We start from the raw sequence: 227,777 nt of genomic DNA on the forward strand, positions 1-227,777 counted from the left end.
CACGTACTGCGAAATCGTCGTTGGGTATGACGGATCTCCTGCCGCCACTAAGGCCCTGAGCTGGGCAGCGAGGGAAGCCTCCGTGCGGAGGACGCCGCTGGCCGTGTTCCTCGCGTCGGATCTGGCACCGGCGGGTGAGGCGACTGTGCCGAGCCTGGCTGCGATTGCCAGGAAGCGGGGAGACTTCGCACTCGCTGAGGGGCTCAGGTACGCGGAATCGGCCGCACGCCCGAGCCGCGTCCGGGTGGAGCTGACCAGGAAATCCCCCGCCCAGGCGCTGTGCGAGCTCAGCGAGACGGCGCAGATGGTGGTGCTCGGATCGCACGGGCACGGCCGTCTGCCCGGCTTGCTCCTGGGCTCGGTCCCCTGGAAAGTTGCCGTGCACGGACACGGGAGGGTCATCGTCGTCCGCGGCGAGTGGAAGTACGTCAACGCAGCGCCCGGTCCGATCGTGGCCGGCGTCGACGGATCGCCGACATCGGAGAATGCCATCGCGTTCGCCTTCGAGGAAGCGGCATTGCGCGGCGTTCCGCTGGTGGCGGTGTGCGCACTCGCTGACTCGCCAGGCGTCTTCGGCGAAGCACGCCAGCTGTGCGAGGAGTTCGGCCAGGTCATGAGCCGGCTGGAACCCGAGCACCCGGATATCGAGGTCGTCAGGCAAGTCGTCGCTGGAGCGCCGCGATCCGCTTTGCTTGATGCCGCTCAGGGCGCGCAACTCGTCGTTGTGGGCAGTCTTGGCCGCACCGAGATGCCGGGCATGCTTCTCGGCTCGGTGGCACAGGCGCTGCTGCACCACTCGTCCTGCCCGGTGGGGATCGTCCATCCCGCGCCGGTCCCCGCGGTCGGCGCCCACACGTTCGGCGTTGCCAGGCAACTGACCTCCGTGGGGGGTTGATCACGATGGCCGTCGCGCTACTGGACTGGCACGGCGAACGGTGGGCCGAGATCACCGAGACCTCCACAGCCGTGGTGTTGTTCACCGGCGACCGGGCGTGGAAGCTGAAGAAGCCCGTCTGTCTCGGTTTCCTGGACTTCGGCACCACGGAGGCCCGCGCACAGGCGTGTGCCAGGGAGGTCGAACTCAATCGCAGGTTCGCGCCCGGGGACTACCTCGGAACCGCTGAGGTCCGGGGCACGGACGGACAGGTCTGCGAACATCTGGTGGTTATGCGCAGGATGCCGGCTTCGCGTCGGCTGTCGACCCTGGTTGCGGCCCATGCGCCGGTGGCCGGGACGCTGCGCCAGGTTGCGCGGATCCTCGCCACCCAGCACGCCAGATCGGCGCGCGGACCGCAGATCTCCGAGCAGGGAACCCGCGACGCGCTGCGGGAGCGCTGGGCGGACAACGTCCTGCAGGCCAGGCAGTGGACCGGGGAACGAATGCCACCAGGACCACTCGACCCGGCGATGATCGAGGAAACCGAGGAACTCGCCTGCCGCTTCCTCGCGGGGCGGGGCCCGCTTTTCGACGCCCGCATTCGGGACGGACGCATCATCGACGGACATGGGGACCTGCTCGCCGACGATATCTTCTGCCTCGACGACGGTCCGCGGATTCTCGACTGCCTCGATTTCGACGACAAGCTCCGCTGGCTAGACGGGCTGGACGACGCCGCTTTCCTTGCCATGGACCTGGAACGTCTTGGAGCACCCGTGTGGGCGGAGAAGTTCCTTGCCTGCTACGCCGAATACTCCGGCGACCCGGCTCCGGTATCGCTGCGCCACCACTACATCGCGTACCGGGCCTTCGTCCGCGCCAAGGTCGGTTGCCTGCAGGACGACCCGGCTGGCCGCCATGGCGCCCGTCACCTGGCCGAGATATCGCTGCGGCACCTGCGGGAAGGCGCGGTCACCCTGGTCCTAGTCGGCGGCCTGCCAGGCAGTGACGGGTCAGCGGTCGCCGGCAAGATTGCGGACCGACTCGGATATGCCGTGCTTAACAGCGACAGGATCCGCAAGGAGCTAGCCGGGCTGCCGGCGGAGACCAGCGCGCGAGCACCGTACGCGACCGGCATCTACACCCCGGAATGGACCGAGCGGGTCTATCAAGAACTCCTGCATCGCGCCACGGTCCTGCTGTCCCGCGGCGAATCTGTGGTCGCCGACGCCTCGTTCACCGCCGCCTGGCAGCGAACCGCCGCGGTCACGGCCGCCGCGACCGTCAGCGCTGACCTGGTCCAGCTCCGCTGCACCGCTCCCTGGGAACTAGCCGCCGGGCGGCTGTACTCACGTTCCGGTGAAACCGCGGACGCGGACCAGGAGATCGCTATCGAGATGGAGGCGGCGGCCGACCCGTGGCCAGACGCGATCGCCATCGACACCGAAGACGAGGCGACTGGCCTGCATGTCGAGTCCGTGCAGCGGGCGCTGCGGGCGATCCACCCGCATGGCCCCCCCGCTGCCTCGCGCTCTCCTCGGTCCTATATGTGCCCAGGCTGAGGCTCCCCGCGGCGGCACGGGGCTACAGCAAGTCCTGGCGGCGCGGTGACCTGCTAGCCGGGGTTACGGTGGCGGCTTTCCTCGTGCCTCAGGTGATGGCGTATGCGCGGGTAGCAGGGCTGAACCCGGCCGCCGGGCTGTGGGCCGCCGTGCCGGCCTTGGTCATCTACGCGGCAATAGGGTCGTCTCGGTCGCTATCGCTCGGCCCGGAGGCGACGACGGCGCTGATGACCGCCGCTGCTATCGGCCCGCTGACTGCGGGCAGCCCGGCCAGGTATGCATCGCTGGCCGCCACCCTGGCGCTGCTGACGGGTGTCATGGCCCTGGCAGCGGGGCTTGCGCGACTCGGCTTTCTCGCCGACCTGCTGTCCCGGCCGGTGCTCGTGGGTTACCTGTCCGGCGTGGCGCTCATCATGATCACGGGGCAACTCGCTGCCGCCACCGGGGTGCCGGTCACCGGGAGGGGTTCGTGACGCAAGTGGCGACCTTCGTCCGTCACCTCGGCGATGCCCAGCTCGCTACGTCGATAATCACGCTGGTGGTGCTGGCGTTCCTGTTCGTGACGCATGCTCGGTGGCCGCATCTCCCAGCTCCGCTGTTCGCGGTGCTGCTCGCGACCGCGATGGTGGCCGGTTTCGGGCTGCAACGGTACGGCGTCCAGACAGTCGGCACCATTCCTGCCGGATTGCCCGTCCCCGCAGTCCCCGCACTGCCGGCCGGCACCCTCGCCAAGCTGGCGCTGCCTGCCTTCAGTGTGTTCGCCGTTGCCTTCAGCGACGACGTGCTGACCAGCCGCGCCTTCGCTGGCCGCGCTTGTCATGTACGCGGCAACCCTGCTCATCGACCTGACCGCGCTGCGCCGGTTGGTCAACTTCCGCCGCGGCGAACTGGTCATCGCCGCCTCGGCGTTCCTTGGCGTGCTCGTCCTTGGCATCCTTTACGGCGTGCTTGTCGCCATCGGCGTGTCAGTCGCCGAACTGCTTGTCCGTGTCGCCCGCCCGCACGATGCGATCCTGGGGACAGTGCCCGGAATGGCCGGCATGCATGACATCGATGACTACCCGCAGGCCCGGACCATTCCCGGGCTGGTGGTCTACCGCTACGACGCGCCATTGTTCTTCGCCAACGCCCATGACTTCCGGCGCCGGGCGCTCGCCGCGGCACGGAGCGGCGGCCCTGGCAATCGCGCCCGGTGGTTCGTGCTCAACGTCGAAGCCAACGTGGAAGTAGACTTCACCGCCCTGGAGGCTCTCGATCAGGTCCGCGACGAACTTGCCCAGAACGGGACCATCCTGGCGCTAGCCCGCGTCAAGCAGGACCTGCTTGTCCGCCTCGAGGCATTCGGACTCGCTAAGACAATCGGACCAGACATGCTGTTCCCCACCCTGCCATCCGCGGTTACCGCCTACCAGCGCTGGAGCGCAGCTCACCCGGTGTAGACGGCCCTGATCACGGGCACCTGTCACATCAGTCGCTGGCATTCGCTGTGACAGCGTGTCATGGGTGAAGAACCAGGTCAGCGAAGGAGAAAAAGATGCCAGGAATCATCGTTGGTATCGACGGCTCTGTCCACTCTCGCCGGGCCCTGCAGTGGGCGCTCAACGAGGCGTCAATCCGGCATACGCCGCTTACCGTACTTACCGTCAGCCAAGAGGTCGCCGGGTACTCGGGCAGCGCCGTCAGCTACCCCGGAGACCAAGAGCGCGCTGAGAAGGCTCGCGATGCGGCCCAAGAGGAAACCGACAGCGCACTCGAGATGATCGACACCGCATCGAGGCCGCCGTCGGTCACCGTCCGGGCGGTCTCCGGCCTGCCAAGCGAGGTGCTCCTCGACGCGGCCGCCGGCGCGGACATGATCGTCGTCGGCTCCCGCGGCGCCGGAGGCTTCAAGCGACTGTTGCTGGGCTCGGTCAGCAGTCAGGTCACCAGCCACGCTCAGTGCCCCGTCGTGGTCATCCCCGCAGAGAACGCCTGACCAAGCTGGCCACCAGCGCGAGGTACAGCCAGCTGCGCATCTCAGTCCTCTGCGGGCACGACGGCGACAGGCCCGCGGGCATGGCTGAGGACTGCACGCTGGATTCCGCCCACATCAGCGGGATGTGGCGCGCCATGGCGCCCGATCACAAGAAGGTCCGCGCTCGCGGAGTGGCTGGCGAGCACCCGGGCGGGGTGGCCCTGGCAGACCTGCTGACTGACGGTAACTCCGGGGTATTTCTCGTACCAATCCGTCAGCCACGCGGGTACCTCCTCGTCGGCAGACGAGTGGATCACCAGGAGGTCCGCCTGGCGCAGCGCGGCCTCGTCGAAGGCGAACGCGAGGGTGGCTGCGGCGTCATGCCGGTCGCTAACACCGACGGCGACCTTGCGGTGCCCGGTGCTCTTCTCCTGTCCGACCACCACGACCGGGCAGGTGGCGTGCTGCGCCACGTATCTGCTGACTGAGCCGAGCAGCATCGATGCGAGCCCGCTGGTGCTGCTCGCGCCCACCACAAGCATGAGCGCGCCCACGCCACAGTCGGTGAGCACCTGCGCCGGAGCGCCAGACAGCAGGCTGGTGTCGAGCGGGAGCTCAGGGGCGATTTCCTTGCTTCGCGCGACGGCCGCGTCGAGCCACGCCGCCGATTCGTCACGGATGACATCGGCCACGGTGCGCGTGGAACTGATGTCTGGGCGCATTCGCGGCGGCAAGACGGGGACCGAAATTATCCGCAACGGCGCGCCGTGACGCCGTGCCTCACTGGCGGCCCACTCCACTGCGCGCAGCGATTGCGGTGAGCCATCTGCGCCCACCACGACGGGCTTAGTTGTCATGGCCTCTCCCCTCCGGCTCAATGCGGCTGCTCTCTATTCTCGCTCTTCGTGATCGAGCCTCCTTGTCCGCATCGCCTTGCTGCTGAAACGATGGGGTGGTGAAGCTGGGAATCCTTTGCGGCGGCGGTCCTGCCCCTGGAATGAATTCGGTCATCTCCGCGGCCACGATCGAGGCACGCAATCGTGGCTGGGACGTCGTCGGGATCATGGACGGCTTCCACCACCTGATCGAGGGCCACCTCGAGGAGGCACGGCAGCTCTCCATCACGGATGTCTCGAGAATCCACCTTCAGGGCGGCTCGATCATCAGAACCTCGCGCGCCAACCCGACAGTGCGTGATGAGGCCGCGGACGACCCCGACTGGCGGTTGCACGCCTGTCTCAAGTCGCTGCGGAAGCTCGGGATCGACGCGCTCGTCACCATCGGCGGCGACGACACCGCGTTTTCCGCTTCCCGGCTGGCCGAGGCGGCCGGCACCCTGCGCGTGGCGCACGTACCCAAGACCATCGACAACGACCTGCCGCTGCCGGTCGGCATGCCCACCTTCGGCTTCGAGACCGCAAGGAGTGTCGGCGTCCAGCTCGTCAGCAACCTGATGACCGACGCCATGACCACCCAGCGGTGGTACCTGGTGGTGGCGATGGGCCGGTCAGCCGGCCACCTGGCCCTGGGCATCGGAAAGTCGGCCGGGGCCACGCTTAGCCTGATCGCCGAGGAATTCCCCCGCGACAGTCCGATCGCGCTGTCGCACCTGGTGGACATCCTGGAAACCGCCATGCTCAAGCGGATCGCCCACGGGCGTCCGTTCGGCGTCGCGGTCCTCGCCGAGGGAATCGGACTGCGTCTGCGCCAAGACGAACTCCACGACGCCATGCCGGAGATCGAACGAGACGAGCATGGCAACATCAGGCTGGCCGAACTGGAACTGGACCGTCTCCTGGCCAATCAGGTCAAGGACCGCTTCAAAGAGCGCGGGCAGAAGGTCACAGTCGAGGGCAAGAACATCGGCTACGAGCTCCGTTGCGCGCCTCCCGTGCCGTACGACATCGAGTACACCCGCGATCTCGGCTACGGGGCCGTCGACTACCTGGGTCAGGCGCTTGCGGGCGACGAGCCGGGCGGGATGATCACGATCCAGGAGGGGCACATGGTGGCGCTGCCCTTCGGGTCGTTCAGCGACCCGCAGACCGGACGGGTCCGGATCCGGCAGGTCAACGTCGAATCAAGCTCCTACCGGGTAGCCCGCGAGTACATGATCCGGCTCGACCAGCGGGACCTCGACGACCCGGACAGGCTCCGCCTGATCGCGGCGGCCGCGGGGCTCACCCCCCAGGCTTTCCGCGAGCGGTTCGGCTACCTGGGAAACACGGCCGGTTCCCGTTAGGCACAGAACCTGAGACCGGGAATCGGCCGCGGTCGCCGGGTCAGTCGAACGGGAAGCTGGCCAGGACGTCGAAGGGGTCGGGACCGGCTGGCGGGTAGTCGAAGCGGTCGCGGACGGCGACGACGCCCTGGACGTGCCTGGCGCGCTTGACGATGTCGTGGCCCTGCGCGCAGGTTCGCGGCCTGCCGGTCAGGGTGACGATGCCGCTGCTTACCGACACGTTGAAGGTCCCTGGATCGGCGGGGATCTCGACGGCGAAGATGTCCCTCCTGATGTCCTCGCCTATCTCGAAGTCGGGACGGTCGTAGACGGCGAGCACGTCGGTCCGGCTGACGATCCCTGTCAGCTTGCCGGCCTCGTCCACGACAGGCAGGTGCTTGACCCTGCGCAGGTACATGAGCCGGGCGGCGTACTCCACGGGGTCGTCGGGCCTGATGATGATCGGCGGCGAGGTCATCAGGGTTTCTGCCGTGGTCGCGCGCGCCTTTTCCATGTCGTGCTGCCGCAGCAGGCCGGTGATCCTCCCCGGCATCTCATCCTCACCGCCGCCGAGTGCCTGCTTCGTCAGCAGGTCGGACTCCGAGACCACGCCGATCACCCGGCCGGCGTCGTCGAGCACGGGAAAAGCGCCGACGCGGAACCGCCGCAGGGCGGCGGCGATCCCCGTGAACGGCGTGTCGTAGCGCACCGCGAACACCTGAGTGGTCATCACGTCCTTGACGAGAGCGTTCATTTCGCGCACCTGCCTTTCATTCTCCATCGCGGGTCAGTACGACTTTGAGTGCGCCGCTCGCGTGGTCGCCGAAGATGTCGTAGGCCTGCTCGAAGTCATCCATCGCGAAGCGGTGGGTGACGAACCGGCCGGCGTCAAGCTGGCCGGTGGTGACCAGGCGCATCAGGGTGGGCGTGGACGAGGCGTCCACCAGGCCCGTCGTGATGGTGATGTCCCTGGCCCACTGCTCTTCCAGGTGCAGGATGGCCGGCCTGCCGTGCACGCCGATGTTGGCGATGCGCCCGCCCGGCCTTGCCAGCTTCACCGCGAGCTCGAAGGTGTCCGCCGCGCCGACGGCCTCGATGGCCACGTCCGCGCCGATCCGCCTGGTCAGGTCCCTGATGACGGCCACCGGGTCGTCCGTGGCGTTGTTGACGGCAACGTCAGCGCCGAACTCCATGGCTTTCTTGAGCCGTTCGTCGGACAGGTCGATGGCGACGACATGGCTGGGGCTGAACAGCCGCGCGCAGGCGATCGCGGACAGCCCGACCGGCCCGGCGCCTACGACGGCAACCACGTCGCCCGGCCGGACGCCGCCGGCCAGCACGCCGACCTCGTACCCGGTGGGGAGGATGTCGGCGAGCATGAGGATTTCCTCGTCGGAGGCGCCGTCAGGGATCCGGTACGTCGAGGTGTCGGCGTAGGGGACCCGGACATATTCGGCCTGGGTGCCGTTCACGCGATGGCCGAGGATCCAGCCGCCGCCTTCCGCGCACTGCCCGTAGCGTCCCTCGCGGCAGAACCGGCAGGTGCCGCAGCCGCTGATGCAGGAGACGAGGACCCGGTCACCCGGCGAGAGCCGGTGGACGCCGTCGCCGACCTCGTCGACAGTCCCGACGGCCTCGTGGCCGAGGATCCTGCCCGGACGGACCTCGGGCAGGTCGCCGGCCAGGATGTGCAGGTCGGTGCCGCAGATGGTGGTCGCATCGACCCGGACGATGGCGTCACCCTCATCGGTGATCTCCGCGTCAGGGACCTCTTCCCAGGCCCGCTTGCCTGGACCGTGGTATACCAGTGCTCGCATGACCGCCTCCGCTCATCGCCTGGCCTTCAATTCCAGCCTCGCTCCGCCGGTCAGCCGCTGGCAGGGGCCAAAGGTCCCGGGACACGGACTGAAGGTCTGGTGTCGCGGCGAGCCCGCCGTGGCTAAGGTCATCATGGGAGCGATGCTGCCTATAAGGGAGACACTGTGATGGCTGAGCGCATGATCGAAGAGCTCGACGAGGAGCAGTGCCTGGCCCTGATCGCACCGGGCGGGGTAGGCCGAATCGCCTACACCAGCCGGTTCGGGCCGGCGGTGCTGCCAGTGAACTACGCGCTGCAGGACGGGGCGATCGTATTCCGCACCGCGGAGCACGGGCCGCTCGACGAGGACTTGCGCACCGGCATCACCGGCGCGGACGTCGTGGTGGCGTTCGAGATCGACAGCATCGACTTGGTGGGCAGGCAGGGCTGGAGCGTGCTTGTTCAAGGTCCCGCCCATCACATGACAGGACCCGGGCAGGACATGGTGCGCAGCGCGGGCGTCAAGCCCTGGGCGCCGGGCGACCGGGAGCTGTTCGTCCGGATCGCACCGCACCGCATCACCGGCCGCCGCGTCGGCCCGGCGTGAAGAACGCTTTGTCTGGGCTTGCCGTGTCTTGTCTGGGCTTGTCTTGCCTGGTTAGCCGGCGACCCCCGGCTGGCGCCTAGCTGTGGTGCCGGTCGGGGTCGCCTGTGCTGCTTTCTCTGTGCTGTCGTTGCCTGTCACGTGCTGCCTAGGCAGTCGCGGTCGGGGTGATGGTCTCGTGTCCTTCCGGCTGCGCCACCTGGCCGACCTTTGGCCGGCGGCCGAAGGCGAACAGGTACACCGAGCCAAGGCCCGCATGATGAGCCTCCTTGTCGGCGCGGGCTGCCGGGCCGGCGGTCCGCTCTGTTGAACTCTCACCGCCGAGTCCCGTGCCGCAGCGGCACGCGGCGTCATGGCCAGATGTCACCAGGGTGATGGGCCCTTTGGCCCTGACGGCCGCGGTGGTGGCGTCGCATGATGAGCAGACAGGGGGTGATCAGATGATTGAGGTAACGGCTTCCGGTCTATACACACAGCGGTTCCTGCGCGGAATGGAAACCGGTCAGCTGGATACCCTCGCGCACGCGGCGACGGAGGTCATGTATCCCGCCGGACACAGGCTCTTCTCCGACGGCGAGTACGCCGACAAGTTCTGGCTGATCGAGTCGGGCCACGTGAGCCTGGACTTGCTTGTGCCCGGCGAGGGCCCGGTGATCGTCGACCACATTGGCATCGGCGGAATCGTGGGCTGGTCCTGGCTGCTCTCGCCGTACCAGTGGGCGTTCGGCGCGGTGTGCGTCACCGAGGTCAAGGCGTACCAGTTCGACGCGAAGGCGGTCAGGGAACTCTGCGCGGCCGATCCGGCTCTGCGCGCGGAGGTCACGGCGCGCCTGTTCGAGGTGGTCGCGAGGCGCCTTCAGGACACCAGGACCAGGCTGATCGCCAGGTCTTACGGAGAGGTCCGTACGTGACAGCGGACGGAGAGACCGCTTCAACAAAGCCCGGCACGCAAACAAAGCCCGGCACGCACGTGCGTGCCGGGCTTTCCTGTGCTCAGCTACTGGCTCCTGATGCGACGGCCGGAGATCTGGACAGGAACGATCCTGACGAACAGATCGTGCTCGCCGGCGGGCCACGGCCGCAGGTCGCAGCGCTCCCGCAGATTCCGTTGCTCTCCCGGCTGCAGGACCCGGTGCGCTTCGCCGCGCACCAGTACGCTCCACCCCTGGCCGAGCTCTAGGTCGAAATGGTCGGCCTCGAATGAGACCGGGCCGTCGCTGTGACCGGCGATGAGCGAACCCGTGCCGGTCCTGATCACAATGGTGCTCTGCACCACCGAGTAGTTCACCGGCAGGACCGCCAGCCCGGCCGCGGTGTCGAAGGCGAGCCGTCCGATCCCCTGCGGCCCGAGCAGCCGGTAGCAATCGGCGCGCACAATCCGCTCCATCTGGCCCGCCGAGCCCCAGCAGGCGCCGGAAGGGTTACGGCCGGGCGGCGCCTCCTGCCCCGCGCCGAGCAGGGCCGCCGGGGTGGTGCGCAGCGCCGTGGCCAGCTGGCGCAGCGTGGCGGGACTCGGATGACCGGGGAAGTTCTCCAGGTACTTCAGGTACCTCGGCTCCACCCCGGCCCGCAGGGCCACCTGACTGAGGGTGAGCCGCAGTTCCGCTCGCCGCGACGCGAGCCGCCTGCTGAGGTCGCCGGGATTGGCCGGCGCCGGCCAGTCCCCCAGCTCGCCTCCGGCCCGTGCTATCACGTCGTGTGCCTGACTCACGGTCATCACAACCACCTCGCCTTCCGCCCGTTCTGTTCTCCTACAGCCTCATCCGTACCAGGCGGATAAGGAGAGAGGCTTTGGTCCTCGTTACTGAGGTCCTGACGCCCTCGGCATCCGCCTGGTGCGGATGAGGCACTACGCCGGGGCCACGACCCTGTCATCCTGCGGAAGGCTCTCTGGCGGGACGAGGTCCTCGATGACCGCTCCGGCCCCGACCAGCGCCGCGACGGACGCGCGGTAGTGGTGTCCGCACAGCCACAGGTCGACCGAGTGCGGGCGGCCCGCCGTCGGCGGCATGGAGACCTTTACCGCCGGGCGTGCCAGGCAGCAGCAGGACCTGACAGGGATCGTGGGGTCGGTGAACCTGAGATCCTCCGGCCCGCGGACTTCCTCCCCGATGGCATTTCTCCTGAACATGTCTCCGGCCCTTCCGCGGTTTATGACCGCTGGCTCGCGGCGAAGGCGGCCCGGGCCGTCTCGCCGATCAGTGCTCCCCAGGAGCAGGCCCGCGCGGCCTCCCCGGGCAGCAGCGTGTTCTTCTTGCTGACGAGGAAGCTCTCCGGCGGCAGCAGCAGCCGGCAGCCTTTGCGGATCAGCACCCGCGCGATGCCGCGGCTCGCGCGGCCGGTGAACACGGGGACCCCGCTGAGCCTGGTGTCAAAGGAGGCGGCAAGCGCGTCCGCGACGCGGAGCTGCTCGAGCCAGCTGCGCAGGCCTGGTCCGTCGGCGTCCGGGTCCAGGGTCAGCCCGCTGCCGCGCTTGCGGGCCGTCTCCGCAGCCGTCCGCCTGGAGGCGACCGTCGACATCCCGTGCAGGTGCGTCGGCCCGCCCACCACGATCAGGTCGGCTGTCATGACCATCTCCCTGGTCGCCCGGGTCACCGGCACCAGGGTCACCGCGTGCGTGGCGCGCAGTCCGGCGGCAATGTCGGTGGCGACCGCATGCGTGTTTCCGTACATCGACTCGTAGACGACGAGTGCTCGCATGCTGACCCCTCCTTCCATCGGCTGACGGGAAAATCTCTCTCCCGTTCTACTTCCAGCCTGGCCCGTTCCTGGTTGTGGGGGCAGGGACGAAACGCGGCGCGCGGCGTGCCGATGGTCCCGGACCAAGGGCCCTGATCCCGGCCGGCGACTGACGCTTAGCTGGGTTCTAGGCAGCGAAGCGAGGAGGTGCTGTCCTGCGACGGGTTGTCCTCGGCGGCCTACGGCACCGAGGAAATCCTCTACGCGCTGCTGCCGTTCTTCGGGCTCGCCGGCGGGCTTCCGCTCGTCGTTCCCGGGGACGGTTGGTGTCGGCGCGCACTCAGGGCTGAATTCGCGATGGCCGGGTTCGGCATGGCCAGGTACCACCGCAGGACCAGGGAGCCGCGCTGGCGGCGCCGGTTGCTGATCAACCTGGCGGGCAGCAGCTACGCCGCCCTTGTCGTGCTGCTGTTCGCGGTAGTCAAGTTCGCCGGGGGCGCGTGGCTGATCATGATCATCTTCCCGGTGCTCGTGTTTACCCTTATCCGGCTCAACGGGGAATACGGAGCCGAAACGGAATACCTCGTCGATACCGGGCACGGCGGCAGCCGCACGGAGCCGCCCAACTACTCCCGCCGGGTGGTCCTGCTGCTCGTCGACGGGTATGACCTTGCGGCGATCGCGGCGCTCAAGTACGTCATCAGCCGTGTCCCCCACGCGACGGCCACGATCGTCCCCTTCGATGTCAGGCACCGGGTGGAGGCCGCGCAGGCGAAGCGGGCAAGGACAGCCGCGGCGGTCAAGCCCGGACGCCTCGAAGGCTACGAGTGGCCGGCTCCGCCGCCAGAGACGGATCCGATCGGATCGCTGCGCCAGCCCGGCAAGGTCGTTGTCCAGGGGCGGCTGCGCGCCGCTGAGATCCGGTGCGGCAAGGAGTCAGGGAGCAGCGTACTTGCCTGCGAGGTCGCCGACTCGACGGGCGAGCTCACGGCGCTCTTCCTCGGCCGCGCCGGCATCGCGGGCATTGAGCCGGGAGTCCGCATCCGGCTGCACGGCAAGGTCGGCATTGGCGCCGACGGCCGCCCGGTGATGACTAACCCCGCGTACGAGCTGCTGGCTTAGCCGATGGTGGCCAGTAGCCGCCGTCTCCGGGACCTCCGGCCCTGACAACCGCCAGGCGTCACGGCCAGGCTGGAGAGGAACGCTAGGCAAGGGCGCAAACCAGGGGGAATCACCATGAACATCAGGCGTATGTTGACCGCCGGCGTCGGCGCGGCGGCCGTCCTCGGCCCGGCCGCGTACCTGCTCTTCTTCCGGAGCCGGTGCCTCAACTGGGGCGCCAGGGCCGACGAGGTAGCCGCGAAGCTGCCGGGCGACGAACTGCTAGCCGACGCGGGCCTGGTAACCACGCGCGCCATCACCATCGACGCCCCCGCGGGGGCGATCTGGCCGTGGCTGGCGCAGATGGGCAGCGGCCGGGGCGGCGCGTACAGCTATGACTGGATCGAGAACATGCTCGGCCTGAACATGCACAGCGCCGCCGAGATCCTTCCCGAGTACCAGGACATCAAGGCCGGCGACGAGCTCCCGCTCGGCGGGGGTGGCCCCGTCATGCGGGTGGAGGTGGCCGACCCGCCGCGCGCCCTCGCGGTCCGCAGCACGGACAAGAACTGGGTATGGATGTTCGCACTGCTGCCCGAGGGCGAGTCGACCAGGCTGATCAGCAGGAACAGGATCGCGGTGAAGGCCCTGTCCCCCGTGAGCCGCCTGTTCTACCTGCTCTTCATGGAACCAGGCAGCCTTGTCATGGAGCGCAAGATGCTGCTCGGCATCAAGCAGCGGACCGAGCACGGGGAGTACGACAGCGACGAGTGAACCGTCACGGCGTGCGCCGCCGCAGCGTGAGCGCGCCGCCGATCAGCGCGGCGACGGTGAACGCGAGGATGATCGTCACATCCGCGCTGATCGCCCTCGTCCACGAGGGCGAAGCGGTGATCCGCTGCATCGCGTCGACCGCGTAAGACAGCGGCAGGACATCCGAGAGCCAGCGGAGCACGGCCGTCATGTGGTCACGGGACACGATGAGGCCGCACAGCAGCGCCTGCGGGAGCACGAAGGCAGGCATGAACTGTACGGCCTGGAACTCGGTGCGGGCGAACGCGCTGGCGAACAGCCCGCATGCCATGCCAAGGACAGCGTCAAGCACCGCGACGACGGCCATCGGCACCGCCGAGCCGGGCAGCGTAACGCCCAGCCAGGTCAGCGAGACCACAAGCACCAGGGTCACCTGCACGCAGGCCATCAGCCCGAAGGCGATGCCGTAGCCGGCCAGCAGGTCAAGCTTGCCGAGCGGCATCGCCATCAGCCGCTCAAGCGTGCCGCGCGCCCGTTCCCGCTGAGTGGTGATCGCCGCGACGATGAACATGATGACGAACGGGAACACGCCGATGTACTCGGGCGCGACCCGGTTCAGCACCAGGGAGTCGGACACCACATAGCGGAGCAGGATCATCAGGACCGCGGGGACCGCCACCATCATCGCGATGGTCCGCGGGTCGTGCCGCAGCTGGGTGAGTACCCGGCGAGCCGTCGCGCCGGCCAGCGCCGGGCTGAGCCCGCGGCTCACGGTGCTCTCCCCGTTCACTGGCGCACCGCGCGGCGCTCGGGCGAGGCCAGTGCCAGGAATGCCGACTCCAGGTCGGATGCCCCGGTCCGCTTGAGGATCTCCACGGGCGATGCCTCGGCGAGGAACCGGCCCTCGCGCATGAACAGCAGCGTGTCGCATCGGGCCGCCTCGTCCATGACGTGGCTGGACACGAGCAGCGACGCCCCGTCGGCGGCGAGGCCGTGGAACAGTGCCCATAGGTCCCGGCGGAGCACCGGGTCAAGGCCGACCGTCGGCTCATCGAGTATCAGCAGATCCGGGCGGTTGAGCAGGGCGACCGCCAGGCCGACGCGGGCGAGCTGGCCGCCGGAGAACGTGCCGACGAGCCGCCTGTCGAGTCCGCCGAGGTCAAGCTGGGCCACGACCGCCGCCATGGCCTCCCTCAGCTGGCGTCCGCGCAGCCCGAGCACCATCCCGAAGTACCTCAGGTTCTCCCCCAGGGTCAGGTCCGGGTAGACGGCGGGCGCCTGGGTGGCATACCCGACGCGGGCGCGCAGCCGGGGATGCCCGGCCGGCAGCCCGAGCACGGTCACCGTCCCCGCGGTGACCATCTGGACGCCGACAAGAACCCGCATCAGCGTGGTCTTCCCGCAGCCGCTCGGTCCGAGCAGACCGGTGACCTTGCCGGCGGCGATGCTGAACGTGAGGTCATCGAGCACCAGCTGCCCGCCCCGGCGGACCACGAGGTCTTGCCCGCTGACGACCGGCCCGGCGCCGTCACCAGGCTCCGCATTTTTCATACGCCCATTCAGCCACGCCGCCGGGGCGCAGCGATAGGGCCTTCCGACAGGACCTCCGCCCCTGGTCCTGGATGCCAAGCGGCCTATTTTGGGGTTGGAGGCGGCCAATGACGAGAGGCGGCCGGGGTGGCTGAACAGGTGCACGCTAACTTCCGGGCGGTGGCCCGCGGGCGGACGCGGTATGAGCGCTTGCGGCAGCCCGTTCGCGAATTCGGGAAATTCGCGGCTGTCGGCATCGCCGGGGTGTTCGTGACCAACGGCGTCTACGACCTGCTGTACCTGCACCATGCCGTGGGACCCGTGCTGTCCGCCTCGGTCGCCACCATCGTGGCCATGGTCGGCACCTACCTTGGCAACCGGTACTGGTCGTTCCGAGGACGGCGGCGGACCAATGTCGCGCGCGAAATCAGCATCTTCGCGGTGCTAAATGGCATTGGCTTGCTGATTCAGGATGCCACCGTGGCCTTCAATTACTACCTGCTTGGTCTCGGGCACGACAAGCTGGCGGTCTTCTGCGCGCTGAACACCGGCATCTTGCTGGCCACGCTATTCAGGTTCTGGTCATACCGCCTGTTCGTCTGGGGCGCTTCGCCGGCGGCTACATCAGGCGGCGGGCGCGCCCGGCGGTGAACTGGTAGCAGACCGGAACCGCGTTCGGCACTTCCAGCCCGGCGGAGGCGTCATCGCCGACCCCTTCCAGGTGCTTGATCAGTGCCCGCAGTGTGTTCCCGTGCGACACCACAAGCACACAGTTGTACCAGTACAGGTCGGGGATGATCGCGTCGTGCCAGTAGGGCAGCAGCCGCTCGGTCACGTCGTGCAGCGACTCGCCACGCGGCCTGGCCACCGGGGGCAGGGCCGCGTAGCGCGGGTCGTCGTCCGGCTCCCCCAGGGGCGGGCGCACGCGAAAGCCGCGGCGCCAGGCCATGAACTGCTCCTCGCCCACCGCGGCCCTGACCTCCGCCTTGCTCTGGCCCTGCAGCGCTCCGTAATGGTTGGAGTTGAGCCGCCAGCTCCGCCGCACCGCCACCCACGGCCGGCCGCACGCGGCGAGCGCGAGGTCGGCCGTCACGATGGCGCGGCGCTGCACCGACGTGTGGACCACGTCGGGAAGGAAGCCGCGGGCGGCGAGGAGCGCCCCCGCTCGCCGCGCCTGCTGCCTGCCGCGCTCGCTCAGTGCGACATCGGCCCAGCCGGCGAACAGGTTCTGCGCGTTCCAGGCGCTCTCGCCGTGGCGCAGCAGGACCAGCACCGTCACCGGCTCGCCAGGGCGCGCTCGTGCGGGTACTTGGCGAGGATCTCCCGGAGCCTGGCGATGAACGCGAGGGACTCGTCGTGACCGCGCTGCCAGACGTTCCTGCCGAAGATCAGGCCCGTCGCCCCGGCCTCCATCGACCGTCGCGCCTTCTCCAGCATGGCCTCGTCGCCCTGCTGCTCCCCGCCGGAGACGAGCAGCAGAGTCCGGTTCGCCGACCGCACCACCGCGTCGATGGCCTGCTGCGCGGTGAACTCGGTGTCATACGCCGCCGGGACGCCTGCCCGCTTCTCCGGGTGCGGGAAGTTGACCTTCACCACGTCGGCGCCGAGTTCGCTGGCGGTGCGGGCCGCGTAATCGACCGCGTAGAAGGAGTCTTTGCCGCCTTTGGCACCGATCGCCGACCCGCGCGGGTATGCCCACACGACCAGCGGCATGCCAAACCGAGCGGCGTCTTCGCGGACCCGCCGGTACTGAGCGAAGTCCGCCTCCGCGGCGGGCGTGCCCACGTACAGCGTGTACCCAACGGCGTCGGCTCCCAGTCGCACCGCGTCGGCCACGGTGGCGTGCACGGGCGACAGCGCCGACTCGTCGGGCGGTATGTCCGTCTTCCCGTTGAGCTTCAGGATGAGCGGCACCTCGCCGGCATAGTCCCAGTAGAACTTCTCCGCCAGCCCGATCTGGATGGCGATGCCGTTGAACCCTCCCTCCAGGGCAAGCCTGGCGATGTACGCGGGATCCCCGGCCGCCTGATTGGCGAAGAAATCACGCGGGCCGTGCTCTAGGCCCTGGTCATACGGCAGGAACAGGGCGGTACCGTTCCGCAGTCCGAACTGGTAGAGGATCCTGTGCAGCCGTGCCTTCTTACCTGTGTCGAGTCCCTGCTCACGCAGATCCGTCCACGCTTGCATGGTGTATTCGCCTCCTGTATTCGTGCTGATCCTGACTTGAATTCGCCGTGCGGTAACGTCAGCTCATGCCGTAGCGGAGCGGGAATCCGGCGGCGATTTCAAGCAGCCTGTTGTACTTCGCAGTGCGCTCACCGCGCGCCGGGGCACCCGACTTAAGGTGACCGCAGCCCGTGCCGACCGCGAGGTCGGCGATGAAGCTGTCCTCGGTCTCGCCGGAGCGGTGCGAGACGAACTGCCGGTAGCCGGCCCGGCGGCAGACGGCCATGGCCTCAAGCGTCTCGGTGACGGTGCCGATCTGGTTGACCTTGATCAGCGAGGCGTTGCCGATGCCGCGGTCGATGGCGGCGGAGATGATCGCCGGGTTGGTGCAGAAGATATCGTCGCCGACCAGTTCGACGGCGCTGCCGAGCCGACCGGTGAGCGCGATCCAGCCGTCCTCGTCGTCCTCGCCGAGACCGTCCTCGATCAGGTGGACGGGGAAGTCACGCGTGATGGCCGCTAGGCGGTCGATCAGGTCTCCGCTGGTCAGCAGGTCCCCAGCGACCAGGTAGCGGCCGTCAGGCTGGCGGAACTCGGAGGCCGCCAGGTCCAGCGCGATGGACACGCCGTCAGCGCCCGGCCGGTACCCGGCATCGCCGATGGCCTCGGTCAGGAGGTGCAGGACCTCCTCAGGCTCACTGACCTCGGGAGCGAAGCCACCTTCATCGCCGAGACCGGTGGAGAGCTTGCGGTCGCCAAGGGCGCGGCGCAGCGCGGCGTAGACCTCGGCGCCCGCGCGCACCGCCTCCGCCATCGACGGAGCGCCGAGCGGCGCGACCATGAACTCCTGGAAGTCCAGGTCGTTGGGTGCGTGCACGCCTCCGTTGAGCACGTTGAAGTGCGGCACGGGGAGGGACGGGACGACGCCAGGCGGGGTGAGCCAGCGCCACAGCGGCGTGCCGTCGGAGGCGGCGAGCGCCCGGGCCAGCGCCATGGACACCCCCACGAGGGCGTTCGCGCCGAGCCTGCTCTTGTTCGGCGTGCCGTCGAGGCTGATCATCGCCTGGTCCGCCTCCGCCAGGGAGTTCCAGGGGTGACCACGGAGCAGGTCGGCGATCTCGCCGTTGACGAATCCCACCGCCGTGAGCACCCCGCCGCCGCCGAACCGGGACTTGTCGCCGTCACGCAGCTCCACCGCCTCGCGTGACCCGGTCGACGCGCCCGACGGCACGCCGGCCCGCGCCGTGGCGCCGTCCGCCAGCCGTACCGTCACCGCCAGGGTGGGCCGCGCTCGCGAGTCGAGGATCTCCAGTGCCGTCAGGTCAGACACATTGAAGGTCATCGTCATATTCCTCTCTTGCGACTTGTGGGTACCTCATTCGCCGCGGGTCCCTGGCGGCCGGCCGTGCGCCTGCCCTCCGGCAGGACCGCGAGCGCAACCGCGCACCCGGCGAACGCGACGAGCGCCCCGGTGAGCAGGCCCAGGTCCATGCCGCTGACGAAGGCGCTGCGGGCGGCCGCCGCGAGTTCCGCGCCGAACTGCCCGCCGAGTCGTGCCGCCACCTCGAGCGCCCCGCCGAGCGAGCCGCGTACCGTCCCGAGGACCGCCGCGGGCACGTGGTGCGGCGCAAGGACCGCGGAGATGTTTCCCGTGTACCTGGTGTTCAGCAGGCTGCCGATGACGGCGACGCCGAGGGCGCCGCCCGTCTGCATGAACGCTCCGTTGGTGGCCGCGCCGACGCCAGTGTCCGCACTGGGCAGCGACCCCATGACGGACTCGGTGGCCGCGGGCATGGCAAGCCCGACCCCGAGGCCGAGCAGCACGAGGCCGGGCAGGATGCTGACGTACGTCGAGGCGACTGTGGCGCCGGAAAGCTGCCACAGCCCGGCCGCGATGCACGCCAGGCCCGTCGCCACCGTGTACCTGACGGTGGTCACCCGCAGGAAGAACGCGCTGAGCGGCGCCACGACGGCGATCGTGCCGGCGGCGGGCAGCACCCTGATCCCCGCGGCGAGCGCGCTGTAGCCGAGGCTGAACTGGAGGTACTGGGTCAGCAGGAACAGCGTCCCGAACAGGCCGAAGGCCACCATGGCCATCGAGCAGACCGCGCCGGTCAGCGCGCGCTCGCGGAACAGTGCCAGGTTCAGCATCGGGTGGGTCGTCCGGCCTTCCCACAGCACGAACATCGCGAGCACCACGAGGCCGCCCGTGCCCGCGGCGAGCACCCGCGGTGACGTCCAGCCGCGGGCCGGCGCCTCGATCAGCGACCACAGCAGCAGGCCGAGGCCCGCGATGGACAGCACCGCCCCGGCGTAATCCGGCCGTCGCGGGGACTGGCTGCGCGACTCGGGGAGCAGCGGGACGGCGAGCGCGAACCCGGCCACCGCGATCGGAACGTTGATCAGGAACACCGAGCCCCACCAGAACCGGGCGAGAAGCGCGCCGCCGACGATCGGGCCGAGCGCGATCCCGAGGCCGCTGGTGCCCGCCCACAGGCCGATGGCGCGCTGCCGCTGGGCGGCGTCGGTGAAGATGCTGGTGATCAGGGACAGCGTGGACGGCATCATGATCGCCCCGCCGATGCCCATGCTGGCCCGGGCGGCGATCAGCATGCCCGTGGACCCGGAGAAGGCGGCCCAGGCGGACCCGGCTGCGAAGGCGAGCAGCCCGACGCAGAACACCCGCTTCCGCCCGACCCGGTCCGCGATGCTGCCGGCGACGAGCAGCAGGCCGGCGAACACCAGCACGTAGGCGTCGACGATCCACTGCAGTTCCGTGGTGGTCGCGTGCAGGTCGCGCACCAGGGTGGGCAGCGCCACGTTGAGCACCGTGGTGTCCAGGGTGACCATCAGCAGGGTCACGCACAGCACGGCGAGCGCGAGCCAGCGCCTGCCAGGCGCGGCGGGCTCGGGAAGCGCTGGCGCCTTGCGCATTTGGACGTGTGTCGTCATATTTCCAGCCCACCGCGCGGCACCCGTCGCGGGTAGGGGCGAACGCCCCCTCCGCGAGGGCCCTGTGGCGCGGGCACGCGGCAGGGCGTGCAGGCCCGGCCGACCGGTCACCCCGCGGGCCCCCGATTGCGTCGCCGCACGAGGGCGCGGCGGATCTCGTCGGCGCCCCAGACGATGAACGGGAAGGGCGCGACGGTGGCGAGCTGCCCGCCGGACAGGGCGGCCGTGCCGAAGAACCCCTGCATCGGCGGCAGGTAGACGACGAGGGCCGCGAACGCCAGCGCGACGGCGATGGCGGCGAGCAGCGGCTTGTTGCTGAACACGCCGACCTCGCGCAGCGACGCGTGGTCGGTGCGGACGGCGAACGCGGTGCCGACCTGGCAGGCGACGATGCCGAGCCAGGCGACGGTGGTGGCCTGCCGGTACCCGAGGTTCAGCGGCGAGCCCGGCCCGGTCGCGGCGCCCGGCTGCCAGCCGGCGTGTCGCAGTGTGAGGAAATAGCCGGCCATTACCAGCGTGGCAGAAAGCAGGCCGAGGAAACCCCAGGCACGGGCGAGCATGCCGCGGCTGATCACCCCCTCGGTGCGCTTGCGCGGCGGCCGGTCCATCAGGCCCGGCTCGGCGGGCTCGCGGCTGAGCGCGAGCGCCGGCAGGGTGTCGGTGCCCAGGTCGATGGCGAGGATCTGCATCACCGTCAGCGGCAGCGGCACGGCCCCGCCAGCCAGGGCGAAGACCAGGAACGGCAGCACTTCGGGTACCGCGTGGGCGAAGATGTAGCAGATGAACTTGCGCACGTTGTCATAGACGCGCCGCCCCGTCTCCACCGCGACCGCGATCGTGGCGAAGTTGTCATCGGTGAGCACCATCGTCGCCGCCTCACGGGCGACGTCCGTACCAGAACGGCCCATGGCGACGCCGATGTCCGCCCGCCGCAGCGCGGGCGCGTCATTGACACCGTCGCCGGTCATCGCGACGACCTGGCCCATCGCCCGCAGCGCGTCGGCGATGCGCAGCTTGGCCTCAGGCGAGCTGCGCGCGAAGACCACCTCGGCGCCGGAATCGAGCAGCGCGTCCAGGTCCGGCTCGCTCATCGCGTCGAGCTCAGCGCCGACAACCACGTGCAGCCCGCCGCGGCCGGCCCCGATGCCGACCCGCCTGGCGATCGCCGCGGCGGTCACCCCGTTGTCGCCGGTGACCACGTGCACCCGGATGCCCGCCCGGTGCACCCGCACGATCGCGGCGGGCACCTCCGCGCGCGGCGGGTCCTGCATCGCGGTCATGCCGAGCAGGCACAGGTCATGTTCGGCTTCCTCGCGCGCGGCGGGGACGGGCGCTGCGGCCGGCAGCACCCGCCGCGCCAGCGCCAATACCCGCAAGCCCTGCCTCGCGTAGCTGTCCATGGCCCCGGTGACGCGGGCCCGGTCCGCGTCGGTGACCGGCCGCTCCCCCGCCGTCCCCATGATCGCGCTGACGCGCGCGAGCACCGCCTCTGGCGCTCCCTTGACGGAGATCACCGGGACGCCGTCCAGCTCGTCGACCGTGCTCATCAGCGCAAGCCGCGGGTCGAAGCGGAAGAGTGCGAGCCGGGTCGCCTCCCGGCCCGCCAGGCTCACGTCGGCGCCGTGGGAGGCCGCCATCTCGAGCAGTGCCACCTCGGTGGGGTCGCCGGACGGCAGGGTGGAACCACCACCCGTTCCGGATGGTGAAGGGAGCCGCAGGTCGGCCGTGCTGCAGCGGGCGGCAACCCCGGCCAGCGCGACCGCCGCTTCCTTGCCGTCCGCCGGGGTCCAGACCGAGCTGACCCGCATCCTGTTCTCGGTGAGGGTGCCGGTCTTGTCCGTGCAGATCACCGTCGTGGAGCCGAGGGTCTCCACCGCGGAAAGCCGTTTGACGAGCGCGCCCCTGCGGGCCATCTCCCGCACCCCGACCGCCAGGGCGAGCGTGATCGTGGGCAGCAGCCCTTCAGGGACGTTGGCGACGAGCAGCCCGATCGCGAAGCTGACGGCGGCGGTTACGCTCAGCCCAGCGGCCAGGCCGATCGGCAGGAACGCGATGCCTGCCCCGATCGCCACCAGGGCTATCAGCCGGGCGACGCGCTTGACCTGGTGCTCGAGCGGGCTTTCGTCCCGCCCGGTCCGCTGGCTGAGCGAGGCGATGCGACCGAGTTCGGTGCCCATGCCCGTGGCGGTGACCAGGGCCCGCGCCTCGCCACTGGTGCACTCGGTGCCGCTGAACACGACGTCTCGTGCCTGCAGCAACGGCACGGTGACGTCCGCGGCGCCCGCGGAGCAGGTCACGGGGACCGACTCTCCGGTGAGCGTGGATATGTCCACCTCGACCGTGCCGCTGAGCAGCCGCGCGTCGGCGCAGATCCGCTCGCCCTCCTCGATCAGCAGCACGTCGCCAGGCACAAGCGAGCGGGCCTCGATGTCTTGCGGTGCCCCGTCGCGCAGCACCCGGGCGCGCTCGGGCAGGAAGGCGGCCAGGGCCTCGACGGCGCGCTCGGCCTGCAGTTCCTGTACGAAAGAGAACGCTGCGTTGAGGAAGATCACCGCGGCGATCGCGATCGCCAGCCGCGGCGTGCCGCTGGCCCAGGCGAGCACCGCGGCCAGTGCGAGCAGCAGCGCGAGCGGATGGGTGAACTGCCCGGCAAGCTCGCCTGGCCAGGTGCGCCCGCCGCGCCTGGCCAGTTCATTGGGCCCGGTGACCTCCAGCCGTCGCGCCGCTTCGCGGCCGGTCAGGCCACCGGGCGTCGAACGCAAGTCCTGGAACAGCTGAGCCAGCGGCTCGAGCGGATCCGGGGACTCGGCAGTCATTCCAACAGCCCTGCTCCCTGTTTGGCAGCTTGTCGCACCTGCGATGCCAGTGAACTACCGGCCGGCTCCTTCGGCCCAGAGACTTAGGTCCTGCTGGCCGTGGCGCGGGGCCCGGGGAGGGCATCGGCACGCCCGGGACCTTAGGCTCTACGTGCCGGGTCCGGCCGGGTGCATAGTGTGACCATGCATGATCTGACCTCAGTGCCTGACCTGGTGCAAGACGCGGGCCTGACCGGGGCCGCGCGTGCTCGCCGGCCGGTGTACGTGGACCTGCTGCCGCCGTGCAACGCCGGCTGCCCGGCAGGCGAGAACATCCAGGCATGGCTGGCAGCGGCGCGCGACGGGGAGTTCGAGCGTGCCTGGCGGCTGCTCACCGACGACAACCCGTTCCCCGCGATCCACGGGCGGGTCTGCTACCACCCGTGCGAAAGCGTGTGCAACCGTGCCGAGCTGGACAGCGCCGTCTCCATTCACGCCGTGGAACGGTTCCTCGGCGACCTGGCCATGAGCAACCACTGGCCGCTCGGCATGGAAGAAGCCGAGCCGACCGGCAAGCGGGTACTTGTCATCGGCGCCGGTCCGAGCGGGCTGTCCGCCGCCTACCACCTGGCCCGCCGCGGGCACCAGGTGGAGGTGCGCGACGCGGGCGCGGAGCCAGGCGGGATGATGCGGTACGGCATCCCCGCCTACCGGCTGCCGCGCGACGTGCTCGCCGCCGAGATCGGCCGGATCGAGGCCATGGGCGTGCGGATCAGCTGCGGGCACCCGGTGACCGACCTGGACGCGGAACGCGCCGGGTTCGACGCCGTGTTCGTCGCGGTCGGCGCGCACCTGTCCAAGCACGTGGACATCCCGGCGCGGGAGGCCGGGCGGATCGTCGACGCGGTGCCGTTCCTGCGGGAGGTCGCGGCCGGCGGCCACCCGGTGCTCGGGCGGCGGGTCGCGGTGTACGGCGGCGGCAACACCGCGATGGACGCCGCGCGCACCGCCAAGCGGCTCGGCGCCGGCGACGCGCTGATCGTCTACCGGCGCAGCCGGGAGCGCATGCCCGCGCACGAGGAGGAGGCCGTCGCCGCCGAGCGCGAGGGCGTCACCATCAACTGGCTGCGCACGATCACCGCGTTCGACGGGCCCGAGCTGACCATCGAGACGATGGAGCTCGACCCGTCCGGCTACCCGCGGCCCACCGGACGTTACGAGAAGCTGTCCGCCGACACTTTGATCCTCGCGCTCGGCCAGGACGCGGACACCCGCTTCCTGCGGGCCGTACCCGGGGTGGAGTTCAAGCGGGACGGCACGGTGCTCGTCGGCCCCGACATGATGACCGGCTGCCCCGGCGTGTTCGCCGGCGGCGACATGGTGCCGGCCGAGCGGACGGTCACCGTCGGCACCGGGCACGGCAAGAAGGCCGCCAGGTTCATCGACGCGTATCTGCGCGGCGGCAGCTACGTCGCGCCGCCGAAGCACGAGGAGGCCGGTTTCGAGCTGCTGCATCCGTGGTACTTCACCGATGCTCCTCCTTCTGAGCAGCCAGAACGGTCGGCGGCTTCGCGTGTCGCCGACTTCGCTGAGGTCACTGGCGGGCTGACAGAACCGGAGGCGGTCCGCGAGGCGGCCCGCTGCCTGTCGTGCGGCAACTGCTTCGAGTGCGACGCCTGCGCCGCCGCCTGCCCGGAGGACGCGGTCATCAAGCTGGGCCGCGGTCACCGCTACGAGTTCGACTATGACCGGTGCACCGGCTGCGCGGCCTGCTACCAGCAGTGCCCGGTGCACGCCATCGAGATGGTGCCCGAGCGGGCGGAAAGCACCCCAGAGGAGGGCCGATGACCCGCGTGACGATCGACGGCAACGAGGCGGCCGCCTCCGCCGCCTACCGGCTGAACGACGTGTGCTGCATCTACCCGATCACCCCCTCCTCGGCGATGGCCGAGCTGGCCGACGAGTGGTCGAGCAAGGGCCGGGTGAACATCTGGGGCGGCGTGCCGACCGTCGTGGAGATGCAGAGCGAGGGCGGCGCGGCGGGCGCGCTGCATGGCGCGCTCCAGGGCGGGTCGCTGACCACGACGTTCACCGCGTCGCAGGGCCTGCTGCTGATGATACCGAACATGTACAAGATCGCCGGGGAGCTGACCCCCGCGGTGTTCCAGGTGGCGGCGCGGTCGCTCGCGGCGCAGGGGCTGTCGATCTTCGGCGACCACTCGGACGTGATGGCGGTGCGGCAGACCGGGTTCGCGCTGCTTTGCTCGGGATCCGTGCAGGAGGCGCACGACCTGGCGGTGGTGGCGCAAGCGGCGTCGCTCGCCACCCGGGTACCGTTCGTGCACTTCTTCGACGGGTTCCGCACCTCGCACGAGCTGAACGAGTGCGAGCTGCTCTCCGACGACGAGCTGCGCGCGCTCGTGCCCTACGAGCTGGTCCGGGCGCACCGCCTCCGCGCGATGAACCCCGAGCACCCCGTGGTGCGCGGCACGGCGCAGAACCCCGACGTGTACTTCCAGGCGAGGGAGACCGTGAACCCGTTCTACGCGGCGGTGCCAGGGGCGGTCGCGTCGGCGATGTCCGCGCTAGCTTCCCTGACGGGGCGGCGGTATCACCTGGCGTCGTACCACGGTCATCCCGAGGCCGAGCGGGTGATCGTGATCATGGGATCTGGAGCGGAGACGGCGGCCGCTACAGCCGGGTACCTGGCGGCGCGCGGAGAGCGGGTAGGCGTCGTTCAGGTGCGGCTGTTCCGGCCATTTCCGGTAACGGAGCTGCTGGCCGCGCTGCCGCCGACGGCGGAGCGGATCGCGGTGCTCGACAGGACCAAGGAGCCTGGCTCACTGGGCGAGCCGCTGTTCCTCGACGTGCTCGCCACGCTCGCGGAGGCCGCGGCGGCTGACGGCGGCCGCCTGATGCCGCTGGTGGCCGGGGGGCGGTACGGGCTGGCGTCGAAGGAGTTCACCCCGGGCATGGTCGCGGGCGTCTTCGCCGAGCTCGCGCACCCGGCGCCGCGCCCGCGGTTCACCATCGGGATCAACGACGACGTCTCGGGATCGAGCCTGCCGTACGACGACCTCGACATCGAGGATCCGGCGACGACCAGGGCCGTGTTCTTCGGCCTCGGCTCGGACGGGACCGTGAGCGCCAACAAGAACAGCATCAAGATCCTCGGCGACGCCGGGCTGCACGCCCAGGGCTACTTCGTCTACGACTCCAAGAAGTCCGGCTCGGAGACCGTCTCCCACCTGCGGTTCGGGCCAGCTCCCATCAGCGCGCCGTACCTCATCAGGCGGGCCGGGTTCGTCGGCGTGCACCAGGCGCGGCTGATCGGCCGCGACGAGGTCCTCGACCGGGCGGCACCCGGCGCGGTGGTGCTGCTCAACACGCCGGTGCCGCCGGATGCGGTATGGGACTCACTGCCCGGGTCCGCCAGGTCGCAGATCGAGGCGAAGAAGCTCACCCTGTACGCGATCGACGCCCGCGCCGTGGCCCGCGAGGCCGGCCTTGGCGGGCGGGTGAACACCGTGCTGCAGACCTGCTTCTTCGCGATCTCCGGCGTGCTGCCTGCCGATGAGGCGATCCCGGCGATCAAGAGCGCGATCGCGAAGAGCTACGGGAAGCGCGGGCCGGAGATCGTGGCGCGGAACAACGCGGCCGTGGACGCGGCGGTGGCCGGGCTGCACCGGGTGGAGGTGCCGCCGGCCGGCGAGATGCCAGCCGAGGCGCCGCCCGCGCGGTCCCCCGTTTTTCTCGGTGCTCCGGAGTTCGTGCGGACGGTCACGGCGGCGATGCTGGCGGGCCGCGGTGACGAGCTGCCGGTGAGCGCGCTGCCCGTCGACGGCACTTACCCGCCGGGCACCTCGAGGTACGAGAAGCGCAACATCTCCGACCTGGTCGCCGTGTGGGACCCGGAGACGTGCATCCAGTGCGGCAACTGCTCGTTCGTCTGCCCGCACAGCGTCATCAGGTCCACGTTCTACCCGGACGGCCTGCTCGACGGGGCGCCGGACGGGTTCAAGTCCGCGCCGCTGGACTCGCGCGGCCTGCCGGACAGCGCCTTCACGTTGCAGATATACGCCGAGGACTGCACCGGGTGCGGGCTGTGCGTGGAGGCCTGCCCGGTGCCGCTGCGCGGTGCCGTGCCTGCCCCGCCAGCCGGCCCGGCCGCGGCCTCATCCCCGGACACGGGAGCCGGAGCGGCGGCGCCACGCAAGGCGATCAACCTGGAGCCCTACGACAGGGACACGGTGCGGCGGGATGTGGCGTTCTTCGAGACCCTGCCGCTCGCCGACCGGTCCAGGGTGGACTTCGGCACCGTCCGCGGCGCGCAGTTCCTCCAGCCGCTGTTCGAGTTCTCCGGCGCGTGCGCCGGCTGCGGCGAGACGCCGTACGTGCGGCTGCTTTCCCAGCTGTTCGGCGACCGGCTGCTGGTCGCAAACGCGACCGGCTGCTCGTCGATCTACGGCGGCAACCTGCCGACGACGCCGTGGACCACCAACCGCGACGGCCGCGGCCCCGCGTGGTCGAACTCGCTGTTCGAGGACAACGCGGAGTTCGGGCTCGGCTTCCGGCTCGCCGCCGACCAGCAGCTCGCGCTGGCCAGGGCCCGGCTTGCGGAACTGCGGGACGCGGTCGGCGCGGAGCTTGCTGACGAGATCCTGGCCGCGCCGCAGCGGCGCGAGTCGGAGTACGCGGCGCAGCGGGCGCGGGTCACCGAGCTGACCAGGAGACTGGCGGCGATGGACGCGGCGAACCCCTCCGTTCGGGACCTGCTCAGCGTCGTCGACCACCTGGTGCGGCGCAGCGTGTGGATCGTCGGCGGCGACGGCTGGGCCTACGACATCGGGGCTGGCGGGCTCGACCACGTGCTGGCGACCGGCAGGGACGTGAATGTGCTCGTGCTGGACACCGAGGTGTACTCCAACACCGGCGGGCAGGCGTCGAAGGCGACGCCGCTCGGCGCGGTCGCCAAGTTCGCCGCGGCCGGCAAGCGGGTACCCAAGAAGGACCTGGCGTTGCAGGCGATCGCCTACGGCAGCGTGTACGTGGCGCGGGTGGCGATGGGCGCCGACCCGCAGCAGACGCTGCGCGCGCTGCGCGAGGCCGAGGCGTATGACGGGCCGTCGCTGGTGATCGCCTACAGCCACTGCATCGCGCACGGCATCGAGAAGGACGGGCAGCTGCTGCGCAACGGCATGGACCAGCAGTACCGCGCGGTGGCCAGCGGCTACTGGCCGCTGGTCCGCTACGACCCGGTCACCCGGGCGTTCCTGCTCGACTCGCCGCGGCCCCGGCTGCCGCTTTCCGCCTACACCGGGCAGGAGCTGCGTTTCCGGATCCTGGAAAGGACCGATCCGGAGACGGCGGCCCGGCTCGCCGAGCTCGCACAGCAGGAAGTACACCAGCGCTGGACAACCTACGAGGAGATGGCCGCACGGGGCCCGGAGCGGTTCCCCGCGGCGGAGGGGAGCACGTGATGGACCTGAGCACCAAGTACCTCGGCCTGGACCTGCGCAACCCGCTTATCGCGTCGGCGGGGCCGCTGACGTCGAGCGCCGACGGCGTGCGACGGCTCGCCGAGGCCGGCGTCGGCGCGGTTGTGCTGCCGTCGCTGTTCGAAGAGCAGCTCACGCAGGAGGCGAACCGGGACTCGTGGCTGGCCGCGGGCGGCGCGGACTCCTTTCCCGAGGCGCTCAGCTACCGCCCCGGTGCTGCGTACGAGGCCTGGCCGCACCGGTACCTGCACCTGATCTCCCAGGCCCGGGCGGCCGCGGGTCCCGGCGTGCCGGTGATCGCGTCACTGAACGGCGTCTCGCCTGGCGGCTGGACGAACTACGCGACGGCCATGGAGGACGCGGGGGCCGCCGCGGTCGAGCTGAACATCTACTACCTGCCCGGCGACCCGCTGATCCCGGCAAGGGACGCCGAGCAGCGGTACACCGAGATCCTCCTCGCGGTCAAGGCCGCGGTGCGTATCCCGGTGGCGGTCAAGATCGGGCCGTACTTCAGCTCTCCCGGCGAGATGGCGGCCGTGCTCGACCGGGCCGGCGCGGACGGGCTGGTGCTGTTCAACCGGTTCCTCCAGACGGACATTGACCCTGAGACGTTCACGGTCTCCAGGGGGTTCCGGCTCTCCTCGCCTGGCGAGGCGTCCCTCCCACGCACCTGGATCCGGCTGCTGCACGGGAAGGTGCGCTGCTCGCTTGCGGCGACGACCGGGGTGGAGAACTGGGCGGACGTCGCGGCGTACCTGCTGGCGGGCGCGGACGCGGTGATGACCACCTCCGCGCTGCTGCGGCACGGCCCCGCTTACGCCGCCGTGCTAGTCGGCGGGCTGGCCAGCTGGATGCAGCGCAAGGGCTTCGTCACCGTGGCCGGGCTGCGTGGGCTGATGTCCGACGAGGCCAACCTCACGGCGCCGGGACGGGGCGGGTACCTGTCAGCGATCGAGCAGGCGACGCACGCGTTCGGCGCCCCAGGAGCGCTCGCGTGAGCGCCGTGACCGGTCCGGCGACTCCGGCAGTGCTGCGCCGCGACCAGCTCGACGGGCTGCTCGACGCCATCAGGCGCCGCGGGTTCCGGCTGGTCGGGCCCGTACTCAAGGACGGGGCCATCATCTACGGCGACATCTCGTCGGCGGCCGACCTGCCGGCCGGGTGGACCGACGAGCAGGACGCGGCCACGTACCGGGTGCGGCGCCGGGACGACCAGGCGCTGTTCGGTTACAACGTCGGGCCGCAGTCGTGGAAGAAGTACCTGTTCCCCGCCGTTGCCAGGCTGGGAGGTCCTGACACGGCCGATGCGGCAGAGCCGGAGCGCTACGCGTTTATCGGCGTCCGGGCGTGCGAGCTGCGGGCGATCGCGATCCAGGACAGGGTCTTCACCGGCGGCCGGCATCCCGACCCGGGCTACGCGGCGAACCGCGAGGGGGCATTCCTCGTCGCGGTCAACTGCGGACAGGCCGCCAAGACCTGCTTCTGCACGTCGATGTCGGCGGGGCCGAAGGCGGAGGCGGGCTTCGATCTCGCGCTGACCGAGCTGCTCGACTCCGGTGGTCACCGGTTCCTGGTGGAGGCCGGGACCGCGCGCGGCGCCGAGGTGCTCGCCGAGGCCGGGGCGGCGCCCGCCCCGACGGCCGACGTCACCGCGGCGGACGCGGTCAGCGAGCGCACCGCCGCCGCCATGGAGCGGAGCATGCCCGCGATTGACCTGCGGGACCTGCTGTACGACAACCTGGAGCACCCGCGCTGGGACGACGTGGCGGGACGCTGCCTGGCCTGCGGGAACTGCACAATGGTGTGCCCGACGTGCTTCTGCTTCAGCGTCGAGGAGGTCACCGACCTGACGGGAGCGGGGGGGGCGGGCGGGACTGAAGCCGAGCGGCAGCGGTCGTGGGACTCGTGCTTCACGCTCGACCACTCCTACCTGCACGGCGGCCCGGTGCGGACCTCGACCAAGTCCAGGTACCGCCAGTGGATGACGCACAAGCTGGCTACCTGGCAGGACCAGTTCGGCACCTCCGGGTGCGTGGGGTGCGGGCGCTGCATCGCGTGGTGCCCGGTGGGGATCGACATCACCGAGGAGGTCGGCGCAATTGCAGCAGACGATTGAGCACGTGCTTGGCCGCCACGGGTTCTTCGACGGGATGGACCAGGAGTACCTGGCGCTGATCGCCGGGTGCGCAAGCAACGTGGTGTTCAGCGACGGCGCGTTCCTGTTCCGCGGCGGGGACCCGGCGGAGACGTTCTACCTGGTGCGGGAGGGCGCGATCGCGCTGGAGATCGCGGCGGCCGGCCGGGTTCTCACCGTGCAGACCGTCGGCGCGGGTGAAATGGCCGGCTTCTCCTGGCTGATCGGACCGCACCTCTGGCAGTTCGACGGGCGGGCCGTCGGGCGGGTGCACGCCGTCGAGCTGGACGGCACGTGCCTGCGGGCCAAATGCGACGCCGACCCGCGGCTCGGCTACGACCTCATGCAGCGCTTCGCGAGGCTGGCAACGCGGCGGCTGCAGGCCACCCGGCTGCAACTGATGGACGTGTACGGCCATGCGCACGCTGGCTAACGCGACGGCGGACCGCCCGTGGACCGAATCGCCGCCCTGGCGGGTGACCGCGAGCCGGGCGGAGTCGCACGACACGGTGACGCTCGAGCTCGAGCCGCCCGAGCCGTTTGGCTTCGAGCCCGGCCAGTTCAACATGCTGCGGGTGCCCGGCATCGGCGAGGTGCCGATCTCGATCAGCGGTGACCCGTCGCGGCCCGGCCCCGTGCTGCACACCATCCGCGACGTCGGGGCGGTCACTCACGCGCTGTGCACCCTCCGGCCGGGCCAGCGGGTCGGGGTGCGCGGCCCGTACGGCACCAGCTGGCCGGTGCGGGCGGCCGAGGGCGGCGACGTGGTGATCGTGGCGGGCGGCATCGGGCTGCCGCCGCTGCGTCCCGCCATCTACCACGTGCTCGCGCACCGGGAATCGTATGGCCGCCTGGTCCTGCTTTACGGCGCGCGCACCCCGGCCGACCTGCTGTTCACCGGCGAGCTTGACACCTGGCGGACCAGGCCGGGCGTGACAGTCGAGGTCACCGTGGATACCGCGGGCCGCGACTGGCACGGCAACGTCGGGGTGGTGCCCGACCTCGTCGCGAAGGCGGCGTTCGACCCGGGGTCAGCGGTCACGTTCACCGTGGGCCCGGAGATCATGATGCGGTTCGCGGTGCGTGCACTGCTCGCGGCGGGCGTCACCGATGACCGGGTGTTCCTATCCATGGAGCGTGACATGCAGTGCGCGGCGGCGCTGTGCGGGCACTGCCAGCTCGGGCCGTTCCTGCTCTGCCGTGACGGGCCGGTGCTCGGCTACCGGCCGCTGGCCCGCTGGATGTCGGTGAGGGAGCTGTGATGAGTGACCCAGAAGGTACCCGGCCTGCTGACTCCGGCAAGCCGACTCTCGCGGTGTGGAAGTTTGCCTCCTGCGACGGCTGCCAGCTCACCCTGCTCAACTGCGAGGACGAGCTGCTCGCGCTGACCGACGCGATCCAGATCGCCAACTTCACCGAGGCGTCCCGCGAGGTGGTGGCCGGACCGTACGACCTGTCCCTGGTCGAGGGATCGATCACCACGCCGCACGACGCCGAGCGCATCCGCGAGGTCCGGCAGGCGTCCCGGTTCCTCGTCACCATCGGCGCGTGCGCCACCTCCGGCGGCATCCAGGCGCTGCGCAATTTCTCCGCCGACCTCGCGCCGCTGGTGTACGCGACGCCCTCGTACATCGAGACGCTGCGCACGTCCACGGCGATCGCCGACCACGTGCGCGTCGACTTCGAGCTGCGCGGCTGCCCCATCGACCGCCGCCAGCTGCTCGAGGTGATCTCGGCGTACCTGCTCGGCCGCAAGCCGCGGATCCGCGGGCACAGCGTGTGCATCGAGTGCAAGCGCGCCGGGCACACGTGCGTGATGGTGGCGCACGGGACACCCTGCCTCGGCCCGGTGACGCAGGCCGGCTGCGGCGCGCTTTGCCCGTCCTTCGCCCGGGGCTGCTACGGCTGCTTCGGGCCGATGGAGACGCCGAACACCGCGGCGCTTTCCGCCCGCTGGCAGGAGCTCGGCGCGAGCGAGGGCGACCTGGTCCGCGCGTTCCGCGCGTTCAACGCCGGCGCTGAGCCGTTCCGCAAGGAGGCCGAGGCCCATGACACACCACATTAAGGTGCCCGCGCTCGCCAGGGTCGAGGGCGAGGGCGGCCTGGAGATCGTGACGGCGGACGGCCAGGTCACCGAGGTCAGGCTGGATATCTTCGAGCCGCCACGGTTCTTCGAAGGCCTGCTGCGCGGCCGGCAGTACACCGAGCCGCCTGACATCACCGCGCGCATCTGCGGTATCTGCCCGGTCGCCTACCAGATGAGCGCGTGCCGGGCCATCGAGGACGCCTGCGGCGTCACCGTGCCCGAGCCGGTGAACGCGCTGCGCCGGCTGCTGTACTGCGGCGAGTGGATAGAAAGCCACGTACTGCACATCTACCTGCTGCACGCGCCCGACTTCCTCGGTTACGAGAGCGGCATCCACCTGGCCCGCGATCATCCGGAGATCGTGCAGCGGGGGCTGCGGATGAAGAAGGCGGGCAACCGGCTGCTTGAGGTGATCGGCGGGCGCTCGGTGCACCCGGTCAACGTCCGGGTCGGCGGCTTCTACCGCGCACCGGACGCATCCGACCTGCGCGGGCTCGCCGGTGAGCTGGAGTGGGCGCGACAGGCGGCGCTGGACACGGTCGCCTGGGTGTCGGCGTTCGACTTCCCGGATTTCAGCCGCGACTACGAGTACGTCTCGCTGCGCGACGGAGCCGGGTACCCGATCATGGGCGACCGGATCGTTTCAAGCCGCGGCCTGGACATCCCGGCCCGCGACTATGACAGCAACTTCACCGAGTTTCAGGTGCCGCACTCCACGGCGCTGCATTCGGTGCTTGACGGTAACCGCACCTACCTGACCGGGCCGCTGGCCAGGTACCGGATGAACTCCGCGCTCCTGCCCGAGGCGGCGGCCTCCGCCGCGCGCGCCGCTGGCCTGGACGGTACGTGCGACAACCCGTTCCGCAGCATCATCGTCCGCGCCGTGGAGCTGGTGTTCGCCTGCGATGAAGCTCTGCGCCTTATCGAGGACTATGAGCCGCCAGAACCGCCGTCCATCGAAGTGCCGGCCGCCGCGGCGACCGGATACGGCTGCACCGAGGCGCCGCGCGGGATGCTCTACCACCGGTACCGCATCGCCGCCGACGGGACCATCGCCGACGCGAAGATCGTCCCGCCGACCTCGCAGAACCTGCGGGTCATCGAGGCCGACCTGCGCGAGTTCGCAGGCCCGCGGCTCGGCATGCCGCGTGACGAGCTGACCTTGCAGTGCGAGCAGGCCGTGCGCAGCCATGACCCGTGCATCTCCTGCGCGGCCCACTTCCTCGACCTGCGGGTAGTGAACCGGACAGGCTGAACTATCCGCGTCGGGCACTGAACGACCGGGCTGGCCTTCGCGGTGGCAGGCTGGAGGCATGCACGCAGCGCAGTTCATCCTTTACGTCGCTGACCAGGCCAGGGCCAGGGACTTCTACCGTTACGTCCTGGCCGCCGAGCCGACGCTTGACGTACCGGGCATGACCGAGTTCGAACTGGGCGGGGCAACGCTGGGGCTCATGCCCGGCGCTGACATGGAGGCGCTCCTGGACGGCCAGGTCCGCGCGGGCGTCGGCCAGAGATGCGAGCTCTACCTCCGCCGCGGCGATGCCGCGGCCGCCCTAGGCCGCGCAGTGGACGGCGGCGGCAGGCTGCTCGATGACCTGCGGGACCGGACGTGGGGCGAGCGCGTCGGCTACGTGCTGGACCCTGACGATCACGTATTGGCCCTGGCGCAGGCAGCCGGGACGGCGGACTAGGGACGCTGACCGATCCGCCGCCGTCACCGCGCCGCCTAGCGCGTGAGAGGACTGCCAAGAGGACCAACAGCACTTGAGGTGGCCTCACCGGAACGGGGACGATGTTCGGGTAGTGAAATTCGCGGTAGGCCAAGGAGGAACCCGGGATGACCGCGGCGACTGAGGCAATGAATGCGCTGGTGCCCGACGGTCCAGAGCCCCCTGATCCCGATCCCATTCGGAACGCGCGGCCGGGACCGAGCGACACCCTGATCATCGACGGCGCCGGGATGGCCGGACTGCCCCTGCTCGGCACGATCGTCGCCGTATGCGGCGACGACGGGGCACCGCCGTACCTGGTGCGCTGGACCGCGGGTGACTACGAATCCCTGGTGTTCCCTGGCGCAGGCGCCCGCATCGAAAAGCACCGCTGACCGCCGCGGCGGATGCCGGCCGCCATGCCTGCCCAGGACGAGTCAACGGCAACATGATCACTCGGAACGGGTGCGCGGTCCCCCGGTCACGTCACGGGCTCGCCGGTCGCCAACTGCCTTGATTGCCGCCGCCTGGGCCCGGGCCCGACCGAGTGTCAGCCACGCGCACGGACCTTCGGCCCTGCCAGCGGCGCAGGTTCGCTGCGAGGCTTGTGAACGGCTGATGCAGGCCGGCAAGCCGGAGGCCGGCGAAGCGGCCGGGAGATCATCCGCACGGTAAGGCCCAGCCAGGCCTTCACTGACAGAGGAGTCCGATGACATGAGCAGGGCGCAGACGGCCGGGCCGGTGTACGCGCTGCTGGCGGACGGCAGCACGGTAGAGATCCGCCCGGCGGGCCCCGCCGACTACGAGGCGATCAAGGCCATGTACGAGGCGATGTCACCGGACAACACCTACCTGCGCTTCTTCAGCATGAGCAGGACGGCGGGCCAGGGCCAGGCGTGGCAGATCTGCCGGGAGCCCGGACCGGGCGACGTGACGCTGCTCGCGCTCGCGGGCGGTCAGGTGGTCGGGGTTGCCGGGTGCAGCCCGGTACAGGCGAATCCGGCGCAGGCAGAGGTGGCATTCGCCGTGGCCGACCACATGCACCACAAAGGCATCGCCACCCTGCTGCTTGAACACCTGGTCGCGCACGCCAGAGGCCAGCACATCACCACCCTGACCGCGCAGACGCTGACCGAGAACACCGCGATGCTCAAGGTGTTCGCCGACGCGGGCCTGCCGGCGCTGCGGAAGGCCGCGGACGGCGTAGTAGGCCTGTCCTTCCCGCTGCCCAGCGGCGTGGCGGGCACCGCCCTTGACAGCTACCTGGACGCGGTGGGCGTGCGGGAGCGCAGCTCGGACATCGCCAGCCTGCGGCATCTGCTCGCGCCGGCCTCGGTTGCGGTGATCGGCGCCAGCCGGCGCGCCGGCACAGTCGGCCGGGCCATCCTGGACAACATCCGTACCGCCGGTTACGCCGGCCGCCTGTACCCGGTCAACCCCCACGCTCGCGAGATCTGCGGCCTGCCCTGCCTGGAATCCCCCGACGAACTGCCCGAACGGGTGGACCTGGCGGTGATCGCGGTGCCGCCCGCGGCGGTCCTTGACGCGGCCGAGCGCTGCGGGCGGCGCGGGGTCGGCGCCCTGGTGGTGATTACCGCCGGGCTGGACGCCGCAATGTCCGCGGACCTGCTGGCGGCCTGCCGCAGGCACGGCATGCGGCTGGTCGGGCCGAACTGCTTCGGCGTGGCGGTGCCCGGCATCGGCCTGGACGCAACCTTCGCCGCCGCCCACCCGCGGCCAGGGACGGCCGGGCTTGTCATGCAGTCCGGCGGGCTTGGCTTCGCCATGGCGAACCAGCTGTCCCGGCTCGGAATCGGCATTTCCTCGTTCGTATCGGCGGGGAACAAGCTGGATGTGTCGAGCAATGACATGCTGCTGTGGTGGGAGGCCGACGGAGTCACCAAGCTCGCCGTGCTGTACATCGAGTCATTCGGCAACCCGCGCAAGTTCGCCAGGACCGCGCGCCGGGTCGCCGCGAAGATGCCGGTGCTGACCGTGCAGGCCGGCCGGTCCGCGGCCGGGCAGCGGGCGGCCGCGTCGCACACCGCGGCGGTGGCGACGCCGCTTGTCAGCCGTCAAGCCCTGTTCGAGCAGGCCGGGATTATTGCCACGCCCACCTTGGGCGAGCTGATCGAGACCACGGCGCTGCTGGCCAGCCAGCCGGTCCCGGCCGGCAGCACGGTCGCGATCGTATCGAACGTCGGGGGCGCGGGCGTGCTCGCCGCCGACGTCTCCACCGAGCTCGGCCTGACCGTGCACCGGCCGCACGGGATGACGCATGACGGGCTGCGCCAGCTGGTGCCGGATGGCGGCGCGGTCGATGGCCCAGTGGACACCACGGCCACCGTCTCCGCCGAGACGTTCCGTCAGGTCCTCGAGCTTACGGCGGCGGACGAGGAGGTCGACGCCGTGATCGCGCTGGTCCTGCCGACCGCGGCGACCGGCGACCTGGTCGCCGCGGTCCAGCAGGCCGACGTCCGGGTGCCGCTGGCCGCGGTGCTCCTCGACCAGGCGGAATCGGTCCGGCTGCTCCCTCGTCCCGAGGGACAGGTTCCGTGCTACGGGTACCCGGAAGCCGCAGCGGCCGCCCTGGCGCGGGCCGCGAGGTACGGTGCGTGGCGGGCCGCGCCGCGTGGCGTGATGCCGGAATTCAGCGACATCAGGGCGGACGACGCACGCGCGCTGATGCGGGAGTTCCTGCGGGCCGGCCCGGGCGGCTGGCTGCCGCCGGAGACAACCGCGGAACTGCTGCGTTGCTACGGCATTCCGCTGGCCGGGCTAACGCCGGCCAGCAACGAGGAAGAGGCCGTCCGCGCCTTCGAGACCGCGCCAGGCCCCGTGGTGCTCAAGGCCGACGTACCGGGGCTCGTGCACAAAACGGACGCGGGCGGCGTCGAACTGGACCTGCGGGACGAAGCCGACGTGCGGGCGGCCTACCGGCGGCTGACGGAACGCTTCGACGGCAGGCTGCGCCGAGTCCTGGTCCAGCCGATGATCGGCGGCGGCACCGAGGTGATAGTGGGGGTGGCGGATGACCACGTGTTCGGTCCGCTGGTGGTGTTCGGTCTCGGCGGCGTCGCCACCGAAGTGCTTGCTGACCACGCGGCGCGGCTGACACCGCTGACCGACACCGACGCGGACACGCTGATCAGGTCGATCAAGGCGGCACCGTTGCTGCTCGGTCACCGGGGCAGCCCGCCGGCCGATCTCGGAGGGCTGCGCGACCTGCTGCTTCGCGTCTCCCGGCTCGCCGACGACCTGGCCGAGATCACCGACCTGGACCTCAACCCGGTCATCGCCGGACCGGACGGAGTGGTGGCGGTCGACGCCCGTATCAAGGCGGCGCCGTACCGGCCGCAGGACCCTTTCCTGCGGCGGCTGCGCTGACGTTCCCACGCTGGTTGGCTGGCAGCTGATCATCCCCGTTCGGACGCAAGCAAGACGGCGGCCACCATCGTCGCCACGGTGATATTGGGGCGGCGCGCACAGAGACCTGCTGGCAGGCGAGCCTGGAAGGGCTCTTGGCGGTTAGTGACCTGCATCAGCGGCGCAGGGACCTTCGCCCGGTGCGGCGAGACGGCGCCGGCGCGAGTCTTGGAAGAGAGGGAACGGGGTTCCCCAATACCGAGGTGACGTCCGATGCCGTGGTACCTCAGGCAGTACCTGCCGCAGCTGCGCGAGGCGGTGGACCGCGCGCCGTCCATCTTCAACCAGCGCCCCTGGGAGCTTGAGCTCGCCGCCGATGACCGGGTGGAGCTCTACCTGGTGGCGAACGACGCGCTTGCCGAGAACGGGCTGCTACGGGAGGCAGTGATCAGCTGCGGCGCGGCCCTGTACAACCTGCGGCTGGCCATCCGCGTGGCAGGCCGGCAGCCGACGGTCTGGCTGCTGCCCGGCCTCAGCCGGGACTCCGGGCTGCTCGATGCGGTGACAGGGGAGCGGACCCTGCTCGCGTCCGTGGAGGTGATGCCCGGTCGCGCGGCCAAGCCGACCAACGCCCAGCAGGAGCTGTACGAGGCGCTCTGGCTACGCCGCACCGACCGCGGGCCCTACCGGTACCTGCCGGTGCCGCCGCCGATCCTGGTCGAGATGGAGATCGCCGCCGCGCGTGAGGACGGCTGGCTCCGTACCCTGTCTCCGGCAGAGTCTAGGCGGGCAAGGCGCGCGGCCATCAGGGCGAGCAGGGAACTCGGCAACGGGCTCGCCGCGCGGCTCTCGGCGGTGCCGGACTCCGCTTACGGTCCGACGCCCGACAATGGGAAGGAGCCGCCAACGCGGCCCGACTTCTGGCTGCCTGAGACGATGGAACGCTTCGAGCGGCATCCGGTCATGATGGCGCTTTCCACCGACGACGACCGGCCGCTCGACTGGCTGCGGGCCGGCCAGGCGCTCCAGCACGCCCTGCTGGCTGGCACGCGCTTCTCGATGTCCGCGCCGGGCGGCCGCAGCACGCCCTACCGTCAGCAGCTTGACTACGGTCCGCTCAACCCGCACCGCCTCCGGCCGCGCCCTGCGGTCCCGGCCGGGTACGCGGTCGAGGCGTCCTTCCTCACCCAGTCACTCGAGCTGGCCGACATTCGCCACCGGGTACGGAACTGGCCATGGCGGACCAGCTACACCGAGGTGCCGCAGATAGTACTCCGCGTCGGCTATGCCCCGGTCGCGCGCGGGTCCGGACCTGGCAGACTGCACATCCCGCCGGTACTGCCGCCCGTCGGCGGTTAGCTGCTCAGCGGGCAAGGCGCGCCGTCGACGGGCTGACCCAGGAAACTGGCCGGGCTCAGGTGAAGATGATCTCACCGCCGGCGGCCATGTCGTAGAACTCACCGACCGTGATGATGTCCTTGACCTGGTCGATCAGGTCCGCCTTGGTGATGCCGAACAGGTCGGCCGAGGCCTTGCAGGCGTACAGGCCGGCGCCCGTGTCGGCGATCATCTCAACGAACTCGGGGATGGAGGGGATGTCGAGCTGCTCCATCTTGTTGTTGAGGTAGTGCGTCATGACGGAGGAGACGCCGGGCAGGCCGCCGGCCCAGGTGGCCAGGTGCAGGCCGGGGTTGCCGACGGTGGCGAGCTTGATGTGCTCGTGACGCGCCTTGTGCACGGCGTCGAGGCCGAAGAAGGTGAAGAACAGGTTCGCCTCCATGCCTTCCGCGCGAGCTCCGTTGGCCATGATCAGGCCCGGGTAGACACCCTCAAGCGAACCCTTGGAGATAATGATGGAGACCTTCTCGATCTTCGCGGACATGTGGCTGTGCTCCTTTTCGCGTGCGGCTCAGACGCAGCCGCGTGGCTTGGGAATCCCGGCGATCTTCGCCGCTTCCTTCGCGGGCCCGTGCGGGAACAGCTGGTAGAGCTCCTTGACGGACACGCCGGAGGTCTTGCCGAGCACGCGGACGGTGGGGCCGGTGCCCTTGGCCTCGTACTCGTGGCGCATGAACTTGATGACCTGCCAGTGCCGGTCGGTGAGCTGGGTGATGCCTTCCTGGCGGGCGATGAGCGGCGCCATGTCCTCGCGCCACTGCGCGGGGTCGGTGAAGAACCCCTCGTCGTTGACGGTGACTGCGGTGCCTGCGTAGGTCACGGTGGGCATGAGCGTCCCTTTCTCTATCTTTGTGACGGCGGCGGGAGGTGCTTGCCTGCCTCCGGCATCAGGCTGCGCACGGCGGGTATCTCCCGCCCGGGCAGCAGCACGTGCCAGTACAGCCAGCCGAACGCCAGCTTCCCCAGGTGGTTCAGGCGGGACTGGCGCAGTAGCGGCAGCCCGATCCGGCCGGGGAATCGCCCTGTCAGGGGCTCCGTGCCGTAGTTGAAGTCGATGAGCAGCGCCTTGCCAGACCCGCTCTCGATGAAGCAGTTGGTGTGCCCGTCGAAGTCCGCGTCAAGCGGCTCGCCCGCCAGGTACCTGGCGATGTTCCGCGCGACGACATCGCCCTCGAAGTGGGCCACCGAGCCCGCCTTGGACGCGGGGATGTCCGCGGCGTCGCCGATCACGAACACGTTAGAGCGGGCCTTGGACTGCAGCGTCCGCTGGTCCACGGGCACGAAGCCGAGCTCGTCGCCCAGGCCGGGTGACCGTTCGACGTAATCCTGGCCGCCGTGCAGCGGGACCACGACCGCCAGGTCGAACGGCACCTCGCGGCCGTCGAAGGAGACGAGCTTTCCGTCAGCGCCTGCCACCTCGCCGGTGTTGAACTCGGTGACCAGGCTGACTCCCTTGTCCTTGAGCAGCCCGCTCAGCTCGCGGTCGCACACGGGCTTCGTGAATGCCCCGTCAAGCGGGGTGACGTAGGTCAGCTCGACCTTGTTCCTGATGCCGCGCTCGCGGAAGTACGCGTCGGCGAGGAAGCAGAACTCAAGCGGTGCGACCGGGCACTTGATCGGCATGTCCATTACCGCTACGGCGAGCCGGCCGCCGTGGAACTCCGCGAGCGCCCGCCGCAGCGCAACCGCGCCGTCGAGGGTGTAGAAGGTGAAGACCTTCTCCATCCAGCCAGGACCAGTGAGTCCTTCGGTCTCCTCTGGGACCAGCCGGGCGCCCGTCGCGATCACCAGCACGTCGTATCCGATGCATTCACCGCCGACCAGCAGAACCTCGTTCCTGTCCAGGTCGACCCGGTCCACGGCGGCCTGCCTGAACGTGACGCCGGAACGGAACTGACGGTGCCGCGGCCGGATCAGGCTGCCCGGCTCGGCCTTGCCGAACGGCACGAACAGCAAGCCCGGCTGGTAGACATGCTCGTCATCGGTATCGATGACGACGATGCCGGCGGCGCTGCGGCCAAGCATGCGGCGCAGCCGGTTGGCGATGAGCGTTCCCCCGGTGCCGCCGCCAAGAACGACGATTGTCTTGCTCATGCTGCCAGGATGCGCCGGGCAGGAGGACCGTCGTAGAGGCCATCGTCACGCCCGGGCAGGGGCGGACGTCCTGGTGACGAAGTGCAGCCCCTCGTCGGCCGCGAGCGAGAAGCCCTCGGGCGTCCCGGGCTCGACGTCAAGGACCACCAGCTCCGGGTGCCACGCACGATACTGGCGGGCGTCCATGTAGAACGGGCAGCCGGCGATCCTGCCGAGCAGGACGTCGCCGGGTCCGGTGAGATACTCCCCCGCGGGGAGGCAGATCGGTGCGCTGCCGTCGCAGCAGCCGGCGGACTGGACGAACATCAGCGGGCCGCGGACGGCCCGGAGGCGGTAGACCGCCTGCCGGGCTGCCTCGGTCGCGATGACGCGTCCTTCGGCGACGCGTCGACCGCCGCGCGCCGCTAGCTGGCGGCCGCCGTGCTCTGCTGCCGTCTGATGACTGATCATCGCGAGCTCCTTTCAGCCGGAACGGCCCCCCGCAGGCCGCTCCGGCGGGAACCATTCGGCCTAGAAGAAGCCGAGCGGGTTCTGGTCGTAGCTGACGAGCAGGTTCTTCGTCTGGCTGTAGTGCTCGAGCATCATCTGGTGCGTCTCGCGACCGATGCCGGACATCTTGTACCCGCCGAAAGCCGCCCCCGCCGGGTACTGGTGGTAGCAGTTCACCCAGACGCGCCCTGCCTTGATGCCGCGGCCGACGCGAAAGGCCCTGCTGCCGTCACGGGTCCACACGCCGCCGCCGAGCCCGTACAGCGTGTCGTTGGCGATCGCCAGCGCCTCGGCCTCGTCCTTGAAGGTGGTGACCGCGAGCACCGGCCCGAAGATCTCTTCCTGGAAGACGCGCATCTTGTTGTGGCCGCGCAACACGGTCGGCTCGAAGAAGTAGCCGTCGGCGAACTCGCCGCCGACAGCGGCGCGGTGGCCTCCCGCGAGCAGCGTCGCCCCCTCGGCCAGGCCGATGTCCACGTAGGAGCTGATCTTGCTGAGCTGCTGTGCGGAGTTCTGCGGTCCCATCATCGTCTGGGTGTCCAGCGGGTCGCCGACCTTGATCTTCGCGATCCTGGCCAGGGCGCGCTCCATGAACGCCTCGTAGATGTCCTCCTGAACCAGTGCCCGGGACGGGCAGGTGCAGACCTCGCCCTTGTTGAACGCGTAGAGGACAAGGCCCTCCACCGCCTTGTCGAGGAAGGCGTCGTCGGCCGCCATGACGTCGGAGAAGAAGATGTTGGGCGACTTGCCGCCAAGCTCGAGCGTGACCGGGATGATGTTCTGCGCGGCGTACTGCATGATCAGCCGCCCCGTGACAGTTTCCCCGGTGAACGCCACCTTCGCGATCCGCGGATTTGCGGCCAGAGCCCGGCCGATCTCCCCGCCGGGCCCGGTAACGATGTTGAGCACGCCAGGCGGCACGAGGTGCCCGATCACCTCGGCGAGCTTCAGGATCGACCATGGGGTCGCCGACGCGGGCTTGATCACCGTGCAGTTGCCCGCCGCGAGCGCCGGGGCGATCTTCCACGCCGCCATGAGGATCGGGAAGTTGAACGGGATGATCTGCCCGACCACACCGAGCGGCTCCTGGAAGTGATAGGCGATCGTCTGCGCGTCGATCTCGGTGATCTTGGTCTCCTGGGCCCTGATGGCCGCGGCGAAGTACCGGAAGTGGTCGGCCGCCAGCGGGATGTCGGCCGCGAGCGTCTCGCGCACCGGCTTGCCGTTCTCCCAGCTCTCGGCGACCGCGAGCATCTCACGGTGCGCGTCGATCGCGTCCGCGATCGCGTTGAGCACCCTGGCGCGCTCGGCCGGTGAAGTCCGCCCCCACTCGTCCTTGGCGTGGTGCGCCGCGTCGAGCGCTGTCTCCACGTCTTCCGGGGTGGACTTGGCCACCTCGCAGATGGGCTTGGCGGTGGCGGGCGCGAGATTCGTCATGTACTGCCCCAGAGCCGGGGACACCCACTTGCCGTCGATGAAATTCTCGTACCGTGGGGATACGGGGACGACGGAGCCCGGCTGACCAGGCTGTGCATACCTCATCTGGACCTCCTGTGACGTGCCTTTTCTCCTGTGTTAGTCCGCAAGCGCGCGGCGCGGCAGGGCAGGACGTCCGCGGGGAAGGGGACGGAAGGCAGCACTTACCCGACAGGGCCGGAAGTCACGCGGCGTACTCGGCATCGACCAGGCGCAGGTGGCGAGCGGTGAACTGGCGCAGTGCGAGCAGCTGGCGCTGGCTGAGCCGGTCGCAGACGCAGTTCCAGTGCATGCTCACCCAGTCCCCTGGCAGCAGCCCGGTGACGAACCCGGCTGCTGCCTGATGCGGCACAGCAGGGCCGTAGCCGAGCACGCGGCCGTCCCAGCACAGCGGGCGGCGCATGACCAGCACCGTGCCCGTCGCCGGATCGGCCGTGATCACCCGGCCCCAGCTGATCCGGCAGCTGTCGAGGACTTGCAGAGACGGCTCCTCGCGCCCCGCGCGCAGCAGGCCCGCCCACGGGTACACGAGGAAGACGTGGAAGCTGTGATGAGGCACGGCGCCGGCCGAGACAGCCAGGGCGATGTGCTCCCAGCCGCGCCCCGCGCGGCCGCGGAACCGCTCTTCGAGTGACGCGCCGTAGGCGGGCATCCGCACCTTGTCCAGCAGGCTGTTGCCCACCCAGTACGCCTCGACGACACGGGGGTCAAGGGCGTCCTCGATCTTGCTGGCGGACGCGATCAGCTCCAGGTAGGGCCACGCGCCCGCGAAGCCGGTCGCCAGCCGCACCAGACCGGGTCCCGTGACGCCCGCCGTGGCGTAGTCGCGCAGCGCGGCGTGGTCGTCAGGTCCGCACAGCCCCCGTTCGTTCGGCGGGAAGGCGTACCGCGCGAAGAGCAGCGGCCCGGCCGTCACGGCACATCAGCAAGACGCGGTTTCCTCGCTGCGAGCAGGACGAGCGCGCCGCCGGCCGCGACGAACAGCAGACCGGACCACTGCGGCGCGAGCGGCTTGCTCCCCGCCTGGAGCAGCGCGGTGATGAGCGCGGCAGGGACGAGCAGCGCGGTCACGTCGATGGCCCTGGCCCTGGCGAGAGCCGCGTACCAGGTGGCGACGTAGGCGGCGAGGATCAGCCCGGTGGCGATCGCCCACGACCACTGGTGCCAGCCGATCGCGGCAAGCGTGCTCCACGGTGTGGTCGCCAGCGCGTAACCGACGAGGATGACGGCGCCGCCGCCCATCCTGGCCGTCGCGACGGTCAGCGCGGACAGCCCCGTGAGCAGTTTTCTCGCGATCACGGTCTCCACCGCCCACAGCAGCGTGGCGGCGAGGATCATCGCCTCGCCGGAACCGGGGCGGATGCCGCCGACCCCGCCGCCGAGGAACGCCAGTCCCAGCATCAGGGCGGCGATCGCTGCCACGTGCCAGGCGCTGACCCGCTCGCGCAGCAGTGGGACGGCCAGCAGCGCTACCCAGATCACGAGCGTCTTCTGGATGAACGCCGCGTCGGGGGACGCGACCCTGGCAAGGCCTTCGAAGAACAGGATGAACGGGACGCTGCCGCCGACGACCGCGACGGCGGCAAGGCCCGCCCACTGGGCCGGCCGGCGCGGGCGGGTGAAACCCTCACGCGGCAGCCGCCGGCCGGCGACGGCGAGCGCTGCGGCAAGAACGACGGCCGCCACGAGGTTCTTCGCCGTGGTGTAGACGGTCGGGCTGCCGAACGCGCGCACCCCGTAGGAGTTGGTGTACACGGCGAATCCGCTGATGACGGCGGCGGCCAGGGCAAGGGTGTAACCGAGGCGAGTTCTCATGGCTGTTCCTGTTCATCATCTTCCTCGTCGAGGATCTGGAGCGCATAGCCGCAGTGAACGAGAACGGTCCGGCCGACGCTGGCTTCCGGGCAGGTCAGCAGGCACGCGGATACCGATCCCTGGTCCGTGCTGACGAGCGCCATGGGCAGACCGTCCTCGTCGCGGACCTCGGTGATAACGCCAACGGTCCCCAGGCACACCGTCGTCACCTGCCTTCCGTAAGCTCGCCAAGGATCTGCCCGGCGACGCTCCGCACCGCGACTTCCGCCTCTGGTGACAACGGTGCACCCAGCTCGTACCCGGCACCCTCGATGCCGAAGCCCGTCAGGCGGGCGGGCAGCCGGCCAAGCGCGCGAGCCAGCTCGATGACATCGGCGAGACTGAACAAGTGGGTACCGCGGTGGGAGAAGTCCCCGCCAAGCGGAACGGCGGCGTCGAAGCGGTACACGCTGCCCGCCGCGCTCCCGGAGCAGATCGCGTCCACCACGTACACATCGGCGTCGCCGTCCCACGCGTCGAGCAGCGCGAGCTGGTCGCCGCCCAACTCGATAACGGCGATGTCTGCCGGGGCGGCGGCCCGGACCTCCCTGGCGACGACGAGGCCGACAGCGTCGTCGCCGCGGTCCGGGTTGCCAATCCCGATGACGAGCGTCATTTGCTCACCTTCCGTCACGGCGGGGTCTCCTGCTCCACGTCAACTGTCGCAGGTTCTACGGCTCTCTTCACCGGGTATCGCTGCCGCTTGCGGCGACCGCCGCGCGCCCCGCCTCGAGGCGGGCGACCGGGACGCGGAACGGCGAGCAGGACACGTTGTCCAGGCCCACTTCGTGGAAGAAGTGCACGGAATCCGGGTCGCCGCCGTGCTCGCCGCAGACTCCGATCACGAGTCCCGGCCGGGCTGCCCGGCCCTTCCTTACCGCGAGTTCGATGAGTTGTCCGACGCCCTCGCGGTCGATCGTCTCGAACGGCGAGACGCTGAAGATGCCTAGCTGCAGGTACTTCGCAAAGAACGCGGCCTCGACGTCATCACGGGAGAAACCCCAGGTCATCTGGGTCAGGTCGTTCGTGCCGAAGGAGAAGAACTCGGCGCTGGCGGCGATCGAGTCAGCGGTCAGCGCCCCCCTGGGCACCTCGATCATCGTGCCGATGGGGATGTTCAGGTGAACGCCCGTCTCCGCCTCGACCTCCCTGAGCACCTTCTCCGTCAGCCCGCGGGCAACCTCCATCTCCTGGACGGCGGCCACGAGCGGGGTCTCGATCTCCGCTCGCGGATCCTTTCCCGCCCGCTTGAGCTGCGCTGAGGCGTGCGCGATCGCGCGAACCTGCATGCTGAACAGGCCCGGGATGACCAGGTCGAGCCGGACCCCGCGCAGGCCGAGCATCGGGTTCTGCTCGTGCATCCTGCGGACCTCGCCGAGCACCCGCTTCTCCCTGGCGGTGGCCTTGTCACCCTCCAGAGCGACCCGGACCGACAGGTCCGTGAGGTCGGGGAGGAACTCGTGCAGTGGCGGGTCGATCGTGCGGATCGTCACCGGCAGGCCGTCCATGGCCGTCAGGATCTCCGCGAAGTCGCCGGTCTGCAGAGTCTCGAGGGCGGCCAGCGCGCGCTGGCGGTCCGCATCGGTCTCGGCCAGGATGAGATCCTCGATCAGCTGGCGGCGCTCGCCCAGGAACATGTGCTCGGTGCGGACTAGGCCTATCCCTTCCGCGCCGAACCGGCGGGCCCGGGCGGCGTCCGGGCTGTTGTCCGCGTTGGCCAGCACGCCCAGCCGGCGCCTGGCGTCGGCGTGGGTCATGATCCGGCGCACCGCGCGGATGAGCTCGCCGTCCTCGCCGGAGCCCGGGCTCAGCTCTCCCTCGAAGTAGCGCACGACGGCGGAGGGGACGACTGCCACCTCGCCCAGGTAGACCTCACCGCTGGTGCCGTCAATGGAAATCACGTCGCCCTCGGCGATCGTGATGCCGCCTGGTGCGGTGAACTTCCTGGCCGCGATGTCCACGTCGAGCTGCTCGGCGCCGCAGACGCAGGGCTTGCCCATGCCGCGGGCGACGACGGCCGCGTGGCTGGTCTTGCCGCCCCGGCTAGTCAGCACGCCCTTGGCGGCGATCATGCCGTTCAGGTCGTCCGGGTTGGTCTCGCGGCGGACCAAGATGGCCGCCTCTCCCGCCGCCGCGAGCTCGACCGCGCGGGCGGAGTCGAAGACGGCGTGGCCCACGGCCGCGCCGGGCGACGCGCTCACGCCGACGGTGATCCTGGCGACGTTGGCACTGGTGTCGAAGGTGGGGAACATGAGCCGGACAAGCTCGGCCCCGGTGACCCGGGTGAGCGCCTCGTCCATGTCGATGAGGCCCTCGTCCGCCAGCTCGGCGGCGATCCGGAACGCCGCCGCCGCGGTCCGCTTGCCGACCCGCGTCTGCAGCATCCAGAGCTTGCCGCGCTCGATCGTGAACTCGATGTCGCACAGGTCCCGGTAGTGGCCCTCCAGGGTGGCCATGATCGACATCAACTCGTCGTAGGACGCCTTGTCCAGGTGCTCCAGGTCTTGCAACGGGACGGTGTTCCGGATGCCGGCCACGACGTCCTCGCCCTGCGCATTCTGCAGGTAGTCACCGTAGACGCCGCGCGCGCCGGTGCCCGGGTCGCGGGTGAACCCGACTCCGGTACCGGAGTCGTCGCCCAGGTTGCCGAAGACCATCGCGACCACGTTCACGGCCGTGCCGAGGTCGGCGGGGATGCGCTCCTGCCGCCGGTACAGCACGGCCCGGTCGGCGTTCCAGGAGTTGAACACAGCCCGGATCGCCAGGTCCAGCTGCTCGCGGGGGTCCTGCGGGAAGTCGCGTCCCGCCTGCTCCCGCACGATCTCCTTGTAGGAATGCGTCAGGTTCCGCAGGTCATCAGCGTCCAGGCCGGTGTCAGACGCCGCGCCGCGGGCCTTCTTCGCGCTGTCGAGCGCGTGCTCGAAGTGCTCGCCGCCGATCCCGAGTACGGTCTTGCCGAACATCTGGATCAGCCGGCGGTAGGAGTCCCACGCGAACCGGTCGTCGCCTGCCTGCTTCGCAAGCCCGCGCACCGAGTCGTCGGACAGGCCGATGTTGAGGATGGTGTCCATCATGCCGGGCATCGAGAACTTCGACCCGGACCGGACACTGACGAGCAGCGGGTCGGCCGGGTCACCGAGGACACGGCCTATCGCCTTCTCGATGACGGCGAGGTGGCTGGTGACCTCCGCGTCGAGCCCGTCCGGCGTCGTGCCGTGCCGCAGGTAGTGCCGGCACGCGTCCGTTGTGATGGTGAAGCCGGGCGGCACCGGAAGCCCCAGGTTCGTCATCTCGGCGAGGTTGGCCCCCTTGCCCCCGAGAAGGTCCTTGAGATCCTTGTTGCCCTCGGCGAAGTCATACACAAACTTTTGCACTGCAAGCTCCCTTACCGCGGCCACGGGTGTGGCTTCAATCTCATTTTCGAACAGGCAGCGCGGGATGCTGGGGCCCCGCGGGGGGGCGGCCAGCATCCAGCGGCGCGATCACTTCTTGGTCACCGTGACCGGAATCGCCTTCACGGCCTCCTGCCGCTCGCCCTTGATGGCGACCTTGATCGTCAGGATGCCGTCGGAATAGTCGGCGGTCGCGCTGTCGGCGTCCGCGCCCGGCGGGAGTTCAATGGTGCGGCTGAACGACCCGTAGCGGAACTCCGACCGGTGCTTGCCCTCGACCGATGCGGACCTGACCGCACGCAGCACGAGGTAGCCGGCTCCGGCAGAGACCTCAAGGTCCTTCTCCGGGTCGATCCCCGCCATTTCGGCACGGACCACGTACTGCCCGTCCTCGATGTAATCCTCGATCCTGATGGCCTGGCCCAGGTAGGGCCTGAGTGTCAGGAAGGGCTCCTCGAACCAGTCGATGAGGTCCGGGACCATGGCCCGCGGATTCCTTCGCAGCACGATGCTCATCTCTCTGCGACCTTTCCGTGATGGGGCCCGGCCCGCTGCCGGGCCCTTGTTTCCCATCCCAGTGCCCAGGATCGCCTGACCGCCGCGGCGGCGGCAGGGCCGTTGCGCCCGGCAATGCGGGACCTCCGGCCCACGCGGGGGACGAAGGTCCCGGCTGCTCGCGACCAATGCCGCTGGCGGCCCGCGGACGGCGGAACGAAGCTTCGGGTAAGGACAAGGAGGAAGCAGAGATGGCAACGAGAGTTGGAATTAACGGATTCGGCCGCATCGGGCGCGCATTCGTGCGGCTCGCGATGGAGCGCACCGACCTGGAAGTCGTGGGAATCAATGACATCGCGGACGCGAGGACACTCGCGCACCTGCTCGAATTCGACTCCACCTATGGCCGGCTCGGCCAGAAGGTGGAATTGGACGACCACGCGCTGCTGGTCGGCGGCAGGCGCATCGCGGTATTCGCGGAGCGCGACCCGGCCACGATCGACTGGGGCGCGCTCGGCGCGGACATCGTGGTGGAGTCCACCGGCAAGTTCCGCAGCCGCGAGGCCGCGGCCGTCCACCTGAAGGGCGGAGCGCGCAAGGTGCTGATCTCCGCTCCGGGGAAGGGCGCCGACCTCACGGTCGTGCTGGGCGTCAACCAGCGCGCCTACGACCCGCTTGTGCACCACGTGATCTCCAACGCGTCCTGCACCACGAACTGCGTGGCACCCATGGTCAAGGTGCTCCACGACGCGTTTGGCGTGGAGCGCGGGTTCATGACCACGATCCACGCGTACACCGGGGACCAGATGCTGCTCGACGGTCCGCACAAGGACCTGCGGCGCGCCCGGTCGGCGGCGGCGAACATCGTGCCGACCACGACCGGCGCGGCCCGCGCGACCGGTGAGGTCATTCCCGCGCTCGCCGGGAAGCTTGACGGGGTGGCGGTCCGCGTCCCGGTGGAGGACGGGTCACTCACCGACCTGGCCGTCGTGGTCAGCACCCCGGTAACCGCGCTCGCGGTGAACGAGGCGTTCGCCGCGGCGGCCGCCGGGCCGCTCGCGGGCATCGTTCGCTACAGCACCGATCCGATCGTGTCCCGCGACATCATCGGCGACGCGGCGTCCTGCGTGTTCGACTCGCCGCTGACTCAGGCCGCGGGCACCCTGGTGAAGGTCTTCGGCTGGTACGACAACGAATGGGGCTACACCTCCCGCCTCGCCGACCTGGCCGTCCTCGTGGGCAGCCAGCTGTAGCAGAAACCCGGCATGGCAAGGAGGCAAGCCATGGCTACGATGCCTGTAGTCGCAGGCGTAGACGGATCAGAGGAGTCGCTGCGCGCCGTGGAATGGGCCGCCTGTGAGGCACGACGGCATGGGGCGCCGCTGCGCCTGGTGTCGGCCGCCGCCATGCCGCCGCGGATGCACGCGCACGGCGGCATGCCGCAGACGGTGGCCGATGAACTGTACGGCGAATCCGTCCGGGCGCTCAGCGAGGCGGTCACCCGCGCGGAAGAAGTCACCTCGCGGCTGCTCATCGACACCAGCCCGCTGGCCGGGGCGCCCGCACTCGCGGTCACGGTAAGCGGCTCGGGAGCGCTCATGCTCGTGGTGGGCGCGCGCGGCGCCGGAGGGTTCGCGGCGATGCTGCTCGGCTCCGTCAGCAGGTACGCGGCCATGCATGCCACCTGCCCGCTCGTCGTGGTGCGCGAGGAGACGAGCGCGGTGCACGGCGAGATCGTCGTCGGCATCGGCGACCCGCTGGACACCGGCGCGACGCTGGCCTTCGCGTTCGACGAGGCCAACCTGCGCGGTGCGACCCTGGTCGCCGTGCACTCCTGGAACCGGTTCACCTCCGCCGGCTGGCGGCCCGCCGATGCCGAGCACGTCGCGGCGGAGGCGGGCAAGAGCCTCACCGAGTCGCTGGCGCCATGGCGGGACAAGTATCCCGACGTGCCCGTCAGGTGCGACGTGGTGCACGACCACCCCGGCCACGTGCTCGCGAGCTACACCGGGCGCGCGGATCTCGTGGTGATCGGCAGGCACGGCTCGGCCGTCGGCGGCATCCAGCATGCGCTGCTCAGCCACGCGCACGGGCCCGTCGCCATCGTTCCACGTCAGTCCTGACATCGCGAAAAACGCCCGCGGCCTGCGGCCGCGGGCGTTTCGCTTGCCAGGTACGGCTCGAGCACGATGCGCGCCTTGGCCTTGCCGTGCAGGCCCGAGGCCTTCGCCAGCTGGCGGTCAGGGCCAGACATCACCCGGTCAGATGCCCTACGTCCCAGTATCGTCCCGTCTTCCGGGCTGCGGCGGGCGTCAGTAACCTGATGAAGGACCACCGCTGAGGAGGAGCCGTGGATGGAGTCTGACGCCGGCAGCCTTCCGGATTTCCTGCCGCAGCTGCGGCTGGATGAGCTGCTGTCTGAGCTGCAGAGCAGGCTGCAAGCGGTGCTGGCAGCCAGGGACCAGATGCGCGGCCTGCTTGAGGCCGTCATCGCCATCAGTTCCGGGCTGGACCTGGAAACGACGCTGCGGCGGATCGTGGAGACCGCGGTGCAGCTGGTGGACGCCACCTACGGGGCACTCGGGGTGATCGGCGACGGCAAGCGGCTGGCCCAGTTCATCCCGGTAGGCCTGACCGAGGAGGAAATCGGCGCGATCGACCACTGGCCGGAAGGACACGGCCTCCTCGGCCTGCTGATCAAGGACCCCCAGCCGCTGCGGCTTTCCGCCATCTCGAGTCACGCCGAGTCGTCGGGGTTCCCCCAGGGGCATCCCGCCATGAAGTCGTTCCTCGGCGTCCCGGTTCGGGTGCGGGACGAGGTGTTCGGCAACCTCTACCTCACCAACAAGCGCGGCGGCGGTGAATTCACCGAGGATGACGAGGCGGTCCTGCTCGCGCTTGGCGCCGCGGCCGGGGTCGCGGTGGAGAACGCCCGGCTGTACGAGGCCGCCAGGCGCAGCCAGCGGTGGATCCAGGCGAGCGCCGAAATCACCACGGCGCTGCTGTCCGGCACGGAACCAGGCGACGTCCTCGCGCGCATCACGAACCAAGCACGCGACCTGTCAGATGCCGACATCGCGGTACTCGCACTTCCTGACGAGGACGGTCAGCGGCTGACGGTCGCCTACGCGGACGGTGACGGCGCGGGCGCCGTCAGCGGACTGGTCCTCCCCGCTGGCCGCTCACTGTCCGGGCAGGTGCTGGCGAGCGGCGAGTCGGTGACGAGCGCCGACTTCGCGGCCGACGAACGCGCGTCCACGGCAGCCCGTAGCGCGATGAGCCAGGTCGGGCCCGCTGTGTTGTTCCCGCTCGGCGGGCCGGGCAGCCGCCGTGGCGTGTTCACCATCGGCCGCCGTCACGGCAGGGAACCCTTCCCCGAGGCGGAGGCGGGCTTCGCATCCTCCTTCGCCGCGCAGGCCGGCGTCGCGCTCGAACTGGCGGCAAGCCGGGCCGAGGCGGAACGGCTGTCTGTCTACCAGGACAGGGACCGGATTGCCAGGGACCTGCACGACCTGGTCATCCAGCGGCTGTACGCGACAGGCATGGCATTGCAGGGCACGATGCCGATGATCGGCAGGCCCGAGGTCGCCGATCGTGTCACCCGCGCGGTCGACGCCATGGACGAGACCATCAAGGAGATCCGCGGTGCGATCTTCGCGCTTCAGGCCAGGGACCAGGACGTCCGGCGCGACCCGCACGGCGACATCGTCCGCCTGGTCGACGAGATGACGGCCATGCTGGGCTTCGCCCCCTCGCTGCGGCTCGGCGCCGGACTGCGCAGGCTCGGCAGCGGAGAGCTGGCCGAGCAGGCGCTGGTCGTGCTGCGCGAGGCCCTGTCGAACGTGGCCAGGCACGCGGACGCGAGCAGCGCGGACGTGACGATGGACGTGGACAAGGACGGATTCCTCCGCGTGGTCGTGACCGACAACGGCAGAGGCCTCCCCAAGGACGGCAGGCGCAGCGGCCTGCGCAATCTCACGGAGCGCGCGGCGGAATTCGGCGGCGACCTGCGGCTGGGCCCGGTCGAGCCCGGTGCTTCACGGCCCGGGACCAGGCTGGAGTGGCGGGTCCCGGCCGGCCGAGCAGGGCAGCCAGCCGCTGCTCAGGAATGACGCGCACTGTCGTCCCCTGTCAACCGCTTGGCGGCGAGCCGCCGCCCGTCCACAATCGTCGGTGCGATGCGGATGAAGTGATCATGCTCCCCTGGACCCCACGGGTGAAGACCGACCCGCCGCAGACGGGTAATCTCCTCGCTGTCCACCACCGCCAGGGAGTACCCGACGATGGTCACGCTCCACCCCGCATGCGCGGCCATGTCCAGGCTGTCTACCTCGAAGGCCACCACCGCGCCGCGGGTCCCGGCGGCGAGCTTGCCACCGGAGTCCGTCCCGATGACGATGTCACCGTGGTCCAGCGCGAAGTTCACGAGCTCGACCGCGGGCAGCGCCTGCCGGGTATAGACGATCCTGCCCACGGCCACCAACCCCACCAGGCGCAGGCACTCATCCCGTGACAGGTCCTCCAGCGTTGTGCCGCTCATTTCCATGCCATGAAGGATGCCTGTGACCGGGGCCTCAGCCGAGAGAACAAGGTCCTCAACTGACGGGCCCCCCGGCCGGCATGCCCGTGCGGTTCGTTCTCACGCACCCGCGCGGCGCGGGCAGCTTCTTCGTGACACCGGACGTTAGTCCCGGTCATTGCGGGCCGATGGCCCTTGGGCCAGGGGATGTGCGCCCCTGAACGCCGACGGCCTGACTGCCTAGCGTTACAAGTGCAGGAATGGGTCAGCGTAGGGAGAAGAAGATGCCAGGGATCATTGTCGGTATCGACGGATCAGGCCATGCACGTGATGCCCTTGAGTGGGCCGTCAACGAGGCGGCGATCCGGCACACGCCGCTCACCGTCCTTACCGTCAACCAGACGGTTACCGGATGGGGCGTCCCCATGTCCTATCCGGGAGACGAGGAACTCATGGAGAAGGCACGCAAGGCCGCCGAGGAAGAGACCGAAGTCGTGCTTGAGAAGATCGCCGCAGAATCAAGGCCATCGGTGACCGTCAAGGCCGTCACCGGCCTGCCGGGCGAGGCACTCATGAACGCCGCCGCCGACGCGGACATGATCGTCGTCGGTTCCCGCGGCGCCGGCGGATTCAAGCGCCTGCTGATGGGTTCGGTCAGCACGCAGGTCACCCATCATGCCCACTGCCCCGTCGTGGTCATCCCGGCGGACAGGGACTAACTGGCATAGCGCCGCAGGAGGCCAGCCATGAACGCCACCGTGAAAGACGTGATGAGCACGCACGTGATCGCCATCAGGGAGAACGCCTCGTTCAAGGAGATAGCGACCAGGCTGCGCGAGCACGCGGTCAGCGCCTTCCCCGTCATTGACAAGGAAGGCAGGGTCATCGGAGTGGTCTCCGAAGCCGACCTGCTCCCCAAGGAGGCGCTTGAGGGCGACGTCCCCAGCGTGCTCCACAGCCTCGGGCACCGCCGCGAGGAATCCAAGATCACCGCTACCACCGCGGCGGACCTGATGACCAAGCCCGCGGTGACGATCGGCCCCGACGAGCCGGTCTCCCACGCCGCCCGCCTCATGTACTCGCATCGGGTGAAGCGGCTTCCCGTCACCGGCAAGGACGGACAGCTGATCGGCATCGTCACCCGCTCCGACGCGCTGAGCGTGTACAGCCGGCCCGACACGGACATACATCACGAGGTCACCAAGGATCTCATCCTCGGCACCTTCCTCTGCGACCCGGCCTCGTTCAAGGTCACTGTCAAGGACGGCATCGTGACCATCGAGGGAACACCGGAAACCGCCTGGGTCGGCCGCGACATCGTCGACGCCGTCCGGCATGTCGATGGTGTCGTCTCCGTACACGACCGGCTCAGCTATCCCCCCTCGAACACGCCTTACTACAGCAGTGGCGTCCCCAGCGGGCTCTTCTGACCCCGCACCGGGCGACTTGCTCGCATAGAAGGGGCGGCGGTGACTTCACCGCCGCCCCTTCTTGCGGGCTGTGCGGATCGCTTCACCGGTCATCCGCCGGGATCACGACCACTGGGCAGTGCGCGTGGTGAGTTACCTGGTAGCTGACCGACCCCATGACAAGCCTGGCGAAGCCGCCGGCCCCCCGCGATCCGAGCACGATCAGGTCTGCGCGTTTGCCGGCGACCAGGAGCTCCTCGGCAGGCGAACCGGACACGGCGTTGATATTGACCTGCGGCGGAGTGCCCTCCCCCAGTCGGTCGATCACCTTGTCCGTCTGCTCGCGCGCCGCGTCGCGGATCCGGACGGTCATCGCGTGATCCTCGGGGTAACTGACCGCACTGCCCCAATGGCTGATGACAGGCTGGTGCACGGCGATGACCGTCAGGGGCACTTGGCGAAGTCCCGCCTCGCGCACGGCCCACTCCAGCGCCCGCTCGGAATGGCCGGAGCCGTCGATTCCGACAACGATTCCCGACATGTCTCCCATCTCCCTCTGGCACGCGGCTTCTGCTGACTTGCCGCATCGGCACTCTCGACGCTAGGCCTGCCTCGAGTGCAGGTCAGGAGCAATTCGTCCCGGAGTGCGGAACAAAGGGCCCACCCAGGGGACGGCTATCGAACGCGTCATGCGTCGCGGTATTTCAGCACCAGCGAGCCGAGAACAAGAGCGCCGGCCGCCCAGAGGGCGACGACGCCGAGGCCCTGCCACGGGGTGAGCGGCAGGTTGTTCAGCCCGATTGTGGCCTGGGCGTCCAGGCCGGCGGGCAGCGGGCCGGTCTGGTCCAGATGCCGGCTGAGGGGCGGATTGGAGACGAGAGCCGCGGCGATCGGGAAGAGGTACAGCAAACCGAGCACTAGGCCGATCGCTGCCGCTGAGTCGCGTACCGCGGCGGCGACCCCCAGGCTGAGCAGGGCGATGAGCGTCAGGTAGAAGACCGCGCCGACGGCGGCCCGCAGGTCGGTGGCCGAGGTGAGTGACGGGTACCCGTGCGCGGGAGTGAACCCGTCGCCCGGGAGGATCAGCCGGCCGGCGAGCGCGGAGCCGGCCACCGCCATGGTCGAGGCGATGAGCGCCGGAGCGGTGAGCACCGCGGCCTTGGCGAAGAACCATGTCAGCCGCCGGGGCATCGCGGTCAGCGACAGCTTGATCATCCCGGTGCTGTACTCGTTTCCGATGGCCAGCACTCCTGCGACCGCGATCACCGCCTGGCCCAGGTAGATCCCGGTGAAGCTCACCTGCGCCGGATCGATGCCGCAGGCGGCCGACTGGCACTGGGCCGCGCTGGTCGCCGCCGCCCCGACGGTGACGGTCAGCGCGACGACCCCGGCAAGCAGCCACCACGGCTCGGCCACGGTGCGGTACTTGGTCCACTCTGCACGCAGGGCAAGCAGGGCAGCGCGCCGGGAGGCGGCGTCCGAGGCACCGCTCGACGGGTAACGCGGCGGAGCGGTCCGCGCCGCGAGGCTCATGCGTCTCTCCGGCCCAGCAGGAAGAAGGCAAGCGTCAGCGCGGCGGCCGCCCAGCCGCACTCCACCGCCAGTCCGGCCCACGGCGGATAAGGGTAGTAGCCCTCGTCCGGCCGGTAGATGGCGATGAGCTGGTAAAACCGCGGAACCGCCTGTTGTACGGACAGGGCGGAGGCCGGGGTGATCAGGAGCGGCCACCGCGGCCCACTGCCGTCCGGGCCTCGCAGCGGGCCGAGGGCGAACAGATACGGGACGATCATCACCGCGATCACCAGGGTGATCGCCGTCGCGCTGCGCCGCACGACGGTGCCGATCGCGAGTGCGAGCACCGCGGCGACGGCGAGCAGCGCCCCGGTGCCGACGACCATCCGTGCCTCGGTGAGCGGCGGTACCGGCCATTGCAGGCCGCCGCCCCGGCGCAGCAGGGGCGCGCCGACGGCGAGCGCGGCAGTCGCGGCGACCACCCCGGCGACGAAACCGGCCGCGCCGATCACGACAGCCTTGGCGGCGAGCAGTCGGCCGCGATGGGGTGCGGCGGTCAGCGAAACGCGGATCAGCCCGCGCCGGTGCTCGGCGGTGATGAACATCGCGGCCACCACGATCAGCGGGATCAGCCCGAAGAACGTCCCGGCCAGCGCCCGCTGGAGGGACTGGCCGCTTCCGCTGTACGCGTTTCCCGCGGCCGGGCCGATGTCGCCGTAGCCGGCTACGGTGACCGTGCCGGCGCTCTGTCGGAGCGTGCCGGGTGCCGGCACGCCGCCCGCGCCGAGTACGCCGCCCACGTTGGTGCCCGTCCATCCGGTAGCGGGCCAGGAGAGCCCGATGTGCCGGAAGACGCCCGTGGCCATCGCGCCGAAATTGCCGTTGACCGAGGACCCGGCGGCGAAGAGCCCTGCCTGCACGGTGGCGGTCAGCCCTGGGAGGTTCGCGGTGCCGACCAGCGTCCAGCGGGTGCCGTCGGCCGAGTCGTACCCGGTGACGCTGCCGCCGTCCCTCACCAGCCGCAGCCAGCGCGGCGCGGACGCGGTCGCGGACGCGCCGCCGGCCACGCCCGGTGTGTCGTTAACGTAGTCCCATTGCATCCGCACGCCGTTGGACCCAGTGACCATCATCGCCGCGTAGGCCGAGCCCTGTGACGTGTTCTCCTTGATGATGATCCCGGCCTTGGACCACGGCTGCAGGCCGGAGCCGATCTGCGGCTCGTCCAGTCTGCTGCCGGCCGGGGCCGCGGGGACCTGGCCGGTCAGCGACGTCACCTGCACGGTGATCGTGCCGTTCCCCGTCACGGGCTGGTGCGCGAAATAGAACGCGTCGATGACCGGCTCACCGCCTGGCCCAATCGGCTGCGCGGCACACGCGACCGCGTCGCCGGTCCCGCTAGACATGCCGGTCGCGCTCGACATGCCGCCGGTCGCGGCGCACCCGCCGCTGACGTCCGTGCCGAGAAACGCGAAGGCGGTTATCAAAACCATCGTGAGAAGTACCGCGATCACCCAGCCGCGCACGGTGCGGAACTTGGTCCACTCGGCGTGCACCAGGTACCAGAAGCTTTCCCGCTCGCGGGTTACCGGGGAGCGGCGCGGCGTCACGGTCCCCGTCGTCATGACGTCGCCTCCGCCCGGTACTCGACGCTCTCCCGTGTTAGTTCCATGTAGGCCTCTTCGAGGGTGGCCCGGTGGGCGGTGACCTCGCTGAAGGGGATCGCGTGGGCGGCGAGTGTAGCCACAACCCGTTCTGAGGAAAGATTTGAGATTGTCAGCACGCCGGGCCCGGCGGCGGTGACCTCAGCCCCGGCACCGGCGAGCACGGTCACCGCGTCGGCCGGCGCACTGGTGCGCAGCGTGATGCGGTTGCCTGATGCGGCGGCGATGAGATCGGTCACGGAGGTGTCAGCGATCACCGCGCCGCGGCCGACGACGACCAGGTGGCCGGCCCCATCTTCGGTCAGCAGAGCCTGCAGTTCGCTCATCAGGTGGCTGGAGACCAGGACCGCGCGGCCCTGCGCCGCGAGCGATCGCAGGAAGCCCTTCATCCAGACGATGCCCTCGGGGTCCATGCCGTTGAACGGCTCGTCGAAGATCAGTACCGCCGGGTCGCCGAGCAGCGCGGCGGCGATGCCGAGCCGCTGCCGCATGCCGAGGGAGTACCCGCCGGCCTTGCGGCGGGCGGCGGACTCCAGGCCGGCCAGCGCGATCACCTCATCGACCCGGGCGGCGCTGAGGCCCTGGGAGTGGGCGAGCCACAGCAGGTGGTTGCGCGCGCGACGGCTCGGCTGCAGCGCCCCGGCGTCAAGCAGCGTGCCGACATGGCGCATCGGGTTCTTCAACGAGCGGTACGGCCGGCCGCCGATGGTGGCCGAGCCGGCGTCGGGTGCGTCCAGGCCGACAACGACGCGCATGGTGGTCGACTTGCCGGCGCCGTTCGGCCCGACGAAGCCCGTCACCTGGCCGGGCCGGACCGTGAACGTCATCCCGTCCAGCGCCTGCACCGGACCGAACCGCTTGCACAGTCCGTCAATCTCGATGGTCGCGTTCATGGGAAAGAACATGCCGCAGCCCTGGCGTGCGGCGCGTCGGCCCGCGGGCAGATCCGCGCAGTCCCGCGATCCGCCCGCGGGTGTATGCCCGCGGGCAGACGACCCGGTGCGAGGCGGGGGTTACGATCGCTGCGATGAGCTTGACCCCGGCGAACTGGAGGCACCCGTGATCATGTGGGGGTTGCCGGCGCTCGGCTGCACCCTGGTCGGTTCCGCCCTGCTGCTTCGCCGCTTGCCGCTGGCGGCGCTCGCCGTGGTGCTTGGCGGATCGGCGGCGAGCGCAGCGGTTGAGCCCGCGCCCGCGCGGGCCACGCTTGTCGTGGCCGCCGTGGTGGTTGTGTGCGGAGCGGGTCTGGAGATCTGCTACATGGCGGCGACGCGGACCCGCGGGGTCTCTGTCGTCGGCGTGGCCATGGCCGTCGGCTTCGGCGTGCTGATTCCGTTCCTGAACGTGCCGTTGCCCGGCGCGCAATCGGGTGACATCGGAGGGTCGGCCGTGCATCTCGCCACGATCGCCCTGTCTCTTGCCGCGATCCTCGCCTGGCTGATCGGGAACTCGATCCGGCTGGCCCACGCCAGGGCCGAGGCGCTGACGGCTCAGTCCGCCACCCAGACCGCGCTGGCCGAGCGGCTGCGGATCGCCCGCGAGCTGCACGACATCGTGGCGCACAGCATCGGCATCATCGCCATCCAGGCGGGCGCGGCCCACCGGGTCTTCGACACGAGTCCCGCCGAGGCACGCGACGCCCTGGCCGCCATCGAGGCCACAAGCAGGGAAACGCTGTCCGGGCTGCGGCGCATGGTGACGGGGCTGCGGAACGAGGAACCCGGGTCCGGGCGGGCGGCGCTGGGCCCGGCGCCCGGCCTGGCGGACCTCGGCCGGCTGGCCGCGCAGACCCTGGACGCTGGCGTGCGGGTCGAGGTGGACTGGCGCGGCAGCCGGGAGCCGCTCCCCGCGGACATTGACCTGTCGGCATTCCGTATCGTCCAGGAGGCGGTCGCCAACGTGGTCCGCCATGCGGGCGCCGGCGAGTGCCTGGTGGTGATCGACCGCCGGGACGGGCAGCTGTCCATCGAGATCACCGACGGCGGGCGCGGCGGCGACGTTGCATCACCGGCATGCGCGAGCGCGCCGCGCTGCTCGGCGGCGAGTTCTCCGCCGGCCCGCGGGCCCGGCGGCGGCTTCCGGGTCGCCGTCCGGCTGCCGGTCCCGGCGCCGGCGCCGACCCAGGCCTGATGACGATCCGGGTCGTCCTGGCCGACGACCAGCCGCTGGTGCGGGCGGGCCTGCGCATGCTGATCGAGCAGACACCCGACATCGACGTGGCCGGCGAGGCCGGGACCGGCGCCACGGCGGTGCAGCTCGCGAGGGACACCGGGCCCGACGTGGTCCTCATGGACATTCGCATGCCTGGCATGGACGGCATTGAGGCAACCCAGCTGATCACCGCGGGCGGCGGGCAGGCGCGGGTGCTCGTGCTGACCACGTTCGACGACGATGACTACGTCTACGGCGCGCTGCGCGCCGGGGCGAGCGGGTTCCTTGTCAAGGACATGGCGCTTGAGGACATCCTGACCGCGATCCGCGTGGTCGCGGCCGGCGACGCGATGATCGCCCCGGCCGTCACCCGCCGGCTGATCGGGCAGTTCGCCGGCCAGCCTCGGCCCGGCAGCAAGGCACGCGAGCTCGCAGGGATCACCGGCCGCGAGCGTGAGGTTCTCCGGCTGGTGGGCCTCGGCATGTCCAACGCCGAGATCGCCGCCGCCCTGTACATCACCCCGGGCACCGCCAAGACGCACGTGGCCCGGCTGCTCGCCAAGCTCGGCGCGAGGGACCGGGTACAGCTCGTCATCATCGCGTACGACGCCGGCCTGGTGCCTGCCAGTCCTGGCACGCCGGCCGGCTGCGACAATGATTGCCTGACGACGTAACCCGGGGGTGACCATTGGAGCGGCAGGCTGGCAGCTTGCTCTCGGTGAACGTGGGCCTGCCGCGCGATGTGAGCTGGCAGGGCCGTACCGTGCGCACCGCCGTGTGGAAGCGGCCGGCCGACGGCCCGCGGCTCGCCCGGCGGCTGAACCTCGTCGGCGATGGCCAGGGAGACCTGGCCGGCCACGGCGGCGAGCAGCGCGCCGTGTTCGTGTACCAGATCGAGGCATACCAGTACTGGCAGCAGCAGCTCGGGCGGAACGACTTCGAGTACGGCCAGTTCGGCGAGAACCTCACCGTGCGCGGGCTGGCCGACGACGAGGTCTGCATCGGCGACCGCTACCAGATCGGCGAGGCGCTCTTCGAGGTTACGCAACCACGGGTGACCTGTTTCCGTGTTGGCATCCGGATGGATGATCCCAGGATTCCCGCGCTGCTCGTCTCTCACCACCGGCCCGGCTTCTACTTCCGGGTGCTGCGCGAGGGCGCGGTCCAGGCGGGAGACGAGATCGTCCGGGTGGCTCGCGGCCCGCAGGCCATGACCGTGGCCGAGATCGACGCGCTGCTGTACCTGCCCGGGCACCCGGCCGAGCAGGTGCGCCGGGCATTGACGATCCCGGCGCTGTCGCCGGGCTGGCAGGCGTCATTCCGCGAGCTCGCCGCCCAGGCGGACAACGGCAAGGGCACGGGCAACGCCGGGCTGGCCGCCGCGAGCCCGCCGCCAGCCTGGCCAGGGTTCCGCTCGCTCACGGTCACCGCGATCGAGCGGGAGAGCGAGTCGGTGATCTCGCTGCGGCTGGCCGACCCGGCCGGGGCACCGCTGCCTGCCGCGGCTCCCGGCCAGTTCGTGAGCGTCCGGCTGCGGCCGCACCCGGACCAGCCACCGCTGCTGCGCAGCTACTCACTGTCCGGCGCGCCGGATGCGGGGTCCTACCGGGTCAGCGTGAAGCGCGAGGAGCACGGCACGGCAAGCCACTACGTCCACGACCGCGTCCGGGCCGGTGACCGGCTTGAGGTCGCCGCGCCGCGCGGCACCTTCATCCTGCGGCCAGGCACGGCACCGGTGCTGCTGATCAGCGCGGGCGTCGGCGCTACCCCGGTCCTGTCGATGCTGCACGCGCTGGCCGACGCGGGGCCCGGACGCGAGGTGTGGTGGCTGCACGGCGCGCGCAACCGGGCCGAGGAACCGTTCGCGGCCGAGGCGAGGTCACTGCTGGACCGGCTGCCAAGGGCACACCGGCACGTCTGCTACAGCCAGCCGGGGCCGGGCGACGTAGTCGGCCGCGACTACCAATCGGCGGGCCGCCTGTCAGCGGACGTACTGGCACGGCTGGCCCTGCCGCGCGACGCCGAGGCCTACATCTGCGGACCGAACGGGTTCATGGCCGACGCGACGGCCGCGCTGGGCAAGCTCGGTCTTGGCGGCGGCCAGATCAGGACCGAGATCTTCGGCGCGCGGCCGGCGCTGACGCCAGGCATCGCGGCCGCGGCTGCCGTGCCGCCGCACCAGCCGGCCGGGACGCCGGGCAGCGGCCCGGAGGTCGCGTTCGCGCGCAGCGGCCTGACCGTTCGCTGGGACCAGCGCTACGCGAGCCTGCTCGAACTCGCCGAAGCCTGCGACGTGCCGGTCCGCTGGTCCTGCCGCACCGGCGTGTGCCACAACTGCGAGTCCGGCCTGCTGTCAGGGGAGGTCGGCTACTCGCCCGACCCGGTCGACGATCCGGCCGACGGTGACGTGCTGATCTGCTGCGCGCAGCCGACCGGCGACGTCGCCCTCGACCTGTGAGAACCGACCGGGTCGGGCGGTAAGCCTGGCTGTCAGGGGTGGACCGGTCCGCTGGGGCCCTTGTCCAGGCGCAGCGACTGCATGATGGCGAACGTCGTGGTCAGCGTGTATTCCTCGATGTCGGCGGCCGCCAGCACGCCGGTGTACTTGGCGATGACGGGCGCGGCCGCGCGCTCGGTCACCGTGTTGAGATGGCCCCTGATGCCCGCCCAGAAGTTCTCGCCGTAGTGCATGTAGTAAGGCACCGGGTTGACGCTCGCCAGCGCCTCCCTGGCGCTGGCCTCGATGTCGGCGATGTACTGCTGGTGCAATGCGACGTCCTCGCGGGTGGCGAGCCTGCCGACGTGCCCGCTGATGAGATGTGACCATTCGTAGGCCAGCGCCTTGGCTGGCGCCTGCATGTAGCCCTGCACGTCATCGCTGAGGTTGGTGTTGTAGATCGGCACCCAGCCGGCGTTGACGATATCGATCAGCATCAGGGTGTCGTGGCCGGGGAAGTGGATATAGATGTTGTCGGGCGAGTGGTTGGGTCCGTGCCAGGCCAGTTCGACGCGCTCCCCGCCTACCTCGAGCGTGTAGGTGTCGGCGAACGTCACATCGGGCACCGGACGGGCCGGGTCGCCGTCCCTAATGAGCAGGCGGCGCGTCTCCTCGTGCCCGATGCGGACGACGCCCTCGAACAGTGAGGCGGCGCCGCCGTGGTCGGCGTGGTGATGGGAGTAGACCAGGTGCGTGACGGTGCTTGTGGTGCCTTCCGCGGTGGTGATCTCGTCGACGGCGCGCAGCAGGTTGTTGCCGATGCTTGGCGGCGCGTCGAAGATCACCACGCCGTCCGTGGTAGCCAGGAACGCCGAGTTGTATACCCCGTCGGTGACCCAGTACAGGTTCCGCTCCACGCGCCCGACGTGATAGCCCTGCTCGTTCAGTGCGGGACCCAGCGCCGACCGCGGGATCGGCGCGTACTCGGGCAGTCCAGCGGTGCCGTTGCCGTCAGCTGATGATGTCACTGCGTTCTCCTCATGGCTCGGCACGCCCTGCTGGCTGTGCGCGGGTCTGTTGTCTGGTCAGGCTCCGTAGGCCGGCAGGATCGCGCCGCTCACCGGGGCGGCGGCGTCGCTCACCAGGAACGCGATCAAGCCGGCGATGACCTCGGGCTCGACCGCGTGCGCCAGCACTTCCGGCGGGAAGATGGTCCGGTTGGTGGGGGTGTCGAGCAACTGGGGGGCGACCGCGTTGACCCGGATGCCGTTCGGCCGCAGCTCGGCATCGAGAATGCGGATCAAGTGCGCCAGGGCGGCCTTGCTCACGCTGTAGGCGGCCATGCCCGCCGTCGGCTCAAGCGCCGGGCGGGAGGTCACGTGGACGATCGCGCCAGAACCCCGCTGGCGCATGTGCGGCGCCACCGCCTGGCTCAGCCACAGTGCGGCACCGAGGTTCACATCGATCATCAGCCGCAGGCCATCGGGTGTGGCGGCGAGCGCGTCGCCAAGCTGGAACGCGCCGATGGTATTGACGAGCACCGCTGGCGACCCGACTTCTCCCGCGATCCGCTCGATGACCGCCGCGGCGGCCGTCGGGTCGGTCGCGTCCGCGACCTCGGACCTGATGCTGGCGGGCAGCTCCTTCAGTCCTTGCTCGTTCCGGTCCACCCCCACGACGGTAAAGCCGGCCGCGGCCAGGGCCAGGCTGGTCGCGCGCCCGAGCGGACCGCCCGCTCCGGCGACGACCGCGACGCCAGGTCCAGCCTGACCATCACGGCTCGGTGCTGTCATTCCTTCGGTCCCTGTGGTCATGTCACATCGCCTTCTCGGTCGGTTATCTGGCGGACCTCAAGCAGCTCGAGGCCCAGCGATTCGATCTCGAACAGGACTCCGTGCAGGCCAGAGCGGTCGAGCACGCCGGTCAGGACTGTCTCCCTGCCGTTCAGCTGCCAGGTCATCCCCGGAAACGCGGATAGCAGCACGGCGCCAAGGTGGCCGTTGATCCGGATCAGGTACCTAGCGGATGCGGGGTCCATGCCGCCACGTTCCTGCCGGATCAGGTGAGCGCACATCGCCAGGATCCGGTGAGACCGGCGCGGGAAGAAGATTGATCTTGCGGTATTGCGACGCCGATCACCCGGACGCGTAGGGTGGCTAGGTGGGTAGAAAGCCCGGTGAGGCAGCTCCGCGACTCATACCGCGTGCGGAACTAGTCGCGGACCTCGATCGAGCGGCGGAAGCCAAGGTCACGCTCATCTCGGCCCCCGCCGGCAGCGGAAAGACGTCGCTGCTGCGCGCCTGGGCAGACGGTCCCGGCCGGGCCTACCGGCTGGCATCGGTCCAGGTCCAGCGCGACCAGCAGGACTGCCAGCAGTTCTGGCTCGCCGTCCTTGCCGCCGTCCGGCAGGCCTCAGGCACGCCTGGCGACGGCGGGCAACTCGCCGCGACACCTGACTTCAACGAGGCGACGGCCGGCGAACGGGTCTTGGCCGAGCTCGCTGAGCCCGGCGAACGTACGTTCCTTGTCATCGATGACCTGCACGAGCTGACGTCCGCGGAGGCGCTGCTGCAGCTCACCCGGCTGCTTGAGCGGCTGCCACCGCACGTGCACGCGATTCTCGCGACGCGGCGCGACCTGCCACTGCGGATGCACAAGCTGCGACTCTCCGGTGACCTGGCCGAGATCCGGGCCGCCGACCTGCGTTTCACGCCGGAGGAGACCCGCGAGCTGCTGAAAACATCGGGCGTAGCGCTGTCTGAGGCCAGCGCTACGCAGCTGCACGAGCGCACCGAAGGCTGGGCCGCGGGACTGCGGCTCGCCGCGATCTCCCTGGCCAGCAGCGGTGATCCCGAACGGTTCGTCGCGGAGTTTTCCGGCAGCAACCGGACCGTGGCCGAGTACCTGCTCGCCGAGATGCTGGAGAGCCAGCCGTCCGACGTCCAGCACCTGCTGCTGCGCACTTCGCTGCCCGAGTGTGTCAACGGCGAGCTGGCGGATCTCTTGACCGGTCATCCGGGGTCGGAACGGATCCTGCTCAACCTCGAGGACGCCAACGCCTTTGTCGTGTCGCTCGACGCCGACCGGACGTGGTTCCGCTATCAGCACCTGTTCGCCGACCTGCTCCGGCTCGAACTGCGGCGCAGGCTCCCCGAACAGGTCCCAGTCCTGCACCGGCTGGCAGCGACGTGGTTCGCCGGGCACGGCTGGATCGCGGAAGCCATCAAGCACACGCAGTCCGCGGGCGACTGGTGCGAAGCGGCACGCCTGCTTGCCGATCACTCGTTCAGCATGACGCTGGACGGCCAGGCCCAGACCATCGAGGCGCTGCTGCGCGCGTTCCCGCCCGGCGCCGTCACCGACGGCGCCGATCTTCCGCTCGCCCGCGCGACAAGCGACCTCACCCAGGGACGCCTGGACGACGCCGCCGCCTACCTGAGCGTGGCCGAGGGCTCGATCGGCCCGATGCCGCCAGAGCGCAAGCACCGCCTCGAAGTGGCGATCGCGGCGCTGCGGTTGTCCCTGGCGCGCAAGCGCGGCCACCTCAGCAGCGTCCTCGAGCAGGTCAGGTTCCTCGCCTCGCCGGTCAGCGGCCAGTCCGACGAGGACATCGCGCTCGACAGCGACCTGCGTGCGGTCGCGCTCATGAACCTCGGCATCGCCGAGGCGTGGGCACTGGCGAACAAGGACAGCGAACGGCACCTGCAGGAAGGCGCCGCACTCGCCCGCAGGATCCGGCGTCCGTACCTGGAAGTCGCGTGCCTGGCCGAGCTCGCCTTCGCCTCGAAGATCGAGCCGCCGGCCACCACGCGCCGGCAGTGCCTGGAGGCGATAGCCCTCGCCGAGCAGCACGGCTGGGGCGCGGAGCCGGTCATCTCGCCAGCGCTGGTGAACCTCGCGGGAACCTTCATCCTCACCGGCGAGTTCGACCAGGCCGAATACTGGCTGCAGCGGACCGCCGCCGCCGTGGAGGGCGACACCGGGCCCGTCATCAGGCTGCTGCTGCACCTCGGCAACGGCATGCTGCTGTCCGGCAGGCGCAGGCTGCGCGCGGCGCTCGCCGAATACTTGGCGGCCGAGGAACTGCAGGCCGACCTCGAGGGCTCGCACGCGCTCGCGAGCCAGCTGGCCGGCTGGCGGCTGAGTACCCAGGCCCGCCTGGGGCAGCTCGCCGAAGCCCGGGCAGCGCTGGCCGGGGTCGACGCCGAGCTGACTGGTTCCGGCGAAATCGCCAACGCTCGCGCCGCCATCTGTCTCGCCGAGGACAACCCGGCCGGAGCGCTCGCCGCGGCCGCTGATGTGCTTACCGGGTCAGCCCCGGTCATCGGGCACCTGACGGTCATCGAGGCGAACCTGCTGACGGCACTCGCGCACCGGGAACTCGGCGACCGGCGCGCCGCGCTCGCCGCCACAGAAAGCGCGCTGGCACTGGCGGAGGCCGACCGCCTCGTGCTTCCGTTCGCGATGACCGGCGCCGTTGAACTGCTCGAAGCCACGCCGCGGCACGAGACGGCGCACGCGGCGCTGCTGCGCGACATCATCGACATACTTCGCGGAGCCCCGGTCGCTCCGCGTAATGAGGCCGCGCCGCTTGAAACCGCGCAGCTGAGCCCTACCGAGCTGCGGGTGCTGCGATTCCTGCCGACCAATCTCTCACGCCCGGAGATCGCCAGTGAACTGTCGGTCTCGGTCAATACGGTAAACACGCACATCAGGAACATTTACGCCAAGCTCCAGGCCCAGGATCGCTCCTCGGCCGTGCAGCGCGCCCGCGAAATGCGGCTGCTCTCCGCCGACCCGACTATCACCAGGATCCGGTGACGCCTGCTCATCTGCCCGGCGGCAAGGCTGGCAGGTGGGCGGGCCCACCTGGGGCGGCGCCAGACCAACCCCATCCCACAGGGAGATCCTCGTGAGCAGCGAGCAGCGACAGAACCTGGAAGCAATCCTGCGACAGGGAGCCTTGCCCGTCGACAGCGATGTCAGCGAGCAGCGGCGGATACTGCGGGACCTGGCAGCGGCGCGGCCGCTGCCTGCCGATGTGACGGTTACCGCAGCCGAACTTGGCGGCGTCCCGACGGCCGAGATCACCATCGACGGAGTCGAGCCCGAGCACGTTGTCCTGTACTTCCACGGCGGCGTGTACGTCGTCGGTGACGCCTTTCAATCCGCTGACCTGGCCTCGCAGGTGGGCAGGCGGGCGCGCGCCAAGGCCATATCCGTCGACTACCGGCTCGCACCCGAGCACCCGTATCCGGCGGCGGTCGACGACGCTCTTGCCGCCTACGAAGCACTCCTGCGCAGCGGCACCGCGCCTTCCGACATCGTTTTCGCTGGCGAGTCCGCCGGCGGCGGGCTCGCCATCGCCGCCCTGGTCCGCGCCCGCGATCACGGGCTGCCCCTGCCGGCCGCGGTTTTCGCCATGTCACCGTATGCCGACCTGACGCTGGCCGGGACGACCATGGAAACCAAGCGTGCGGCCGACCCCCTGCTCAACCGGGAGCTCCTCCAGCCCCGGGTCGCCGACTACGCGGCGGGTCACGACCCTGCTCTTGGCCTCATCAGTCCCGTATTCGCCGACCTGTCCGGCCTGCCGCCCCTGATCATCCAGGGCGGAAGTCACGAGGTCCTCCTCGATGACGCCATCCGGCTCGCGCGCCAGGCCGCCACCGCCGACGTCCAGGTCACCCTCGACATCACCCCGCTTGTGCCGCATGTTTTCCAGGGCTTCTACCCCATCCTCGACGAGGCGGCCGCTGCCCTGGACAGGGCAGGACTGTTCCTTTCCACGCAGCTCGGCGCTGGGAAACTCGTCACTGGATAGCGGCGCCGGACTGTTCTCAAGCGGCACCACGGTCGCCTGCAGGCGACTCATCCGGCAGCATGGTAAATCGGGTCGGGAACGGCAGTAGCGCTCATTCGTCTGGGAGAACCCATGAAGTCGAACGCAGGAGCCGGGCCGGAGAACCGAAGTACCGCCCGCCGCGTGGTGCCCCTGTTCCGTCCCTACCGCGCACGGGTGGCCGCCGTCGTCGGGCTGATCGTGCTGACCTCGACGATCGGCATCATCAACCCGCTGCTGATCCAGGCCGTGTTCAACAAGGCCCTGTTCGTCCATGGCGGCCCCAACCTCCGGCTGCTCGTCATCCTGGTCGTCATCATGGCCGTCGTCCCGGTCGTCAACGGCGCCATCGGCATCCTGCAGACGTACGAGACCACCCGGGTCGGGCAGCACGTCATGCGAGACCTGCGCGACCGGCTCTACGCGCACCTGCAGACGCTCCCCCTCGCCTTCTTCACCGGCACCAAGACCGGCGAGATCCAGTCCCGGCTGGCCAACGACGTGGGCGGGGTCCAGTCGGTGGTCACCACGACCGCCTCGAGCATCCTGGCCAACGTTGTCATCTTCGTGTCCACCGTCGTCGCCATGGTCATCATCAGCTGGCAGCTGACCATCGTGGCGCTCATCACCGTGCCCGCGTTCTTCTGGCTGACCAAGGCGGTCGGCGAACGACGCCGCCGGGTGGCGCGCTCGACTCAGGAGTCGCTGGCGGCGATGAGCGCCCTGAGCGAGGAAACCCTGTCGGTGTCCGGGGTGCTGCTCGCCAAGGCCTTCGGCAACCAGGCCCGCGACACCACCCGTTATCGCGAGGAGAACCAGCGCCTGGCCGACCTGGAAGTCCGGCAGCAGATGATCGGCCAGGGCTTCTACGCCATCGTGCAGTCGTTCCTGTCGATCACGCCGGCGGCGGTCTACCTGGTCGCCGGCCTGCTGCTGGCGCACGGCACGAGCATCTCGGCGGGAACCGTGGTCGCGTTCACCACGCTGCAGACCCGGCTGTACTTCCCGATCGGACAGCTGCTGCAAGTCTCGGTGGAGCTACGATCGTCCCTTGCACTTTTCGACCGGATATTTGAGTACCTGGACGTGGTGCCGGATATCGTCGACGCCCCCGACGCGGTAGACCTGCCGGCGACCGCCAGCGGCGGCCGGGTGGCGCTGCATGACGTCTACTTCCGCTATCCAGACGTCCCGCAAGACACGCTGAGGGGCGTCAGCCTCCGGGCCGACCCCGGCCAGCTGGTGGCACTGGTCGGGCCGAGCGGGGCAGGCAAGACCACCATCAGCTACCTGATACCGCGGCTGTACGACGTCACCGGTGGCTCGGTCAGCATCGACGGCGTCGACGTGCGGCAAGTCCGCCAGGCGTCGCTGGCCGCCGCCATCGGCTTCGTGACCCAGGAGAGCTACCTCTTCCACGACAGTATCCTCGCCAACATCCGCTACGGCCGTCCCGCCGCCACCTCGGCGGAGGTCGAAGAAGCCGCCAGGGCGGCGTATATCCACGACCGGATCATGGAATTCCCCGACGGCTACGACACGATCGTGGGCGAGCGGGGGTACCGCTTGTCCGGCGGCGAGAAGCAGCGCCTGGCCATCGCGCGGGTCCTGCTGCATGATCCCCGCATCCTGATCCTGGACGAGGCGACCTCGGCACTCGACACGGCCAGCGAGCGCGAGGTCCAGAAGGCGCTCGACACCCTCATGGGATCAAGGACCACCATCGCCATCGCCCATCGCCTGTCCACCATCGTCAAGGCGGACGTCATCAACGTCATCGACGCCGGACGCGTGGCGGAATCCGGCACGCACGACTCCCTGCTGCGCCAGCGCGGCCGCTACGCGTCGCTGTACGAGGAGCAGTTCGATGGCGGCAGGGTTCAGTGGCGGTGCGCCGGCGGTGACGTCATGACCGACGGAACCATCCGGCAACGGCAGCCGCAGCCGCAGCCCGGCTGATCCTGGGCTACGGCTGCGACTGCGCGCTGGCGCTGTCCTAGCAGAACCGGCACGGGCGGGCCGCCGCGGCACGGGCGGCCCGGTCCTGTTGGCGCTGCGCGGTCCCCGACTCGGGTGCCGCGGGCTGGGCTGCCGCGCGCCGCGCGGGCACCCCCGCGGACTGCGCGGGCACTCCCGCGGACTGCGCGGGCACTGCCGCGGACTGCGGTGGTGCTGCCTCGTGCGGCTCGGGCCCGGCGCCGGCCAGTTCCCCGCGGGTGATCCGGATGGTGACGATCCCGATGAGCAGGGCAAGCAGCGCGATCCCCGACGCGACAAGAAACCCGCGGGAAAAGCCGACCGCCAGGGCGTGATGGTAGATGGACACCGGCAGCGGAGCGCCCGGCTTCGGCACCGGCAAGCCCGCTCTTGCGGCAGCCGCGAACTGGGTCCGGACACTGTCCGCGACGGTCGTCCATGCCACGGTGCCGAGCAGCGCGAGCCCTATCGCGCCGCCGACCTGCTGGCCGGTGTTCAGCAGGCTGGAGGCAACGCCCGAATCCTGCTCGGCGACGTTATGCAGGGCGACAAGGGACAGCGGCACGAACACCAGGCCGAGCCCGAACGAGCTCACCAGCTGCGGTCCGAGCAGGTCACTAGCGTAGCCCGCGTGCTCGGTCAGCCGGGAGAACCAGAACATGCCGCCCGCCACCAGGGCGGCGCCGGCCAGGATCAGCGGCCGGGCGCCGACCCGCGGCACCAGCTGAGAGGCCAGCGCGGAGGCGATCACGACTCCGACGGCGAACGGCAGGTAGGCGATGCCCGAGTGGATCGCGGTGTAGCCGAGCACGGTCTGGATGAACAGGGTGAGGAAGAAGAACAGGCCGAATAGTCCGGTGGCGATGCACAGCATGATCAGGTAGGCGCCCGCCCGGTTGCGGTCGGCCAGTACCCGCATCGGGAGCAGCGGATGCGAGCTGCGCACTTCGATCAACGCGAACGAGACGAGCAGCACCACGGACGCGGTCAGCGACGCCACCACCTGCGCGTCACCCCAGTGCGATATGCCGTCCGCACCGGTCGCGGCCTTCGACAGGCCGAAGACAAGCAGTGCGATGCCGAGCGTGGCGGTGACCGCGCCGGCCACGTCGATCCGGCCAGGCCGGCGGGGCGACTCCGACAGCACCCGCGGCGCCGCGAACGCCACCAGGATCCCGATCGGGACGTTGACGAAGAACACCCACCGCCATGACAGGTAGGTGGTCAGGATGCCGCCAAGCAGCAGGCCCGCCGCGCTGCCGCCGCCGGACATCGCCGCGTAGACGCCGAAGGCCCTGTTGCGTTCCTGGCCTTCGGGAAAGTTGGTGGTGATCAGCGCAAGCGCGGTCGGCGCGATGATCGCGCCGCCGACTCCCTGGATCGCCCGCGCGGTCAGCAGCCAGGCCTGGCTGGTGGCGAACCCGCCGAACAGGGACGCCGCGGAGAACAGCAGCAGCCCGAAGACGAACACCCGCCGCCGGCCAAGGCGGTCGCCGGCCCGGCCGCCGAGCAGGAGCAGCCCGCCGAAGGTGACCGCGTAAGCGTTAACCACCCACTCCAGGCCGCTGCCGGAAAAGCCGAGCGCGCTCTGCACATGCGGCAACGCCACATTGACGATGGTCGCGTCGAGCACGACCATCAGCTGGGCGGTGGCGATGACCAGCAGCGCCAGGCCGCGGCGAGGGCTGCCACCGGGAGAGGCCGCACCGGCGGTCGCGGATTGCGCCGGCCGGGCGATGGGCGCGGAGTCGGGCAGGTCTGCGGCGCTGCCCGCGCCGGAGGCTGGTGATGTCACGGTACCTCCCTGCAATCTCGGGCGCACGTCCCCTGACGGCCGCGCGGCCTTCAGTACAGGGCCAGCCTCACCGCCAGCCAGGTGAGGCGTCGTCACCGGATCACGGTGATTCGCCAGACCTGGTTAGCCGGGAGAAAGGTATTATCGCGGTGGGCGTACGGGACGCCTCCGGTCCGCGGACAGGGCTGAGCCCAACCGGAGCTGACTTTTCCCTGGTCATCGACCCTCCTTTCGGCCTGACGCAGCGGACCGCGGGCAACGAGAGGAGGTCGCCGTGGCGACCGCGCGTCTTCCCGATGACCCCAGCTTCGAGCAACTGCGCAAGCAGGCGAAGGATCTTCGTGACCTGAGCAGGGCTGGCGTGCCTGGCGCCCTTGACCTGGTGGGCGCGCACCATCCCGGCGGCCGGCAGGCGGTGTCCCTCACGGGCGCGCAGCTGGTCGTGGCCCGGCACTACGGCTTCTCCTCGTGGGCGGCGCTCAAGCGGCACGTCACGACTATCGAGCGCTACCGTAGAACTCCGGATGAAGTGACCGGCGCCGACCGGCCAGTCGACGAGTTCCTCATGCTCGCTTGCCTGCGCTACGGCGGCGACGACTCACTGTCGCGCTGGCAGCGCGCCGCCCGGGTGCTCGCCGAGCACCCGGAGATCACCAGGACGTCGGTGCACGCGGCCGCGGCGGCAGCCGACACCGACGCGCTCGAGGCGCTGCTTCGCGAGGACCCGTCGCTTGCCAGCGCGGAGGGCGGACCCTACCGGTGGGAGCCACTCCTCTACCTCGCCTACGCACGGCACGACCCGTCGGTCAGCGAGGAGGCGACCGTGCGCTCGGCCCGGCAGCTTCTCGACCACAGCGCCGACCCTGACGCCGGCTACCTCTGGCACGGGCTGACCACCCCGTTCACCGCGCTGACCGGGGCGCTGGGCAGCGGGGAGGGCGACCAGCCGCGGCATCGGCACGCCCTCGCGCTTGCCGGGACGCTGCTGAGAGCGGGGGCAGACCCCAACGACGGGCAGGCGCTCTACAACCGGCAGTTCGACAGCGACGACAGCCACCTCAGGCTGCTGTTCAGCTACGGGCTTGGCCGCGGCGACGGCGGGCCGTGGCGGGCGCGTCTCGGGATGAGGACCGACTCCCCCGCCGACCTGATCCGCCGGCAGCTCCAGTGGGCGGTCACCCATGACATGCGGGACCGGGTGCGGCTGCTCGCCGAGCACGGCGCCGACCTGCGGTCCCCCTTCAAGCCCGCCCAGGACGGGCTTGTCACGTGCGTGAACGCCTGGGAGGGCAGAACGCCGGCCGAGGTGGCGGCGATCTGCGGCTGCCTGGCGGTGCTTGACTGGCTGGTTGACCACGGCGGTGCGACGCGACCCGCGGCCGAGGGAGCGGACGGGCTCATCGCCGCCGCGCTGGCAGGCGACCGGCGCGCGGCCGAGCGGCACGCCGGGCATGCCGCCGCGGCTCGCGCGCAGCGGCCCGGGCTGATCGTGTGGGCCGCCAGCCGGCGCGCCTGGCCCGCGATCCCGCTGCTTGCCGAGCTCGGCTGGGACGTCAACGCGCGCGCCAGGGCGGATGTCCCGATGGAACAGGAGTGGGAAACCGCGCTGCACGTGGCGGCCGGGAGCGGCGACGTCGACGCTGCCCGCCTGCTGATGCAGCTCGGCGCCGATCCCGCCATCCGCGACGCCAGATTCCGCGCCACGCCGCTCGGCTGGGCCGAGCACTTCGGCCACCAGGCCATGACGGACTACCTCCGCCCGCTCAGCCCGGCAGAGTAAGAGCCGGCAAGCTACGAGTTCTGCGCCTCCGGCGGCTTCTTGGCGAACATGCTGCCGGAGCCGCCGCCGTCGAGGACGAGGGTCTGGCCGGTCATGTAGCCCGCGCCGTCGGAGGCCAGGTAGGCGACCGCCTCCGCGATGTCGTCCGGGTAGCCGGAACGCCCCACGGCGAGCATCGAGCCGCGCCGCTTGATCTCGGCGTCCACGTCGATGTTCGGGTCCAGGGACAGCAGCGCCCGCGACGTGGCCACCATGCCGGGCGAGATCGCGTTCACGGTGACGCCCCACGGTGCGACGTCGGCGGACAGCGCGCGGGTGAACCCGAGCACACCCGCCTTGGACGCCGAATAGGCGGTCGACATAGCCGCTGGGACCTGACCCGCCTGCGACGAGATGTTGATGATCCGGCCCCAGCGCTGAGCGCGCATGTGCGGGACGGCGAACCGGGACATCAGGTAGGTGCCGCGCAGGTTGATGGCGATCACGAAGTCGAAGACCTCGATCGGCACGTCCTCGATGTCCTGCCGGTCCAGGCCCTGCGGCGCGCCCGCGCCGTTGACCAGGATGTCCAGCCGGCCCTGCCAGGCGGCGGCGGTGTCGACCATCCGCTTGGCGTCGTCGGCGTCGGAGATGTCGCCGAGCTGCGCCATCGCGGTGCCGCCCGCGGCGCTGATCTCCTCGACGAGGGAGTCAACCCCGCCCCAGGAGTCGTCGGCGACGCCGACGACCTGCTGGCGGCGGTTGAGCACCCCGGTGGCCTGCTTGTCGGTGACGACGACGGCGACGCCCGAGGCGGCCAACGTCAGGGCGATGGCCCTGCCCATGCCGTCCCGCTTGCCGCACCCGGTGATGAGCGCCACCCGGGTCAATGCGTGCTGCCCTGGTAGCCGGGCAGGTCCGCCGGGTAGGTGATGTCGATCAGGTCGCCCTCGATACCGAGCTGATGCGCCGCGATGCCGCGGAACACGTCCTTGGGCACAAGGCAGTCCTCGCAGGCTTCCGGACCTGGGGAAACGGTCAGCGCGACCCGGTGCCCCAGCTCTTCGACCGCCAGGTTGTATCCGTCGGCCGCGAGCATGGAGGCGATGTCCTGCATCCGTTCTGAGTAATTCACTTCTTTTCTCCGACTCCGACAGCCGTCCCGGACCATTCACCGAAGATGCGGACCACCATGGAGATCGCGGCGTTCTTCGCGCCCGCCACGATGACCGGGATGGACGTGGGGCCGCCGAGGAACTTGTGGAACGCCTCGTCGCCCTCGTACTCGCCGCCGAATCCCTTGCGGGCGACCTCGGCCTTGCCCATGCTCGACAGCTCGGCGCCGGTGCGGCCGCAGCGTTCAAGCAGCCAGTTCTGCACGTCGGCCTTGGACATGCCGGCCGCGGCGAACATCTGGGCGTGCTCGGGGCACAGCACGAGCGCCACGCCAGATAGCGGGAAGATCTGCGAGCCGACCCGCGAGATGGTGTCCTGCAGGTCGCGCAGCACGTCCTCGTGGTTGGGGGTGTGCCGGTTGTCGACGAACTCCATCGTTCTGGTGAGGGTGGCGGAGACCGCGGAGGCGCCACCGGTCACGCCGCCGTTCTCGGCGAACGGCTCCCACGGCGACTCTTCCTCGTTCTCCGCGATGCACACCTGCCAGCGGCCGGGCAGGCCCTGGGTGGCCTGCTCAAGGACGTGCGGGTGGACGCCGAACGCGTTGCGGACGATGAGGCCGATGGCGCGCGGGATGGTGGCGTTGGGCCGGAAGCCGGGGCCGAACGCGCCGCCCTTGGTGTTGAAGCCGAGCTCGTGCCTGATGGGGCCGTTGACGACGATCAGCGGGGAGGGGCCGCTTGTCGACTGGAAGCCGCCGCCGCGGGCGGCACGCTCGCGCATCAGCGCCTCGAAGGCGGCGAGCACTACAGGAAAGTACTCGGGCTTGCAGCCTGCCATCGCGGCGTTGATCGCCGCGGTCCTGACGTTGACGTCCCGGCCGACCTGCTCCAGCGACCCGATGATCTCGTCGGGGTCCTTGCTGGTGGTGGCCAGGAACTGGTCGAGCAGCGGCGCCGAGACCGGGACGAGGGGCAGTCCGTCGGACCAGCCCTGCTCGTAGCAGTACTCGATGGCGCGCTGCGCTTCGTCGGGGTCGGGTGCCGCCGCGCCGCTGGCGGTGGCACCGTCCGTCACATCAGCCGTCATGCGTCAGCTTTCCCTGGTTCCGTCAGGCCCGTGTCTGTGAGCCCCGTGTCTGTAAGCAAGGAGACCACGTCGTCGAGCACGGACGCGGCACGCTCCTTGACCTTGTCTTCGGTGAGCACGGCCACCGGGTGGGCGGTCGTGGCGTACTTGTAGCCGGGCGCGCCGCGCAGGGCGGCCATGGCGTCGGCGGTGGGCTTGAACGAGTCGGTGATGATGGCCGCGACGGGCACGCCCGCCGCCTCGAGGACGACGCCGTCGGCCGCGGCGGCGGCGCTGCACGATCCGCAGTCGCCGACGCCGGTGATGACGACATCGTTTTCCGCGACGAGTTCCTTGATCACGTCTTCCGGCTCGGGTACGGCGAAGTTGACCTTGGTCCGCCGGGTGAGGGTGACGCCGTGGCGGTCCTCGAGCAGGCGTCCGACCTCTTCGAGGAACGGGCGGGCGTTCGTCTTGGTGTTGATGAGCAGGCCGACCCTCTTGCCGTCAAGGCTGGACAGCCGGGGGGCCCGGGGTGCCGCCGGCTTGGCGGCGGTTGACGTGACGTTCCCTGTGGGATCCAGGATCGCGTTCGGCATGACTCCGACCTTCCTTTTGCCTTGCTAACTTCCGCCCAGAATCTCAGTGGCTGTGCACAACCACGCCGCGGATGTTCTTACCATCCATAAGATCCTGGTAGCCGTCATTAATTTCGTCCAGGGTGTACTTCTTGGTGATGAGCTCGCTGAGCTTGATGTGCCCCTCGTGCCAGAGGCTGAGGATCATCGGGATGTCGTAGAGCGGGTTGGCGCCGCCGAACAGCGAGCCCTGCATCCGCCGGTGGTAGCCGATGAGGATGCCGCCAGGCAGCACCATCTCGTAGTAGCCCACCCCGGTCATGACGATCGTGCCCGCCTTGCCCGTCATGTCGACGGCGGCCTTGACCACGTCGTTGTCCATCTCGCCGACGGTGCAGATGACCTTGTCGGCGAGCTGGCCGCGGGTGAGGTCGATGAGCACCTCCTTGGCCTTGACCGGGTCGCCGAACGCGTGCGTAGCGCCGAAGTCGAGTGCCTGCTGCTGCTTCCACGGGTTGGGGTCGATGGCGATGACGTGCTTCGCGCCGGCGTAGCGGGCGCCCTGGACCGCGTTCATGCCGACGCCCCCGGTACCGAAGATCACCGCGACGTCGCCGACGCGGACGTCGCCGGCGTAGATGGCCGAGCAGAAGCCGGTGGTGACGCCGCAGCTGACCAGGGCGGCGATCTCCATAGGGACGTAGTCCTCGATCTTCACGCAGGACCACTCGGACAGCACGGCGTACTCGGCGAAGCTGCCGACGACGCACATGCCGCCGAAGTCCTCGCCGTCCTGATGGAACCGGAAGGTCTTGTCTGGCAGGCAGCCGACGCCCGCGTACAGGCCCGCGTCGCACAGGTTCTGCTTGCCGGTGGAGCAGTAGCGGCACTTGCCGCAGACCGGGATATAGGAGAGGGAGACCCGGTCGCCGACCTTGACCCTGGTGACCCCCGGTCCGGTCTCGACGACGACCCCGGCACCCTCGTGCCCGCCTACCATGGGCAGCCGCGCCATCCCTTTGGACCTGATGTGCTCGTCGGAGTGGCACAGGCCCGCGGCCTCCATCTGGATGAGCACCTCGTTGGCCTTCGGCGGGTCTAGCTCGAGCTCGGTGATCTCCCATGGGGTGCCCGCCTTGCGCAGCACCGCGGCACGGGTCTTCATATGTCGCCTCCGACGTGGGTCATACCAAGTTTCCGGCCGTCTAATTTGTGGCCGTACTCATGACAAGCGCCTTCACGGCTGCCCGGATATTAGATTTCATATCACGCGCTTCCCGTCGCGCCAAGTGTCATATATCGTCTTCCGTGAGCCGGGAGAAGCCGTTATGACCTGCGGCTAATCACCCGGCTTTGGCACTGTTGCCGCACCCAATGCCCCCGGGTCCGGCGCGGTGCTTCTCAGCAGGACAGTGCTTCGGGTAGGCGCGACGCAGAGGTAGGACGTTGTATGGCTGACATGGTTCGCGCCGTGGTCCAGACCGGGCCCCGGCAGATCGAGATGCGCGAGTACCCCCGGCCGGTGATCGGCCCCGAGGACGGCGCGCTGCTGCGGGTCGAGGCCTGCGGCATCTGCGGCTCCGACGTGGAGCAGTACAAGGGGGCGATGGGGACCCGCGGGCTGCCGATGATCCCCGGGCACGAGCCCCTGGGGATCATCGAGGAGATCTCCGAGCAGACCGCGCGCCGCTGGGGCGTGTCGGCCGGCGACCGGGTCGCGGTGGAGATCCTGATCCCCTGCCGGTCCTGTGACCGCTGCCTGGCCGGGCGGTACATGAACTGCAAGAACCGGATCGGCAGCCATGGCGGCGGCAACCCGCCGGAGCGTGCCGACATGCTGACCGGCGGCTATGCGGAGTACATCCAGTTGCACCCGAACTCGATCGTGCACCCGATGCGGAACGACATCCCCGCCGAGATCGCCGTCATGTACAACCCGCTCGGCGCCGGGGTGCGCTGGGCGCTGGAGTACGGCGGCGTGCACCTGGGCTCGTCGGTGCTCGTCCTCGGGGCCGGGCAGCGCGGGCTCGCCGCGATCCTCGCCTCCCGGTACGTGGGCGCGGGCCTCATCATCGCCACCGGTCTGACCAGGGACGCGAAGAAGCTTGAGCTGGCGCGCGAGTTCGGCGCGGACCACACGATCAATGTCGAGGAAGAGGACACGGTCACGCGGGTCCGCGAGCTGACCGGCGGCGAGGGCGTGGACGTGGTGCTGGACCTGACCCCGATGGCGCAGCAGCCCATCATCGACGCGATCAACGCGGTCCGCTGGGGCGGCACGATCGTGCTGGCCGGCCTGAAGGGGCACAAGGACATCCCGATCCCCACCGACATGCTGATCAACAAGGCGCTCACCGTGAAGGGCGCGTTCTCGGTGGACGCCAACGGCTACACCAACGCCATCCGGCTGATCGAGTCCGGCAAGTTCCCGCTGGAGAAGATGCAGACCCACAAGTACGGCCTCGACGACGTGGAGCACGCCATCAAGCTGCTGGCCGGCGAGATTCCCGGCGAGGACGGCATCCACGTCGCGATCATGCCGGGCCTTTAACGAGCTGGCGGGAAGGACACCATGCCCATCATCGACACCCACGCGCACATCTTCCCCGGGGACTTCGGCCCCGTCCCCGACGGGTGCGACCCGGCCTCCTGGCCGTCCCTCGAGCCTGGCCCAGAACCAGACACCAGCCTGCTGGTGAACGGCCCGATGCGGTTCCCCGCGAAGAAGATCTGGTTCGACGCGCAGGCGCGGCTGGAGGCCTCGGCCGCGTCCGGGCTCGACGCCGAGCTGCTCTCGCCGTTCCCCGCGCTGCTCAACTACCGGGTGCCTGGCCCGGTCGGCCGCGACCTGTGCCGTGTCACCAACGAGTACATCGCCGGCCTGGTCACCGCCTACCCGGACCGGTTCTACGGCCTTGGCACGATCCCGCTGCAGGACCCGGACCTGGGCGCCGCGGAGCTGACCGAGACCTCCAAGCTCGGCCTGCTCGGCGTCGAGATCGCCTCCAACATCAACGGGGTGTCGCTGCACGACCCCGCGCTCGACGGCTTCTGGGCCGAGGCGCAGCGGCTTGGCACGGCGGTGTTCGTGCACGGCATGCCCGTGCCGTCGGACCGGGTGCCGGGTCCCGCGGTGGCCACGTTCGGCGTCGGCGCCGAGGCGTCGCTCGGCGCGGCGTCGATCATCGCGGGCGGCGTCGCCGAGAAGTACCCGGACCTGAAGATCTCCTTCAGCCACGCCGGCGGCGGATTCCCGCTGATCCTCACCCGCGCCCAGTGGTTCTGGGGCCGGACCTGGAACGAGGAGCCGCCGCTGCCGGAGTCCGAGCGGCCGGAGGCGGCCCCGTGGTTCGCCGAGCACAGCCCGATCGAGCTGGCTCGCCGGTTCTACTACGACTCGCTGGTGTTCGACCGGCGCGCCATCAGGTACCTAGCCGACATGTTCGGCACCGACCGGCTGCTCGTCGGCTCCGACTACCCGGCCATGCACCGGGAGCAGCCGATCGCGAAGACGCTGCGGTCGATGGGACTTTCGGAAGCGGAGCTGGACGACGTCCTGTGGAATAACTGCTTCCGATTCCTAGGTATCGACCCGCCAAAGTTATCCTCATCTATTGTGGGCGTCACTGTGAGCAGCCTAACTAGCTACCTCGACTCGCTTGAGGACGACGACAGCGTTCCTCAACCGTGGACCTCGCCAGGGCCGGTCGCGCAGCGGCCGCCCCGGCTCCTGCTCACCCTGCTCGGCGACTACTGGTGGCAGCGGACCGAGCCGCTGCCGTCGGCCGCCATCGTCGCGCTGCTCGCCGAGTTCGGCGTCAGCGACTCGGCCGCCCGCGCCGCGCTGTCCCGGCTGACCCGGAACGGTCTGCTGGTGACGTCGCGGAGCGGCCGGCGCACCTTCGTCCAGCTGTCCGCGCGGGCCGCCGACGTGCTCAACGACGGCGCGCGGCGCATCTTCACCTTCGGCGCCACCCCCGCGCCCTGGGACGGGATGTGGTCACTGGTGGCGTTCTCCATCCCCGAGCAGTACCGCTCGGCACGGGACGAGCTGCGCAAGGCGCTGCGCTGGCTCGGCTTCGCGCCGCTGTACGACGGGCTGTGGGTATCGCCGCGCGACCACGCGGGCGACGTCATCGGCCAGCTGAACGACCTGGGCATCGCGACCGCGACGGCGTTCCGCGCCACCGCGCTGCCGCTGCCTGGCGGCGGGGCAGTGGGCGCGGGCCCAGTGTCGGACATCCCGGCCCGCGCCTGGGACCTGGACGGGCTGCGCGCGGCCTACCAGGAGTTCGTCGAGTTCGCCGGGCTGCTCCGCGACCAGACCGAGGCCGGCCGGATCTCCTCGTCCGACGCGCTCATCGCCAGGACCCGGGTGATGAACGAGTGGCGGGCGTTCCCCGCCCTCGACCCCGACCTGCCCGATGAGCTACTGCCGCCCGCCTGGCCGCGGGCCAGCGCCCGTGAGCAGTTCATCGCCTGCTATGACCTGCTCGGCCCGCTGGCCACCCGTCGCGTCCGGCAGATCATCGCCAGGTACAGCCCGGAGCTAGCGGGCCGCGCCGCATACCACAACACGGAACTGACCATGTCGGACGCCGAAACGTAAGACCGGCATCCAGAACGGGTTCGTGGCTGCGCCAGCCAGGCGCGCTGGGGCCCGCGATGTAAGTTTCGCCCGCCCACGCGGCTTTCCGCAGGCTGACGATGGCAGCAACGGGATGGCTAGCTGGCTGCCTGTACACCTCACCAACGCACGCCTATGGTCGCGGCAGTCAAGCCCACCACGGATACCACCGTGGTTAAGGGCGCCATGACACCTGGAGGTGTGCTGACATGAGACTGCGAGCGCAGCCCGCAACGCGGCGGTTGTGCAGGATGATCACGGTGGTTTTGGCGGCGTTGCTTGCCGCGCTCGGGCTGGCCGTGGCCAGCGGCGCGGTGGCCGTGCCGGCGGTGGCGGCCACCTCGTCGTGCGCCGCCGCCTACAGCGTGCCGAACGACTGGGGCAGCGGGTTCACCGCGTCGCTGGCCGTCACCAACAACGGCACCGCGGCGATCACCGGCTGGACGGTGACCTACACCTACGCCGGCACCCAGACCCTGTCCAGCGGCTGGAACGGCACCTGGACCCAGTCCGGCAAGACGGTCACCGTCACCAACGCCTCCTACAACGGGGCCCTGGCCGCCGGGGCGTCCGCCAGCGCCGGGGCCAACTTCAACTACACCGGCACCAACGCCGCGCCCGCCTCGGTCACCTGCACCCCGGCCGGGTCGGTCACCCCGCCGCCCGGCTCGATCAACGCGACCCCGGCCAGCCTGAACGTGACCCAGGGCAGCACCGGCACGTTCACCCTCGCGCTGTCCTCAGCGCCGACGGCGAACGAGACCGTGTCCATCGCCGCCAGCGGCAACACCGGGCTGACCGCATCCCCGGCCAGCCTGACCTTCACCCCCGCCAACTTCTCCGCCCCCCAGACGGTCACCGTGACCGCCAACGCCACCGGCACCGGAACCACCACCTTCACCGCCACCGGCAGCGGCTACACCGCCGCCACCATCACCGCCACCGAGGTGCCGTCAAGCAACGGCACGCCCAGCCTGATGGTGACTCCTGCCTCGCAGACCATCACGCAGGGCACCACCGGGACAGTCGGGATATCGCTGTCCTCGGCGCCGTCCTCCAACGTGACCGTGTCGGTGGCCAGGACCTCGGGGAACACCGGCCTGTCGGTGACCGCCGGGAGCTCGCTGACGTTCACCCCGGCCAACTTCGCGACCGCGCAGAGCGTGACGATCACGGCGGACAGCGCGGGCAGCGGGGCCGCGACGTTCACCGTGAGCGCGTCCGGTCTCACCTCGGTGACGTTCGCCGCCACCGAGGCTGCCGCCTGCACCAGTAACTGCACGACGCACGTGGCGGACCCGTACACCGGGGCCAAGCCGTACCTCAACCCGGACTTCGTCAAGGAAGTCCAGGCCCAGGCGTCCGCGGACGGGAACAGCGCGGCGGAGGCCGCGGTGGGGACTTACCAGACCGCGATCTGGCTGGACCAGATCGCGGCCATCAACGGCGGCGGCACGACCGGCCGCACCGGCCTGCAGCAGCAGCTCACCAACGCGGCTGCCCAGGGCACCACGGCCATCCCGTCCCTGGTCGAGATCGTGGTCTACGACCTGCCTGGCCGGGACTGCGCGGCGCTGGCGTCGAACGGCGAGATCCCGGCGACCGCGGCCGGGCTTACCGAATACGAGTCGCAGTACATCGACCCGATCGCCTCGATCCTGAGCCAGTTCGCCAGCTCGCCCATCCGGATCGTCGCGATCATCGAGCCCGACTCGCTGCCGAACGTGGTCACCAACCAGTCCAAGTCTGCGTGTGCTACCGCGACGCCGTACTACGAGACCGGCATCACGTACGCGCTGAACAAGCTGCACGCGATCCCGAACGTATACAACTACCTGGACATCGCGCACTCGGCGTGGCTCGGCTGGCCGAGCAACATGAGCGGCACCCCCGCCGTGTACAACACGGTGGTCAAGAACACCACGGCCGGGTACGCCAGCATCGACGGGTTCATCAGCGACACGGCGAACTACACCCCGACCCAGGAGCCGCTGCTGACCAACCCGACCCTGTCGGTCGGCGGCCAGCCGGTGGACTCGGCGACCTTCTACCAGTACAACCCGACGTTCGACGAGCTCACCTACGACACCCAGATGTACAACACGCTGGTGTCGGCCGGGTTCCCGTCGAGCAAGAAGTTCCTGATCGACACCTCGCGTAACGGCTGGGGGCCGACCCACCCGACGACGATCACCGCGGCGTCGGACGTCAACACCTACGTCACCGACAACAAGATCGACAAGCGGCCATTCCGCGGCGACTGGTGCAACCAGAACAACGCGGGCATCGGCGCGCGGCCGACCGACCAGCCGCTCGGCGGCTCGTCTCCGATCCTGGCGTACGTGTGGACCAAGCCGCCGGGCGAGTCCGACGGTGACTACCCGACCTCGACCCACAGCCACGGTGACCCGCACTGCGACCCGAGCGGCACCAACACCGACGGCAACGGCGGCACCTACTCCACCGGCTCGATCCCGGGCTTCGACGTCCCGGCCGGCCAGTGGTACGCCGCCGAGTTCCAGATGCTGGTCAAGAACGCCTTCCCGGCCTTGTGACCAGAGCGGCTTAGCCGCGGAAGCCGCCCCCTCCCGTTCGGGATAGTCCGGTCGGGAGGGGGCGGCTTCCGTTAGCCGCGCCGGTTCAGGTCAGCACGCTACCGCCAGGGTTGATGGCGCTGCGCCCGTCGCGGTGAAGCCGATCGTGACCGAACTACCCGGCGCGATGCTCCGGTGCGGGAACTGGATGCCCGCGAGCATCGACTGCTTCAGCGAACCGGCGGAGCTCAGCACGACCGGGAACTGCGCGACGCCCTGGAGGTCGCCGCCCCACCAGGTGGAGTCGAAGCCGCCGGACGCAGACGCGTCAGGGAACTCGCCGATGCCCTCGCAGAAGATCAGTGCACTCGGGTCTTGTCCGGCGTCTCGAAGCCGTACCAGTTGATGCCGGCGATGCGCACCGGGTTGCCGCTCGAGTCGAGGATCTGGTTCCCGCTGGTGTGCCAGTACCCCGCGCCGACACCCGCCGGGGGCGCGGCCCCGGCCGCGGAGGCCAGCGGCAGCATGAAGCCGCGCGCTCCTTTCCTGACGAAACTCCTGGGAGGAGAGGGAAGCCCGGCCAGGCGGGAGGAGGATCGCCTGGCCGGGCAGCGCGCCACGTGCCGCGCGCTGAGGCTGGCCTGCGCCGAGGCCGACCACCGCTGTGGCCGGTCTCAGCTGGCGGGCAGGGCCTGCAAGATGGCCTTGTAGGCCGAGCCGTAAGCGGTGGGCGTACCGGTGTAGTCGGTGATCAGTCCTGGGCCGCTTGAGCAGGGGAAGTCCGCGTTCCAGGCCCAGGCGAGGAAGCTGATGCCCGCCGACTCCAGCCATGTCGTCAGCGGGGTGATGTACGTTCCGGCGCAGTCGCTCTCGCCGATCTCGCCGGCGACCACCGGAACCGACGCTGCGACGGGAGCCACTTGCGACGTCCAGCACGACTGGGTGCTGCACGTATTGAAGTTGTAGGAGTGCCAGGAGGCGACCAGGTTGTGGTCTGGGTCGGTGGGCTCGTACTGCAACCAGCCGGTCAGGTCGTTGGAGTACTCCTCGCCGCCCAGCATGAGCACGTTGTTCGCGCCGGCGGAGCGGACCGCGTTGATCATCTGCTGCATGCCGGCCACCGGGTAGGAGATACCAGTACAGGGGCTGCCGGTCTCCCAGCACTGCCAGCCCTCGGCCGAATTGTTATTGTCCGCGCGGGACGCGTAGGGCTCATTGAACAGGTCGAAGATCACCGCGTTGTTGCCCTTGAAAGTGTTCGCCACCGATGTCCAGAACGGGATCGCCTGCGCGGCGTCCGGCATCGGCTTCTGGCAGGTGGCCTGGGCCGACGAGCAGCCAGACGACGGACCGGTGTAGGTCCCGTCAGTCCAGTGCAGGTCGAGGATGGCGACGAGCCCGTTGGAGTTCAGCAGGCTGACGTAGCTCTTGATCGCGTTGATGTAGGCGGCGCCCGCGTAGGCGGAGCCGACATACGATTCGGCGTTCCAGCACGCCTCGTTCAGCGGCACGCGCACCGCGTTGACCGGTCCCCAGCTCTTTATCGCCGTGATGGACGCCTGGTCATTCGGGCCGTCGAAGATGCCGCCGCTCTGGACGCACTTGTACTCGGTGCCTGAACGGTTCACGCCGTGCAGCACGACCGTGCTGCCGTTGGTGTTGACCAGCTTGTTACCCGACACGTGCAGCTGCGGAGCGGAACCCGTTCCCTGCGCGACCTCGGTGGCGGTGATGGTGGCGGCGGTGTAGCCGCTGCCGGTGGCGGTGAAGGTGGTGGTTCCGGTGCCGGTGGCGTTGGCGGTCACGGTGACCGTCTGGGGGGCGGAGAAGTTGGCGGGGGTGAAGGTCAGGCTGGCCGGGGATGCGGTCAGCCCGGTGTTGCCGCTGGCGGCGATGGACACGGTCTCGTTCGCCGTCGGCGCTGAGGACAGCGCGAGGGTGAACGTGCCGGTGCTGCCCTGGGTCACGTTCAGGCTGGCCGGGGTCGCGTTGATCGAGCCGGGCGGCGGGGTGACCGACCCGGCCGGGGTGCAGGTGACCGAGGCGGGCGCGGCGTTGGTGCCGGTGTAGTTGAAGTTGGCCCCGGCGCTGGCGGACGCCCCGGCGGCCAGGGCCCCGTTGTAGGAGGCGTTGGTGACGGTGACCGTCTTGCCGGACTGGGTCCAGGTGCCGTTCCAGCCGCTGGACAGGGTCTGGGTGCCGGCGTAGGTGTAGGTCACCGTCCAGCCGGTGATCGCCGCGGTGCCGTTGTTGGTGACGGCCAGCGACGCGGTGAACCCGCTGCCCCAGTCGTTCGGCACGCTGTAGGCGGCGGCGCACGACGAGGTGGCCGCCACCGCCGACACGGCCACCGCGCCGCTGGCCACGGCCAGCCCGAGCGCGGCAAGCAACGCCGCCAAAACCACCGTGATCATCCTGCGGGATCTCTTCAGCAAGCGTCTGGTCATCGAGCACCTCCATGAAGCCGGGACCGCCGCATCGGCCAGCGCCGTTGCGGGCAAGCGACGCCCAGCGGGGGGTGCGCAGGCGCCGTCCGGAAGCTAAGTCCGGCGACTAAAACGGTCAAGTAAACGCGGCCCGGTAGACCGTAAAAGGGAAGGTAGCGGCGCTATCGGGAAATGGAACTTTCACGTGTCCCCCGTCTAGCAGGACAGTGCCGCGGACGAGACAGGGCTGGCGGACACGCGTTCAGGCACCGGGTCCGGGGTGCGCAGGTGTCACCGGTCATGAAACTTACAATCTTCACCGCCTCGCGTGAACGCATTCAAACGGCTCCGAAATTAATCGGCCAGTTTCGATCGGCAAGCCTATTGCGCACGTTTCAGCGTCGTTTCAAACTACTCACAACATCGGTTGGAACTTCAGTAGCCGCTGAAGACCCGCTGAGGAGAAGGCACGCACAGTGACGGTCACAGATTCCATCACGGAGCCCACAGGGCCCCCGACGCTCGCTGATGTCGCTCGCCTGGCCGGCGTGTCGTCGGCCACGGCATCGCGTGTGCTTACCGGCTCTGCCCGGGTACAGGTGCAGACGAAAGACAAGGTCGAGCAGGCGATGACGATGCTCGGCTATGCGCGCAACCGGGCCGCCCGCTCGGCGGGGAGCCGGCGAGCGGGGGCCGTCGCGCTGATCGTTGGCGAAGAAACCATCAAGGTCTTCGCCGACCCCTTCTTCGCCCGCATGCTGCGCGCGGTCAACAATGAGCTGTCCACGGCCGATTCGCAGCTTGTCGTGCTTACGCTGCACTCGCCCCGCGAGTACCAGGCGGTGTCCAGATACCTGCGCAGCGGGCACGTCGACGGCGCGCTGTTCGTCTCCATGCACGGAAGGCCGGATTTCGACTACCAGAGCCTCGGCATTCCGCTCGTCCTGTGCGGCCGGCCGGTCGCCGGCGGCGGCGCGCTGGCGTACGTCGACGCCGACAATATCGGCGGTGCCAGGACCGCGGTCCGCTACTTGCTCGACAGCGGCCGCAAGGCCGTCGCCACGATCGCGGGACCGCCCGACATGGCGCCAGGCATTGACCGGCTGCTCGGGTACCGGCAGGCGCTTGGCGCGGCCGCCGTCCTGGACCCCGGCATGATCGCCTACGGCGACTTCAGCGCCATGTCCGGGCAGCACGCGCTGTTCAGGCTGATCGACCACCGTCCCGGCATCGATGCGGTGTTCGCCGCCTCGGACCTGATGGCCGCGGGCGCGCTGCACGCCCTGCGCCGGCTGGGCAGGCGCGTCCCGCGGGACGTGGCCGTCATCGGGTTCGACGGCCTGCCAGCCGCGCAGCAGACCGATCCGCAGCTCACGACCGTCCGCCAGCCGGTCGCCGCCATGGGGACATGCATGGTGAGCGAGCTTTTGGCGCAGATCGCCGATCCCGGCAGGAAGCCAGCCCAAGTCGTTCTTGGCACCGAGCTGATCCTGCGCGGCTCCGCCTGACGTCAGCCCTGGCGATTGCGCGCCGTAACTTTCATCAGCGCGCCATCGAAACGCGCTGCTTGACCGCGGCCGCGCCGCGCCGCCCTGGGCATGCCGTCGCACCTGACGTACCGTCATGGGCCATGATGCACCGCACGGTCCGCGTCGTTCCCGCCATCGCCGCTGTGCTGGCGGCCGGCATTGTCGTAGGCGGCTGCGCCGACGCTACCGCGACCGCCGCAGCCACGTCCGCTCGCTCCGACTCCTCGCCCGCCGCAGCCCAGACGAACGCGCCGATGGCGGGGCCGCCCGCTCCCGACGCGGGCTGTTTCGCCGCGCGAAAGGCCGAGCAGACCTTGCAAGCGCGGCAGGGCAAGGACCAAGGCAGCCAGTCCGCCATCGACCGGGACTTCACGAACTTCGCCAGCGCGCTCAATGGTGCCGCGCGGCAGGCGACGCACCCGGCCGCTGCCAAGGCGATGACCGCGCTGGCTGACGACTACACCGCCCTGGTCGCATCGCAAAGCGGCGCGGCGCAGCTTCCGAGCGTGGCCACGATGCAAAGCGACGGCGCCGCCTTCGACAAGGCCTGTCCTTAATCCTTTGGGAGCAGCACCCAGCGGCTGTCACCCCGGGCGCCGCGGGCCGGTGCGGGGCATCATGCGGTGCCGCCTCCCTCGGCCAGACGGCGCAGCGCCGTGCCCTTAGGGCCGGGCGCTTCTCCGCCCGCGGGTCTATGTCCTCCCAGCGGCTGGCCACCCAGCCTCGTGCTCCAGCCGCAGCAAGATCGGGTAGACGGTCCCGGGCTCCCAGCCCTGTCAAATGTTCTATATAGGTGCACGCACGATCGACGCTGACCTGCCCCGCTGCCAGGACCGGAGGCCGGTCCTGGCAGCAGGTTCACCGGTCAGGTGCAGGGGGTGCCGCTGATCGCGAACGACGTCGGGTTGGCGTGGTTGCTTGTCCACGTGCCCTGGAAGCCGTCAGTGATGCTGCCGCCCGGCGCGATGGTGCCGTTGTAACTGGCGTTGGTGAGGGTTGCGTTCGCCCCGGTCTGGGAGAAGCCGCCGTTGAAGTTGGCGGTGATCTTTTCGTCGCCAGGCCAGGTGAAGGTGAGCGACCACCCGTTGATCGTGGTTGTCCCGGTGTTGCCGATGGTCACCTGAGCGGTGAAGCCATTAGGCGGACCGGTCCAAGCACTGTTCAGTGTGTAGGTGACATGGCACGCTAGGCCGCCGCTAGCGGCGTTGATGGTCCACGTGAAGGCAGCCGTTCCCTTCGCCCCGGTGGTGTCGGTGACGGTCACGGTGACGCTGAACGGGCTGCCCGTCGTGGTCGTCGGGGTGCCGGAGATCAGCCCGGTGGTGGAACTGATCGTCAGGCCGGCGGGCAGCCCGGCCGCACTGTAAGTGAGGGTCTGGCCGGCGGCGGAGTCCGATGCCTTCACCATCAGGCTGACGGCGGTGCCGACGGTGCCGGTCTGGTTGCCCGGGTTGGTGACTGTGACGGTATTGGTGCCCTGCGGGTTGATCGTCCAGGTGAAGCTCGCCTTCCCGCTCGCCCCGGTGGTGTCGGTGACGGTCACGGTGACGCTGAACGGGCTGCCCGTCGTGGTCGTCGGGGTGCCGGAGATCAGTCCCGTGGTGGAACTGATCGTCAGTCCAGCGGGCAGCCCGGCGGCGCTGTAAGCAAGGGTCTGGCCGCCGGCGGAGTCCGTTGCCTGGATCTGCAGGCTGGCGGCGGTGCCGACGGTACTGGTCTGGTTGGCCGGCGGGGTGACCGTGATGACGTTGCCGGTGCCCTTCGGGCTGATGCTCCAGCTGAGGTTGACCGAGGACGCCCCGCTGCCGTCGTTGACGGTCACGGTGGTGAGGTAGGTGCCCGCCGCGGTCGGGGTGCCGGTGATCGCGCCGGTGGTGGCGCTGAGCGACAGGCCGAACGGCAGGTCGGTGGCGCTGTAGGTGAGGGTCTTGCCGGCGGCCGTGTCGGACGCCTGGACCTGCAGGGTCTCAGAGGTGCCGACGGTGCCGGTCTGGGTGCCTGGGTTGGTCACCGTGACCGTGGGGGTGGCGCCGGCCGGCGGGGACACGTTCGGGAACAGGAAGGCGAACGAGTCGAACGCCGTCGCGATGTCCGCCTCCGCCCAGAACCGGTGGTAGTTGAACACCGGGGCGGCCCCGCCCCTCAGGTAGTTCTGCACCTCGGGGTAGTTCGCCACGCTGGTGTACCACGGGCGGATGGACAAGAAGGTGTTGTTGGCGGAGGTCATCGGGGTGCTGCCGAGGCCGGGGTAGCTCCCGGTCCAGCCGGACGGGATGAACAGGCCCTCGAAGTTGGTGGTGTTGAAGGCCGAGGTGAAGTTGCTGTAGTCGGTCCTCGGCTCCGGCGCGGAGAAGCCGAGGCTGTCGCCGTAGAACTGGTGGATGGCGTCGATGATGTTCTGCGCGGCGGTTTCCGCGGCAGTGTCGCCGGACTTGGCCGCGTAGTACATGTACGTCTTGGCCAGCGAGGCGGCCACGCCGATGTCGCCCGAGCATCCTCCGGTGACTGTGACGTGCAGGCCCGGGTTGGCCGGCGGCTGCGCCGTGCTCGAGGTGCCTGTCGTGAAGCTCCCGGCCGGCTGGCCGCTCCAGTTGAGCTGCCCGGGCTCGCAGATCGCCCCGGTGGTCGTGTTGACCGTGACGACCGACTCGGCCCACGACACCCACTTCTGCAGGATCGCCTTGGCCTGGGCGTTGCCGGTCACGTCGTAGTACTCCGCGACACGCTCCATCGGCCAGGCCTGGTAGCCGAACCACTGGTTGGACGGCGGGTTGTGGTACACGGGCTCGAAGTCGTAGTACATGCCGTCGAAGGTGGGGTCACCGGCCGGCGGCTTGCCCGCGTCGCCGTAGTTGCCGCCCCAGTTGTTGGTGACGCCGCCGGCGATCGCGCCCTCGTTGGACTGCAGCCACTGCATCAGGTTGAGCTGCGTGGTCAGGCTGGTCCCCCAGTCGGCCTTGGCCGACGGAGACAGCGGGATCAAGCTGGTGGTGTTGCTCAGCGCGAACGCCGCCAGCGGGTTCTGGTATCCCTCGTGGATCTCGGTGCCGCTGATCCGCCAGGACCAGGCGCCGGTGGTGGAACCGCCGAATGCGTAGTACCAGGACAGCAGGTAGGTCGCCTCGTTGGCCTTGGACGTGCCTGCCGGGCACGCCACCGAGCCGGCCTGGCTGCAGTTGGCGCTGATCTGCTTGAAGTACTTGTCGTACATCGAGTACCGCACGTAGTCGCCGAGCTTGGCCGCGCTGGCCAGGGTCGACGAGAGCTGCGCCTGGTTGCCCTGCGCGGTGGCGTACTGCAGGGCCCAGTACGCCGCCTGGACCATGCGCGCGTCGGCGTCCGGCGCGTCGGTGTACTTGTACTGCGCGGCGAAGCTGCCGCCGCCGTTGTTGAACAGGCCGAGGTAGCCGGCCCCGCTCTGGCCCTTTGACAGGTTGTCCCAGTCGGGCTGGTCGACCGTGTCCCAGACCGACTCCTCGGCGCCGCGCTGGAACGTGTTGATGTAGCTCGGCGTGGAGGTGCCATCTTCCTGCTGGCCGAAGCCGTACCGGTTGTCGGTGTCCATGATCCACATGGGCGTGTCAAGGGTGCAGCCGCCGTAGGTGGAGGTCAGCTCGGCGGACAGCGGGTCAGAGCCGACCGGGACCGAGGAGTTGAGTGCCACCGGGTAGCTGGCAGGGGACGCCGCTTCCGGCCCGTACGTCGCCGGGGATGACGCGTTGTAGGCGCTGCACCCGGGCTGGTTGGCCGCGTTGGGGACGTCGTATTGCATCGTGACGGGCCAGGCGTTGTTGAACGCGGTCCAGTCGCCGCTGACCCGGCCGAAGTCGGCCGTCAGCCACAGCCAGTAGCTGAAGGTCTCCGAGGTGGTCTCATGACCGTAGTCCGGCGCCTCCACGATGAGCTGCTCGACCGAGTGATACGGGATGCCCTTCGGGCTGAAGTAACCGTTGGCCGAGTTCGTCATCTGGTTGTAAAGGTTGAGGAACCACTGGTCATATCCGGTAGCGGCCGGCGCGGCGGTGACTGCCACCGAGGCGCTCCCCAGCCCGGCCGCTGACGCGGTGATGGTCGAGTGGCTGCCGGCCTTGGTCTGCGCCGCGGCCACGGTGACCGGCTGCGGCTGGTTCCAGTTCGACGGCGTGAAGGTGAGCGCCTGGCCCTTGGACACCGTGGTCCCGGTGCCGACGTCGCTCAGGTGCACCGTGACCGGGCTGCTTGGCGCCGTGGACAGCTTGACGGCGAACGACGCGCTGTGGCCCTTGGTGACCGTGAGCGAGGACTGGGCCGTCAGCACGCTGGGCTTCACGACCCGGATGGCCACCGGGTCCGAGGTCGTGCTTCCCTGCTTGTTGTAGGTCACTGCGGTCACCGAGTAGTCCCCCGCTGGCACGTGGTTCCACGACACCGTCCAGGGCGCCGACTTGGCCACGCCCACCAGGACGTTGCTGGTCAGGCTGGTGCTCGCGAAGAACTTGATGGCGGTCACCGGAGCGCTGCTCAGCCCGTCCTTGACGGCGTCGCTAACCAGGAGGGGAGCCGCCGACAGCTTGATGCTTGAACCGGGCGTGAACACCTGGCCCGGTGCCGGGCTGGTGACCGGCGCGCCGGCAGGCGGCCCGTTGTTCGCCTTACTGGCTGACGCCCGTGCGGCCCCGGCCGGCTGAGAAGGGGTCGCCGCTGCAGTGCCGGAGGCAAGCAGCGCGCCAGCCAGTAGGCCGGATGCGGCCAAGGCGCTGGCTAGCGTCCGCAGGCGAGTTCGACGTCTGGTCATCTGATCTCCTCGAAGGGTCAGTGGAGATAGCGGCGGTGGTGCCCGCCACCAGCAGACCGGAAAGAGCCTTCACACCCTGGGCTGCAGCGTAAGCTCGGCGCCCGGCGGCAAGAAGAAACGGCGCCTCACACAGCCGTCGGCCCAGGAAAGCGCGTGAAAGTTCCATTTCGCGATGGCATTCCTGGCTCCGGCTTTGGCAGGTGGCGACAGGCTTACTTGACCGCTTCAGCTGACAGGTCTAGCGTCCGAAAGGCTTACGGAAGGCGCCTTCCCACCCTGGTCGTTGCCTTCAAAAGCCTCCTGACCGGACCGCATCGTGATCTGCGCGGTCGAGCTTCTCGCCGGCCGACTCGGGTACACGAAGTCCGCCCGGGACGAAGAACGGGTGCGTGCTTCACCCGTCGGGGAACCACGCACCCGTTCTGGAGGTAAGACCTGCTCAGCCACCGCTCAGGCGCTGACATCAGTCCCACCAGAAACCCCAGATGGGGGTGTTCACCAGGCGCGCGGTGATGCTGCTGACGTCGCGAACCTGTCTTCCCAGGAGCGCAGGACGGCGGCGAGGAACAGCGTCCCGTCGGTGCCGGGGAGCGAACCCGCTCCAGCCGATCAACGGCAGCACATCAGCGGGGCGACTCGCGGGGACCAGTCCCAGACGCGCCGGGCGCAGCGAGGCGAGCGCATTCTCGATCACGTCCTGGCTCAGCGAGGTGTCTTCGGGAGAGGCAAGGCCGGGGAACTGCCGAGGTCAGGCCGGATGACAGTGACGCCGGCCTGGCCCCGGAAGGTTAGTTGTTACTGCAGATCGCCCCGTTCAGGTGGAAGGCGACCGGGGCTGGCGTCTGCCCGGAGTCCGAGCCGGTGAACCCGAAGTTCACCGTGCCGCCGCTGGCGCCGATCGTGTCGTTGTAGCTGGCGTTGGCCACGGTCACTGCGGTACCGGACTGGGTCTCCGTGCCGTTCCACAGCTGGGTGATCGCCTCGCCCGAGTTCGGCCAGGTCCAGGTCAGCTGCCAGCCGTTCACCGTGCTGGCGGCCTCGTTGGTGATCGTCACACTGGCCTGGAACCCGCCGGGCCAGCTGCCGGTCTGCGCGTAATGCACGGCGCAAGTGGCGTTGGCCGGGGGCGGCACGGTGAAGGTGACCAGCGGCGACGGCAGCGACGGGTTGCCGTGGCTGTCGACCGCGACCACGTCATAGGTGTAGCTGGTCCCGATGGTGAGGCCGGTCAGCGTGACGCTGGTCCCGGTCGTCGTGGTGACCAGCGTGCTGCCGGAGTAGACCTGGTAGTTCGCGACCGGGTAGGTACCGGCGACGGACGCGGGCCAGGTCAGCGTCGCGGTCCCGGTGTTGTTGCCCGAGGTGCTTGACGAAAGGCCGGACGCGACCGGCTGGCCGGGCGCGCCGGGGGCGGTGACGCCGGTACCGCCGGCCCCGGGGATGTGCACGACCGTCAGCGAGTACGGCGCGACGGTGGCTGACGTCGCCGAACCAGAGGCGCTGGTGATCGTTGTCGCGTTGTTGGCCAGGGTGTAGACGGTGGGAGTGCCGGACGGCGAGAAGCCGGAGTAGCCGAGGCTGACGGTGTAGGAGTTGGACGGGTCCTCGTTGTCGATCAGCACGTTGAGGTTGCCTGCCGCGTCGCGGACGGAGTGCACTTTGAGCAACGCCTGGCTGCTGCTCGAGTTGACCATCGTGGAGCCAGGAGCGGCGAGCTTGGACAGCATCTCGATGCCGTAGTACGGCGAGAACGGGGTGTCCACGACGGGCTCGGTGGTGCCGCCGTAGTTGGTGTTGTTGGAGAAGATGCCCTGGTCGCCGTAGTCGGTGGCGCCGTTGACGGTGCTGACCGTGCCCTCTCCGTTGTGCTCGTTCCACCAGTCGACGCTAGTGACGCCGTTCTCCAGCCAGGTCATGTCCATGTCGGCGGCGAACAGCGCGGCGGGCTGGGTGTCCAGGTCGAGGGTGGAGTTGGTCTCGGTGACCAGGATCGGGATGCTGGCCGGGTTGGCGATGCCGGCGTACTGGCTGAGCTCGCTGTGCAGGGTGGAGACGATCCCGGCGATGTCGGAGGGGTCAGTGAGCATGCCCGCGGTGTTCGACCCGCCCGGGTAGTAGTGCACGATTACGCACTGGGTGCCCGACTTCAGTGCGGTCAAGACGGTATGGTTCCAGCTTTGCGGGTACTCGGAGTTGGTCACGTTGTCCGGCCAGAACCCGGGGGTGGTGAGGATGGCGCAGACCTTGGCGTTGGCGTCGGCGGCGTGCATGGCAGAGGCGAAGCTTGCGACGTTCGCGGCGTACTCGGCTGGCCCGCAGTTATAGGTCTGGGACGGCTCGCTGCCCACGGTGACCAGCGGGCCGTTCAGGCTGGTGTGGCAGTGGGAGTCGGTTTCCCAGTTGGCGCCGTAGGTTCCGTTGCCGTATACCTCGTTGCCGACTTCCCAGTAGGAGACGTCGTCGCCGGCACTCGCCGCGCTGTGCACCCAGGCGGCCGCAAGGGCCGGAGTTCCCGTGCCGTAGTTGACGGTGATGATCGGCTGGGCGCCGGCCGAGTTGGCGGTGGCCATGAAGCTGCTGAAGCCGGTGTTTGGTGCGACGTAGCCGCCTGCCGCTGCGGTCTGGGTCTGCCAGTTGTAGATGTCGGAGTACGAACCGCCGGGGTAGCGCATCGCGGTGACGCCCGCTGCCTTCAGCAGCGGCGGGATGGCGGCATCGTTCATGTCGCTGTCATAAACCGCGGTGTTCATCCCGATCCCGTGCGCGGGCACGGAGCCGAGGCCGGCCGTCGCATTCACGGTGACCGACGCGGTCAGGGTGGCCGCATGGGCCGGCGCGGCGGCGGAAGCGATTCCGATAACCCCCAGCCCTAGTAGCGATGAGAAGAACAGGACACGCCTTTGCATGGCGGCCTCCGATAACTTTCGGTTGACGGTGCCGCTCACGGTAGGTTTCGTCGGCTAAACCGGTCAATCTGTCAGTCGCGGAGCGCCTGCCGAACTGCGGCGGCAGGGTCGTCGCCATGAAATTCTCATGAAACGCGCATCCAGGGACGGAAGCACTTCCCAAAGCGCGCTCGCCGGATAGCGAACCGGGCCGGCTATGCCGGCAGGCCGGGTCAGGCGGTACGGCCACCGACTGATCCGGCCTGCCAGGCACCCCTAACCGCAGGAGGCGCCGTTCAGGGCGAAGCTGGTCGGCGACGTGTCATTGCTAGTCCAGGTGCCCTGGAAGCCGACGGACACGGAGCCGCCCGGCGCGATGCTGCCGTTGTAGCTGGCGTTGGTCAGCGTCGCGTTCTCACCGCTCTGGCTGAAGCCGCCGTTGAAGTTGCTGGTGATCTTCTGGTCGCCAGGGAATGTGAAGGTCAGCGACCAGCTGGAGATCGCGGCCGAGCCAGTGTTGCCAATCACGACCTGCGCGGTGAAGCCGCCGGCCCACTGGCTGCTGCGAGTGTAGGTCACGTGGCAAGTGCCGCCACCGGTGTTGCTGACCGTCCAGGTGAAGCTCGCCGAGCCGGACGCGCCGGTGCCGTCCCTGGCGGTCACGGTCACCGAGGACGTGCCTTGTGCGGTGGGCGTGCCGCTGATCAGGCCGCTTGAGGCGTTGATCGACAGGCCCGCGGGCAGCCCGGTGGCGCTGTAGGTCAGCGTCTGGCCGGAGCCGGAATCGGTCGCGTGGATCTGCACGCTGGCCGCGGTGCCGACCGCGCTGGTCTGGTTACCTGGATTGGTCACCGTGACGGTGTTGCCCTGCGACTGGTTGTTCAGGCCGAAGAACGCGATCGCGTCGGCTTCCATCCCCGTGCCCGCGATCGGGAGCACGTGGCCGGCGCCGGCGATGCTGATGCCCTCCACCGGCGGGTTGCTCGTGCTGCCGTACATCGTCTCGGTCCAGCCCGACACCGGAGTAGTCGTAGAGACTGGGGTCGAGCTGACGCCCGTCACGTTCGTCCACTGCAGGATTTCCTGACCGAAGTTGTTGTAGTTAAGCGTTCCGTCCGCGGTGCCGTGCCACAGCTGCATCCGGGGCCGAGGCCCGCTATACCCGGGGTCGGCCGTGTTGCGGACCAGATCGCCCCATTGCTGCGCGGTCATGCTGACCTGGCCGTTCGCGCAGGCGGAGTTCCAGCCGTCGACGGTGCCGGTGAAGAAGCAGTGATAAGGCACGCCCATGAACGCCGCGCCGGCCTTGAACACGTCCGGGTAATCGGCCAGCAGAACGTTCGTCATCATCGCGCCAGATGAGGCACCGGTGACATACACCTGGCTCGGGTTGCCATTGAAGTGTTGCTCGGTGTAGGTGATCATCGACATGATCCCGACGGGGTCGCTGCCGCCGTTCCTGGTCAGCGCCTGGGTGGAGGAGACGTCCCAGCACTGGCCGCTCCTGTTCGCATCCGGGTAGATGACGATGAACCCATACTGGTCGGCCAGTGAGGCGAACGCCGTGCTTCCGAAGAAACCGGGCCCGGTGCCAGTGCACTGATGCAGGGCCACCAAGATGGGCGGATTGGCCCGGACGTTGTTCGGCACGTAGATGTACATCTTGTTGTTGGACGGGTTGTTTCCGAAGTTCGTCACCTGCACGAGCGAGGCAGCCTTCGCAGGGGGCGCCCCGGACAAGACCGCCATCAGAAGCCCGGCCGCCGTCAGCGTGGCCACGCAGGCGGCGAACAGCGCTCTCAGCCATCTCTTCATGCTCTGTCCTGTCCCTTCTTTGGGTACTTCGCATCCCTTCGGCTTTAGCCGGAGCAACACAGAGAGGTCCCGAAAATGTTTCGGATCTTCTCGGCTTTGTTTCCCCGTTATTACACCCCTCGGTTACCTCGATCGCCAGAGGAGCGCGGTCGCAATTTGCCGCGCTTTACGCGTTTCCGCTAACGTGCAATCGCGGCGGATGGCGCCAGCAGGGCGAATAGACTCGCGCGCCGAACTGTCTCGGGGTTTGGGGCGAGGCGGGGCCGGATTGAAAATTTCAATTTCCCTTTCCGAAAACTATCGGATTTCGCGCCGCGTGGGGTCAACGGCGCTTTGTGGATTGGTCCCGCGTTTTTAGTTCGTGGCCGGCGCGGGTGATGGTGGCGTGACGCGTGGCCGGCGCGGGCGGGCCAGGCCAGGCAAAGGAGCCCTCAGTCCTCGGGCCGCTTGGTGCGCGGCCGGCTCAGCTGGCTTGCGAGCTGGGCGCGGGAGCGGACGCCGAGCTTGGCATAGGCGTGGACCAGGTGGACCTCGACCGTGTGCACGGCGGTGAAGAGCTGCTGGGCGATCTGCTTGTTCGACATGCCTTCGGCCGCGAGGGCGGCCACTCGCAGCTCGGCGGCTGTCAGCTCGCTGTCCGGTGCGGGCCTGGCGCCGAGGCGGGCGAGCTCGGCCCGCACTTGCTCGGCCCAGCCGACCGAGCCGAGCTCATCGAAGGCGGCGGCTGCGGCCTGCAGGAAGCCGTACGCGATCGCGCGTTTCCTGGCCCGCCGGGCCATCTGGCCGAGCCACAGCAGCGAGCGCGCACGATCGAAGCCCAGGCCGAGCTCGCCCAGGGCAGCCGCGGCGGCGGCTAGCTGGGCGGCCGCGTCCTCGTCATACCCGGACGCGAGGGCGATGGCCGCGGCGCACCGGTCGGCCGTCGCGGCGGCCCACGGGTGGTCCCGGGCTTCGGCCAGGTGGCGCAGCCGGCTGGTGATGGCGGTGGCCTCCTCCGTCCTGTCCAGCCGGACAAGCGAGCGCCGACAGCACGTGCGGCCCGCGCGGCGGGCGGCCCGCCTAGCCGCGCTCGTTCACGACCACGGCCGTCCCGCTCGCGGTGACCATCAGCATCGAGCCGTTCTGGCCCACGGTCTCGTAGTCGAGGTCGATGCCGATGACCGCGTTCGCCCCAGTGTCCCGGGCCCGCCCGGTCATCTCGCTGAGCGCGAGGTCCTTGGCCCGCTGCAGCTCCCGTTCGTAGGCGGCGGACCGGCCGCCGACGATGTCGCGGATGCCCGCGAACATGTCCCGGAACGCGTTCGCGCCCAGGATCGCCTCCCCGGACACCACTCCCTTGTACTCCTCGATGTGCCTGTCCTGCAGCGTGCTGGTCGTCGTCAGCAGCATGCTCCACCTCCCGCCCGCGCACGACACTCGCCCGGCCCGGACGAAGCGCGACACGCGAACCATACCCAGCCCGCCCCCAAAGCGATCACCGCCAACCTTGGGCTCGGCGGCACCTGGGCACGCGCCGTCTCTGTCGCTTACGCTAAGTGACTGCGTGGGAGCCAGGGCCGCCGGGCAGGATGAGCATATGGACCGGCAGGTTACGCCGGAGACGGCACGGGGGTGACGAATGTGAATGCGGTCGAATATCCGGTTCCCCAGCCAGTGGTAGGGCGTGGTGCGCTGTTCGTGGAGCACCGGCTGAAGGCCCCGCTGGTATCGGAGTCGGCTTACATCGCGCCGACGGCCGTGCTGGCCGGAGATGTCACTGTAGGCCCGCACAGCCGGGTGCTGTTCGGGGCGGTGATCACCGCCGAGGGCGGCCCGGTAGAGATCGGGCAGAACTGCGTAGTCATGGAGAACGCGGTCGTCCGGGGCGTGCCTGGCCAGGAAACCCATATCGGTGACGAGGTACTAGTCGGCCCGCACGCTCACCTGACCGGGTGCGTGATCGAGGGCGGCTCGCTGATTGCGACCGGCGCCACAGTGTTCAACGGCGCTCGCATCGAAGCCGGGGCGGAGGTCGGGTTCAACGCGGTGGTCTACGTCAATACTGTCGTCCCGGCCGGTACGGCGGTGCCGATGGGCTGGTTCGCCGGCGGACACCCGGCCGAACTGGTGGCGCCGGGAGACTGGGACCGCATCCGCTCCATCATGGAGCCGCTGGACTATCCGGGCACAGTCTTCGGGGTGGGCGCCAGCTCGCCGATGCCTGACATTGCCCGCCGTTACGCTCGAGGGCTAGCCCTGCATCACCGAGATCGTATTGTCCCTGACGAGCGCCACCTGCTCGCCCGGGAGGACGCGCCCTAGCCCGCCGGGCACGGGCTCGCACCGCACCAGCGGGCCCGTCCTCATCGCCGGCGGGCCCGGCGTTAGCGCTCGCCCCGTGTCCCGGGTGCTGGAGGACGAGGGATGGGTGCGTCGTTCAGCTGCTGGTCAAGGTCGACCCAAATGGCGTCGTCTTCGATCTTGCATGCGTAAACCGGGATGGGGCCGCAGGCGAACGGACCGACGGCCTCGCCGGTGGTCAGGTCGTAGCGGGATGCGTGGGCGGCGCAGACCAGCGTGTCGTCGTCCTGCAGGGTGCCCTCGTGCAGGGGTTGCTGCTGGTGGGTGCAGGTGTTGTGGATCGCCCTGACGTCGTCATCAGCTAGCCGGATGAGGCAGATCGGCTCGCTCAGCTCGTCAACGAGCATGGTGTCGCCGACCTCTAGGTCGTCGAGGTTCGCGACGACTGCGAACGTCATGGCCGTGTCCTTCCACTTGCGGGCCGCCGGGGCGCCGGCTGGCTGCCGCGCACCTCGATCCAGCCGTTACGGATCCGGGTGGGGAGCACGGGTTGCGGCTGGCTTGCCGGGCCACGGCTGATACATCCGTCGGTGAGCGCGAAGCGGGACCCGTGCAGCGGGCAAGTCACAGTCAGTTCTGCGACCGCGCCGCGGCTGAGCAGGCCACCGGCGTGGCTGCAGATGTTGTCGATGGCGTAGAGGCTGCCGCCGTGGCGGTACAGCATGATCTGGCGCCCCTCAGCCTCGACCGGGGTCGGCGAGTCGTCCGGCAGGTCGGCCTCCTGCAGCGCGCGGGTCCAGCGCCGCGGCCCGGCGGCCCACGCTACCCGGCTGACCATCACACCTCTGGTGAATACGAGATGACCGCCAAGGTAACCCGCCGCGGCCGTGACCATCAGGCTGGCCGCAGCCAAAGCGCGTGCCGTGCCACGGTGACCGGCCATACGGGTGCCAAGGGAGGCACATTGCAGCCCAAGGGCCGCCGTATTGAGCAAGCCGTGGAAGAGACCGACGCGACGGTCCTGATCGTTGCTGACGGTCCAGTCGTTCAGGCCGGTCAAGGCGGTAGCGCCCGCGGCGATGATGCCGGCCGCGCTGAGCTTGCCCGCGGCGTCGATTCCGCGCCGCGGAGCCGGGTCGCGGTCCATAGCGTCCAGCACCATGACGCCTGCCCACAGCCCGATGGGCAGGTCGCTAAGTGCCGGGTGCAGTGGGTGGCCGGCCCATCGGCCGCCATGCAGCAGCTCAACGGCAAGGTTGTCCTGGTGCCGTTCGCGAACTGGCCCCAGCACGGCGGTCAGCCGGTCGCTCAGGGTACGGAGCCAGCCGAGCCGGTCGACCCAGGCAGCGAGATCGCTGTGCCAAGTCACCAACCGGGTGGCAGCGCACAGGGAACTGACAGCCGGCTCGGCCTGCTGGCCGACTGCTGTCAGATCGTCGGCCTGGCCGCTGCCTGTTCGCATCGGTTCCTCCAGGGTGGCGTCAGCTTTGGCTCGATCGTCAGAAGAATCTTCTATGCCATCGCTCACTCTGCTTGTCTCACCTTGCTGCACATGCGCGGCGCGACCCGCCCCGCGTCGGCTTTCGCGCTTGCCACCCGCCCGGCACCGGCCGGAGGTTCAGTCCGTCTTGAGGTAGCGCAGGACCGCGAGCACATTTCTGCCACTCGCTGATCGACCGCAGCGCCGCCATCATGGCCACCCAGAGCCCGGTGCTAGCCTCAGCGAGTGTTTGACACGGCGCGGGAGTTCCCGCTGGGTGCCGCTACGACGCTGGCTGAGCTGGCTACCGACCCGCATCCGCGGCTCGCCCTGCTGTTGGGTGCCGAGCCGGTGAGCTGGGTGCCGGAGTTGGGCGGCTGGCTGGTCACCCGGCGCGACTTGGTGCTAGAGGTGATGCGCGCGGCTGAGGTGTACACAGTGGACGACCCCCGCTTCACCACTGCGCGGGTGGTCGGGCCGAGCATGCTGTCGACCGACGGGCCGGAGCACGCGCGGCATCGTGGGCCATTTGCCGATCCGTTCCGGGCGCGAGACGTGAGCGAGCGCTTTGCCCGTGTCATCGCCGAGGAGACTGATCTGCTGCTCGGGCCGCTGCGCGGACGGGGGACCGCCGAGTTGCGCCGGGAGGTGGCCGGGCCGTTGGCGGTCGCGGTGGTGGCCGCCGCGCTCGGGCTGGTCGAGGCCGACGCGGCGGCGGTGCTCTCCTGGTACGACCGGATCGTGCGCGCGGTGGACGACCTGACGGCGGGTCGGCCCGCCGATCCGGAGGGCGCGGTGGCCGTCGGGCAGTTGCGCGGCAGTGTGGAGGCGACGCTCGCGGAGCGACGGGAATCAATCCTGGTCGCGGCGGCCGAGGGCGGACTCGGGGTGCCTGAGGTCGTGTCGAACGCGGCGGTGCTGATGTTCGGCGGAATCGAGACCACCGAGGGCATGATCGCGAACGCGGCGCTGCACCTGCTGTCCCATCCCGAGCAGTTGGAACTCGTGCGACGCGATCCCGGCCTGGTGGACAACGCGATCGAGGAGTCGCTGCGGCTCGAGCCCGCGGCCGCCGTGGTGGATCGATACGCGACCCGCGACACGCAGCTGGGAAGGGCGCGGATCCGTAGCGGCGACCTGGTCGTCGTCTCTATCGCCGGCGCCAACCGGGACCCGGCGGTCTTCCCGGAACCGGACCGCTACGACGTGCGGAGGGCGAATGCCCGGGGCCACCTGGCATTCGCGCACGGCCCGCACTTCTGCCTCGGCGCGCACCTGGCCCGGCTGGAGACCAGGACGTGCATGCTCGCACTGCTCGGCGAACTGCCGGGGCTGCGCCTCGACAGCGAAGGCAGCGCGCCGCCCCGCGGCTTGGTCTTCCGCAAGCCGCTGGCGGTGCGCGTCCTGTGGGACCAGCACGCTGAATAGCAGGCAGTGATCAAGCTGTCCTGGTCCGCGGCCGTCCTGTCAGGCGTCCGTTAGCCGCACGAGGGTGTCGACTCGGCGGTGATGTTCGCGTAGGTCACCGGGTTGACCGGCGCGTTGTCACCGGACAGCGCCGTCGGAAGCCCGGCGGGCCAGGCGAAGGAGGCACGCGTCCAGTAGTAGCGTGCGACGTGCTGGCTGGTGCAGACCAGGACCGCGTCGCGGAACGTGACGGTCACCTTGACCGGGTAAAGCTTGCCCGTGGCGCAGGACGGGTTGCAGTCGTCGATCTTCTCGGTCCCGGTGCCGATCGCGACGGTGGGATTCCAGGTGGGCCAGGTCATGTTCCACAGCGATGTCGTGCCGTCGCCGGACAGCGGGCAGCCGGCCGAGCAGCCTGACGCGTGCATTGACGTGCCGTTCGTGTCGCCGCCCTCGGCGAAGTACACGGTGGGCTGATGCGCCGTGGGGACGCTGACCGGGGAGTCCGACGGCGACGCTGGCACCAGCGACGGCTGGGACACCGACGCCGAGATCGACAGCGACGGACTGGCCGAGCTCCCCGCCGAGGCGGTCGTGGTACCGCCCGCCGTGGCCGAACTCGAACTCTGGCAGCCGGCGGTCGCCACGATCAGCGTCGCCGCGAGCGCGACGGCGGGCAGGAGTGCGCGCATCCGGAAGGTCAAAGCGTCACCGGCCTTAGCGGAAACTGAATGTCGCCTGATGGACGCCCGAAACGTACCATTTGCCGCAGTCGGCGAACGCCTGTTTCAACGCACGTGAATGCCGCCCCGGGAAAGCCGTGTGCCCGGTGGCACGAGTGCCATCCTTGCTATGCTTTGCACCCTCTCGAGAGGTGCTTCTGTGCGCAGGATGATGGCCGGGCTGGTCGTGGTCACGCTGGCGGCGGGCGCCGCGATCGTGGCGTGGCGCGCGGAATCCGAAGGCGGTTCGAGCACTTTCGACGAGAATTACCCGACCGCGAACACCATCTCCTGCGCATCGGCGACCGCCTGCCTCGCAGTCGGATCGGCGGAGCGCGGCACGCCGCGCACGTCGGTGCCCGTCGTGCAGGCGTTCAACGCGGGCACCTGGCGGACGGTGGCCGTCAAGGCGCCAGGGAAACCCGGATCGCGAACGACCCTGACGGGCGTGTCGTGCCCCGCGGCCGGCTACTGTCTCGCGGTCGGCGAGTACGACCCAGGCGACCGAGGGCTTCCGCGCCCGTACGCGATGTCCTGGGACGGGGCGTCCCTGTCCCCCGCCGTCAGGCTGCCGCTTCCGACGGCCAGCGACCTGGAAGAGATGGGCGGCGTTTCCTGCCCCGCCGTCAACCGTTGCGTGGTGACGGGCAATGTTCCCAGGGGGGAGATCATCTGGACCTGGAACGGCTCCGCGTGGTCAATGATGTCAGTGCCGACACCCGACACCGTGGCGGATGAGTACTTCGACTCGGTCCAGTGCACCACCGTGACCGACTGCATGGTTGCCGGCCGAGAGTCAGCCGGCAGCAGCACCGTCCCCGCCGCCGCCAGCTGGAACGGCAGGTCATTCACCCGGCTCAGGCCGCCCGCGCCGACGGGTATGAGCACCGCCGGGTACAGCGGGCTCTCCTGCGCTACCCGTGAGCACTGCGCGTTCACCGGCCTCGGTTACGCGTCGCACGGCTCCCCCATCACGTCCTTCCTCGAGATGTGGAACGGCAGGACCTGGAAGCTCACTACCTGGCGCGGCCCGAAGGCCGGCGACTACGCCGAACTGTCCGCCGTCTCCTGCCGTACCGCGAACGACTGCGTCGCGGTGGGCAGCGACGGCCCGGACACCGGGCAGCGCGCGGCCGCGCTCACCTGGGACGGCGCCAACTGGAAGGCAGCACGCGTCCCTGGTCCCGGCCCCGGCAAGATGTCCGTCTTCTACGGCGTGAGCTGCGCGAAGACCGGCGGCTGCACCGCTATCGGCGAGCGGGGCGCGATCCCCTGACGGCTAGCGCTTGCGGGCGACAAGGATGTCGCGCGTGATCGCCTGGTCGACACGGTGCCTGAAGTCACGGAACGGGCCTTCGTCGAGGACGTCTAGCCCGCTGGCGGCGAGGATCTCGACCGCGTCCTCGCGGCGGGCGACCATGGTGTTCCAGGAGATCCCGATGGCGCCACCCGGCCGCAGCACCGCCGCCCAGTGCGGCACCGCGGACCGCAGCAGTTCGAGCGGGCTCCTTGCCAGGCCGTGTCCGCCCGGCTGCGGTCGGCCCGGCTGCGGCTTCCCTGCGCCGTGGCTGCCGTGCTGGACTCCGTACGGCAGGTCGGTGACGATGAGGTCGGCGGTCTCCCGCTTGAAGAACTCGCCGACGCGGCTGGTGTCCGCCTCCACGACGTCCACGCGCTGCACGTCGCCCGCCTTGTAGTCCTCCTTGGCAGCCGCGAACTCCGCCCGGAGCCGCTTGGCCACCACCCGGCGGTCGCGCCGCACCGGGGAGAAGTCCGCCTGGTGCTTCAGGCGCTTGTCCTTGAGCCAGCGCTGGAGGAACATGGCGTACGCCTCGATGTCGCGCCCGTCGATGTCGGCGCCGTAGGCGTCGAACCCGTACATGATGGCCTGGTTCAGCGTGGTGCCCCGCCCGCACAGCGGGTCGAGGACGGCGAGCCGGCGGCTGCCGGTGTCGCCGGCGAACGCCGACGCGGCGAGGGTGACGTTGAGCAGCAGCTTGGTGAACTGCTCGTTCGTCTTCCCCTGGTACTTCAAGATGGTCAGCAGATCGTCGTCGTAGCGGTCGAGCCGCCGCAGCGTCACCGGACGCAGCACCTCGGCTCCCTCCTCGCCGCCGGCCTCGAACAGCGCGTACAGCGACGACAGGTTGCCGAACAGCCCCGTGTCCCGCCCGGACAGTTCGCCAGCCTCGAACGTGACGTAGGGGACGCCGCCGATGACCGCCTCACCGATGCTGTCCGCGTCGATCTTCCCATCGGGAAGGGCGCTGCCGAGCACCGCAAGTTCGGCGCGCGCGAGCGCGGGCGCGGCCCCGGCGTAGACCCGGTTGTGCGACGGAAGGATGAGGAAGGCGTAGCGGCTCATAAGATCCAACAGCCTAGTGCCTCGGCCAGAGCCGCCTCACCACCCCGCGGAGCGCCGCAGTGGGCGGAATCAAGCTCTTCTTGCGGTTCGTACTTTAGGTGTTGACGTTGAATCGTATTTAACGTTAATGTCCCTCTAAACACAGGCGAGCCCGACCTGACAGGCCGGTTCACCTGGGGTGTCCCTGAGTCACTGAGAAGACTTCCCAGCTATGGGTCGCGTGACTGCCACGCCTAAAACTTTGCCGTAAATAATCCATAAAGCTTCCACATGAATGGAGACAAGCGGTGTCCGATCGGGTGACGATCTCGCAGGTCGCCGAGGAGGCGGGCGTCTCTGCGATGACCGTTTCTAACGTCCTCAATGGGCGGCCGGGAGCGTCCGAGGAGACCAGGCGCCGTGTGCTCGATGCCGCCGAGCGTCTGGGCTACCAGCCGAACCTCTCGGCGCGCAACCTCAAGGCTGGCCGCACCGGGCTGATCGGCGTGATGACCCTCGACCTGACGGGGCAGTACGGCCTGGAGATCGTCCGGGGCATCGCCGACGAACTGGCCTCCGATGAGCGAGAGATGCTCATCAGCGCGACGTACCAGGAGGCGGTGCGTGAACTGGAGCGCACACAGTTCCTCGCCCGCGGACTGGTGGACGGCGTGCTCATGGTGGCCCCCGCCCTTGAGGACGCCACGCTGGAGGCGCTGCGCCGCAAGAACCTGCCGTGCGTGGTGATCGACCCGCGGCGCACTGACGCGTCGCTGCCCAGGGTCACCGTCGACAACTACGGCGGAACCCGGCAGGCAGCCGAGCACCTGCTGGAACTCGGCCACACCCGGATCGCGTACATCAAGGGCATCGCCGACCTGGAAAGCTCGGAGTTGCGCTACAAGGGTTTCCACGACGCGCTCCGGCTGGCCGGCGTCGACCTCGATGAGCGCCTGGTCGCCGAATCCGATTTCACCTATACCCAGGGGTTCCGGATCACGTCCGCGTTGATCGCCGAGCACCGGCCGACCGCACTGATGGCCGGAGGGGACCTGATCGCGCTCGGTGCCGTGGATGCGGCCCGCGCCTGCGGGCTGCGCGTGCCCGACGACCTGTCCGTGGTCGGCTTTGATGACCTGCCGCAGGCGGCCCAGACGTTCCCGGCGCTGACCACCGTGCGCCAGCCGCTGCACGACATGGGCAAGCTCGGCACCCGCATGCTGCTCAGCCTGATCGACGGCCGCCCGCTGCTCATGGAGAACATGCAGATGCCCACCGACCTGATCGTGCGAGGGACGACCGCCCCGCCTGCTGACGCCTTGCCCGCGGCCGGCGAGGAAGACGAATGCGCCACCCCCTCGCACGGTGACGATCAGTGACCTTCGTCATGTCCTACTTCACTGCCCAAGATGAGGCCTTGCACATGGCCGTAAGCAGGGACGGTCACCACTTCACCCCCGTCAATGGCGGCGCACCGCTGCTCCGCAGCAGCGTGGGAACCGGGGCGCTGCGCGACCCGTTCATCGGGTTCGGCCCGGACGGCATGTTTCACCTGCTGGCGACCGACGGCTGGGCCAGCCCGGCCATCCTGCATGCTGTCTCCGCCGACCTGAGCACCTGGTCGTCCCCGGAGCTGATGCCCGTGATGACCGCTGTCCCCGGGGCGCACAACGCCTGGGCGCCGGAGTTCTTCTACGTCCCCGATCGCCAGTGCTACCAGCTGATCTGGTCGTCGGCGGTGGATCCGGGCGACACAGATGGCGACAGGGACTGGCAGAACACCGGCCAGGATCACCGGATCTGGGGCTGCGTGACAACGGATTTCCGCAGCTACTCCCCCGCGGGGCTGTTCTTCGATCCCGGTTTCTCGGTGATCGACGCGACCGTGGTGCACGACGGCGGCAGGTTCGTCATGGCATTCAAGGACGAACGCGGAGTCAACGAACTCACCACTGGCCACAAGCACATCAAGATCACCGCGTTCACCAGCCTGGGCGGCCCCTTCGAGCCGACGAACGGGCCGGTAAGCCCCGCACCCGTGGAGGGACCGGCGCTGTTCCGCCGCGACGGCGAATGGGTCCTCATCTTCGATCACTTTCTAGAAGGCCGCTACGGCGCCGTATCGAGCCGAGACGGCCTCTCGTGGGCGCCCGCCGGGGTCGTCGTTCCGCAAGGCGCGCGGCATGCGTCCGTCCTCACTCTTCCGCCCAGCTCACCGTTGAGATTCCAGTTCGAGGAGTAAATCCCTATGAACAACCCACCAGCGTTCTCCCGCAGATCCGTTCTCAAGGGCTTCGGCGCGCTCGCCGGAGGAGCCGTCCTAGCCGCGTGCGGCTCTGACGGCGGCAGCAACTCGGCCCCGAAGGTCAGCGACGTCAAGCCAGGCACTCTGACGATCATGTCACCCACCGGCGAGATCACTTCTGCGCAGGTCGCGGCCTTCCAGAAGCTCTATCCGCAGCTCAAGATCACCCAGATCAACACCGACCCGACCCGCCTGAACGCGATGCTCGCGGCGGGGAACCCGCCGGACCTGGTGCGCGATGCCGGCACCGACGTCACCCCGTACATCGCCAGCCAGGGCCTCGCCCTGAACCTGGACTCCTACTTCGAGCAGTCCACCATCCTTAAAGAGTCCGACATCATGCCGGTCAACGACGCGTGGAAGTGGGACGGCAAGCAGCAGGGCCAGGGGTCGCGCTTCGGCATCGCCAAGGACTGGTCCCAGGACGCGATGTGGTGGTACAACACCGAGATGTGGTCGGCCGCCGGCCTCAAGCCACGCGCCGCGGACACGCCCGTCAGCTACGACGAGCTGCTGACCGCCGCGAAGGCCATGACGAAGGTTTCCGGCGGCAAGACCAGCCAGTTCGGCCTCTGGTACGTGACTCCGGACATCGACAGGATCGCCGCCATGGTGGCCACGGCCGGCGGCCGCATCATCTCCGACGACCTCAGCACCGTCGACTTCTCCTCGGCCGAGGCCAGGCAGGCGCTGCAGTGGATCGTGTCCGCGGGCAAGGAAGGGCTGGGCTACTCGGTCGTCAACCCTCCCTCGGACTGGGACGGGCCGGAGATGTTCGCCAGCAAGCAGGCGATGGCCTGCCAGGGCTACTGGTTCACCGGTTTCACCGAGACGACCGCGCCCGCGTTCGAGAGCAAGCTCCAGTTCAACGCGGCGCCGGTGCTCGGATCCACCCGGATCAGCCCGACGTTCGGCGCGGTCGGCTACTGGATTCCGGCGAAGGCCAAGAACCCGGCGGCATCCTTCGCCTGGATGGAGACTTACTGCGGCGGCGCGATCGCCAAGGCGCGGATCGCGGCCGGCGACGGCCTGCCGTCGCTGAAGTCCCTGCTGCCGCTCCTGCCGCAGCGCAACGCCTTCGAGAAGGCGGTGGTCGCCACCCAGCACAACGAGCTGAACTACATCAAGGTCGTGCAGGTCGCCTCACCATACGCGCTGAACACCGCGATCAACACGACCCTGGCGAAGGACTTCCCCAGGGCCATCTCCGGCGGGATGTCCGTCGGCGCGCTCGCCGACCTGCTCACCACGGACGTCAACGCGGTCCTCGCGGCCGGGAAGAAGTCGCTGGGGCAATGACGGCGACGGCAATGTCAGGTTCAGGGGCGGCCGCGCGAGGCCGCCCCGGCCCGCTGCGCAGGCTCAGGGGCGGGCTTGCCTTCTACGGGTTCATCTCACCGTGGCTGATCGGGACGGCGGCGCTGACGCTGTTCCCGGTCGGCTACGCGGTCTACCTGAGCTTCACCAGCTGGAACGGAATGTCGCCGTTCAAGCCCTGGGTTGGCCTGTCCAACTACCAGGAGGTGCTGACATCAGGCGACACGCTGTCCACGCTGTCGCGGACGCTGGTGCTCACCGCCATCGTGGTGCCGGTGACCATCGTGGGCAGCCTCCTGCTCGCGATGCTGCTGAACAAGCGGATGCGCGGCCGGGCGGTGCTCCGGACGCTGATCTACATCCCGGCCATCGTCCCGCCGGTTGCCGCCGCGCTGATCTGGAAGGTGGTCTTCGACAAGAACTCCGGCGCCGCCAACCGGCTGCTCGCCGTCTTCGGCGTTCACCCGCTGAACTGGCTGACCGGCGGCAACGCGTTCATCGTCTTGATCGTCGTCCTGCTGTGGGCACTCGGCTCCGGCATCATCATCGACCTGGCGGCGCTGCAGACCGTCCCGGCCGAGCAACTCGAGGCGGCGCGAGTCGACGGGGCCGGGCCGTTCGGCAGGTTCCGGCACGTGATCTTGCCGGCGATATCGCCCATCCTGCTGTTCCAGACGGTGCTCACGGTGATCACGACGCTCCAGACGTTCATTCCCGCGATTCTGCTGTCGCCGATCGGCAGCAGTTCCATGGGCCAGACCACGAACATCCCGCAGGCCAACGACGTCTACATGATCGACGTCTACGAGCAGTTCTTCGACTACTCACGCTACGGCTACGGTTCGGCGATGCTCGTGGTCTTCTTCGTGGTGATCGTCGCGATGACCGCGCTGATCTTCAAATTCCTCGGCCGCAGCGTCTTCTATGCGGTCGACCCGAAGGCGGGAAAGAGATGACCGCGATCAAGAGCCCGGCGGGCGGCACGGATATCCAACCGCGAGACCCCGCCCCGGAGGCATCCCTGCCCTCGCGTGCCAGGCGGCTGGCCCGGCGGAGCCCGATCCCGTTCGGTATCGCGGTGGTCGTCGCGGTTGTCATGATCGCGCCGTTCGTCACGCTCATCATCAGCGCGCTGACCCCGGCCGACCAGATGGGCATCAACCGCTGGCTGCCCAGTTTCCTGCGCTTGTCCAATTTCGCGGATGCGGTCAGGTACATCCCGTTCTGGCAGCTGGCCAAGAACTCGCTGGTCCTCAGCTCGGTCTTCGGGATACTGACGACGTTCAGCTCCGCGTTGACCGGCTACGGTTTCGCCAGGCTGCACGGCCCGGCCAAGAACGCGCTGTTCGCGCTGCTCATCGGCACGATGATGGTGCCGCCGATCGTCACCCTCATCCCCACCTACCTGCTGTTCTCCGACTACCACCTGGTCGGCACGTACTGGCCGTGGGTGCTGTGGGGCGCGGCGGGAACCCCGTACGCGATCTTCCTCTACCGTCAGTACTTCTCCGCCTTCCCCAAGGAACTCGAGGAGGCCGCCGTCATCGACGGGGCGGGGCAGCTCCGCATCTTCTTCCAGGTCTTCCTGCCGCTGTCCCGGCCGCTGCTGATCACCGCGTTCGTGCTCGCGTTCAACGCGGTGTGGGGCGACTTCATCGGGCCCAACCTGTTTCTCAACCAGTCGAATACGACGCTCGCGGTGGGCGTCGCGACCGGCTATGAGAACAGCCAGGGCTATCCGCTGTATAACCTGCTGGCCGGTGGCGCCCTGATCTACGTCGTGCCGGTGCTCCTGCTGTTCTTGTTCGCCCAGCGCAGCTACGTGCGCGGCTTCGCCACCTCAGGGCTGAAGTGAGCTACCGCGACCCGGTCTACGATGGCGCGACCGACCCCGTCGTGGTGCTCAACCGGGCACGCGGCGAATGGTGGATGTTGTACACCCAGCGCCGGGCGAGCGCACCGGGGCCCGGCGTGGCGTGGGTGCACGGCTCCGACATCGGCGTGGCCGTCTCGCGCGACGGCGGGGGCAGCTGGCTGTACCGCGGGACCGTGCAGGGCCTGGACTTCGAGCCAGGCCGCAACACCTTCTGGGCGCCGGAGGTCTTCTGGGCCGAGGGGCAGTACCACATGCTGGTCACCTACATCCGGGGCGTGCCTGACCGATGGGAAGGACATGACCGGCAGATCCGGCACTATGTCAGCCCCGATCTCTGGCGCTGGTCGGACCTCGGCCCGTTGCACCTGAACTCCCGGCGCGCGATCGACGCCGCGGTCTGCCGGCTGCCGTCGGGCGGCTACCGGCTCTGGTTCAAGGACGAGGAGCGCGAGTCGCACACCTACGCCTGCGACAGCGCCGACCTGACTGCGTGGACGCCACCGCAGCCGACCATCACCGGGGCGGCGCACGAGGGGCCGAACGTGTTCGCGCTCGACGGCTGCTTCTGGATGCTGACCGACGAGTGGCGCGGGCTCGCGGCATACCGCTCTGACGACCTCACGCAGTGGCGGCGCACCGGGATGATCCTCGACATCCCAGGCACCGGCCCGGACGACACGGACGTCGGCAGGCACGCCGACGTGGCCGAATGCGGCGACCGCGCGTTCATCTTCTACTTCACCCACCCCGGCCTCGCGAGCGCGGCCGATAAGGACAGTTACCAGGCGCGGCGCTCCGTCGTCCTGGCTGCGGAACTGGCCGTGACGAACGGCAGCCTGCGCTGCCTGCGGGACAAGCCGCTGTCCGCCCCGTTCCTGCCCGTCTCTTAGCCGCAGAGGGAAACACATGTCACGCCAGGCCCGGCTCGTCCTCGATCCGGCATTCCCGGTGGGATCCGTCGATCCCCGGCTCTTCGGTTCCTTCGTCGAGCACGTGGGCCGCTGCGTGTACACAGGCATCTACGAGCCCGGGCATCCGGCCGCCGACGCCGACGGCCTGCGGACCGATGTCCTGGACCTGATCAGGGAACTCGGTGTCACGGTGATCCGCTATCCCGGCGGGAACTTCGTGTCCGGGTACGACTGGGAGGACGGTATAGGACCGGCAGACCAGCGCCCCGTACGGCGCGATGCCGCGTGGCGGTCCATCGAGACGAACCAGTTCGGCCTCGGCGAGTTCATGTCGTTCCTCGGCAAGACCGGGGCTGAGCCCATGCTCGCCGTCAACCTGGGCACCCGGGGAATGGCCGAAGCCGTCCAGCTGCTTGAGTACGCCAACCATCCGGGTGGCGCCGCACGCTCCGCAGCGCCGGAATCGGCGAGCGGCTGGAGACCGGCGGCGGGCCTGCAATAGTGCGGGCAGTCATCGGCGGCGTGCCATCGGGCACCGTCAGCTTCCATACCGACCGGGGCACGGTCCAGCGCGAATCGCTGCCCGGTGGCAGCCCCAGCATCGTTGAGTGGCGCACCAGCGCGAAGGAGTCAGCATTCGTCCGGGTCGAGGTACGCCACATTGGCGGTCACGCGGCGGCACTCACGAATCCGGTCATCCTGACCTGAGCCTGTGCTGGGTCTTGGACCAGCTGAATCTGTAATGTTCAGGTTCATGGGACAGCCGGCAGGAGAGGCGCGGATGGGCTGGTCACGCCGACTGACCTGCCTGGAGATATGCGCCGGCGCCGGCGGGCAGTCCCTGGGGCTTGAGCTGGCGGGCTTCGAGCATGAGCTGGCCGTCGAGCTTGACCAGAACGCGTGCGCCACGCTGCGGCATAACCGGCCGCACTGGAAGGTCGCCCATGGGGACGTCGCCAGCCCGGATACCTGGGACCCGGCCGCGTACGCGGGAATCGACCTGCTGGCCGGCGGCGTGCCGTGCCCCCCGTTCACCATCGCCGGCAAGCAGCTCGGCGCGACCGACGAGCGCGACCTGTTCGCCTGGGCCATCGAACTTTGCGGCACCATCGGGCCGCGTGCGCTGCTGCTCGAGAACGTGCGCGGCCTGTCGCTGCCCCGGTTCGCCGCCTACCGCCAGCACGTTCTCGACCGGCTCGCCGAGCTCGGCTACGCCGCCGACTGGCGGCTGCTGCACGCCTCGGACTACGGCGTGCCGCAGTTGCGGCCACGGTTCGTGCTTGTCGCCATGCGGCCGGACGACTTCGCGTACTTCAGCTGGCCACAGCCGCATCCGGAAAGCACCGCCACCGTCGGCGAGACACTGCTCGACCTGATGGCGGCCAACGGGTGGCCGGGCGCCGCCGCGTGGGCCGCCAGGGCGAACGACATAGCACCGACGATCGTCGGCGGTTCCAAGAAGCACGGCGGCGCCGACCTGGGGCCGACCCGCGCTAAGCGGGCCTGGCGGCTACTCGGCGTGGACGCACTAGGCGTGGCCGACGCCGCGCCGTCGGCCAACGACCCGGTCACCCTGGTACCTAAGCTCACCTGCGACATGGTCGCCAGGATTCAAGGCTGGGACGGCAGCGAGTACCAGTGGGAATTCACCGGCAGGAAGACCTCGAACTACCGGCAGATCGGAAACGCGTTCCCGCCGCCGGTCGCCCGCGCGCTCGGCGAGCAGGTCAGGCGAGCCCTCGACCATCAGGGCGAGCCCCATGAGCTAGTCGAGCAGTCCGCCACGACGCATGACCCCGTTTACGCGGTGCTGCGCGACGACGGCGGGTTCCTCACCAGGGAGGAGATCGTGCGCCGCCTCGCCGTCCCGCTTGACGTCCCCGCATTCGAGCGGCACCTTGCCCATCTCAGGCACGACTTCTCCATCGAGGTGCGTTCCGGCAGGGCCGGCGACGCTTACCGGCTTGGCACGTTCAAGGCCTTCACCGGCCAGGACGATCACCTCCGTCACGAGGCCTTCGTCAATCCGGCCAGGATCAGCTGACGCTCCGTACTACCGGCTGGCCCTCGCGCGGAAAGGAGTGCGTCGATGGAGGACCATAGGGCCGACGGCGCTCCCGAAGCACTGCCGGAACCGCCGCGTGCCGACCCGATAGCGGGCGAGCTGGTCAGTGAGACGCTCGACTACGACGGCGGCCGGCGGGTCACGGTGTACGTCCCGCCCGACCCGCCGGAGGCGGTCGTGTTCGCGGGCGACGGTCAGGGGATCTCGCGCTGGGGCGGGTTCCTCGAGGCGGCCGACGTGCCGTCCACGATGATCGTCGGCGTGCACGGGCTGGCGGATGAGACGGCTCGGCTCCATGAGTACTCGCCGGTCTTTGACGCGGAACGGTTCGCGGCCCATGAGCGGTTTTTCGTCACGGACGCCGGCCGTTGGATTCGGGCGCGGTTCGGCATCGCGCTGCCCGCCGAGCGCACCGCGATCTTCGGCGCCTCGGCGGGGGGTGAGCTCGCGCTCGCCCTCGGGCTGCGCCATCCAGATCTGTACGGTGCGGTCTTCTGCGGTTCGCCGGGCGGCGGCTACCAGCCGGCCAGCGTGCTGCCGCCCAGGATTCCGCGCACCTACCTCGTCGCCGGCACGCTTGAGCCGTTCTTCCTTGGCAACGCGACCCGGTGGGCGGCTGCGCTGCGCGAGGCGGGTGCGGATGTCGTGCTGAGCGAGCGGGTCGCCTCGCACGGCAGTGCGCTGTGGCGAGCAGAGTTCCCGCTGATGGTCGCGTGGGCGTTTGGCCAGTGACGTATCTACTGGCAAGGAGCTAAAGGCGGTCGCGCCGTCGATCCGTTATGCGGGCATCGTATCCGGGTTGACCTCGCCAACCGCCGGACCGTTTATTGGGGTGCGGGCAGCCGCGAGGAGGCGCTTCACTAGGGCGACCTGATCTTTGCAGAGCACCGCACGAGGAGGCCCGACGTGGATCTTCCCCGCCACTACACCATCCGCGAGAGCAGCCACCGCATCCATAATCCGTTGACCAGCGACAAGCTGGCCGCCCTCGGCGAGGCGCTGAACCCGCCGCCGGGAACGCGGATGCTGGACCTGGCCTGCGGGACCGGCGAGATGCTGTGCACCTGGGCGCGCGAACACCAGGTCACGGGAACCGGGGTCGACATCAGCACGGTGTTCATTGCCCGCGCCCGTGATCGGGCAGCCGAGCTGGGAGTGGACGGCCGGGTCAGCTTTGTGCACGGCGACGCGTCGGGCTACGTCGCCGGCACACCGGCAGGCATCGCCGCGTGCGTCGGCGCCACCTGGATCGGCGGCGGCGTCCCCGGCACGGTGCAGCTACTCCGGCGCAGCCTGCAGCCCGGTGGCGTGATGCTGATCGGAGAGCCGTACTGGCGCCTCGAGCCTCCCGACCAGGCCACGGTCGAGGGATGCCACGCCATCGGCAGCGATCAGTTCCTGCCGTTGCCGGAACTGATCGAGCGGTTCGGCGACCTGGGCTGCGATGTCGTCGAGATGGTCCTCGCCAGCCAGGACAGCTGGGACAGCACTGGCCGGACAACTGCGGGAAGAACTCGCCACCGAGCCCGCGCGATACGTCAGGTACCGGCGCGAATATCTCGGCTGGGGTGTGTTCGCCCTAATGAACCGCTGACGTCGGCAACTCCCTGGCCTGGCTTACCCCGACTCGGGGAGAGCCAGCGCCTCCGCGGCGAGGGTGGCGAGCTGCAGGGTCTCCCGCAGCGCCTGGCTGGCCTGGGCCGCCTGTTCGGCCAGGCCGGTGATCCTGGGCGTTTGGCCAGTGGCGTTTAGAGGCGGGTCGCGCCGTCGATCCGCTCGCGCAGCAGGTCGGCGTGCCCGTTGTGGCCGGCGTACTCGGCGATCATGTGCGAGTAGCACCAGCGCAGGGTCATCGCGCCCCAGGTCTCGCTGAGATAGGTGGCGTCAAGCGCGAGGGCTGCGGCGGCGTCCCGTGCTGCCTGCTGCTCGGCGAGTAGCGCGGCCCAGTCCCGCTCGGCTGTCGCGGCGTTCGCCTCGGTGAAGTCCGTGTCCTCCCCATACAAGGCGGGCAGGTCCTGTCCGCCGAAGCGGCGGCGGAACCAGTTGCGCTCGACGTCAGTCATATGCCGGATCAGGCCGAGCAATGACAGGCTGGACGGCGGGCAGGCGCGGATAGCGAGCTGCGCACCGGTCAGCCCCTCGCACTTGCGCAGCAGCGAGGCACGGCCCCAGTCGAGGGAGCCCTCCAGCATGGGACGCTCGGCCCCGGCGAACGGCTCATCCACGCGGTGGACGCGCGGCGCGATCCACGCCATGCAGGCATCCTCGTGCTACAGCGCTTCGACCGTATTGGGCGAGATTGGCGCGCACCCGGTAACGGCCACGTGACCTTGCCCTTGGGGCAAGGCCCATCGTGAAGCCATGGACCCGGAATCAGCTCAGGACCAAGTCCTGGCCGAGCAACGCGCCTACTACAGCGCCCTCGCCCCGGACTACCTTGACCAGCTCCTCGACCTTCCCGGCGGCGCCGAGCTGGCCGACGCGCTCGAGGAGTTCCGGCCGGAAGGCAGCGTTCTCGACCTCGCCTGCGGTCCCGGCACCTGGACTCCCCAGCTGCTTCGGCACGCCAACGACGTCACCGCCGTCGACGAGCTCGAAAGGCGGCTACGCGAACTCGGCTGGGACATCACGGTCACGCCGACGGCCGGACCGTTCTACTGGGGCGCCGGAACCAGGCAGAACCTACCGTGACTCGGGGAGAGCCAGCGCCTCCGCCGCCAGTGTGGCGAGCTGCAGGTCTCCCGCAGCGCCTATCTGGCCTGGGCGGCCTGTTCGGCCAGGCCGGTGATCTCTGTGGTGGCGTGCTGGTCCGCCGCCGTGCGCGCGACGAGGTCGATGAACTTGTCGTTCCTTGCCGCCGCTACGTGGGCGGCCTCCAGTCGCGCCGCGCCGCCTCCGCGACCGCCACATGCTCCGCGAGCGCCTCAAGCGCGAGCACCCGGGCCGTGGTGGCGTCCCGAGCCACCGAATAGCGCCGACGATCGTCGACGGGTCCAAGAAGCATGGTGGCGCCGACCTGGGACCGACCCGCGCCAAGCGGGCCTGGCGGCTGCTCGGCGTGGACGCGCTCGGCGTGGCCGACGCAGCGCCGTCGGCCGACGACCCGGTTACGCTGATACCCAAGCTCACCTGCGACATGGTCGCCAGGATTCAAGGCTGGGACACCAGCGGGTACCGGTGGGAGTTCACCGGCAGGAAGACCTCGAACTACCGGCAGATCGGCAACGCGTTCCCGCCTCCAGTCGCCCGCGCCCTCGGCGAGCAGATTAGGCGAGCCCTGGACCATCAGGGCGAGCCCCACGAGCTAGTCGAGCAGTCCGCCACGACGCATGACCCGGTGTACGCGGTGCTTCGCGAGGACGGCGGATTCCTCACCATGGAGGGGATCCTGCGCCGCCTGGCTGTCCCGCTTGACGTCCCCGCGTTCGAACGGCACCTCGCCCATCTCAGGCGCGACTTCCACATCGAGGTACGCCCAGGCAAGGGCGGCGACGCCTACCGGCTGGGCGCGTTCAAGGCCTTCACCGGCCAGGACGACCACCTTCGCCACGAAGCCTTCATCAATCCAGCCAGAGATCAGCTGACGTATCAGTCAGGGCGCGCACGGTCTCCCGGCACGGTGACAGGACCCTCGAGCTGGAGGTGGGGCACCACTGGCGCTAGCCAGCGCGGCAGCCACCAGGCATGTGCGCCGAGCAGCGACATGATCGCGGGGACCAGGATCATCCGGACGAGGGACGCGTCGATGAGCACCGCGAATGCCATCCCTATGGCGAGCATTTTCACCGTGGGGTCCGGGTTGATCACGAAGCTGGTAAAGACGACGATCATGATGAGGGCCGCGGTCGTGATCACCCGGGCGGTCGCCCCGATTCCGATCGCGACGCTGCGGTGCGCGTCGCCGGTTGCCAGCCAGGCCTCGTGCACCCGGGAGAGCAGGAAGACCTCGTAGTCCATCGACAGCCCGAACACGATGCAGAACACCAGCATCGGTACGTAGGCAGGGATGGGCAGCGTCGACTGGAGGCCGATCGCGCCCTTAGCCCAGCCCCATTCGAAGATCGCCACGATGACGCCGTATGCCGCGCCGATGGACAAGATGTTGAGGATCGCGGCCTTGGTCGCGATCACGATTGACCGGAACGCAGCGGTCAGCAGGAAGAACGAGATCGCGACGACCGCGATGATCAGCCACAACAACCGGCTGGTGATCTTCTGCGTGAAGTCGACGTTCCCCGCCACTGTCCCGGTGACATAGCTGGTCGCGTGCTCCTTCGGCAGCACATCGTCACGCAGCGTGCTGACCAGGGCGGTCGTCTGCGCGGCTTGCGGCCGGGTGGTCGGGATGACGTTGAACACCGCCGTGGTGCCGGACGAGTTGACCGACGCCGGGGTGACCGACGCGACGCCGGCGGTCTTGGCGATGTCGGACTGCATGGTGGAAAGCAGCGAGTTGTTCGCGGAGCTGGACTGGTTCGGCAGCTTAACGACGACGGTCAGCGGCCCGTTCACGCCGACCCCGAAGCCCTCGGAGATCAGGTCGTAGGCTTGCCGGTTGCTCTGCGACGTGGGATTCGTCCCGTTATCCGGCTGGCCCAGCGTGATCGAGAACAACGGGACCGCCAGGACAACGAGTATCGCCACGCTCAGGATCCCCCACGGCCACGGGCGATCGCTCACCATCCGCCCCCACCGGGCGAACGCGCTCTGCTCGTGGCGCTCATGCGTGGTCTTGGCGGTCTGGGCGGCCTGCTGCCGCGCCGTCACCCCAGCCTTCCTGGCGCGGACCCGCGCGGTCAGCGCCCGGATCGTCTCCCTCGCCAGCCCCAGGAACGCTGGCACCAGGGTCAGCGCCGAGATCATCGTGACCACGACGACGATCGCCGCGGCGAGCCCGAGCGACCCAACGAAACCGACTCCCGAGATGTACAGGCCAAGGACGGAGACGGCGACAGTGCTGCCCGCCACCACGATCGCGGCTCCGGAGGTACCCGCGGTACGCCGGATCGAGCGCTGGACCTCCATCCCGGTGTCAAGCTGCTCCCGGTGCCTGGCCACCATGAAGAGCCCGTAGTCCACGGCGACCCCGAGTCCCAGCAGCGTCGCGATGGTGGGCCCGGTCGTCGGGAACGTGACCACTCGGGCGATCAGCGCGAGCAACGCGAGGCCGGAGAGCACGCTGAAGATCGCGGCGACCAGCGGGATGCCGGCCGCGATCAGCGAGCCGAACATGATCAGCAGCAGCGCCAGCGCGCACGCCAGCCCGATGACCTCCGACTTCAAGTCCTGGGTCTGCTGCCCGATCTGGCCGGCACCAGCGCCGTAGGCGACCTGCAGGCCGGCTTTGGTGGCGGGGGCCACAGCGCTGTTGAGCTTGTCCAGGTAACTGGTATCGAGCGAGGACGGGTTGACGCTCCAGCTGACAGTGGCATACGCGATCGTGCCGTCCGTGGAGACCGTTCCGGTGTTGGCCGAGGCGAACGGGCTGACCGCCTTGATGACGTCCGGCAGCTTCGAGACATTGGTGACCGACTGGTTGACCGCCGACTGCTGGGCAGCGACCGTGCCGCTCTGGGCATGGAAGACGATTTGTCCGCCATAGCCGCCCTGCTGGGGGAAGGTGCTGTTCAGCAGATTAAGGCCAGCCGCGGAATCGCTGCCGGAGATCGTGTAGTTGTTGACGTACTCGCCGCCGAACGCATGCTTGGCACCGAGCAGCCCGCCTAGGACAATCACCCAGGCGATGATGAAAATCCAGTGCCTCCGGGCCGCGATCCCAGCAAGCTTCTCGAGCAACAGATTCACTGGCTCCGTGTCTCCCCGCTGTTGTCCAAGCATTGCGGACAGGAAGTTTGGTTCCCGATCGTCATGCCAAGAGGCCCGCTGCCGGATCATCCGCAGCGGGTGATCCGGCCATGCTGCCGTCACGCCGACGGCCGGACCGTTTTATTGGGGTGCGGGAAGCCGTGCCGGGGCGCTTCACTAGGGCGACCCTGTCCTGCCGGCTGCCAGGCCAAGGACCGTCTCGCACGAGGAGACCTCACGTGGACCTCCCCCGCCACTACACCATCCGCGAGAGCAGCCACCGCATCCATAATCCGTTGACCAGCGACAAGCTGGCCGCCCTCGGCGAGGCGCTGAACCCGCCGCCGGGAACGCGGATGCTGGACCTGGCCTGCGGGACCGGCGAGATGCTGTGCACCTGGGCGCGCGAACACCAGGTCACGGGAACCGGGGTCGACATCAGCACGGTGTTCATTGCCCGCGCCCGTGATCGGGCAGCCGAGCTGGGAGTGGACGGCCGGGTCAGCTTTGTGCACGGCGACGCGTCGGGCTACGTCGCCGGCACACCGGCAGGCATCGCCGCGTGCGTCGGCGCCACCTGGATCGGCGGCGGCGTCCCCGGCACGGTGCAGCTACTCCGGCGCAGCCTGCAGCCCGGTGGCGTGATGCTGATCGGAGAGCCGTACTGGCGCCTCGAGCCTCCCGACCAGGCCACGGTCGAGGGATGCCACGCCATCGGCAGCGATCAGTTCCTGCCGTTGCCGGAACTGATCGAGCGGTTCGGCGACCTGGGCTGCGATGTCGTCGAGATGGTCCTCGCCAGCCAGGACAGCTGGGACAGGTACGCCGCGGCGCAATGGCTGAACATCCGCCGCTGGCTCGACGCCAATCCCGATGACGAACTGGCCGGACAACTGCGGGAAGAACTCGCCACCGAGCCCGCGCGATACGTCAGGTACCGGCGCGAATATCTCGGCTGGGGTGTGTTCGCCCTAATGAACCGCTGACGTCGGCAACTCCCTGGCCTGGCTTACCCCGACTCGGGGAGAGCCAGCGCCTCCGCGGCGAGGGTGGCGAGCTGCAGGGTCTCCCGCAGCGCCTGGCTGGCCTGGGCCGCCTGTTCGGCCAGGCCGGTGATCTCTGTGGTGGCGTGCTGATCCGCCGCCGTGCGCGCGACGAGGTCGATGAACTTGTCATTTCTTGCCGCCGCTACGTGGGCGGCCTCCCAGTCGCGCCGCGCCGCCTCCGCGACCCCCACGTGCTCCGCGAGCGCCTCAAGCGCGAGCACCCGGGCCGTGGTGGCGTCGCGAGCCACCGAGATCGCCCGGTTCTGTGAGACCAGGACTGCCGTCGTCATGGGCCCCGCCTGCCCTCCGGCGTAGCTGGCGGCCAGGTCAAGCAGCAGTTCGGTGATCTCACGCAGCGCGACGGCGATGTCCCACTCGTGCTGGCGCAGCGCGCGTTCCTGAACGGTGCCGCGCAGCTCGCGCTCGTACACCTGCGACGTCACGACGGTGGCGATCGCGCGCTGCGCGCGGTACAGCAGCGTCCCGCACTCGCGCTCGAGCGCGAGCGGTGACACGACCTCATCCCGGTAGCGAATCTGGCGCACCGGCCCGGTGCGGCCCGCCAGCTGCGCTTGCGTCATCCGGATGAGGCGCTCCCGCTTGCCTTCCCGCAGGCTGGGGTTCGCCACGGGCTTGACGCGACCCGCGCTGACATTGCCGACCATGGACGCATCTTAGGGGGCGGCGTCACGAGCGGCGAGTGGGCGGTCCGAGGGACGCCCCAGCGCCCTCGGTGCCCGCGGCTAGGGCGAGGCTGCCGGCCGGGCCGGTGGCGCTGTCGGGCGCGGCAGGCCAGGCGGTGATATCGGCGGGCGGCAGCCGGACCAGGCAGGCGTCGCCCGGTGCCACCGCGACCTGGTCGGTGGTGCGGACGCGCAGCTCCTGGTCGCCTGGCAGCCGGACGGTGAGCGTGGTCAGGGTACCGATGTCGGCGACGTCGTCCACGACACACGGGTAGTGGTCGGCGATCTCGTCCCAGGGCCGGCCGGCGGCCAGCGGGGCGATGGTGACGTGATCCGGTCTAACGGTCCACAGCACCGCCGTGCCGGCCGGAAGGGAGCCGGTGCCGGCCGCGATCCGCAGCCCCGGCGCCTCGGAAGCAGCGTCCGTCGGTGCGTCCAGAGCAAGCAGGCCGGGCGCCGCCACCGTGGCCGGGATCAGGTTGGGGATGCCGAGCAGCCGGGCCACCTGGGGAGAGGCGGGCCTGGCGAAGACCTCGGCGCGCGGTCCTGCCTGCAGCAGGCGGCCGTCGGCCACGACGAGGATCTCGTCGGCGAGCAGCGCCGCCTCCTCCGGGTCGTGGGTGACGAGGACGGTGGACAGGCCCGCCTCGCGTTGCAGGCGGCGCAGTTCGCGGCGGAGTTCCTCGCGGACCGGCGCGTCCAGGGCGCTGAACGGCTCGTCGAGCAGCAGCAGCCGCGGTGCCCGGGCCAGCGCCCTGGCCAGCGCGACTCGCTGCTTCTGGCCGCCGGACAGCTGGCCAGGCAGCCGGCCGGCCAGGCCGTCGAGGCGCAGCGTGCGCAGCCACCAGCCGGCCAGCGACGGGTCGGCGTCGGTGGCGAACACCACCTGCTGCCAGACCGAGCGTCCGGGGAACAGCGTGTGCCCCTGCGGCACGTAGCCGAGGTGCCGCGCCTCGACAGTTACCCGGGTCATCACATCGCTGTTGAAGCGCACCTCGCCGGCGTCCGGGCCGAGGAAGCCCGCGATGGCGCGCAGCGTCATCGACTTGCCCGCTCCCGACGGGCCGAGGATCGCGATCCGGTGGCTGGCCGCCTCGTGTGCGACCACGAGCCGGAAGCCGCCCACGACCACGTCCAGGTTCATGCTCACCCGCACTGGCTCAACCGGCTGCGGGCCGCTCCCTGACGCACCCGTCGCGGCGGCGGTAGCGTCAACCCGCCCGCCGCGCCCCGCCAGCAGCCGCGGCAGCCGGATCTCCGCGACGATCAGCACCACGATGGCGACGCCGAGGGCCAGCGCCGTCGGCGCCTGGGTGGTGGGGATGCCGGTCGAGGAGAACTGCACGTAGGTGAAGACGGGCAGCGTGTACGGGTGGTAGGCGAGCAGCACGGTAGCGCCGTACTCGCCGATGGCGCGCAGCCAGGTCAGCAGCAGCCCCGCCCTGATGCCGGGCGCCGCGATCCGCATCGTGACCAGCCAGAACCGGGCGGCGGGCCGATGGCCGAGGCTGGCGGCCAGGTCCTCGAGCGCGGGATCGACGCCCTGGAACGCGGTGCGCGCGGCGATGATGAGGAACGGCCCGGCGACGAATGTCTGGGCGATCACCACGCCGGCGACCGATTCCGTCAGTCCGCCGTTGAACAGCTCGCCGAGCCTGCTGTACGGGCCGACCAAGTAGATCAGCACCAGGCCGCTCATCACCGGCGGCAGCGCGATCGGCAGCAGCACGAGGCCGCCGACCGCCCGCGCGACAGGCCCGCGGGACCTGGCCAGCCAGCGGGCCATCGGAATGCCGAACAGGCAGACCAGCGCGGTGGCGATGGTCGCCGACTCGATGGACGTCCACAGCGCCGGCCATAGGCCGGGCGTGTCGAAGCCGCGGTCCCCCGGCTGGGCCAGCCGGATCAGGAACGCGATCAGCGGGACTGCCAGATAGAGCGCGAGCAGCCCGCCCAACCAGGTGAGCGGGCTGCGTGACGCGCGGTATTTCACCCTACGAACTTACCGAGTGGTGCCGGCAGTGCTTGCCAGTCGCAAGCTACGGCAGCACGCTCTGCAGGCTGGACGGCACCCCGGAGCCGGTGACCTTCGGCGGGGTGGTCAGCGTGAAACCGTCCTGCTTGAGCGCGGCCTGGCCGGCCGGGCCGAGCAGGTAGGAGACGAACGCCTCCGCGCCCGCCTCGTTCGGCGCGCCCTTCAGCACGGTGACGGTGTAGGTGGCGTGCAGGTCAACGCCGGTCAGCGGCACGTACGGGATCTTCGCGGCCACCGCCTCCGAGGTGTAGAAGAAGCCCGCGTCGAGCTGGCCCGACTGCAGCCGCGCGACCAGGTCCTCCTCGGGGAACACGTCCGACTTGGTGTTCGCGATCGTGGTCAGCGCCGGCACGCTCTTCGACTTGGCGGTGTCGGTCAGCGCCTCAGCGGAAAGCACGCCCTTAGGGTCGGTCGCCGGGTCGGTGAAGCCGAGCTTGAGCCCGGACTCGGTGATGGCCTCGTACCACGGCTTGGACTTCAGGTCGGCGGCGAACTTGCTGTTCGCGTTGTACCCGAGCACCAGGCCTGCCGTGGCGAACGAGCCGTACCAGGAGACCCAGTCGCCGTTCGCGGTGCCCATCAGCCTGCCGTCGGCCTTCGGGCTGGCGCTGATGAACACGTCGCCCTTGTAGACCTTGCCCTTGATGTCTGTCGCGAGCGCGGTGGAGCCTGCGGACTCGCCGGTGATCGAGTAGCCGGACGCGGTCTGGAAGGCGGGGCCGACCTGCTTTGTCATCAGGGCGACAAGCGAGCCCGCGTACAGGACGTTGACCGCGCCCGAGCCGGTGGCGGCCGAGGACGCGGACGGGGAAGAGGACGCCGCGCCGCTTGAGCTCGCCGCGCTCGCCGAGGTCGCCGCCGGGGCGCTCGACGTCGCCGCCGGGGCGCTCGACGAACTAGAGGAGCCGCACCCCGCGGCGGCCAAACCTAGAAAAGCAACGCCGACTACGGCAAGCCGGGCACGCGGTGACCGAAATATAAACATGATCACGACATTAGCCAGTGCTACTTGCGGGACGCAACCAGCTCTGACAGCGGTATTCCGTACCGTAACATCACGATCTGTTGCGGCAGCCGCGGGCCTGGGTCTTCCGGATGCAACCACAACGAAGCGGACCCGTCATTGGGCTTTCGCCACAATGACCGCGTCCGGCGGGCCGGCGGATGATGGCTGGCAAACTGCGTTAATCCCCGGGAGGGTGATCGATGAAGACGCGAGCAGCGGTGCTCAGGGACGTCGGCAAGCCGTTCGAGATCGTAGAGCTCGACCTCGACGAGCCGAAGGCCGGTGAGGTCCTCATCCGGTTCGTCGCCTCGGGCCTGTGCCACTCCGACGACCATCTGCGTACCGGTGACATCCCGGTGAGGTACCCCATCGTTGGCGGACACGAGGGCGCCGGCATCGTGGAAAAGGTGGGTCCCGGCGTCACCAGGCTGGCCGTCGGTGACCACGTGGTAACCTCCTGGCTACCCGTCTGCGGGCACTGCCGGTTCTGCTCACGCGGCCAGACCAACCTGTGCGACCTGGGCCGTTTCCTGGTGGACAACTCCCTGACGGACGGCACCTACCGCTACCACGAGGGCAACACCGACTTCGGGCAGATGTGCCTGCTCGGCACGTTCTCGCAGTACGCCGTGGTCTCCGAGTACTCGGCGGTGAAGATCGAGGAAGACCTTCCGCTCGAGGTCGTCGTGCTGGTCGGCTGCGGTGTGCCCACCGGCTACGGCACGGCGGTGAAGGCGGGCGAGGTCCACCCGGGCGACACCACGATCGTCTACGGCATCGGCGGCGTCGGCATCAACGCGGTGCAGGGCGCGTCTGCCGCCGGGGCGCGTTACGTCATCGCGGTCGACCCGGTGGAGTTCAAGCGCACCACCGCGCTCACCGTCGGCGCCACCCACGCGGTCGCCACCGCCGAGGAGGCGCACGAGCTGGCGCAGCAGCTGACCTACGGCGTCGGCGCGGACCAGTCGCTCATCACGGTGGGCGTGGTCTCTGAGGAAGTCGTCTCGGCGGCCTTCGCCGCGGTCCGCAAGCGCGGCATCGTCGTCGTGACGGCGATGGGCGGCGGGCTCGGGACCAAGGCGGTGCACGTCAACGCATTCGAGCTGACCGCGTTCGAGAAGCGGCTCCAGGGCGCGCTGTTCGGCCACGACAACCCGTTCGACGTCATCCCGCGGATGCTCGAGCTGTACCGGGCGGGCAAGCTCAAGCTGGACGAGCTGATCACCAACCGTTACACCCTGGACCAGGTCAACCAGGGCTACGAGGACATGATGGCCGGGCGGAACATTCGCGGCGTCATCATCCACGAACACTGAGGAAAACAGGTCGGGGCTGGCGCGGAGCCCGAACCCGTTCGGGATATTCCTTTTACTTATCCGGAACGGGTTCGGGCTCTTCCATTCCCCGCCCGTGCCACCTGTGCGCGGGGCAGGGTGGATCTAGCACCACCATCGAGACGGGACCGGGCTCCATCGCGGCGGCTGGCGGCGGTGCGTAGCCTGAGGCCGTGACCACGCGGGAACGAGAAGTCCGTGAGGAGCCGGCGCGCTCCGCTGATCCGGCTGGCAACCAGCGCCTGACCGCGATGACCGGGGCGGTGCTGCTCGTCCTGCTCACCGCCGAATGCCTCACCCTGCTGCAGCTGGGTCACCTACTCACTTTGCACGTCTTTCTCGGCATGCTGCTGCTCGGGCCGGTCTGCCTGAAGATCGCGTCCACGCTCTGGCGTTTCACCAGGTACTACACCGGCGCGGCGGCCTACGTGCGGCGGGGGCCGCCGGCTGCGCTGCAGCGGGTGACGGGGCCGTTCGTCATCCTGACCACCCTGGCCGTCCTGGGTACCGGGATCATGCTGATCGTCGAGGGCAACAGCCCGGGCGCGTGGGACTGGATCCCGCTGCACCGTCTTTCGTTCCTCGCCTGGGCGTTCTTCATGCTGATCCACCTGTGCTCGTACGTGCCGAAGCTGCCCGGGATCCTGTCCGGCCGCGCGGGTCACACTCGCCGGCTGCTCGCGGCCAGGGCCACGCGCTGGCTGTTGCTGTGCGGTGCGCTGGCCGCCGGCGTGGGGCTGGCGCTGGCCACGTATCACCTCGCCGGGGCATGGGGCGGCTCGGGCAGCCTCATGCCGTGACCGTGACTCCGCAGGCTTCCCGGCTACTGCTCTTGGACGCGGCTGGTCTTTTGCGCTGCGCGCTTCTTGCTGTTATCAATTGTGATTCGGGGTGACGAGGATGGCGCATTCATGCCCTGGTCAGCCGCCGAGCAGGTCGCTGGCGCGGGCGGCGGCGTACAGGAACACGGGGTCGGGGGTGCGCGCGTGCAGCCTCGCGCACGCCTCGGTGAGCTTGATGGCATGCTCGTCGCCGGTGGCAACCGCGCGGTCGGCCAGGTCCTCGAGGGCGGGCGGCGGCCCGGCCGGAAGCGGCTCCGGCGTCACTCCCCCGGCGTGCACGCTGTACAGCGCGGCGGCCACCTGCCACAGGGCGTCGTAGGTGGGGCGGGCGAGCTCGCCGGGCAGCAGCGGCAGCGCCGAGTAGGCGGCGACCGGGGCAGTCACCGCGTGCAGGAACGTGATCGGCTGCGCGCGGCCGTAGCCGAGGAAGATTGCGGTGAACTCCCCCGCCAGGTCGCGCAACGCTTCCGCCGGGTCGGCGGGCCGCCTGATCCTGGCGGCCGCGGCGCCGAAGCCGGGCTGCGCCGCCAGTCCCGCCTTGAGCCGCACGGTGATCAGCCTGCCGGCCGGCGGCTCGGGAAGCACGGGCAGGGCGCGCACCGCGTCCGCCACGTCCAGGTCTCCCCTGGGTCGCGCGCTGCCCGGCAGCTCCACGTAGCTCGCGGCCCAGTACCCAAGCGCGCAGGCGAGTTCGTCGTTCCGCGGGCCGGCGGACGCGTCGTCTTCGGCCGCCGCCAGGCTGCGGGCCGCGTGCGCGGTGCGGATGATGCCGTGCGTGGCGGCGGCGGCCACGCCGGGCAGCAGCCGGGGCCACCAGCGCGCAAGGACGTCACGCCACGGCTCGGAGCCGAGCTGTTCGCCCAGGTAGGCCTCCCAGTCGGCGACACGGTTCAGCCTCCCGAGCGCCTCGCGCCAGTTCTCGTCGGTGACCCGGTCGGAGGCGCGCGGCGCCTCGTCGAGCCGCCTGAGGTAGCCGTCGAGCCAGTGACCGACGGCGTCCGCCCGGCCGAGCCGCACCAGCGCCTCGGCGGCCATCGGGCCGTGGTTGGACAGGCCGCCGCCGTATTCTGGCCCGGTCGCGGCGAGGCGGCCGAGTCCCTCGTCGAGTGCGTCGTTGCCAGGCATGTTGTGCCTCCTCGATGAGCTTTTCCAAGGATTAGTGGTCAGCGAGCCAGCGGGTCAGCTGGCCGGCGAGCCAGGCGGCGTGCGAGATGTGCACCTCATGCCCGGCGCCCGGTGCTTCGCGGAAATGGCCCTTCGGCATCAGTCCGGCCAGCTCCCTGGTGAGCTCGGGCGGACAGTGCGGGTCGTACGTGCCCGCCACAAGCAGCGCGGGACAGGTGATCAGGTGCGCCGAGCTTCGGCTTATGTCGCCACCCGCGGCGACCAGGTCGCGCATCGCCTGCGCCCAGGACCTGGTCATGGTCCGTGCGGCGTCCGGGCCATAGGCGGCGGCGAGGTAGGCCGCGAGCGGAGCCAGGCCGTCAGTCGGGTGGTCAATGACGCTCTCGATTGCCGTCAGCTCATCCGGGGTGGCCTCGACCTTCCCCGCGGCCCCCCAGGTGAACAGGGACAGGGCCAGGTCCGGCCGCATCGCGGCCATCAGCACGGCCTCCTCGCCGCCGTCGCTGAAGCCCACCAGGTGGGCCGCGGAAATTCCACGGGCATCGAGCAGGCCCCGCAGCGTCCGCGCGTCGTCGTGGTAATAGCCGGCCGCATAGCGGCGCGGCCGCGGCTCCGACCGTCCAGAACCTGGCAGGTCAACGGCGATGACGCGGAAGCCTGGCGACAGCGCCGCACGCAACTGGCTGAGCTCGATAATGTTCCCGGCCCAGCCCGGCATGAGCAGCACCGCGTCACCGCGCCCGGTGTCTTCGTAATAGAGGCGGTCTCCGTCTGACCCGTGCCATGGCATGCAGTCGATGCTACGGCGCGCCGCCGCCGAGCATCATCCTTGGCATGGGTCGACTAGGGCGCCCGGCTGGCCGGTCCGCACCAGGCTCGCGCCGGGGTCGGCCAGGATCTCATCGACGGTCTGCTCGGCGGTGAGCCGCGTCGAGTCGAGCCACAGGCCGAGCCTGCTGGTGTGCCCGCGCAGCACGCCGCGCAGTTCGTGCACGTCCCATCGCTCATCGCTGTAGGCGGTCTTCGTCCGGTTCTTGTCCCGGTCGGCGAGGGCGGTCGCGTCTGGGTCGAGGAACACCAGGTGCAGTTCGGGCACCGGGACCAGGGCAAGGAACTCGTGGAGCACGGGGCCGATGATGACGTCCTCGACGACCGCGTCAAAGCCGGCCTCCAGGTAAACGGCCGCGACGGCCAGGGCGCTGCGGTACCTGAGCAGCAACTGGGCAAGCTCGGCCTCGCCCGCACCGGAGACCATGTCCATCCGCCCGGACACGACCATGGCCCTGATCGTGTCGCCGGGCACGCAGACGGCCCTCGGCAGGCGGGACGCGAGCAGCCGGCCCACGGTCGTCTTGCCGGCCGCCGGCACCCCCGAGATCACGAAAAGTGCGATGTTCCCACCGTACGCCGTGCCGCGCGAAACGCGGCACGGCGCACGGCGGTGCGCTACTTCGGCAACGGCACCTGGGTGGCCCAGTACGCGATGTTGCTGCCCCGGCTGAGCAGCGCGACCACGTCGAGGCGGCCGGCCTGCGCGCTCGTGTAGACCTTCCAGATGGTGTTCGTGCCCGCGGGCAGCGGGACCGTGACGGTCTTGCCGAACGCGGTGTTCGTCGCCTTCGTGGTCGCCCGGACGAACAGCTTCGGCGACGTGCCGTTGCCGTACCACCAGGTGGCCCACAGCCGCCCGTCCGGTCCGGCGGCGATCGTGTCGCCCGCGACCTCCTCGGTGAAGCCGCTGAAGGTGGCCAGCTTGACCGGCTTGGCCGCGCCGGCCGCGATCAGGTCGAGCGACTTGTAGGTGGGGTAACCAGCGCCGTAGAGGACGAAGACGCCACCCCGGCCCTTGCCGCGGCCGGTCAGCGCGATCCGCTGCTCTGGGGCGAGCGAGTTGCCGCCGGTCACCGAGCCTGGCAGCCTCGCGGCCTTGCCCGAAGCCGCGTTCTTAGACAGCTTCTGCAGGAAAAGGCCCTGCCTCCCGGTGATGTTCGAGTAGTAGCCGAGCCAGGTGACGCCGCTCTTGCCGTCGGTGGCCATGCCCGGGTAGTAGACGCAGCACTGGGTCGGCGCGATCTTGGCCTCCTTCTGGCCCAGATGCAGCACGACGAGCGCGTCGGTGTCGGTGTAGGAGATCCACGGCTTGCCGTCGCCGCCGGTGGTCGCCGTCTCGCTCGTCGTGGTGTCCGGCGCACCGAGGACCGGCGGCACGTTGCCGCCGAGCTTCCACGCCCCGCCCTTAAGCGGCCGGGTCGCCCAGAAGGTGCCCTTGGGCGAGTTGGGGTTGCCGGTCTTGTCACCGTTCCACAGCACGTACAGGCCGCTCGGCGTGACGGTGGCGTCGGGGTAGCTCGCGATCCACAGGCCACTCGCGATGGTCGCGGTCTTCCCCGGCGCGCCCTTCGGCGAGAGCGGGGTGTCCATGATCTTCTGGTGCGCGACGGCCTGGGTCGCCCACAGCACGTGCAGGACGCCATCGGAACCGCGCGCGAGCCCGACGTCCGCGATGTTCTCGGTGCCCTTGGGCGTCACCTGCACCCAGTGCCCCGGGCCCGCGGTGACCTGAGGCCTGGCGGCCTCGGCCGTGGCGGCCCGCGCCGACACGGCGAACGCCGACGCTGCGACCGCCGCGCTGGTGGCGACGGCCGCGGCCGCGATGACCGTCCGCCGGCCGCGGCGGCTCGCCTGGCCAGTGTCGCGGGCTGGGTGGAAGGGTTTCAGAATGTCACGCAACGCGCCTCCCGGGGCGGCCGGGCCGGCCCGCCTTTCATCGCGGAATGCCGGCCTACTACTGGTCTGCCGCGCTGAGCGTAAGACGGCGGCATCCCGGCCCGTCGGCTTATGTGGGAAAGTTGTCGAACTCTGCGAACTATGGGACATCTAAAGATTGAGTTGTACGAGAAGGCAGGGCCTGGCGGACTTCGGCGGCACCCAGGAGCCGCTGTAAAGGGGCCTTGACATTGCCGCAAAAGTAAAGCTACCTTGACATCATGAAGAACCGGGTCCGCGAGCAGCGCAGACACCGAGGCCTGTCCCAGGCCGAATTGGCGGACGCGCTTGGCGTGTCGCGCCAGACGGTGATCTCCATCGAGAGCGGTCGCTACCTGCCCTCGCTGCCGCTGGCGTTCACCATCGCGCGGTTCTTTGACCTGACCGTCGACAAGATGTTCGATCCCGAAGATGGGGAGACAGGAGCATGATCACATTTACTCCAGCCGCAGGATGGTCTCCTCGATCTCGCACTTGCGTGCTGAGGCATAGGAGATCTCGGTTCCTGGGTCCTCAGCGGTGAACGCCGCCATCGCCACCGATTCCGGGTCACGCATCTGATCGAACAGCGCGTCCAGGTCGGTGTCTTCAATCGGTCGTAGTGCGATAAACGCCATGCGGCTGCCTCCTTTACTCCTCATCGGGCAATGATCCCTGGCAGCGTAATAACTGGGTCTGACATCCAAGCCTCGTCCGCGAGAAGGTCATCGGCCGGTGACGGTGGACCGCGAATGGATCAGTGATCTAGCGTGACAGTCATGGATAACGCCCCATTGCGCGCCTCGGACGCCGATCGCGAACACGCTGTCATCGCGCTTCGGGAGCATCTGGTCGCTGGGCGGCTGACGCTCGAGGAGTTCTGTGAGCGAGTCGACGCCGCATTGCGGGCAACGGATACCGGGGACCTGGCGCATCTGCAAAATGACCTGCCTGAGGCATGGACTGGCTCGGCCAGTTCCCGCCGGCTGACCGCCCGTCTCACGGCGGCGCTGCTTAGTCATGTCGTGCGGCGCGGGAAGTTCAGGCTGCGCGGGTCGGCCGTTGCCGCCAGTATCTGCGGAGATCTCGACTTCGATCTTCGCCACGCCATCATGGACGAGGAGCGGGCGGTGGTCACCGTTCTGGCCGCTTTCGGTAACGTCGATATCTATGTGCCGGAAGGCGTCAACGTCGACGTTGCAGGACTCACCGTTTTCGGCCACCGCCGAGACTTTGGACACGACGCCGGGCAGCCGGACGCCCCGAGCATTCATGTTCGCGTATTCGGCTTCGCCGGCACCGTCGACGTGTGGCGCGTTCCGCGCGATATGCGCGGCAGCAGTTACGGCGAGATCGTGCGCGCGTTCCCCGACCGGAGACCTGAGCTTCCCGCCTGAGCACGCCTGTTCCCCGAACGATGAATTGCGGGGCTTCGGTGCGTCGTAAGCATCATGAAGCTCCTCCTCACCGACTCTGGCGTGACGAACCCGAGCATCCAGAACGCACTGGTCGGCCTATTGGGCAAACCGATTGCCGAGTCCAGCGCCCTCTGCATTCCCACCGCGGCGTACGGGCACCCCTATGCCGGTCCTCGCGCCGCATGGCGGTTCATCAGGGGAGAAGAGCCTCGTGCCCCCATGTGCGAACTGGGCTGGAAGTCCCTTGGCGTCCTGGAACTCACCGCGCTGCCCACCATCGACCAGGAGCGCTGGCTTCCCCTGGTCCAGGAGGCGGACGTCCTGCTCGTGGACGGCGGCGACGCCACGTACCTGTGCCACTGGATGCGGGAGTCCGGACTGGCGGACCTGCTGCCGTCGCTGCACGCGGTCTGGGTGGGACTGAGCGCCGGGAGCATGGTGATGACCCCAAGCATCGGGCCCGACTTCGTCGCCTGGACCCCGCCCGGTGGCAGCGACGCAACGCTGGGAATAGTCGATTTCTCGATCTTTCCGCACCTGGGTGCCTTCCCGAGCAACTCCATGGCCAACGCGGAAAAATGGGCGGCGAGCATGCCCAGGCGGAGTTACGTGATCGATAGCCAGACCGCCATCAAAGTGGTCGACGGCGACGTCGAAGTCATCTCCGAAGGGGAGTGGAAGCTGTTCACGCCCTGATACGGGGTGCGGTGGCCCGGCTCAGCGTCACTTCGGGGTGAGGACGTCGAACTCGTTGCCCTCCGGGTCGGCGAGGCACGTCCACGGCACGTCGCCCTGGCCAAGGTCGACGTCGGTGGCGCCGAGAGCGCGCAGCCTGGCCACCTCCGCCGCTTGATCGTCACCGGGGTAGGGCCGCAGGTCGAGATGGACGCGATTCTTCACGGTCTTCACGTCGGGCGTGCGGATGAACTCCAGAAACGGCCCGACTCCCTTGGCGGAGCGCAGCGCCGCAAACTCGTCGGTCACCTCGCGCGCAGTCCAGTCCATCGCCTTGCCCCAAAACCGGGCCATGGCCCGCGGATCCGCGCAGTCGGCCACCACCGCGGCAATCGGCCCGGTGTCCCGGTAGACCTCTCGAGGCTCAAGCACGCAGAACTCATTGCCCTCCGGATCGGCAAGGACGGTCCACGGCACGTCGCCCTGGCCTATGTCGGCGAGCGTCGCGCCGAGGCCCAGGAGGCGCGCGACCATGGCCGCGTGATGCGCATCCGAGGTGGTGGCGAGATCGATGTGCACCCGGTTCTTCACCGTTTTGGGTTCCGGGACGCGAATGACGTCGATGCAGACGGCCGCGGGATCGGGATAGACAAAGCCCGGAGGTTCGAGGTTGGTCACGCCGGGTTCCTCGCTGGCGACACTCCAGCCGAGTGCCTCCGCCCAGAACCGGCCGACCGCCGAGTCATCCCGAGCGTTCATCGCAATCTGAACAAGCCGCGTCGCCATGCCGCCGATCCTATGACCGCGGTGACCGGCGCTGGTCCCCCGCCCTGGCGCCTCGGGGCGGGGGTGCTTGATCAGCTCAGCAGCAACCGCATACGCCGTCGCAACACGAGCCGTCACAGGCGCTGGAACCGCAGCATGGGCACATCACCGGTCACCTCCTTTCCTCGCTATCGGAGCTGAGAGAGCGCCAGGTACCCGGCAGCGGATCACGACAATCCGGGCCGGGCATGGCGGTCAGCATGGCGAGCAGCTCGTCGCGCAGCGCGGACAGCCGCTCGATCTCGGTGGCGATCTCAGCGACGTGCTGGCGCAGCAGTGTTTCCGCGGGCTCGCAGGCGCATGCGCCAGTGTCACGGACCTCAAGCAGCTCGCGTATCTCGGCCAGCCGGAGGCCGAGCCGCTTCGCACCACGGATGAACAGCACCCGGTCCAGATCGGTCGCTCCGTACGCTAAACCCTGGACCGCACTCCGGTTTCAAGCCTCCGGGAGCGCCATTCGCCGGGCGGGGGATTGGGCGAGGCAGTTTGCCCGTGGACGGCGGGTCCTGAAATGCTTCACTCATGCCCTCCCTCCCCGTGACGTTCGCTGCGGATGTCATCAGTCAGCCGGCGCGCGCTCAGTTCGAAGCGTTCATCGACGAGCACCGGGGTGCGCTCAATCGCTGCCTGGACGGGCTGACCGAAGAACAGGCTCGCCGGTCGCTTGTGCCCTCCCGGACCACGTTGCTTGGCCTGGTGAAGCACGGGACCTTCCTCGAGAAGGTCTGGTTTGACGAGGCTGTCACTGGCCGGTCGCGTGCCGAGATCGGCATCCCCGCGATCTCGGACGAGTCGTTCATTCTTCATGACAGCGACACCATCGCCACCGTCCAGCAAGCACACCGGGAGGCATGCGAGGCATCACGCCACGCGACGTCTTCCCTGGGGCTCGACGACATGGTCTACGGCTACCGGCTCGGGCCGCTCCCGCTTCGCTGGGTGTACCTGCATGTGCTGCGCGAACTCGCTCAGCACTGCGGGCATGCCGACATCCTCAGGGAGCAGATCCTGCAGCCCGCCACGGGCTAGTTCTGGCTGAATTGCTCGAAGGCGTAGTCGGGGGCCGGCCGGGACGTGGTCGCGCGGAGCATCGCGGTTTCCCTGACGAGCAGCGAGCGCTCGCGGCGCAGCCGGTCGAGGGCGGACGGTGCGGCGAGCAGTGACTGCCGCTCGGGCAGGTCGATGATCATCGCGGCGCCGATCACGTAGGACAGCAGGACCGGCTCGTCCGGCAGGTCGGCGATACTGATGACGCTGCCTCCCCGGTCGGCCAGCGCGTTGAGGTACGCACGGAAGCCGGCCTGGACCCTGCTAGTGGCGAACGCGAGCGCCTCAGCGGCCACGGCCTGATCCGTGCCTGCCGGGCTCGCGTCGTCGTTGAGCATCTCGACCTCGCCCTGGAGGTAGGGCAGCGAGGTGTCGGCCCGGAGCAGCCGGAACCGTTCGGCGCCGACGGTGGCCAGGTCGAACCGGCCGTCGGCGTGCGGCGTGATCTGCCGTACCTCCGCCACGCAGCCGACCTCGTGCAGCGCAGTGACGCCGTCCGCGCCGACCTCGCGCCCCTTGCGGATCGCGATCACCCCGAACCGCCGCGGCTCGGGGCGCGCCGCGAGATCGCTGACGAGCAGCCGGTAGCGGTCCTCGAAAATGTGCAGCGGCAAGCGCATGCCCGGGAAAAGCACCGTCGACAGCGGAAACAGGGGCAGCAAGTCGCTCATAACGAAAAGTTACATCCATCGCCTAGGAGCGCGCCTGACGCGCCACGTGGAAAGGAATTGCCCAGCCCCCTAGGCGTCCCCTAGCCTACCAGGAACGCGACGACGGAACCGAGTAGCCGGGGATCGCGCGAGCCGAGAGAGCCGCCGGAAGCTGTGAGGGCGGCCTCGCGTCCCCGAGCGAAGACACTCCCGAGCGTTGTTCCAATGAGGCCGCCCCTCCGGGCGGCGAAGGTGCGGTGGCACCGCGAGTCCACCCTTCTCGCCCGCACCTCCAAGGGATCAGTCACGAGGTCCGCAGGAGGACTGAAGCGATGATCCGCACTCCCATCTCCGCCCTGCCCGCTGTCGTTGGCAGCACTGTGGCAGGCAGCACCGTCACCATCGCCGGCTGGGTCCAGGCGCTGCGCCTGCAGCGCGCGATGCAGTTCATCATCATCCGCGACCACAGCGGCACCGTCCAGGTCACGCACCGCAGGGACGGCGGTCCCCTCGAGGCAGTCCTCGAGGGCCTGACCGCCGAGTCCGCCGTACGGATCACCGGCCAGGTGAAGGCCAACCCGGTTGTCTCCCTCGGCGGGATCGAGCTCATCCCGGAGACGGTCGCGGTCGAGAACCTCGCACAGGCACCGCTGCCGATCGACGAGCGCACCGGACCGGAGGGGCGCCAGGACTGGCGGTTCCTCGACGTGCGCCGCCGTCCCGTTGCCCGGCTCGTGTTCGAGGTGCAGACGACAGTCGAGCAGGCGATGCGCGAGTTCGCCTTCACCGAAGGCTGCACCGAGATGCACACGCCCAAGCTGATGGGGACCGCCTCGGAGTCCGGGGCGGAGGTGTTCGAGCTCGGCTACTTCGGCCGCAAGGCGTACCTGGCGCAGTCGCCGCAGTTCTACAAGCAGATGGCGATCGCGGCCGGCGTCGACCGGGTCTTCGAGATCGGCCCGGTCTTCCGCGCCGAGCCCTCGTTCACGTCGCGGCACACCACCGAGTTCACCGGCGTGGACGTCGAACTCGCCTGGATCGATAGCGTCGAGGACGTGATGAGCTTCGAGGAGCAGATGCTCGCGCACGTCCTGGCGACGGTGGCCGCCGCGCATGGCGCGGCGATCGAAGAGCACTTCAAGACCGAGGTGACGGTGCCGCGGCTGCCGTTCCCGCGGCTGACCATGGCCGAGGCTCTCCAGATCAGCGGAACGGGTTCGGCCGACTCCGGCCGCGCCGACCTCGACCATGCGGGCGAGCAGGCGGTCGGAGCGCGGGTCCTTGCCGAGACCGGGCACGAGTTCGCGTTCGTGACCGAGTACCCCGCCTCCGTTCGTCCGTTCTATCACCTGCGGCCGGACGGCAAGCCGCAGCTGACCGCCAGCTTCGATCTGCTGTGGAAGGGTCTGGAAATCACTACCGGGGCGCAGCGTGAGCACCGTTACGACGTGCTGCTCGCGCAGGCCACGGAGAAGGGCCTGCGGCCCGAGCCGATGGCGGACTACCTCAACTGCTTCAGGTACGGCTGCCCGCCGCACGGTGGCTTCGGCCTCGGCCTTGGCCGCCTGCTCATGGTCCTGCTCGGCCTGGACTCGATCAGGGACGCGACCTTCCTCTTCCGCGGCCCGAACCGCCTGACCCCCTAACGAAACGCCTCCGGGCTCCCGCCTTAGCGCTTCGCGCTTGTTGCTGTTATCAGGAGGAGGGTGGCGGACGGGGAAGATGGTGGATAGAACTCCACTGCGGGAGGTGGAGAACTATCCACCATCATGCGCAAGTCTGGCGCCATGGGCGCTTGTTGCTGTTATCCGGGGTGGGTCGGGCGGAGACGCGCGGAAGCGGGGCGGATGCCGAGCGGATGCGGGGCCCGGCGCGCTATGGGATGGTGTTGGCGTGGGCGCGAACGTGGTAAGCCCGGTCTTCATCGGCCGACGGGAAGAGCTGGCATCGCTCGCGAGCCTGCTCGACCGGGTCGACGACGGGGAACCGGCATTCGCCCTCATTGGCGGGGAGGCCGGGATCGGCAAGACCCGGCTGTCCAGGGAACTCGGGCGGAGCCCGCGGTCGCTACTTCTTGGGCAGCGGCACCTGGGTGGCCCAGTACGCGGTCTTCCCGTGAATGGTCAGCAGCGCGACCACGTCGAGCTTGCCGGCCTGGGCGCTGGTGTACACCTTGTAGACGTTGGTCGTGCCCGCGGGCAGGCCGACCTGCGCCGTCTTGCCGAAGGACAGTCCCGTGGTGCCTGACGCCCGGACGAACAGCCGGGGCGGCGTGCCGTCGCCGTCGAACCAGGTGACCCAGAGCCGGCCGTTCGGCCCGGCGCTGATCGTGTCACCGGCGACCTCCTCGGCGAACCCGCCGAACGTCTCGAGCTTGACCGGCTTCGTGGTGCCGGCGCGGAGCACCTCAAGCGTCCTGATCACCGGGTAGCCCGCCCCGTACAGGATGTACACGCCCGCCGTGCCCCGCCCGGCGATGCCGATCCGCTGCGCCAGCGGGAACGTGTTGCCCTTGGTGACCGTGCCCGGCAGCCGGAACGCGCCGCCAGAACGCCCATTGCCTGCGAGCTTCTGCAGGTAGATGCCCTGCTTGCCGGTGATCAGGGAGAGATAGGCCAGCCAGGTCGCCGACGTCTTGCCGGCGCTGGCGATGCCGGAGTGGTACACGCAGCACTGCGTCGGCGGTATCCGGGTCTCCTTCTGGCCCTGGTGCAGCACGACCAGCGAGTCGGTGCCGCTGAACGCCACCCACGGCTTGCCGTTGGTGCCGGTGCCCGCCGAGTCGGAATCGCTGGTGAACGGGATTCCCGGCAGCGGCGGCACGGCTCCGGGGGTCACCGTCCAGTGACCGCCCTTGCGCGGCCTGGTCGCCTCGAAGGTGCCCTGCGGGCTGTTGGCGGTGTCGGACTTGATGCCGTTCCAGAACACGTCGAGGCCGCCAGGTGTGGCGGTCGCGTCCGGGTCGGTGGCGAGGAACAGGCTGCCGGCGATGGTGACCGCCGCGCCCGGCTTGCCCGTCGCGGCGACCGGCGTGTCCATGATCTTCTGGTGCCCGCCGGAGGCCCCGGTGGTCCACAGCACGTGCAGCAGGCCGTCTGCGCCGCGGACCAGGCCGACGTCGGCGATGATTTGCGTGCCGGTGGCGGTCACCTGTGACCAGTGCCCGGGCCCGAACGAGGCGCCAGATACCGGGTCCCTGCCGCCCGTGCTCGCGCCGGCTGCCGCCTGGCCGGCGACGAGGACCGCTGCGGCCAGGCCCGTGGCCGCAGCGATGCGAGTGATGGAAAGTGCCTTGCGCATGACGTCTCCCCGCGAGACTGCCGCCCCTCAGCCCCGCCGCGCGGTGACGCGGCGGGCTGCGCTGTGACCCTGTCCGCTGAGCGTATTCGGTGGAAGCCGTGGTGATAAGTCCGTACATCGATCGTTTGGCGGGAGTTCATCTAGCGGCGCCACGGCGCGGCGGCCAGGGTCAGCCGCATCCGTTCGGAATGGTGACTGACGTCGGAAGTCGTATGGTGTGCTGCGTGACGCCCGAACCGCACGACCACGCCGATCCGCTTGGCCTCGCGCGCGACGCGCCGCTGCTTGACGGCTGGCTGCGGTTCGGCGCCGCTGTCCGTGCGGGCGCCATGACGCCGTTCACGATCCCCGGTCATAAGCAACGCACGCACCTGGTGGGCGACGTGGTGCGCAGCGATGTGCCGCTGTACGCGGGCCTGGACACCATGAAACAGGACGGCGGGCTGCTCGCGGAGGCCGAGCGGCGGGCGGCGGCCGCCTGGGGCGCGGACTGGTGCCGGCTGTCCGTCGGCGGCTCGACGCACGCCAATCAGGCCGCGGTGCTCGCCCTCGGCAGGCCGGGGCAGGACCTCGTCATCACCCGTACCCTGCATCGCTCGCTGCTGCTCGGCATCGTGCTTGCCGGGCTGCGGCCCGTGTGGGTCCGGCCGGAACTGGACGCCGTCACCGGCCTGCCGGGGGCCGTGCCCGTGGCCGCGGTCGAGGCAGCGCTCGCCGCGCACCCAGACGCGTGCGGCGTCGTGCTCGGCGATCCGTCCTACATCGGCACCCGCTCCGACATCGCCCGTCATGCGGCCGCCGCGCACGCCGCCGGCGTGCCGCTCGTCGTGGACGCCGCCTGGGCGGCCCATTTCGGGTTCTCCGCCGCGGTGCCGCCGCACGCGCTCGCCGTCGGCGCCGATGCCCTCATCACCAGCGCGCATAAGACGCTGCCCGCGTGGAGCCAGGCCGCGCTGCTGCTCGCCCGCACCCGGCGGTCCGGCGGCCTGCTCGACCCCGACCGGCTCGAGCGGGCCTTCGACGCCACCCACACCACCAGCCCGGCCGGTGCGATCCTCGCCAGCACGGACGCCGCCAGGGCGCTCCTGCAGCAGCACGGCGCCGGCCTGATTGCCCGGCTCGTCGACCTGGTGGACGGCGCCCGCGGCCGGCTCGCCGCCGTCCCCGGGCTCGCCGTCGTGACGAGCCGACCGGACGGGCACCCGGCCGGGCCGCTGGACGTGGACCCGGCCAAGCTGGTCGTGCTGCTGGCCGGCACCGGCGCGCACGGGCACGCCGTCGAGGCAGACCTGCTCGCCGCGGGCATTCCGCTGGAAATGGCCGACCGTGACGTCCTGGCCCCCATGGTGACGCTCTCTGACGACGAATCCTCCGTCGCCCGCCTGGTTGACGCCCTGGCGGCCGCAGTCGAAAGGCACCGTGGCGAACCGCGCAGCATCTCACCGGCCGCCGCCTGGACCGTCGAGCCGGTCACCGCGACCGACCCCCGCAGCGCGTTCTTCGCCCGCCACGAGACCGTCACCGCGGCCGCCGCCGTGGGCCGGGTGAGCGCCGAACTGATCGCGCCCTACCCGCCGGGCGTCCCCGTCCTCGCGCCCGGAGAGGTGATCTCCGCGGCCGCGCTCGGCGCGCTGCAGGCCGCGCGGGCCGACGGCGGCCGCATCGCCTACGCCGCCGATCCGACCCTGACGACCATCCAGGTCATCGCCGCCGACCAACCGGGCGAGTTACGCGTGCCGCACGGAAAGTCTTGAAAGACATCGGGGAGACGGTGTCGGATCGGGGCAGGGGTGTTCGTAGCAGGGGTGAGAGGCTGCCCTCAAGGGGCACCGCGAACCACAGGAGATGACCCGTGATGCAGTACCTGGTTTCCGTGATCGATGACACGACCGGCCAAGCCACCCCGGACGAGATGGCGGCCATCGACGCGTTCAACGAGCGGCTCATAGCGGGGGGTCACCGGCTGTTCGCCGGCGGCCTGGCGGCGCCGAGCACGGCCACTGTCATCGACAACCGCGGTGAGGAGCCGATGTTCAGCGACGGGCCGTTCCTTAAGTCGAAGGAGTACCTGGCCGGCTTCTGGATCATGGAGGCCCCCGACCTCGACGTGGCGCTCAAGCTCGCCGCCGAGGGGTCGAAGGCCTGCAACCGGAGGATCGAGGTGCGCCCGTTCCTGTGAGCGCGGCCGACGTCATGGAGGCGGTCAGCCGGGCCCATCGGGAGGAGTGGGCGCGCGTTGTCGCCTCCCTGACCAGGCGTTTCGGTGACCTCGACATCGCCGAGGAGGCAGCCGCCGAGGCGTTCGCGACCGCCGTCGAGCGGTGGCCGGCCGATGGCGTGCCGCCCAATCCCGGCGCCTGGCTGACCACGACCGCTAACCGCAAGGCCATCGACAAGATCCGGCGCGAGAGCAGGCGCGATGACAAGCACAGAGAGGCGCAGCTGTTGCACGACGACCACCTGCCCGAGCCTCTCGGCGCCATCGACGACGAGCGGCTCCGGCTGATCTTCACCTGCTGTCACCCGGCGCTGGCGAAGGAGACCCGGCGCTGGCGCTGCGCATGGTCGGCGGCCTGACCGTACCCGAGATCGCTCGGGCCTTCCTGGTGCCGGAGACCGCCATGGGGCAGCGCATCACCCGCGCGAAGGCCAAGATCAAGGCGGCCCGCATCCCGTTCCGTGTGCCGTCGGCTGAGGATCTCCCGGCACGGGTCTCCGGCGTGCTCGCCGTGCTCTTTCTGGTCTTCAACGAGGGCTACCTGGCGACCGGTCCCGGCACCGATCCCGTCCGTCACGAGCTGACGGCCGAGGCGATCCGGCTCGCCCGCCTGATCCGCGGCCTGCTGCCGGACGATGGCGAGGCGGCCGGGCTGCTGGCGCTGATGCTCCTCACCGAGGCCCGCCGCACCGCCCGCGTCTCGGCGGACGGCGAACTGGTCCCCCTCGGCGAGCAGGACCGCGGCGCCTGGGACGCGGCGCTGATCGCCGAGGGGCACCGGCTGGTGGGCGAGCGCCTGGCCGCCGGCGCGGCGCCGGGCCGCTACCAAATCCTCGCGGCGATCGCCGCCGTGCACACCGCTGCCCGCGACGTGCGCGACACCGACTGGCCGCAGGTCGTCGCCCGCTACGACCAGCTCGTCCGGCTTGATCCCTCGCCGATCATCGCGCTCAACCGGGCCATCGCGGTCGCCGAGCTTGACGGCCCGGAGGTGGCACTGGCGGCCGTCGACCGGCTCGCGGACAGGCTGGCCGGCTATCACGCCTACCAGGTGACCCGCGCCGACCTGCTGCGCCGTCTTGGCCGCAGCCAGCAGTCGCGCGCGGCGTACGACAAGGCCATCGAACTGGCGGGCAACACCGCCGAGACCGCCTACCTGAGACGCCGTCGCGACCAGCTGGGAAAGGCGTTACCTGACCGGCTGAACCGTTCGGTCCCGTCAGCGTTCGCGCCGTTCCCTGCGGCGCCGATGGCGGCGAATCACGCCGAGGCCGAACCAGGCCAACGCGCCGAATAGCGCGATCACGATCGTGTAGACCCACAGCGGCCAGATGAAGTGCCAGGCCAGGAAGCGTATCTTGATGCGCATCCGGTTCTCGATGATGAAGATGACCAGCACCGCCAGGCCGATGAGCGAGGTGATCATCCCGCCGCTGAGTCGTCGGGTCTCTTGTCGCGCCTGCTGCGCCTCACCTTGTTGAGCCATCACACTCCTCCTCACCAGGCACGATATTGACGGGGCACTGCCACAGGATCAGGCCGGGATGCCAGCAGCGCATCACCCGCCGGGGGTGGTGGCCGGCTGCGCGGGGGCGTGCGCCAGGGTAGCGTTCGGTCAGTGACCGTAACGGACATGCCCGAGCTGGCCACCCTGGCCGCGAGCGCGGATCGCTTTCTCGGCGCCGTGCGGGCGCTGGCCGACGACGACGTGCGCGGGGCCTGCGCGCTGCCGGGGTGGACCCGCGCGCACCTGCTCACCCATGTGGCGCAGGCAGCCGACTCCCGCACCGGAATGCTGCGCGCCGCTCAGGCAGGCCTCATCGGCGAGCAGTACCCCTCCGAGCAGGCCCGCGCCGATGCCATTGAGGCAGGAGCAGGGCGTCCGGCGACGATCATCCGCGCTGACGTGGACCGCGCCGTATCGGAATGCCTCACCGCGATGCGCCAGCACCCCGCCGGCCTGTGGGACGCGCCCGCGATCTGGCTGCGGGGCGGCCGTCATCCGGTGCGCGGCACAGTGGCAAGCCTGCGCAGCGAGCTGGAATACCACCACGTGGATCTGGCCGCCGGCTATGCGCCTGACAACTGGCCCGCTGAGTTCGTCGCCACGGAGACGGCAAGGTAGCTTGCCTGGATGAGCGGCAACCGTGAGCTGGCCGAGCGCTTCATCGCGAGCCTGGAGGCCAGGGACTGGGATGTCTGGGCCGGGCTGCTGCATCCAGCGGTGGTCTACGAGATCCCGCAGTCAAGGGAGCGCATCCGGGGGCGTGAGCGTTACCTGCGGTTCAATCAGGAGTACCCCGGCGACTGGCATCTGCGGCCGAAGGTCACGATTGCCGATGAGCGTCACGGGGTGGTGTGGTTCGAGTGGCTTCTCGATGGCCGTGCCGCTGACGCGATGGCGTTTTTCGAGTTTGCTGACGGGCTGATCACGCGGGTGACGGACTTCTGGCCTGAGCCGTATGAGCCGCCGCCCGGCCGCGAGCATCTGGTCGAGCGCTGGTTACCGGTTCCGCCCGGCGGCATCCGCGGGATGCGGCGGTTCAGCCGGCCGTGGCGGCGACGAGCGTCAGCACGAACCCGGCGACGAGGATGGCGACCCGCGCGTAGTGCAGCCGGTCCCAGCGCTGCGACTGCTCGCGATAGTCGTCGGGGTGGTCGTCGGCCGTCCAGGTCTTGGAGCGGTTGTTGATGGGCACGAGCAGGGCGATCGACATGACGACGCTCACGGCGAACAGTGCGGCGGCGGCGATGGCGGCATTGGTTGCCGTGCCGCCCTTCGCGGCGGCGGCCAGTGCGGCGATGAGGATCAGCGAGGCGATGTACCAGAACGGCATGACGCGACCGAGTACCCGCCCGCCGTCGGCGCGTGCCTCGATCGCGGATCCCACCGGCAGCCGCAGCAGCATCGGGTTGACGAAGACCGCCACCGCGAATTCGACGCCGACCATGATTCCGGCGACGGTCGCGGCGATGACGGCGAGTGTGTTGAACATGACGAGCGAGCCCTTTCTGGTTAGCAGTGCTAGATTATCTAGCAGTGCTAACCTAGACGGGAACCGGCAGGAACGCAAGGGGGAGGAACCATGGCAGAACCGGGTATCCGCGCACGGCGCGTGGCCGAGCGCAGGCAGCAGATCCTCGACGCCGCCCGGGCCGTGGCCGACGCCGACGGCTGGGGCGCCGTCACGTCGCGGCGCCTGGCCGACGCGATCGGCTACACGCAGCCCGTGCTCTATCAGCACTTCCCCGGCGGGAAGACCGAGATCATGCGCACGGTGGCGCTCGCCGGATTCGCCGAGCTGGCACAGGCGACGCGGGCGGCCATGGGATACAAGACGGGTGCGCGGGCCGCCGTCGCGGTGGCCGGCGCGTACCTTGACTTCGCGGCGGCGCATCCGTCGCTCTATGACGCGATGTTCCAGCTGCCGATCGATGCGCGCTTCGCCCAAGACGACGCGGAGGCCGAGCTGCGCTCCGGCTTCAACGCCCTTGCCGCGGCGCTCGACGACAGTGACGGGACCGCGACCGAGGTGTTCTGGAGCGCGCTGCACGGCATGAGCCTGCTCGAGCGCGCCGGCCGGATGCGGCTGGAGCACCGCCCTAACCGGGTCGCCGAACTCGCGGCCCGCTTCGGCGACTAACTTCGTGCACCTGCACGCGGTTTTCGCCGCGGGACCGGGCGGCGCTGAGCAGACGCCAGCACGACGCGGCCGCGGCCACGGCCAGCAGCGCGTCACGCGCGGCCAGGATGCCCGTGACGAGCGCGGATCCCCCCAGCAGGCTCTGCCATCCGGTGGGGAAGACGACGACGGTGAGCAGGGCAGCGGTCAGGATGGCCAGCGCGGCAGGCCGCTGGGTGGTCTGCCTCGCGGCGAGGCAGACGGCGGCCAGGCCGACGGCCCACAGCATGTACTGCGGGCTGAGTACCGGGCTGGCGACCAGCACCAGCAGCGTCACGGCCAGCGGCGCGTCGGCCGCGAACACCGGCCGCCACTGGATGCGGCCCCGCGCGGTCAGCAGGCACCAGACCGTCACGGACGCCGCGATGAGGAGCAGGCTCACTCTCGAGGCATCCCGCGCGAGCCCGGAGTACTCGCCGCTGAGCTGCCACGCGCCGTACTTGTAGACGATCGACCCGTGCCAGCCGACGAGCCGCCAGATCATGAATGGCACCGCGACGGCCGATTCGATCTCGGTGCCGCGCGCGTCTTGGTGCGCGAGGAAGCTCATCGTCGGGCCGCGGAGGAAGGCAATGGCGGTGAGCCCCGCCGCGAGGGCGGGGAGAATGCGGCGCCACTGCCCGGGCGCGGTACCCGCCAGCAGCATGACCGGCCATGCCTTCACCGCCGTCGCGGCGGCGAGCACCCCGCCGCGGATGCCGCCGCGCCCGGCCGCGCAGAGCGCGGTGACCGACAGCATGACCGGGATCATGTCCAGCCGGTCGATGGCCAGCGGGCCGAGGACCGGGACGCCGCACACCCAGTACCAGGCCCCGGCCCGCGACCCGCTCCGCCGGGATGCCGCGACCAAGACGATCGTGACGGCCAGGTCGCAGCCGATGGCCAGCAGCGCGAAATCGTTCAGGTAACTGCCCGGCAGCCGCCCGGGCAGCCACAGGACAAAGCCGGCGCCCGGCGGGTACTGCCACATCGGATCGGCCGACGGGAAGGCGTGCCGGGACAGGCAGCACACGTACCAGTGCTGGTATAGCCCCACATCGCCGGCCAGGCGCGGAACCGTGCCAATGAGGTAGAGCACGGTGCGGCTCACGAGCCACAGCGCCCACAACGCGAGTGACGGCAGGTGCTTCCGCCAGACCCGTCGGTCACGCAGGCCGCTGGCCACGGCATCCGCTGCCACGGAAGTAAAGGCTAGGCACGGTCACCCGCCCCGGTCGTCATGCCCAGGGATGGTTTATGTATCCGCCTTGCGGCTGATGCACCCTTTCTGGCCGGTCAGCGGAAAGGTGGGGAGAATGAATTCATGGCAGGTTCTAGCCGTTCAGCCGGGCTACCGGTGATCGATGTCGGGCCGCTGGTCGACGGCGCTGCGGCGGCGGCGAGGGCTGCGGTGGCCGAGCAGATCCAGCTGGCCTGCCGTGATCGCGGCTTTTTCTACGTGACGGGCCATGGCGTGCCGGCCGTACTGCTGGATGAGCTGGCCGACGCGAGCGCTGAGTTCTTCGCGCTGCCCTTGGCGGACAAGCTGGAGATCGCCATGGAGCGCGGCGGCCGGGCCTGGCGGGGTTTCTTCCCGGTGGGCGCCGAGCTCACCTCCGGGCAGCCGGACCTGAAGGAAGGGCTGTACTTCGGCGCCGAGCTGCCCGGCGATGATCCGCGCGTCCTGGCCGGGCTGCCGCTGCATGGACCCAACCTGTTTCCTCGGCAGGTCCCCCGGCTGCGCCCCCTAGTGCTTGCCTACCTTGACGCCCTGACACAAGCGGGCCAGGCCGTTCTCGCCGGAGTGGCCATGAGCCTCGGATTGGATGCCGGGTACTTCACCGCCGGCTATACTGCGGACCCGACCATCTTGTTCCGGATCTTCCACTACCCGCCGTCACTGCCGCAGGCCGACGGCTGGGGGGTGGGCGAGCACACCGACTACGGGCTGGTGACCCTGCTCGCCCAGGACGACAGCGGCGGCCTGCAGGTCGCCGCGCCCGAAGGCTGGGTCGACGCCCCGCCCATCCCGGGGACCCTGGTCTGCAACATCGGCGACATGCTCGACCGTCTGACCGAGGGCTGGTACCGCTCGACGCCGCACCGGGTCCGCAACCTCAGCGGCCACGGCCGGCTCTCCTTCCCGTTCTTCCTGGATCCCGGATTCGCCGACGAGGTACCGCCGCTCCCCGGCCTCGCCGCCGCCGGAGACGACGGCAGGCGGCGATGGGACGGCCAGGACCTGCGGGCCTTCACCGGCAGCTACGGCGAATACCTCCTGGGGAAGGTGTCAAAGGTCTTCCCGCAGCTCCGCGGCGACGTGCTGGGATAGCCGTCAGCTTGCCATGACGTTTACCGACCGGCTGATCTGGGCGGGCGATCGTTGACGTCCCATCACTGCATCGGCACATTACTCGAGTAACTAACCGACTAACCAGCTAAACCGGAAGGCGTGGTGCCGGCGCTCGACGATGGAACGCCGCTGTTCGTGCAGATCGCCGGGCAGCTGGCCGACGACATCGTCGATGGCCAGCTGGCCGAGGGCTCACGGGTGCCGTCGACGAACGAGCTGGCTGCCTTCTACCGCATCAACCCGGCCACCGCGGCGAAGGGGATCAACATGCTGGTGGACGACGGGGTGCTGGAGAAGCGCCGCGGCATCGGGATGTTCGTTGCCGCTGGCGCGCGCGAACACCTCCGGGGCTGGTGACCATCTACATCTTCCTGCTCATCTGCGGTGTGTCGAGCATGACCAGGGAGCTGCCGTTCGGCCTGATGCTTGGCGTCAGCCGCCGCAGGTACTACCTTGGCACCGCCCTGCTGGTGCTGGCACTTGGCATCGCCTACGGCCTGGCGCTGACCGTGCTGCAGGCGCTCGAGCGTGCCAGTGGCGGGTGGGGCTCTTCACTGCACTTTTTCCGGGTGCCGTGGATCATGGACGGCCCGTGGTACCAGACCTGGGTCACCTCGTTCGTGCTGCTGATGCTCTTCTTCCTGTACGGCATGTGGTACGGGCTGGTCTACCGGCGGTGGAACGTGATTGGCATAGTCTCGTTCGTCGTCGCCCAGATGCTGGTGGTGCTCGCCGTCGTGGCCGTGGTGACGCTGACGCACGACTGGACCGCGTTCGGGCACTTCTTCACCACGGTGCAGGCACCCGCACTGACCGGCGTGCTGGCGGCGCTCAGCATCGCGTTGGGGCTCGGCGGGTTCAGCACCATACGCCGGGCCATCATCTAGTCAGGTCTGTTCCGGTGGCTCGGCCGGGCCAGGCGTACCGGACGCCTCGGGGGCCGGGGCGATCTTATTCAGCCAGCACAGCGGGCACAGCAGGTGCGGCTGTCCGTGCCGGCCCTGCTCGTGCTCCCACATGAAGTACGCGCCGCCAGCAACTAGCAGCAAGTTGAGTCCTCCGCCGAAGGGAAGACCCGGGCCTCTCGGTATGCGGGAAGGCATCGCTGTTCACCTATCCATCGATACAGCGGCGCGATCGGGGGATCGCAGGGAGCCGTCCCCTTCAGTGTGGCACCATCGGGCCGGACTGACTGCAAGGCCCGGCGGCGCCGCCCCGTGCAACGGATGCGGCAGGCAGGCCTGACAGCGCTTGGACCCAGCGATCTCCCACCACGACGCAGGTCGGGGTTAGTCACGCTATGCCGACTCATCGCGCTGGATCCGCCTTATTGAAGAATCGCCATGCGCGGCACTTAATACGTCAGCTACCGCGGCTGCGGAGGAGGGCGGTGAGGTCATCGCCGGGCTGGACGTCGCGGGGAACGACCCGCGGGTGAGGACCCGGCCGCCGGCGGTGCCGCCCGCCGTCGCCCGGGCAGCGGACACGTGCAGCCAGGATCCCTCGCACAGGCCGAGCACGGGAACGTCGTTTTCTTCCAGGAACTCCCCCAGCCGCCGGTCGCGTGCCGTGCGCAGCGGGCCGGCGGCCGGGTAGTGCGGGTTGACCTGAAAGGGAATCACTCCCAGCGCGGACAGCGAGGCCGGCTGCACAATCGGCAGGACATCGGGCAGCCTCGCGTTGGGCGGGTAAAGAGCCCGAGTACGGTGTGCCCAGCTGTGGCTGGACCAAGGGCGGGGCGACGTGACCGTCTCTGACATCAGGTTTTTTCTCCCCCGCCGCTGTCGAATCCGTGAGGCTAAGTTCGATAACACAGTGACTGCGGAGACACCGTCGTGGGAGGACGACATGAAGTACATTGCCTTGCTTTACGGCGAGCCGGATGCCGGGCCGGCGCCGGGGACGCCGGAGTTCATCCAGATGCTCGGCGAGTTCCAGTCCGCGACGACGGCAATGGCGGATGCTGGGGTCCTGGTGGACAGCAGCCCGCTGCAGCCGCCGCAGACCGCGACCACCGTCCGGGTCCGCGACGGTGAGACGCTGCTGAGCGACGGGCCGTTTGCCGAGATCAAGGAGCAACTCGGCGGCTATTACATCCTGGACTGCGAGGATCTCGATACGGCGCTGCAGTACGCGGCGATGATCCCGTCGGCTAAGTACGGTCGGTCGAGGTCCGGCCGGTGATGGTGATGGGGCCGCACTGAGCGGGGACATCGAGCGGGCGCTGCGCACCGCGTGGTGGCCCGCCGCGGCGGCGGTGGCCCGGCTCGCGGGCGACCTGTCGCTGGCAGAGGACTGCGCGCAGGAGGCGTGCGCGGCGGCTGTGGAGCAGTGGCCGCGCGAAGGCTGGCCGGCCAATCCCGGGGGCTGGGTCGTCACGGTCGCGCGGCGCCGTGCGCTGGACCACCTGCGTCGCGAGAGCACCCGTCCGGGGAAGGAGCGCGAAGCCGTGCAGGAGCAGGTCGCTGCCGAGCAGGACGGCAGTGCCGTCGCCGGCGACGACCAGCTAGCGCTGCTGTTCGCCTGCTGCCACCCGGCGCTGGACCCGGCAGCGCGGGTGACCCTCACCTTGCGGGTGGTGTGCGGGCTGCCCGTGGCGGCCATCGCGCGGGTGCTGCTGCTGCCCGAGCCGGCCATCGCCCAGCGGATCGTGCGGGCAAAGCGGAAGATCCGCGACGCGGGCATCCGGCTGCGGGTGCCCGGTCCTGGCGACCGGCCGGCCCGCCTGGCGTCGGTACTGCGCGCCGTCTACCTCACGTTCACCGAGGGGCACTCGCCGCAGGGCACCGGCGCCGTCGTCCGGGATGACCTGTCCGAGGAGGCGCTGCGGCTCGCCCGGAGCCTGCACCGGCTCCTGCCGGGTGAGCCCGAGGTCACCGGGCTGCTCGCGCTCATCCTGCTCACCAGCGCCCGCAGCGCCGCCCGCGCTGACCAGGACGGCGCGCTGGTCCTGCTCGCTGACCAGGACCGCAGCCGCTGGGACCAGGGCCGCCTGGACGAGGGACGCATCCTGATCGAGACGGCGCTCGCCCAGCGCCGTCCCGGCCCGTACCAGCTGCAGGCCGCCATCGCCGCCTGCCACGCAGACGCGGCCAGGAGCTCCGACACTGACTGGCGGCAGATCGCCGCGCTGTACGGCGAGCTGCTCCGGTTCGACCCGTCCCCGGTCATCGAGGCGAACCGGGCCGTCGCCGTCGCGTACGCGGAGGGGCCGGCGGCCGGGCTCGCGATCCTCGACACGCTTGCCGCCAGCTCCCGGCTCGCCCGCTGGCAGCAGCTGCATATCGCCCGGGCCGCGATGCTGGCCCGGTGCGGCCGCCGCGAGGATGCCGTCGCCGCATACCGCGACGCTCTCGCGCTCGAGCCCGCCGATGCGGTCCGCCAGCACATCACCAGCCAAATCACCGCGCTAGCCGCGGCACCCGCACTCACCGAGGAGACCTGATGGACGTCGACGCCGCCCTGCAGTCCCAGATCCGCAATATCGAGACCACCTACGGCAAGCCCCTCGATTACTGGTTCGGGGTCATCGACGCGTCGGGCCTGAACAAGCACAACGCGGTCGTGGCGATGCTCAAGGTGACCACGGCCTCGCGCACGGCGCCGCGCACCGCGTCTCGCTGCTTGCCCGGCAACGCGATCACGCCGGCGTAGCCGCACCACCGGACCCGGCCGACGCTCTCTACGCTGGCGCGAAAGCCGGACTCCGGCCGCTACACGATGCCCTTCTCGATGAAATTCGCGCGCTCGGCAGCTTCGACATCGCCCCGAAGAAGGGCTACCTGAGCCTCCGCCGCCGCAAGCAGTTCGCGATGATCCAGCCCAGCACCACCAGCCGGATCGACCTCGGAATGATCCTGTCGGCAACGCCAGCGACCGGCCGGCTGGAGTCAGCGGCCAGGTTCAACCCGCTGTTCACCCACCGTGTCCGCATCACCGCAGTCACTGATCTTGACGACGAACTCCGCGGCTGGCTCGCCGCCGCGTACGCACTGGCGGGATAGCCACCCGGCGACGTGGCCGCCACGCGCCCAGGGAAGACGGGACGACCAGGGCGATCCGCAGCCCCAGCCAGGCCGTCTCATTCGGATTGCCGACCACGCGAGCGATGCTGACAGCCACACCCAAGCTCAGCTCGGCAAGATCCGCCTTATATCGCGCGCCCTTCAGCGGGGGCCTGAGACTACGCCTCGCCGAAGTCCGGCAGTGATCGCCGGTCAGGGTCGACCGGGGCTCATGATCCCGGCCGCGTTCCCGTCCGGGTCCTCGATGACGGCATACCGCGCTCCCCAGAAGGCGTCGTACGGGGGCTGCTGTCCCCGGTACCCGGTCGCAACCAGATCAGCGTAGATCGGAGTGGTTGTTCTGGGCTCGACAATGAAGCTCCGCCGGGTTCATCTGCGGCGTGCCATCATTCAACCCGGAAAGGGGACGGTTAACCGGCTATCGGCGCGCAGGCTACGAGAAGATGGCTGGCATGTCACCGATCGCCTGGCGCGGCGCGAAGCTGAAGACGGGGCTGGCCCTGGCTTCGCTCCTGGGGCTCGTCGTCATCAGCTGGGCGGGCGTGCATGTTGCGGCCGGGCGGTCCGGCCCGCGGATGATCAGCGTGGGATCCAGCCAGGACGCGGCTGGTTCGGTGGCCGTCTCCCCCGGCGGCAAGACTCTCTTCGCGCTGATCGCGAAGAGCACCAGTGCCGACGCGGTGACGCCGGTCAACCTCGCGGCGGGGCGGGCTGCAAAGCCGCTGCGCCTGGGCGGGCCACAGAACATGGTGGCCTCGCCTGATAGCGCGCTGCTGTACGTCCTGGACGACAGCGGGGGCAAGTCGCTCGCGGTAGTGCCGGTCAGCGTCGCTTCCGGCCGCCCGGGCAGGCCGATCCCGGTACCCGCCGGGTCGCAGGCACTGGCCATCTCGCCTGACGGGCGGACGCTCTACGTGGGCGCCGGGAACCCTTATCACCGCCGGGCAGGCGAGGTCATCGCGATCGATGCCAGGTCCGGGAAGGCGCGAGCCCCCATCCCGGTTCCGCGGAATGTATGGGATCTTGCCATCAGCCCGGGCGGGAGCAGGCTCTACGGGCTGCCCGGACTGGCCGCCGCCCGCTTAGGGCCGCACCGCGAGCGCACAGAGAGCGCCGGCGCACGTCCGGGCGCTCATCTGCTGTACTCAGCGACGCGCAGAACCTGGCGGAGCCCTCCTGCGTCTGGAACGTTAAGGCAAGAAAGCAGCAGACTTAAAAGGGCGGTCCGGTGTCCCGACACGATGAACTCGGCGAGTTCACCGACTTCGTCACGGGTTACCAGGGCAAGATGGTCCGGCTGGCAGAGCTGCTGAGCGGTGACCGCGGCCGGGCCGAGGGTCTTGCCCAGGACGGGTTCGCCAAGGCCTACGCCGCCTGGGACATCCGTGGCGGTGACCCGGCGGCCTATGTGCGGCGCTGCATCATCAATGCGAACACCGACTGGTGGCGCCGGCGTGTCCGCTTTGAGCAGCCCTCGCCGCAAGTTCCTGAGGTTTTCGCCCACGTCGATCCGGCCGCCGCGTCCGCCGCCCGCGACCTGGTGCTCCGTGCGCTGGCCAAGCTCACCAGCCGGGAGCGGGCTGTGCTGGCGCTGCGCTTCTACCTGGACCTGTCGGAACTCCAGATCGCCAGGGAGCTGGGCATCTCACCCGGCACCGTCAAGAGCGCCACGTCCAGGGCGCTGGCCAAGCTGCGCGCCGATGCCGAGCTCCGATCGGAGGTCGCGTCATGACCAGTCCGCAGCCCCGCCCTGCATGTCCGGTAGATCTGCGCTACCCCGACCCGCAGCCGCCGAACCTCGACCTGACAGCGATCATCGGCCACGGCAAGCGGATCCGCCAGCGCCGCCGACTCACACAGCTTGGCGCGGTGCTGGCCGCTTGCGCGGCGGTCGGAAGCGTGATCGCGGGCGCGCGTGGCTTCACGGTCAGCATGTTCCCGAGCCAGTCCGGCCCGGCAGCCGCCCCGAGCGCGGCTCCGATCGATGCCCAGGTGGCCGAAGATCCTCCGGCGAACGGCAAGCTGACGCTGATCAGCAGCTGGCCCAAGCACTGGACCACGGTGGCCTGGGCCACCCGACGCGGCGAGGTGTGCTGGGCGACGTTCCGCAGCTCCAGCCAGGATGCTACCGAGCATGTTGAATGCCCGGCGTGGCCTCGGTCTGAGGTTCCGGGCGGCGGAGGCGTCGCCTTCAGCGCGCTGGTCCCTGACATTGCGCTGGCTTCGTCGTCTGTGCCCGGTACCTCGTGGCCGGTCCTCGGCCTGACCAGCCCGCAGGCAGTCCGGGTGGTCCTCACGGCATTCGGCAAGGACGTCAGCGCCAACGTCGTGCCAGTGCCCATTGGTGGCGGTAAGACCGTCGGAGTTTTCCTGGCCTGGATCAGCGCCCCGGGCAACAGCTTTACCAGCAGCGACGTCACCAGCGAGGCAGCTTACGACAAGAGCGGCCGCATCATCGCCCGCAGCCAACCGTACTGAGGAGCCGTTCATGACGACGCGAAACAGGAACCGCATGACCCTTGGCGCGGCCGCGATCCTTCTGGCCGCCGCTGGATTCTGGGCCGGGAAGTCGCTCACCACCGCGACCCTCACACCGACCGCGCAGACCGGCACGGTCGCCCTTGTCGGCATCAACGGCGACGAGTTCGCGATCCGGCTCGACGGCCAGCGCCAGCTGACTAGCTACGGCCTGGGCAGCAACACCACCTGGCGCGACGCGTACGGCATCTGGCAGGACGGCACACGGCCAGGCTGCTGGATCGAGTGCCCTTCCCGACCCGTCCCCCGCTATCCGATCGTTACCCCACCGACCCCATCGGGCTAGTGTGCGTCGGGTCGTACATTCCCTGCCGATATAGCGCGAGCCTATGACGTGACAGCCTGCCCCGCTTTTGCCAGCGGGCACGAGCCTGATGGACTAGCAGAGCAGGATTGGCAGTCCGCTGCTTGTCCAGTCAGCTATAAGGGGGCATCTCATGACAAGCGAACCCGTCCGCGATCCTCTCGCAGACCATCTCCTTACGCCGCAGAACTGCGCGCTCATCATCATCGACTACCAGCCCATCCAGGTGTCGTCGATCAGGTCCATGGATCAGGACCTGCTGGTCGACCGCGTGGTGCACCTGGCCCGGTTCGCCATGCTGTACCGGCTGCCGATCGTGCTGTCGACGGTCAACGTCTCCACCGGCCGCAACCAGCCCACCATCGGGCCGCTCCAAGACGTCCTGCCGGGGATAACCGCCCTGGACAGGACCACGATCAACGCCTGGGAAGACACCCAGTTCAAGCAGGCGGTCCGGGCAGCCGACCGCCGCAAGCTGATCATGGCCGCGCTGTGGACAGAAGCCTGCCTGACCTTCCCCTCGCTGGATGCGATGCTCGAGGGATACCAGGTCTACCCCGTGACCGATGCCGTCGGCGGGACATCACCCGAGGCGCACCAGGCCGGGCTTGACCGCATCGCCCTAGCGGGCGGCAAGCCGACCAGCGTGGTTCAGGTGGGGTGTGAGCTGCAGCGCGACTGGGCCCGCCAGGAAAGGGCGGAAGACTTCACGCAGATCCTATTCGGCGGGGACCGGCCCCTGGCCGGCGCAAGCACCGAGCCCGCGGGCAGTGGAGCTCGCGCAGGCCGATGAGACCGACGCAGTTCGTCAATCGCCGGGCCCGCTCACGGGGCGGTCAGCGGAAAGACAGCCGCTTGCGTGGAGCGGTGACGAATTCCGTCTCGGCCGTGCCGCAGTCGATGAAGCCCATGACGCTGTAAAACTCCTGCGCGTGCGGGTTGGCGGTCACCTCCAGGCATCGCACGCCGCGCGCCCGCAAAACGTCCACGATGCGGATGACGAGGGCGGCGGCTATCCCGCGCCGCCGCCAGTCCGGGTCAACGAACAGGTCTTCAAGCTCGATGATGTCGCCAGTCCTGGCCCAGGTGGCGAAGCCGACAACCGTTCCGTCCTCTTCAGCGACGTACGTGCGCCCTTCGGCCAGTCCCTCCGGTCCCAGGATCAGGTGCTCCGGATGTGCCAGCAGGCGGTCACGGTCGCCCTCGTTCGACAGCGACGCGCGGCGATAGACACTGTCGGCCGCAGGCAGGTCAGCGGGGGTGCCAAGCCGTATCACCGGCACAGTATGCGCCAGCCAGGCGCAATCCGCCACGCATTAAAAGTGCCGGAGAGCACCGCGGGCACCCACGAAGGAGACGTTGACGGTCCGGCCTAGGCGCCCGCGGCCGTCAGCAGGGTCACGGCGCGGGAGGCGGCGGCGCGGACCCGTTCGACCGGGTCGGTGCGCAGCGCCGCGACCGCGTCGAGCGCATCGCCGACCCGGTGCGCGGCGATGACCTTGGCGGCCATCTCGCGGACCCGCCAGGCCTCGTAATGGGTGGCATCGGTGATGGCGGCGGTGGCCACTGGGTCCCACTGATGGAGCAGGGCGCGGGCGGCCCAGACGCGGGGCCAGTAGCCGGCCTTGCCGCCGTCTGCCCCGTCGAGGACGTTGCGCCCGTGCTCGCCGCCGAGCACGACGATCAGGTTGTCGCTCACCTCGCGTGGCCGGCATTCAAGAAGCGCGACGCAGCCGGCTGTCAGCGGACCGGGGCCATGACGAGCGCATTCGGCGGCGATCCGTTGCTTCGGGGTGCTGGACTGTACCCGGCTCACCGGCTCAGTATCCCCGGTCTCCCCAGCCGGCGGGAGACGCGCCGGGTGCTATGCGCTTGGCGCAGCTTCCGCGCGGGCAGCTTGCGCGGCGGTGACGCGACGGCCCTGCTGCAGCACTGAAATCATGGCCAGCGTGGACTGGGCGCCCTGGTTGCGGCTGCGCCCGCTCGGTTCCAGGCTGTCATGGCCGCCGCCGGTGCGCTCGTTGAGCATGGGGGTCCTGGCGTCGTTGTCGCCGAGGAACCACGCCACGCAGAGGCCGACGCCGGTCAGCCAGCTGGTGTCGCCTGTCACCGCGGCGGCGCGTGCGCACGCGTCGGCGAGCGCCGCGACCTCGACCGGCCGCTGGTCGAAACCGGGGCGGGACTCGCCCTGGCCCCAGCCCCCCGCGGGCACCACCGACAGGTGGCCGCAGCGGGTCTCACCGGACAGCAGCCAGTCAAGCATGCGCAGTCCGTTGCGGACTACGCGATCGTCGCCGAGGTCCCTGCCAGCCACGATGACCGCCTCGGCGATGGAGGCGTTCGCGTAGCTGAGCCGTGGCTCTGGCCACGGCCAGACGGGATTGCCCGCCGGCTCACCGATAATGCCGACGGCGACGGCGAGGAGACGACGGGCACCGGCATGGCCGGGGATGACGCTGAGCACCTCGGTAGCGCCGAGCGCGGCAAACGCCATCGCGTGCGGCCATTCGGAACGAAGTTGAGCACCGGAGTCAAACCGGGCGAGCGATTCTCCCCGGATCGCCGCGACGGGGCCGCGGGCGACAGCGGTGCCCAGTCCCTGCAGTGCACGCCCCCAGGAGTCGGCGGTGGCCGGCACATCCTTCCAGTGACGGTCATAGCCGAGGTGGTTGCGGAAACTGCCGTCGGCTGCCTGCGCCTGGGCGAGGAAGTACAGGTAGCGCCGCGCTAGGGTGACTAGCTCATCGCGTGGTGCGGGTTCCCTGCATACGATCGTGAGCCCGTACGCGGTGTCCTCCACGCGGTAGCCACGCTCGTGCATCGGCACGATGCCATCGGTGTGCTCAAGCAGGCCGATACGGTCGGTGATCCGCATCAGATGGCGGAACGGCGGATCCGGCCAGCTCACGCGGCGGCCCAGGCGCTGTTCACGCCGCGCAGAAGGAGAAGCTGCGATCCAGGCCGGTCGAGCGCAGCACCTTCGCGACCACAGGGCTCGGGGCAAGCAGGGAAATCGTGGTACCGAGCAGCCTGGCACGGCGCTGCGTGCCAATCAGCACAGCCAGCCCGGCCGTGTCGCACGACAGAACGCGCGACAGGTCGAGGACGAGCACGCCTGTGCCACGATGCAGCACGTCGATCAGTTGTTCGCGAAGTGCCGGGGCAGCCGCGGAGTCTAGGCCGCCGCTGAGCTTGACGACGATCCGGTCGGAAGGCGGAGCCGATGGCGTTACGGTCATATTGTCCTCCTCTGCCTGGCCAGCACCGGCCGTGCGACCCGGAAGAACACCGCTAAGGTGAACACCATTCATTTCCGAGCTACAATGTTCACGCTACAGTGAACATTGTTCACCCGTCAAGGCGGCCGACCAGGAGGCAGGCGTGGCCGGACAGCAGTCACCGGATGCGGGCAGCGCCGCGCTATGGTTCGACCCACCCGACGAGGGGCCGGTCGAGCGCCGTGCGCTCAGCCGGGAACGGGTGGTCGCCGAGGCCCTGGCGATCATCGCCGCCGACGGCGCGCAGGCGCTCAGCATGCGCGCCCTCGCCGCCCACCTCGGCGTGGTGCCCGGCGCGCTCTACCGTTACGTGCGCGGCAAGGAACAGTTGCACGACCTCGTACTCGACGCGGTTCTCGGCGAGACCGACTGCCGCACCAACGCCAGCGAGCCGTGGACCCTGCAGATCGCAACGCTGGCTCGCCGTCTGCGGGCGGTCTTGGAGAGCCATCCAGGCACCGCCGCCCTGCTCAAGACCCGGGACCCGCTCAGCCCCACGTCGCTGGACCTGGCCGAGGCATTCCTCACGCCGCTGCTCGCGGCCGGACTGCCCGGCCGCGAGGCCGCTCTGGCCTTCCGGGTGGTCTACGACTACACCCTCGGCTTCGCCCTCGCCGATCCCACATCGCCCGCCGAGCAGCGGCTGCGCGACACGGCGACCAGGGAACATCTGCACGCGTTCTTCCGCGCCCTGCCCGCCGACCGCTTCCCTGCCCTGTCCACGTGCGGTCTCTACGCCTGGGACGGCGATCGCGACCAGCGCTTCACCGCTGGCCTCGAAACGCTCCTGCGCGGAATCGAGGCATACCGGCCCACTCCCGGCAGTTGACCAGCCGGCGCCGACGACCGGTCTTAGAGCCGTCGCACGCGCTCGGCCTGGGGGCCCTTGTCACCGCGGACGACGGTGTACTCGACCCGCTGGTTGTCCTCAAGGCTGCGGTAGCCGTCAGTCTCTATCGCGGAGTGATGAACGAAGACATCCGGCGTCGCGTCATCGGGCGAGATGAACCCGTAGCCCTTGTCCGCGTTGAACCACTTCACTGTCCCCTGAGCCATGCGCTCTCCTCACCCATCGCTGTAGTTGCCGTCAGAGCTTGCTCATCCTCGCGAACGGCGACATGATCCGGACCTTCATCGGGGCGAAGTCGATGACCACGCCGGTATCGCCCTCGACGAGGATGACGCGACCCAGGCCGTACTTGTCGTGGGTCACCAGGTCGTGCAGCGCGTACTGCTCGACGGGAGGAGCCTCAGGCGGAGGCCCGAAGGGACTTGTAGGCAGGTAGCGCCTTTTTGGAGCGCTGTGGCTGTTCACCATGATCTGTCTGCCTTTCCGCGGCCTCATTGCCAGTGCCCTTACCGCGATTGCCAGTGCGCTTACCGCGCGTACGCCTGTCCCGCCCCGCCCTGCCGCTGCAGGGCGGGGCTCCGGGACCAGCCTGCTATCAGGCCGGCTCCTGCCGTCGCCGCCTGAGGGTGATATGACGGTAGGCGGTCATGTGCCCGACCGCGAAGCCGCTCGTTCGACGGGTCGGAACTCCGGCTGGCCGGAGCCCGGCAGGTCTGTCCGGTGAACTACATTCATTTTGTGAAGACATTGTTCACTGTATAGTGAACAATGTTCACGGTCAAACCCTGAACGCGCCATCCACCCCATGTCGCGCACGGTGAAACGGCAGCTGAGAGGATCAGCCAGATGAAGGAGCACACCCTCGCCGCAGCGTCCGGCCGGGAGACCAGCGCGCGCCGCTGCAGCGCGGTCATCCGGACTGAGCGCGGCTGGGAACGCTGCCACCGTGACGACCATGACCCGAGTGCCAGGCATCACGTGCGGGACCGGTCATGGCTATCGACAGGGAATACGCCCCGGTTGCAGATGGGGGTTACCTGCGGACCCGCTTGCACCTGGCCGGATCTGGTGATTCGGTACCGCAGCGGCACAGGCATTAAGTCTTAACGCACCGGCTCAGCGTCCCTGGCCGGCCGGGAGGGGGGCTGAACGGGGACCGACCGCGCTATCCCTGCCGGGTCTCCGCGATCACTTCCGCCTCGTGGTGGACGGGGAAGTTCACCGAGCTGGCTATGAAGCACTTGGCGCTCGCCGGCTCGTGCAGTTCCGTTGCCTTGCCGGCCATCGCGGGGTCGGCGACCGTCACCCGGGGGCGGAGCACGACCTCGGCGAAGTGCCCTCCGCCGTCGTCCGTCTCCTCCATGATGCCGTAGGCGTCGTCTTCGTATCCGGTCACGACCACTCCGGCGGTCGCGCACACATGCAGGTAGGACAGCATGTGGCATTCGGAGAGCGCCGCCACGAGCGCGAGTTCGGGATTCCACCGGGTCTTGTCGCCGCGGAACACCGGGTCGGAGCTGCCCTCGATGACCGGCCGGCCGTCCGCGCTTATCCGGTGATCCCGGCCGTAGTCGCGGTAGCCGCTCGTCCCTGTCCCCCGGTTGCCCGTCCAGGACACCGCGACGTCGTAACGGTGCTTTCTGTCGATGTTCACGCCCGTCCTCCGTTGCCTCGCCGTTCGCGCCCTCATCCCATCACAGGCGCCGGGACACCAGCCCGAGGCGGCTGTCCCCGCATGCGGTTCGCGGTCAGCCAGGCGGGCGCTTGCCGCCGATCACCGGCAGCAGCGGGCGGGCCGTGCGGCGCCTTACGCATCCTTGCCAGACGCCGATGCTGTAGGCGGCGTCGTCGAGCAGCCGTGCCGCGACATACCTGGCGGGGTCGAGCGGCGGCCTCCTGTCCGCCCAGTCGAGCAACGGCGGCGCCAGGATCAGGGCCGCGACCGGGAGGCGCAGCTTGCGCACGGCAAGCGCCGCGGGAATGGCGGCCGGCCACCAGGTGCGCGACAGGGCGCTGCCGATCGGGCGCGCGGCGGCCAGCGTGCCGCCGCCGGCGAGCCGGACGGCAAGCTCCCACGCGGCACCGGCGGCGGGCAGGGGCCAGCGTTCGGCGGTGACGCGGGACAGGCGGCGGGCGAGCAGGGCGGTCGCGGTGGCGGTGAGGGCGGCGGCGGTGACCGGGCGGCCGGCCAGCGCCGCCCCCCACGCGCCGGCCGTCCACCAGGAGGCGTACAGCGGGCGGACGGCGCCCGGGTGCAGGTCTTCCAGGGCGGCGGCTGAGGTGCCGTAGTCGGCGCGGCGGGCGAACCAGGCGCGGAAGGTGACCCGGTGGTCGTGTCCCATGCGCGCGTTGGGCTCGTAGCGGACCCGCCAGCCGGCCGCCGCGAGCCGCCACACGAAGTCGACGTCCTCCCCCACGTACATGCCAGGCCTGAACCCGTCGCCCGCCGCGGACCGCCGGACGACGAGGGCCGCGCCTGGCACGTAGGAGACCCGGGCGCCGGGCCTGACGATCGACGGGCGCGCGCCCATGTCCAGGGTCGAGCTCGCCCCCTCATACCTGGCCAGCCAGCCCGTGCCCGCCTGGTGCGGCACGATGCGCGGCGCGACCGCGCCGACCGCCGGGTCGGCAAAGTGCGGGAGCAGCCGGCCGAGCCAGCCGGGCTCCGGCACGCAGTCGGAATCGAGGAACGCGACGAATCCGGTCTCCGCGGCGGCGAGACCGGTGTTGCGCGCGGCTCCCGGGCCGCCGTTGACCGGGCGGTGGATGACACCCGCGCGGTGCCGGGCGGCGATCGCCGCGATGGCCGCGGGATCGGCGGACGCGTCGTCGACGACGATGACCCGCGGGTCAGCACGCTCGCCGCCAGCAGCCGCGCCGCGCAGGCCGGCCAGGCAGCGGTCGAGTTCGGCGTGCCGGTCCCTGACCGGGATCACCACAGTCACGTCAGGCGGCCGTGGACCCCGCGGTCCCTGAGGCGAGGCGGCGGCATCGGGCCGGTCAGCGGCACTGTCCGGGTGAGCGGGACCCGGGTCGCCGAAGTCGGGGTGGGCGATGCCGGCGTCGAGCAGCCGACGGGCCAGCGTGCGCGCGGCCGTCGCGGCCGGGACAGGCGCGCCGGCGAACCAGGATGCGACCTGGCGCGCCCCGGCAGAGGTAAGGCGAAGCACCCGCACCGGGGAACCGCCTACCAGGACGGACCCGCCCGCCACCAAACGAGTGCCAGGATCGGGCCGCAGTCGCAGGCCGGCCGGAACGGGAGCCTCGTCCGACGGCACGAGTGCCGCGTTACCGCGGGCCGGCCGCCGCGCTTTGGCGCGGCTCGAAGCCCGCGAGCGGGCTCTCGTCGCAGTCGTGCGACGGCGGGCGGCGGACGGCGATGGTCACCGGCACCGGGCCACCCTTGGCGCCCGGCCCGGTACCACGGGGTGCGGTCCGGTGCGAGTGGTCGACCGACGGGCGCGGCACCGGCAGGCCGGGCGACGCGGCGACCGACGCGAGCGCCGTCTCGCCGTACCCCTGCACGCATTCCGGGTCGGGGCCGTCGAGCGGCAGGCCGGTGAAGAACTTCGCCGCCATGCAGCCGCCGCGGCAGGAGTCGTAGAAGCCGCAGGACTTGCACGCGCCGCCGGTGTCCGGCTTGCGCAGGTCGGCGAACAGCTCCGACGTCTTCCACACGCCCTCGAAGCCCCCGGCGGAGCGGACGTTGCCCGCGAGGAAGTTCTCGTGAATGGCGAACGGGCACGCGTACACGTCGCCCACTGGGTCGATCAGGCACACGACCCGGCCCGCGCCGCACAGGTTGAGCCCGGGCAGGGCGCCGCCGAATGCCGACAGGTGGAAGAAGGAGTCGCCGGTGAGCACCTGCTCGCCGTGCGTCACCAGCCAGTCGTACAGCTCCTTCTGCTGTGACGGCAGCGGGTGCAGCTCGTCCCACACGTCCGCGCCGCGCCCGGACGGCCGCAGCCGGGTCAGCCGCAGCTGCGCGCCGTACTCATCGGCGATCGCCTTGAACTCGTCGATCTGCGGGATGTTCTGCCTGGTCATCACGACAGAAAGCTTGAAACCGCGGAAGCCCGCGTCGCGCAGGTTGCCCATCGCGCGCATCGCCGTGTCGAAGGAGCCCGGCCCGCGAATGGCGTCGTTGACCTCGCGGGTCGCGCCGTCGAGCGAGATCTGCACGTCCACGTAGTCGGAGGCGGCCAGCCGCGCGGCGGCCGCGGCGTCGAGCTTGACGCCGTTGGTGGAGAACTTCACCCCGACGTGGTGCGCGGTCGCGTAGTCGACGAGCTCCCAGAAGTCCGGGCGGACCGTCGGCTCGCCGCCGCCGATGTTGACGTAGAAGACCTGCATCCGCTCCAGGGTGTCGATGACCGCCTTGCACTCGTCGGTGCTCAGCTCGCGCGGGTCGCGGCGGCCGGAGGACGACAGGCAGTGCACGCAGGACAGGTTGCAGGCGTAGGTGAGCTCCCACGTCAGGCAGATCGGCGCGTCGAGGCCGAGCTGGAACAGGTCGGTGAGCTTGCCCGGAGCGGTAGATCCGGCGGACCCCGCGCCTCCGCCGGAAGGTGCCATGTCAGGTGCGAGAGTCATGCGAGATCCGTTCGGTGATCATCTTTGAGTCCGCGAGCGCGCCAAGCGCGCGGGCGTACGCGGGCAGCTCCGCGTCCGTCACGCCAGCAGCGGCGCATGCCGCGCGGGCGCTGGGGTGATCGGCCAGCGAGCTGACCACCGCCAGCACCCGCTGGTTTTTCAGGAATGACAGCCGCCTGGTGCCGAAGTGGTACAGCAGCGCGCCGAACGGCTCGGGGCGCATCGACACCCGCGGGTCGACCCGCCAGGCGCGGTCGAGGTCGAAGGTCACGACTGAAACCGGGCTCGCGTGCCTAGTAGACGCCGCACATGCCGTCGATCGACACCTCTTCGACCAGGAGCTCTTCGCTGGTCAGGTCTTCAGTCTCCGCCTCGTGCCCAGTGTTTGAGACTTCAGGCATGGGAACCTCCGGAGCAATAGTGGCACCAAGTGCCAGTGACATTGTCAGGAGCCTAAACGGCACCATGTGCCGAAATCAAGATCCTCACCGATAGTTACCGCCCATTGGACCCGAGCTGGCGTAAAATTGGGGATCCCCTAGGAGGAGACGGTGACACCTGTGCCGGCAACGACGGCGGCGCGGCCCATCGGCGCCGACGGCCGCCTCGCGATCGGCGGTCACGGACAGCCGGGCCGTCGCCGGGTGACGTCACGGGCGGAACTGGAGCAGACGGCGTTCGCCCTGTTCGCCGACAACGGGTTCGAAGCGACCACCGTGGACGAGATCGCGTCCGCCGCGGGCATCGGGCGGCGGACCTTCTTCCGCTACTTCCCGTCTAAGAACGACATCCCGTGGGGCGCGTTCGAGGACGAGCTCGAGCGGATGCGCGCCAGGCTCAGGGACTGCCCGCCCGACATGCCGCTGATGGACGCGGTGCGGGTGGCGCTGATCGACTTCAACCGGGTCACCCCGGCTCAGATACCGCTGCACCGGCGGCGGATGGAACTGATCTTGCGGGTCCCCACGCTGTTCGCGCACTCGACGCTCAGGTTCACCGCCTGGCGCGAGGTGGTCGCGGAGTTCGTCGCGGAACGGACCGGGCGCCACCCCGGAGACCTGGCCCCGCAGGCGATCGCGCACGCGGTCCTCGGCGTCTCCGTCGCCGCCTACGAGCACTGGCTCGACGACCCCGGCTCGGACCTCGGCGCCCTGCTCGACGACGCGATGCGCCAGCTCGGCTCCGCGTTCGGCACGCTGCTGAATTAGGCGCCTTCCCCACCCAGTCACCGTCGTGACCGAACCTGGCAACCCTCCGCTTCGTTGCTATTAGTGAGCATTTGACTACTAAACAGCAACGAGGCGCCATGCCCGAGGATCAGCACGCGCGGCAGCCCGGCGCGGCCGGCGCACGCCTGGCCCTCCTGCGGGCGAGCGCGGCCGGCGCCTATGACGTGATCGTCGCGGCCGACGACGCGCTCGGCGTCCTTGCCGGGCGCCGGGTGGCCGCGGAGCGGGTGCTGCGCAACGTCGCCATGCTGCACCGGGTGGCGTCGCGCGCCGCGGAAGCGCACGCGCTTGCCAGGCCGGGTCCCGTCGCTCTGCTGGCGACCCGCCTGCGCGCGGGACGCGAATGGCGCGAGCGGCGGGCCATCCTCGCGCAGGCGCTGACCGACGCGGAGCGACTGCTCGCCGACACCCAGCAGGCCGTGGCCGACGTGAAGCAGGAGTTCGCCGCCCGGCTGCGGGCCAGGACCGAGGCGGTGACGGAGCTGCGCCGGCTGACCGGCGAGTGCGCGGCGGCGCGCGACGAACTGGCCGCTGCCGGAGAGACGTGAGCACCGCGTTCCGGGTGCTGCGTGCCGCGAGCGGCGTGCCGCGTGCGGGAGGCGAGGCGTCCGGTGGGACAATCGGCAGGTGCTTGATCACGTGGGTATGCAGTGCACGGACCTGGTCGCGAGCGCGGCCTTCTACGACGTGGTCCTGGCGCCCCTCGGCGCGCAGCGAATCATGGACTTCGGTTCGGCGATCGGCTACGGCGTACCGCCGCACCCGGACTTCTGGATCTCCGCGCAGGAGACGGGGGAGGGCTTCAGGGAGTCGCACCTGGCGTTCACCGCGCCCACCCGCGCGGCGGTCATGGCCTTCTTCGACCTGGCGGTGGCCCAGGGGGCGGTGGTGCTGCACGAGCCCCGGCTGTGGCCCGAGTACCACGCCACGTACTACGGCGCCTTCGTCCGCGACCCGGACGGCAACAACATCGAGGCGGTCTGCCACCTGCCCGAGTTAGGGTAGTGCTGCCCTGGTCTGCGCCCACGCCGGCGTTAGCATGGCCGGATGCCCGCCGCTTCAGATCCCGGCTCCCGGCCCGCTCTAGCCACCGCGCACTGGCCGGACGTCGCGGCGCGGGCACGGCGGCTGCTCGTGGTGCCGGTCGGGTCGCTGGAGCAGCACGGGCCGCACCTGCCGCTCGACACCGACACCAGGATCGCCGCGGCCGTTGCGGAGCTTGCCTGCGCCGGCCGCCAGGACGTCGGGCTCGCGCCGCCAATCGCGATCGGCGCCAGCGGCGAGCACGCGGACTTCCCCGGCACGCTGTCGATCGGTCATGTCGCTTTGTCGACATTGCTTGTCGAACTCGGCCGCCACGCGTCGCTGCACTGGCCGGCCATGCTGCTCGTCAACGGCCACGGCGGCAACGCGACTGCGATCGCGGAAGCCGTCGCGACGCTGCGCGCCGAGGGCAGGCAATGCCACGTGTGGCACGCGGGAATCCAGCCGTCCATGCTGGCGGGCACACCAGCGCCGCGGCCGGTCATCGACGCGCACGCCGGCCGGGTGGAGACGTCTCTCATGCTCGCGCTTGCGCCGGGCGACGTGCGGCCCGACCTCGCCGCGCCCGGCGATACCCGTCCGCTGCCCGAGATCATGGCGGACCTGCGCGCGCACGGCGTGCGGAAGGTCAGCCCCAACGGGGTGCTCGGCGACCCGGCGGGCGCGAGCGCCGCCGAGGGCGAGCGCCTGCTGGCCCTGCTCGTCGCGGACTTGGCGGCCGTCATCGGCATGCTGACGGCTCGCTGACAGGCTTGTTGTCGAGGCGGTTCGCCGCTTGTTGCTGTTATCCGTTGTCGTCCGGCATGACGATATTGCGTGTGCCGATCTGGTAGCAGTCGGAATTCATCAGGCTGAGCAATGCCGACTCGACGGCGTCCAGATCCGCCATTGTCGCGAGGACCTGGGTGCGCACGGCGTCACGATCGCGGATGATCGCGAGGAACAGGTGCTCAACGCCGACGTAGCCATGCGACATTCCGCCCGCGACCTCTTCGGCGGCACCCAGGACGCGGAAATATCGAGGCGTGTGAACGGGGGCTGCTGTTTCGCTCATACGCCGAGCGTAAACCCGCCCGAGGCATGAACCGTCTCCCCTTTAACCCCACCGGTCACATACACCCCAACGCGCGGACGATGATCACGGAAATTCGGATTATGACGGAAACCTTGCCCGTGCGGAGCCCGTGCTTAATTTCCGCCAGGATCTATATTTCCGTGATCAACCGCCCTGTATGGTTCTTTTAATGCTATTTTCCGGTATTTTCTGCGCGCTGCCGCTAGCCGACGGAGACCAGCTGCGTTGGGTCGGCCTGGCTGGTGATCCAGTTGTCGATCACCGGGCTGGATTCCCATGAGGTGATCAGCGCGTAGCGCGGCTTCGGGCCCGGGTGCCAGACGACGTGCCACAGCCGCTCGGTGTCGATGACAACCTGCTTGCCCGGGTGCAGCGGGATGCGCGTCTCGGTAGACGGGTCGTTCTTGTCCTCGCGCAGGATGAAGACCGTCTGGTCCGCGGTGTCCGCCAGCTCGAGCCAGGAGCGCACCACCCAGCCGGTGCCGTCCGGGTTGAGCCGGTTGTTATCGTCTAGGTGCAGGCAGCGCAGCGCCTCCTGCTCGCTGCTCGGGTTGAGTTTGATGACGCGAACCCGCCCGTACTCCCCGCCAATGCTCTCCACGTAACGGGCAAGGCTCGGCGCGATCTCCCTGTTGGACGTCCAGATGCCGCCCTTGTCCGGCTTGCCGTGATCCCAGAAGCCGCGGCAGTCCAGTTCGCCGGTCGCCGAAGCAAGCGGCGCGAAATTCGTGTCGCCGCCGCTCTTCCACTCCAGGTATTCCAGTCGCTCCCACTCCCGCGGCGAGATCGCCGGGCCTCGGTAGTCGCCGAGCACGGCATAGCCTGTCTTCGCCAGGATTTCGAGCCTGCGATGCATGAATCCCCCTGTCGTGTCTATCGCCACATTGGGCCCAATCAGCGGCGTACCCATGAATACAGAACGTTACGCGCTATCACTCTGAGTGATTTTCACGAGGGAAGGAGCGCCCGATATGCGCAAAACCGCTTCGGCGGCGATGCGGCATTATTTCGACAATCATCCCTTACTAGCGCGGTTCCGTCGCAGTGTCACCGCTAGCTATAAAACGCCGCAATACGCCTACTGGTTGCCTAGCTAACACAACTAATCGATTACTCCTGTTCAGGGGCAGCGGAATGCGGCCGTTTGCCATTCCGGAGAAGGCATGGGAGCCGTATAGTCGGGCCAGGACAAGGGGGCGTGGATGACCGAGAGAAGCATGGCCCATAAAGGTCATTCCATCGTTATTCGTGACGATCCGGGCAGAATCGACGTCAGGGTCGACGGGCGCGAGGTCAGGGTCTTCGGCTCCGCGGACGGCTACTGGACGCCCTTTCACGCATACGAGCGGTTCGCCTCGCTCGACGACCTGGGCAGGGCGGTCGCCGAAGTCATCGGGCAGCCGGAGTAGGGACGGCCATGGCCCTGTTCATACGCAAGAATCAGGCCGACCTCAGCAAGGCCGAGCGTGACCGCTTCGTCCGGGCCGTACTGAAGATGAAGAAGGACGGCATCTACGACTGGTATGTCCGGACCCACATCGACAGCATGTGGATGCGGAACGACGGCGGCATGCCCATGTGGGCGCACATGCGGCCCGCCTTCCTGCCGTGGCACCGCCAGTTCATCCTCGATTTCGAGAATGACATGCGCAAGGCGGACGCCACCCTGACTGGCAAGACAAGCGATCTGAGCCTCCCGTACTGGGACTGGATCAACTTCCGGTCCCCCACGAACTTCCTGTTCTGGGGCGTGCTGTGGAGCGAGGACTTCATGGGCTGGGACGGCGATGGCCCGCCTGACAACAGGGTGACCAAGAGCCCGTTCACCGGCAGCGCGTGGCCCCTCACCTTCGACGCCGGCCCCGACTACATGCCGTTCACCCAGCACGGGGCGAACTTCCTGCAGCGCGCGCTGGGTGCGTCCAAGACCGGCAGCACCCTGCCCACCGAGGACGAATGGAACGCCGCTCTCGCCTTGACCACCTACGACGACTCCCCATGGGACAGCAATACCAACAGGAAGCCGCACACAGCGCAGTTCACCGGCGTCAAAAGCTTCCGCAACGCCTTCGAAGGCTGGATCGGGTACTACGAGGACGCGGCCGCGGCAGCGGCAGATCCGGCTCACACTCCGTCAAGCCTGCACAACCGGGTGCACGTCTGGGTCGGCGGCTCGATGTCACCGCTGAGCTCGCCCAACGACCCCGTGTTCTTCCTCCACCACTGCAACGTCGACCGGCTGTGGGCGCAATGGCAGTTCAAAAACGCGAAGCAGCCAGACCAGTACCTCCCCAAAGACGGGGTGGCCAACGTGACCGACCCGGACGGCGAAAAGGACCCGATGGGTCACCTGAATAAGCCCGAGCTCATCGATCTGCAGGGCCACCACCTGAACGACCCGATGCCGCCCTGGGACGGCCGGGCTGCCACGCGCAAGGGACTCACCGGGAACATGCCGAAGGTCGCGCCCGCCAACGTGCTGAACCACATCAAGCTCGGCTACAAGTACGACACCGACCCGCCGTCGCTGACCGCGGCCGGCCAACCGTAGCCGCGGCCATGGACTTCCTCACCGAGCTCAACACCGGGCTGTTGCATGCCCTGGAACAGTTCGCGATCGCCTTCGAGCGGCCCGGGGAGTTCAACCGCCTGATGCGCCGCGTCGGCTGGGCAACCAGCGTCGACGACGCCAGCCTCGCCATCCTGGCGGCCACGTTCTCATCCGCTATCAGTCCGTTCGAGAACCTGGAGAACATCATCGGTCAGCTCGAGGACGGCACTGGTGACACGGTGGAGCTGGCCGGGGAGTTGCTCACCGGGCTCGGCCAGATCCTCACCCAGATCCGCGGCTGGATCGAGAACCCGCCCCCGGCGCTGCCACCGCCGCTCGACGACCCCGACTTCTGGAACGAGAGCGCCGTCGAGCTCGTCGACACCCTGCTGAGCGACTTCCTGGCGGCGCGCCGGCCGCTGCTGCAGGCGTTGCTTTTGCTGATCGGCTTCATCGACATCACCCCTGCTACCCCGGCCGGGCCCAACCGGCTGCCCTACCAGCAGACCACGGTGCACTGGGACCGGCTGACCCAGCTCGCCAGCGACCCGGAGGGCCTGGTCCGCTCGGTCTACGGCTGGGGCAGCGCGGACTTTGACGTCGCCCGGTTCCTGGACGTGACCTGGCGCATCATTCGCGGCACACGGGTCGCCGCCCGGATCGAGCCGCTCAATCCCACCCTCGCCGGGCGCTACTACGACCCGAGCAACCCAGCCCTGCCCTCCCTGGGCCAGCTCGCCATCCCGCTGGTGAGCTCGGCCAACGCCGACTGGAGCGACTACGCCGAGTTCGGCGTGCTGCTGTTCCCGATCCCGCCCAAGGGCCAGCCGGGCAGCGCGCCGACCGGGTTCGCGATCACGCCGCTCGCCAGCGGGGCCGCCGTCGCGGACATGCCGCCAGGTGACTCGCCGTTCACGCTGTCGATCTCCGGCTCCTTCCAGGCGAGCGACGTGTTCGCCGCCGAGATCCGCCCCGGAGGCGTCGACCTCACGGTCAACAGCGGCCCGGCGCAGATCGACGCCTCGCTCGCGATCAGCGGCCAGCCGGCGACGCCGTGGATCTTGTTCGGCGACCCGGGCGGCACGCGGCTCGAGGTGACCGGCCTTGCCGCAGGCATCGAGGTCAAGGGAAGCTCAGGCGGGGTCGAGGTGATCGTCTCCGGCGGCGCGACCGGCGAGGCGGCAGACGGCACCGACGGCGCCACCCTGTACCTGGACTTCGGCTCGGGCGACGGCTTCCTGCAGCAGATGCTCGGCGGAGCCACCCAGCAGGTCAGCGTGTCCGGCACGATCAAGTGGTCGAGTCAGGCCGGGCTGAGCCTGAGCGGCCAGGCCAAGCTGCAGGCGACCATCCCGCTGCACGTGACCCTGGCCGGCGTACTCGAACTCGACCAGCTCGATATCGGCTTTGCCGTATCCGGCTCGGCCGCGGCCCTGGTCATCGCCATCAGCGGCGGTCTGACGCTCGGTCCCATCCAGGCCACCGTGCAGCGGGTCGGGATCGAGTTGGACCTGACGCCGGTGCCGCCAAACGGCCCGCCTGGCAACCTGGACAAGCTCGACCTCGGGTTCGGCTTCAAGCCGCCGGACGGCCTCGGCCTCCAGCTCGACATGGGCGTGGTCAGCGGCGGCGGGTTCATCTCCTTCGACCCGGACAAGGGCCAGTACGCGGGCATCCTCGACGTCACCATCGCCGATGTGGTGGCGGTCAAGGTCATCGGCGTGCTCGACACCAGGCTGCCCGACGGCTCCGACGGGTTCTCGCTGCTGCTGATCATCACCTTCGACCTGCCGCCGATCCAGCTCGGTTTCGGCTTCACGCTGAACGGCGTCGGCGGCCTTGGTGGCGTCAACCGCGCCATGGCGCAGGACGCGCTGCGGGCCGGGCTGCGGGCGCACACGCTGGACAGCATCTTGTTCCCGCCGGACCCGGTGGCCAACGCGCCGCAGATCATCAGCGACATCGAGTCGTTTTTCCCGCCGCAGCAGGGCCGCTACCTGTTCGGGCCGATGCTGTCGGTCGGCTGGGGCACGCCCACGCTGATCGACTTCGAGGTCGGCGTCATCCTCGAGGTGCCCGACCCGGTGCGCATCGCGATACTCGGCGAGATCAACGTGGCGATCCCCGACCCCGACCTCGCGCTGATCTCGATCCACGTCGACGTGCTCGGGCTGATCGACTTCGGCCTGGAGAAGCTGTCCATCGACGGCACCATGTTCGATTCCTACCTGCTCGAGTTCCAGCTGGCCGGCGACATGGCGCTGCGCTTTGGCTGGGGCGGTAACCCCAACTTCCTGTTCTCGCTCGGCGGGTTCAACCCGAAGTTCACCCCGCCGCCCGACGTCCCGCAACTGCAGCGGATGAGCGTGAGCATCGGCGACGGCGACAACCCGCGGCTCAGCTCCAACTCCTACCTGGCCGTCACGTCGAACACGCTGCAGTTCGGCGCGAACGTCGACGCCTACGCCTCGGCTGGCGGCTTCGCCGTGCACGGTTTCATCGGCTTCGACGCGCTGTTCATCTTCTCGCCGTTCTCCTTCGAGATCGACTTCTCCGCGGGCTTCGACATCTCCTACGACGGCGACTCGCTCGCCGGGATCCAGCTCAACGCGTCTTTGTCCGGACCGCGCCCGTGGCACCTGCACGGCGACGCGAGTTTCGACATCCTCTTCTTCAGCGTGTCCGCGTCCATCGACCTCACCTGGGGCGACAGCACGCCCGCCACGCTGCCGAGCACGCCGGTGCTGCCGCCGCTCGCCGCCGCTCTCGGCAACCCGGCCAACTGGAGCGTGGCGCTGCCGCCGCAGGCCAGCCTGCCGGTGACGCTGCGCACCAGCCAGCCGCCCGCGCAGGCGCTGCTCGCGCACCCGATGGGCGCGCTGACCGTCCGGGAAACGGTCGTGCCGCTCGACATCACGGTCACCCAGTTCAACGGGGCCGCCCCGGCCGACGGGTCCGAGTTCGAGATCACCGCGGTCACGCTGAACGGCGGTGCGGTGGACTACGCCGCGCACACCGAACAGTTCGCGATCGCCCAGTTCACCACCATGAGCGACGCCGACAAGCTGAGCGCGCCGTCCTACGAGCCGTTCGACGCCGGAGTCGCGATCGGCGCCCAGCCGATCGCCGGCGGGCACGACAGCGCCCGCACCGTGACCTACGAGGAGCGCTACATCGACGACTACGCGCAGCAGTCCCGGTTCGGCAGCATCTACACGATGCCGGCCGGCGTGCACCTGGCGCTGTCCGGCAACGGCGCTGGCGCCCGCTCCCCGGTCGCCGACAGCGGGCTGCGGAAGTTCGCCACCCCCGGTCTTGACACCCCGATCGTGGTCGGCCCCGCCACGTACACCATCGCGAGCACCACCGACCTGACCGCCCGGGCGGACATCCTCGCCGCGGCCACCACCCGCTACCAGGCGGTGTCCGCCATGCAGGCCTACCTCGCCGCACATCCGGAGGAGCAGGGCGCGGTGCAGGTCATCGCGGCGCACGAGGTGGCCCCATGACCGGGCCGGGGCGCTACCACTTCGTCGCCTGGTCGCGGCGCGGCATCGGGGCAAAGCTCGACAACCCCGACTACGGCGGTCCGCTGCCGGTGCGCGGCACGCTCACCACCGGACTGACGGTGACCGCCGACGGGCCATCGCCGGACAGCCAGCCGGTGCCGCCGGTGACCGTGCTCACCCACGGGCCCGGTGACGTGATCGGCTTCCATGGCGGTCACGTCATCAGGACCGATCCCAAGGACGGCACACCCAACTACGAGCCGAACTACCTGGCATGCATCGAATTCGACATGCCCGACCTGCCCTGGCTGCACACGCCGGCCGCGCCTGCCGGGGACCGGCTCCGCCCGTGGCTTGCCCTGGTGGTCCTGAAGAGCGGCGAGTACACCCAGGTGCGGCCGCCAACACAGCCGCTGCCCTCGATCGATGTCACCGAGCTCGGCGCGCTGCAGCCGCTGGACGACGCGTGGAACTGGGCGCACACGCAGGTGTCCGGCGACGGCGGCCTTGCCGCCACCCTGGGCAGCACGCCCGGCGCGGTCATCTCCCGGCTGATGTGCCCGCGGCGGCTCGATCCGGAGACCGGCTACACGGCGTTCCTCGTGCCCGCGTTCGAGGCGGGCCGCCTGGCCGGGCTTAACCTGGATCTCTCGGGGCTCACCAGCACCCCGGCCGCCTGGACCGGCGCCTCCCAGACGCCGCTCCGGCTGCCGTTCTTCTACAGCTTCACCTTCCACACCAGCGACCAGGGCGACTTCGAGTCGCTGGTGCGCCGCCTCGTACCGCGCAAGCTCGGCGCCGACATCGGCCAGCGACCGATGAGCGTGGACGAGCCGATGGCGGACTTCCCGTCCGGCGGGACACCGCTCGGACTCGACGGCGCGCTGATGAGCCTGCTGACCACGGAGACGCAGTGGAACGACCCGGCCAAGACCGCCTTCCAGGACGCGCTCGCCACGTTCATCAACGTCCCGGCCCCGATCGCCGACGACCCGGCCCACCCCAGCGCCGACGACCCCGTGGTCACGCCGCCCGTCTACGGCCGCTGGCACGCCGGGGTGCCGACCGTGACCCCGGGCGCGACGGGCTGGCTCGACGGGCTCAACCTCGACCCGCGCCCGCGCACCGAGGCGGGCACCGGCACCCAGGTGATCCAGGCGCACCTGACCGCGCTGATGGCCTCGGCCTGGCAGCAGGTCGCGGGGATCGAGCTGGCCAACAGCCTGCTGCGCCGCGCGCAGCTCGCCCGCGGCACGCTCACCATGCTGCACGCGCGCCGGTTCGCCGCGGCGAGCAACGCCACGCTGCTCAGCCTCACCGCGCCGGTGCACGCGCGCGTGCTCGCCAGCCCGCAGACGGTTCGCGCGGTCATCGCGGGCAGCCGGGTGCCCGGCCAGATGTTCGCCGCCTCATTCCGCCGCATCACCAGCCCGGCGGGCGCGATCCGGCGCCGGCAGTCCGCGGCGGGCGCGGTCATCGGCAGCCTTGGCGCCCTGGTGGACCGGGTCAACAGCACCGAGATCGCCATCGTGCCGCCGCCCGCGCCGCCCGGTGGCCTGGTCACCATCGAGGACATCAGCGACAGGACGCGGCCGCCGTGGAGCAAGTACCTGCCGATCAGGCTCGTCGCGCACACCCCTGAGGGGTCGTTCCGCGCGATCATCGAGGCCGACGAGCCTTCCGGCGGAATCCGCATCGTCGGCCTGACCCCGCGTGCGCTCGCCGCGGTCGCGCCGCGCCCGGACTTCACGATCACCGAACCGCCCGCGACCGGCGCCGGCACCGGCGGTTTCGGCGCGGGAGGCACCGGCGCGGGAGGCGCCGGTACGGGCGACTCGGTGGAGGCCGCTCGCTTCCGGCAGGCCATGATCCAGCTCGGCGGCGCGCTCCAGGCGCCCGCGCCCGACCCGCCGCTCGCCGCCGCGCTTGACACCCAGGCGCTGCGCGACACCCTGGTCGCCAGGCTCGATCCGGCGCTGACCGTGCCGGCCCGCGCGCTGTCCCTCATCGACATCGGCGCGCGACTCGGCTGGCGGCCGCCGGACCCGATCCAGCCGATCATGGCCGCGCCGTCGTTCCCGCAGCCGATGTACGCGCCGCTGCGTGACCTGTCGCCCGACTACGTGCTGCCCGGCGTCGAGCAGATCCCGCCGGACACCGTCGGCCTGTTGCAGTCCAACCACGCGTTCATCGAGTCCTACATGGTCGGGCTCAATCACGAGATGGCCCGCCAGCTGCTGTGGGCCGGCTACCCGACCGACCTGCGCGGCAGTTACTTCAGGCAGTTCTGGGACGTCAGCGGCTACGTGCCCGAACCCGGCGACCCGTCCGACCCCGCGCAGCTGGCCGAGCTGCTCAAGGACATCCCGCCGATCAACACCTGGCCGCTCGCCGTGCCGCTCGGCGGCCACGAGAACCGGGCCGGGATCGTGCCGGACAACGTGGTGCTGCTCGTCCGGGGCGAACTGCTGCGCCGCTACCCCAACACGGTCATCTACGCGGCCAAGGCCAAGCTGGACGGCAACAAGCGGGTCATCGACCCCACCGACGAGCGGTACCCGCTGTTCGCCGGAACGCTGCCCACCGACATCACGTTCATCGGCTTCAACCTCAGCAAGGAAGACGCCAAGGGCGGCACCAAGGACTCACCCGAGGGGTTCTTCTTCGTCTTCCAGCAGCACCCCACCGAACCGCGGTTCGGCCTCGAGCCGTCCGCGACAGGAACGGTGCAGCACTGGGCCGACCTGGCGTGGACCAACTTCGGCGTCCCGCAGCAGCGGGCAGCCGGGGTGCCAGGCGTGACGGTGGAGACGGTGTCCTACAGCAACGGCTGGGCGCCGTGGCGACTGGCCTCGACGACGTTCGCGAGCGTGCTCGCGGGCACCGCGCTGTCCCCCTTCCTTTCCGCGTCGGCGCACCCCCAGGGCGTCGCGATCGCCAACGACGCCGCCGACCCGAACGACACCGCGAACGCCTGGGGCGCCGACGCCGCCCAGACCGCCTACATCACCCTGCGCATGCCCTACCGCATCGCCATTCACGCCGACCTCATGGTGCCCACATGACCGATCAACCACCCCCCGCCGCGCCCGACTCCCCCGGCGCGCCCGACTCCCTTGCCGCGCCCGACTCTCCCGGCGAGCACAGCGCACTTGCACCCGGTGACGAGATCGTCATCGCGCGGCTGCCGCTCGCCGCCGGCGTGCCGGTGCTGCTGCTGCCTGTCCGCATCGAGACCCGGTTCGTCAGCCACCCCGCCGTCACGGTCAAGGGCCAGTCTGGCGGCCCCAGCCTGCTGGTACGCGTCTACCCGGACACGATCAGCGTGTCCTCGTTCGAACCGGAGCTGACGACAGACGAGGTGACAGCCGGCCAGGCCTACTGGGACCTGCTGTGGCGCGCGGGCCTGCCGCCGGCGGCCGACGCCGCGCAGGCACCCTGGCGGGTCCTCGCGGGCGCCTACACCCCGCAGCGGGCGGCGTGGATCGCCCAGGCGATGACCCCGGTCAACCTCGCCGACCAGCCGGCCGCGCCGACACCGGACGGCGAGCAGCCGTCACCGCCGCCGTCCTACCCCGACCCGCCGGGCCGGGCGAGCTCGTACGAGAAGGCGCCAGCGGCGAGCGGGCTGCCCGACGCCTGGACGGTGTTCCTGTACCGGGGAGGCCAGGTCACCGCCTACCCGGGCGCGCCGATCCCGGCCAGCCTGCCGGTCGGGCTCACCCCGCACGACGGGACGCTGCCCGACGGCCTGCCGGTGGACGCCGGGATGCGCTGGCTGGTGGACTTCGCCGAGGCGGTCAAGGTCGGCATGGGGCTGACCATCCCGCTCACCCCGGCCGACCTGAAGGCCGGCTTCGACCGCATCGTGGTGCTCGGCGTCCGCGGCGGCAAGCAGGATGGGCCTGGCAACGCTCAGTTCGCGAACCTGCTCGGCGCGCACCATTACACCGACGGCCTTGCCTTCGTGCCGCAGGGCACGCCGACCAACAACACGCCGGACGCGGCCGCCGGGTACAGCCGCAAGGACCCGGACTACACGGTCAGCTTCGCGGTCGAGCGCAGCGCGCCGCTGACCGGCGACCCGGCGGCGGACGGCCCGGTGGCCGCCGGGCTGCTCGGCCTGCCGACGCAGGTCTTCGACCACGTGCAGTACGCGGACGGCCATGGCGTGGCCAACGGGCGTGCCATGCTCACCGCGCTGTGGCCGGCCACCCTCGGCTACGCCATGGACCAGATGTTCGCGCCCGTCTTCTCCGCCGAGGCGCTCGACATGGCCCGGCGCTACGCGCTGGCCAGCGCCGTGCCGCGCGGCGCGCTGCCCGCGCTGCGCGCGGGCACCAACCCCTACGGGCTGCTGCCCGCCACCTCGCTCGCCGCCTACCCGGACGCGCCGGTCCAGACGCTTGCCGGGCCGGACCCGGAGGCGGCGCTCGTCGGGTTCCTCAAGCCCCTGCTCGCCGTCTGGGAGTCGAGTGTCGCCGGCGCGCCGCACGTGGGAGCGAGCGCCGACCCCGACCAGGACCTGATGCAGGTGCTCGGCATGGACGCGAGTTCCATGGACTTCCGTGCCCGCCAGGTAATCGGCGACGACGCGATGTGGAACCTGCTGCGGTTCACCGTCGTGGCGCTCGACGAATGGTGGCCGGAGCACCTGGCCCGCGGCCGCGCGCTGCTCGACACCTTGGGCCTGACCGGCTGGGACCCCCGGGTCATCCACACCTCGATGGGCCGGGCCAGCTATCCGGTCCCGTATCCCGCCGTGCAGGACGGCCCGCTGTCCGAGCAGGCGCCGCTGACCGCGGACGCCGATGTCGGCGGCACCCTGGTCAACTACATCACCTGGATCAGGAACGCCTCGCTCGAGGACCTGCGCGCGGAGAACTACCCGGGCCCGGCGCCGACCTCGGTGCTGTACCGGGTGCTGCGGCAGTCGATGCTGCGCGAGTACGTGACCCTGGCCGGCCGGGCGCAGGTGGCGAGCGGCGTGCTGCAGGCCTCCGCGCTGCGCGAGACCGAACTCGTCAACGTACGGCAGGCCACGGTGACCGTCACCCCGTGGGACATCCTCGCCAGGCCGGTGACCGTCGGCTCCGCCATCACCTGGGGTCAGTACCTGCACGACCTCGACCCGCCGCCCGAGTCGCGGTTCGCCAGGCTGGCCGAGCTGCGCGCCAGCCTGGGCACGCTGGCCACGCTGCCCACCGCCGAACTCGACCGGCTGCTGACGGAGACGCTCGACGCGTGCAGCCACCGCATCGACGTGTGGGTGTCCGCCATCGCGAACTCGATCCTGGCCAGGCAGCGCGGCGCCCAGCCGGCCGAGAGCGCACCTACCCTGCACCTGGGCGGGTACGGCTGGGTGGAGAACGTCCGTCCCGCCGCCGCCGCGGCGACAGTCACCGGCGCCGACGCCAAGGCGGTCACCCTGCTCGACGACCACCGCAGGCGGCAGCTGCCGGAACAGGACTGGGCGGCGCTGCGCCCGGTGCGACAGCCGGCCAGCGACAACGGCGGCTTCGTGCACGCGCCGTCGATGACCCAGGCCGCCGCGGGCGCCGTGCTGCGCAGCGGGTACCTCACCCACCGGGCCACCCCGGACGAGCCGATGCTCGCCATCGACCTGTCCTCGGACCGGACCCGCGCGGCGCTGTGGCTGCTCGACGGGGTCCGGCAGGGGCAGAGCCTCGGCGCGCTCACCGGCTACCAGTTCGAGGAGTCGCTGCACGAGGCCGGCCTCGACGTCTACATCCAGCCGTTCCGCGACAAGTACCCGCTGATCGGCGACGAACTGACGCCAACCAGCCCGGTGAGCACGGACGTCACCCCCTCCCAGGTGGTCGACGGCGTCAAGCTGCACGCCGGCTGGCAGGCGGGAGACCTGACCCCCGGCGCGAACTGGGGCACCGGGCTGCCCGCGCCGTCTCCGCCGGGCAACGACACGCAACTCGCCGTGCTCGGTTTCGTCGCCGCGCTCGACGACATGATGGACGCGCTTGCCGACCTGTCGCTCGCCGAAAGCGTCTACCAGATCATGCGGGGCAACTTCGGAAGGTCAGGCGGCATGCTCGACGCGGTGTCGCGCGGCGACCACCCGCCGCAGCCGGACCTCGTCGACACGCCGCAGGCAGGCCTCGACGTCGCGCACCGGCTGATGCTGCTGTTCGCCGGCCCGCCGCCTGAGGTGCCCGCGTGGAGCGGTACCGGCGGTCCGCGCGCGGCCGCCGAGCCCTGGCTCGACGCGTGGCTAGCCGGCCGGCTGCCCGAGCCGGACACCGTGCGCTGCACGGTCTCCTACTCAGAGAGCGGCTCCGCCCAGCGCAGCGTGATCTCCCTGCGCGACCTCGGCATCGGCCCGCTCGACCTGCTCGCCCACGCCGACGCCGCCGACCGGCCGCAGCGCTCGGAACTCGAGAACCGAATCGCCTACGCGGCGGCGCCGCCCGCCGGGGCGCAGTCCGTGTCGATCAGCTACGACACGACGGGACTGCCGTCAGGGACCGTCGGCTTCCCCGACGTACTTGTGGTGGCCGGCGCACTGCGGGACATGCTGAACGCGGCCACCCCGCTGCGCCCGCAGGACTTCGCGCTGCCCGAGGCGGACGCAGCCGCGGCTGGCGGCAGCACCGACGCCGCCGAGCTCAGCACCAGGGCCGCGGCCCTGGTGCAGCGGCTGACCGACGACATCCAGACCCTGACAACGGCGATCGCCGGCCTGCCGGGCGCGCCGCAGCCGGTCCGTGACGCCCTGCTCGCCGCGAGCGGTTACGGCGTCACCGGCTCGGTGCCGGCCGCCAACGGCGACGACGCCGACCTCACCGCGCAGGCGACCGCGGTCCTCGGCGAGCTGCGAACACGGCTGACCACGGCCGGGCAGACCGCGCTGCCCAGCGCCGACCCGGACGCGGCCCGCGCGGTGATCAGCGCGATCCTCGGCGGCGCGGTCCTCGTGCTGCCGCGCCTCACCCCGCCAGACGCCGCAACGTTGCAGTCAGGTTTCGCCCAGTCGGCGGCCATGCGAGCGGTCGACCCGACGGCGCTCGACCGGTGGCTGCTCCAGCTGAGCCACCTGCGGCCGGCCGCCGAGCGCCTCGACCTCGCGATGAGCGCCAGCCAGCTGCTCGGCGCGCCGCGACCCGACCCGATCGACTTGGCCCAGCTGCCGGTCACGGCTGACGACCGCTGGCTCGGCCTGCCTGTCGTCCCCGGCTCGCCGCCAGCCCAGGGACGGGTGGCGATCGAGGCGGTCACCGCCGGCGACCCGGCCAGCCAGTCGCCGTTCGCCGGCCTGCTGCTCGACCAGTGGCTGGAGCGCATCCCGAGCGCGACCGCCACCGCCGGGGTCTCGTTCCACTACGAGGACCCGAAGGCGCGCGCACCGCAGGCGATGCTGCTCGCCGTCTGCCCGGACGGGCGCGAACTGTGGGACCTGGCGCTGCTGCGGGCCATTGTTGAGGAAACCCTCGGCCTCGCCAAGGCACGGGCCGTCGACCTGGCGAGCATCCAGGAGGCCGGGCAGATCCTGCCCGCGCTGTACTTCCCGTTCAACCTGGCCGGGGCGACTCCGGCCACCCACTTCGTCGCCGTGGAGGAGGGTCATGCCATCACCGGCCTCAGTGCGAGCACAAGCGCAGGCACAGGCGCGGGCTAGCCTCATCGCGTCCATCACCACCTGGACCAGGCTCGAGCCGCAGCCACGCGACGCGAGCATGGACCGCTCGCTGCAGGCGCAGGTCCGCGACCCGCTCTGGATGCTGGCCAGGCAGTGGCAGGTCGGCGAGTTCGCCGGCGACGACGCCGGCTCCCCGGTGCAGGCGACGATGGGCGTGCAGGCGCAGCCGCTGACCGGCTACCGGCCGGGCCCGCCAGGCACCGCCACGGTCCCGTTCGACCCGGCGATCCCGCTCGAGGCCCACGTCGAGCGCGGACCGACCAGGTTCGCGCTGCGCGGCTCGGTCCAGTCCGGCCTGTGCTTCGAGCACCTCGTCGCCACCGGTGCGGCGATCGCGGATCCGCCGTCGGTCATCACCGCGTTCCGCACCGCGTTCCCGATCGCCGCGGCTGACCCGGCGCCCGCGCTGGCGGGCGCGGCCGGGCTGCGGGCCCGCGCGCTGGCGGCCGGCCGGGTGACCGACGGCGAGGCGCTGTACGCCTCCGCGGTGACCGCCGCGGCCGGCGGCGTCCCAGACCCGCCGCTGCCGCCGGAGGCCGGCGACCCGGCGGTGGCCGCTGTCCTCGACGCCTTCGTGTCGTTCCGCGGCGGCGCGTTCAGCCAGCCGGACGGCGACTGGGCCTGGCAGGGCGACGATCTCAGCTACGCGTTCGCGGTCGAGTCCGCCGCGACCGACGACGGCGAGTCCGTGCTGCTCGAGGCGGACGCCTTCGGCGGCGGCCACCTCGACTGGTATGCGTTCACCCGGGGCCCGGGCGAGGTCACTTCCCAGCCGCAGGCCCCGGCGTACATCAGTTGCAACTTCCTGCCGCTGCACGTGACGTTCCGCGGCATGCCCGATGGTCGCTGGTGGTCGTTCGAGGACAGCGTCACCGACTTCGGTCAGCTCGACGCCGAGCACGTCGACCTGGCCAAGCTGCTTGTGATGGAGTTCGCCCTCGTCTACGGCAGCGACTGGTTCTTCGTGCCGGTGCCAGCAACGGCCGGGAGCCTGCAGCGGGTCACCACCCTGGTGATCACCGACACGTTCGGCATGCGGACGCTGATCCGGCCGGTCGAGCAGCTGCCGGTGACCGGCGACCAGCCGTGGTCCATGTTCAAGATCTCCGCCGCCGACGGCACGCTGTCGGACTTCATCCTGCTGCCGCCGCCGGCCGGCCTGATCACCGACGCCGACCCGGTCGAGGACGTGCTGTTCCTGCGGGACAACATGGCCGCGATGGCCTGGGGCGTGGAACGCAAGCTGCGCGGCGCGCTCGACCTCGCAGTCGACGCCTACGAGCAGTACCTGGTCCGGCTCAACCTCAACGGCCCGCCGCCGGACCAGCCGGCGTCGCCCGGCCGCCCGCCGATCGCCTACACGCTCGAGCAGCCGGTGCCGGACAACTGGATCCCGTTCATCCCGGTGCAGACCCCGAACGGCGCGCTGATGCTCCGCCGCGGCACCATGGAGATCCCGACGGCCGCCGGCCTGGTCAAACTCCAGCCGCACACCAGCATCCTGGAACCGGGGACGCCGTATTTCCTGACCGACCGGGTCATCACCCCGGCTGGGGTGACGGTGCAGCAGTACCTGCGCCGCACCCGTTGCCCGGACGGGAGCACGCTGGTGTGGACCGCGCGGCTCAGCGGCCCCGGGCGGGGCAGCGGCTGGTCAGGCCTGCGGTTCGACTTCCTGAGGGCTCAGGAGGCCGAGAAGTCCTGACACGCGCGGCTGGCATTCACTCGGAATCGCCGGCGCGCTCAGCCGGTGGCCAGTGCGCGGGCGCCCAGTCTCCGCCTGGGTCCGTGGTTTGCCCTACTTCGATCAGATGACCATCGGGATCGCGCATGTAGCAGCGGATCTCGTACTGGTGCTGTTTCGGCGGCGTCAGGAACTGAGCGCCTCGGGCACTCCACTCGGCATACACGGCGTGGATGTCCTTGACCCGGATATTGAGGAAGCTACTCACCCGGTCGGGGTCGCGCGGTGCCTCCAGGGTGACCGACGGCTTGTCGTCGGTCGGCCCGCCACCGACATTGATGATGATCCAGGTGTTCGCCAAGGCGACATACGTCACGTCTCCGGAGAACACCACCCTGCCGCCGAGTACTTCGGTGTAGAAGCGCCGCGAGCGCTCGACATCGTCCGACACGATGAAGTGGGCCAGCACAATCCCCGCTGGCGGTGACGAGAGCTCGGGCATCCAGATCCTCCACTGGTGGAACCACACCCCGCTAACGACAGGGCCTGGAGGCGATGTTACTAACAGTCGCAGCTCGCTCTCCTTCCGCAGCCGGCTTCGCGGCCGTCCGGCAAATCACCTTTACTATCCGCGTCGCGGCGGGTCACGATGCCTGTCATGACCGATGTGAGGGAACCGACCGTCAGAACCTGGTCGGCCACAGCCGACGCCGAGGGGGCCGGGAACTACATCCGCTACTTCACCGGCACCCTGCTGCCCGAGCTGCGCAAGCTGCCCGGCTTCGAGGGCGCATACCTGCTGCGCCGTGACCTTGACGGGAACGGCACTGTCGAGCTGACCGCGCACACGTTCTGGGCATCCCCCGCAGCGATCCGCGCCTTCGCCGGGGACGACATCACGGTGGCCATCGTCGAGCCGGAAGCCCGGGCCATGCTGCTGGAGTTCGACCGTGCCGCGACCCACCGCAGCGTGGCGGCCGATGCCCGGGGCTGACCCGGCCGCCGTGGCTAGTCACCGCACATCAGCGACCGTGATCGGTGCTGCTGGCCGGCATCTGGTCGCCGGGCGCAACCGTCACGCTGACCAGGTGCGAGGCCAGGTAAGGCGTTGTGTCCGCTGTTATGGCCGACGAGCCACACGGTGCCGAAGGTCACGATCGCCAGCGCGGCCACGGCGCTGCCCGCATTGAGCCGCCGACGGCTGGAAAGCGCGGCGGTGATCACCATGAGGACGAGGTTCGCCAGGATCAGCGGGATCAGGCCGCCGAACGTCATCATCGGGCGGCCGAAGTAGAAGGCGAGGCTGTCGAAGCCGAAGAGCAGCAGCAGGTTGGCCGCCAGCAGCCAGGCGACACCCTTCCAGGTCAGTGCCGGGGTTACTGGAGATGATGAACGCCTCATTGATCCCCACGGTGTAACCGACGCCATCGGGGTCGGTTATGGCGGCATGATCAACCGACACCCTGACGGAGGCGACGTTGCCGCCGAGGTCCTGCGCCCACCCCGTCGCGGTGGACGGCACGGTCCACCGCTCGGAAGCGTAGGCTCCGCCGCCCGCAAGCAGGAGCAGGGCGGTGCCATGCGTCACCCGGCCGGCCAGCTGACGCCACGGGCCAGCCCCAGGGGCCGTCCGGTGAACGCGGCCGTCTCACCCGAATCTTGGCGTGGCACCAGCGGCATTCGCCATCGTCATTCAGGTCCAACGGTGCGCTGCAATTGCCGCAGACGTGCACCGTCCCATTGCTCACGGCTGAATGATAGCGGCGGTGTGCGAACTTTGTCGCTCTTGTTCGGGTGGCCCGCCACCGCGCCGAGCACGGCGAACCGGTGAGGTCAGCCGCTGCTGGATTCATAGCTGCGCAGCGCGCGCTGCCAGGCGTACCTGGCCGCGATGTAGATGAGTGGGCCGGCCGCCGGGGAGGCGTAGGCCAGCCAGGCCGGGACGCCGGTGGCGGAGATCCGGCCGGTGAGCACCGCGGCCGGGAGGTAGGCGACGAACGCGACGGGCAGCAGGTAGGTCAGCACGGCGCGGGCGGCGAGCGGCAAGATGGTGAACGGGTAGTTGCCGAACGTGGCGATCATCCGGTCGAACCACATGAACACGTTCACGCCGACCGTGTGCCGGAAGGTGAGGATCGACACCACGGTCAGCACCGCGCCCTCCAGCAGGGCGCCGCCGATGACCGCCGCTACCAGGTACGCGATCGTGGCGGGCGTCCAGTGCAGGTGCAGCCGGCTGACGGCCACGGCGAACAGCGCGATGGCGGCCAACGAGTCGGCCATGGCGTTCAGCGGGAACTGATACAGCAGCACCTGGCGGTATACGGGCATCGGCCGGACCAGGTAGAAGTCCACGAGCCCCTGCTGCGCGATGTACGGGGTGAGCAGCAGCGAGTTGAACACGGTGACGACCACGCCGTGCGCCAGCATCCTGATCGCGAGGATGAGCAGCACGTCGCTCGCGGACCAGCCGCCGAGGGTGGGAAACCGGGTGAGGATCACCGACACGAACACGAACACCGAGGTCTGCCACGCCAGGCCCATCGCCAGCGTGGTGAGGAAGTCACCGCGGTACTGCAGGCGGCCGCCCAAGTTGGCGGCTGAGATCCGCAGCACCAGCCGCCACGCGGCGAAGAAGCCGCGCACCCGGCGCCCCACCAGACGGCCTGTGCCCGCCGCCATCGTCGTCGCACTCATGCCTCAGCCGCCGAGCACCGTGACGCGGGCCGCGGCGCGCCGCCACAGCCACCAGGTGAACAGGGCGAGCCCGGCTGTCCACGCCGCCTGCACGGCGAGCTCCGCACCCAGGTCGGAGACCGGCAGCCGGCCGACGTACAGCGACAGCGGCGCGTTCAGCGTGGTCTGGAACGGCAGGAACGCGTTGATGTCCTGAAACCAGCCGGGGAAGAACCACAGCGGTGCGAACGCGCCGGACAGCAGCCCGGTGGTGAACTGCACCACGGTGATCGCGGCATCGTTGACCGTGGACCAGAAGCAGATCAGGTTGAGTATCAGCTGCAGGTAGTAGGTGATGGCCACGCCGAAGACGAGGGTGACGAGCGCGGCGCCCGCGGCCGGCCACGACGGCGGCAGCGCGATCGCGCCGATGCCGAGACAGGCCAGGTAGGCGACGAGCGCCAGGCCGCCGCCGTAGGCGAGGTCGCCGACCGCGCGGATCAGGTAGTAGCGGCGGGCGGAGACCGGGCGCACGAACCAGAACGCGATCGTTCCCTCGGTCATCAGCTGCACCATCGCGTCGCCGTTCGACCACCGCTCGACGGTGCTGAACTGCTGGTACAGCACGCCGAGCATGGCGAACGTGGTCGCCTGGGTCACGTCGAGCCCGGCGCTGACCTTCACCCCCGCGTACAGCGCGTGCCACAGCCAGTACGTCAGTGCGAGCTGGGTGACCACCATGGCGACCGGCGGGAACAGCCGCGCGGCCTGAGTCAGCTCGGTGAGCGGCGTGATCCGCGCCGCCCGCCACGGGCGCAGCGATGCGCGGGCACGCGCCAGCCGCCCCTCGTTCGGGATGACCGCCTGCTGCACCATCAGCGACCCGCACCGAAAGCCGCGCGCACCACGTCCTCGAGGTCCGGCTCTTCCACCCGGATGTCGGTCACCGGCAGGTGCTCGATCAGCCGCCGTACCGCGTCGCGCGGGCTGAGGTCGACGGACTGATCCGGAACGAAGGTCAGCCGGTCCCCTTCCGACCGGGTCATTCGCATGCCTGGCACGTCGGCCGCCTGCGCTGCCCCGTCGACGGTGACATGCACCTGCCAGGTGACGCCGGCCAGGTCATGCAGGCCGGCGGTCTTGCCGTCGTAGACCAGGCGGCCGTGGTCGATGAGCGCGACCCGTTCGGCGAGCTTGGCGACCTCGGTCATGTCGTGCGTGGTGAGCAGCACGGTGCGGCCGCGGCGGTGCACCTGGTCGCGGAGGAACTCGCGGACCTGCTCCTTGACCACGACGTCCATGCCGATCGTCGGCTCGTCGAGGAAGACGACTGGCGGGTCGTGCAGCAGCGCGGCGGCCAGGTCGCAGCGGACCCGCTGGCCGAGCGACAGCTGCCTGGCCCTGGTCTCCCAGAACTCCTCGAGCTCGAGAATGCGGTTGAACTCGGCGATCCGCGCCTGGAAGTCGGCGTCGCTCAGCCCGTAGATGTCGCGCAGCACCTCAAGGGAGGTGCGCGCGGGCAGGTCGCGCCACAGCTGGGTGCGCTGGCCGAAGACCACGCCGATCCGCCTGGCGTTCGCGATCCGGTCGCGGTGCGGGACGATGCCGTTGACCTCGACGGTTCCCGAGGTCGGGGTGAGGATGCCGCAGAGCATCTTAATCGTGGTCGACTTGCCGGCCCCGTTCGGGCCGAGCAGGGCGAGCAGTTCGCCCGACTCGACGCGGAGGCTGACGCCGCCGACCGCGGTCTTGGTGGCGTGCTCGGGCCGGATGAGGGTCTTGAGCGCCCCGGCGGCACCGGGCTTGCGGACCACGGTGCGGTACACCTTGGTCAGGTCCTCGGCCACGATCGTTCCGGCCGGCATCGGCATCCTCCGGCCCTCCCGCGCTACTCGTCTCGTCCCGCTTAATCGGTTTACCAGGCTATCCGCCGGTTAGGCCTGCCTCAACCTGTTTATTGGGGTACGGGCCGGGGTTAGACATCCCAAGGGCTTAGATGTCAAGCTGCGAGGGGTTCGGTGTTTGCGGCGCCTGGCCAGGCGGTTGCCTCGTCGTAGCGGGTACCGGTCTTCAGGCAGCCGTGCAGGATGCCGACGAGGCGGTTGCTGAGCTGGCGGAGTGCGGAGTTGTAGCCGAGGCCGCGGGCGCGCTGCTTGTCGTAGTAGGCGCGGGCTCCTGGTGATGCGCTCAGCGCGGAGAGGGCCTGGGACTGCAGGGCGTCGGCTAGCCGGTCGTTGCGGATGAACCGTGCCAGGACGACCTTGCTGCGCCCGGATGCGCGGGTGATGGGGCTGGAGCCGGCGTAGTTCTTGCGGGCCTTGGCGGAGGCGTAGCGGCCGGGCGCGTCCCCGAACTCGGCGAGCACCCGGGAGCCGTTGACGGTACCGATGCCGGGCTGGGACAGGTAGACCTCAGCGTCCGGGTGCTGCAGAAAATGTGCCTCCACCTGGGCTTCCAGCTGCGCGATCTGCTCGTTGAGCACGGTCAGGACGGCGACGGCGGCCTGCACGGCCGCGGCGTAGGCGGCGGTGACCTGGGCGGGCTGGGCCAGCTGCGGGACGCGCAGCGCGTCCTTGATCGCGGCGGCCCTGGCGGGCACGTCGCGGCGGCGGGCCCGTCTCAGCGCGGCGCTGACCTGAGCGAGAGTCAGCTTCGCCGCGGCCGCCGGATCAGGGGCCCGGGCCAGCAGCTCCAGGGTGTCAGCGCCGGTCAGGCCCAGGCCGGCGAAGGCCGCCAGCGCGGCGGGGAAGAACTCCAGCAGCGCCGAGCGCAGCCGCAGGGTATGCCGGGTGCGTTCCCAGATCAGCGTCTGGTGCGCCCGGGCGACCACCTTGATCGCCTGCCCGGCGGCGGTGTCGGCAGCCACGGCACGCAGCTGGTGCCGCTCAGTGCGCACCATGTCGGCCAGGGCGTGCGCGTCGGCGGCATCGCTCTTGGCCCCGGACAGGTTGTAGCGTTCCTTGAACCGCGCGACCTGCTTGGGGTTGAGCCCGTACACCTGGTAGCCGGCCGCGGTCAGTGCCTGCACCCACAGTCCCCGGTCGGTCTCGATCGCCACGACCACCTCGCCGGGATCGCCGTCCTGGCCCAGGTGCGCGGCGATCAGCTCATGCAGCCGGGCGATCCCGGCCGCGCCTTCCGGCAGCCGCCGGGCGGCCAGCTTGCGGCCCGTCTCGTCCTGGATCTCCACATCGTGGTGATCCTCGGCCCAGTCATCCCCGACGAACAGCAACGTCTCAGTTCTCCTCGCATCACGACCACGAAACGACCGGCCACGGCAGCCTGCGGGAGAACGGCTCGCACCCTAATGGATCAGTGCTCACGCCGCGAACGGCGGGCACGACAGCCCAACAGCGGTCATGTCTCCCGGACTCACTGGCAGGGGCACGGTCTAACCCTAGGACTCACGTGCTCCTGGGGGTGTGCAGTGCTCACCCGCCAGCGGCTGCCGGACCGAGTCTGCACCCCTGCGAACTCCCGCTCCTCACGGGGCTGGTGTTCTACGCGGGACTGACCCGGCTAACTCCCATTAGGGGGCTCAGGCGGGCGACCTATATTGTGCCGGTATGTCTAAGGGTCCAGTTCTGGTGACCGTCGGGCCGGACCGGCGCCGGTTCGCCTGCCTCGTGTGCCGCGGAAACTTGTTCTACGACCGGGAGATCAAGCTCAACACGACCGGCGCGGAGCTCTTCGACTTCGCCTGGGCGAATGCGTCGGCTGACGGGCTGGTCTGCCAGGAGTGCGGCTACGTGCACACCTTCGTGCGCGACTGCGTCGAGCTGTGGAAGGCCGGCGGCGGCTACCCAGACGCCGGGTGACGCCCGCGGCAGCCACCGTCACCGCCCGGGGCCGTCTTCCAGGTAGTCACGGAATACGGCCGGGATGCCCAGGACGAACGTGTGCGCGTCGTGAGTCAGGCGAAGGCCACGGGGATCCCAGCTCAAGGTCCAGTGGTGGGTCTCGGTCAGGTGCGGGGAAGAATCAGACAGCACCATCCTGACCGGAAACAGGGCCGGGCAGGAGGGCTGAAAGTCCCTCTCTGGCGCGGCCGGGTGCCCGGGGTGCGACAATCGGCGCATGCCGGAACGACTTGAAGTCCAGCGGGCGGTCGCCGCCTCGCCTGGCGAGATCTTCGCCGTGCTCAGCGATCCCCGGGGCCATGTCGCCATCGACAGCTCCGGCATGCTGATGGCGGCCGACGGTGAGCCTGTCACCAAGGCGGGCGACACCTTCGTCGTGCACATGGACCGCGAGGCCCTGAGTGACTTCCCGCTTGGCCTGTACGACGTCACGGTGGAGATCGTCACGTTCGAGCAGGACCGGGAGATCGCGTGGACCATCCTCGGCCGGTGGAACATCGGTCACGTGTACGGCTACCGGCTTGAGCCCATCGACGCGGGCACGCTGGTGACGTCCTACTACGACTGGTCGGCGATCGAGCAGGGCTGGAAGGACCGCGCCATCTTCCCGGTCATCCCGGAAAGCGCGCTGCGCGCCACGCTCGGCATCCTGGCCCGCACCGTCGCGCCCGGCAAGGCGCGCCCCGAACTGTGACCCAGGGCAAGATCATCTATTCGAATCCCTTTTCATTTCCGGTGTCGCATAGTCCCGGCAATGACAAGGGATTTACGCGCGAGCCTCCTATTATTACTGGAGGTTGCGCGCACGTTCGTGCGCGGCTCGGTCGAGCTGCGGAAGGCCGACGGAGCTACCCCGACGCCGGATGACCCGCCGAGCGCGGTCAGTCGGCCGGGACAAGCACCGTGACCTGCCATGCCCGCACTGACAGCGGGCAGGGCGGTGTCTGGTGATTGCACTAGCTAGCTGGCGTCGGCGGATGCCCGATCTTGCGGCTGAGCCTGGGCGGCGCCGTCGAGCAGCACGCCAAAAGCCTGCTCGACGATCGGCAGCAGGAGCCTAGTCTCCAGGCCCCGGCCGTCGTACCGGCTTCGGTAGACCTGGGCGGAAGCACGCAGCGCGGAGGTGGCGGCGCAGGCGATGACGACCGCCCGCAGCCTGTCCTCGTCGGACGGGGATTCGATGCCCGCCCGGGCGAGCAGGACGTCGGCGATGGCCTGCTCCCAGTCGGCGAGCAGGCGGATCATGCTGAGCCTTGTGCGCAGTCCGCTGACCGGGCTGGCCAGGCTCCGGGCGAGCGCGGGCGGCCCGTCGGCGCCTATCAGGGTGCGCAGCGCGGCGAGGATCGCGGCTAGCGGCGGCTCGCCGGCGGGGCGCGCGCGAAGGGCTGCGAGCATGACGGGGAGCAGATCGGCTACCTCGGTGCGGAGCAGGTCGTCCTTGCTGTCGTAGTAGCGGAAGAAGGTACGGCGCGAGACGTCGGCCGCCTCGGTGATGTCGTCGATCGTGGTCCGCGCGAAGCCCTTCTCCGCGAACAGCCGGTGCGCCGCATCGCGCAGCGCCTGGCGGGTCTCGTCCTTCTTGCGGTCCCGCCGCCCGGCATCCTGCATCGGCGTGCTCACCGCGCCCTCACGAGATGCTGCCTGCAACTCATGCTGTCAGTCTGCCACAGGCTGCCGGTTCATCAATCTGACACTAGTGCATTATGGCACTATTGACATTTTAATCGGCGTCGCTCATCCTGATTTTGGCACTAGTGCCAAAAATTAGCCGAGGAGATGCCATGGAAGTTGCGTCCGCAGGCCGTCCGGCCCGGCACGCGGTCCTGCCGGCCGCCGCGCTCGTGCTGGCTGCCGCACTCTCGGGGTGCAAGGGGCAGCTAGCGGTGTCCGCGCCGGGCGCCTCCACCGCTGCGTCGGAGCCGGCCGCCGCTCCGGCGGCCACCAGCGCACCGGCCACAGGGCCGGCGGCCGGTCCCCCGGCCAGTTCCGCCGTCCCTGCCTCGGTAGCGACCAGCCAGGCACCAGGCACGGGAAATGTTTCCGTCTCGGTCACCTCGCCTGTCACGCTGTCGGGCAGCACCGCCGTGCCGGTGTCATGCGCGACCGGGCCCGGTTACCGCGCTCAGGTCTCAAGCGCCGTCATCCACGGCGATCAGGTGTCCTACACCGTGGCGATCGCGCGTTACCGCGGGCCGGGCAGCTATCCGGCCGCCGTCGCGGTGACGCTACGCCAGTCGACGGGGGTGGTGACCACGGTGGCGGGCGTGTCCCGGGTCCCCGTGGCGATCAGCTCCGCCGGCGGGTCGTTCTCCGTGAGCGCGACCGGCACCGGGGGGCGGACCTTCACCGGTTCACTGGCGTGGACATGCGGGACATGACGGCCCGGGACCGGCGCTGGACGGGAACCGCGCGGGTTCTGCTGCGCACCCGGCGCGCCCGCCGCCGCCGTGATGCGGGGGCGGCGCTGCGCGCGCTGGCTCGCGGCGGCCGGACCGCGATCGGGCTGCGGCTGAGAGGGCAGCGCGTCCTGCTGGTCCTCGACCCGGAACTGGCCGGCCAGCTCCTGTCCGGCCACGCGGCGAGCACCGTCAAGGGCCCCGCCCTGCGGCACACCACGGCCATGCTCGGCGACGGGCTGCTGACAAGCGAGGGCGCCGCCCATGACCGCGCCCGGCGGCTGGTAGCGCCCGCCTTCTCGCCGCGGCGGCTTGACGGCTACGTCAGCGTCTTCGCCCGCTGCGCCAGGGAGTGCGCCGCCGGGTGGGCGGACGGCGAGCACCGGGACATCCACGCCGACATGGCCGCGCTCACGTTGCGGGCCGCCGGGCAGGCGCTCCTCGGCACCGACCTAACGACGCAGGCCCCGCGCGTCCGTGCGGGCCTGGAGGCCGCGCTCGCCGACTTCGCCGCCGCGGGCGGCAGCGCCGTCAGCGGGCCCGGGACCGCCTGGCTGAGCGCCGGCCGTGGCAGGTCCCGGCGCACCGGGCAGGCCGGCGCTGGCGGAGAATCCGCCCGGGAAGCGGTCCATCGGCTGGTCGACGACATCATCGAGCAGCGCCGCACGGCACCGGCCGGGGACCGCGCCGACGTGCTGTCCGCGCTGCTCGCCGCGTCTCTGGAGCCAGGCGGGCTCACCGCCCGCGAGGTCCACGACCATGTGATGACCCTGCTGCTTGCCGGCCATGAGACGACGGCCAGCACGCTGACCTGGGCCCTGTACCTCCTCGGCCGCTGCCCGATGGCGCAGCGGCGGGTGCAGGCCGAGGCCGACACCATTGACGGCCGCGAACTGAGCGCAGGCGACCTGCCCGCGCTTCCCTTCACTCGCGCGGTCATCACCGAGGCGATCCGCCTCTACCCGCCCGCATGGATCATCGGCCGCACCGTCACCGCCGGCCTCGATCTGGGCGGCTGGCACCTCCCGCCCGGGTCGGCCGCCGCCGTCAGCCCGCTCCTGCTGCACCGCGACCCGCGCTGGTACCCCGATCCGGACCGGTTCGATCCCGGCCGCTGGCTCGGCAACCGCCCCGCCCTCCCCCGGCACGCCTACCTGCCCTTCGGCACAGGCCCGCGCGCATGCATCGGCGAGCAGTTCGCCTGGAGCGAGTCCGTCACCGTACTCGCCACGCTCACCAGGTCCTGGAGCTTCCGCACTGACCCCGGCCTCCAGCCCGCCCTCAGCTACCAGGTAACCCTGCGCCCGGCGGCGGGCATGCCCATGACCGTGCACGCCCGCGCCGAGCTGTGGAAGGCCGATGGAGGCTACCCCGACGCCGGGTGACGTCCGTGGCGGCCACGGTCACCGCCCGGGGCCGTTTTCCAGGTAGTCACGGAATATGGCAGGGATGCCCAGGACGAACGTGTGCGCGTCGTGCGCCAGCCGAAGGCCGCGGGGATCCCAGCTCAAGGTCCAGTGGTGGGTCTCGGTCAGGTGCGTGAGGGTCTTGAGCAGCGCCTCCTCCCGCAGCTGCCGCGTAGTATCCCGCGTGTCGCTCTCAAGCGCGACTTCGTATGCAAGCCCGTCCATGTCGAGCCTGCCGAGTTCCTCGATCCTGGCCTCGATGGCCAGCAGCACCGGGGCCAGGTACAAGTCACTGAGGTCATGCGGCCTGTCTGCCATGGGAATCTCCATAAATCGCGACGAGTCGGACAGGCCTATCGTGACCGGAAAGAGGGGCACGGCAGCAGGGCTGAAAGTCCCTCCCTGGCACGGCCTGGATGGTTGCGTGCGGAGAGTCAGCCGCATCCGTTCGGGATAATGATCCTTATCCGCCGTTACTGAAGGTTGCCCGGGTTGATGGGGCTGCCGGTGCGCTCGCTCATGGCGGCCAGGTTGTCGTTGGCCTTGTACTTGTCCGCGGCGGGGCCGTCGGCGAAGGCGTGCAGCACGTTGGTGGTGACCTGGCGGACGAACGCCGGGGTCGAGCCGCCGATGCCGTGCGGCTGGTCGCCGTAGATCGCCTCCACCCAGCGCATCGTGCCGCTGTTGTATACGCCGGCGCCGCCCTTGTGCGTGTAGTAGGCGGAGTCGCCGTAGCTGGCGACTCCATTGCAGGTCAGCGGCGAGTGGGAGAGCACCTCGATCGGCCGCTCGACGGGGAAGGCGGGGTCGACCCGGTCGTATTCGACGCCGACCAGGTGCGGGAAGCTGGCGCCCTTAGGCACCCCGGTGCCCTTATAGACCCAGCTCTTCGGGGCGGACACCACGAACGAGGCGTCCACCGGGTAGCCCTCGTAGATGGTGCCGATCAGCGACGACTCGGGGGCGGAGTTCGGCGGCTCGCGCCAGTCGCTCGTCACCTCGGTCGGGTCCTTGTGATACTCCGGGTCGGCGGTGTAGTCGGTCTTGTAGCAGACCACCTGGCGTGCCGCGCCGAGCGTGCTCGACTCGAGCCTGGTCCTGCGGAACAGCGCGTTGGCGCCGAAGAAGGCCAGGTTGACTCCTTTATTACGGGCCGCGGTGACGTGGGTACGCTCCTGCGGTGTCCAGTACTCGTCGTGGCCCATGGAGATGAGCGCGCTCGCACCGTCCAGCAGGTGCGGGTCGGCGGCGATGTCCATGCTCGTCACGTACGCCAGGTCGAGGCCGCCCGGCTCGATGGTCAGGTGCTCGGCGAGCTTGATCACGTTCCGCTCGTAGGTGAGGAACATGTTGGCGCCGTTGTCACCGTAGGGACGGTCCAGGCTGACCACCAGGGAGCGGTCGGCGTAGGCGCCGTTCGGCCCCTTGTAGAGGTCGTAGCCGCCCCAGGTGTTGTAGGCCTGCCAGGTCTGCACGCAGTTCTTCAGCACCACCTTGCCCGCGCACGACTCCGACCGGACGGTGACCGGCACGTACCGCTGGGCGCCGGAGGAGGCGTGCAGCTTGAGCAGGTAGGCGCCCGCCGGCCAGTCGTCGGTCGGTATGTGCAGCAGCGGCTCCCAGGCGGTGGCGACGGTCTTGGTCGCGCCGGACACCGTGGCGGCCTTCTGCGCGCCGCCGCGGATCGTCTTGGACCCCCAGAGCCGCCGTGCGCCCAGGCCCTGGTACCAGCCGAGCCGGTAGGCGGTCACCGTGAACGAGCGCGCCGTGGTGGACACGAACAGCGGGACCTGCTCGCCGGCCCGCACGCTGGCCAGCCCGGCGTACCCCTCGATCTCGTGCTCGGCGCCGAGGTGGTGAATCACCCAGTCCGCCGTGCCAGGCAGCTTGTTCTCCGGCACCGGCTTGCGCCATGGACGGGCGGTCGCCGCGGCCGGCCGCCCCCCGGCGGAGCGCGCGGCGCCACTGCAGGCCGACACGCTGCCGGCCACGCCGGCCGCGGCCAAGCCGAGAAACGCCCTGCGGCTGGTCTGGTCGTTCATCCCGGTAAGCATGCCACGCACACTTCTGAGATGCGCCGCCAGTCCGCGAACGTCATCAGATCCTCAGAACTTAGGCGTTCCTCGGCTGGACGGCCGCGAAGTCTCACCGCAGCGGTACCCGCGGGCGGTCCGGTCAACCAGGCAAGCCCCCGTTAACCGAGTGCGTCGATGAGCGGGGCGAGCGCGGCCGGGTCGTCGCCTGGGGCGGTCAGGATCACGCCGCTGACCAGGGGACGGGCCTTGGCTAGCAGGGAGGCGGCCAGGTCGATCCCCGCCGCGCGCCCGCCGCTGCGTCCCGCCCGCTCCATCACGTCGAGCGTGGCGGACGGGATCGCGACGCCTGGCACCTCGTGCGCTAGGTAGTCGGCGTCCTCGAACGAGGCGAGCGGGGTGACCGAAAGCAGCAGCGGCACGCCCGTGCCGTCGAGCGCCTCGACGAGCCGGATGAGCGCGTCCAGCTCGTAGACCGGGCGGCAGACCAGGAACTGGGCGCCCGCCCGCAACTTCGCGCGGACCCGCGCGAGCTCGGCATCGTGGTCGCGCGCCGTCGGGTTGACGCGTGCGCCGATGCAGAACGAGGTGCGCGCCGTCAGCGCGAGGCCGTTGGAGTCACGCCCGGCGTTGAGCCCCGCGAGCAGCGCGGTCAGCCCGACCGAGTCCACCTCCCAGGTGCCGTCCACCGCCGGGTAGTCGCCGAACACCGGCGGCGAGCCGGTGGTGGACACCACGGAACGGACGCCGAGCGCGTGCGCGCCGAGCAGGTCCGCCTGCAGCGACATGATCGACTTGTCCCACGTGGTAATCGTGGGGATGGTCTCCACCCCGACCCGCTGCTGCAGCGCGAGCGCCATGTTCAGCGAGTCCATGTGGGTTCGCGCGTTCTCTCGCGGCTGCACGAAGACCAGGCCGATGCCCCGGTCGGCGAACTCCGCCGCGGCCCGCTCGGCGTCGCCGGCCCAGCCGGCGGCGGGCGGGGTGATCGCGGCGGACACCACGAACCGGCCGGAGGCCAGGTGGTCAGCGAGCGACCCGGAGGCGGGGCCGCCGGCCATCGGCTCGGCGATGCGGGCCGCCACGCCGCGGGGCGCGACCTGGGGACGCGGCTGCGCCGCGGGCTGGGTGCGGAGCGCCTCGGCGGCGGCCCTGATGTGCGTCGGCGTCGTGCCGCAGCAGCCGCCGACCAGGGTCACGCCCGCGTCGGCGAACCGGGTCAGGTAACGGGAGAAGTAGCCGCCGTCGATGGCGAACTCGAACGAGCGCGGCCCGGTGCGGCGCGGCTGGCCGGCGTTCGGCTGGGCGCTCACCGGGACCGCGGAATAGCGGACCAGGTCCTCGGCGACGACCAGCATCCGCTGCGGGCCGACCGTGCAGTTGGTGCCGATCATCGCCACCGGCAGCGCGGACAGCACGGAGGCGACCTCGCGCGGCGTCTCGCCGCCGAGGGTGTGCGCGTCGTCGGCGAACGTCGCCTGGGCGATCAGCGGCAGGCTGGTGACGGCGGCGGCCACCGAGACCGCCTCGACAAGCTCGTCCAGGTAGCCGAACGTCTCCAGGATGATGAGGTCGGCAGCATTGTCGGCGATCAGGGCGAGGATCTGCTCGCGCAGCACCTCCATCCGCTCGGCGGCGCCCACCCGGCGGCGCTGCGGCGCGGTCACCGCGGGCGAGACGGACGCGGCGACCAGGACCTGACGGCCCGAACGGTCAGCGGCTTCCCTGGCGAGCCTGACGCCGGCCCTGTTGATCTCCGCGACCTTGTCGGGGAAGCCGTGGTCGGCGAGCCACAGCCGGTTCGCGCCGAACGTGTTGGCCTGGATGATGTCCGCGCCCGCGCTGAGGTAGCTGTCGTGGATGGTCGCCACGAGGCTGGGATCGGAGAGGTTGAGCTCGGGCAGCGACCGGTCCAGGGCCGCGCCCGCAGCGTGCAGCATGGTGCCCATGGCACCGTCGCAGACGAGTACCCGCTCGCCCGACAGCAGTTGCGCGACGGGAATGGCGCCAGCCGACGGTGGCACGCTCATGCCTAGTGTCCCCCTGCCTTGCTACGACTGTGCTTCCGGCAGCGCGTCGAGGATCTCGAGCGCCACCTGAGCGATCAGCCGGTCACGGTAATTGTCCAGCCGGAGCCCGGTGATCTCCTCGATCCGCTTGATCCGGTAGGCCACGGTGTTCGGGTGAACGTGCAGCAGCCGTGAGGCACGCTGCGGGCTGTTGTTTTCCCGGAAGTAGCAGGCGAGGGTCGACAGGTATTCCGACTTGTGCTCGTGTTCGTGCTCGGAGAGCTTACCCAGCACCTCCGCGGCGAAAGACCGCAACTCGTTCAGGTCAGGCACCTGGAGCAGCAGCCGGTGGATACCCAGGTCCTCAAAGGCGGACACCGCGCCGGTCCGCCCCAGCCGCCACAGCGTCTGGGTGGTCCGGTGCGCCTGGTCGTAGGAGCGGGCGATCTCGTCCGGCGCCTTGCACGGGCCGCCGATCCCGATGACCACCTTCGCTCCGGGGAACAGTTCGGCGAGCCGGGCCAGGCAGGCCTGGCCGAGCTTGCGCGGGTCGGGCGACGCGGCGGCCACCACGACCACCTCGGACTCCCTGGCCGAGACGATGGCCTCCGGCGCCCTGGTGGTCATGAAGTGCTCGATGGACTCCCTGATCCGCTGCCGCAGCGGCTCGGCGTCCGCGGCGCGCGACGGCGGCAGTTCGAAGGCGATCGCCGCCACGTTGTGCGCGCGGGCCGGGTCGTAGCCGAGGTGCGCGGCCCAGCGGGCGGCGTCGGCGGCGTCTCGGCCGCGGCCGAGCAGCAGTCCCTCGACCAGGTCGTCGCGGATCCTCCTGGCCGCGGCGGCCACCACGCGCTCACGGCCGAGTATGACGCCGCAGATCGTCGCCGCGTGCTCGGTGACGAGCAGCGACATGTCCTCGCCGAACGACTCCTCGGCCGGGTCGAGGGTGATCAGGTACGACGGCACCTCGTCGCCGACCAGGATCGGCGCGACGATGATGGCGGGCACGCCGCCCACGTTCGGCAGCCGCAGTGCCCGCTGGCTGAGCCGGGAGGCGCGCAGCACCTGCCCGAGGCGGGGGTGCACGACGTGGTCCCTGACAAGCGCGGCCGCCTTGTCGGGCGGCAGCCCCGGCGAGGCCGCGGTCTGCACGTCCATCAGCTGGGAGACCACGGCCACGGTGGCCTGTGTCCGCTCGGAGATCAGCTGGGTGACCCCGGCGAGGTCGGCGTCCTGCATGGCCAGGCCGGAGAGGTGCCGGTAAACGGTCACCAGCTCCCGCAGGACAGAGTTCTCTCGGTCGACGTCGCGCGGGCTTTCCCGGGGCGTCGGCGCACCATTGTGCCGACTAGCGGCCTGCGACACTGTGTCCGGCATGATCACTGAACTATACGACCTCGATCTATCTAGGCCTTTGTGGAACCCCACAAACGGATCTTAACCATGCTTGTCGGCCCGTGGAAACACCCCACAACGATCCGCGGCGTCGGCGGCCGGCGCCACTGTGCGCCCGCACAGCTCCGAAAGCCTTTCGATTAGGGGCTGACGACGACGCCGACCTGGGATCTTGAACCCGCCCAGGCCGGGCGTTATGTTACGGGGACTTGACAGACCCTTATCGGGCGGACAAATAATGCAGGCACTTTCAATGCTTGAAAGGGGCCGCTGCGTTGCTTGAGTACCGCGACATCTATGCGGGAGGTCGGCTGGTCGGCTCCGCATCGGCCGATGTGATCACGATCGTCAACCCGGCAACCGAGGAAGTCGTCGGCGCAGTCCCGTCCGCCGTGGGCGTGGACGTGGACCGGGCCGTCCGCTCGGCACGACGCGCCTTCGACGACGGCACCTGGGCGACCCGTCCGCCGGCCGACAGGGCCGACGCGCTTGACCGGCTCGCCGCCGCGCTCGAGGCCCGCACCGAGGAGGCCGCGCGGCTCGTCACGGCCGAGATGGGGATGCCCATCTCCTACTCAAGGCAGCACAACGCCGCCGCGCCGTGCGCCATCCTGCGGTACTACGCGAACCTGGCGCGCGCGATGGACACCGAGGAGACCCGTACCGCGGTCTCCTTCACCGGCCGCACCGTGGTGCGCCGCGAGCCCGCCGGCGTCGCGGCGGTCATCACCAGCTGGAACTACCCGATCATGCTGGCGTTCAGCCAGCTCGCCCCGGCGCTCGCCGCCGGGTGCACCATCGTGCTCAAGCCCGCCGCGGCGACCTCGCTCTCCGCCTATATCCTGGCCGAGGCGTTCGAGGCCGCGGACTTCCCGCCTGGCGTGTTCAACCTGGTCACCGGCACCCACCAGACGGCGGGCGCGCTGGCGCGGCATCCGGGCGTGGACACCGTGTCGTTCTCCGGGCCGACCAAGCAGGGCCGGTGGATCGCGTCCATCTGCGGCGCGGAGCTCAAGCCGACGCACCTGGAGCTCGGCGGCCAGTCCGCCGCGATCATCCTTGACGACGCCGACCTGTCGGAGGCGTCCTCCGCGCTCGGCGGCCTCATCTTCGGCAACTCGGGCCAGACCTGCTTCGCGATGTCCCGCGTGCTGGTCCCCGAGCAGCGCTACGGCGACTTGGTCGACGCGCTCACCGAGCAGGCGGGCAGGCTGCGGGTCGGCGACCCGCTGGCCGAGGACACCACCATGGGCCCGCTCGCCTCGTCGCGGCGGCGCATCGACGTCGAGTCGCGAGTCCGCTCCGGCGTCGGCGACGGCGCGCGGGTGGTGTCCGGCGGGCGGCGTCCCGCCTCCCCGGTCCGCGGCTACTTCTACGAGCCGACCGTGCTCACCGGCGTGACCCCGCAGATGCCGATCGCCCGCGAGGAGATCTGCGGGCCGATCGCCACCGTGATCGGCTACAAGGACGAGGCCGAGGCCATCCGGTTCGCCAACGACGGGTTCGGGCTCGCCGCCACCGTCTGGACCGGCGACTCGCAGCGCGGACTCGACATCGCGCGGCGTGTCCGTGTCGGCACGTTCGGCGTCAACCTGTACGAGCCGGACATCGGCTCGCCGTGGGGCGGCCGCGGCCCGAGCGGAGCCGGCAGCGCGTACGGACCCGAGGGCATGGACCCCTACCTGACCTCCAAGTCCGTGTTCCTGCCTTCGTTCCGCACCGCCACCGGTAAGAACGCCTGACGCCCACCCTCAATATCGTTAGCCCGTTTAATAGTTGTCATTAGCTAACTAACCGCTAGTGTGGTGAGGCGTGGCTACGACGACGAGCGGACATGCGGCTGGCAGGCAGAGCGGGGACGGGAAGCAGAGCGAGAGCCGGGTTCGCGGTCCCGCCTACAAGTGGGTGGCCCTCTCCAACACCACGCTCGCCATGGTCATGGCGACGATCGACGGTTCCATCGTCATCATCGCGATGCCCGCCATCTTCCGCGGCATCGGGCTCAACCCGCTGACTCCCGGCAACGTCACGTACCTGCTGTGGATGATCATGGGGTACCTGCTCGTGCAGTCGATCCTCGTGGTCAGCCTCGGCCGCCTCGGCGACATGTTCGGCCGGGTGAAGATCTACAACCTCGGGTTCCTCGTCTTCACCCTCGCCTCGATCGGGCTGTCCTTCGACCCGTTCTCGGCGCAGCGGGGCGCGCTGTGGCTCATCGGCTGGCGGTTCGTGCAGGCCTTCGGCGGCGCGATGCTGATGTCCAACTCCGCCGCGATCCTCACCGACGCGTTCCCCGAGGGGCAGCGCGGCACCGCGCTCGGCATCAACCAGGTGGCCGGCATCTCCGGCCAGTTCGTCGGCCTGCTGCTCGGTGGCTTGCTGTCGGCGTGGGACTGGCGCGCGGTGTTCTGGGTCAACCTCCCGTTCGGCTTGTTCGGCACCGTCTGGGCGTACAAGTCGCTGCGGGAGATCGCGAGCACGCGCAAGGCGCGGATCGACTGGCTCGGCAACCTCACCTTCGCGGCGGGCGCGGGCGTGCTGCTCACTGCGATCACCTTCGGCATCCGCCCGTACCACAGCGACCCCACCGGGTGGGGGAACCCGATGGTGTTCGGCGGGCTGATCCTCGGCGTCGCGTTCCTCGTCCTGTTCTGCTTCATCGAGTCCAAGGTGAAGGACCCGATGTTCCGGCTGTCGCTGTTCCGTATCCGCGCCTTCGCGGCCGGCAACATCGCCTCGCTGCTCGGCGCCATCGCGCGCGGCGGCCTGCAGTTCATGCTCGTCATCTGGCTCGCCGGGATCTGGCTGCCGCTGCACGGCTACGACTTCAAGGACACGCCGCTGTGGGCGGGCATCTACATGCTGCCGCTCACGGCGGGCTTCCTCGTCGCCGGCCCGATTTCTGGCCGGCTGTCCGACCGGTTCGGCGCCCGGCCGTTCGCCACCGGCGGCCTGCTGGTGGCCGCCTGCTGCTTCACCGGCCTCATGCTGCTGCCGATCGTGTTTCCCTACTGGGCGTTCGCGCTGCTGATCTTCGGCAACGGTGTCGGCTCCGGGCTGTTCGCGGCGCCGAACACCGCCGCCATCATGTCCTCGGTCCCGGCGCACCACCGCGGCGCGGCCTCGGGGATGCGGTCCACGTTCCAGAACTCCGGCATGTCCCTGTCCATCGGCATCTTCTTCTCGCTGATGATCGCCGGCCTGGCCAACACGCTGCCCAAGACCCTCGCGCCGGGCCTGACCGCCCAGGGCGTGCCGGCCGCCGCGGCGAACTCGATCGCCCACCTGCCGCCCGTCTCCACCATCTTCTCCGCCATGCTCGGCTACAACCCGGTGCAGAACCTGCTGTCGCAGGCCGGGGTGCTGAACACACTGCCCGCGCGCAACGTGGCGACCCTGACGAGCAAGCAGTTCTTCCCGCACCTCATCTCCGGCCCGTTCCACCACGGCCTGATGATCGTGTTCACCGCCGCGGCGCTGATGGCGGTGTGCGGCGCGGCGGTGTCCTGGCTGCGCGGCAAGAAGCCGGAGGCATCGCAGGAACTGTCTGAGCCGCTCGAGGTGGCCGCCGCGGACTGACCCAGGCCATCATGGCGACTCCCGGTGTTCGCCCAGGATTTCTGGACGCGGCGGGGCCTGGCGGGGCACGCTTGGTCTTGGAGCGGATACGGCATGCCAGGAGATGCTTGTGCGTAACAGACTCCTTCTCATCGGCGCCGTCATGGCCGCGGCGATCGGGATGTCGACCGGGCCGGCGGTCTCGTCCCCGGCGGCCACGTCTCTGGCGAGCACTGCACAGGGACCGTGCGGGAGCGCGACGGCACCAGGCGGCTACAAGCACGTCATCTGGATCTGGATGGAGAATCACGGCTACCGCGACATCATCGGTAACGCGAAGCAAGCCCCGTACATCAATTCCCTGGCCGCCGCCTGCGGAGTAGCCACCGACTACCACGTCACCACGCACCCGAGCCTGCCCAACTACCTCGCCGCGACCTCCGGCCTGCCCCAACCGGACCTGCCGGTCCTGTCCTACCTGGACTGCACCGTCTCCGCGGTGTGCCACACCTCGGCGGCGAGCATCTTCGGTCAGGGCGAGACCTGGAAGTCGTACGAGGAGTCGATGCCGTCCAACTGCGACAAGTCGAATTCCGGCGAGTACTCGGTGCGGCACAACCCCGCGGTGTACTACACGCGGCTGTCCGGGTGCGCCAGCCGTGACGTCCCCTACCGCCAGCTCGCCGCCGACCTGGCCGCCGGCGCCCTGCCGGCGTTCTCGTTCATCACGCCGAACCTGATCGACGACATGCACGACGGCACCATCGCGCAGGGCGACACGTGGCTGGCCAGGCACCTGCCGGGCATCCTCAACAGCAAGGAGTACCGGGCCGGGACCACCGCCGTGTTCATCACCTGGGACGAAGGCTCGGGCGGTTACCCGGCCGAGGACTGCGACGACACCACGTCCACCGACGGCAGCTGCCGGGTGCCCACGATCGTGATCAGCCCGAGCATCCCGGCCGGCGCCAGGTCGGGCAAGTTCTTCGGCCATTACTCCCTGCTGGCCACCACGGAACAGCTGCTGCGCCTGCCCAGGCTCCGCTCGGCATCGTCGGCGCCGACCATGACCGCCGCCTTCCACCTCTGAGCAGCGGGTACCGGGGGGTGGGGGGCCGGCCGGAGGCCGGAGCACGCAACCGTTCGGGATAGTCGGTTTGGGCTCGGTCAGCCGCTGATGGAGCCTGGCGGGGGGATCGTCCCGGCACCGCTGGTCGAGCACGCCAGCGCGGCGGCGGTGTTGCCCGGCCTGGCGAGCGGTGGCAGCTTGGCGTAGGTCGGCTTCTTGGCGGCCAGTGCGCGCAGGTCAAGGAAGTCAGTCAGGTCATTGGCGTTGGCGTCGCGGTAGGTGAGCGCGGGCAGGTTCCACTTCCGCTCGATCATGGCCAGGACCGACGTGTGGTCGTAGAGCACGTGGCTGACGTGACCGCGCTTGGCGTAGGGAGACACCACCACCGCGGGCACCCGGAATCCGTAGCGGGCGAAGCCGTCATACGCGGACTCCCCCGGCTGGACGATCGGCCCGATGGAGTCGGGCGGGATCGCCGCGGGCGGCGGAACGTGGTCGTAGTACCCGCCGTGCTCGTCGTACATCAGCGCGAACAGCGTGCTCAGCCACAGCGGCGAAGCGCCGATCGCATGGACCACCTTGGCAATGAGCGCTTCGCCGACGACGATGTTCTGCGGGTTCTCCTGCGACTGGGTGCCATAGTTGGGGTCGAGGAAACTGAACGCAGGCAGCTTGCCGGCCGCCGCGTCGGTGAAGAAGTCCGCGAGCGCCTTGTGGTGCAGTTGCTCGGCCACCGCGTCGTTGAGCGGGAACAGTTCGGGTGTCGCGCCCGTCGGGTAGGTCGCCACGTAGTTTTCCCAGCTGATCCCGTAGTGATCAAGCCGGTTGAATATCGTGCCCGCGGCCGGCACGATGAACGTGAGCGCCGAGGTGCCGTCGTTGTCGGTCATGCCCGCCGAGGTGCCCGCGATGAGATACCTGCGGTTGGGGAACGTCTGAGCCATGACGGAGGAGAACCAGCGGTCGCCGATCGGGAAGGCCTTCGCCAGGCTGTAGGTGAACGGCAGATCCGCGCCTGTCCAGTAGCCCATGGCCACCCCGCCGGCGATCTGGGAGCTTGTGGGGCCGACACGGGTACGGACGAAGCCGTCCATGCGGCCCTTATCGTAGGCGTTGTGGCTGGCCAGCCATTCCTGGCTCGGCGTCCCGGACAGCTGGCAGGTGGTCGGCATGCGGAACGCGTGCTGCTTCTTCCCGTTCGGGTAGGGATTGGTCGCCGTCGGCAGGCCGTTGGCGCCGAGGGTGAATCCGTCGCCGCGTCCGAGCATGCCGAAGATGTTGTCGAACGAATGGTTCTCCATCATCAGCACCACGATGTGCTTGATGCCGGGCAGCGTGTCGGTGCCCGCGGGCAGCCGGGGAAATGGCCGTGAGCCCGGCTTACGCAGCGCCGTGCGGCCGAGGGCGCGCAGTGCGGCGGAGTGGCCGGCCTCCTGGGCCGCTGGCTTGGCCGTCGTCGTGGCGGCCGTTGCGCTCGCCGCGCTCCCGAACAGCCCGGGAGCGACTGCTCCGGCTGCCAGCGCCGTGCCGGCGCCGAGAACCCGGCGGCGGGTCAGCGGCGACCGCCGGGCGAAACCATCGGGACGTGGATCAGACGGCAGGGGGGACACGCTCATCGCTGCCTCCTGGCAGGAACTCGCTGCCGACGCGCGGCGCGGCCGACTCGTATTAGATTGCGGCAGGCATGGCACTCGCTGCTAGGGACTTCTTGGGGCGTGGAAGGTACGCGCTTCCCTCGCCACGATGAACAGCTCGTGGCCTGTGCGGACCTCGATCAGCGGGATACCGGGGTAAAATCACGGCGTGCCTCGCTACGAATATCGCTGCCGCGCATGCGGCGTCACCTTCCTGCTCACCCGGCCGATGAGCGCCTCCGGTGAGACGGCCACCTGCCCGCAGGGGCATGACGACACGGTCAAGCTGCTGAACACCGTGGGTCTTGGCGGGATGTCGTCCGGTGGCGGCGCGCCTGTCGGAGGCGGCGGTGGCTGCTGCGGCGGTGGCTGCGGCTGCGGCGGCTGAGCTTTTCCTTACCGCTCTTACGGCTCTTACGGCTCTCACGGCCGAACGGGTGCGGGCTGTCGCCGCTCGCTCTGCGCCGCTTGTCCTGTGCCTGGTTTGCGCTCCGCTTGTTGCTGTTATCCCGGTTGGGTGGCGGGGGGGCCGGGCAATGATCACGGAAGTTCTTATTACGACGGAGCTTTTCTACCCGATACGGGTAGAAAAGCTCCGCCAGGATCGATTGTTCCGTGATCATGACGCGGTTCTTGCTGTTATCGGCACGCTGAGGGGCCGCGCGGGCGGGGCCGCGCGGGCGGAACGGCGCGAGCCGGGGGCGGCGCGAGGGGGCGGGCTGGCGCTCCGCGCTTATTGCTGTTATCCCTGGATGACGGCCGCCACGGCGGGGGCGGGGTCGGCGCTGAAGGTAGCGGTGGTGCGGTCGGCGGTGGCGCGGGCCCAGCCGGTGGTGGAGACGACGCCGAGTACCAGGACGGCGTAGCCGCAGCCGGCCATGATCCACCAGCCGGCGTGGGCGGCGGTGAGGAAGCCGGCGTGCATCGAGCCGCGCAGGCTGGCGGCGAGGACGGAGCCGACGATGGCGACGCCGAGGGACTGGCCAAGCTGGCGGCTCGAGGAGTTCATGCCCGATGCGACGCCCGCCTGGGACCGGGGCACGCCCGACATCACGCCGTTGGAGATCGGTACGTTCACCATGCCGGCGCCGAGGCCGAACAGGCCGTAGGTGACGATTAGGAACAGCGGGCCGCTGGTCGGACTCAGCTGGGAGAGCGCCGCCGTAGAAAGGGTGAGCGCGGCGCCGGCGATGACGAAAGGCACCCGCGGCCCGCCGCGGGCGAGGATGCGGCCGGAGATTGGCGATGAGATGGCCATCATGACCGGCATCGGCAGCAGGGTGAGGCCCGCGCGTAGCGGGCTGAAGCCGCGCACGTCCTGCAGGTAGAGCGTGGTGAGGAAGAGGAAGCCCGCGCTGGTCGCGATCGCGCAGACCGCGGTGGCGTTGGCCGCGCTGAACGGCACCGACTTGAAGAAGCGGAAGTCGATCAGCGGTTCCGCGCGGCGCGGCTCGTAGCGGAGCAGGAAGGCCAGCGCGAGCAGGGACAGCAGGAAGAACCCGACGATGTACGGCGAGGTCCAGCCGTCGGATGGACCCTGGATGATCGCGTAGGCGAGCGAGGCCAGCATGACGATGACGAAGAACTGTCCCACCGGGTCGGCCTCGCGTCCGCGGTCTGCCTTGGAATCGGGGACGAGCAGTGCGGTCAGCGCGATGGCGGCCAGGCCGACAGGGATGTTCGCCCAGAAGATCCCGCGCCAGCCCACGGAGCCGACGAGGATGCCGCCTGCGACGGGGCCGAGCGCCATGGACAGGCCGGAGACGCCGTCCCAGACGCCGATCGCCTTGGCCCGGTCCTTCGGCGCGCTAAACACGTTGGTGATGATGCCGAGCGCCGCAGGATTGAGCATGCTCCCGCCGATCCCCTGCAGCACGCGGAAGGCGATCAGCCAGGCCAGCGAGGGTGCGAGGCTGCACAGCCAGGAGCCGAGGGTGAACAGGCTGAGGCCGACCTGGAAGATCGTCCTGCGGCCGATCCTGTCGGCGGCCGCGCCGGAGAACATCAGCAGGCTGGCGAGCACGATCGTGTAGCCCGCGATCGTCCACTGCAGGCCGGCCACGCTGGTGTGCAGTGATGAGCCGATCTCCGGCAAACCGACGTTCACGATGGTGTTATCCAGGCCGACCATGAAAAGCGCGGAGCAGCACACCGCGAGCACGATGGTCCGGCGACCGGAACCGCCGACTGCCGCCATCGATTGCGGATTTTCGTGAACCACCGGGGCCACGGAAACCGTTATCGGAGCAGAGGGCGGAATTACTTCGCCATGTGACCGAATAGATACGTTCCGTAGCCGAGTTGAGGCAGCAGGGACCGAACGCATGGAGCACCGCCTGGGGGTTCAGCGAGTGATATATCCGATATGACACTACATCGCTGCACGCTGTAGTCAATAGGTAACTGCATGAAATTGCCTCGTGAAACGGCCGGCGGCCCTCCCTAGGCGGCCCGGCAAGACGCTTCCGGAACGTTCGCCCAACATAGGAGGTTGTCTCGGTCTACATTTATGCACGATGCCGGTATGCCGGCGGTTGGGGATGGGGACGATGGCGCGCGTAATGCACGAGGCGCCTGTGACAAGCGAGGTGAATATGGCTGAGGGGGGATACGTCAGCCGTCGGCTGCTTCAGCTTGTCATGCCGGTTTTCCCGGACCGCCGCATGTTCCGGATTCACGACCCTGAGGTGCATCCTGACGCGCCTGGCGGGCCGTTGCCGCCGGTGGGCGTGCTTGTCTCGGCAAGCCGCGAGCAGCTGTGGGTCGGCTCGCTTCAGCAGGACATAGACGTCCGGCTGGTGCTCGAGGAATGGGACGGCCAGCCGCTGCTGCCCGATGCCTGGGACGAGGAAGCCAAGGCGCGGCTGTACTTGCGCGGTCGGCTATCCGTCGACATGGGCACCGCCGGTCCCGCCGTGTCGGGACTTCGGCTAACCGGCGGCGTCGGCAACTACGAGGTCAGGGTGTACGCGCGGTACCGCGAGGCGGTCGTGCAGATGTACCAGGACCTGTTCAACCAGCACAAAGACCCGCTTAGCGACGACTTCCAGCGAGAGAAGCGCAAGCTCGAGGGCGTCGAGCGCTACCTCGTCCAGCTCTGGCGCGACTCCTGACCGCGGGTTCCAGGTAAGGCGCTCACCCGCCGGCCGTGCTTGGCGCCTGAGTCTGCCGCAGCTGGCTGACGACCGCCGGGCTCGTCGTGGCCTGCCTGGGCGCCGGGATTCGTGAGCCTTGACCGCGGAACGGCATCATCGCGTACACCGTCAGTCCGATGATCGCGAGCAGGACGATGGTACAGAGCGAGCCGATGATCTTGCCCCGGGTGGACCGGAGTCCGGCGGCCGGCCCAGGCCGCCGGAAGGAGGACAGCTTGGTCGCCAGACCGGGGTCCTCTGCGGCGAGCCGCCGCTCTATTTCAGCGAGCATGCGCTGCTCGTCCATTGACAGCGCCATAGCGCCATACCTCCGCGTTCCGCGCGCCTGTGGGAACTGTTCTAACTATCCCCTACAGAGGGGTGTTTATCCAATCGTTCTGCGTTTGTGCCCGACTCTTTTTGCGTCACAAGGGACACATGACTCTCCGCATTCCACCGCATATCAGTGCGTAACGATTGCATGCAGGCTCACCGGCTGAACCGAACACATGTTTGCCATCATCGAATACCGGTTCTATGCTGGGCCTCATGCGCTGGGACAGCCTGCGACTCGATTCGAGTGACTCCGGCGCCGCGCCGCCGCTCATCGAGCGGGGCGCGGTGGCGCGGACGTTCGACGCCCCGGAGTTCCGCGGCATGACCTTCTACGAGGTGCGCGCCAAGTCCATCGTCTCTCGCGTACCCGAGGCGTCCCGGATGCCGTTCTGCTGGACGATCAACCCCTACCGGGGATGCCAGCATCAATGTGTGTACTGCATACACAGTGAGACGCCGATCTTGATGGCGGACGGGACGACCAAGCCCATCGCGGACGTGCGAGTCGGCGACGCCATCTACGGCACGGTCCGCGATGGGAACTACCGCCGATACGCGATCACCGAGGTGCTGGCGCACTGGTCCACGGTCAAGCCGGCCTATCGGGTCACGCTCGAAGACGGAACCAAGCTCGTCGCCAGCGGGGACCATCGGTTTCTCAGCGATCGTGGCTGGAAGCATGTCACCGGCGCAGAACAGGGACCCGAGCAGCGCCCATTCCTCACCACGAACAACAAGCTCATGGGGTTCGGCGGGTTCGCCGAGCCGCCGAAGGAATCGGTCGCCTACCGGCGCGGCTATCTGTGCGGCATGATCCGCGGCGATGCCAATTTCAGCAGGTACGTTCACGCTCCCACTGGCAAGGTGTCCCACCAGTTCCGGCTTGCGCTGGCGGACGACGAAGCGCTGCTGCGCACGCGCGATTACCTCATTACTTTCGCCGTGCTGACCACGGAATTCGAGTTTGCGACTGGAACACTGTCGCGTCGTCCAATCCGAGCGATCCGCAGCAGTACGCGCACCGCCTTCGATGCGATCGAGCACCAGATCAGATGGCCGCGGTTCCCGTGCCGTGACTGGCTATGCGGCTTCCTGGCCGGCATCTTCGACGCGGAGGGTTCATATAGCGGCGCCTGGCGGGTGGGCAACACCGATCCCGAGATCATCCGCTGGACAACCCGCGCCCTTGACGCACTCGGGTTCTCGTACGTACTCGAACCTGTGGTCAAGGCGAATGGTCTCATGGTCGTGCGGCTGCGCGGCGGCCTCAAGGAGGCCATGCGCTTCTTCCACACCACGGACCCGGCAATTACCCGCAAGCGGTCGATCGAGGGCGTGGCGATCAAGAGCAACGCGAACCTGCGCGTGGCCGCCATCGAGCCCCTGGGCCTTGAGCTCCCGATGTACGACATCACGACAGGCACCGGCGACTTCATCGCCAACGGGGTCGTGTCGCACAACTGCTACGCCCGGAACTCGCATACGTACCTGGACCTGGACGCGGGGCGGGACTTCGACACGAAGGTCGTGGTCAAGGTCAACGCGCCGCAGCTGCTGCGGGCCAAGCTCGCCTCGCCGGGCTGGGGTGGCGAGCACATCGCGATGGGCACCAACGTCGACTGCTACCAGCGGGCCGAGGGGCGTTACCGGCTCATGCGGGGCATCATCGAGGCGCTGCGGGACGCGGCGAACCCGTTCTCGATCCTGACCAAGGGCACGCTCATCCTGCGCGACCTCGACCTGCTGCTCGAGGCCGCCGACGTGACCGAGGTCGGACTGAACGTCTCGGCGGGCTTTGTCGACAAATCGTTGTGGCGGGCCATCGAGCCTGGCACTCCGGCACCGGACCGGCGCCTCGACGCCTGCGCGGCGATCAACGACGCGGGGCTGCGCTGCGGGGTGCTGATGGGTCCTGTCGTGCCCTACCTGTCGGACTCCCCCGCCCAGCTCGAGGCGGCGGTGCGGCAGGCGGCGGAGGCGGGTGCGGTGCACGTGGCGCCCATCGTGCTGCACCTGCGGCCAGGCGCGCGTGAGTGGTTCATGCAGTGGCTGCGGGAGGCGCACCCGGAACTGATGCCCCGGTACGCCGAGTTGTACGGGCCCGGCTCGTACGCGCGCAAGGACTACCAGGCCAGGATCACCGGGCAGGTGCGCGAACTGGCCGAGCGGTTCGGCGTCGGCCGGCAGGCCACGCCCAGGGGGCGGGACGCGGCGCGGCCGGCCACTCCCCCGGCCACTCCCCCGGCCTCGCCGCCGGCGCAGGCCTCGGCGCCGCCCCCGGCGCCCCACGAACAGCTGACCCTGCTCTAGCCGGCCCGCCCGGGTGGCCCGCCGACGTCGCCTCGCCCGAACGAACCTTCTCAGCCCGGGCCTCCGACCAGCGGAAACAGCATTGACCAGCATCGATCACAATTACGTCACTTCTTGTTTAACTCACCAGTAGCCCTTTCCGGAAAGCGCGCTTAGCGGATTCCAAGGGGACGCGGTCCGGGTTTGCCGATAACCATTCCGTGACATTTGCAATGGCACCGGGTGCCTACGGAGGCTAACCCGGAATCAGCGAAGATCCCGGGACGGCGGGACTGCAATCGTTCGCAACCCAAGTTCCTTCCCCCGGCACCGGGTCGCGCCGGAGCAGCGGCACCGCGCCCAGCAGGGCCGGGAACCCCGCTGTGCGCCACTTCGCCCTGCTTGACGAGTCGCATAGGAAATGGCGGTGAATGGCCGCCAGCGGGCTGCAAGGAACGGTTGATATACGTGTTGTCACGTTATCTGCGGATCGGTGGCAGAGATCACTGATGCACGCGAGTATTACCTCCATGACGATTCAGACGGAACTCATCGGAGAGACGGCCGTTGAGTTTCCTTGCCCGCCGCTTGGCGCGGCGGAGCTTTCGGCCGCAGAGGCCGAGCGCATGGCAGGCATGTTCAAGGCGCTGGCCGACCCGGTTCGCCTCCGGCTTTTCTCCCGGGTGGCGGCGCACAGCAGCGGAGAAGCCTCCGTCTGCGACATCCAGAACGTGGGCGTCTCCCAGCCCACGGTCAGTCACCACCTCAAGAAGCTGAGAGAGGCAGGCCTGATCATCTCCGAGCGCCGCGGCACCTGGGTGTACTGCCGGGTCGCGCCCGGAGTGCTCCCCGCGATGGCGCAGATGCTCTCGCCGCGCGATATGCACATCAACTGACACCGCGGAAAGACCCCGCCCGCCGGAACGGCCGCTCTCCGGGAGCGAGCGGCCCCGGCGGGCTTATCCGCTTACCCGCCGGCCAACAGGCGGTCCGCGGGTCCCATTAGACTTCGGTGTCATGGCGCAGCCCCTCGGACAACACCGTGACGACGAGCAGGACCGTCGGCATAGCGAGGACCGGGGCGGCAGACCACACGCGTGCGACGAGCAGCGGCCAGAAAACAGTGGCAAGCGCCTGGTGGTGCGCAGCGTGCCCATCCCCGATCCCGGCGCGCGATTCCTCGAGCAGATTCCTGTGCCCGCGGCGTACGCCTGGGTGAGGCAGACCGCGGGCCTGGCCGGCTGGGGAGAGGCTGCCCGGGTGACACTGCCCGCGGGTGCTGACCGGTTCATCACCGCGGAGAAGTGGCTGCGCGAGGTCGCCGACGGAGCGGACATCGAGGACGCCGTCCGCCGCCGTGGCTCGGGTCTTGTCGCGTTCGGCGCCTTCACTTTCGACGACGCGTCCGACGGCTCGGTGCTCGTCGTGCCGCGTGCGATCCTCGGCCGCGACGGCACGGGCAACGCCTGGCTGACCACGATGACCCCGGACGGCGAGGAGGCGTGGCAGCCGTCGCCTTTCGACCCGCCGACCGGGCCGGGCGACATCAGCTGGCACGACGGATCGCTGTCCGCGCCGGAATGGGAGCAGGCGGTCGGCGAGGCCGTCCGCCGGATCACCCACTCACCCGACCTGCGCAAGGTCGTGCTCGCCCGTGACATGTACGCCTCCGCGAACCGGCCGATCGACGCCAGGGTGCTGCTGACCCGGCTTGCCGCGCGCTACCCGGGCTGCTTCACCTTCGCCTGCGACGGCATGGTGGGCGCCACGCCCGAGCTGCTGATCCGCAAGGACGGCTGGGAGGTGAGCTCGCTGGTGCTCGCGGGCACCACGCCGCGCGGCGCAACCCAGGCCGAGGACTCCGCCCTGGCCACGGCGCTGCTCGGGTCGGCCAAGGAGAACGAGGAGCACCAGTACGCGGCGGACTCGCTGAGCGACACGCTGGCACCGCATTGCCAGGCCATGTACATCGCGCCACGTCCCGAGCTGATCCGGCTGGCCAATGTCCAGCACCTTGGCACCCGGGTGCACGGCACGCTCGCCACCGCAAAGTCCGCCCTGGCGCTGGTGGCCGCGGTGCACCCGACGGCCGCGGTCGGCGGCACGCCCACCGACGCCGCCGTGGAGGCGATCCGCGAACTGGAGTCCATGGACAGGGAGCGGTACGCGGGCCCGGTCGGCTGGGTCGACGCGAACGGCAACGGCGAATGGGGCATCGCGCTGCGCTGCGCGCAGCTCGACGGTGACCGGGCGCGGCTGTTCGCCGGCTGCGGCATCGTGGCCGGCTCCGATCCGGCGGCCGAGCTGGCCGAGACCCAGGCCAAGTTCCGTCCCATGCGCACCGCCCTGGAGCAGGCCGACTGACCGGGTCGGCGAGCACGCACGTTTCCCGGGTTGTCCGATTATGTGCGGACAAGTTCAACCGCATGCGACACGAACGTTACCTTTTGTTGCCCCTGCCTTGATCACAATCAGTCATGGTGCTTGTATAGCGAGTAATCATGGCTCGTCCGGCCGGGGATCGCGCCGGAGCCACGATGCGCATCATGCGGGCGCCGCGTCACATCGGGCGCCCGTCGGGGCAATGACCAGCACAGCCAGGCCGGGATGCCGGGCTCGGGACGAGCCGCACGCGGCTTGGCTACTTACAGTAAGGAGCTGCGCACAATGGGGGCATACCCATCACGGCGCCGCAGGCGGACCCGCGGAGCGTACCTCGTCGCGTGCGGCGCGGCGGCCATCGCGCTCACCGCCGCCGCCTGCAGTAGCGGCAACAGCGGCACCACCGGGGGCGCCGCCACGCCGACGGGTGGCACGCCGGTAAGCGGCGGCACCGCGACGTACGCGTTGCCGCCGTCCACCACGCCCAACTACATCTTCCCGTTCACCAGCAGCGCCTACTTCAGCGTGGTCAACGCCGAGGACTTCCAGTACCTCATGTACCGGCCGCTGTACTGGTTCGGCAACGGGGCGTCGCCGACACTGAACACGAGCCTGTCGCTCGCCGACGCGCCGTCGTACAACGGCAACAACGTGACCATCACCATGAAGGGCTGGAAGTGGTCCAACGGTGAGACCGTGAGCGCCCAGGACGTGGTGTTCTGGATTCACATGCTGCAGGCGGTCGGCGACACCGACTGGGGCGCGTTCGTGCCCGGCGGCTTCCCGACCAACGTCACGAACGTGAAGGCGGCCAACGCCACCACTGTCACCATGACGATGAACAAGGCCTACAACTCGACCTGGTTCACCTCCAACGAGCTGAGCCAGATCACGCCGATGCCGATGGCCTGGGACGTCACCTCGGCCAGCGGCAGTCCGGGCAGCGGCGGCTGCACCACCTCGGTCAGCAACTGCGCCAAGGTGTACGCCTTCCTTGACAGCCAGTCCAAGGCGATGTCCGGCTATACGAGCTCCAAGATCTGGTCGGTCGTCGACGGTCCGTGGAGGCTGAACTCCTTCAACTCCGACGGCAACTCGACGTTCGTGCCGAACCACACCTACGGCGGCGCGAACAAGCCGCACCTGGCCGCGTTCCAGGAGGTTCCGTTCACTACCGAGTCCGCCGAGTACAACGTGCTCCAGGCGAGCGCGGCCGGCGGCAGCCAGAAGATCGACGTCGGGTACCTGCCGACCACGGATGCGCCGACCAAGCCGGCCAACGCCACCGTCGGAACCAACCCGGTCCACAACTTCACGCTCGACCCGCTGTACGCGTGGGGCATCAACTACTTCCCGGTGAACTACCAGTCCACCACCGGCAACGGGCCGATCATCAAGCAGCTGTACTTCCGCGAGGCGCTGGCCTACCTGATGAACCAGCAGGCCATCATCAACGGGCCGCTGCACGGCTACGGGCTTTACACGGTCGGGCCGGTCGGCTCCCACCCGTCGACGCAGTACCTGTCGGCCAAGGGCAAGCAGGGCGACCCGTTCCCGTACAACCCGACCAAGGCGTCTCAGCTGCTGAGCAGCAACGGCTGGCACGTGGTGGCCAACGGCTCCACGACCTGCCAGACGCCGTCGAAGTGCGGTCCTGGCGTCAAGCAGGGCCAGCCGCTCACGTTCACCTTGCCGTACGCGACGGGCACCGACTGGATCGCCCAGGAGATGACCCAGCTGCAGTCCAACGCCAGCACGGTCGGAATCAAGATCAACCTCGAGCCCAAGCCGTTCAACCAGGTCACCTCGGTCGCGGCGCCCAACTGCGTGGTCGCCAAGACCTCGTGCGCCTGGGACATGGGCAACTGGGGCGGCGGCTGGACGTTCGTGCCGGACTACGACCCGACCGGCGAGACGCTGTTCCTTTCCGGGTCCGGCGCCAACTCCGGCGGTTACAGCAACGCGCAGAACGACGCCCTGATCAACCAGACGCTGACCTCGGAATCGCTGACCCCGCTGTACACCTGGCAGGACTACCTGGCCACGCAGCTCCCGGTGATCTGGCAGCCGAACGGCGCCTACCAGCTCACCGAGATCACCACCAGCCTGCGTGGCGTCATGCCGCAGTCCACGACGCTCAACATCAACCCGGAGAACTGGTACTTCGTGAAGTAATCAGCGTTATCACGGCCCGACTTGGCCACGGGTTCTGCGAGGGCCGCGATGAAGCACAGACGACAAAACCCGGGACATAGACACAAAAGGAGATGAGGAACGGGTTCGGCTGTCCGCCGGCGGTTAACGACTTCGTTAGCGGCCGGCGGACAGCCGCCATTCGAGACTTCCCCGGACTAATGGGACTCAGGAGGCATCAGAGCAGCCTGCGACGGGGATGACAGCGATAGGCGGGATTCGTGTCGGTGTTGGGGGATGCCGCAGCCGTTCGGGGGAAAGTATGTGATTGGTTTTCTTGTTCGAAGGATCTTGCAGGCGGCGGTCGTCGTGCTGATCGTCACGGTGATCACCTTCATCTTGCTGCGCGCCATCCCGGGCAACGTGGCGGTGGCGATCCTCGGCCCGTCGGCGTACCGCAACCCGGCCACGCTCGCCCAGTTCAATGCCCAGTACGGATTCGACAAGCCCTGGTTCCAGCAGTACCTGCTCTGGCTCGGCCACCTGCTGCAGGGCAACCTCGGGTTCTCCTGGACGCTTGACCAGCCGGTCGCCTCGCTGCTCGGCCAGCGGCTGCCGAAGACGATCGCCCTGGTCGGGATCTCCACGCTCCTCGCGCTTGTCATCGCGGTGCCGATCGGGCTGTGGCAGGCGGTGCGCCGCAACAAGGCGACCGACTACACGTTCACCGGGTTGTCGTTCCTGTTCTACGCGGCGCCGACGTTCTTCGTCGGCACGGTGCTGATCCTGGTGTTCTCGGTGCATCTCGGCTGGTTCGGCCCGGAGGCGCCGCAGGGCGGCCTCTGGTCGGACGTGTCGGACTGGCATGACCTGACGCTGCCGGTGATCACGCTCGCCCTGGTCACGATCGCCTTGTTCAGCAGGTACATGCGGTCGGCGGTGCTCGACAACCTCACCGAGGACTACGTGCGCACCGCGCGGGCGAAGGGGGCCTCGCAGCGGCGGGTGCTGTGGCGGCACGTGATGCGCAATTCGCTGATCCCGATCGCCACGCTGCTCGGGCTGTCGCTGCCGGCCATCATTTCCGGGGCGCTGATCACCGAGTCGGTCTTCAACTATCCAGGCATGGGCTACCTGTTCTACCAGTCCGCGCAGAAGCAGGACTATCCGGTGATGCTTGGCTTCATCGTCGTGGTCGCGATCGCCACCGTCATCGGGTCGCTGCTGGCCGACATCGCCTACGCGGTGCTCGACCCGAGAGTGAGGTACGCATGACCACCACGACGGCTCCTGGGCCACCCGCCGCACCCGAACAGGCACCAGCGCTGCCCGCCGCCAAGCCGCGCAGCATGTTCAGGCGCGGGCTTGAGGTGTTCGTCGAGAACAAGCTCGCCATGATCGGCGTGGTGATCCTGGTGCTGATCTTCGGGTTCTGCTACCTAGGGCCGTTTTTCTACCACACCGACCAGGTGCACGTGAACCTGGCGAACGAGAACCTGTCGCCCGCGCCCGGTCACCCGCTCGGCACCGACGCGAACGGCTACGACGTCCTCGGCCGGCTGATGATCGGCGGGCAGATCTCGCTTGAGGTGGGTCTCGCCGCCGCCGTGCTCGCCACCGTGCTCGGCACCCTGTGGGGCGCCATCGCCGGCTACTTCGGCGGGTGGATCGACTCGGTCATGATGCGGCTTGTCGACGCGCTGCTCGCGATCCCGACCCTGTTCCTCGCCCTCGTCGTGGTGTCCATGTTCCCCCCCACGGAGACGGAACTGATCCTGGTCATCGCGCTGACCTCGTGGCTGACCACGTCCCGGCTGATCCGCGGCGAGGCACTGTCGCTGCGGGTACGCGACTACGTGCAGGCGATGCGGGTGATGGGCGGCGGCTCGGCCCGGGCGGTGTTCAGGCACATCGCGCCGAATGCGGTCGGCACGATTATCGTCAACGCCACCTTCCAGGTCGCGGACGCCATCCTGCTCGTCGTCGCGCTGTCCTATCTCGGCCTCGGCATCCGGCCGCCGCAGACTGACTGGGGCGGCATGCTCAACGCCGGCATCAACTCGGTCTACAACGGCTACTGGTGGCAGATCTTCCCGGCCGGCATCGCCATCATCCTTGTCGTGATCGCCATCAACTTCATTGGCGACGCGCTCCGCGACGCGTTCGAGGTCCGCCTCCAGCGGCGGTTATCTCATCCTGGGAGGGCTCACCGTTGGCTCCGCTTCTGGATATTGAGGACCTGCGCACCGAGATCAAGCTGCGCCGTGGCGTGGTACACGCCATCGACGGAGTGTCCCTGCAGGTGAACCCCGGCGAATGCCTGGGCATCGTCGGCGAGTCCGGCAGCGGCAAGACGATGACCGCGCTGTCGATCATGCGCCTGCTGCCAAGCGGCGGCGCGGTCGTCGGCGGGCGGATCGTGGTCGACGGAACCGACATCGCTGCACTGCCGGAATCCGCCATGGAGGACGTGCGCGGCAACCTGATCGGAATGATCTTCCAGGACCCGCTGACCTCGCTGAACCCGACGATGTCCATCGGCGACCAGATCGCCGAGTCGGTCCGGCTGCACCGCGGCGCGTCGAAGAGGGAAGCGCTCGTCCGGGCTGTCGAGGTGCTCGGCCTGGTCGGCATGCCCAAGCCGGCCGAGCGGGTGACCAACTACCCGCACCAGCTGTCCGGCGGCATGCGCCAGCGCGTCATGATCGCCATGGCGCTTGCCTGCGAGCCGAAGCTGCTCATCGCCGACGAGCCGACCACCGCGCTTGACGTCACGATCCAGAAGCAGATCCTTGAGCTGATCGACTCGCTGCGGCAGCGGCTGGGCATGGCCGTCATCCTGGTGACGCACGACCTCGGCGTGATCGCCGGCCGCGCCGACCGGGTAGCGGTGATGTACGCGGGGCGGATCGTGGAGACGGCTCCGACGGAGGCACTGTTCAAGAACCCGCGCATGCCGTACACCGAGGCGCTGTTCGAGGCGCTGCCGGAGAAGTCGGCCGTCGACGCCACCACCGTCAAGCGGCTCTACAACATCCCCGGCCAGCCGCCGGACCTGACCGTTCCGCCGCCCGGCTGCAAGTTCGCACCCCGCTGCCGGTACGCGCGCGACGAATGCCGTGCCAAAGAGCCTGCGCTGCAGGCGGAGACGACCGCGCACCTGTTCCGCTGCTTCTTCCCCGTCGGGACGCCGGACGAGGTCCGCGACCCAACGACGCCGTTCGTGTCCGTGCCTGAGGAGCGGCCGGAGATACCCGTAACACCGGCGGCGGCTCTCGCCGCCGAGGGGCGCACCGGGAATGGGCACGCAGCGGACTGGCAATCGGGTGACCCGCTCGCGGACGCGCCAACCGCGACGGTTCCCGTTAGCGGCGCCGCGGCCGCGGACCGGCTCGCGGCGGAGGAAGAACTCGCGGAGGACTCCCCGGTCAAGGCGGGGCAGGACGGGTCGCTGCTGACGGTGTCGCGCCTGGTGAAGAACTTCACCGTGACCGCCGGAGCGGTGCTGCAGCGCAAGGTGGGGCAGGTGTCCGCGGTCGCGGACGTGTCCTTCGCCATCCCCGCCGGGGCCACGTTCGGCCTAGTCGGCGAGTCGGGCTGCGGCAAGACGACCGTGGGGCGGCTGATCGTCGGGCTCGAGAAGCCAGACGGCGGCTCGATTGTCATCGGCGGACGCGACCTCGCGTCGCTGTCGTCGCGTGAGCGGCGGCGGCAGGCGCGGCTGGTGCAGCTGATGTTCCAGGACTCCTACGCCTCCATGGACCCGCGGATGCGGGTCAGCACCATCCTGCGCGAGCCGATGATCATCCAGCGGGACGGCAGCCGCGCCGCGCAGACCAAACGCGTGAACACGATGCTCGACGAGGTGGGGCTGCCCGCCGCCGCTGCCGAGCGCTACCCGCACGAGTTCTCCGGCGGACAGCGGCAGCGCCTCGGGCTGGCCAGGGCGCTGATGCTGCGGCCGTCGATGATCGTGGCCGACGAGCCGGTGTCGGCGCTCGACGTGTCCATCCAGGCGCAGATTCTCAACCTCATGCTCGACCTGCAGCGCGATTACGGTCTCACGTACCTGTTCATCTCCCACGACCTGTCCGTAGTGCGGTACATGTCGAACACGATCGGCGTCATGTACCTCGGCAAGCTCGTCGAGGTCGGTCCCGCCCTCGACGTCTACAACTCGCCAATTCACCCCTACACCCGGGGCCTGATCGACACCGTCCCCGTCGCCGACCCGAAGCTCGAGCGGGCCAAGGAGCACCAGGGGGTGCAGGGCGAGCTGCCGTCGGCGGTCGCGCCGCCGTCCGGGTGCCGCTTCAGGACCCGCTGCCCCCGCGCGCAGGACCTGTGCGCCGCCGAGGAGCCGCCGCTGCGCCAGTTCACCGGCGAGGGCCACCGGGCCGCCTGCCACTTCCCGCTGCGCGAGCCCGAGCCAGACCTGAATTAGCGTTGCCGTGCCGTGGCCCGGTTATGGCATAGTGCCCAGGTGGCTGATTACCGTGACGTGAACCGGGCGAACTGGGATGAACGGGTGCCTGCGCACCTCGCCTCGCCCGAGTACTCCGTGTCGCAGTTCTACGCCGATCCGGGATTCTTGTCCGGCGTGGTCCGCTTCGACACGGCGCTGCTCGGCTCGGTCGCGGGGCTGCGCGGCGTGCACCTGCAGTGCCACATCGGGACCGACACCGTGTCACTCGCCAGGCTCGGCGCGTCCATGACCGGACTGGACTTCTCGGGGCCCGCGATCGCCGCGGCCCGCGAGCTCGCCGCGGGCACCGGGGCGGACGCCAGCTTCGTGCAGTCCGATGTGTACGACGTGGTCGAGGCGCTCGGCGCCGTGCACGGTGACGTGCTCGGCGCGGGCGGGTTCGACTTCGTCTACACCGGGATCGGCGCGCTGGGCTGGCTGCCCGACGTCCGGCGCTGGGCGCGGGTGGTGGCCGGCCTGCTGCGCCCCGGCGGGAGGCTGTTCATCAGGGAAGGCCACCCGATGCTGTGGACCCTGGCGGATCCGGGCGACGACGGCCTGCTCGTCGTCAGGTATCCGTACTTCGAGCAGGCCGAGCCGCAGGTGTGGGATGAGGGCGGCACCTACGTGACCACCGACGCGGTGTTCGAGCACAACGTCACGCACGAATGGAACCACGGCCTCGGCGAGATCGTCACCGCGCTGCTCGACGCCGGGCTCACGGTCACCGGCCTCGCCGAGCACGACAGCGTGCCGTGGAACGCGCTGCCCGGGGTGATGACCGAGAGCGACGGCGAGTGGCGGCTGACCGACAACCCGGCCAGGCTGCCGTGCAGCTACACGCTCCAGGCCGTCAGGCGGCCGTTAGGCCGGTTAGGTAGCCGCTAAGCCGTTAGGTAGCCGTCAGCTGGCGGCGGCCCAGGTCCACGGTGCCCGGCAGGGTGACCAGGTGGCTGGCGGGCGGTGCGGGCACCTGCTCGCGGAGCATCCAGTGATCCATGTAGACGCCGGCGGGCACCCAGTACTCGTCGGTCGCCATGGGACGGCGGACGACGACGCAGCCGTGCCCGCGTTCGGCGCGCACCGGGTTCTGCGACGGCACCCAGTACGCGCCGCTCGCGCTGCTGCCGATGACCGGGGTGAGGTCGACGATCTGGCCTCGGTCGACGTACTCCCACAGCAGGCCGTCATCGAGCGGGGTCGCGCTGAACGGCGGCCAGTGCAGGGGATGGCTGCCGGAGAGTGCGAGCACCCGCAGCTGCGGGCCGCCAGGCTCGCCCGGGCGGCCGTGGAACACCGGCATCAGCGCCGTGGCCTGCCGGTCGCTGACCCAGCCGAGCAGGGCGCCGTGGCGCGGTATCGGCATCCCCTCGGTGATCACCTGGTGGGCGGTGGCGGGCACCGGCAGCCCCGGCCTGATCCGCTGGCACTGTATCGGCTGGCCCTGTACCGGCTGGCCCTGTACCGGCTGGCCCTGTACTGGATAGCCGTGTACCGGCTGACACCGCGTGCCGGGCGACTGCCACGTCCACAGCGCGAAATCGTCGCCGGGATCCTGGGTGAGCACGTAGCAGCCGGTTCCGCCCGCGCCTCTGTGCCACAGCACGATCGACCGGCGCATCCCCGCGCGGCGCGACGCCGCGGCCTGATCCCGCTCATGCTCTCCGCGCACCGGATGGCCGGCCGGTCCGGCACCGGTATCGACGGGATGGAGCGAGTTCACGGCGAGCGGGTAGGACCGGAAAAGCCGCAGGCATGCGGCGAACGACGCGGCCCCGGGCAGGGCGTGAACGAACACGGGCTGCTCTCCTCGCGTTCCCCCTGGCCGCGCCCGCCGCATTTCGGCGAAGTCTGAGGTGAAAGCCGGTAATGACGTGATTCACGCCTGGTAGTGGTCACATGGTGCTGCGAGTCGCGTCAGCAGACATCGGTCACCTGACGCATATCGATGCGGCATCAGCACTGGATGCCGCACTAGCGTGACGCGCGGGAGGCCGATGACCTAGGACCGCGCCGATCCGGGACTGTCTGGGCAGAACAGAACCGATCGGGTTATTCCGCGCGCAGCAGGGCGGCGGCCGGAGTCTTGGCGGCGGCCCGGCCGGGAATCGCCGCGACCAGGTTGGCGGCCGCCAGGGCGCCGGCGATCACGGCGACGACCGTGAGCACGGGGACCGACGGCTGGGGAATGACGCTGATCTGGCGGGCGAACAGGTCCCACAGGTAGCGGCCGAGCGCGATGCCGAGCGGCACGCCGACAAGCGCCCCGGCGGCCACCGCGACGGTCGACTGCCAGGCCACCGTCGCGGCGAGCTGGCGCCTGGTCAGGCCGAGCGTCTTGAGCAGCGCGAGGTCGGCGCGGCGGCGGCGGACGGACGCGGCCAGGGTCAGCCACAGCGAGGCGACCGCGCCGGCCGCCAGAGCGCCGGCCAGGATCAGCGGGGCCGCGCCCATGGAGCGGTAGTCGGTGATCTCGGCGGGGCGCTGGACGCCGGCGATCACGCCCCCGTTCTGCGGAGGGACGATGGGCTGCCAGCGTGTCAGCGCGGCAGCGACGTCCGCGCCCGGGCGGAGGGTAACCAGGACCTCGTTCGGCTCATTCGCCGTGACACCGGGGATGTGCTGGTAGTCAAGGACCGCGCCAGTGCCCATCTCGGTATGCAGGGTCCCGGAGACGCCGAGCGAGGGCAGCGTGGCGGTGCCGGCGATCCGCAGCCGGAACTTCGCTGGGCCGCCGTCCTGCACGGTCACCCAGTCGCCGACCTGCTTGTGCAGCGCGGCCAGGGTGGCGGCGCCGAGCACCACCTCGTCCGGCGCCCGCAGCCCGTGGCCGGACAGCAGCGGCGGTGCGATCGGCGATCCCAGGGTCATGCCGAGGACGGGGACTGCCTGGCCCTCGATGCTGGCCGTTGCGTACCAGACGCCGGTCCACGCGGCGACCGCCGGGTCGGAGTCGAGGACAGGGGCGGCGCCGGCGACGGTGCCCCCCGTATTGCCGGAACTCAGGTCGAAGGTCCAGTTCCAGCCGTACAGCGCGGGGTGCGAGACCAGCGTCGTCAGGCTCGACCCGAACGTGATCGTCGCCATCATGACTACGCTGGCGAGCACGGTGCCGAGGATGGCGGGTGCCACGGTCACCTGGTCGCGGTCCGTGCCCGGGCCGAACGCCAGCCGGACACCCTCGGTGGCCGGCACCGGCAGGCCGAGCGCCTGCGCCGCGCGGACGGCACGCACGCCAAGCGGACGGTACGGCCGGACGCCGGCGTCCGGCGCGCGGGGGACGCGGCGGCGGGCGATGACCAGGGCGGCGCCGGACATGATGGCGATGATCACCGCGATGCCGCCGCCGAGCGTGATCCAGTCGAGCGCCACGCCCGGGGTCGGGTAGACCACCCGGATCGCGCCAAGGGGCGCGAGCGGGGACAGGGCGACCGCGACGGCCGCGGCGAGCAGCGCGCCGAGTGCGATGGCGGCAAGGACCCCGGGCATGCCGTCGGCCGTCGTCACGGCCGGGCCCGCGCCGAGCGCGCGCATGGTCGCGAGGTCAGCGGTGTCGCGGCGCAACTGGCGCCCGATGACCTGCCCCGCGATGATCAGCGCGGCCAGGGCGGCGATGCCGCCGAAGACCGCCAGGGCGATCGAGGTGGGCGCGATGGCGCGCTGCGCCTTGGCCACGGTGAGCGAGGCGTCGTAGAACTCGATGGGGAACCCGGCGGGCAGCACCCCCTGGATGGCGGCTTCCACATCGGGCACCTTCGTCCCCGGGCGCAGCTGGACGGCGGTCTCGGTGAAGTCGGCGCAGCAGCCGATCAGCTTCCTGGTCAGCGCGGGGGTGAACAGGGCGCCCCCGTCGCGCTGGGTGTCGATGTCGTCCTGCGTTTCCTCGGCGCTGTAGACGACCGCGCCGACGACCGTGACCCGTTGCCTGGCGGCCGGCGTGACGTGCTTGCCCGCGTACAGCTCCACCAGCTGCGCGTTCGTGTAGAACCCGAGCTCGGCGACGGTGCCGACGCGGACCGAGCCCGGGGTTCCCTTGGCGTCGATCGCGATCTCGTCCGGGCGGGACGGGTCGGGCAGCCGCCCCTCGACGGCGGTGGCCCGGTCGGTGGTGAAGTACTCGCCGTCCAGGCTGCCGGGCAGCGGCCCGCCGATGTACGGAGCCGGCACCGGCTCTCCGTCCACGCCGAGGATCGCCACGTTCAGCCCGGAGTAGCTGGCGACATGCCGGACGGCCGGCAGCGCGGCGATCTTCTGGATGACCGCGGGGTCGTAGCCGGGCGCGCCGGAGGGTCCCGATAGCCCGGTCAGCACCGTCAAGTCGGAGGGGTTCGTGGCGGCCAGGTACGTGAGGTACGCGCCCTGGGTGCGGCGGGCCGCGGCGACCGAACCCATGGCGAGGCCGCCGACGAGGCCGAGCAGCAGGGTGATCGCGAGATAGCCGGTCCACCGCCGCGACAGGGTGCAGCGGAACCGGTACCAGGCAACGCGGAAGGCGTCTGCGGCGCGCATAGGACGCAAGTATGGCGATAAGCCGGGGCTGGCGACAGAGGGCCAGCGCGCAGGCCAGCGGTGGTGCTACCACACCGGGCGGCACCCGGGGGTCAGTGGGGCGGCGCCAGACGATAGATCGCGCCTGCGGCGTCGTCGCTCACGTACAGCGCGCCGTCCGGTCCTGGCACCGCGTCCACGGGGCGTCCCCAGAAGCTGCCGTCGGCGTTCTGGAAGCCGCCGGTCAGGGTGACACCGGGCAGCAGGGTGCGCTTGGCGGAGTCCCAGTCCAGCCACAGCACGGCGGGCGACCGCGGCGGCTGGCGGTCCCACGAGCCGTGCGCGGCGACCGCGGCACCGCTCGTCCACGGCGCCGGGAGCTTGCTGCCGGCCAGGAAGGTCATGCCAAGCGGCGCGCTGTGCGCGGGGACCCCGACCTCGACGGGCTTCAGCGCCGCGCAGTCAAGCGCGCCGCCGCCCGGGTTGGTGACCGCGTTGGGGACGAGCGGCACGTTCGCGAGGGAGCCCGCCGGGTGGTTGCCGTCCTGGTCCGGGTCGCAGTAGGGCCAGCCCAGGTCACGGCCAGCCGTGACTGGCACGACCTCGTCGGGCGGGTGCTCGTTGACATACGCCCTGATGACCTGGCCGAACGCGTCGCTGAACGACGTGTGGGGCCCGTGCGCCGGGTACGGGATGTTGTCCCGCTCGTTCACCGCGGTCCAGACCGTGCCGTCCGGCGCCACCGCGAGGCCCTCGCCGTTGCGGATGCCGCGCTCCACCACGCGCAGGTCCGTCCCGTCCGGGCGCACCGCCATGATCACCGCGCGCTGCGGCATCATCGTCCGGTCATCGGGGTTGGCGTTGGACGAGCTGCCCACGTTGAAGTAGACGGTGCCGTCCGCGGCGACCGTCACGTCCTTCATCCGATGCACGTCATCACCGGCCGGGTCGGGGTCGGGCAGAGCCGCCGCGAGCACCGTCCGGGCGCCGCCGATCCCGCGGGGACCCCACGGGTAGCGGTCGATCTGGTTCGACTCCGCGACGTAAAGCACCGTCGCGCCGCCGACCGTGGCGAACGCCAGGCCCTGCGGGTTGCTCAGCCCGGACAGCAGCGTCGTCACGGTCGCGGTGCCCGCCGTGTCCGGCCGCAGCTCCACCACGCTGCCGCGAGCCGGCTGGCTGACCAGGAGGTCGCCCTCGGGAGTCCACGCCTCCATCCGCGCGTCCGGCACGCGTGCCCACACCGTCGCGGTCCAGCCGGCCGACACGGTGAGCGTGTGCGGCGCGGACAGCGCTCCGCCGCCCTCGCCCGCCGGCACGACGAGCGTCGTCGTCGAGTCCGCCGCCGCCGCATAGGCGATGGCCGGCAGCGACTGCGAGACCGAAGGCGCCGCGGCGGTCGGCCCCTGGCCGGAGGCAGCGGAGCAGGCCGCGACCGCCGCGACGGCCGCACCCGCGAGCGGCGGCAGGACAAAACGACGGAAGACCACGAACCCATCATCCCGAACGGTTCCCTGTTCCACCGGGCCCCGCCGCGATTTCCCGTGGGAATGCGGCCCGTCAGACACCTGATGTGTGGGCAGTACCACCCGCCCTGGTGTGTCCGCCCCCTTGCCAGGCATCGGGGCGAGCCGGTGGAATGCTGCCCATGGCGACGGTCTGGATGCGGCTGCGTGCGGACATGCGCGCGCGATGGCGGGTGATGCTCGGGCTCGCGCTGCTCCGCGGCCTGGTCGGCGGCGCGGCGCTGACCGCCGCGGCGGGCGCCAGGCGCACCGAGACCGCCTATCCGCGGCTACTCGCGTGGGCGAACGCCTCCCAGGTGACCGTCATCGTGACCGACGCCGACTCGAAGCCGCAGGCCGGCGTCCCCCCCGGAGCCACGGCCATGCTGCTCGCGGGCGCCGCGCAGGATCACTGCCCGCCCGGGGTGTGCACCGTCACCGCCGACCAGCGGCCAGGCGAGATCAAGAACTACACCGGGATCAGGGACACCCCGCTGCTTCTCGGTCTCGTCCTTGCCGTGCTCGCCGTCGGCACGCTGATCCACGTGCTGGTCACCGGGGTGCGCCGGCGGCGCCGCGACCTGGCGGTGCTCAAGGCCCTCGGCTGCACCAGGTGGCGGCCACTTCTGGGCCTCGCGCTGCTGCTCGGCCTGCTCGGCGGGGTCGTGCTCGCCGCCGCGGCCGGAGCACGGCGCACCGACACGGCCTACCCCCGCTCGCTGGCCTGGGCCAACGCCTCGCAAATGGACATCGTGCCGCAGGGCACCGGGCAACACGGCTACTTCGACGCGCTCGCGAAGCTTCCGCAGGTCCAGTCCATGGCCACCGGCCAGCTGTTCCAGGCGGCGCTGCCCTCGCACCGGCAGACGCCGGTGCAGCTCATCTCAAGCCTGGACGGCGGTTACGGCACCCGGGTGGACCGGGCCCGGATCCTCGCCGGCCACCTGTTCAACGAGAACACGGCCGGCCAGGCGATGATCAACCAGGCGATGGCCGCCGCCGAGCACCTGCGCCCCGGCGATAAGGTGCGCGTGCTCGGCGTGCCCAACAGTCAGAAGACAGGAACGCCCGACTACTCCAAGGCCGCCATCCTCACCTTCACGGTGACCGCCATCGTGACGCTCGACCCGGAGATGGACATCACGGACGGCGGCTACGGCGCGCCAGCGGTCCTCGTCACCGCGCCGTTCACGGCCACCTCGATGGCCGGCGCGCTCAGCTTCGGCACTCTGGCCGCGGTCCGTCTCGTGCCTGGCACGTCCGTGACCAGATTCATCGCCACCGCTAGCGCTCTGGCCGTCAAGTACAAGGGCACCCTTGGGCGGATCGATGTGATCAGCCAGGCAGACCAGGTGACCGCCCTCGAGCAGGCGGCCCGCCCGCAAGCCGTCGCACTCGCCGCCTTCGCCGCGCTGGCCGGCCTCATCGCGCTCGCCGTGCTCAGCCAGCTGCTCAGCAGGCAGCTCGCCCTGGAAGCGGCGGAGTTCCCGGTGCTTCGCGCCTTCGGCGCGACTCGGGGCACCCTGGTCGCGATCTCCCTGGCACGGCTCGCCATCGTCACCGTTACCGGGGCGATCTTCGCGCTCGGCATCGCCGTCGCGGCCTCGCCGCTGATGCCGATCGGGCCGGCCAGGGCCGTCGAGCCCGCGCCAGGCGTCGAGGTCAACCTGGCCATCCTGGGGGCCGGGGTCGCCATGATCACCCTGCTGCCGCTCCTCGTGCTCAGCCCCGTAGCCTGGCGGACCGCCACCCGGGCGGCCGGGCCGCTCGGCGTCGCCGAGCCCGGATCGCGGCGGGGACGCCCGTCGCGGCTCGCCGCCCTGCTGACAAGGACCGGCTCGGTGCCAGGCAGCATCGGCGTCCGGCTCGCCTTCGAGCCCGGCCGCGGCAGGACCGCCGTGCCGGTCCGCTCCGCCTTGGCGGGCAGCATCATCGCGGTCGCGGCCGTGGCGGCGGCCGTCGTATTCGGCACTAGCCTGGTCATGCTGATCGGAACGCCGACCGAATACGGGCAGAACTGGGACGCGGTCACCGATCTCGGCTTCGGCGGCGTGACCCCGCAGATGGCGGACCAGTTCCTCGCCGCCTCCCCAGCGGTCGCCACGTACGACGCGGGCGACTACGGCCAGGTCACTATCAACCACAAATCAGTCGCCGCGATCAGCCTTGCCGAGGGCAGCGGCTACCTGACACTGCTGGCCGGCCGCGGACCGCGCGGCCCCGGGGAGATCGCGCTCGGCGCGCGGACCCTGAGCGGCCTGGGCCTCCGGCTCGGACAGACCATCCAGGTCACGGCCAACCACGAGAATTCGAGGACGCCGGACGAGACCACGGCCATGAAGATCGTGGGAGTCGTTGTGCTGCCCCGGTTCGCGCGCGGCACCTTCGCGCCCACCGGACTCGGCACCGGCGCGGTGGTGACCGCGAGCGTGCTTTCCGAGCCCGACCTGACGACCGGCTGCCCGAGATCGCCGTGCTACAACTTCTTCCTGCTCCGTTACCGGCCCGGCACGGACATGGCGGCACAGGAGGCCGGGCTGACCAAGGCCCTGCGGGCGAGCGGTTGCCCGATCGGCTCCTGCGATACCACCGGCGACCAGCGCCCGGCCGAGATCAGGAACTACGCGAGCGTACGGAACGTACCGCTCGTCCTCGGCGCGGTGCTCGTCCTGCTCGCCGTCGCCACCATCGCGCACGTGCTGCTTACCAGTGTCCGCAGAAGACGCCGCGACCTGGCAGTGCTCAAGACGCTCGGCTGCACCCGCGGCCAAGTGCAGCGCCTGGTGGCCTGGGAGGCCACCGCGCTGGCAACCGCCGCGCTGCTCGCCGGGATACCGCTTGGCGTGCTCGCGGGCCGTCAGGCCTGGGCGTTCTTCGCAAACACGGCGGGCGTCGCACCCGGGCCCGACGTCCCGCTTCCGCTGATCCTGCTCGCCATCCCTGCCACGCTGCTGCTTGCGAACCTGATCGCCGCCTGGCCGGGCTGGACTGCCGCCCGGATCCGCCCCGCCGTCGCGCTCCGCGCCGAATGACCCGGCCCTGCGACTCCGACGTCAACCATAGAAGCCGTGGACGCCACGGACCGGGCGGGGCAACCGGCTCAGCGCGTCCCGAATGGCTGACTCTCCCGCGCCGGCTGAATCGGCTGGGCTTCGGCGACCAGGTCCGCGTCCGAGGACAGGGCGACGGCCTCGGCGAGCACGTCGGCGTGCGGCTGGCCGAGCGCGCGGCGGGCCAGGGCGATCGTCGCGAGCACGGTGGCACGATTCTCCTGGCCGACGTCGGCCGCCAGGGCCGACGCGCACAGCGGCTCGACCTCACCGAACCTGCCTTGCCTCAGCCGCGCCAGCGCCAGGGTGTGCGCAAACGCGGCGTGATGCACGGGCTCTTTCCTCTGGTCATGGGGATAGCTGGCCACGATCCACTGCACCCGGCTCGCGGCTTCGTCGAGCACTCCTGGCGGCAGGTCAGGCATGAGCAGCACGTTGTACTCCACGCTGTGCAGCGAGCGCGCAAGCACCCGCGCATGCGGGCCCGCGGGCATGCCGAAGCCCGTGTGCAGCTCAAGCAGCTCATCGAACCGCCCCTGGCGGCGTAGCAGCATGGCGATGTCTCCTGCGCCCAGCCGTACACCAGGATCGCCGCGCCGGAAGGCGCGCAGCGCCGCCTCTGGGTCAAAGATCGCGCTGAGCACCGCCGCGCGCACTTCAGGGATGTCCTCACCCGTCGCCGGCCTGGCCGCCGTCATCGCGCGCACGTCTGCATAGGGCAGCCCGCGTGC

214 protein-coding genes and 5 pseudogenes (2 of these 219 cut by a window edge) are annotated in these 227,777 nt (G+C 69.8%); 113 read left to right on the forward strand and 106 right to left on the reverse strand.

From position 1 onward, the window contains the following. The 5 genes and pseudogenes from EAS64_RS12040 to EAS64_RS12055 form a co-directional block, all read left to right on the forward strand. Positions 1-895: the 3' portion of a universal stress protein gene (locus EAS64_RS12040; protein WP_145853003.1), read on the forward strand. The gene continues 8 nt to the left of window position 1, outside the view; only the last 895 of its 903 coding nucleotides appear in the window; the start codon falls outside the window, past its left edge; its stop codon occupies positions 893-895. Positions 896-900: 5 nt separating this feature from the next. Next, positions 901-2,439 carry a bifunctional aminoglycoside phosphotransferase/ATP-binding protein gene (locus EAS64_RS12045; RefSeq protein WP_145853004.1) on the forward strand — a complete coding sequence of 513 codons (1,539 nt, stop codon included), beginning with the start codon at positions 901-903 and terminating at the stop codon, positions 2,437-2,439. 95 nt (positions 2,440-2,534) lie between these two features. Then, positions 2,535-3,187, forward strand: a pseudogene (locus tag EAS64_RS47420) (SulP family inorganic anion transporter); the annotation flags it as partial. 70 nt (positions 3,188-3,257) lie between these two features. Beyond that, positions 3,258-3,878, forward strand: coding sequence for an STAS domain-containing protein (locus EAS64_RS45750; RefSeq protein ID WP_246115635.1), 621 nt, complete (start codon positions 3,258-3,260; stop codon positions 3,876-3,878). Positions 3,879-3,973: 95 nt separating this feature from the next. After that, a complete protein-coding gene (locus EAS64_RS12055; RefSeq protein WP_145853005.1) occupies positions 3,974-4,414 on the forward strand; it encodes a universal stress protein in 441 nt (146 codons plus the stop codon). Positions 4,415-4,455: 41 nt separating this feature from the next. On the opposite strand, the gene EAS64_RS12060 is transcribed toward EAS64_RS12055, so the two are convergent. After that, positions 4,456-5,250, reverse strand: a complete 795-nt coding sequence (locus EAS64_RS12060) for a universal stress protein (RefSeq protein WP_145853006.1) — start codon at positions 5,248-5,250, stop codon at positions 4,456-4,458. Positions 5,251-5,348: 98 nt separating this feature from the next. Between EAS64_RS12060 and pfp the strand changes: the two genes are divergently transcribed. After that, a complete protein-coding gene (gene pfp / locus EAS64_RS12065) occupies positions 5,349-6,635 on the forward strand; it encodes a diphosphate--fructose-6-phosphate 1-phosphotransferase (RefSeq protein WP_281283247.1) in 1,287 nt (428 codons plus the stop codon). Positions 6,636-6,675: 40 nt separating this feature from the next. On the opposite strand, the gene EAS64_RS12070 is transcribed toward pfp, so the two are convergent. Both EAS64_RS12070 and EAS64_RS12075 read right to left on the reverse strand, forming a co-directional pair. Beyond that, positions 6,676-7,368, reverse strand: coding sequence for a CBS domain-containing protein (locus EAS64_RS12070; protein WP_187365857.1), 693 nt, complete (start codon positions 7,366-7,368; stop codon positions 6,676-6,678). Positions 7,369-7,384: 16 nt separating this feature from the next. Continuing rightward, entirely contained in the window at positions 7,385-8,431 is a 1,047-nt protein-coding gene (locus EAS64_RS12075) for an alcohol dehydrogenase catalytic domain-containing protein (protein ID WP_145853009.1), read from the reverse strand. 168 nt (positions 8,432-8,599) lie between these two features. Here EAS64_RS12075 and EAS64_RS12080 point away from each other — a divergent pair, with 168 nt between their 5' ends. Continuing rightward, positions 8,600-9,019: a pyridoxamine 5'-phosphate oxidase family protein gene (locus EAS64_RS12080; RefSeq protein ID WP_145853010.1), complete on the forward strand. Its 420-nt coding sequence runs from the start codon at positions 8,600-8,602 to the stop codon at positions 9,017-9,019. Positions 9,020-9,164: 145 nt separating this feature from the next. Here the strand turns inward: EAS64_RS12080 and EAS64_RS12085 are convergent, their stop codons facing one another. Then, complete coding sequence (locus EAS64_RS12085) at positions 9,165-9,383, reverse strand: hypothetical protein (protein WP_145853011.1); 219 nt, start codon at positions 9,381-9,383, stop codon at positions 9,165-9,167. Between the two features lie 73 nt (positions 9,384-9,456). Here EAS64_RS12085 and EAS64_RS12090 point away from each other — a divergent pair, with 73 nt between their 5' ends. After that, positions 9,457-9,927 (forward strand): cyclic nucleotide-binding domain-containing protein, encoded by a 471-nt coding sequence (locus EAS64_RS12090; RefSeq protein WP_222849241.1) that lies wholly within the window; start codon positions 9,457-9,459, stop codon positions 9,925-9,927. Positions 9,928-10,013: 86 nt separating this feature from the next. Here EAS64_RS12090 and EAS64_RS12095 read toward each other — a convergent pair whose 3' ends face one another. The 3 genes from EAS64_RS12095 to EAS64_RS12105 form a co-directional block, all read right to left on the reverse strand. After that, complete coding sequence (locus EAS64_RS12095; RefSeq protein ID WP_145853012.1) at positions 10,014-10,733, reverse strand: pyridoxamine 5'-phosphate oxidase family protein; 720 nt, start codon at positions 10,731-10,733, stop codon at positions 10,014-10,016. A 132-nt stretch (positions 10,734-10,865) separates the two neighbouring features. Next, entirely contained in the window at positions 10,866-11,147 is a 282-nt protein-coding gene (locus EAS64_RS12100) for a hypothetical protein (RefSeq protein ID WP_145853013.1), read from the reverse strand. A gap of 20 nt (positions 11,148-11,167) precedes the next feature. Next, a complete protein-coding gene (locus tag EAS64_RS12105; protein ID WP_145853014.1) occupies positions 11,168-11,716 on the reverse strand; it encodes a flavodoxin domain-containing protein in 549 nt (182 codons plus the stop codon). A gap of 186 nt (positions 11,717-11,902) precedes the next feature. Here EAS64_RS12105 and EAS64_RS12110 point away from each other — a divergent pair, with 186 nt between their 5' ends. Both EAS64_RS12110 and EAS64_RS12115 read left to right on the forward strand, forming a co-directional pair. Continuing rightward, a complete protein-coding gene (locus EAS64_RS12110; RefSeq protein WP_145853015.1) occupies positions 11,903-12,817 on the forward strand; it encodes an OB-fold nucleic acid binding domain-containing protein in 915 nt (304 codons plus the stop codon). 114 nt (positions 12,818-12,931) lie between these two features. Beyond that, entirely contained in the window at positions 12,932-13,570 is a 639-nt protein-coding gene (locus EAS64_RS12115) for an SRPBCC family protein (protein ID WP_145853016.1), read from the forward strand. 4 nt (positions 13,571-13,574) lie between these two features. Here EAS64_RS12115 and EAS64_RS12120 read toward each other — a convergent pair whose 3' ends face one another. Next, positions 13,575-14,321, reverse strand: a complete 747-nt coding sequence (locus EAS64_RS12120; RefSeq protein WP_145853017.1) for an ABC transporter permease — start codon at positions 14,319-14,321, stop codon at positions 13,575-13,577. A gap of 14 nt (positions 14,322-14,335) precedes the next feature. Continuing rightward, positions 14,336-15,100, reverse strand: a complete 765-nt coding sequence (locus tag EAS64_RS12125) for an ABC transporter ATP-binding protein (RefSeq protein ID WP_145853018.1) — start codon at positions 15,098-15,100, stop codon at positions 14,336-14,338. Positions 15,101-15,226: 126 nt separating this feature from the next. On the opposite strand from EAS64_RS12125, the gene EAS64_RS12130 reads away from it, so the two are divergent. Next, on the forward strand, positions 15,227-15,730 hold the full coding sequence (locus EAS64_RS12130; RefSeq protein ID WP_145853019.1) for a GtrA family protein: 504 nt from the start codon (positions 15,227-15,229) through the stop codon (positions 15,728-15,730). Here EAS64_RS12130 and EAS64_RS12135 read toward each other — a convergent pair. From EAS64_RS12135 to EAS64_RS12155, 5 genes are all read right to left on the reverse strand, one after another. Further along, a complete protein-coding gene (locus EAS64_RS12135) occupies positions 15,699-16,358 on the reverse strand; it encodes a 2,3-bisphosphoglycerate-dependent phosphoglycerate mutase (protein ID WP_145853020.1) in 660 nt (219 codons plus the stop codon). The genes EAS64_RS12130 and EAS64_RS12135 overlap by 32 nt on opposite strands. After that, positions 16,355-17,266, reverse strand: a complete 912-nt coding sequence (locus tag EAS64_RS12140) for a class I fructose-bisphosphate aldolase (protein WP_145853021.1) — start codon at positions 17,264-17,266, stop codon at positions 16,355-16,357. Before EAS64_RS12140 ends, EAS64_RS12135 begins: the two co-directional genes overlap by 4 nt. A 58-nt stretch (positions 17,267-17,324) precedes the next feature. Then, on the reverse strand, positions 17,325-18,587 hold the full coding sequence (gene eno, locus EAS64_RS12145; RefSeq protein WP_145853022.1) for a phosphopyruvate hydratase: 1,263 nt from the start codon (positions 18,585-18,587) through the stop codon (positions 17,325-17,327). 2 nt (positions 18,588-18,589) lie between these two features. Next, complete coding sequence (locus EAS64_RS12150) at positions 18,590-20,197, reverse strand: DHA2 family efflux MFS transporter permease subunit (protein WP_145853023.1); 1,608 nt, start codon at positions 20,195-20,197, stop codon at positions 18,590-18,592. A 107-nt stretch (positions 20,198-20,304) separates the two neighbouring features. Then, positions 20,305-23,013, reverse strand: a complete 2,709-nt coding sequence (locus tag EAS64_RS12155) for a cation-translocating P-type ATPase (protein WP_145853024.1) — start codon at positions 23,011-23,013, stop codon at positions 20,305-20,307. Between the two features lie 183 nt (positions 23,014-23,196). Here EAS64_RS12155 and EAS64_RS12160 point away from each other — a divergent pair, with 183 nt between their 5' ends. The 12 genes from EAS64_RS12160 (at position 23,197) to EAS64_RS12215 (ending at position 39,147) form a co-directional block, all read left to right on the forward strand. Further along, the gene (locus EAS64_RS12160; protein WP_145853025.1) at positions 23,197-24,840 is read left to right on the forward strand and encodes an NAD(P)-binding protein; all 1,644 of its coding nucleotides are present in this window, start codon (positions 23,197-23,199) and stop codon (positions 24,838-24,840) included. Beyond that, positions 24,837-28,472 carry a pyruvate:ferredoxin (flavodoxin) oxidoreductase gene (gene nifJ / locus EAS64_RS12165; protein WP_145853026.1) on the forward strand — a complete coding sequence of 1,212 codons (3,636 nt, stop codon included), beginning with the start codon at positions 24,837-24,839 and terminating at the stop codon, positions 28,470-28,472. Before EAS64_RS12160 ends, nifJ begins: the two co-directional genes overlap by 4 nt. Then, positions 28,472-29,488 (forward strand): dihydroorotate dehydrogenase-like protein, encoded by a 1,017-nt coding sequence (locus tag EAS64_RS12170; RefSeq protein WP_145853027.1) that lies wholly within the window; start codon positions 28,472-28,474, stop codon positions 29,486-29,488. Before nifJ ends, EAS64_RS12170 begins: the two co-directional genes overlap by 1 nt. After that, positions 29,485-30,606, forward strand: coding sequence for a 4Fe-4S dicluster domain-containing protein (locus EAS64_RS12175; RefSeq protein ID WP_246115636.1), 1,122 nt, complete (start codon positions 29,485-29,487; stop codon positions 30,604-30,606). The genes EAS64_RS12170 and EAS64_RS12175 overlap by 4 nt, the downstream gene beginning before the upstream one ends. Continuing rightward, the gene (locus EAS64_RS12180; protein WP_222849242.1) at positions 30,590-31,057 is read left to right on the forward strand and encodes a Crp/Fnr family transcriptional regulator; all 468 of its coding nucleotides are present in this window, start codon (positions 30,590-30,592) and stop codon (positions 31,055-31,057) included. The genes EAS64_RS12175 and EAS64_RS12180 overlap by 17 nt, the downstream gene beginning before the upstream one ends. Then, positions 31,041-31,886, forward strand: a complete 846-nt coding sequence (locus tag EAS64_RS12185; RefSeq protein ID WP_145853028.1) for an FAD/NAD(P)-binding protein — start codon at positions 31,041-31,043, stop codon at positions 31,884-31,886. The genes EAS64_RS12180 and EAS64_RS12185 overlap by 17 nt, the downstream gene beginning before the upstream one ends. Then, positions 31,886-32,689 (forward strand): NADH-quinone oxidoreductase subunit B family protein, encoded by an 804-nt coding sequence (locus EAS64_RS12190; protein ID WP_145853029.1) that lies wholly within the window; start codon positions 31,886-31,888, stop codon positions 32,687-32,689. The genes EAS64_RS12185 and EAS64_RS12190 overlap by 1 nt, the downstream gene beginning before the upstream one ends. Next, positions 32,673-33,965 carry a Ni/Fe hydrogenase subunit alpha gene (locus tag EAS64_RS12195; RefSeq protein WP_145853030.1) on the forward strand — a complete coding sequence of 431 codons (1,293 nt, stop codon included), beginning with the start codon at positions 32,673-32,675 and terminating at the stop codon, positions 33,963-33,965. Before EAS64_RS12190 ends, EAS64_RS12195 begins: the two co-directional genes overlap by 17 nt. Positions 33,966-34,023: 58 nt before the next feature. Next, positions 34,024-34,404, forward strand: coding sequence for a VOC family protein (locus EAS64_RS12200; protein ID WP_145853031.1), 381 nt, complete (start codon positions 34,024-34,026; stop codon positions 34,402-34,404). A gap of 146 nt (positions 34,405-34,550) precedes the next feature. Further along, entirely contained in the window at positions 34,551-34,817 is a 267-nt protein-coding gene (locus tag EAS64_RS12205; protein ID WP_246115637.1) for a DUF1918 domain-containing protein, read from the forward strand. Between the two features lie 319 nt (positions 34,818-35,136). Next, positions 35,137-37,809: a bifunctional acetate--CoA ligase family protein/GNAT family N-acetyltransferase gene (locus tag EAS64_RS12210; protein ID WP_145853032.1), complete on the forward strand. Its 2,673-nt coding sequence runs from the start codon at positions 35,137-35,139 to the stop codon at positions 37,807-37,809. A 252-nt stretch (positions 37,810-38,061) separates the two neighbouring features. Further along, entirely contained in the window at positions 38,062-39,147 is a 1,086-nt protein-coding gene (locus tag EAS64_RS12215) for a hypothetical protein (protein ID WP_145853033.1), read from the forward strand. 55 nt (positions 39,148-39,202) lie between these two features. Here EAS64_RS12215 and EAS64_RS12220 read toward each other — a convergent pair whose 3' ends face one another. The 11 genes from EAS64_RS12220 to EAS64_RS12270 all read right to left on the reverse strand — a co-directional run bounded on the left by EAS64_RS12220 (position 39,203) and on the right by EAS64_RS12270 (position 49,007). Beyond that, on the reverse strand, positions 39,203-39,670 hold the full coding sequence (locus EAS64_RS12220) for a DsrE/DsrF/DrsH-like family protein (RefSeq protein ID WP_145853034.1): 468 nt from the start codon (positions 39,668-39,670) through the stop codon (positions 39,203-39,205). A gap of 27 nt (positions 39,671-39,697) precedes the next feature. Further along, the gene (locus tag EAS64_RS12225) at positions 39,698-40,015 is read right to left on the reverse strand and encodes a TusE/DsrC/DsvC family sulfur relay protein (protein WP_145853035.1); all 318 of its coding nucleotides are present in this window, start codon (positions 40,013-40,015) and stop codon (positions 39,698-39,700) included. Between the two features lie 14 nt (positions 40,016-40,029). After that, positions 40,030-41,280, reverse strand: coding sequence for a type III sulfide quinone reductase, selenoprotein subtype (sqr, locus tag EAS64_RS12230; RefSeq protein ID WP_145853036.1), 1,251 nt, complete (start codon positions 41,278-41,280; stop codon positions 40,030-40,032). Positions 41,281-41,325: 45 nt separating this feature from the next. Beyond that, entirely contained in the window at positions 41,326-41,730 is a 405-nt protein-coding gene (locus EAS64_RS12235; RefSeq protein WP_145853037.1) for a DUF779 domain-containing protein, read from the reverse strand. 60 nt (positions 41,731-41,790) lie between these two features. Then, positions 41,791-43,311, reverse strand: a complete 1,521-nt coding sequence (locus EAS64_RS12240; RefSeq protein ID WP_145853038.1) for an aldehyde dehydrogenase family protein — start codon at positions 43,309-43,311, stop codon at positions 41,791-41,793. 118 nt (positions 43,312-43,429) lie between these two features. Beyond that, complete coding sequence (locus EAS64_RS12245; protein WP_145853039.1) at positions 43,430-44,161, reverse strand: DUF6390 family protein; 732 nt, start codon at positions 44,159-44,161, stop codon at positions 43,430-43,432. Further along, positions 44,158-45,060 carry a DMT family transporter gene (locus EAS64_RS12250; protein WP_145853040.1) on the reverse strand — a complete coding sequence of 301 codons (903 nt, stop codon included), beginning with the start codon at positions 45,058-45,060 and terminating at the stop codon, positions 44,158-44,160. Before EAS64_RS12250 ends, EAS64_RS12245 begins: the two co-directional genes overlap by 4 nt. Beyond that, positions 45,057-45,269: a HypC/HybG/HupF family hydrogenase formation chaperone gene (locus EAS64_RS12255; RefSeq protein WP_145853041.1), complete on the reverse strand. Its 213-nt coding sequence runs from the start codon at positions 45,267-45,269 to the stop codon at positions 45,057-45,059. Before EAS64_RS12255 ends, EAS64_RS12250 begins: the two co-directional genes overlap by 4 nt. Beyond that, a complete protein-coding gene (locus tag EAS64_RS12260) occupies positions 45,266-45,733 on the reverse strand; it encodes a hydrogenase maturation protease (RefSeq protein WP_222849243.1) in 468 nt (155 codons plus the stop codon). Before EAS64_RS12260 ends, EAS64_RS12255 begins: the two co-directional genes overlap by 4 nt. Positions 45,734-45,782: 49 nt before the next feature. Continuing rightward, on the reverse strand, positions 45,783-48,473 hold the full coding sequence (ppdK, locus tag EAS64_RS12265) for a pyruvate, phosphate dikinase (protein ID WP_222849244.1): 2,691 nt from the start codon (positions 48,471-48,473) through the stop codon (positions 45,783-45,785). A 108-nt stretch (positions 48,474-48,581) separates the two neighbouring features. Next, positions 48,582-49,007, reverse strand: coding sequence for an Hsp20/alpha crystallin family protein (locus tag EAS64_RS12270; RefSeq protein ID WP_187365859.1), 426 nt, complete (start codon positions 49,005-49,007; stop codon positions 48,582-48,584). A gap of 230 nt (positions 49,008-49,237) precedes the next feature. Here EAS64_RS12270 and gap point away from each other — a divergent pair, with 230 nt between their 5' ends. The 3 genes from gap to EAS64_RS12285 all read left to right on the forward strand — a co-directional run bounded on the left by gap (position 49,238) and on the right by EAS64_RS12285 (position 53,098). Continuing rightward, positions 49,238-50,239, forward strand: a complete 1,002-nt coding sequence (gap, locus tag EAS64_RS12275; protein WP_145853045.1) for a type I glyceraldehyde-3-phosphate dehydrogenase — start codon at positions 49,238-49,240, stop codon at positions 50,237-50,239. 30 nt (positions 50,240-50,269) lie between these two features. Next, the gene (locus tag EAS64_RS12280; protein ID WP_187365860.1) at positions 50,270-51,109 is read left to right on the forward strand and encodes a universal stress protein; all 840 of its coding nucleotides are present in this window, start codon (positions 50,270-50,272) and stop codon (positions 51,107-51,109) included. Between the two features lie 231 nt (positions 51,110-51,340). Then, positions 51,341-53,098: a sensor histidine kinase gene (locus EAS64_RS12285; protein ID WP_145853047.1), complete on the forward strand. Its 1,758-nt coding sequence runs from the start codon at positions 51,341-51,343 to the stop codon at positions 53,096-53,098. Here the strand turns inward: EAS64_RS12285 and EAS64_RS12290 are convergent. Next, positions 53,089-53,526, reverse strand: coding sequence for a pyridoxamine 5'-phosphate oxidase family protein (locus EAS64_RS12290; RefSeq protein WP_246115638.1), 438 nt, complete (start codon positions 53,524-53,526; stop codon positions 53,089-53,091). The two genes, EAS64_RS12285 and EAS64_RS12290, sit on opposite strands and share 10 nt — an antisense overlap. A 263-nt stretch (positions 53,527-53,789) precedes the next feature. Here EAS64_RS12290 and EAS64_RS12295 point away from each other — a divergent pair, with 263 nt between their 5' ends. Next, a complete protein-coding gene (locus EAS64_RS12295) occupies positions 53,790-54,224 on the forward strand; it encodes a universal stress protein (RefSeq protein WP_187365861.1) in 435 nt (144 codons plus the stop codon). Positions 54,225-54,251: 27 nt separating this feature from the next. Then, a complete protein-coding gene (locus EAS64_RS12300; protein WP_145853050.1) occupies positions 54,252-54,935 on the forward strand; it encodes a CBS domain-containing protein in 684 nt (227 codons plus the stop codon). Between the two features lie 82 nt (positions 54,936-55,017). Here EAS64_RS12300 and EAS64_RS12305 read toward each other — a convergent pair whose 3' ends face one another. The 4 genes from EAS64_RS12305 to EAS64_RS12320 all read right to left on the reverse strand — a co-directional run bounded on the left by EAS64_RS12305 (position 55,018) and on the right by EAS64_RS12320 (position 58,980). Continuing rightward, positions 55,018-55,455 carry a universal stress protein gene (locus EAS64_RS12305; RefSeq protein WP_187365862.1) on the reverse strand — a complete coding sequence of 146 codons (438 nt, stop codon included), beginning with the start codon at positions 55,453-55,455 and terminating at the stop codon, positions 55,018-55,020. A gap of 146 nt (positions 55,456-55,601) precedes the next feature. After that, positions 55,602-56,447, reverse strand: coding sequence for an ABC transporter permease (locus tag EAS64_RS12310; RefSeq protein ID WP_246115639.1), 846 nt, complete (start codon positions 56,445-56,447; stop codon positions 55,602-55,604). Next, entirely contained in the window at positions 56,444-58,048 is a 1,605-nt protein-coding gene (locus EAS64_RS12315; protein WP_145853052.1) for an ABC transporter permease subunit, read from the reverse strand. The genes EAS64_RS12310 and EAS64_RS12315 overlap by 4 nt, the downstream gene beginning before the upstream one ends. Beyond that, positions 58,045-58,980, reverse strand: coding sequence for an ABC transporter ATP-binding protein (locus EAS64_RS12320; protein ID WP_145853053.1), 936 nt, complete (start codon positions 58,978-58,980; stop codon positions 58,045-58,047). Before EAS64_RS12320 ends, EAS64_RS12315 begins: the two co-directional genes overlap by 4 nt. Before the next feature lie 172 nt (positions 58,981-59,152). Here EAS64_RS12320 and EAS64_RS12325 point away from each other — a divergent pair, with 172 nt between their 5' ends. Genes EAS64_RS12325 through EAS64_RS12335 form a run of 3 tightly spaced genes read left to right on the forward strand, consistent with a single transcriptional unit; the run spans position 59,153 to position 62,696 of the window. Further along, positions 59,153-60,217: a sensor histidine kinase gene (locus EAS64_RS12325; protein WP_246115684.1), complete on the forward strand. Its 1,065-nt coding sequence runs from the start codon at positions 59,153-59,155 to the stop codon at positions 60,215-60,217. After that, positions 60,217-60,912, forward strand: a complete 696-nt coding sequence (locus EAS64_RS12330; RefSeq protein ID WP_145853055.1) for a response regulator — start codon at positions 60,217-60,219, stop codon at positions 60,910-60,912. The genes EAS64_RS12325 and EAS64_RS12330 overlap by 1 nt, the downstream gene beginning before the upstream one ends. A gap of 44 nt (positions 60,913-60,956) precedes the next feature. After that, positions 60,957-62,696, forward strand: coding sequence for an MOSC and FAD-binding oxidoreductase domain-containing protein (locus EAS64_RS12335; protein WP_246115685.1), 1,740 nt, complete (start codon positions 60,957-60,959; stop codon positions 62,694-62,696). A gap of 32 nt (positions 62,697-62,728) precedes the next feature. Here EAS64_RS12335 and EAS64_RS12340 read toward each other — a convergent pair whose 3' ends face one another. Genes EAS64_RS12340 through EAS64_RS12350 form a run of 3 tightly spaced genes read right to left on the reverse strand, consistent with a single transcriptional unit; the run spans position 62,729 to position 64,713 of the window. Then, positions 62,729-63,703, reverse strand: a complete 975-nt coding sequence (locus tag EAS64_RS12340; protein WP_222849246.1) for an MBL fold metallo-hydrolase — start codon at positions 63,701-63,703, stop codon at positions 62,729-62,731. Between the two features lie 57 nt (positions 63,704-63,760). Continuing rightward, entirely contained in the window at positions 63,761-64,489 is a 729-nt protein-coding gene (locus EAS64_RS12345; RefSeq protein WP_222849247.1) for an SDR family NAD(P)-dependent oxidoreductase, read from the reverse strand. Continuing rightward, a complete protein-coding gene (locus tag EAS64_RS12350) occupies positions 64,486-64,713 on the reverse strand; it encodes a DUF8691 family protein (protein ID WP_145853057.1) in 228 nt (75 codons plus the stop codon). Before EAS64_RS12350 ends, EAS64_RS12345 begins: the two co-directional genes overlap by 4 nt. A 122-nt stretch (positions 64,714-64,835) precedes the next feature. Between EAS64_RS12350 and EAS64_RS45755 the strand changes: the two genes are divergently transcribed. The 3 genes from EAS64_RS45755 to EAS64_RS12365 all read left to right on the forward strand — a co-directional run bounded on the left by EAS64_RS45755 (position 64,836) and on the right by EAS64_RS12365 (position 70,476). After that, positions 64,836-67,496 carry a winged helix-turn-helix domain-containing protein gene (locus EAS64_RS45755; RefSeq protein ID WP_145853058.1) on the forward strand — a complete coding sequence of 887 codons (2,661 nt, stop codon included), beginning with the start codon at positions 64,836-64,838 and terminating at the stop codon, positions 67,494-67,496. Positions 67,497-67,587: 91 nt separating this feature from the next. Continuing rightward, positions 67,588-68,499: an alpha/beta hydrolase gene (locus EAS64_RS12360; RefSeq protein WP_145853059.1), complete on the forward strand. Its 912-nt coding sequence runs from the start codon at positions 67,588-67,590 to the stop codon at positions 68,497-68,499. 111 nt (positions 68,500-68,610) lie between these two features. After that, positions 68,611-70,476: an ABC transporter ATP-binding protein gene (locus EAS64_RS12365; protein WP_145853060.1), complete on the forward strand. Its 1,866-nt coding sequence runs from the start codon at positions 68,611-68,613 to the stop codon at positions 70,474-70,476. Positions 70,477-70,513: 37 nt separating this feature from the next. Here EAS64_RS12365 and EAS64_RS12370 read toward each other — a convergent pair whose 3' ends face one another. Continuing rightward, positions 70,514-72,289 (reverse strand): MFS transporter, encoded by a 1,776-nt coding sequence (locus EAS64_RS12370; RefSeq protein ID WP_222849248.1) that lies wholly within the window; start codon positions 72,287-72,289, stop codon positions 70,514-70,516. 274 nt (positions 72,290-72,563) lie between these two features. On the opposite strand from EAS64_RS12370, the gene EAS64_RS12375 reads away from it, so the two are divergent. Beyond that, positions 72,564-74,069 carry an ankyrin repeat domain-containing protein gene (locus tag EAS64_RS12375; RefSeq protein WP_145853061.1) on the forward strand — a complete coding sequence of 502 codons (1,506 nt, stop codon included), beginning with the start codon at positions 72,564-72,566 and terminating at the stop codon, positions 74,067-74,069. Positions 74,070-74,080: 11 nt separating this feature from the next. On the opposite strand, the gene EAS64_RS12380 is transcribed toward EAS64_RS12375, so the two are convergent. The 5 genes from EAS64_RS12380 to EAS64_RS12400 are packed head-to-tail and all read right to left on the reverse strand — an operon-like array spanning position 74,081 to position 77,975. Next, the gene (locus EAS64_RS12380; RefSeq protein ID WP_222849249.1) at positions 74,081-74,929 is read right to left on the reverse strand and encodes an SDR family NAD(P)-dependent oxidoreductase; all 849 of its coding nucleotides are present in this window, start codon (positions 74,927-74,929) and stop codon (positions 74,081-74,083) included. Positions 74,930-74,934: 5 nt separating this feature from the next. Further along, positions 74,935-75,183 (reverse strand): hypothetical protein, encoded by a 249-nt coding sequence (locus tag EAS64_RS12385; protein ID WP_222849250.1) that lies wholly within the window; start codon positions 75,181-75,183, stop codon positions 74,935-74,937. Continuing rightward, on the reverse strand, positions 75,180-76,253 hold the full coding sequence (locus EAS64_RS12390; protein ID WP_145853063.1) for a hypothetical protein: 1,074 nt from the start codon (positions 76,251-76,253) through the stop codon (positions 75,180-75,182). The genes EAS64_RS12385 and EAS64_RS12390 overlap by 4 nt, the downstream gene beginning before the upstream one ends. Continuing rightward, entirely contained in the window at positions 76,250-76,831 is a 582-nt protein-coding gene (locus EAS64_RS12395) for a UGSC family (seleno)protein (protein ID WP_145853064.1), read from the reverse strand. The genes EAS64_RS12390 and EAS64_RS12395 overlap by 4 nt, the downstream gene beginning before the upstream one ends. 43 nt (positions 76,832-76,874) lie before the next feature. Then, entirely contained in the window at positions 76,875-77,975 is a 1,101-nt protein-coding gene (locus EAS64_RS12400) for an NDMA-dependent alcohol dehydrogenase (RefSeq protein ID WP_145853065.1), read from the reverse strand. Positions 77,976-78,260: 285 nt separating this feature from the next. On the opposite strand from EAS64_RS12400, the gene EAS64_RS12405 reads away from it, so the two are divergent. The 3 genes from EAS64_RS12405 (at position 78,261) to EAS64_RS12415 (ending at position 83,992) form a co-directional block, all read left to right on the forward strand. Beyond that, positions 78,261-79,361 carry a zinc-dependent alcohol dehydrogenase gene (locus EAS64_RS12405; protein ID WP_145853066.1) on the forward strand — a complete coding sequence of 367 codons (1,101 nt, stop codon included), beginning with the start codon at positions 78,261-78,263 and terminating at the stop codon, positions 79,359-79,361. Positions 79,362-79,382: 21 nt separating this feature from the next. Then, positions 79,383-81,419, forward strand: a complete 2,037-nt coding sequence (locus tag EAS64_RS45760; protein ID WP_246115640.1) for an amidohydrolase family protein — start codon at positions 79,383-79,385, stop codon at positions 81,417-81,419. 278 nt (positions 81,420-81,697) lie between these two features. Further along, complete coding sequence (locus tag EAS64_RS12415) at positions 81,698-83,992, forward strand: glycoside hydrolase family 6 protein (protein WP_187365864.1); 2,295 nt, start codon at positions 81,698-81,700, stop codon at positions 83,990-83,992. A gap of 90 nt (positions 83,993-84,082) precedes the next feature. Here EAS64_RS12415 and EAS64_RS43505 read toward each other — a convergent pair whose 3' ends face one another. The 3 genes from EAS64_RS43505 to EAS64_RS12420 form a co-directional block, all read right to left on the reverse strand. Next, on the reverse strand, positions 84,083-84,226 hold the full coding sequence (locus EAS64_RS43505) for a hypothetical protein (RefSeq protein WP_187365865.1): 144 nt from the start codon (positions 84,224-84,226) through the stop codon (positions 84,083-84,085). A gap of 104 nt (positions 84,227-84,330) precedes the next feature. Then, the gene (locus EAS64_RS43510; protein WP_187365936.1) at positions 84,331-84,498 is read right to left on the reverse strand and encodes a hypothetical protein; all 168 of its coding nucleotides are present in this window, start codon (positions 84,496-84,498) and stop codon (positions 84,331-84,333) included. 147 nt (positions 84,499-84,645) lie between these two features. Continuing rightward, positions 84,646-86,418, reverse strand: coding sequence for a cellulase family glycosylhydrolase (locus EAS64_RS12420; protein WP_222849251.1), 1,773 nt, complete (start codon positions 86,416-86,418; stop codon positions 84,646-84,648). A 455-nt stretch (positions 86,419-86,873) separates the two neighbouring features. Between EAS64_RS12420 and EAS64_RS12425 the strand changes: the two genes are divergently transcribed. Then, positions 86,874-87,905 (forward strand): LacI family DNA-binding transcriptional regulator, encoded by a 1,032-nt coding sequence (locus tag EAS64_RS12425; protein ID WP_145853068.1) that lies wholly within the window; start codon positions 86,874-86,876, stop codon positions 87,903-87,905. 122 nt (positions 87,906-88,027) lie between these two features. Then, positions 88,028-88,483 carry a hypothetical protein gene (locus EAS64_RS12430; protein ID WP_145853069.1) on the forward strand — a complete coding sequence of 152 codons (456 nt, stop codon included), beginning with the start codon at positions 88,028-88,030 and terminating at the stop codon, positions 88,481-88,483. 308 nt (positions 88,484-88,791) lie between these two features. Here the strand turns inward: EAS64_RS12430 and EAS64_RS12440 are convergent, their stop codons facing one another. From EAS64_RS12440 to EAS64_RS12460, 5 genes are all read right to left on the reverse strand, one after another. Next, positions 88,792-92,700: a glycoside hydrolase family 48 protein gene (locus EAS64_RS12440; RefSeq protein ID WP_145853070.1), complete on the reverse strand. Its 3,909-nt coding sequence runs from the start codon at positions 92,698-92,700 to the stop codon at positions 88,792-88,794. A 788-nt stretch (positions 92,701-93,488) separates the two neighbouring features. After that, positions 93,489-95,606, reverse strand: a complete 2,118-nt coding sequence (locus EAS64_RS12445; RefSeq protein WP_145853071.1) for a cellulose binding domain-containing protein — start codon at positions 95,604-95,606, stop codon at positions 93,489-93,491. Between the two features lie 255 nt (positions 95,607-95,861). After that, positions 95,862-97,400 carry an extracellular catalytic domain type 1 short-chain-length polyhydroxyalkanoate depolymerase gene (locus tag EAS64_RS12450; protein WP_145853072.1) on the reverse strand — a complete coding sequence of 513 codons (1,539 nt, stop codon included), beginning with the start codon at positions 97,398-97,400 and terminating at the stop codon, positions 95,862-95,864. Between the two features lie 431 nt (positions 97,401-97,831). Then, the gene (locus EAS64_RS12455) at positions 97,832-98,179 is read right to left on the reverse strand and encodes a helix-turn-helix domain-containing protein (RefSeq protein ID WP_145853073.1); all 348 of its coding nucleotides are present in this window, start codon (positions 98,177-98,179) and stop codon (positions 97,832-97,834) included. A gap of 280 nt (positions 98,180-98,459) precedes the next feature. Further along, positions 98,460-98,789, reverse strand: a complete 330-nt coding sequence (locus EAS64_RS12460) for a heavy metal-binding domain-containing protein (protein ID WP_145853074.1) — start codon at positions 98,787-98,789, stop codon at positions 98,460-98,462. 222 nt (positions 98,790-99,011) lie between these two features. Between EAS64_RS12460 and EAS64_RS12465 the strand changes: the two genes are divergently transcribed. Further along, positions 99,012-99,701 carry a gamma carbonic anhydrase family protein gene (locus EAS64_RS12465; protein ID WP_222849252.1) on the forward strand — a complete coding sequence of 230 codons (690 nt, stop codon included), beginning with the start codon at positions 99,012-99,014 and terminating at the stop codon, positions 99,699-99,701. A gap of 62 nt (positions 99,702-99,763) precedes the next feature. On the opposite strand, the gene EAS64_RS12470 is transcribed toward EAS64_RS12465, so the two are convergent. Both EAS64_RS12470 and EAS64_RS12475 read right to left on the reverse strand, forming a co-directional pair. Beyond that, positions 99,764-100,138, reverse strand: a complete 375-nt coding sequence (locus EAS64_RS12470; RefSeq protein ID WP_145853075.1) for a Rieske (2Fe-2S) protein — start codon at positions 100,136-100,138, stop codon at positions 99,764-99,766. Beyond that, positions 100,135-101,142, reverse strand: coding sequence for a Rieske (2Fe-2S) protein (locus EAS64_RS12475; protein WP_145853076.1), 1,008 nt, complete (start codon positions 101,140-101,142; stop codon positions 100,135-100,137). Before EAS64_RS12475 ends, EAS64_RS12470 begins: the two co-directional genes overlap by 4 nt. Before the next feature lie 264 nt (positions 101,143-101,406). Here EAS64_RS12475 and EAS64_RS12480 point away from each other — a divergent pair, with 264 nt between their 5' ends. Beyond that, the gene (locus EAS64_RS12480) at positions 101,407-102,588 is read left to right on the forward strand and encodes a cytochrome P450 (protein ID WP_222849253.1); all 1,182 of its coding nucleotides are present in this window, start codon (positions 101,407-101,409) and stop codon (positions 102,586-102,588) included. 50 nt (positions 102,589-102,638) lie between these two features. Here EAS64_RS12480 and EAS64_RS12485 read toward each other — a convergent pair whose 3' ends face one another. After that, entirely contained in the window at positions 102,639-103,259 is a 621-nt protein-coding gene (locus EAS64_RS12485) for a hypothetical protein (protein WP_145853077.1), read from the reverse strand. 190 nt (positions 103,260-103,449) lie between these two features. Here EAS64_RS12485 and EAS64_RS12490 point away from each other — a divergent pair, with 190 nt between their 5' ends. Next, positions 103,450-104,565, forward strand: a complete 1,116-nt coding sequence (locus EAS64_RS12490; protein WP_145853078.1) for a hypothetical protein — start codon at positions 103,450-103,452, stop codon at positions 104,563-104,565. A 3-nt stretch (positions 104,566-104,568) separates the two neighbouring features. Here EAS64_RS12490 and EAS64_RS12495 read toward each other — a convergent pair whose 3' ends face one another. Next, entirely contained in the window at positions 104,569-105,654 is a 1,086-nt protein-coding gene (locus tag EAS64_RS12495; RefSeq protein WP_145853079.1) for a TRM11 family SAM-dependent methyltransferase, read from the reverse strand. 287 nt (positions 105,655-105,941) lie between these two features. On the opposite strand from EAS64_RS12495, the gene EAS64_RS12500 reads away from it, so the two are divergent. From EAS64_RS12500 to EAS64_RS12550, 11 genes and pseudogenes are all read left to right on the forward strand, one after another. Next, positions 105,942-107,012, forward strand: a complete 1,071-nt coding sequence (locus EAS64_RS12500; protein ID WP_145853080.1) for a LacI family DNA-binding transcriptional regulator — start codon at positions 105,942-105,944, stop codon at positions 107,010-107,012. Positions 107,013-107,020: 8 nt separating this feature from the next. Next, on the forward strand, positions 107,021-107,875 hold the full coding sequence (locus EAS64_RS12505) for a glycoside hydrolase family 43 protein (RefSeq protein WP_145853544.1): 855 nt from the start codon (positions 107,021-107,023) through the stop codon (positions 107,873-107,875). A 6-nt stretch (positions 107,876-107,881) separates the two neighbouring features. After that, on the forward strand, positions 107,882-109,237 hold the full coding sequence (locus tag EAS64_RS12510) for an ABC transporter substrate-binding protein (RefSeq protein WP_145853081.1): 1,356 nt from the start codon (positions 107,882-107,884) through the stop codon (positions 109,235-109,237). Positions 109,238-109,248: 11 nt separating this feature from the next. Then, positions 109,249-110,211 (forward strand): carbohydrate ABC transporter permease, encoded by a 963-nt coding sequence (locus tag EAS64_RS12515; RefSeq protein ID WP_187365866.1) that lies wholly within the window; start codon positions 109,249-109,251, stop codon positions 110,209-110,211. After that, positions 110,208-111,110, forward strand: coding sequence for a carbohydrate ABC transporter permease (locus EAS64_RS12520; protein ID WP_145853083.1), 903 nt, complete (start codon positions 110,208-110,210; stop codon positions 111,108-111,110). Before EAS64_RS12515 ends, EAS64_RS12520 begins: the two co-directional genes overlap by 4 nt. Continuing rightward, positions 111,107-112,021, forward strand: a complete 915-nt coding sequence (locus EAS64_RS12525; protein WP_145853084.1) for a glycoside hydrolase family protein — start codon at positions 111,107-111,109, stop codon at positions 112,019-112,021. The genes EAS64_RS12520 and EAS64_RS12525 overlap by 4 nt, the downstream gene beginning before the upstream one ends. 16 nt (positions 112,022-112,037) lie before the next feature. Next, positions 112,038-112,481 (forward strand): annotated as a pseudogene (locus EAS64_RS12530) (alpha-L-arabinofuranosidase family protein); the annotation flags it as partial. A gap of 62 nt (positions 112,482-112,543) precedes the next feature. Beyond that, positions 112,544-112,750: a hypothetical protein gene (locus tag EAS64_RS12535; RefSeq protein WP_222849255.1), complete on the forward strand. Its 207-nt coding sequence runs from the start codon at positions 112,544-112,546 to the stop codon at positions 112,748-112,750. 46 nt (positions 112,751-112,796) lie between these two features. Then, positions 112,797-114,086 carry a DNA cytosine methyltransferase gene (locus tag EAS64_RS12540; RefSeq protein WP_246115641.1) on the forward strand — a complete coding sequence of 430 codons (1,290 nt, stop codon included), beginning with the start codon at positions 112,797-112,799 and terminating at the stop codon, positions 114,084-114,086. 45 nt (positions 114,087-114,131) lie between these two features. Beyond that, the gene (locus tag EAS64_RS12545) at positions 114,132-114,839 is read left to right on the forward strand and encodes an alpha/beta hydrolase (protein ID WP_145853085.1); all 708 of its coding nucleotides are present in this window, start codon (positions 114,132-114,134) and stop codon (positions 114,837-114,839) included. Between the two features lie 174 nt (positions 114,840-115,013). Continuing rightward, positions 115,014-115,859 carry an SAM-dependent methyltransferase gene (locus tag EAS64_RS12550; RefSeq protein ID WP_246115642.1) on the forward strand — a complete coding sequence of 282 codons (846 nt, stop codon included), beginning with the start codon at positions 115,014-115,016 and terminating at the stop codon, positions 115,857-115,859. Here EAS64_RS12550 and EAS64_RS12555 read toward each other — a convergent pair. Continuing rightward, the gene (locus tag EAS64_RS12555; protein WP_145853086.1) at positions 115,856-116,362 is read right to left on the reverse strand and encodes a mycothiol transferase; all 507 of its coding nucleotides are present in this window, start codon (positions 116,360-116,362) and stop codon (positions 115,856-115,858) included. The two genes, EAS64_RS12550 and EAS64_RS12555, sit on opposite strands and share 4 nt — an antisense overlap. 106 nt (positions 116,363-116,468) lie before the next feature. On the opposite strand from EAS64_RS12555, the gene EAS64_RS12560 reads away from it, so the two are divergent. Then, the gene (locus EAS64_RS12560) at positions 116,469-116,798 is read left to right on the forward strand and encodes a class I SAM-dependent methyltransferase (RefSeq protein ID WP_145853087.1); all 330 of its coding nucleotides are present in this window, start codon (positions 116,469-116,471) and stop codon (positions 116,796-116,798) included. Between the two features lie 169 nt (positions 116,799-116,967). Here the strand turns inward: EAS64_RS12560 and EAS64_RS45765 are convergent, their stop codons facing one another. Then, the gene (locus EAS64_RS45765) at positions 116,968-117,261 is read right to left on the reverse strand and encodes a hypothetical protein (protein WP_246115697.1); all 294 of its coding nucleotides are present in this window, start codon (positions 117,259-117,261) and stop codon (positions 116,968-116,970) included. Here EAS64_RS45765 and EAS64_RS45770 point away from each other — a divergent pair. Next, positions 117,244-117,318 (forward strand): annotated as a pseudogene (locus EAS64_RS45770) (hypothetical protein); the annotation flags it as partial. The gene EAS64_RS45765 and the pseudogene EAS64_RS45770 overlap by 18 nt on opposite strands. A gap of 93 nt (positions 117,319-117,411) precedes the next feature. Here EAS64_RS45770 and EAS64_RS45775 read toward each other — a convergent pair. Both EAS64_RS45775 and EAS64_RS12570 read right to left on the reverse strand, forming a co-directional pair. Then, positions 117,412-117,657 carry a hypothetical protein gene (locus tag EAS64_RS45775; protein WP_246115698.1) on the reverse strand — a complete coding sequence of 82 codons (246 nt, stop codon included), beginning with the start codon at positions 117,655-117,657 and terminating at the stop codon, positions 117,412-117,414. Positions 117,658-117,695: 38 nt separating this feature from the next. Then, a complete protein-coding gene (locus tag EAS64_RS12570) occupies positions 117,696-119,912 on the reverse strand; it encodes an MMPL family transporter (RefSeq protein WP_187365867.1) in 2,217 nt (738 codons plus the stop codon). Between the two features lie 239 nt (positions 119,913-120,151). On the opposite strand from EAS64_RS12570, the gene EAS64_RS12575 reads away from it, so the two are divergent. Beyond that, positions 120,152-120,898, forward strand: a complete 747-nt coding sequence (locus tag EAS64_RS12575) for an SAM-dependent methyltransferase (RefSeq protein WP_145853089.1) — start codon at positions 120,152-120,154, stop codon at positions 120,896-120,898. 23 nt (positions 120,899-120,921) lie between these two features. Here EAS64_RS12575 and EAS64_RS12580 read toward each other — a convergent pair whose 3' ends face one another. The 3 genes from EAS64_RS12580 to EAS64_RS12590 are packed head-to-tail and all read right to left on the reverse strand — an operon-like array spanning position 120,922 to position 124,601. Beyond that, the gene (locus EAS64_RS12580; RefSeq protein ID WP_145853090.1) at positions 120,922-121,623 is read right to left on the reverse strand and encodes a hypothetical protein; all 702 of its coding nucleotides are present in this window, start codon (positions 121,621-121,623) and stop codon (positions 120,922-120,924) included. Positions 121,624-121,645: 22 nt separating this feature from the next. Further along, positions 121,646-123,634 (reverse strand): ABC transporter ATP-binding protein/permease, encoded by a 1,989-nt coding sequence (locus tag EAS64_RS12585; protein ID WP_145853091.1) that lies wholly within the window; start codon positions 123,632-123,634, stop codon positions 121,646-121,648. 46 nt (positions 123,635-123,680) lie between these two features. Further along, positions 123,681-124,601 (reverse strand): extracellular solute-binding protein, encoded by a 921-nt coding sequence (locus tag EAS64_RS12590; protein ID WP_222849256.1) that lies wholly within the window; start codon positions 124,599-124,601, stop codon positions 123,681-123,683. 281 nt (positions 124,602-124,882) lie between these two features. Between EAS64_RS12590 and EAS64_RS12595 the strand changes: the two genes are divergently transcribed. Further along, entirely contained in the window at positions 124,883-125,998 is a 1,116-nt protein-coding gene (locus tag EAS64_RS12595) for an NDMA-dependent alcohol dehydrogenase (RefSeq protein WP_145853093.1), read from the forward strand. Positions 125,999-126,189: 191 nt separating this feature from the next. After that, positions 126,190-126,816 carry a hypothetical protein gene (locus tag EAS64_RS12600; RefSeq protein WP_145853094.1) on the forward strand — a complete coding sequence of 209 codons (627 nt, stop codon included), beginning with the start codon at positions 126,190-126,192 and terminating at the stop codon, positions 126,814-126,816. Between the two features lie 120 nt (positions 126,817-126,936). On the opposite strand, the gene EAS64_RS12605 is transcribed toward EAS64_RS12600, so the two are convergent. The 4 genes from EAS64_RS12605 to EAS64_RS43520 all read right to left on the reverse strand — a co-directional run bounded on the left by EAS64_RS12605 (position 126,937) and on the right by EAS64_RS43520 (position 130,713). After that, on the reverse strand, positions 126,937-127,983 hold the full coding sequence (locus EAS64_RS12605) for a questin oxidase family protein (RefSeq protein ID WP_145853095.1): 1,047 nt from the start codon (positions 127,981-127,983) through the stop codon (positions 126,937-126,939). A 31-nt stretch (positions 127,984-128,014) separates the two neighbouring features. Further along, complete coding sequence (locus EAS64_RS12610; protein WP_145853096.1) at positions 128,015-128,773, reverse strand: alpha/beta fold hydrolase; 759 nt, start codon at positions 128,771-128,773, stop codon at positions 128,015-128,017. Between the two features lie 33 nt (positions 128,774-128,806). Next, positions 128,807-129,364 (reverse strand): AAA family ATPase, encoded by a 558-nt coding sequence (locus tag EAS64_RS12615; RefSeq protein WP_187365868.1) that lies wholly within the window; start codon positions 129,362-129,364, stop codon positions 128,807-128,809. A gap of 65 nt (positions 129,365-129,429) precedes the next feature. Then, positions 129,430-130,713: a hypothetical protein gene (locus tag EAS64_RS43520; protein ID WP_187365869.1), complete on the reverse strand. Its 1,284-nt coding sequence runs from the start codon at positions 130,711-130,713 to the stop codon at positions 129,430-129,432. A 257-nt stretch (positions 130,714-130,970) separates the two neighbouring features. On the opposite strand from EAS64_RS43520, the gene EAS64_RS12620 reads away from it, so the two are divergent. Next, positions 130,971-131,180 (forward strand): helix-turn-helix transcriptional regulator, encoded by a 210-nt coding sequence (locus EAS64_RS12620; RefSeq protein WP_145853098.1) that lies wholly within the window; start codon positions 130,971-130,973, stop codon positions 131,178-131,180. Positions 131,181-131,186: 6 nt separating this feature from the next. Here EAS64_RS12620 and EAS64_RS12625 read toward each other — a convergent pair whose 3' ends face one another. After that, positions 131,187-131,366 (reverse strand): hypothetical protein, encoded by a 180-nt coding sequence (locus EAS64_RS12625; protein ID WP_145853099.1) that lies wholly within the window; start codon positions 131,364-131,366, stop codon positions 131,187-131,189. Between the two features lie 141 nt (positions 131,367-131,507). Between EAS64_RS12625 and EAS64_RS12630 the strand changes: the two genes are divergently transcribed. After that, positions 131,508-132,125 (forward strand): DUF1707 SHOCT-like domain-containing protein, encoded by a 618-nt coding sequence (locus EAS64_RS12630; protein ID WP_145853100.1) that lies wholly within the window; start codon positions 131,508-131,510, stop codon positions 132,123-132,125. 54 nt (positions 132,126-132,179) lie between these two features. Continuing rightward, complete coding sequence (locus tag EAS64_RS12635) at positions 132,180-132,842, forward strand: Type 1 glutamine amidotransferase-like domain-containing protein (RefSeq protein ID WP_145853101.1); 663 nt, start codon at positions 132,180-132,182, stop codon at positions 132,840-132,842. Between the two features lie 27 nt (positions 132,843-132,869). Here the strand turns inward: EAS64_RS12635 and EAS64_RS12640 are convergent, their stop codons facing one another. Beyond that, the gene (locus EAS64_RS12640) at positions 132,870-133,607 is read right to left on the reverse strand and encodes a VOC family protein (RefSeq protein ID WP_145853102.1); all 738 of its coding nucleotides are present in this window, start codon (positions 133,605-133,607) and stop codon (positions 132,870-132,872) included. A 151-nt stretch (positions 133,608-133,758) separates the two neighbouring features. After that, the gene (locus EAS64_RS12645; RefSeq protein WP_222849257.1) at positions 133,759-134,031 is read right to left on the reverse strand and encodes a MerR family DNA-binding protein; all 273 of its coding nucleotides are present in this window, start codon (positions 134,029-134,031) and stop codon (positions 133,759-133,761) included. 137 nt (positions 134,032-134,168) lie between these two features. Here EAS64_RS12645 and EAS64_RS12650 point away from each other — a divergent pair, with 137 nt between their 5' ends. Beyond that, entirely contained in the window at positions 134,169-134,675 is a 507-nt protein-coding gene (locus EAS64_RS12650) for a DinB family protein (RefSeq protein WP_145853104.1), read from the forward strand. Here EAS64_RS12650 and EAS64_RS12655 read toward each other — a convergent pair. Beyond that, positions 134,672-135,364: an LON peptidase substrate-binding domain-containing protein gene (locus EAS64_RS12655; protein ID WP_145853105.1), complete on the reverse strand. Its 693-nt coding sequence runs from the start codon at positions 135,362-135,364 to the stop codon at positions 134,672-134,674. The two genes, EAS64_RS12650 and EAS64_RS12655, sit on opposite strands and share 4 nt — an antisense overlap. Positions 135,365-135,675: 311 nt before the next feature. On the opposite strand from EAS64_RS12655, the gene aspS reads away from it, so the two are divergent. Then, complete coding sequence (gene aspS / locus EAS64_RS12660; protein WP_145853106.1) at positions 135,676-136,989, forward strand: aspartate--tRNA(Asn) ligase; 1,314 nt, start codon at positions 135,676-135,678, stop codon at positions 136,987-136,989. A 76-nt stretch (positions 136,990-137,065) separates the two neighbouring features. Next, positions 137,066-137,389, forward strand: a pseudogene (locus EAS64_RS47425) (ATP-binding protein); the annotation flags it as partial. Positions 137,390-137,410: 21 nt separating this feature from the next. Here the strand turns inward: EAS64_RS47425 and EAS64_RS45780 are convergent. After that, positions 137,411-138,643, reverse strand: a complete 1,233-nt coding sequence (locus tag EAS64_RS45780) for a hypothetical protein (RefSeq protein ID WP_246115643.1) — start codon at positions 138,641-138,643, stop codon at positions 137,411-137,413. 224 nt (positions 138,644-138,867) lie between these two features. Between EAS64_RS45780 and EAS64_RS12670 the strand changes: the two genes are divergently transcribed. The 4 genes from EAS64_RS12670 (at position 138,868) to EAS64_RS12680 (ending at position 142,158) form a co-directional block, all read left to right on the forward strand. Next, the gene (locus EAS64_RS12670) at positions 138,868-140,397 is read left to right on the forward strand and encodes an aminotransferase class I/II-fold pyridoxal phosphate-dependent enzyme (RefSeq protein WP_222849259.1); all 1,530 of its coding nucleotides are present in this window, start codon (positions 138,868-138,870) and stop codon (positions 140,395-140,397) included. Between the two features lie 101 nt (positions 140,398-140,498). After that, the gene (locus EAS64_RS12675) at positions 140,499-140,822 is read left to right on the forward strand and encodes a YciI family protein (protein ID WP_145853547.1); all 324 of its coding nucleotides are present in this window, start codon (positions 140,499-140,501) and stop codon (positions 140,820-140,822) included. Beyond that, positions 140,819-141,220, forward strand: coding sequence for a sigma factor (locus EAS64_RS45785; RefSeq protein WP_246115644.1), 402 nt, complete (start codon positions 140,819-140,821; stop codon positions 141,218-141,220). Before EAS64_RS12675 ends, EAS64_RS45785 begins: the two co-directional genes overlap by 4 nt. Further along, positions 141,205-142,158, forward strand: a complete 954-nt coding sequence (locus tag EAS64_RS12680; RefSeq protein WP_246115645.1) for an RNA polymerase sigma factor — start codon at positions 141,205-141,207, stop codon at positions 142,156-142,158. The genes EAS64_RS45785 and EAS64_RS12680 overlap by 16 nt, the downstream gene beginning before the upstream one ends. Here the strand turns inward: EAS64_RS12680 and EAS64_RS12685 are convergent. Next, positions 142,081-142,347, reverse strand: coding sequence for a lipopolysaccharide assembly protein LapA domain-containing protein (locus EAS64_RS12685; protein WP_145853108.1), 267 nt, complete (start codon positions 142,345-142,347; stop codon positions 142,081-142,083). The genes EAS64_RS12680 and EAS64_RS12685 overlap by 78 nt on opposite strands. 132 nt (positions 142,348-142,479) lie before the next feature. Between EAS64_RS12685 and EAS64_RS12690 the strand changes: the two genes are divergently transcribed. Together EAS64_RS12690 and EAS64_RS12695 are read left to right on the forward strand one after the other, a co-directional pair. After that, positions 142,480-142,986 carry a maleylpyruvate isomerase N-terminal domain-containing protein gene (locus EAS64_RS12690; RefSeq protein ID WP_145853109.1) on the forward strand — a complete coding sequence of 169 codons (507 nt, stop codon included), beginning with the start codon at positions 142,480-142,482 and terminating at the stop codon, positions 142,984-142,986. A 9-nt stretch (positions 142,987-142,995) separates the two neighbouring features. Continuing rightward, positions 142,996-143,289: pseudogene (locus tag EAS64_RS12695) on the forward strand (nuclear transport factor 2 family protein); the annotation flags it as partial. A 115-nt stretch (positions 143,290-143,404) separates the two neighbouring features. Here EAS64_RS12695 and EAS64_RS12700 read toward each other — a convergent pair. Next, entirely contained in the window at positions 143,405-143,857 is a 453-nt protein-coding gene (locus tag EAS64_RS12700) for an anthrone oxygenase family protein (protein WP_145853110.1), read from the reverse strand. 90 nt (positions 143,858-143,947) lie between these two features. Here EAS64_RS12700 and EAS64_RS12705 point away from each other — a divergent pair, with 90 nt between their 5' ends. Further along, positions 143,948-144,505 (forward strand): TetR/AcrR family transcriptional regulator, encoded by a 558-nt coding sequence (locus EAS64_RS12705; protein ID WP_145853111.1) that lies wholly within the window; start codon positions 143,948-143,950, stop codon positions 144,503-144,505. Here the strand turns inward: EAS64_RS12705 and EAS64_RS12710 are convergent. Further along, entirely contained in the window at positions 144,465-145,724 is a 1,260-nt protein-coding gene (locus EAS64_RS12710; protein WP_145853112.1) for a glycosyltransferase family protein, read from the reverse strand. The two genes, EAS64_RS12705 and EAS64_RS12710, sit on opposite strands and share 41 nt — an antisense overlap. A 123-nt stretch (positions 145,725-145,847) precedes the next feature. On the opposite strand from EAS64_RS12710, the gene EAS64_RS12715 reads away from it, so the two are divergent. The 3 genes from EAS64_RS12715 (at position 145,848) to EAS64_RS12725 (ending at position 147,763) form a co-directional block, all read left to right on the forward strand. Continuing rightward, positions 145,848-146,855 carry an isopenicillin N synthase family dioxygenase gene (locus EAS64_RS12715; RefSeq protein WP_145853113.1) on the forward strand — a complete coding sequence of 336 codons (1,008 nt, stop codon included), beginning with the start codon at positions 145,848-145,850 and terminating at the stop codon, positions 146,853-146,855. 120 nt (positions 146,856-146,975) lie between these two features. Beyond that, positions 146,976-147,233, forward strand: a complete 258-nt coding sequence (locus EAS64_RS12720; protein ID WP_222849261.1) for a GntR family transcriptional regulator — start codon at positions 146,976-146,978, stop codon at positions 147,231-147,233. Next, on the forward strand, positions 147,230-147,763 hold the full coding sequence (locus tag EAS64_RS12725; RefSeq protein WP_145853114.1) for an ABC transporter permease: 534 nt from the start codon (positions 147,230-147,232) through the stop codon (positions 147,761-147,763). Before EAS64_RS12720 ends, EAS64_RS12725 begins: the two co-directional genes overlap by 4 nt. Here EAS64_RS12725 and EAS64_RS43525 read toward each other — a convergent pair whose 3' ends face one another. Next, positions 147,764-147,925, reverse strand: a complete 162-nt coding sequence (locus tag EAS64_RS43525) for a hypothetical protein (protein WP_187365870.1) — start codon at positions 147,923-147,925, stop codon at positions 147,764-147,766. 249 nt (positions 147,926-148,174) lie between these two features. Then, on the reverse strand, positions 148,175-148,528 hold the full coding sequence (locus tag EAS64_RS45790; RefSeq protein WP_246115646.1) for a Type 1 glutamine amidotransferase-like domain-containing protein: 354 nt from the start codon (positions 148,526-148,528) through the stop codon (positions 148,175-148,177). Between the two features lie 196 nt (positions 148,529-148,724). On the opposite strand from EAS64_RS45790, the gene EAS64_RS12735 reads away from it, so the two are divergent. The 4 genes from EAS64_RS12735 to EAS64_RS45795 are packed head-to-tail and all read left to right on the forward strand — an operon-like array spanning position 148,725 to position 150,880. Then, positions 148,725-149,060 carry a YciI family protein gene (locus EAS64_RS12735; protein WP_222849262.1) on the forward strand — a complete coding sequence of 112 codons (336 nt, stop codon included), beginning with the start codon at positions 148,725-148,727 and terminating at the stop codon, positions 149,058-149,060. A 40-nt stretch (positions 149,061-149,100) separates the two neighbouring features. Next, positions 149,101-150,321: an RNA polymerase sigma factor gene (locus tag EAS64_RS12740; RefSeq protein ID WP_281283261.1), complete on the forward strand. Its 1,221-nt coding sequence runs from the start codon at positions 149,101-149,103 to the stop codon at positions 150,319-150,321. Next, positions 150,321-150,530 carry a DUF4287 domain-containing protein gene (locus EAS64_RS44715; protein WP_222849263.1) on the forward strand — a complete coding sequence of 70 codons (210 nt, stop codon included), beginning with the start codon at positions 150,321-150,323 and terminating at the stop codon, positions 150,528-150,530. Before EAS64_RS12740 ends, EAS64_RS44715 begins: the two co-directional genes overlap by 1 nt. Further along, positions 150,497-150,880, forward strand: coding sequence for a DUF5655 domain-containing protein (locus EAS64_RS45795; protein WP_246115686.1), 384 nt, complete (start codon positions 150,497-150,499; stop codon positions 150,878-150,880). The genes EAS64_RS44715 and EAS64_RS45795 overlap by 34 nt, the downstream gene beginning before the upstream one ends. 213 nt (positions 150,881-151,093) lie before the next feature. Here the strand turns inward: EAS64_RS45795 and EAS64_RS47155 are convergent, their stop codons facing one another. Continuing rightward, complete coding sequence (locus tag EAS64_RS47155) at positions 151,094-151,255, reverse strand: VOC family protein (protein WP_342782045.1); 162 nt, start codon at positions 151,253-151,255, stop codon at positions 151,094-151,096. A 79-nt stretch (positions 151,256-151,334) separates the two neighbouring features. Further along, the gene (locus EAS64_RS12750) at positions 151,335-151,790 is read right to left on the reverse strand and encodes a hypothetical protein (protein WP_145853117.1); all 456 of its coding nucleotides are present in this window, start codon (positions 151,788-151,790) and stop codon (positions 151,335-151,337) included. Positions 151,791-152,129: 339 nt separating this feature from the next. Here EAS64_RS12750 and EAS64_RS12755 point away from each other — a divergent pair, with 339 nt between their 5' ends. From EAS64_RS12755 to EAS64_RS12770, 4 genes are all read left to right on the forward strand, one after another. Continuing rightward, complete coding sequence (locus EAS64_RS12755; protein WP_145853118.1) at positions 152,130-152,633, forward strand: SigE family RNA polymerase sigma factor; 504 nt, start codon at positions 152,130-152,132, stop codon at positions 152,631-152,633. Further along, the gene (locus EAS64_RS12760) at positions 152,630-153,379 is read left to right on the forward strand and encodes a hypothetical protein (protein ID WP_145853119.1); all 750 of its coding nucleotides are present in this window, start codon (positions 152,630-152,632) and stop codon (positions 153,377-153,379) included. Before EAS64_RS12755 ends, EAS64_RS12760 begins: the two co-directional genes overlap by 4 nt. A 10-nt stretch (positions 153,380-153,389) precedes the next feature. Next, positions 153,390-153,725 carry a hypothetical protein gene (locus tag EAS64_RS12765; RefSeq protein ID WP_145853120.1) on the forward strand — a complete coding sequence of 112 codons (336 nt, stop codon included), beginning with the start codon at positions 153,390-153,392 and terminating at the stop codon, positions 153,723-153,725. Between the two features lie 151 nt (positions 153,726-153,876). Continuing rightward, the gene (locus EAS64_RS12770; RefSeq protein WP_145853121.1) at positions 153,877-154,536 is read left to right on the forward strand and encodes an isochorismatase family protein; all 660 of its coding nucleotides are present in this window, start codon (positions 153,877-153,879) and stop codon (positions 154,534-154,536) included. A 43-nt stretch (positions 154,537-154,579) separates the two neighbouring features. On the opposite strand, the gene EAS64_RS12775 is transcribed toward EAS64_RS12770, so the two are convergent. The 4 genes from EAS64_RS12775 to EAS64_RS12790 all read right to left on the reverse strand — a co-directional run bounded on the left by EAS64_RS12775 (position 154,580) and on the right by EAS64_RS12790 (position 156,982). Next, on the reverse strand, positions 154,580-155,020 hold the full coding sequence (locus EAS64_RS12775; protein ID WP_187365871.1) for a GNAT family N-acetyltransferase: 441 nt from the start codon (positions 155,018-155,020) through the stop codon (positions 154,580-154,582). A gap of 95 nt (positions 155,021-155,115) precedes the next feature. After that, positions 155,116-155,559, reverse strand: a complete 444-nt coding sequence (locus EAS64_RS12780; RefSeq protein ID WP_145853123.1) for a HEAT repeat domain-containing protein — start codon at positions 155,557-155,559, stop codon at positions 155,116-155,118. A 48-nt stretch (positions 155,560-155,607) separates the two neighbouring features. Then, entirely contained in the window at positions 155,608-156,651 is a 1,044-nt protein-coding gene (locus EAS64_RS12785) for a glycosyltransferase (RefSeq protein WP_187365872.1), read from the reverse strand. A gap of 19 nt (positions 156,652-156,670) precedes the next feature. Then, positions 156,671-156,982: an STAS domain-containing protein gene (locus tag EAS64_RS12790; protein WP_187365873.1), complete on the reverse strand. Its 312-nt coding sequence runs from the start codon at positions 156,980-156,982 to the stop codon at positions 156,671-156,673. 142 nt (positions 156,983-157,124) lie between these two features. Here EAS64_RS12790 and EAS64_RS12795 point away from each other — a divergent pair, with 142 nt between their 5' ends. Then, positions 157,125-157,850, forward strand: coding sequence for a TetR/AcrR family transcriptional regulator (locus EAS64_RS12795; protein WP_145853125.1), 726 nt, complete (start codon positions 157,125-157,127; stop codon positions 157,848-157,850). Positions 157,851-157,873: 23 nt separating this feature from the next. On the opposite strand, the gene EAS64_RS12800 is transcribed toward EAS64_RS12795, so the two are convergent. The 7 genes from EAS64_RS12800 to mftA form a co-directional block, all read right to left on the reverse strand. Continuing rightward, positions 157,874-158,077, reverse strand: coding sequence for a cold-shock protein (locus EAS64_RS12800; protein WP_145853126.1), 204 nt, complete (start codon positions 158,075-158,077; stop codon positions 157,874-157,876). Positions 158,078-158,108: 31 nt separating this feature from the next. Continuing rightward, positions 158,109-158,339 (reverse strand): hypothetical protein, encoded by a 231-nt coding sequence (locus tag EAS64_RS12805; protein WP_145853127.1) that lies wholly within the window; start codon positions 158,337-158,339, stop codon positions 158,109-158,111. Positions 158,340-159,036: 697 nt separating this feature from the next. Continuing rightward, a complete protein-coding gene (locus EAS64_RS12810; protein WP_246115648.1) occupies positions 159,037-159,525 on the reverse strand; it encodes an OsmC family protein in 489 nt (162 codons plus the stop codon). 94 nt (positions 159,526-159,619) lie between these two features. After that, positions 159,620-161,047, reverse strand: coding sequence for a mycofactocin biosynthesis glycosyltransferase MftF (gene mftF, locus EAS64_RS12815; protein WP_281283249.1), 1,428 nt, complete (start codon positions 161,045-161,047; stop codon positions 159,620-159,622). Between the two features lie 112 nt (positions 161,048-161,159). Further along, positions 161,160-162,464: a mycofactocin radical SAM maturase gene (gene mftC / locus EAS64_RS12820; RefSeq protein ID WP_145853128.1), complete on the reverse strand. Its 1,305-nt coding sequence runs from the start codon at positions 162,462-162,464 to the stop codon at positions 161,160-161,162. Then, the gene (gene mftB, locus EAS64_RS12825; RefSeq protein ID WP_145853129.1) at positions 162,448-162,735 is read right to left on the reverse strand and encodes a mycofactocin biosynthesis chaperone MftB; all 288 of its coding nucleotides are present in this window, start codon (positions 162,733-162,735) and stop codon (positions 162,448-162,450) included. Before mftB ends, mftC begins: the two co-directional genes overlap by 17 nt. Positions 162,736-162,757: 22 nt before the next feature. Further along, entirely contained in the window at positions 162,758-162,865 is a 108-nt protein-coding gene (gene mftA, locus EAS64_RS12830) for a mycofactocin precursor MftA (protein ID WP_145853130.1), read from the reverse strand. 150 nt (positions 162,866-163,015) lie between these two features. On the opposite strand from mftA, the gene mftR reads away from it, so the two are divergent. The 4 genes from mftR to mftE all read left to right on the forward strand — a co-directional run bounded on the left by mftR (position 163,016) and on the right by mftE (position 165,484). Beyond that, complete coding sequence (mftR, locus tag EAS64_RS12835) at positions 163,016-163,672, forward strand: mycofactocin system transcriptional regulator MftR (protein WP_246115649.1); 657 nt, start codon at positions 163,016-163,018, stop codon at positions 163,670-163,672. A 98-nt stretch (positions 163,673-163,770) separates the two neighbouring features. After that, positions 163,771-164,241 (forward strand): hypothetical protein, encoded by a 471-nt coding sequence (locus tag EAS64_RS12840; protein WP_145853131.1) that lies wholly within the window; start codon positions 163,771-163,773, stop codon positions 164,239-164,241. Between the two features lie 79 nt (positions 164,242-164,320). Further along, the gene (locus tag EAS64_RS12845; RefSeq protein ID WP_145853132.1) at positions 164,321-164,698 is read left to right on the forward strand and encodes a VOC family protein; all 378 of its coding nucleotides are present in this window, start codon (positions 164,321-164,323) and stop codon (positions 164,696-164,698) included. Between the two features lie 42 nt (positions 164,699-164,740). Beyond that, on the forward strand, positions 164,741-165,484 hold the full coding sequence (gene mftE / locus EAS64_RS12850) for a mycofactocin biosynthesis peptidyl-dipeptidase MftE (RefSeq protein ID WP_145853133.1): 744 nt from the start codon (positions 164,741-164,743) through the stop codon (positions 165,482-165,484). A gap of 37 nt (positions 165,485-165,521) precedes the next feature. On the opposite strand, the gene EAS64_RS12855 is transcribed toward mftE, so the two are convergent. Both EAS64_RS12855 and EAS64_RS12860 read right to left on the reverse strand, forming a co-directional pair. Next, positions 165,522-165,791 (reverse strand): Clp protease N-terminal domain-containing protein, encoded by a 270-nt coding sequence (locus tag EAS64_RS12855; protein ID WP_145853134.1) that lies wholly within the window; start codon positions 165,789-165,791, stop codon positions 165,522-165,524. A gap of 223 nt (positions 165,792-166,014) precedes the next feature. After that, on the reverse strand, positions 166,015-166,668 hold the full coding sequence (locus tag EAS64_RS12860) for a hypothetical protein (protein ID WP_145853135.1): 654 nt from the start codon (positions 166,666-166,668) through the stop codon (positions 166,015-166,017). A 346-nt stretch (positions 166,669-167,014) separates the two neighbouring features. On the opposite strand from EAS64_RS12860, the gene EAS64_RS12865 reads away from it, so the two are divergent. Genes EAS64_RS12865 through EAS64_RS12890 form a run of 6 tightly spaced genes read left to right on the forward strand, consistent with a single transcriptional unit; the run spans position 167,015 to position 181,249 of the window. After that, positions 167,015-167,221 (forward strand): hypothetical protein, encoded by a 207-nt coding sequence (locus EAS64_RS12865; RefSeq protein ID WP_145853136.1) that lies wholly within the window; start codon positions 167,015-167,017, stop codon positions 167,219-167,221. Positions 167,222-167,229: 8 nt separating this feature from the next. Beyond that, entirely contained in the window at positions 167,230-168,363 is a 1,134-nt protein-coding gene (locus tag EAS64_RS12870; RefSeq protein WP_145853137.1) for a tyrosinase family protein, read from the forward strand. Positions 168,364-168,371: 8 nt separating this feature from the next. Continuing rightward, complete coding sequence (locus tag EAS64_RS12875) at positions 168,372-171,872, forward strand: DUF6603 domain-containing protein (protein WP_145853138.1); 3,501 nt, start codon at positions 168,372-168,374, stop codon at positions 171,870-171,872. Further along, entirely contained in the window at positions 171,869-174,937 is a 3,069-nt protein-coding gene (locus EAS64_RS12880) for a hypothetical protein (RefSeq protein ID WP_145853139.1), read from the forward strand. The genes EAS64_RS12875 and EAS64_RS12880 overlap by 4 nt, the downstream gene beginning before the upstream one ends. Next, a complete protein-coding gene (locus EAS64_RS12885; RefSeq protein WP_145853140.1) occupies positions 174,934-179,523 on the forward strand; it encodes a hypothetical protein in 4,590 nt (1,529 codons plus the stop codon). The genes EAS64_RS12880 and EAS64_RS12885 overlap by 4 nt, the downstream gene beginning before the upstream one ends. Continuing rightward, positions 179,471-181,249, forward strand: a complete 1,779-nt coding sequence (locus EAS64_RS12890; protein WP_145853141.1) for a hypothetical protein — start codon at positions 179,471-179,473, stop codon at positions 181,247-181,249. Before EAS64_RS12885 ends, EAS64_RS12890 begins: the two co-directional genes overlap by 53 nt. 16 nt (positions 181,250-181,265) lie before the next feature. Here the strand turns inward: EAS64_RS12890 and EAS64_RS12895 are convergent, their stop codons facing one another. Next, positions 181,266-181,730, reverse strand: a complete 465-nt coding sequence (locus EAS64_RS12895) for a VOC family protein (protein WP_145853142.1) — start codon at positions 181,728-181,730, stop codon at positions 181,266-181,268. A gap of 156 nt (positions 181,731-181,886) precedes the next feature. Between EAS64_RS12895 and EAS64_RS12900 the strand changes: the two genes are divergently transcribed. Then, positions 181,887-182,222 (forward strand): hypothetical protein, encoded by a 336-nt coding sequence (locus EAS64_RS12900; RefSeq protein ID WP_145853143.1) that lies wholly within the window; start codon positions 181,887-181,889, stop codon positions 182,220-182,222. A gap of 14 nt (positions 182,223-182,236) precedes the next feature. Here EAS64_RS12900 and EAS64_RS12905 read toward each other — a convergent pair whose 3' ends face one another. The 5 genes from EAS64_RS12905 to EAS64_RS12925 form a co-directional block, all read right to left on the reverse strand. After that, on the reverse strand, positions 182,237-182,629 hold the full coding sequence (locus EAS64_RS12905; RefSeq protein WP_145853144.1) for a hypothetical protein: 393 nt from the start codon (positions 182,627-182,629) through the stop codon (positions 182,237-182,239). A 432-nt stretch (positions 182,630-183,061) separates the two neighbouring features. After that, positions 183,062-183,925: an ABC transporter permease gene (locus EAS64_RS12910; protein WP_145853145.1), complete on the reverse strand. Its 864-nt coding sequence runs from the start codon at positions 183,923-183,925 to the stop codon at positions 183,062-183,064. Between the two features lie 3 nt (positions 183,926-183,928). After that, complete coding sequence (locus EAS64_RS12915; RefSeq protein WP_145853146.1) at positions 183,929-184,780, reverse strand: ABC transporter permease; 852 nt, start codon at positions 184,778-184,780, stop codon at positions 183,929-183,931. After that, the gene (locus EAS64_RS12920) at positions 184,780-185,769 is read right to left on the reverse strand and encodes an ABC transporter ATP-binding protein (protein ID WP_145853147.1); all 990 of its coding nucleotides are present in this window, start codon (positions 185,767-185,769) and stop codon (positions 184,780-184,782) included. The genes EAS64_RS12915 and EAS64_RS12920 overlap by 1 nt, the downstream gene beginning before the upstream one ends. 134 nt (positions 185,770-185,903) lie before the next feature. Next, positions 185,904-187,136 carry an IS110 family RNA-guided transposase gene (locus EAS64_RS12925; protein ID WP_145851376.1) on the reverse strand — a complete coding sequence of 411 codons (1,233 nt, stop codon included), beginning with the start codon at positions 187,134-187,136 and terminating at the stop codon, positions 185,904-185,906. A gap of 334 nt (positions 187,137-187,470) precedes the next feature. Between EAS64_RS12925 and EAS64_RS12930 the strand changes: the two genes are divergently transcribed. Beyond that, positions 187,471-187,722: a hypothetical protein gene (locus EAS64_RS12930; protein WP_145853148.1), complete on the forward strand. Its 252-nt coding sequence runs from the start codon at positions 187,471-187,473 to the stop codon at positions 187,720-187,722. Between the two features lie 18 nt (positions 187,723-187,740). On the opposite strand, the gene EAS64_RS43530 is transcribed toward EAS64_RS12930, so the two are convergent. Next, positions 187,741-187,899 carry a hypothetical protein gene (locus EAS64_RS43530; RefSeq protein WP_187365875.1) on the reverse strand — a complete coding sequence of 53 codons (159 nt, stop codon included), beginning with the start codon at positions 187,897-187,899 and terminating at the stop codon, positions 187,741-187,743. 82 nt (positions 187,900-187,981) lie between these two features. Between EAS64_RS43530 and EAS64_RS12935 the strand changes: the two genes are divergently transcribed. Next, complete coding sequence (locus EAS64_RS12935) at positions 187,982-188,458, forward strand: SRPBCC family protein (RefSeq protein WP_145853149.1); 477 nt, start codon at positions 187,982-187,984, stop codon at positions 188,456-188,458. A gap of 266 nt (positions 188,459-188,724) precedes the next feature. Here EAS64_RS12935 and EAS64_RS12940 read toward each other — a convergent pair whose 3' ends face one another. After that, positions 188,725-189,384 (reverse strand): TetR/AcrR family transcriptional regulator, encoded by a 660-nt coding sequence (locus tag EAS64_RS12940; protein WP_145853150.1) that lies wholly within the window; start codon positions 189,382-189,384, stop codon positions 188,725-188,727. Between the two features lie 161 nt (positions 189,385-189,545). Between EAS64_RS12940 and EAS64_RS43535 the strand changes: the two genes are divergently transcribed. Next, a complete protein-coding gene (locus EAS64_RS43535) occupies positions 189,546-190,142 on the forward strand; it encodes a hypothetical protein (RefSeq protein ID WP_187365876.1) in 597 nt (198 codons plus the stop codon). Further along, a complete protein-coding gene (locus EAS64_RS12945) occupies positions 190,130-191,545 on the forward strand; it encodes a cytochrome P450 (RefSeq protein ID WP_187365877.1) in 1,416 nt (471 codons plus the stop codon). The genes EAS64_RS43535 and EAS64_RS12945 overlap by 13 nt, the downstream gene beginning before the upstream one ends. An 18-nt stretch (positions 191,546-191,563) precedes the next feature. Here EAS64_RS12945 and EAS64_RS12950 read toward each other — a convergent pair whose 3' ends face one another. The 4 genes from EAS64_RS12950 to EAS64_RS12965 form a co-directional block, all read right to left on the reverse strand. Continuing rightward, complete coding sequence (locus EAS64_RS12950; protein ID WP_145853152.1) at positions 191,564-191,884, reverse strand: hypothetical protein; 321 nt, start codon at positions 191,882-191,884, stop codon at positions 191,564-191,566. Between the two features lie 155 nt (positions 191,885-192,039). Beyond that, positions 192,040-193,608, reverse strand: coding sequence for a N,N-dimethylformamidase beta subunit family domain-containing protein (locus EAS64_RS12955; protein WP_222849265.1), 1,569 nt, complete (start codon positions 193,606-193,608; stop codon positions 192,040-192,042). Between the two features lie 152 nt (positions 193,609-193,760). Continuing rightward, a complete protein-coding gene (locus EAS64_RS12960; protein ID WP_222849266.1) occupies positions 193,761-195,629 on the reverse strand; it encodes a bifunctional homocysteine S-methyltransferase/methylenetetrahydrofolate reductase in 1,869 nt (622 codons plus the stop codon). 21 nt (positions 195,630-195,650) lie between these two features. Then, a complete protein-coding gene (locus tag EAS64_RS12965) occupies positions 195,651-196,985 on the reverse strand; it encodes a PucR family transcriptional regulator (RefSeq protein ID WP_145853154.1) in 1,335 nt (444 codons plus the stop codon). Positions 196,986-197,260: 275 nt separating this feature from the next. On the opposite strand from EAS64_RS12965, the gene EAS64_RS12970 reads away from it, so the two are divergent. The 3 genes from EAS64_RS12970 to EAS64_RS12980 all read left to right on the forward strand — a co-directional run bounded on the left by EAS64_RS12970 (position 197,261) and on the right by EAS64_RS12980 (position 201,651). Beyond that, positions 197,261-198,745, forward strand: coding sequence for an aldehyde dehydrogenase family protein (locus EAS64_RS12970; RefSeq protein WP_222849267.1), 1,485 nt, complete (start codon positions 197,261-197,263; stop codon positions 198,743-198,745). Between the two features lie 70 nt (positions 198,746-198,815). Further along, complete coding sequence (locus tag EAS64_RS12975; protein WP_246115650.1) at positions 198,816-200,582, forward strand: MFS transporter; 1,767 nt, start codon at positions 198,816-198,818, stop codon at positions 200,580-200,582. Between the two features lie 109 nt (positions 200,583-200,691). After that, positions 200,692-201,651, forward strand: coding sequence for an alkaline phosphatase family protein (locus EAS64_RS12980; protein WP_187365878.1), 960 nt, complete (start codon positions 200,692-200,694; stop codon positions 201,649-201,651). 77 nt (positions 201,652-201,728) lie between these two features. Here EAS64_RS12980 and EAS64_RS12985 read toward each other — a convergent pair whose 3' ends face one another. Then, positions 201,729-203,246 (reverse strand): alkaline phosphatase family protein, encoded by a 1,518-nt coding sequence (locus tag EAS64_RS12985; RefSeq protein ID WP_145853157.1) that lies wholly within the window; start codon positions 203,244-203,246, stop codon positions 201,729-201,731. Positions 203,247-203,433: 187 nt separating this feature from the next. On the opposite strand from EAS64_RS12985, the gene EAS64_RS12990 reads away from it, so the two are divergent. Then, entirely contained in the window at positions 203,434-203,652 is a 219-nt protein-coding gene (locus EAS64_RS12990) for an FmdB family zinc ribbon protein (protein ID WP_145853158.1), read from the forward strand. A gap of 354 nt (positions 203,653-204,006) precedes the next feature. On the opposite strand, the gene EAS64_RS12995 is transcribed toward EAS64_RS12990, so the two are convergent. Beyond that, complete coding sequence (locus EAS64_RS12995; protein WP_145853159.1) at positions 204,007-205,461, reverse strand: MFS transporter; 1,455 nt, start codon at positions 205,459-205,461, stop codon at positions 204,007-204,009. A 397-nt stretch (positions 205,462-205,858) separates the two neighbouring features. Here EAS64_RS12995 and EAS64_RS13000 point away from each other — a divergent pair, with 397 nt between their 5' ends. Then, complete coding sequence (locus EAS64_RS13000) at positions 205,859-206,377, forward strand: hypothetical protein (RefSeq protein WP_145853160.1); 519 nt, start codon at positions 205,859-205,861, stop codon at positions 206,375-206,377. A 22-nt stretch (positions 206,378-206,399) separates the two neighbouring features. On the opposite strand, the gene EAS64_RS13005 is transcribed toward EAS64_RS13000, so the two are convergent. Beyond that, positions 206,400-206,705, reverse strand: coding sequence for a DUF3040 domain-containing protein (locus EAS64_RS13005; protein ID WP_222849268.1), 306 nt, complete (start codon positions 206,703-206,705; stop codon positions 206,400-206,402). 242 nt (positions 206,706-206,947) lie between these two features. On the opposite strand from EAS64_RS13005, the gene EAS64_RS13010 reads away from it, so the two are divergent. The 8 genes from EAS64_RS13010 to EAS64_RS13045 all read left to right on the forward strand — a co-directional run bounded on the left by EAS64_RS13010 (position 206,948) and on the right by EAS64_RS13045 (position 218,891). Continuing rightward, positions 206,948-209,044, forward strand: coding sequence for an intein-containing Rv2578c family radical SAM protein (locus EAS64_RS13010; protein WP_145853162.1), 2,097 nt, complete (start codon positions 206,948-206,950; stop codon positions 209,042-209,044). A gap of 509 nt (positions 209,045-209,553) precedes the next feature. Further along, positions 209,554-209,919: an ArsR/SmtB family transcription factor gene (locus EAS64_RS13015; RefSeq protein ID WP_145853163.1), complete on the forward strand. Its 366-nt coding sequence runs from the start codon at positions 209,554-209,556 to the stop codon at positions 209,917-209,919. Between the two features lie 121 nt (positions 209,920-210,040). Beyond that, on the forward strand, positions 210,041-211,387 hold the full coding sequence (locus EAS64_RS13020) for an isochorismate synthase (RefSeq protein WP_145853164.1): 1,347 nt from the start codon (positions 210,041-210,043) through the stop codon (positions 211,385-211,387). A 303-nt stretch (positions 211,388-211,690) separates the two neighbouring features. Continuing rightward, positions 211,691-213,580 (forward strand): ABC transporter substrate-binding protein, encoded by a 1,890-nt coding sequence (locus EAS64_RS13025; RefSeq protein ID WP_187365879.1) that lies wholly within the window; start codon positions 211,691-211,693, stop codon positions 213,578-213,580. Between the two features lie 255 nt (positions 213,581-213,835). Further along, on the forward strand, positions 213,836-214,813 hold the full coding sequence (locus EAS64_RS13030) for an ABC transporter permease (RefSeq protein ID WP_187365880.1): 978 nt from the start codon (positions 213,836-213,838) through the stop codon (positions 214,811-214,813). Then, on the forward strand, positions 214,810-215,844 hold the full coding sequence (locus EAS64_RS13035; RefSeq protein ID WP_145853167.1) for an ABC transporter permease: 1,035 nt from the start codon (positions 214,810-214,812) through the stop codon (positions 215,842-215,844). The genes EAS64_RS13030 and EAS64_RS13035 overlap by 4 nt, the downstream gene beginning before the upstream one ends. Then, entirely contained in the window at positions 215,751-217,982 is a 2,232-nt protein-coding gene (locus tag EAS64_RS13040) for an ABC transporter ATP-binding protein (RefSeq protein WP_222849270.1), read from the forward strand. Before EAS64_RS13035 ends, EAS64_RS13040 begins: the two co-directional genes overlap by 94 nt. 39 nt (positions 217,983-218,021) lie before the next feature. After that, positions 218,022-218,891 (forward strand): class I SAM-dependent methyltransferase, encoded by an 870-nt coding sequence (locus tag EAS64_RS13045; protein ID WP_145853168.1) that lies wholly within the window; start codon positions 218,022-218,024, stop codon positions 218,889-218,891. 4 nt (positions 218,892-218,895) lie between these two features. On the opposite strand, the gene EAS64_RS43540 is transcribed toward EAS64_RS13045, so the two are convergent. From EAS64_RS43540 to EAS64_RS13065, 3 genes are all read right to left on the reverse strand, one after another. Next, positions 218,896-219,801, reverse strand: coding sequence for a hypothetical protein (locus tag EAS64_RS43540; protein WP_187365881.1), 906 nt, complete (start codon positions 219,799-219,801; stop codon positions 218,896-218,898). A 254-nt stretch (positions 219,802-220,055) separates the two neighbouring features. Next, positions 220,056-222,512, reverse strand: a complete 2,457-nt coding sequence (locus EAS64_RS13060; protein WP_145853171.1) for an ABC transporter permease — start codon at positions 222,510-222,512, stop codon at positions 220,056-220,058. A 92-nt stretch (positions 222,513-222,604) separates the two neighbouring features. Further along, a complete protein-coding gene (locus EAS64_RS13065; RefSeq protein ID WP_222849271.1) occupies positions 222,605-223,981 on the reverse strand; it encodes a PQQ-dependent sugar dehydrogenase in 1,377 nt (458 codons plus the stop codon). A gap of 158 nt (positions 223,982-224,139) precedes the next feature. Between EAS64_RS13065 and EAS64_RS13070 the strand changes: the two genes are divergently transcribed. Continuing rightward, complete coding sequence (locus tag EAS64_RS13070; RefSeq protein ID WP_145853172.1) at positions 224,140-227,028, forward strand: ABC transporter permease; 2,889 nt, start codon at positions 224,140-224,142, stop codon at positions 227,026-227,028. A gap of 68 nt (positions 227,029-227,096) precedes the next feature. Here EAS64_RS13070 and EAS64_RS13075 read toward each other — a convergent pair whose 3' ends face one another. Then, a protein-coding gene (locus EAS64_RS13075; RefSeq protein WP_145853173.1) for a site-2 protease family protein crosses the window boundary here: on the reverse strand, positions 227,097-227,777 show its final stretch. 972 nt of this gene lie beyond the right edge of the window; only the last 681 of its 1,653 coding nucleotides appear in the window; its start codon lies beyond the right edge, outside the window — the gene reads right to left on this strand; the stop codon is at positions 227,097-227,099.

The organism is Trebonia kvetii (assembly GCF_007827045.1).
GTDB classification, from domain to species: domain Bacteria; phylum Actinomycetota; class Actinomycetes; order Streptosporangiales; family Streptosporangiaceae; genus Trebonia; species Trebonia kvetii.

Bases quoted from the DNA above. Each gene is read 5' to 3' on its own strand.
- EAS64_RS12060 (WP_145853006.1), bottom strand. From the start codon at position 5,250: ATGACAACTAAGCCCGTCGTGGTGGGCGCAGATGGCTCACCGCAATCG.
- EAS64_RS12855 (WP_145853134.1), bottom strand. From the start codon at position 165,791: ATGAGCGAAACAGCAGCCCCCGTTCACACGCCTCGATATTTCCGCGTC.
- EAS64_RS12210 (WP_145853032.1), top strand. From the start codon at position 35,137: ATGAGCAGGGCGCAGACGGCCGGGCCGGTGTACGCGCTGCTGGCGGAC.
- EAS64_RS12365 (WP_145853060.1), top strand. From the start codon at position 68,611: ATGAAGTCGAACGCAGGAGCCGGGCCGGAGAACCGAAGTACCGCCCGC.
- EAS64_RS12215 (WP_145853033.1), top strand. From the start codon at position 38,062: ATGCCGTGGTACCTCAGGCAGTACCTGCCGCAGCTGCGCGAGGCGGTG.
- EAS64_RS13035 (WP_145853167.1), top strand. From the start codon at position 214,810: ATGACCACCACGACGGCTCCTGGGCCACCCGCCGCACCCGAACAGGCA.
- EAS64_RS12840 (WP_145853131.1), top strand. From the start codon at position 163,771: ATGCCCGAGGATCAGCACGCGCGGCAGCCCGGCGCGGCCGGCGCACGC.
- EAS64_RS12650 (WP_145853104.1), top strand. From the start codon at position 134,169: ATGCCCTCCCTCCCCGTGACGTTCGCTGCGGATGTCATCAGTCAGCCG.
- EAS64_RS12595 (WP_145853093.1), top strand. From the start codon at position 124,883: ATGAAGACGCGAGCAGCGGTGCTCAGGGACGTCGGCAAGCCGTTCGAG.
- aspS (WP_145853106.1), top strand. From the start codon at position 135,676: ATGATCCGCACTCCCATCTCCGCCCTGCCCGCTGTCGTTGGCAGCACT.
- EAS64_RS12400 (WP_145853065.1), bottom strand. From the start codon at position 77,975: ATGAAGACCCGTGCCGCGGTGCTGCGCAAGGCGGGCACCCCATGGGAG.
- EAS64_RS12420 (WP_222849251.1), bottom strand. From the start codon at position 86,418: ATGACCAGACGCTTGCTGAAGAGATCCCGCAGGATGATCACGGTGGTT.
- EAS64_RS12405 (WP_145853066.1), top strand. From the start codon at position 78,261: ATGGCTGACATGGTTCGCGCCGTGGTCCAGACCGGGCCCCGGCAGATC.
- eno (WP_145853022.1), bottom strand. From the start codon at position 18,587: ATGACCTTCAATGTGTCTGACCTGACGGCACTGGAGATCCTCGACTCG.
- EAS64_RS12310 (WP_246115639.1), bottom strand. From the start codon at position 56,447: ATGAGCCTCGCGGCGCGGACCGCTCCGCCGCGTTACCCGTCGAGCGGT.
- EAS64_RS12150 (WP_145853023.1), bottom strand. From the start codon at position 20,197: ATGACGACACACGTCCAAATGCGCAAGGCGCCAGCGCTTCCCGAGCCC.
- EAS64_RS12705 (WP_145853111.1), top strand. From the start codon at position 143,948: ATGGCAGAACCGGGTATCCGCGCACGGCGCGTGGCCGAGCGCAGGCAG.
- EAS64_RS12350 (WP_145853057.1), bottom strand. From the start codon at position 64,713: ATGGACCCCGCATCCGCTAGGTACCTGATCCGGATCAACGGCCACCTT.
- EAS64_RS12170 (WP_145853027.1), top strand. From the start codon at position 28,472: ATGGACCTGAGCACCAAGTACCTCGGCCTGGACCTGCGCAACCCGCTT.
- EAS64_RS12930 (WP_145853148.1), top strand. From the start codon at position 187,471: ATGTCTAAGGGTCCAGTTCTGGTGACCGTCGGGCCGGACCGGCGCCGG.
- EAS64_RS12935 (WP_145853149.1), top strand. From the start codon at position 187,982: ATGCCGGAACGACTTGAAGTCCAGCGGGCGGTCGCCGCCTCGCCTGGC.
- EAS64_RS12950 (WP_145853152.1), bottom strand. From the start codon at position 191,884: ATGGCAGACAGGCCGCATGACCTCAGTGACTTGTACCTGGCCCCGGTG.
- EAS64_RS12685 (WP_145853108.1), bottom strand. From the start codon at position 142,347: ATGGCTCAACAAGGTGAGGCGCAGCAGGCGCGACAAGAGACCCGACGA.
- EAS64_RS12295 (WP_187365861.1), top strand. From the start codon at position 53,790: ATGCCAGGGATCATTGTCGGTATCGACGGATCAGGCCATGCACGTGAT.
- EAS64_RS12715 (WP_145853113.1), top strand. From the start codon at position 145,848: ATGGCAGGTTCTAGCCGTTCAGCCGGGCTACCGGTGATCGATGTCGGG.
- EAS64_RS12905 (WP_145853144.1), bottom strand. From the start codon at position 182,629: ATGAGGCGTTCATCATCTCCAGTAACCCCGGCACTGACCTGGAAGGGT.
- EAS64_RS13070 (WP_145853172.1), top strand. From the start codon at position 224,140: ATGGCGACGGTCTGGATGCGGCTGCGTGCGGACATGCGCGCGCGATGG.
- EAS64_RS43535 (WP_187365876.1), top strand. From the start codon at position 189,546: ATGGAAGTTGCGTCCGCAGGCCGTCCGGCCCGGCACGCGGTCCTGCCG.
- mftC (WP_145853128.1), bottom strand. From the start codon at position 162,464: ATGACTCTCGCACCTGACATGGCACCTTCCGGCGGAGGCGCGGGGTCC.
- EAS64_RS12045 (WP_145853004.1), top strand. From the start codon at position 901: ATGGCCGTCGCGCTACTGGACTGGCACGGCGAACGGTGGGCCGAGATC.
- EAS64_RS12320 (WP_145853053.1), bottom strand. From the start codon at position 58,980: ATGAACGCGACCATCGAGATTGACGGACTGTGCAAGCGGTTCGGTCCG.
- EAS64_RS12205 (WP_246115637.1), top strand. From the start codon at position 34,551: ATGACCGCGGCGACTGAGGCAATGAATGCGCTGGTGCCCGACGGTCCA.
- EAS64_RS12610 (WP_145853096.1), bottom strand. From the start codon at position 128,773: ATGCCATGGCACGGGTCAGACGGAGACCGCCTCTATTACGAAGACACC.
- EAS64_RS12560 (WP_145853087.1), top strand. From the start codon at position 116,469: ATGGACCCGGAATCAGCTCAGGACCAAGTCCTGGCCGAGCAACGCGCC.
- EAS64_RS12160 (WP_145853025.1), top strand. From the start codon at position 23,197: ATGCATGATCTGACCTCAGTGCCTGACCTGGTGCAAGACGCGGGCCTG.
- EAS64_RS12450 (WP_145853072.1), bottom strand. From the start codon at position 97,400: ATGAAGAGATGGCTGAGAGCGCTGTTCGCCGCCTGCGTGGCCACGCTG.
- EAS64_RS12395 (WP_145853064.1), bottom strand. From the start codon at position 76,831: ATGCCGAACGCGATCCTGGATCCCACAGGGAACGTCACGTCAACCGCC.
- EAS64_RS12195 (WP_145853030.1), top strand. From the start codon at position 32,673: ATGACACACCACATTAAGGTGCCCGCGCTCGCCAGGGTCGAGGGCGAG.
- EAS64_RS12890 (WP_145853141.1), top strand. From the start codon at position 179,471: ATGCCATCACCGGCCTCAGTGCGAGCACAAGCGCAGGCACAGGCGCGG.
- EAS64_RS12960 (WP_222849266.1), bottom strand. From the start codon at position 195,629: ATGAGCGTGCCACCGTCGGCTGGCGCCATTCCCGTCGCGCAACTGCTG.
- EAS64_RS12100 (WP_145853013.1), bottom strand. From the start codon at position 11,147: ATGTTCAGGAGAAATGCCATCGGGGAGGAAGTCCGCGGGCCGGAGGAT.
- EAS64_RS12125 (WP_145853018.1), bottom strand. From the start codon at position 15,100: ATGAAAAATGCGGAGCCTGGTGACGGCGCCGGGCCGGTCGTCAGCGGG.
- EAS64_RS12080 (WP_145853010.1), top strand. From the start codon at position 8,600: ATGGCTGAGCGCATGATCGAAGAGCTCGACGAGGAGCAGTGCCTGGCC.
- gap (WP_145853045.1), top strand. From the start codon at position 49,238: ATGGCAACGAGAGTTGGAATTAACGGATTCGGCCGCATCGGGCGCGCA.
- EAS64_RS12580 (WP_145853090.1), bottom strand. From the start codon at position 121,623: ATGGTCGGCAATGTCAGCGCGGGTCGCGTCAAGCCCGTGGCGAACCCC.
- EAS64_RS12495 (WP_145853079.1), bottom strand. From the start codon at position 105,654: ATGAGCCGCTACGCCTTCCTCATCCTTCCGTCGCACAACCGGGTCTAC.
- EAS64_RS12185 (WP_145853028.1), top strand. From the start codon at position 31,041: ATGCGCACGCTGGCTAACGCGACGGCGGACCGCCCGTGGACCGAATCG.
- EAS64_RS13010 (WP_145853162.1), top strand. From the start codon at position 206,948: ATGCGCTGGGACAGCCTGCGACTCGATTCGAGTGACTCCGGCGCCGCG.
- EAS64_RS12055 (WP_145853005.1), top strand. From the start codon at position 3,974: ATGCCAGGAATCATCGTTGGTATCGACGGCTCTGTCCACTCTCGCCGG.
- EAS64_RS13020 (WP_145853164.1), top strand. From the start codon at position 210,041: ATGGCGCAGCCCCTCGGACAACACCGTGACGACGAGCAGGACCGTCGG.
- EAS64_RS12105 (WP_145853014.1), bottom strand. From the start codon at position 11,716: ATGCGAGCACTCGTCGTCTACGAGTCGATGTACGGAAACACGCATGCG.
- EAS64_RS12790 (WP_187365873.1), bottom strand. From the start codon at position 156,982: ATGACCGTAACGCCATCGGCTCCGCCTTCCGACCGGATCGTCGTCAAG.
- EAS64_RS12440 (WP_145853070.1), bottom strand. From the start codon at position 92,700: ATGACCAGACGTCGAACTCGCCTGCGGACGCTAGCCAGCGCCTTGGCC.
- EAS64_RS12325 (WP_246115684.1), top strand. From the start codon at position 59,153: ATGTGGGGGTTGCCGGCGCTCGGCTGCACCCTGGTCGGTTCCGCCCTG.
- EAS64_RS12270 (WP_187365859.1), bottom strand. From the start codon at position 49,007: ATGAGCATCGTGCTGCGAAGGAATCCGCGGGCCATGGTCCCGGACCTC.
- EAS64_RS12540 (WP_246115641.1), top strand. From the start codon at position 112,797: ATGGGACAGCCGGCAGGAGAGGCGCGGATGGGCTGGTCACGCCGACTG.
- EAS64_RS12285 (WP_145853047.1), top strand. From the start codon at position 51,341: ATGGAGTCTGACGCCGGCAGCCTTCCGGATTTCCTGCCGCAGCTGCGG.
- EAS64_RS12915 (WP_145853146.1), bottom strand. From the start codon at position 184,780: ATGGTGCAGCAGGCGGTCATCCCGAACGAGGGGCGGCTGGCGCGTGCC.
- EAS64_RS12770 (WP_145853121.1), top strand. From the start codon at position 153,877: ATGACAAGCGAACCCGTCCGCGATCCTCTCGCAGACCATCTCCTTACG.
- sqr (WP_145853036.1), bottom strand. From the start codon at position 41,280: ATGAGCAAGACAATCGTCGTTCTTGGCGGCGGCACCGGGGGAACGCTC.
- EAS64_RS12945 (WP_187365877.1), top strand. From the start codon at position 190,130: ATGCGGGACATGACGGCCCGGGACCGGCGCTGGACGGGAACCGCGCGG.
- EAS64_RS12640 (WP_145853102.1), bottom strand. From the start codon at position 133,607: ATGGCGACGCGGCTTGTTCAGATTGCGATGAACGCTCGGGATGACTCG.
- EAS64_RS12620 (WP_145853098.1), top strand. From the start codon at position 130,971: ATGAAGAACCGGGTCCGCGAGCAGCGCAGACACCGAGGCCTGTCCCAG.
- nifJ (WP_145853026.1), top strand. From the start codon at position 24,837: ATGACCCGCGTGACGATCGACGGCAACGAGGCGGCCGCCTCCGCCGCC.
- EAS64_RS12910 (WP_145853145.1), bottom strand. From the start codon at position 183,925: ATGAGTGCGACGACGATGGCGGCGGGCACAGGCCGTCTGGTGGGGCGC.
- EAS64_RS12470 (WP_145853075.1), bottom strand. From the start codon at position 100,138: ATGACGTTCGCAGTCGTCGCGAACCTCGACGACCTAGAGGTCGGCGAC.
- EAS64_RS12900 (WP_145853143.1), top strand. From the start codon at position 181,887: ATGACCGATGTGAGGGAACCGACCGTCAGAACCTGGTCGGCCACAGCC.
- EAS64_RS12860 (WP_145853135.1), bottom strand. From the start codon at position 166,668: ATGCATCGCAGGCTCGAAATCCTGGCGAAGACAGGCTATGCCGTGCTC.
- EAS64_RS12880 (WP_145853139.1), top strand. From the start codon at position 171,869: ATGACCGGGCCGGGGCGCTACCACTTCGTCGCCTGGTCGCGGCGCGGC.
- EAS64_RS12955 (WP_222849265.1), bottom strand. From the start codon at position 193,608: ATGAACGACCAGACCAGCCGCAGGGCGTTTCTCGGCTTGGCCGCGGCC.
- EAS64_RS12445 (WP_145853071.1), bottom strand. From the start codon at position 95,606: ATGCAAAGGCGTGTCCTGTTCTTCTCATCGCTACTAGGGCTGGGGGTT.
- EAS64_RS12460 (WP_145853074.1), bottom strand. From the start codon at position 98,789: ATGCTGCTGACGACGACCAGCACGCTGCAGGACAGGCACATCGAGGAG.
- EAS64_RS12920 (WP_145853147.1), bottom strand. From the start codon at position 185,769: ATGCCGGCCGGAACGATCGTGGCCGAGGACCTGACCAAGGTGTACCGC.
- EAS64_RS12750 (WP_145853117.1), bottom strand. From the start codon at position 151,790: ATGGCCAGTGCCTGCGACCCGGCGGGTACCGGGATCGGCCTGCCCGGG.
- EAS64_RS12305 (WP_187365862.1), bottom strand. From the start codon at position 55,455: ATGTCGGGAATCGTTGTCGGAATCGACGGCTCCGGCCATTCCGAGCGG.
- EAS64_RS12315 (WP_145853052.1), bottom strand. From the start codon at position 58,048: ATGACGACGGGGACCGTGACGCCGCGCCGCTCCCCGGTAACCCGCGAG.
- EAS64_RS43510 (WP_187365936.1), bottom strand. From the start codon at position 84,498: ATGCTGCCGCTGGCCTCCGCGGCCGGGGCCGCGCCCCCGGCGGGTGTC.
- EAS64_RS12090 (WP_222849241.1), top strand. From the start codon at position 9,457: ATGATTGAGGTAACGGCTTCCGGTCTATACACACAGCGGTTCCTGCGC.
- EAS64_RS12700 (WP_145853110.1), bottom strand. From the start codon at position 143,857: ATGTTCAACACACTCGCCGTCATCGCCGCGACCGTCGCCGGAATCATG.
- EAS64_RS12680 (WP_246115645.1), top strand. From the start codon at position 141,205: ATGGTCGGCGGCCTGACCGTACCCGAGATCGCTCGGGCCTTCCTGGTG.
- EAS64_RS12735 (WP_222849262.1), top strand. From the start codon at position 148,725: ATGAAGTACATTGCCTTGCTTTACGGCGAGCCGGATGCCGGGCCGGCG.
- EAS64_RS12510 (WP_145853081.1), top strand. From the start codon at position 107,882: ATGAACAACCCACCAGCGTTCTCCCGCAGATCCGTTCTCAAGGGCTTC.
- EAS64_RS12965 (WP_145853154.1), bottom strand. From the start codon at position 196,985: ATGCCGGACACAGTGTCGCAGGCCGCTAGTCGGCACAATGGTGCGCCG.
- EAS64_RS12475 (WP_145853076.1), bottom strand. From the start codon at position 101,142: ATGCGAACAGGCAGCGGCCAGGCCGACGATCTGACAGCAGTCGGCCAG.
- EAS64_RS12140 (WP_145853021.1), bottom strand. From the start codon at position 17,266: ATGCAAGCGTGGACGGATCTGCGTGAGCAGGGACTCGACACAGGTAAG.
- EAS64_RS12250 (WP_145853040.1), bottom strand. From the start codon at position 45,060: ATGAGAACTCGCCTCGGTTACACCCTTGCCCTGGCCGCCGCCGTCATC.
- EAS64_RS12655 (WP_145853105.1), bottom strand. From the start codon at position 135,364: ATGAGCGACTTGCTGCCCCTGTTTCCGCTGTCGACGGTGCTTTTCCCG.
- EAS64_RS12155 (WP_145853024.1), bottom strand. From the start codon at position 23,013: ATGACTGCCGAGTCCCCGGATCCGCTCGAGCCGCTGGCTCAGCTGTTC.
- EAS64_RS13030 (WP_187365880.1), top strand. From the start codon at position 213,836: ATGCCGCAGCCGTTCGGGGGAAAGTATGTGATTGGTTTTCTTGTTCGA.
- EAS64_RS12300 (WP_145853050.1), top strand. From the start codon at position 54,252: ATGAACGCCACCGTGAAAGACGTGATGAGCACGCACGTGATCGCCATC.
- EAS64_RS13000 (WP_145853160.1), top strand. From the start codon at position 205,859: ATGGCTGAGGGGGGATACGTCAGCCGTCGGCTGCTTCAGCTTGTCATG.
- EAS64_RS12765 (WP_145853120.1), top strand. From the start codon at position 153,390: ATGACGACGCGAAACAGGAACCGCATGACCCTTGGCGCGGCCGCGATC.
- EAS64_RS12225 (WP_145853035.1), bottom strand. From the start codon at position 40,015: ATGCCCACCGTGACCTACGCAGGCACCGCAGTCACCGTCAACGACGAG.
- EAS64_RS12280 (WP_187365860.1), top strand. From the start codon at position 50,270: ATGGCTACGATGCCTGTAGTCGCAGGCGTAGACGGATCAGAGGAGTCG.
- EAS64_RS12390 (WP_145853063.1), bottom strand. From the start codon at position 76,253: ATGACGGCTGATGTGACGGACGGTGCCACCGCCAGCGGCGCGGCGGCA.
- EAS64_RS12675 (WP_145853547.1), top strand. From the start codon at position 140,499: ATGCAGTACCTGGTTTCCGTGATCGATGACACGACCGGCCAAGCCACC.
- EAS64_RS12605 (WP_145853095.1), bottom strand. From the start codon at position 127,983: ATGCCTGGCAACGACGCACTCGACGAGGGACTCGGCCGCCTCGCCGCG.
- EAS64_RS12875 (WP_145853138.1), top strand. From the start codon at position 168,372: ATGGACTTCCTCACCGAGCTCAACACCGGGCTGTTGCATGCCCTGGAA.
- EAS64_RS43530 (WP_187365875.1), bottom strand. From the start codon at position 187,899: ATGGTGCTGTCTGATTCTTCCCCGCACCTGACCGAGACCCACCACTGG.
- EAS64_RS45780 (WP_246115643.1), bottom strand. From the start codon at position 138,643: ATGCGCAAGGCACTTTCCATCACTCGCATCGCTGCGGCCACGGGCCTG.
- mftE (WP_145853133.1), top strand. From the start codon at position 164,741: ATGCCCGCCGCTTCAGATCCCGGCTCCCGGCCCGCTCTAGCCACCGCG.
- EAS64_RS13025 (WP_187365879.1), top strand. From the start codon at position 211,691: ATGGGGGCATACCCATCACGGCGCCGCAGGCGGACCCGCGGAGCGTAC.
- EAS64_RS44715 (WP_222849263.1), top strand. From the start codon at position 150,321: ATGGACGTCGACGCCGCCCTGCAGTCCCAGATCCGCAATATCGAGACC.
- EAS64_RS12515 (WP_187365866.1), top strand. From the start codon at position 109,249: ATGTCAGGTTCAGGGGCGGCCGCGCGAGGCCGCCCCGGCCCGCTGCGC.
- EAS64_RS13005 (WP_222849268.1), bottom strand. From the start codon at position 206,705: ATGGACGAGCAGCGCATGCTCGCTGAAATAGAGCGGCGGCTCGCCGCA.
- EAS64_RS12240 (WP_145853038.1), bottom strand. From the start codon at position 43,311: ATGAGGTATGCACAGCCTGGTCAGCCGGGCTCCGTCGTCCCCGTATCC.
- EAS64_RS12520 (WP_145853083.1), top strand. From the start codon at position 110,208: ATGACCGCGATCAAGAGCCCGGCGGGCGGCACGGATATCCAACCGCGA.
- EAS64_RS12985 (WP_145853157.1), bottom strand. From the start codon at position 203,246: ATGAGCGTGTCCCCCCTGCCGTCTGATCCACGTCCCGATGGTTTCGCC.
- EAS64_RS12630 (WP_145853100.1), top strand. From the start codon at position 131,508: ATGGATAACGCCCCATTGCGCGCCTCGGACGCCGATCGCGAACACGCT.
- EAS64_RS12760 (WP_145853119.1), top strand. From the start codon at position 152,630: ATGACCAGTCCGCAGCCCCGCCCTGCATGTCCGGTAGATCTGCGCTAC.
- EAS64_RS12895 (WP_145853142.1), bottom strand. From the start codon at position 181,730: ATGCCCGAGCTCTCGTCACCGCCAGCGGGGATTGTGCTGGCCCACTTC.
- EAS64_RS13015 (WP_145853163.1), top strand. From the start codon at position 209,554: ATGACGATTCAGACGGAACTCATCGGAGAGACGGCCGTTGAGTTTCCT.
- EAS64_RS12115 (WP_145853016.1), top strand. From the start codon at position 12,932: ATGAACATCAGGCGTATGTTGACCGCCGGCGTCGGCGCGGCGGCCGTC.
- EAS64_RS12200 (WP_145853031.1), top strand. From the start codon at position 34,024: ATGCACGCAGCGCAGTTCATCCTTTACGTCGCTGACCAGGCCAGGGCC.
- EAS64_RS12555 (WP_145853086.1), bottom strand. From the start codon at position 116,362: ATGGCGTGGATCGCGCCGCGCGTCCACCGCGTGGATGAGCCGTTCGCC.
- EAS64_RS45760 (WP_246115640.1), top strand. From the start codon at position 79,383: ATGCCCATCATCGACACCCACGCGCACATCTTCCCCGGGGACTTCGGC.
- EAS64_RS12075 (WP_145853009.1), bottom strand. From the start codon at position 8,431: ATGCGAGCACTGGTATACCACGGTCCAGGCAAGCGGGCCTGGGAAGAG.
- EAS64_RS12800 (WP_145853126.1), bottom strand. From the start codon at position 158,077: ATGGCTCAGGGGACAGTGAAGTGGTTCAACGCGGACAAGGGCTACGGG.
- EAS64_RS12070 (WP_187365857.1), bottom strand. From the start codon at position 7,368: ATGAACGCTCTCGTCAAGGACGTGATGACCACTCAGGTGTTCGCGGTG.
- EAS64_RS45750 (WP_246115635.1), top strand. From the start codon at position 3,258: ATGTACGCGGCAACCCTGCTCATCGACCTGACCGCGCTGCGCCGGTTG.
- EAS64_RS12455 (WP_145853073.1), bottom strand. From the start codon at position 98,179: ATGGCCCGGCGGGCCAGGAAACGCGCGATCGCGTACGGCTTCCTGCAG.
- EAS64_RS12805 (WP_145853127.1), bottom strand. From the start codon at position 158,339: ATGGTGAACAGCCACAGCGCTCCAAAAAGGCGCTACCTGCCTACAAGT.
- EAS64_RS12635 (WP_145853101.1), top strand. From the start codon at position 132,180: ATGAAGCTCCTCCTCACCGACTCTGGCGTGACGAACCCGAGCATCCAG.
- EAS64_RS12430 (WP_145853069.1), top strand. From the start codon at position 88,028: ATGATGCACCGCACGGTCCGCGTCGTTCCCGCCATCGCCGCTGTGCTG.
- EAS64_RS12505 (WP_145853544.1), top strand. From the start codon at position 107,021: ATGTCCTACTTCACTGCCCAAGATGAGGCCTTGCACATGGCCGTAAGC.
- EAS64_RS12485 (WP_145853077.1), bottom strand. From the start codon at position 103,259: ATGCGCGCACTCCTGCCCGCCGTCGCGCTCGCGGCGACGCTGATCGTG.
- EAS64_RS12625 (WP_145853099.1), bottom strand. From the start codon at position 131,366: ATGGCGTTTATCGCACTACGACCGATTGAAGACACCGACCTGGACGCG.
- EAS64_RS13060 (WP_145853171.1), bottom strand. From the start codon at position 222,512: ATGCGCGCCGCAGACGCCTTCCGCGTTGCCTGGTACCGGTTCCGCTGC.
- EAS64_RS12190 (WP_145853029.1), top strand. From the start codon at position 31,886: ATGAGTGACCCAGAAGGTACCCGGCCTGCTGACTCCGGCAAGCCGACT.
- EAS64_RS12235 (WP_145853037.1), bottom strand. From the start codon at position 41,730: ATGATCAGTCATCAGACGGCAGCAGAGCACGGCGGCCGCCAGCTAGCG.
- EAS64_RS12220 (WP_145853034.1), bottom strand. From the start codon at position 39,670: ATGTCCGCGAAGATCGAGAAGGTCTCCATCATTATCTCCAAGGGTTCG.
- EAS64_RS12865 (WP_145853136.1), top strand. From the start codon at position 167,015: ATGACCGAGAGAAGCATGGCCCATAAAGGTCATTCCATCGTTATTCGT.
- EAS64_RS12290 (WP_246115638.1), bottom strand. From the start codon at position 53,526: ATGAGCGGCACAACGCTGGAGGACCTGTCACGGGATGAGTGCCTGCGC.
- mftA (WP_145853130.1), bottom strand. From the start codon at position 162,865: ATGCCTGAAGTCTCAAACACTGGGCACGAGGCGGAGACTGAAGACCTG.
- EAS64_RS12345 (WP_222849247.1), bottom strand. From the start codon at position 64,489: ATGACCACAGGGACCGAAGGAATGACAGCACCGAGCCGTGATGGTCAG.
- EAS64_RS12330 (WP_145853055.1), top strand. From the start codon at position 60,217: ATGACGATCCGGGTCGTCCTGGCCGACGACCAGCCGCTGGTGCGGGCG.
- EAS64_RS12545 (WP_145853085.1), top strand. From the start codon at position 114,132: ATGGAGGACCATAGGGCCGACGGCGCTCCCGAAGCACTGCCGGAACCG.
- EAS64_RS12995 (WP_145853159.1), bottom strand. From the start codon at position 205,461: ATGGCGGCAGTCGGCGGTTCCGGTCGCCGGACCATCGTGCTCGCGGTG.
- EAS64_RS12885 (WP_145853140.1), top strand. From the start codon at position 174,934: ATGACCGATCAACCACCCCCCGCCGCGCCCGACTCCCCCGGCGCGCCC.
- EAS64_RS12095 (WP_145853012.1), bottom strand. From the start codon at position 10,733: ATGACCGTGAGTCAGGCACACGACGTGATAGCACGGGCCGGAGGCGAG.
- EAS64_RS12870 (WP_145853137.1), top strand. From the start codon at position 167,230: ATGGCCCTGTTCATACGCAAGAATCAGGCCGACCTCAGCAAGGCCGAG.